The sequence below is a fragment of the Streptomyces sp. NPDC002076 genome, assembly GCF_053593835.1.
The window spans coordinates 134842-363387 of sequence record NZ_JBSFDI010000004.1 but is presented as its reverse complement, the minus strand read 5'-3'; the positions used below and the strand labels follow the sequence as shown (position 1 = coordinate 363387).

207 protein-coding genes, 1 tRNA gene and 2 pseudogenes (2 of these 210 cut by a window edge) are annotated in these 228546 nt (G+C 71.1%); 80 read left to right on the top strand and 130 right to left on the bottom strand.

Annotation, left to right across the window (positions count from 1 at the left end; translation table 11 throughout):
- Nucleotides 1-420, bottom strand: the 5' portion of a protein-coding gene (locus ACWCQS_RS11340; RefSeq protein WP_451004188.1) for a hypothetical protein. The gene continues 279 nt to the left of window position 1, outside the view; 420 of the gene's 699 nt are visible here — the first part of the coding sequence; its start codon is at nucleotides 418-420; the stop codon falls past the left edge of the window.
- A complete protein-coding gene (locus ACWCQS_RS11335; protein ID WP_450987434.1) occupies nucleotides 417-566 on the bottom strand; it encodes a hypothetical protein in 150 nt (49 codons plus the stop codon). The genes ACWCQS_RS11340 and ACWCQS_RS11335 overlap by 4 nt, the downstream gene beginning before the upstream one ends.
- 167 nt (nucleotides 567-733) lie before the next feature.
- Between ACWCQS_RS11335 and dapA the strand changes: the two genes are divergently transcribed.
- Together dapA and ACWCQS_RS11325 are read left to right on the top strand one after the other, a co-directional pair.
- Complete coding sequence (dapA, locus tag ACWCQS_RS11330) at nucleotides 734-1636, top strand: 4-hydroxy-tetrahydrodipicolinate synthase (protein WP_451004187.1); 903 nt, start codon at nucleotides 734-736, stop codon at nucleotides 1634-1636.
- A 42-nt stretch (nucleotides 1637-1678) separates the two neighbouring features.
- Nucleotides 1679-2182, top strand: a complete 504-nt coding sequence (locus ACWCQS_RS11325) for a hypothetical protein (RefSeq protein WP_451004186.1) — start codon at nucleotides 1679-1681, stop codon at nucleotides 2180-2182.
- Between the two features lie 68 nt (nucleotides 2183-2250).
- Here the strand turns inward: ACWCQS_RS11325 and dapD are convergent, their stop codons facing one another.
- From dapD to ACWCQS_RS11310, 3 genes are all read right to left on the bottom strand, one after another.
- Nucleotides 2251-3237 carry a 2,3,4,5-tetrahydropyridine-2,6-dicarboxylate N-succinyltransferase gene (gene dapD, locus ACWCQS_RS11320; RefSeq protein ID WP_451004185.1) on the bottom strand — a complete coding sequence of 329 codons (987 nt, stop codon included), beginning with the start codon at nucleotides 3235-3237 and terminating at the stop codon, nucleotides 2251-2253.
- Nucleotides 3238-3301: 64 nt separating this feature from the next.
- The gene (locus ACWCQS_RS11315) at nucleotides 3302-3835 is read right to left on the bottom strand and encodes a TetR/AcrR family transcriptional regulator (protein WP_450980523.1); all 534 of its coding nucleotides are present in this window, start codon (nucleotides 3833-3835) and stop codon (nucleotides 3302-3304) included.
- Nucleotides 3835-4158, bottom strand: a complete 324-nt coding sequence (locus ACWCQS_RS11310; protein ID WP_451004184.1) for a DMT family transporter — start codon at nucleotides 4156-4158, stop codon at nucleotides 3835-3837. The genes ACWCQS_RS11315 and ACWCQS_RS11310 overlap by 1 nt, the downstream gene beginning before the upstream one ends.
- Nucleotides 4159-4286: 128 nt before the next feature.
- Here ACWCQS_RS11310 and ACWCQS_RS11305 point away from each other — a divergent pair, with 128 nt between their 5' ends.
- A complete protein-coding gene (locus tag ACWCQS_RS11305; protein ID WP_451004183.1) occupies nucleotides 4287-5078 on the top strand; it encodes an AbfB domain-containing protein in 792 nt (263 codons plus the stop codon).
- Between the two features lie 68 nt (nucleotides 5079-5146).
- Here ACWCQS_RS11305 and ACWCQS_RS11300 read toward each other — a convergent pair whose 3' ends face one another.
- The 8 genes from ACWCQS_RS11300 to ACWCQS_RS11265 all read right to left on the bottom strand — a co-directional run bounded on the left by ACWCQS_RS11300 (nucleotide 5147) and on the right by ACWCQS_RS11265 (nucleotide 11778).
- Nucleotides 5147-5479, bottom strand: coding sequence for a metal-sulfur cluster assembly factor (locus ACWCQS_RS11300; RefSeq protein WP_100825566.1), 333 nt, complete (start codon nucleotides 5477-5479; stop codon nucleotides 5147-5149).
- Nucleotides 5476-5943 carry a Fe-S cluster assembly sulfur transfer protein SufU gene (gene sufU / locus ACWCQS_RS11295; protein WP_451004182.1) on the bottom strand — a complete coding sequence of 156 codons (468 nt, stop codon included), beginning with the start codon at nucleotides 5941-5943 and terminating at the stop codon, nucleotides 5476-5478. The genes ACWCQS_RS11300 and sufU overlap by 4 nt, the downstream gene beginning before the upstream one ends.
- Nucleotides 5944-6044: 101 nt before the next feature.
- Nucleotides 6045-7301 carry a cysteine desulfurase gene (locus tag ACWCQS_RS11290; protein ID WP_451004181.1) on the bottom strand — a complete coding sequence of 419 codons (1257 nt, stop codon included), beginning with the start codon at nucleotides 7299-7301 and terminating at the stop codon, nucleotides 6045-6047.
- Nucleotides 7298-8062, bottom strand: coding sequence for a Fe-S cluster assembly ATPase SufC (sufC, locus tag ACWCQS_RS11285; protein ID WP_451004180.1), 765 nt, complete (start codon nucleotides 8060-8062; stop codon nucleotides 7298-7300). Before sufC ends, ACWCQS_RS11290 begins: the two co-directional genes overlap by 4 nt.
- Before the next feature lie 7 nt (nucleotides 8063-8069).
- On the bottom strand, nucleotides 8070-8387 hold the full coding sequence (locus ACWCQS_RS11280; protein WP_351604967.1) for a non-heme iron oxygenase ferredoxin subunit: 318 nt from the start codon (nucleotides 8385-8387) through the stop codon (nucleotides 8070-8072).
- Nucleotides 8384-9568: a Fe-S cluster assembly protein SufD gene (gene sufD / locus ACWCQS_RS11275; protein WP_450980527.1), complete on the bottom strand. Its 1185-nt coding sequence runs from the start codon at nucleotides 9566-9568 to the stop codon at nucleotides 8384-8386. Before sufD ends, ACWCQS_RS11280 begins: the two co-directional genes overlap by 4 nt.
- Before the next feature lie 57 nt (nucleotides 9569-9625).
- A complete protein-coding gene (gene sufB / locus ACWCQS_RS11270; protein ID WP_388563119.1) occupies nucleotides 9626-11047 on the bottom strand; it encodes a Fe-S cluster assembly protein SufB in 1422 nt (473 codons plus the stop codon).
- A complete protein-coding gene (locus ACWCQS_RS11265; protein WP_451004179.1) occupies nucleotides 11044-11778 on the bottom strand; it encodes a helix-turn-helix transcriptional regulator in 735 nt (244 codons plus the stop codon). Before ACWCQS_RS11265 ends, sufB begins: the two co-directional genes overlap by 4 nt.
- A gap of 184 nt (nucleotides 11779-11962) precedes the next feature.
- Here ACWCQS_RS11265 and ACWCQS_RS11260 point away from each other — a divergent pair, with 184 nt between their 5' ends.
- Genes ACWCQS_RS11260 through ACWCQS_RS11245 form a run of 4 tightly spaced genes read left to right on the top strand, consistent with a single transcriptional unit; the run spans nucleotide 11963 to nucleotide 15563 of the window.
- On the top strand, nucleotides 11963-12757 hold the full coding sequence (locus ACWCQS_RS11260; protein WP_451004178.1) for an aminoglycoside N(3)-acetyltransferase: 795 nt from the start codon (nucleotides 11963-11965) through the stop codon (nucleotides 12755-12757).
- A gap of 53 nt (nucleotides 12758-12810) precedes the next feature.
- Nucleotides 12811-13734: an ABC transporter ATP-binding protein gene (locus ACWCQS_RS11255; RefSeq protein ID WP_451004177.1), complete on the top strand. Its 924-nt coding sequence runs from the start codon at nucleotides 12811-12813 to the stop codon at nucleotides 13732-13734.
- 53 nt (nucleotides 13735-13787) lie between these two features.
- Nucleotides 13788-14504 (top strand): ABC transporter permease, encoded by a 717-nt coding sequence (locus tag ACWCQS_RS11250; RefSeq protein ID WP_451004310.1) that lies wholly within the window; start codon nucleotides 13788-13790, stop codon nucleotides 14502-14504.
- 48 nt (nucleotides 14505-14552) lie between these two features.
- A complete protein-coding gene (locus ACWCQS_RS11245) occupies nucleotides 14553-15563 on the top strand; it encodes a COX15/CtaA family protein (protein ID WP_451004309.1) in 1011 nt (336 codons plus the stop codon).
- Nucleotide 15564: 1 nt separating this feature from the next.
- Here ACWCQS_RS11245 and ACWCQS_RS11240 read toward each other — a convergent pair whose 3' ends face one another.
- From ACWCQS_RS11240 to ACWCQS_RS11225, 4 genes are all read right to left on the bottom strand, one after another.
- A complete protein-coding gene (locus ACWCQS_RS11240; protein ID WP_451004176.1) occupies nucleotides 15565-16302 on the bottom strand; it encodes an aminoglycoside adenylyltransferase domain-containing protein in 738 nt (245 codons plus the stop codon).
- An 18-nt stretch (nucleotides 16303-16320) separates the two neighbouring features.
- Entirely contained in the window at nucleotides 16321-17427 is a 1107-nt protein-coding gene (locus ACWCQS_RS11235; RefSeq protein ID WP_451004175.1) for an amidohydrolase family protein, read from the bottom strand.
- Between the two features lie 148 nt (nucleotides 17428-17575).
- Nucleotides 17576-17896: a hypothetical protein gene (locus ACWCQS_RS11230; protein ID WP_388621135.1), complete on the bottom strand. Its 321-nt coding sequence runs from the start codon at nucleotides 17894-17896 to the stop codon at nucleotides 17576-17578.
- A gap of 69 nt (nucleotides 17897-17965) precedes the next feature.
- Nucleotides 17966-18922: a heme o synthase gene (locus ACWCQS_RS11225; RefSeq protein ID WP_451004174.1), complete on the bottom strand. Its 957-nt coding sequence runs from the start codon at nucleotides 18920-18922 to the stop codon at nucleotides 17966-17968.
- 376 nt (nucleotides 18923-19298) lie between these two features.
- On the opposite strand from ACWCQS_RS11225, the gene tkt reads away from it, so the two are divergent.
- Genes tkt through pgl form a run of 5 tightly spaced genes read left to right on the top strand, consistent with a single transcriptional unit; the run spans nucleotide 19299 to nucleotide 25894 of the window.
- Nucleotides 19299-21386 (top strand): transketolase, encoded by a 2088-nt coding sequence (gene tkt / locus ACWCQS_RS11220; RefSeq protein WP_451004173.1) that lies wholly within the window; start codon nucleotides 19299-19301, stop codon nucleotides 21384-21386.
- A gap of 33 nt (nucleotides 21387-21419) precedes the next feature.
- Nucleotides 21420-22538: a transaldolase gene (gene tal / locus ACWCQS_RS11215; RefSeq protein ID WP_450980535.1), complete on the top strand. Its 1119-nt coding sequence runs from the start codon at nucleotides 21420-21422 to the stop codon at nucleotides 22536-22538.
- Nucleotide 22539: 1 nt separating this feature from the next.
- The gene (zwf, locus tag ACWCQS_RS11210) at nucleotides 22540-24078 is read left to right on the top strand and encodes a glucose-6-phosphate dehydrogenase (RefSeq protein ID WP_388621142.1); all 1539 of its coding nucleotides are present in this window, start codon (nucleotides 22540-22542) and stop codon (nucleotides 24076-24078) included.
- Complete coding sequence (opcA, locus tag ACWCQS_RS11205) at nucleotides 24075-25115, top strand: glucose-6-phosphate dehydrogenase assembly protein OpcA (protein WP_451004172.1); 1041 nt, start codon at nucleotides 24075-24077, stop codon at nucleotides 25113-25115. The genes zwf and opcA overlap by 4 nt, the downstream gene beginning before the upstream one ends.
- Entirely contained in the window at nucleotides 25112-25894 is a 783-nt protein-coding gene (gene pgl, locus ACWCQS_RS11200) for a 6-phosphogluconolactonase (protein WP_388621145.1), read from the top strand. Before opcA ends, pgl begins: the two co-directional genes overlap by 4 nt.
- Nucleotides 25895-25942: 48 nt before the next feature.
- Here pgl and ACWCQS_RS11195 read toward each other — a convergent pair whose 3' ends face one another.
- The 5 genes from ACWCQS_RS11195 to ACWCQS_RS11175 all read right to left on the bottom strand — a co-directional run bounded on the left by ACWCQS_RS11195 (nucleotide 25943) and on the right by ACWCQS_RS11175 (nucleotide 32527).
- Nucleotides 25943-26782 carry a carbohydrate ABC transporter permease gene (locus ACWCQS_RS11195; protein ID WP_451004308.1) on the bottom strand — a complete coding sequence of 280 codons (840 nt, stop codon included), beginning with the start codon at nucleotides 26780-26782 and terminating at the stop codon, nucleotides 25943-25945.
- Between the two features lie 8 nt (nucleotides 26783-26790).
- Nucleotides 26791-28143: an ABC transporter permease subunit gene (locus ACWCQS_RS11190; protein ID WP_451004171.1), complete on the bottom strand. Its 1353-nt coding sequence runs from the start codon at nucleotides 28141-28143 to the stop codon at nucleotides 26791-26793.
- 12 nt (nucleotides 28144-28155) lie between these two features.
- The gene (locus ACWCQS_RS11185; RefSeq protein ID WP_451004170.1) at nucleotides 28156-29481 is read right to left on the bottom strand and encodes an ABC transporter substrate-binding protein; all 1326 of its coding nucleotides are present in this window, start codon (nucleotides 29479-29481) and stop codon (nucleotides 28156-28158) included.
- A gap of 28 nt (nucleotides 29482-29509) precedes the next feature.
- The gene (locus ACWCQS_RS11180; protein ID WP_451004169.1) at nucleotides 29510-31120 is read right to left on the bottom strand and encodes a glycoside hydrolase family 13 protein; all 1611 of its coding nucleotides are present in this window, start codon (nucleotides 31118-31120) and stop codon (nucleotides 29510-29512) included.
- Between the two features lie 135 nt (nucleotides 31121-31255).
- The gene (locus tag ACWCQS_RS11175; protein WP_451004168.1) at nucleotides 31256-32527 is read right to left on the bottom strand and encodes an ABC transporter substrate-binding protein; all 1272 of its coding nucleotides are present in this window, start codon (nucleotides 32525-32527) and stop codon (nucleotides 31256-31258) included.
- A gap of 130 nt (nucleotides 32528-32657) precedes the next feature.
- Between ACWCQS_RS11175 and ACWCQS_RS11170 the strand changes: the two genes are divergently transcribed.
- The 3 genes from ACWCQS_RS11170 to ACWCQS_RS11160 are packed head-to-tail and all read left to right on the top strand — an operon-like array spanning nucleotide 32658 to nucleotide 36225.
- Nucleotides 32658-33173, top strand: a complete 516-nt coding sequence (locus ACWCQS_RS11170; RefSeq protein ID WP_451004167.1) for a PadR family transcriptional regulator — start codon at nucleotides 32658-32660, stop codon at nucleotides 33171-33173.
- Nucleotides 33170-33922, top strand: a complete 753-nt coding sequence (locus ACWCQS_RS11165; protein ID WP_451004166.1) for an ABC transporter ATP-binding protein — start codon at nucleotides 33170-33172, stop codon at nucleotides 33920-33922. Before ACWCQS_RS11170 ends, ACWCQS_RS11165 begins: the two co-directional genes overlap by 4 nt.
- A gap of 2 nt (nucleotides 33923-33924) precedes the next feature.
- Entirely contained in the window at nucleotides 33925-36225 is a 2301-nt protein-coding gene (locus ACWCQS_RS11160) for an ABC transporter permease (protein ID WP_451004165.1), read from the top strand.
- A 5-nt stretch (nucleotides 36226-36230) separates the two neighbouring features.
- On the opposite strand, the gene ACWCQS_RS11155 is transcribed toward ACWCQS_RS11160, so the two are convergent.
- From ACWCQS_RS11155 to ACWCQS_RS11090, 14 genes are all read right to left on the bottom strand, one after another.
- Entirely contained in the window at nucleotides 36231-37004 is a 774-nt protein-coding gene (locus ACWCQS_RS11155; protein WP_451004164.1) for a DsbA family protein, read from the bottom strand.
- Between the two features lie 87 nt (nucleotides 37005-37091).
- Nucleotides 37092-38744, bottom strand: a complete 1653-nt coding sequence (gene pgi / locus ACWCQS_RS11150) for a glucose-6-phosphate isomerase (RefSeq protein WP_451004163.1) — start codon at nucleotides 38742-38744, stop codon at nucleotides 37092-37094.
- A 52-nt stretch (nucleotides 38745-38796) separates the two neighbouring features.
- Nucleotides 38797-40041, bottom strand: coding sequence for an MFS transporter (locus ACWCQS_RS11145; RefSeq protein ID WP_451004162.1), 1245 nt, complete (start codon nucleotides 40039-40041; stop codon nucleotides 38797-38799).
- 146 nt (nucleotides 40042-40187) lie between these two features.
- Nucleotides 40188-40523, bottom strand: coding sequence for an RNA polymerase-binding protein RbpA (locus tag ACWCQS_RS11140; protein WP_078066843.1), 336 nt, complete (start codon nucleotides 40521-40523; stop codon nucleotides 40188-40190).
- Nucleotides 40524-40740: 217 nt separating this feature from the next.
- A complete protein-coding gene (secG, locus tag ACWCQS_RS11135) occupies nucleotides 40741-40971 on the bottom strand; it encodes a preprotein translocase subunit SecG (RefSeq protein ID WP_023551598.1) in 231 nt (76 codons plus the stop codon).
- Nucleotides 40972-41085: 114 nt separating this feature from the next.
- Nucleotides 41086-41862, bottom strand: coding sequence for a triose-phosphate isomerase (gene tpiA / locus ACWCQS_RS11130; protein WP_451004161.1), 777 nt, complete (start codon nucleotides 41860-41862; stop codon nucleotides 41086-41088).
- Nucleotides 41863-41868: 6 nt separating this feature from the next.
- Nucleotides 41869-43080, bottom strand: coding sequence for a phosphoglycerate kinase (locus ACWCQS_RS11125; protein WP_451004160.1), 1212 nt, complete (start codon nucleotides 43078-43080; stop codon nucleotides 41869-41871).
- Nucleotides 43081-43225: 145 nt separating this feature from the next.
- The gene (gap, locus tag ACWCQS_RS11120) at nucleotides 43226-44233 is read right to left on the bottom strand and encodes a type I glyceraldehyde-3-phosphate dehydrogenase (RefSeq protein ID WP_069781521.1); all 1008 of its coding nucleotides are present in this window, start codon (nucleotides 44231-44233) and stop codon (nucleotides 43226-43228) included.
- Between the two features lie 343 nt (nucleotides 44234-44576).
- Nucleotides 44577-47540 (bottom strand): M14 family zinc carboxypeptidase, encoded by a 2964-nt coding sequence (locus ACWCQS_RS11115; RefSeq protein ID WP_451004159.1) that lies wholly within the window; start codon nucleotides 47538-47540, stop codon nucleotides 44577-44579.
- Between the two features lie 173 nt (nucleotides 47541-47713).
- Nucleotides 47714-48703: a DNA-binding protein WhiA gene (gene whiA, locus ACWCQS_RS11110; RefSeq protein WP_030583311.1), complete on the bottom strand. Its 990-nt coding sequence runs from the start codon at nucleotides 48701-48703 to the stop codon at nucleotides 47714-47716.
- Entirely contained in the window at nucleotides 48694-49785 is a 1092-nt protein-coding gene (locus ACWCQS_RS11105) for a gluconeogenesis factor YvcK family protein (RefSeq protein WP_451004158.1), read from the bottom strand. Before ACWCQS_RS11105 ends, whiA begins: the two co-directional genes overlap by 10 nt.
- On the bottom strand, nucleotides 49782-50801 hold the full coding sequence (gene rapZ, locus ACWCQS_RS11100; RefSeq protein WP_451004157.1) for an RNase adapter RapZ: 1020 nt from the start codon (nucleotides 50799-50801) through the stop codon (nucleotides 49782-49784). The genes ACWCQS_RS11105 and rapZ overlap by 4 nt, the downstream gene beginning before the upstream one ends.
- A complete protein-coding gene (uvrC, locus tag ACWCQS_RS11095) occupies nucleotides 50798-52894 on the bottom strand; it encodes an excinuclease ABC subunit UvrC (RefSeq protein WP_451004156.1) in 2097 nt (698 codons plus the stop codon). Before uvrC ends, rapZ begins: the two co-directional genes overlap by 4 nt.
- Nucleotides 52895-52962: 68 nt before the next feature.
- Nucleotides 52963-53337: a hypothetical protein gene (locus tag ACWCQS_RS11090; protein ID WP_451004155.1), complete on the bottom strand. Its 375-nt coding sequence runs from the start codon at nucleotides 53335-53337 to the stop codon at nucleotides 52963-52965.
- 281 nt (nucleotides 53338-53618) lie between these two features.
- Between ACWCQS_RS11090 and ACWCQS_RS11085 the strand changes: the two genes are divergently transcribed.
- Entirely contained in the window at nucleotides 53619-54566 is a 948-nt protein-coding gene (locus tag ACWCQS_RS11085; RefSeq protein ID WP_451004154.1) for a hypothetical protein, read from the top strand.
- A 93-nt stretch (nucleotides 54567-54659) separates the two neighbouring features.
- Here the strand turns inward: ACWCQS_RS11085 and ACWCQS_RS11080 are convergent, their stop codons facing one another.
- Nucleotides 54660-55088, bottom strand: a complete 429-nt coding sequence (locus ACWCQS_RS11080) for a Rieske 2Fe-2S domain-containing protein (RefSeq protein ID WP_451004153.1) — start codon at nucleotides 55086-55088, stop codon at nucleotides 54660-54662.
- Nucleotides 55089-55340: 252 nt separating this feature from the next.
- Here ACWCQS_RS11080 and ACWCQS_RS11075 point away from each other — a divergent pair, with 252 nt between their 5' ends.
- Entirely contained in the window at nucleotides 55341-56471 is a 1131-nt protein-coding gene (locus ACWCQS_RS11075) for a LacI family DNA-binding transcriptional regulator (protein ID WP_451004152.1), read from the top strand.
- Nucleotides 56468-57379, top strand: a complete 912-nt coding sequence (locus ACWCQS_RS11070) for a carbohydrate kinase family protein (RefSeq protein WP_451004151.1) — start codon at nucleotides 56468-56470, stop codon at nucleotides 57377-57379. The genes ACWCQS_RS11075 and ACWCQS_RS11070 overlap by 4 nt, the downstream gene beginning before the upstream one ends.
- A gap of 162 nt (nucleotides 57380-57541) precedes the next feature.
- Here the strand turns inward: ACWCQS_RS11070 and uvrA are convergent, their stop codons facing one another.
- Entirely contained in the window at nucleotides 57542-60568 is a 3027-nt protein-coding gene (uvrA, locus tag ACWCQS_RS11065) for an excinuclease ABC subunit UvrA (protein WP_451004150.1), read from the bottom strand.
- Nucleotides 60569-60792: 224 nt separating this feature from the next.
- Here uvrA and ACWCQS_RS11060 point away from each other — a divergent pair, with 224 nt between their 5' ends.
- The 5 genes from ACWCQS_RS11060 (at nucleotide 60793) to ACWCQS_RS11040 (ending at nucleotide 65038) form a co-directional block, all read left to right on the top strand.
- Nucleotides 60793-61479: a maleylpyruvate isomerase family mycothiol-dependent enzyme gene (locus ACWCQS_RS11060; protein WP_451004149.1), complete on the top strand. Its 687-nt coding sequence runs from the start codon at nucleotides 60793-60795 to the stop codon at nucleotides 61477-61479.
- 46 nt (nucleotides 61480-61525) lie between these two features.
- The gene (locus ACWCQS_RS11055; protein WP_451004148.1) at nucleotides 61526-62182 is read left to right on the top strand and encodes an MBL fold metallo-hydrolase; all 657 of its coding nucleotides are present in this window, start codon (nucleotides 61526-61528) and stop codon (nucleotides 62180-62182) included.
- Between the two features lie 317 nt (nucleotides 62183-62499).
- Nucleotides 62500-63384: an ABC transporter substrate-binding protein gene (locus tag ACWCQS_RS11050; protein ID WP_451004147.1), complete on the top strand. Its 885-nt coding sequence runs from the start codon at nucleotides 62500-62502 to the stop codon at nucleotides 63382-63384.
- The gene (locus ACWCQS_RS11045; protein ID WP_451004146.1) at nucleotides 63381-64283 is read left to right on the top strand and encodes an amino acid ABC transporter permease; all 903 of its coding nucleotides are present in this window, start codon (nucleotides 63381-63383) and stop codon (nucleotides 64281-64283) included. The genes ACWCQS_RS11050 and ACWCQS_RS11045 overlap by 4 nt, the downstream gene beginning before the upstream one ends.
- Nucleotides 64280-65038, top strand: coding sequence for an amino acid ABC transporter ATP-binding protein (locus tag ACWCQS_RS11040; protein WP_451004145.1), 759 nt, complete (start codon nucleotides 64280-64282; stop codon nucleotides 65036-65038). The genes ACWCQS_RS11045 and ACWCQS_RS11040 overlap by 4 nt, the downstream gene beginning before the upstream one ends.
- 22 nt (nucleotides 65039-65060) lie before the next feature.
- On the opposite strand, the gene aroQ is transcribed toward ACWCQS_RS11040, so the two are convergent.
- The gene (aroQ, locus tag ACWCQS_RS11035) at nucleotides 65061-65528 is read right to left on the bottom strand and encodes a type II 3-dehydroquinate dehydratase (protein WP_451004144.1); all 468 of its coding nucleotides are present in this window, start codon (nucleotides 65526-65528) and stop codon (nucleotides 65061-65063) included.
- A 210-nt stretch (nucleotides 65529-65738) separates the two neighbouring features.
- Here aroQ and ACWCQS_RS11030 point away from each other — a divergent pair, with 210 nt between their 5' ends.
- Complete coding sequence (locus tag ACWCQS_RS11030; RefSeq protein ID WP_451004307.1) at nucleotides 65739-67010, top strand: MFS transporter; 1272 nt, start codon at nucleotides 65739-65741, stop codon at nucleotides 67008-67010.
- 65 nt (nucleotides 67011-67075) lie between these two features.
- On the opposite strand, the gene ACWCQS_RS11025 is transcribed toward ACWCQS_RS11030, so the two are convergent.
- The 6 genes from ACWCQS_RS11025 to ACWCQS_RS11000 form a co-directional block, all read right to left on the bottom strand.
- The gene (locus ACWCQS_RS11025) at nucleotides 67076-68176 is read right to left on the bottom strand and encodes a calcium:proton antiporter (protein ID WP_451004143.1); all 1101 of its coding nucleotides are present in this window, start codon (nucleotides 68174-68176) and stop codon (nucleotides 67076-67078) included.
- Nucleotides 68177-68264: 88 nt separating this feature from the next.
- A complete protein-coding gene (locus ACWCQS_RS11020; protein ID WP_451004142.1) occupies nucleotides 68265-69266 on the bottom strand; it encodes a TerC family protein in 1002 nt (333 codons plus the stop codon).
- A 222-nt stretch (nucleotides 69267-69488) separates the two neighbouring features.
- Nucleotides 69489-71579, bottom strand: coding sequence for a TerD family protein (locus tag ACWCQS_RS11015; protein WP_451004141.1), 2091 nt, complete (start codon nucleotides 71577-71579; stop codon nucleotides 69489-69491).
- Nucleotides 71580-71639: 60 nt separating this feature from the next.
- Nucleotides 71640-72218, bottom strand: a complete 579-nt coding sequence (locus tag ACWCQS_RS11010) for a TerD family protein (RefSeq protein WP_388621212.1) — start codon at nucleotides 72216-72218, stop codon at nucleotides 71640-71642.
- A 157-nt stretch (nucleotides 72219-72375) separates the two neighbouring features.
- Complete coding sequence (gene uvrB / locus ACWCQS_RS11005; RefSeq protein WP_451004140.1) at nucleotides 72376-74514, bottom strand: excinuclease ABC subunit UvrB; 2139 nt, start codon at nucleotides 74512-74514, stop codon at nucleotides 72376-72378.
- 40 nt (nucleotides 74515-74554) lie between these two features.
- Nucleotides 74555-75421, bottom strand: a complete 867-nt coding sequence (locus ACWCQS_RS11000; protein ID WP_451004139.1) for an MHYT domain-containing protein — start codon at nucleotides 75419-75421, stop codon at nucleotides 74555-74557.
- A gap of 278 nt (nucleotides 75422-75699) precedes the next feature.
- Between ACWCQS_RS11000 and ACWCQS_RS10995 the strand changes: the two genes are divergently transcribed.
- Entirely contained in the window at nucleotides 75700-76569 is an 870-nt protein-coding gene (locus tag ACWCQS_RS10995; protein ID WP_451004138.1) for a glycerophosphodiester phosphodiesterase, read from the top strand.
- A 41-nt stretch (nucleotides 76570-76610) separates the two neighbouring features.
- Complete coding sequence (locus ACWCQS_RS10990) at nucleotides 76611-77165, top strand: methylated-DNA--[protein]-cysteine S-methyltransferase (RefSeq protein ID WP_451004137.1); 555 nt, start codon at nucleotides 76611-76613, stop codon at nucleotides 77163-77165.
- 49 nt (nucleotides 77166-77214) lie between these two features.
- Here the strand turns inward: ACWCQS_RS10990 and ACWCQS_RS10985 are convergent, their stop codons facing one another.
- The gene (locus tag ACWCQS_RS10985; protein ID WP_451004136.1) at nucleotides 77215-77646 is read right to left on the bottom strand and encodes a VOC family protein; all 432 of its coding nucleotides are present in this window, start codon (nucleotides 77644-77646) and stop codon (nucleotides 77215-77217) included.
- A gap of 116 nt (nucleotides 77647-77762) precedes the next feature.
- On the opposite strand from ACWCQS_RS10985, the gene ACWCQS_RS10980 reads away from it, so the two are divergent.
- Nucleotides 77763-78671, top strand: a complete 909-nt coding sequence (locus ACWCQS_RS10980; protein WP_451004306.1) for a pseudouridine-5'-phosphate glycosidase — start codon at nucleotides 77763-77765, stop codon at nucleotides 78669-78671.
- Nucleotides 78656-79591: a carbohydrate kinase family protein gene (locus tag ACWCQS_RS10975; RefSeq protein WP_451004135.1), complete on the top strand. Its 936-nt coding sequence runs from the start codon at nucleotides 78656-78658 to the stop codon at nucleotides 79589-79591. Before ACWCQS_RS10980 ends, ACWCQS_RS10975 begins: the two co-directional genes overlap by 16 nt.
- 166 nt (nucleotides 79592-79757) lie before the next feature.
- Here ACWCQS_RS10975 and ACWCQS_RS10970 read toward each other — a convergent pair whose 3' ends face one another.
- Entirely contained in the window at nucleotides 79758-80555 is a 798-nt protein-coding gene (locus ACWCQS_RS10970) for a class I SAM-dependent methyltransferase (RefSeq protein WP_451004134.1), read from the bottom strand.
- Nucleotides 80556-80773: 218 nt separating this feature from the next.
- Here ACWCQS_RS10970 and corA point away from each other — a divergent pair, with 218 nt between their 5' ends.
- The gene (gene corA, locus ACWCQS_RS10965; RefSeq protein ID WP_451004133.1) at nucleotides 80774-81901 is read left to right on the top strand and encodes a magnesium/cobalt transporter CorA; all 1128 of its coding nucleotides are present in this window, start codon (nucleotides 80774-80776) and stop codon (nucleotides 81899-81901) included.
- A gap of 31 nt (nucleotides 81902-81932) precedes the next feature.
- On the opposite strand, the gene ACWCQS_RS10960 is transcribed toward corA, so the two are convergent.
- The gene (locus ACWCQS_RS10960; protein WP_451004132.1) at nucleotides 81933-82565 is read right to left on the bottom strand and encodes a uridine kinase; all 633 of its coding nucleotides are present in this window, start codon (nucleotides 82563-82565) and stop codon (nucleotides 81933-81935) included.
- Between the two features lie 582 nt (nucleotides 82566-83147).
- Here ACWCQS_RS10960 and ACWCQS_RS10955 point away from each other — a divergent pair.
- The 3 genes from ACWCQS_RS10955 to ACWCQS_RS10945 all read left to right on the top strand — a co-directional run bounded on the left by ACWCQS_RS10955 (nucleotide 83148) and on the right by ACWCQS_RS10945 (nucleotide 86092).
- Complete coding sequence (locus ACWCQS_RS10955; RefSeq protein ID WP_451004131.1) at nucleotides 83148-83843, top strand: DUF2293 domain-containing protein; 696 nt, start codon at nucleotides 83148-83150, stop codon at nucleotides 83841-83843.
- A 96-nt stretch (nucleotides 83844-83939) separates the two neighbouring features.
- Nucleotides 83940-84419, top strand: a complete 480-nt coding sequence (locus ACWCQS_RS10950) for an anthrone oxygenase family protein (RefSeq protein ID WP_451004305.1) — start codon at nucleotides 83940-83942, stop codon at nucleotides 84417-84419.
- Between the two features lie 185 nt (nucleotides 84420-84604).
- A complete protein-coding gene (locus ACWCQS_RS10945) occupies nucleotides 84605-86092 on the top strand; it encodes a glutamate synthase subunit beta (RefSeq protein WP_451004130.1) in 1488 nt (495 codons plus the stop codon).
- Between the two features lie 184 nt (nucleotides 86093-86276).
- Here the strand turns inward: ACWCQS_RS10945 and ACWCQS_RS10940 are convergent, their stop codons facing one another.
- Nucleotides 86277-86795, bottom strand: a complete 519-nt coding sequence (locus ACWCQS_RS10940; RefSeq protein ID WP_451004129.1) for a carboxymuconolactone decarboxylase family protein — start codon at nucleotides 86793-86795, stop codon at nucleotides 86277-86279.
- Nucleotides 86796-86841: 46 nt separating this feature from the next.
- Here ACWCQS_RS10940 and pdxR point away from each other — a divergent pair, with 46 nt between their 5' ends.
- Nucleotides 86842-88263 carry a MocR-like pyridoxine biosynthesis transcription factor PdxR gene (gene pdxR, locus ACWCQS_RS10935; protein WP_451004128.1) on the top strand — a complete coding sequence of 474 codons (1422 nt, stop codon included), beginning with the start codon at nucleotides 86842-86844 and terminating at the stop codon, nucleotides 88261-88263.
- 103 nt (nucleotides 88264-88366) lie between these two features.
- Here the strand turns inward: pdxR and ACWCQS_RS10930 are convergent.
- From ACWCQS_RS10930 to ACWCQS_RS10920, 3 genes and pseudogenes are all read right to left on the bottom strand, one after another.
- Nucleotides 88367-89174, bottom strand: a pseudogene (locus tag ACWCQS_RS10930) (SAM-dependent methyltransferase).
- Nucleotides 89175-89271: 97 nt separating this feature from the next.
- A complete protein-coding gene (locus ACWCQS_RS10925; RefSeq protein WP_388621247.1) occupies nucleotides 89272-89526 on the bottom strand; it encodes a DUF397 domain-containing protein in 255 nt (84 codons plus the stop codon).
- Entirely contained in the window at nucleotides 89527-90387 is an 861-nt protein-coding gene (locus tag ACWCQS_RS10920) for a helix-turn-helix domain-containing protein (protein ID WP_451004127.1), read from the bottom strand. It lies immediately after the preceding gene.
- Nucleotides 90388-90608: 221 nt separating this feature from the next.
- On the opposite strand from ACWCQS_RS10920, the gene ACWCQS_RS10915 reads away from it, so the two are divergent.
- From ACWCQS_RS10915 to ACWCQS_RS10905, 3 genes are all read left to right on the top strand, one after another.
- Nucleotides 90609-91382: an ATP-binding protein gene (locus ACWCQS_RS10915; protein ID WP_451004126.1), complete on the top strand. Its 774-nt coding sequence runs from the start codon at nucleotides 90609-90611 to the stop codon at nucleotides 91380-91382.
- A 188-nt stretch (nucleotides 91383-91570) separates the two neighbouring features.
- Complete coding sequence (locus ACWCQS_RS10910) at nucleotides 91571-91957, top strand: hypothetical protein (protein ID WP_388622311.1); 387 nt, start codon at nucleotides 91571-91573, stop codon at nucleotides 91955-91957.
- 146 nt (nucleotides 91958-92103) lie between these two features.
- Nucleotides 92104-94116 (top strand): ABC transporter ATP-binding protein, encoded by a 2013-nt coding sequence (locus ACWCQS_RS10905; RefSeq protein ID WP_451004125.1) that lies wholly within the window; start codon nucleotides 92104-92106, stop codon nucleotides 94114-94116.
- A gap of 24 nt (nucleotides 94117-94140) precedes the next feature.
- On the opposite strand, the gene ACWCQS_RS10900 is transcribed toward ACWCQS_RS10905, so the two are convergent.
- From ACWCQS_RS10900 to ACWCQS_RS10885, 4 genes are all read right to left on the bottom strand, one after another.
- Entirely contained in the window at nucleotides 94141-94317 is a 177-nt protein-coding gene (locus ACWCQS_RS10900) for a hypothetical protein (RefSeq protein ID WP_450980585.1), read from the bottom strand.
- A gap of 153 nt (nucleotides 94318-94470) precedes the next feature.
- The gene (locus tag ACWCQS_RS10895) at nucleotides 94471-95127 is read right to left on the bottom strand and encodes a DUF899 domain-containing protein (protein WP_451004124.1); all 657 of its coding nucleotides are present in this window, start codon (nucleotides 95125-95127) and stop codon (nucleotides 94471-94473) included.
- Between the two features lie 164 nt (nucleotides 95128-95291).
- Nucleotides 95292-97142, bottom strand: a complete 1851-nt coding sequence (locus tag ACWCQS_RS10890) for an FUSC family protein (protein ID WP_451004123.1) — start codon at nucleotides 97140-97142, stop codon at nucleotides 95292-95294.
- Nucleotides 97143-97290: 148 nt separating this feature from the next.
- Nucleotides 97291-98076 carry a nucleotidyltransferase domain-containing protein gene (locus ACWCQS_RS10885; RefSeq protein WP_451004122.1) on the bottom strand — a complete coding sequence of 262 codons (786 nt, stop codon included), beginning with the start codon at nucleotides 98074-98076 and terminating at the stop codon, nucleotides 97291-97293.
- 146 nt (nucleotides 98077-98222) lie between these two features.
- Between ACWCQS_RS10885 and ACWCQS_RS10880 the strand changes: the two genes are divergently transcribed.
- From ACWCQS_RS10880 to ACWCQS_RS10865, 4 genes are all read left to right on the top strand, one after another.
- Nucleotides 98223-98942, top strand: a complete 720-nt coding sequence (locus tag ACWCQS_RS10880; RefSeq protein WP_451004304.1) for a hypothetical protein — start codon at nucleotides 98223-98225, stop codon at nucleotides 98940-98942.
- Between the two features lie 65 nt (nucleotides 98943-99007).
- Entirely contained in the window at nucleotides 99008-99937 is a 930-nt protein-coding gene (locus ACWCQS_RS10875) for a GNAT family N-acetyltransferase (protein ID WP_451004121.1), read from the top strand.
- An 83-nt stretch (nucleotides 99938-100020) separates the two neighbouring features.
- The gene (locus ACWCQS_RS10870) at nucleotides 100021-100437 is read left to right on the top strand and encodes a RidA family protein (protein ID WP_451004120.1); all 417 of its coding nucleotides are present in this window, start codon (nucleotides 100021-100023) and stop codon (nucleotides 100435-100437) included.
- A complete protein-coding gene (locus ACWCQS_RS10865; protein ID WP_451004119.1) occupies nucleotides 100434-100889 on the top strand; it encodes an N-acetyltransferase family protein in 456 nt (151 codons plus the stop codon). Before ACWCQS_RS10870 ends, ACWCQS_RS10865 begins: the two co-directional genes overlap by 4 nt.
- Before the next feature lie 47 nt (nucleotides 100890-100936).
- Here the strand turns inward: ACWCQS_RS10865 and ACWCQS_RS10860 are convergent, their stop codons facing one another.
- Together ACWCQS_RS10860 and ACWCQS_RS10855 are read right to left on the bottom strand one after the other, a co-directional pair.
- Complete coding sequence (locus ACWCQS_RS10860; RefSeq protein WP_451004118.1) at nucleotides 100937-101659, bottom strand: aspartate/glutamate racemase family protein; 723 nt, start codon at nucleotides 101657-101659, stop codon at nucleotides 100937-100939.
- Nucleotides 101660-101664: 5 nt separating this feature from the next.
- Complete coding sequence (locus ACWCQS_RS10855) at nucleotides 101665-103122, bottom strand: NCS1 family nucleobase:cation symporter-1 (protein ID WP_451004117.1); 1458 nt, start codon at nucleotides 103120-103122, stop codon at nucleotides 101665-101667.
- Between the two features lie 190 nt (nucleotides 103123-103312).
- Here ACWCQS_RS10855 and ACWCQS_RS10850 point away from each other — a divergent pair, with 190 nt between their 5' ends.
- A complete protein-coding gene (locus ACWCQS_RS10850; RefSeq protein ID WP_451004116.1) occupies nucleotides 103313-103975 on the top strand; it encodes a GntR family transcriptional regulator in 663 nt (220 codons plus the stop codon).
- A gap of 59 nt (nucleotides 103976-104034) precedes the next feature.
- Here the strand turns inward: ACWCQS_RS10850 and ACWCQS_RS10845 are convergent, their stop codons facing one another.
- On the bottom strand, nucleotides 104035-104730 hold the full coding sequence (locus tag ACWCQS_RS10845; RefSeq protein WP_451004115.1) for a uracil-DNA glycosylase: 696 nt from the start codon (nucleotides 104728-104730) through the stop codon (nucleotides 104035-104037).
- 331 nt (nucleotides 104731-105061) lie between these two features.
- Here ACWCQS_RS10845 and ACWCQS_RS10840 point away from each other — a divergent pair, with 331 nt between their 5' ends.
- On the top strand, nucleotides 105062-105874 hold the full coding sequence (locus tag ACWCQS_RS10840; RefSeq protein ID WP_451004114.1) for an RNA-binding S4 domain-containing protein: 813 nt from the start codon (nucleotides 105062-105064) through the stop codon (nucleotides 105872-105874).
- Nucleotides 105875-106178: 304 nt separating this feature from the next.
- On the opposite strand, the gene ACWCQS_RS10835 is transcribed toward ACWCQS_RS10840, so the two are convergent.
- From ACWCQS_RS10835 to ACWCQS_RS10825, 3 genes are all read right to left on the bottom strand, one after another.
- Nucleotides 106179-106610, bottom strand: coding sequence for a DoxX family protein (locus ACWCQS_RS10835; RefSeq protein ID WP_451004113.1), 432 nt, complete (start codon nucleotides 106608-106610; stop codon nucleotides 106179-106181).
- A 103-nt stretch (nucleotides 106611-106713) separates the two neighbouring features.
- Nucleotides 106714-107397 carry a class I SAM-dependent methyltransferase gene (locus tag ACWCQS_RS10830; RefSeq protein WP_451004112.1) on the bottom strand — a complete coding sequence of 228 codons (684 nt, stop codon included), beginning with the start codon at nucleotides 107395-107397 and terminating at the stop codon, nucleotides 106714-106716.
- A 99-nt stretch (nucleotides 107398-107496) separates the two neighbouring features.
- The gene (locus ACWCQS_RS10825) at nucleotides 107497-108417 is read right to left on the bottom strand and encodes an acyltransferase domain-containing protein (RefSeq protein ID WP_451004111.1); all 921 of its coding nucleotides are present in this window, start codon (nucleotides 108415-108417) and stop codon (nucleotides 107497-107499) included.
- A gap of 86 nt (nucleotides 108418-108503) precedes the next feature.
- On the opposite strand from ACWCQS_RS10825, the gene ACWCQS_RS10820 reads away from it, so the two are divergent.
- Complete coding sequence (locus ACWCQS_RS10820) at nucleotides 108504-108800, top strand: DUF6343 family protein (RefSeq protein WP_451004110.1); 297 nt, start codon at nucleotides 108504-108506, stop codon at nucleotides 108798-108800.
- A 43-nt stretch (nucleotides 108801-108843) separates the two neighbouring features.
- Here the strand turns inward: ACWCQS_RS10820 and ACWCQS_RS10815 are convergent, their stop codons facing one another.
- From ACWCQS_RS10815 to rpsA, 4 genes are all read right to left on the bottom strand, one after another.
- A complete protein-coding gene (locus ACWCQS_RS10815; RefSeq protein ID WP_451004109.1) occupies nucleotides 108844-109224 on the bottom strand; it encodes a tetratricopeptide repeat protein in 381 nt (126 codons plus the stop codon).
- 60 nt (nucleotides 109225-109284) lie between these two features.
- On the bottom strand, nucleotides 109285-109896 hold the full coding sequence (gene coaE, locus ACWCQS_RS10810; RefSeq protein WP_451004108.1) for a dephospho-CoA kinase: 612 nt from the start codon (nucleotides 109894-109896) through the stop codon (nucleotides 109285-109287).
- Nucleotides 109897-109941: 45 nt separating this feature from the next.
- Nucleotides 109942-110880: a PAC2 family protein gene (locus ACWCQS_RS10805; protein WP_451004107.1), complete on the bottom strand. Its 939-nt coding sequence runs from the start codon at nucleotides 110878-110880 to the stop codon at nucleotides 109942-109944.
- A gap of 213 nt (nucleotides 110881-111093) precedes the next feature.
- Nucleotides 111094-112584: a 30S ribosomal protein S1 gene (gene rpsA, locus ACWCQS_RS10800; RefSeq protein ID WP_023551529.1), complete on the bottom strand. Its 1491-nt coding sequence runs from the start codon at nucleotides 112582-112584 to the stop codon at nucleotides 111094-111096.
- A gap of 365 nt (nucleotides 112585-112949) precedes the next feature.
- On the opposite strand from rpsA, the gene ACWCQS_RS10795 reads away from it, so the two are divergent.
- Together ACWCQS_RS10795 and hrpB are read left to right on the top strand one after the other, a co-directional pair.
- Nucleotides 112950-113807, top strand: coding sequence for a class I SAM-dependent methyltransferase (locus ACWCQS_RS10795; RefSeq protein WP_451004303.1), 858 nt, complete (start codon nucleotides 112950-112952; stop codon nucleotides 113805-113807).
- 48 nt (nucleotides 113808-113855) lie between these two features.
- Nucleotides 113856-116381 (top strand): ATP-dependent helicase HrpB, encoded by a 2526-nt coding sequence (gene hrpB / locus ACWCQS_RS10790; protein ID WP_451004106.1) that lies wholly within the window; start codon nucleotides 113856-113858, stop codon nucleotides 116379-116381.
- Here the strand turns inward: hrpB and ACWCQS_RS10785 are convergent.
- From ACWCQS_RS10785 to polA, 5 genes are all read right to left on the bottom strand, one after another.
- A complete protein-coding gene (locus ACWCQS_RS10785; protein WP_451004105.1) occupies nucleotides 116371-117363 on the bottom strand; it encodes a DUF3068 domain-containing protein in 993 nt (330 codons plus the stop codon). The two genes, hrpB and ACWCQS_RS10785, sit on opposite strands and share 11 nt — an antisense overlap.
- A 28-nt stretch (nucleotides 117364-117391) precedes the next feature.
- Nucleotides 117392-117526: an SPW_0924 family protein gene (locus ACWCQS_RS10780; protein ID WP_153535049.1), complete on the bottom strand. Its 135-nt coding sequence runs from the start codon at nucleotides 117524-117526 to the stop codon at nucleotides 117392-117394.
- Between the two features lie 163 nt (nucleotides 117527-117689).
- Complete coding sequence (locus ACWCQS_RS10775; RefSeq protein WP_451004104.1) at nucleotides 117690-119402, bottom strand: lytic murein transglycosylase; 1713 nt, start codon at nucleotides 119400-119402, stop codon at nucleotides 117690-117692.
- A gap of 626 nt (nucleotides 119403-120028) precedes the next feature.
- On the bottom strand, nucleotides 120029-120493 hold the full coding sequence (locus tag ACWCQS_RS10770; protein ID WP_451004103.1) for a hypothetical protein: 465 nt from the start codon (nucleotides 120491-120493) through the stop codon (nucleotides 120029-120031).
- Between the two features lie 285 nt (nucleotides 120494-120778).
- On the bottom strand, nucleotides 120779-123505 hold the full coding sequence (gene polA / locus ACWCQS_RS10765; protein WP_451004102.1) for a DNA polymerase I: 2727 nt from the start codon (nucleotides 123503-123505) through the stop codon (nucleotides 120779-120781).
- A gap of 179 nt (nucleotides 123506-123684) precedes the next feature.
- Here polA and ACWCQS_RS10760 point away from each other — a divergent pair, with 179 nt between their 5' ends.
- The 9 genes from ACWCQS_RS10760 (at nucleotide 123685) to ACWCQS_RS10720 (ending at nucleotide 133919) form a co-directional block, all read left to right on the top strand.
- Complete coding sequence (locus ACWCQS_RS10760; protein ID WP_451004101.1) at nucleotides 123685-125997, top strand: FdhF/YdeP family oxidoreductase; 2313 nt, start codon at nucleotides 123685-123687, stop codon at nucleotides 125995-125997.
- 61 nt (nucleotides 125998-126058) lie between these two features.
- Nucleotides 126059-126550, top strand: a complete 492-nt coding sequence (locus ACWCQS_RS10755; protein WP_451004100.1) for a hotdog fold thioesterase — start codon at nucleotides 126059-126061, stop codon at nucleotides 126548-126550.
- A gap of 199 nt (nucleotides 126551-126749) precedes the next feature.
- Nucleotides 126750-127169, top strand: a complete 420-nt coding sequence (locus tag ACWCQS_RS10750; RefSeq protein WP_451004099.1) for a hypothetical protein — start codon at nucleotides 126750-126752, stop codon at nucleotides 127167-127169.
- Nucleotides 127166-127819 (top strand): Tat pathway signal sequence domain protein, encoded by a 654-nt coding sequence (locus ACWCQS_RS10745; RefSeq protein ID WP_451004098.1) that lies wholly within the window; start codon nucleotides 127166-127168, stop codon nucleotides 127817-127819. Before ACWCQS_RS10750 ends, ACWCQS_RS10745 begins: the two co-directional genes overlap by 4 nt.
- A 271-nt stretch (nucleotides 127820-128090) precedes the next feature.
- Nucleotides 128091-129332, top strand: coding sequence for a branched-chain amino acid ABC transporter substrate-binding protein (locus tag ACWCQS_RS10740; protein ID WP_450980611.1), 1242 nt, complete (start codon nucleotides 128091-128093; stop codon nucleotides 129330-129332).
- A gap of 111 nt (nucleotides 129333-129443) precedes the next feature.
- Entirely contained in the window at nucleotides 129444-130376 is a 933-nt protein-coding gene (locus ACWCQS_RS10735) for a branched-chain amino acid ABC transporter permease (RefSeq protein ID WP_388621299.1), read from the top strand.
- A gap of 5 nt (nucleotides 130377-130381) precedes the next feature.
- Nucleotides 130382-132223, top strand: coding sequence for a branched-chain amino acid ABC transporter permease (locus ACWCQS_RS10730; protein ID WP_451004097.1), 1842 nt, complete (start codon nucleotides 130382-130384; stop codon nucleotides 132221-132223).
- Nucleotides 132224-132228: 5 nt separating this feature from the next.
- Nucleotides 132229-133206: an ABC transporter ATP-binding protein gene (locus ACWCQS_RS10725; RefSeq protein WP_451004096.1), complete on the top strand. Its 978-nt coding sequence runs from the start codon at nucleotides 132229-132231 to the stop codon at nucleotides 133204-133206.
- Entirely contained in the window at nucleotides 133203-133919 is a 717-nt protein-coding gene (locus ACWCQS_RS10720; protein ID WP_388621304.1) for an ABC transporter ATP-binding protein, read from the top strand. Before ACWCQS_RS10725 ends, ACWCQS_RS10720 begins: the two co-directional genes overlap by 4 nt.
- 60 nt (nucleotides 133920-133979) lie before the next feature.
- Here ACWCQS_RS10720 and ACWCQS_RS10715 read toward each other — a convergent pair whose 3' ends face one another.
- Nucleotides 133980-134636, bottom strand: coding sequence for an ANTAR domain-containing response regulator (locus ACWCQS_RS10715; protein WP_451004095.1), 657 nt, complete (start codon nucleotides 134634-134636; stop codon nucleotides 133980-133982).
- Between the two features lie 100 nt (nucleotides 134637-134736).
- Here ACWCQS_RS10715 and ACWCQS_RS10710 point away from each other — a divergent pair.
- Nucleotides 134737-134811, top strand: a tRNA-Leu gene (locus tag ACWCQS_RS10710).
- An 81-nt stretch (nucleotides 134812-134892) separates the two neighbouring features.
- Here the strand turns inward: ACWCQS_RS10710 and pyk are convergent.
- From pyk to ACWCQS_RS10675, 7 genes are all read right to left on the bottom strand, one after another.
- Nucleotides 134893-136332: a pyruvate kinase gene (gene pyk / locus ACWCQS_RS10705; protein WP_451004094.1), complete on the bottom strand. Its 1440-nt coding sequence runs from the start codon at nucleotides 136330-136332 to the stop codon at nucleotides 134893-134895.
- Between the two features lie 135 nt (nucleotides 136333-136467).
- Nucleotides 136468-137880 carry a lysine N(6)-hydroxylase/L-ornithine N(5)-oxygenase family protein gene (locus ACWCQS_RS10700; RefSeq protein ID WP_451004093.1) on the bottom strand — a complete coding sequence of 471 codons (1413 nt, stop codon included), beginning with the start codon at nucleotides 137878-137880 and terminating at the stop codon, nucleotides 136468-136470.
- Nucleotides 137877-139253 carry a pyridoxal phosphate-dependent decarboxylase family protein gene (locus ACWCQS_RS10695; protein WP_451004092.1) on the bottom strand — a complete coding sequence of 459 codons (1377 nt, stop codon included), beginning with the start codon at nucleotides 139251-139253 and terminating at the stop codon, nucleotides 137877-137879. The genes ACWCQS_RS10700 and ACWCQS_RS10695 overlap by 4 nt, the downstream gene beginning before the upstream one ends.
- Before the next feature lie 140 nt (nucleotides 139254-139393).
- Nucleotides 139394-140224, bottom strand: a complete 831-nt coding sequence (locus tag ACWCQS_RS10690; RefSeq protein ID WP_451004091.1) for an NAD(P)H-binding protein — start codon at nucleotides 140222-140224, stop codon at nucleotides 139394-139396.
- Nucleotides 140225-140335: 111 nt separating this feature from the next.
- Complete coding sequence (gene pepN / locus ACWCQS_RS10685) at nucleotides 140336-142849, bottom strand: aminopeptidase N (protein ID WP_451004090.1); 2514 nt, start codon at nucleotides 142847-142849, stop codon at nucleotides 140336-140338.
- A 284-nt stretch (nucleotides 142850-143133) separates the two neighbouring features.
- Complete coding sequence (locus tag ACWCQS_RS10680; protein ID WP_388621315.1) at nucleotides 143134-143481, bottom strand: chorismate mutase; 348 nt, start codon at nucleotides 143479-143481, stop codon at nucleotides 143134-143136.
- Between the two features lie 5 nt (nucleotides 143482-143486).
- Nucleotides 143487-144404 (bottom strand): helix-turn-helix domain-containing protein, encoded by a 918-nt coding sequence (locus ACWCQS_RS10675; protein WP_451004089.1) that lies wholly within the window; start codon nucleotides 144402-144404, stop codon nucleotides 143487-143489.
- 164 nt (nucleotides 144405-144568) lie between these two features.
- On the opposite strand from ACWCQS_RS10675, the gene ACWCQS_RS10670 reads away from it, so the two are divergent.
- Together ACWCQS_RS10670 and ACWCQS_RS10665 are read left to right on the top strand one after the other, a co-directional pair.
- Nucleotides 144569-146326 (top strand): glycoside hydrolase family 35 protein, encoded by a 1758-nt coding sequence (locus ACWCQS_RS10670; RefSeq protein WP_451004088.1) that lies wholly within the window; start codon nucleotides 144569-144571, stop codon nucleotides 146324-146326.
- Nucleotides 146327-146384: 58 nt separating this feature from the next.
- The gene (locus ACWCQS_RS10665; protein WP_450980622.1) at nucleotides 146385-147266 is read left to right on the top strand and encodes a hypothetical protein; all 882 of its coding nucleotides are present in this window, start codon (nucleotides 146385-146387) and stop codon (nucleotides 147264-147266) included.
- Between the two features lie 2 nt (nucleotides 147267-147268).
- Here ACWCQS_RS10665 and ACWCQS_RS10660 read toward each other — a convergent pair whose 3' ends face one another.
- On the bottom strand, nucleotides 147269-148858 hold the full coding sequence (locus ACWCQS_RS10660) for an MFS transporter (RefSeq protein ID WP_451004087.1): 1590 nt from the start codon (nucleotides 148856-148858) through the stop codon (nucleotides 147269-147271).
- Between the two features lie 139 nt (nucleotides 148859-148997).
- Here ACWCQS_RS10660 and ACWCQS_RS10655 point away from each other — a divergent pair, with 139 nt between their 5' ends.
- Nucleotides 148998-149480 (top strand): MarR family winged helix-turn-helix transcriptional regulator, encoded by a 483-nt coding sequence (locus tag ACWCQS_RS10655; protein WP_451004086.1) that lies wholly within the window; start codon nucleotides 148998-149000, stop codon nucleotides 149478-149480.
- A gap of 12 nt (nucleotides 149481-149492) precedes the next feature.
- Here the strand turns inward: ACWCQS_RS10655 and ACWCQS_RS10650 are convergent, their stop codons facing one another.
- Together ACWCQS_RS10650 and ACWCQS_RS10645 are read right to left on the bottom strand one after the other, a co-directional pair.
- Complete coding sequence (locus ACWCQS_RS10650) at nucleotides 149493-150104, bottom strand: TetR/AcrR family transcriptional regulator (protein WP_451004085.1); 612 nt, start codon at nucleotides 150102-150104, stop codon at nucleotides 149493-149495.
- A gap of 23 nt (nucleotides 150105-150127) precedes the next feature.
- The gene (locus ACWCQS_RS10645; protein ID WP_451004084.1) at nucleotides 150128-150853 is read right to left on the bottom strand and encodes a VWA domain-containing protein; all 726 of its coding nucleotides are present in this window, start codon (nucleotides 150851-150853) and stop codon (nucleotides 150128-150130) included.
- 136 nt (nucleotides 150854-150989) lie between these two features.
- Between ACWCQS_RS10645 and ACWCQS_RS10640 the strand changes: the two genes are divergently transcribed.
- Together ACWCQS_RS10640 and ACWCQS_RS10635 are read left to right on the top strand one after the other, a co-directional pair.
- Nucleotides 150990-151856: a rhomboid family intramembrane serine protease gene (locus ACWCQS_RS10640; RefSeq protein WP_451004083.1), complete on the top strand. Its 867-nt coding sequence runs from the start codon at nucleotides 150990-150992 to the stop codon at nucleotides 151854-151856.
- A gap of 55 nt (nucleotides 151857-151911) precedes the next feature.
- Nucleotides 151912-152589, top strand: coding sequence for a hypothetical protein (locus ACWCQS_RS10635; RefSeq protein WP_451004082.1), 678 nt, complete (start codon nucleotides 151912-151914; stop codon nucleotides 152587-152589).
- Nucleotides 152590-152700: 111 nt separating this feature from the next.
- On the opposite strand, the gene ACWCQS_RS10630 is transcribed toward ACWCQS_RS10635, so the two are convergent.
- From ACWCQS_RS10630 to ACWCQS_RS10620, 3 genes are all read right to left on the bottom strand, one after another.
- Nucleotides 152701-154164, bottom strand: coding sequence for a glutamate synthase subunit beta (locus tag ACWCQS_RS10630; protein ID WP_451004081.1), 1464 nt, complete (start codon nucleotides 154162-154164; stop codon nucleotides 152701-152703).
- Complete coding sequence (gltB, locus tag ACWCQS_RS10625; protein ID WP_451004080.1) at nucleotides 154157-158752, bottom strand: glutamate synthase large subunit; 4596 nt, start codon at nucleotides 158750-158752, stop codon at nucleotides 154157-154159. The genes ACWCQS_RS10630 and gltB overlap by 8 nt, the downstream gene beginning before the upstream one ends.
- Nucleotides 158753-159207: 455 nt before the next feature.
- Nucleotides 159208-159939 (bottom strand): VIT1/CCC1 transporter family protein, encoded by a 732-nt coding sequence (locus ACWCQS_RS10620; RefSeq protein ID WP_451004079.1) that lies wholly within the window; start codon nucleotides 159937-159939, stop codon nucleotides 159208-159210.
- Between the two features lie 259 nt (nucleotides 159940-160198).
- Here ACWCQS_RS10620 and ACWCQS_RS10615 point away from each other — a divergent pair, with 259 nt between their 5' ends.
- Genes ACWCQS_RS10615 through ACWCQS_RS10585 form a run of 7 tightly spaced genes read left to right on the top strand, consistent with a single transcriptional unit; the run spans nucleotide 160199 to nucleotide 167946 of the window.
- Nucleotides 160199-161338 carry an ADP-ribosylglycohydrolase family protein gene (locus ACWCQS_RS10615; protein ID WP_451004078.1) on the top strand — a complete coding sequence of 380 codons (1140 nt, stop codon included), beginning with the start codon at nucleotides 160199-160201 and terminating at the stop codon, nucleotides 161336-161338.
- Nucleotides 161335-162453: an ADP-ribosylglycohydrolase family protein gene (locus ACWCQS_RS10610; RefSeq protein WP_451004077.1), complete on the top strand. Its 1119-nt coding sequence runs from the start codon at nucleotides 161335-161337 to the stop codon at nucleotides 162451-162453. Before ACWCQS_RS10615 ends, ACWCQS_RS10610 begins: the two co-directional genes overlap by 4 nt.
- A 17-nt stretch (nucleotides 162454-162470) precedes the next feature.
- Nucleotides 162471-163664, top strand: a complete 1194-nt coding sequence (locus ACWCQS_RS10605; protein ID WP_451004302.1) for an ADP-ribosylglycohydrolase family protein — start codon at nucleotides 162471-162473, stop codon at nucleotides 163662-163664.
- Complete coding sequence (locus tag ACWCQS_RS10600; RefSeq protein WP_451004076.1) at nucleotides 163652-165034, top strand: ADP-ribosylglycohydrolase family protein; 1383 nt, start codon at nucleotides 163652-163654, stop codon at nucleotides 165032-165034. Before ACWCQS_RS10605 ends, ACWCQS_RS10600 begins: the two co-directional genes overlap by 13 nt.
- A complete protein-coding gene (gene rbsK, locus ACWCQS_RS10595; RefSeq protein WP_451004075.1) occupies nucleotides 165031-165924 on the top strand; it encodes a ribokinase in 894 nt (297 codons plus the stop codon). Before ACWCQS_RS10600 ends, rbsK begins: the two co-directional genes overlap by 4 nt.
- Nucleotides 165925-165937: 13 nt before the next feature.
- Complete coding sequence (locus tag ACWCQS_RS10590; RefSeq protein WP_451004074.1) at nucleotides 165938-167137, top strand: CaiB/BaiF CoA transferase family protein; 1200 nt, start codon at nucleotides 165938-165940, stop codon at nucleotides 167135-167137.
- The gene (locus ACWCQS_RS10585; RefSeq protein ID WP_451004073.1) at nucleotides 167134-167946 is read left to right on the top strand and encodes an HpcH/HpaI aldolase/citrate lyase family protein; all 813 of its coding nucleotides are present in this window, start codon (nucleotides 167134-167136) and stop codon (nucleotides 167944-167946) included. The genes ACWCQS_RS10590 and ACWCQS_RS10585 overlap by 4 nt, the downstream gene beginning before the upstream one ends.
- A 77-nt stretch (nucleotides 167947-168023) precedes the next feature.
- Here ACWCQS_RS10585 and lgt read toward each other — a convergent pair whose 3' ends face one another.
- From lgt to ACWCQS_RS10540, 9 genes are all read right to left on the bottom strand, one after another.
- Nucleotides 168024-169013: a prolipoprotein diacylglyceryl transferase gene (gene lgt / locus ACWCQS_RS10580; RefSeq protein WP_451004072.1), complete on the bottom strand. Its 990-nt coding sequence runs from the start codon at nucleotides 169011-169013 to the stop codon at nucleotides 168024-168026.
- A 101-nt stretch (nucleotides 169014-169114) separates the two neighbouring features.
- Nucleotides 169115-169891, bottom strand: coding sequence for a DsbA family protein (locus ACWCQS_RS10575; RefSeq protein ID WP_451004071.1), 777 nt, complete (start codon nucleotides 169889-169891; stop codon nucleotides 169115-169117).
- 111 nt (nucleotides 169892-170002) lie between these two features.
- Nucleotides 170003-170821: a tryptophan synthase subunit alpha gene (gene trpA / locus ACWCQS_RS10570; RefSeq protein ID WP_451004070.1), complete on the bottom strand. Its 819-nt coding sequence runs from the start codon at nucleotides 170819-170821 to the stop codon at nucleotides 170003-170005.
- Nucleotides 170818-172101, bottom strand: coding sequence for a tryptophan synthase subunit beta (trpB, locus tag ACWCQS_RS10565; protein WP_451004069.1), 1284 nt, complete (start codon nucleotides 172099-172101; stop codon nucleotides 170818-170820). The genes trpA and trpB overlap by 4 nt, the downstream gene beginning before the upstream one ends.
- A gap of 138 nt (nucleotides 172102-172239) precedes the next feature.
- Nucleotides 172240-172407 carry a tryptophan biosynthesis modulator TrpM gene (trpM, locus tag ACWCQS_RS10560; RefSeq protein WP_351800536.1) on the bottom strand — a complete coding sequence of 56 codons (168 nt, stop codon included), beginning with the start codon at nucleotides 172405-172407 and terminating at the stop codon, nucleotides 172240-172242.
- Between the two features lie 21 nt (nucleotides 172408-172428).
- On the bottom strand, nucleotides 172429-173238 hold the full coding sequence (gene trpC / locus ACWCQS_RS10555) for an indole-3-glycerol phosphate synthase TrpC (protein WP_055708900.1): 810 nt from the start codon (nucleotides 173236-173238) through the stop codon (nucleotides 172429-172431).
- A 135-nt stretch (nucleotides 173239-173373) separates the two neighbouring features.
- Nucleotides 173374-173823 (bottom strand): DUF2752 domain-containing protein, encoded by a 450-nt coding sequence (locus tag ACWCQS_RS10550; protein WP_451004068.1) that lies wholly within the window; start codon nucleotides 173821-173823, stop codon nucleotides 173374-173376.
- Nucleotides 173824-173951: 128 nt separating this feature from the next.
- On the bottom strand, nucleotides 173952-174212 hold the full coding sequence (locus ACWCQS_RS10545; protein ID WP_388621359.1) for an HGxxPAAW family protein: 261 nt from the start codon (nucleotides 174210-174212) through the stop codon (nucleotides 173952-173954).
- A 171-nt stretch (nucleotides 174213-174383) separates the two neighbouring features.
- Nucleotides 174384-175022: a TIGR02234 family membrane protein gene (locus tag ACWCQS_RS10540; RefSeq protein ID WP_451004067.1), complete on the bottom strand. Its 639-nt coding sequence runs from the start codon at nucleotides 175020-175022 to the stop codon at nucleotides 174384-174386.
- Nucleotides 175023-175283: 261 nt separating this feature from the next.
- Between ACWCQS_RS10540 and ACWCQS_RS10535 the strand changes: the two genes are divergently transcribed.
- Nucleotides 175284-176504 (top strand): S53 family peptidase, encoded by a 1221-nt coding sequence (locus tag ACWCQS_RS10535; RefSeq protein WP_451004066.1) that lies wholly within the window; start codon nucleotides 175284-175286, stop codon nucleotides 176502-176504.
- A gap of 6 nt (nucleotides 176505-176510) precedes the next feature.
- Here ACWCQS_RS10535 and ACWCQS_RS10530 read toward each other — a convergent pair whose 3' ends face one another.
- Entirely contained in the window at nucleotides 176511-177989 is a 1479-nt protein-coding gene (locus ACWCQS_RS10530) for an anthranilate synthase component I (protein WP_451004065.1), read from the bottom strand.
- An 11-nt stretch (nucleotides 177990-178000) separates the two neighbouring features.
- Nucleotides 178001-178402: a phosphoribosyl-AMP cyclohydrolase gene (hisI, locus tag ACWCQS_RS10525; protein WP_451004064.1), complete on the bottom strand. Its 402-nt coding sequence runs from the start codon at nucleotides 178400-178402 to the stop codon at nucleotides 178001-178003.
- A 249-nt stretch (nucleotides 178403-178651) separates the two neighbouring features.
- Between hisI and ACWCQS_RS10520 the strand changes: the two genes are divergently transcribed.
- Nucleotides 178652-179287 carry a TIGR03085 family metal-binding protein gene (locus tag ACWCQS_RS10520; RefSeq protein ID WP_451004063.1) on the top strand — a complete coding sequence of 212 codons (636 nt, stop codon included), beginning with the start codon at nucleotides 178652-178654 and terminating at the stop codon, nucleotides 179285-179287.
- Between the two features lie 15 nt (nucleotides 179288-179302).
- Here the strand turns inward: ACWCQS_RS10520 and ACWCQS_RS10515 are convergent.
- The 10 genes and pseudogenes from ACWCQS_RS10515 to hisD all read right to left on the bottom strand — a co-directional run bounded on the left by ACWCQS_RS10515 (nucleotide 179303) and on the right by hisD (nucleotide 186983).
- Nucleotides 179303-180581: pseudogene (locus ACWCQS_RS10515) on the bottom strand (MFS transporter).
- Between the two features lie 15 nt (nucleotides 180582-180596).
- The gene (locus tag ACWCQS_RS10510) at nucleotides 180597-181184 is read right to left on the bottom strand and encodes an ArsR/SmtB family transcription factor (protein WP_451004062.1); all 588 of its coding nucleotides are present in this window, start codon (nucleotides 181182-181184) and stop codon (nucleotides 180597-180599) included.
- Between the two features lie 84 nt (nucleotides 181185-181268).
- Nucleotides 181269-182024: an imidazole glycerol phosphate synthase subunit HisF gene (gene hisF, locus ACWCQS_RS10505; RefSeq protein ID WP_388621373.1), complete on the bottom strand. Its 756-nt coding sequence runs from the start codon at nucleotides 182022-182024 to the stop codon at nucleotides 181269-181271.
- 6 nt (nucleotides 182025-182030) lie between these two features.
- A complete protein-coding gene (locus ACWCQS_RS10500; protein WP_450980651.1) occupies nucleotides 182031-182426 on the bottom strand; it encodes a RidA family protein in 396 nt (131 codons plus the stop codon).
- A complete protein-coding gene (gene priA, locus ACWCQS_RS10495) occupies nucleotides 182423-183148 on the bottom strand; it encodes a bifunctional 1-(5-phosphoribosyl)-5-((5-phosphoribosylamino)methylideneamino)imidazole-4-carboxamide isomerase/phosphoribosylanthranilate isomerase PriA (protein ID WP_451004061.1) in 726 nt (241 codons plus the stop codon). Before priA ends, ACWCQS_RS10500 begins: the two co-directional genes overlap by 4 nt.
- Before the next feature lie 3 nt (nucleotides 183149-183151).
- Entirely contained in the window at nucleotides 183152-183799 is a 648-nt protein-coding gene (gene hisH, locus ACWCQS_RS10490) for an imidazole glycerol phosphate synthase subunit HisH (protein ID WP_388621379.1), read from the bottom strand.
- Nucleotides 183790-183954, bottom strand: a complete 165-nt coding sequence (locus tag ACWCQS_RS10485) for a hypothetical protein (protein ID WP_362112798.1) — start codon at nucleotides 183952-183954, stop codon at nucleotides 183790-183792. The genes hisH and ACWCQS_RS10485 overlap by 10 nt, the downstream gene beginning before the upstream one ends.
- 4 nt (nucleotides 183955-183958) lie before the next feature.
- Entirely contained in the window at nucleotides 183959-184552 is a 594-nt protein-coding gene (gene hisB, locus ACWCQS_RS10480) for an imidazoleglycerol-phosphate dehydratase HisB (protein WP_030783530.1), read from the bottom strand.
- The gene (locus ACWCQS_RS10475; RefSeq protein WP_451004060.1) at nucleotides 184549-185661 is read right to left on the bottom strand and encodes a histidinol-phosphate transaminase; all 1113 of its coding nucleotides are present in this window, start codon (nucleotides 185659-185661) and stop codon (nucleotides 184549-184551) included. The genes hisB and ACWCQS_RS10475 overlap by 4 nt, the downstream gene beginning before the upstream one ends.
- Complete coding sequence (gene hisD, locus ACWCQS_RS10470; RefSeq protein ID WP_451004059.1) at nucleotides 185658-186983, bottom strand: histidinol dehydrogenase; 1326 nt, start codon at nucleotides 186981-186983, stop codon at nucleotides 185658-185660. The genes ACWCQS_RS10475 and hisD overlap by 4 nt, the downstream gene beginning before the upstream one ends.
- Before the next feature lie 163 nt (nucleotides 186984-187146).
- Here hisD and ACWCQS_RS10465 point away from each other — a divergent pair, with 163 nt between their 5' ends.
- From ACWCQS_RS10465 to ybaK, 4 genes are all read left to right on the top strand, one after another.
- Nucleotides 187147-188724, top strand: a complete 1578-nt coding sequence (locus ACWCQS_RS10465) for an oxidoreductase (protein WP_451004058.1) — start codon at nucleotides 187147-187149, stop codon at nucleotides 188722-188724.
- 704 nt (nucleotides 188725-189428) lie between these two features.
- Nucleotides 189429-190490 carry a hypothetical protein gene (locus tag ACWCQS_RS10460; RefSeq protein ID WP_451004057.1) on the top strand — a complete coding sequence of 354 codons (1062 nt, stop codon included), beginning with the start codon at nucleotides 189429-189431 and terminating at the stop codon, nucleotides 190488-190490.
- 11 nt (nucleotides 190491-190501) lie between these two features.
- A complete protein-coding gene (locus tag ACWCQS_RS10455) occupies nucleotides 190502-191242 on the top strand; it encodes an LON peptidase substrate-binding domain-containing protein (RefSeq protein ID WP_451004056.1) in 741 nt (246 codons plus the stop codon).
- Between the two features lie 51 nt (nucleotides 191243-191293).
- Nucleotides 191294-191800, top strand: a complete 507-nt coding sequence (gene ybaK, locus ACWCQS_RS10450) for a Cys-tRNA(Pro) deacylase (protein ID WP_451004055.1) — start codon at nucleotides 191294-191296, stop codon at nucleotides 191798-191800.
- Nucleotides 191801-191887: 87 nt separating this feature from the next.
- Here the strand turns inward: ybaK and ACWCQS_RS10445 are convergent, their stop codons facing one another.
- The 4 genes from ACWCQS_RS10445 to ACWCQS_RS10430 form a co-directional block, all read right to left on the bottom strand.
- On the bottom strand, nucleotides 191888-192538 hold the full coding sequence (locus ACWCQS_RS10445) for an AAA family ATPase (protein WP_451004054.1): 651 nt from the start codon (nucleotides 192536-192538) through the stop codon (nucleotides 191888-191890).
- A gap of 34 nt (nucleotides 192539-192572) precedes the next feature.
- A complete protein-coding gene (locus ACWCQS_RS10440; protein WP_451004053.1) occupies nucleotides 192573-193394 on the bottom strand; it encodes an ABC transporter permease in 822 nt (273 codons plus the stop codon).
- 76 nt (nucleotides 193395-193470) lie between these two features.
- Nucleotides 193471-194484 (bottom strand): ABC transporter ATP-binding protein, encoded by a 1014-nt coding sequence (locus tag ACWCQS_RS10435; protein ID WP_451004052.1) that lies wholly within the window; start codon nucleotides 194482-194484, stop codon nucleotides 193471-193473.
- Between the two features lie 81 nt (nucleotides 194485-194565).
- Entirely contained in the window at nucleotides 194566-195780 is a 1215-nt protein-coding gene (locus tag ACWCQS_RS10430; RefSeq protein ID WP_451004051.1) for an NYN domain-containing protein, read from the bottom strand.
- Between the two features lie 225 nt (nucleotides 195781-196005).
- On the opposite strand from ACWCQS_RS10430, the gene ACWCQS_RS10425 reads away from it, so the two are divergent.
- The gene (locus ACWCQS_RS10425) at nucleotides 196006-196182 is read left to right on the top strand and encodes a hypothetical protein (RefSeq protein ID WP_451004050.1); all 177 of its coding nucleotides are present in this window, start codon (nucleotides 196006-196008) and stop codon (nucleotides 196180-196182) included.
- Nucleotides 196183-196264: 82 nt separating this feature from the next.
- Here ACWCQS_RS10425 and dnaE read toward each other — a convergent pair whose 3' ends face one another.
- Nucleotides 196265-199804 (bottom strand): DNA polymerase III subunit alpha, encoded by a 3540-nt coding sequence (gene dnaE, locus ACWCQS_RS10420; RefSeq protein ID WP_451004049.1) that lies wholly within the window; start codon nucleotides 199802-199804, stop codon nucleotides 196265-196267.
- A 209-nt stretch (nucleotides 199805-200013) separates the two neighbouring features.
- Between dnaE and ACWCQS_RS10415 the strand changes: the two genes are divergently transcribed.
- From ACWCQS_RS10415 to ACWCQS_RS10400, 4 genes are all read left to right on the top strand, one after another.
- Nucleotides 200014-201354 (top strand): DUF2252 domain-containing protein, encoded by a 1341-nt coding sequence (locus tag ACWCQS_RS10415; RefSeq protein ID WP_451004048.1) that lies wholly within the window; start codon nucleotides 200014-200016, stop codon nucleotides 201352-201354.
- Between the two features lie 67 nt (nucleotides 201355-201421).
- Nucleotides 201422-202111, top strand: coding sequence for a hypothetical protein (locus ACWCQS_RS10410; RefSeq protein WP_451004047.1), 690 nt, complete (start codon nucleotides 201422-201424; stop codon nucleotides 202109-202111).
- A gap of 132 nt (nucleotides 202112-202243) precedes the next feature.
- Complete coding sequence (locus ACWCQS_RS10405; RefSeq protein ID WP_451004046.1) at nucleotides 202244-203056, top strand: DsbA family protein; 813 nt, start codon at nucleotides 202244-202246, stop codon at nucleotides 203054-203056.
- Between the two features lie 94 nt (nucleotides 203057-203150).
- Nucleotides 203151-204821 (top strand): alkaline phosphatase D family protein, encoded by a 1671-nt coding sequence (locus ACWCQS_RS10400; protein WP_451004045.1) that lies wholly within the window; start codon nucleotides 203151-203153, stop codon nucleotides 204819-204821.
- 6 nt (nucleotides 204822-204827) lie between these two features.
- Here ACWCQS_RS10400 and ACWCQS_RS10395 read toward each other — a convergent pair whose 3' ends face one another.
- Nucleotides 204828-205406: a dienelactone hydrolase family protein gene (locus ACWCQS_RS10395; protein WP_451004044.1), complete on the bottom strand. Its 579-nt coding sequence runs from the start codon at nucleotides 205404-205406 to the stop codon at nucleotides 204828-204830.
- A gap of 104 nt (nucleotides 205407-205510) precedes the next feature.
- Between ACWCQS_RS10395 and ACWCQS_RS10390 the strand changes: the two genes are divergently transcribed.
- Nucleotides 205511-206584: a mechanosensitive ion channel family protein gene (locus ACWCQS_RS10390; protein ID WP_451004043.1), complete on the top strand. Its 1074-nt coding sequence runs from the start codon at nucleotides 205511-205513 to the stop codon at nucleotides 206582-206584.
- Here the strand turns inward: ACWCQS_RS10390 and ACWCQS_RS10385 are convergent.
- The 6 genes from ACWCQS_RS10385 to ACWCQS_RS10360 form a co-directional block, all read right to left on the bottom strand.
- Nucleotides 206556-207296: an SDR family NAD(P)-dependent oxidoreductase gene (locus tag ACWCQS_RS10385; protein WP_451004042.1), complete on the bottom strand. Its 741-nt coding sequence runs from the start codon at nucleotides 207294-207296 to the stop codon at nucleotides 206556-206558. The two genes, ACWCQS_RS10390 and ACWCQS_RS10385, sit on opposite strands and share 29 nt — an antisense overlap.
- 90 nt (nucleotides 207297-207386) lie before the next feature.
- A complete protein-coding gene (locus ACWCQS_RS10380) occupies nucleotides 207387-208973 on the bottom strand; it encodes a Na+/H+ antiporter (protein ID WP_451004041.1) in 1587 nt (528 codons plus the stop codon).
- 96 nt (nucleotides 208974-209069) lie between these two features.
- Nucleotides 209070-209537, bottom strand: coding sequence for a GNAT family N-acetyltransferase (locus ACWCQS_RS10375; RefSeq protein WP_451004040.1), 468 nt, complete (start codon nucleotides 209535-209537; stop codon nucleotides 209070-209072).
- The gene (locus tag ACWCQS_RS10370) at nucleotides 209534-210478 is read right to left on the bottom strand and encodes an RluA family pseudouridine synthase (RefSeq protein WP_055707293.1); all 945 of its coding nucleotides are present in this window, start codon (nucleotides 210476-210478) and stop codon (nucleotides 209534-209536) included. Before ACWCQS_RS10370 ends, ACWCQS_RS10375 begins: the two co-directional genes overlap by 4 nt.
- A 73-nt stretch (nucleotides 210479-210551) precedes the next feature.
- Nucleotides 210552-211184 (bottom strand): signal peptidase II, encoded by a 633-nt coding sequence (lspA, locus tag ACWCQS_RS10365; RefSeq protein WP_451004039.1) that lies wholly within the window; start codon nucleotides 211182-211184, stop codon nucleotides 210552-210554.
- 59 nt (nucleotides 211185-211243) lie between these two features.
- Complete coding sequence (locus tag ACWCQS_RS10360; RefSeq protein ID WP_451004038.1) at nucleotides 211244-212749, bottom strand: histone H1-like repetitive region-containing protein; 1506 nt, start codon at nucleotides 212747-212749, stop codon at nucleotides 211244-211246.
- Nucleotides 212750-213354: 605 nt separating this feature from the next.
- Here ACWCQS_RS10360 and ileS point away from each other — a divergent pair.
- Nucleotides 213355-216498 (top strand): isoleucine--tRNA ligase, encoded by a 3144-nt coding sequence (gene ileS / locus ACWCQS_RS10355; RefSeq protein WP_451004037.1) that lies wholly within the window; start codon nucleotides 213355-213357, stop codon nucleotides 216496-216498.
- Nucleotides 216499-216659: 161 nt separating this feature from the next.
- Here the strand turns inward: ileS and ACWCQS_RS10350 are convergent, their stop codons facing one another.
- The 12 genes from ACWCQS_RS10350 to ACWCQS_RS10295 form a co-directional block, all read right to left on the bottom strand.
- Nucleotides 216660-217790, bottom strand: coding sequence for a DivIVA domain-containing protein (locus ACWCQS_RS10350; protein ID WP_451004036.1), 1131 nt, complete (start codon nucleotides 217788-217790; stop codon nucleotides 216660-216662).
- 55 nt (nucleotides 217791-217845) lie between these two features.
- Entirely contained in the window at nucleotides 217846-218133 is a 288-nt protein-coding gene (locus tag ACWCQS_RS10345; protein WP_055707297.1) for a YggT family protein, read from the bottom strand.
- Between the two features lie 62 nt (nucleotides 218134-218195).
- Nucleotides 218196-218837: a cell division protein SepF gene (locus tag ACWCQS_RS10340; RefSeq protein ID WP_450980678.1), complete on the bottom strand. Its 642-nt coding sequence runs from the start codon at nucleotides 218835-218837 to the stop codon at nucleotides 218196-218198.
- A gap of 128 nt (nucleotides 218838-218965) precedes the next feature.
- A complete protein-coding gene (locus tag ACWCQS_RS10335; protein WP_451004035.1) occupies nucleotides 218966-219685 on the bottom strand; it encodes a YggS family pyridoxal phosphate-dependent enzyme in 720 nt (239 codons plus the stop codon).
- A gap of 6 nt (nucleotides 219686-219691) precedes the next feature.
- Nucleotides 219692-220420 carry a peptidoglycan editing factor PgeF gene (gene pgeF, locus ACWCQS_RS10330; RefSeq protein ID WP_451004034.1) on the bottom strand — a complete coding sequence of 243 codons (729 nt, stop codon included), beginning with the start codon at nucleotides 220418-220420 and terminating at the stop codon, nucleotides 219692-219694.
- Nucleotides 220417-221625: a cell division protein FtsZ gene (gene ftsZ, locus ACWCQS_RS10325; protein ID WP_450980681.1), complete on the bottom strand. Its 1209-nt coding sequence runs from the start codon at nucleotides 221623-221625 to the stop codon at nucleotides 220417-220419. Before ftsZ ends, pgeF begins: the two co-directional genes overlap by 4 nt.
- 279 nt (nucleotides 221626-221904) lie before the next feature.
- Nucleotides 221905-222699: a cell division protein FtsQ/DivIB gene (locus ACWCQS_RS10320; RefSeq protein WP_451004033.1), complete on the bottom strand. Its 795-nt coding sequence runs from the start codon at nucleotides 222697-222699 to the stop codon at nucleotides 221905-221907.
- A gap of 63 nt (nucleotides 222700-222762) precedes the next feature.
- The gene (gene murG / locus ACWCQS_RS10315; protein WP_388621441.1) at nucleotides 222763-223854 is read right to left on the bottom strand and encodes an undecaprenyldiphospho-muramoylpentapeptide beta-N-acetylglucosaminyltransferase; all 1092 of its coding nucleotides are present in this window, start codon (nucleotides 223852-223854) and stop codon (nucleotides 222763-222765) included.
- A gap of 6 nt (nucleotides 223855-223860) precedes the next feature.
- Nucleotides 223861-225219, bottom strand: a complete 1359-nt coding sequence (gene ftsW / locus ACWCQS_RS10310) for a putative lipid II flippase FtsW (protein WP_451004032.1) — start codon at nucleotides 225217-225219, stop codon at nucleotides 223861-223863.
- Nucleotides 225220-225317: 98 nt separating this feature from the next.
- The gene (gene murD / locus ACWCQS_RS10305; RefSeq protein WP_451004031.1) at nucleotides 225318-226760 is read right to left on the bottom strand and encodes a UDP-N-acetylmuramoyl-L-alanine--D-glutamate ligase; all 1443 of its coding nucleotides are present in this window, start codon (nucleotides 226758-226760) and stop codon (nucleotides 225318-225320) included.
- Nucleotides 226742-227815 (bottom strand): phospho-N-acetylmuramoyl-pentapeptide-transferase, encoded by a 1074-nt coding sequence (gene mraY, locus ACWCQS_RS10300; protein ID WP_450980683.1) that lies wholly within the window; start codon nucleotides 227813-227815, stop codon nucleotides 226742-226744. Before mraY ends, murD begins: the two co-directional genes overlap by 19 nt.
- Nucleotides 227812-228546: the 3' portion of a UDP-N-acetylmuramoyl-tripeptide--D-alanyl-D-alanine ligase gene (locus ACWCQS_RS10295; protein WP_451004030.1), read on the bottom strand. 672 nt of this gene lie beyond the right edge of the window; the window shows 735 of its 1407 coding nt (coding positions 673-1407); its start codon lies off the right edge, out of view; the stop codon is at nucleotides 227812-227814. The genes mraY and ACWCQS_RS10295 overlap by 4 nt, the downstream gene beginning before the upstream one ends.

Below are 228546 nucleotides of genomic sequence, written 5' to 3'. Positions count from 1 at the left end.
GGGCCTGCCCCAGCCGGCGTCGCCGAGCGCGACCGCGGTGGCACCACAGGCGCACGGACCGGCGGTGGCCGAGCGCACCCGCTGCCGGGCATAGCGAAAGCCGCGCTCGAAGCGGATGTAGGCACCGAGCACGGAGACCTCCAGCAGCAGGGCGGTCCGGTGCTCGGCGGTGCACAGCATGGCCTCGGCGGCACCGCGGTCGTGGACACAGTGGAAGCCGCAGTCGCACAGCCGGGCCGGCGGCCGGTGCCGGCGGCCATAGACACACGCGGCGTCGTCGAGCACGGCGTACGGCAGCGCGCCGCCGAGCGACACACCGGTGAACCCGGCCCGGGTGCCGTCCTGGGACAACACCGGGTGGGCGATCTTGTATCCGGTCGGCGGCTCCGTCGGGCGTTCCGCGGGGAGCCGGAACCTCATCGGACGGCCGGAACCTCTTCACGGGCCGGCTCGGCCGGTCCGACTTCGACGGGGACGGCGATCTCCGCGGGGAGCGAGGCCTGCTCCTCCTCGACGTGCGGCCGCTCCTCGGCGACTCCCGTGGCCAGTGCCTTGCCGAGCTTCATGGTGCCTCCCATGACGGACGTCGGTGACCCTCCGGCCATAGTGACCCATGAGGGGCCGAGTTGGACACAGGGCCTTCGGCCGTAACCCAAACCCATCAGCATTGCTTATCAATACCGCGTAGCAGATTTAAGTAGAGCTTCACCGATGGGCCGCCGACACTACCCGTATGACAACCTCACGCACCACCCCCCGCCCCTTCGGCCGCACCCTCTGCGCGATGATCTCGCCGTTCACCGAGGACGGCGCCCTCGACCTGCACGGCGCCCGAAAGCTGGCCGCGTGGCTGGTGGCCGAGGGCTGCGACGGCCTGGTGCTGAACGGCACCACGGGCGAGTCTCCCACCACCACGGACGCGGAGAAGACGGAGCTGGTCACGGCCGTCCGGGATGCAGTCGGCGACCGGGTGTCCCTGGTCGCGGGGGTGGGCAGCGCCGACACCCGGCACACCGTCGAGCTGGCCCTGGCGGCCGAGCAGGCGGGCGCCGACGGCGTGCTGGTGGTGACGCCGTACTACAGCAGGCCGCCACAGCAGGCGGTGGAGGCGCACTTCCGCGCGGTCGCCGACGCGAGCGGACTGCCCGTGATGCTCTACGACATCCCGGGCCGCACCGGCACCCGGATCGAACCGGACACGATCATCCGCCTCGCCGCGCACCCGAGGATCGTGGCCGTCAAGGACTGCTCCTACGATTTCCTCGGCACCCAGAAAGTGCTGGCCCACACGGCCCTGGCGTACTACGCGGGCTGCGACGAGCACATACTCGCGCTGTACGCGGTCGGCGCGGCGGGCTGTGTGAGCACGGTGGCGAACGCCGTACCCGGCCCGATCGCCGCGATCCTCGACGCCTTCGACGCCGGCGACACCGCCCGGGCGACCGAACTCCAGTTGCGCACGACGCCGTTGATCGAGGCGATGATGGGCGCGGGCCTGCCCGGCACAGTCACCGCCAAGGCCCTCCTCGCCCGCCTGGGCCTGCCCGCGGGCCCGGTGCGCGCACCCCTGCTGCCCGCCGGCCGGGAGGCGGCCGACGGACTGCTGGCGCGCCACGAGGCGCTCACGACGGCCTGAACTCCGAGGACCGGCCCGCCTCCCTTGTCGTACGGTGGCCCGGTGAGCCGCCCCCTGCTGTTCCTGGACGTCGACGGCCCCCTCAACCCGTACGCGGCCCAGCCGGAACGCCGACCCGAGGGCTATACGACGATCCGGGTGCCCGTGTTCTCCCGGCGCCCGCTGCGCGTCTGGCTGAACCCCGACCACGGCCCGGCTCTGCTCCGGCTCGGCTACGAACTGGTCTGGGCGACGAGCTGGATGGCCGAGGCCAATGTCTGGATCGCCCCGGTCGTGGGCCTGCCGGAGCTGCCGTACCTCGACTTCGGCACGGGCCTGTTCGCCGAGCGACCGGACGGCGTGCACTGGAAGACGGAGGCGATCGTGGCGTACGCCGATGGCCGCCCGTTCGCCTGGGTGGACGACGAGCAGAGCGCGGCGGACACCGCGTACGTGGCCGCCCGTCACCCCGCCCCGGCCCTGCTCCATCACGTGAACCCGAGAATCGGCCTGCGCGAGGACGACTTCGCGGCACTGCGGGAGTTCGCGACGTCGACGTCCGTATGACACAGCCCCCTCCGCACGACACAGCGCCCTCCACCACACACGGCGGAGGGCGCTGAGGCGCGGTCGGGTCAGTTGTGGCTGTGCAGGATGTCGTTCAGGCCGCCCCAGACCGCGTTGTTCGGGCGGGCCTCGACCACGCCGGTGACCGAGTTGCGGCGGAAGAGGATGTTCGAGGCGCCGTTCAGCTCGCGGGCCTTGACGATCTGGCCGTCGGGCATGGTGATCCGGGTGCCTGCGGTGATGTAGAGGCCGGCCTCGACCACGCACTCGTCGCCGAGCGCGATGCCGACGCCCGCCTCGGCGCCGATCAGGCAGCGCTCGCCGATGGAGATGATCACGTTGCCGCCGCCGGACAGGGTGCCCATGGTGGAGGCGCCGCCGCCGATGTCGGAGCCGTTGCCGACCACGACGCCGGCGGAGATCCGGCCCTCGACCATGGAGGTGCCGAGCGTGCCGGCGTTGAAGTTGACGAAGCCCTCGTGCATGACCGTGGTGCCCTCGGCGAGGTGCGCGCCGAGGCGGACCCGGTCGGCGTCGGCGATGCGGACGCCCTTGGGGACGACGTAGTCGGTCATGCGCGGGAACTTGTCGATCGAGGTGACCTGCAGGTGCAGGCCCTCGGCGCGGGCGTTCAGCCGCACCTTCTCGATCTCGTCCACGGCGACCGGGCCGAGCGAGGTCCAGGCGACGTTGGCGAGGTGGCCGAAGATGCCGTCCAGGCTCTGCCCGTGCGGCTTGACCAGGCGGTGCGAGAGCAGGTGCAGACGCAGATAGACGTCGTGCGCGTCGATCGGCTTCTCGTCGAGCGAGGCGATGACCGTGCGGACCGCGACCACCTCGACGCCCCGGCGGGCGTCCGGGCCGATCGCCGCGGTCGCGCCGCCGCCCAGCAGCTCAGCCGCCTGCTCGGCGGTGAGCCGCTCGGTGCCGGCCGGGCCCGGCTCCGCGACCAGCTCGGGGGCCGGGAACCAGGTGTCGAGAACGGTGCCGTCGGAGGCGAGGGTGGCGAGGCCGGCGGCGACGGCGCCGGTGGTGCGGGAAGCAGAGTCGGTCATGGAAGAAAACCTAACGTGGGCGGGGTGGTCAGGGCGAACCGCGTCTCACGTGCCGGGCGCCGCTTCAGGGGATCAGCCGAGACAGGGCAGCGCGGGCGTACCCCTCATCGTACGAACCGCCCGTCAGCAGCACCTGGAGACAGATCCCGTCCAGCAGGGCGAGCAGGGCGCGGGCGGTGACCGGGTCCGTGCGGCGGGCCAGCAGGGCCGCCGCCGCCTCGGTCCACTCGGCGGCGACGGGGCGCAGGGCGGGGCGGCGCAGGGCCTCCAGATACAGCTCGTACTCCAGCTCCACGCCCGTGCGGTCGCCGCCCAGCCACGCGCCGAGCGCGCGGGCGAGTTCGGCGGCGAGATCGCCCTCGCCGTCCTTGGGTAGCTGCTCGGCCAGCACCCGGCCGAAGTTCTCGTTCGACTGCCGCAGTGCGGCCACCATCAGCTCTTCGAGGGTGGCGAAGTGGTACGTCGTGGAGCCGAGCGGTACGTCCGCCTCGGCGGCGACCGAGCGGTGGCTGAGGCCTGCGATGCCGTCCCGGCCGACGACGCGGATCGCCGCGTCGATGAGGCGCCGGCGCCGGTCGGGGTCGTAGCGGCGGGGCATCAGTGACTCGCCCCGCCCAGGTTCAGCACGACCACTCCGCCGACGATCAGCAGGATGCCGCCGACCTTGGCGAGGCCCAGCCCCTCCCCGAACAGCAGCAGTCCGAGGAGGGCGATGGCCGCGGTGCCCACGCCGGACCAGATCGCGTACGCCGTGCCGATCTGGACGGTCTTCAGCGTCTGGGCGAGCAGCGCGAAGGAGATGAGGTAGCCCAGAGCCGTCACGAGCGAGGGCCAGAACCGGCTGAACCCCTCGCTGTACTTCATCGCCGTCGTCGCGGCGACCTCGGCGGCGATGGCGCCGGCGAGTGTCAGATATCCCATGTGTACAAGCGTACACAAGGATGCGTACGGGCGTACACAACCGATACGTACGAGCGTACGCAACGAGGAAGTTTCACTTTCATAGAAACCGCTCGCCGAACCGTCTTCCGGCGCTAATGTGCGGGGCCATGCCCGACCACACCCCCCATCCCTGGGAGACCGGCTGGACCGCCGATTCCTCCCGCTCCCCCGGCACCCGAAGACTCTGGCTGGCCGGCGCGCTCGCGCTCACGGTGGTCACCGTCTGCGTCACGGCGCTGGCGCTGAACGACGGACCGCCGCACACCAGGACCGCCCGGCAGGCGACCGGAGCCCCCACGGACAACGGCCCCGGCCTGCTCTCCTTCGCCTCGCCGTCGGCGAGTTCGGCCGCTGCGGCCGGGGGCAGAACCACGACGGCGTCGGTGGCACCACCCACCACCGCCCCGTACCCCGCCCACAGCCCGAAGCCCACACCGTCCAAGTCACGGGCCGAGCAGGGGAGTTCCGCAAAACCCGCCCCCACCCGGCGATCGGTCCGCTCCCTGAACTACCCCGACCGCTACTGGCACATCAGCGGCGACTTCGTACGGCTCGACCCGGTCACCACCCCGGCCGACCGCCGTGCCGCGAGCTTCACTGTCGTCAAAGGCCTTGCGGACAGCGCCTGTTACTCCTTCGCGACGGCGGACGGCGGCTATCTGCGCCACCGGAACTTCCTCCTGCGCGCCGAACACGACGACGGCACACCCCTGTTCCGCCAGGACGCCACCTTCTGCCCCCGCCCCTCCTCCATCGGCGGAGCGACCATGCTGGAGTCGGTCAACTACCCCGGCCGCTTCCTGCGCCACCAGAACTTCCAGCTGAAGCTGGACCCGTACCAGAACACCGGCCTCTACCGCGCCGACTCGGCGTTCCTGCTCGTGGACGGGCTGGGCTGAGCACCCGAAGCCCGGCCATGCGAAAGGGGCCACGGCACCCGGCCATGGCCCCTTTCACAGGCGCTGTGTCAGACGTTGAACCCGAGCGCCCGAAGCTGCTCGCGGCCGTCGTCCGTGATCTTGTCGGGGCCCCACGGGGGCATCCAGACCCAGTTGATGCGGAGTTCGTTGACGAGGCCGTCCGTGGCGGACTTGGCCTGGTCCTCGATGACGTCCGTCAGCGGGCAGGCCGCGGAGGTCAGGGTCATGTCGACGGTCGCCACGTTGGAGTCGTCGATGTGGATGCCGTAGATCAGGCCGAGGTTGACGACGTCGATGCCCAGCTCGGGGTCGACGACGTCCATCAGGGCCTCGCGCAGCTCCTCCTCGGAGGCGGGCTTCATCTCTGCGGTGTCGGTCATGCCGTCTTCCTTTCGGCGTCGGCGCCACCCAGCGCCTGGGCCGTCGCGTCCTTCCACGCCATCCAGCTCAGGAGGGCGCACTTGACCCGCGCGGGGTACTTGGAGACACCGGCGAACGCGACCGCGTCCTCCAGGATTTCCTCCATCGCGTCGTCGGGCTCGATCCTGCCCTTGGACTGCATCAGCTCCAGGAAGGTCTCCTGGATCTTCTGCGCCTCGGCCAGTTCCCTGCCGACCAGCAGTTCGTTGAGGACCGACGCGCTCGCCTGGCTGATGGAGCAGCCCTGGCCCTCGTACGAGACGTCCGCGATCTTCGTGCCGTCGTACTTCACGCGGAGGGTGATCTCGTCGCCGCACGTCGGGTTCACATGGTGCACCTCGGCGTCGCCATCCCGCAGACCACGCCCGTGGGGGTTCTTGTAGTGGTCCAGGATGACTTCCTGGTACATCGAGTCCAACTTCACGAAGACCAACCTCGCGATCTCAGGTCCGGTGCGTGGCCTTCCGGCCGGGGGTCCGGGGGTTGTCCCCCGGGATAACACAGCACGGTTTCAGCTCACGCCTCTCAGCCGAAGAAGTTCCGTACGTGCTCCAGCCCCTCGACCAGTGCGTCGATCTCGGCCGGCGTGGAGTACAGATAGAACGACGCTCGCGTGGTCGCAGGAATTCCGTACCGGAGGCAGACGGGCCGCGCGCAGTGGTGGCCGACGCGGACCGCGATGCCCTGCTCGTCGAGGACCTGGCCCACGTCGTGCGGGTGGATGTCACCGAGCGTGAAGGAGATCGCGGCACCCCGGTCCTCGGCCGTGGTCGGGCCGATGATCCTCAGGTCCGGGACCTTCTGCAGTCGCTGCACCGCGTACTCGGTCAGCGCGTGCTCATGGGCGAGGATCTTCTCCATGCCGATCGACTGGAGGTAGTCGATCGCCGCGCCGAGACCGACCGCCTGGGCGATCGGGGGCGTGCCCGCCTCGAACTTGTGCGGCGCCGGGGCGTAGGTGGACGAGTGCATCGAGACCGTCTCGATCATCTCGCCGCCGCCCAGGAAGGGGGGAAGGTCCTCCAGGAGCTCCTGGCGGCCCCACAGGACGCCGATGCCCGTCGGGCCGCACATCTTGTGGCCGGTGAAGGCCACGAAGTCGGCCTGCAGGGCCTGCACGTCCAGCGGCATGTGCGGGGCGGCCTGGGAGGCGTCGATGCAGACCAGCGCGCCGACCTCCTGGGCGCGGCGCACTATCGCCTCGACCGGGTTGACCGTGCCCAGGATGTTCGACACCAGCACGAAGGAGACGATCTTCGTCTTCTCGGTGATGATCTCGTCGATGTTGGTCAGGTCCAGCCGGCCGTCGTCCGTCAGGCCGAACCACTTCAGCTTCGCGCCGGTGCGCTGCGCCAGCAGCTGCCACGGCACGATGTTGGAGTGGTGCTCCATCTCCGTGATGACGATCTCGGTCTCGTGGTCCACCCGGTAGGGCTCCTCGGCCCAACCCAGCATGTTCGCCACGAGGTTCAGCGACTCGGAGGCGTTCTTGGTGAAGATCACCTCGTCGCGGCTCGGCGCGTTGATGAACGCGGCGACCTTGTCGCGCGCGCCCTCGTACAGCGCCGTGGCCTCCTCGGCGAGCACATGCACACCGCGGTGGACGTTGGCGTTGTAGCGCTCGTAGTACTCGCTCAGGGCGTCCAGCACCTGGCGCGGCTTCTGCGAGGTCGCCGCGTTGTCCAGGTACACGAGCTTCTTGCCGTCGTGGACCAGGCGGTCCAGTACGGGGAAGTCCTTGCGGATCGCCTCGGTGTCGAGGAGGCCCGGCAGCTGTGTCACGCGGATACGCCACCCTTCGTGTATGCCTCGTAGCCCTCGTCCTCCAGCTTGTCGGCCAGCTCGGCACCGCCGGACTCGACGATCCGGCCACCGGAGAAGACGTGGACGAAGTCGGGCTTGATGTAGCGCAGGATGCGCGTGTAGTGCGTGATCAGCAGGGTGCCGACCTCGCCGGTCTCGCGGACGCGGTTGACGCCCTCGGAGACGATGCGGAGCGCGTCGACGTCCAGACCGGAGTCCGTCTCGTCCAGGATCGCGACCTTCGGCTTGAGCAGCTCCAGCTGAAGGATCTCGTGGCGCTTCTTCTCACCGCCGGAGAAGCCCTCGTTCACGTTGCGCTCGGCGAAGGCCGGGTCCATGTTGAGGCGCTCCATGGCCTCCTTGACCTCCTTCACCCAGGTGCGCAGCTTGGGGGCCTCGCCGCGGACGGCGGTGGCGGAGGTGCGCAGGAAGTTGGAGACCGAGACGCCGGGGACCTCGACCGGGTACTGCATCGCCAGGAACAGGCCGGCGCGGGCGCGCTCGTCGACGGACATCGCCAGGACGTCCTCGCCGTCGAGGGTGACGGTGCCGTTGGTGATCGTGTACTTCGGGTGACCCGCGAGGGAGTAGGCGAGGGTCGACTTGCCGGAGCCGTTGGGGCCCATGATGGCGTGCGTCTCGCCCTGCTTCACGGTGAGGTCGACGCCCTTGAGGATCTCCTTCGTGGCGTTGTCGGCCTCGACGGTGACGTGCAGGTCTCGGATTTCAAGCGTTGCCATGGGTGCCTCAGGACTCCTGGGTGAGGGAGACGAGAACGTCGTCCCCTTCGATCTTGACGGGGTATACGGGGACGGGGCGCGTGGCCGGGAGGCCGGACGGCTTGCCGGTGCGCAGGTCGAAGGAGGAGCCGTGCAGCCAGCACTCGATCTGGCAGTCCTCCACCTCGCCCTCGGAGAGCGAGACGTTCGCGTGGGAGCAGATGTCGTAGATCGCGAACACCTCGCCCTCGGTCTTGACGACCGAGACCGGCGTGCTGTCGATCTCCACCCGCTTCGGGGTGTCCTCCTCCAGCTCGCTCAGCCCGCAGACGCGTACGAAGGTCATGCGACCGAAGCCTCCAGCTCCTCCTCGATCTTGGCGAGCAGGCGCTCCTGGATGTCGGCGACACCGATCTGCTGGACCAGCTCGGCGAAGAAGCCGCGGACCACCAGGCGGCGGGCCTCATGCTCCGGGATGCCGCGGGCCATCAGGTAGAAGAGCTGCTCGTCGTCGAAGCGGCCGGTCGCGGAGGCGTGGCCGGCGCCGACGATCTCGCCGGTCTCGATCTCCAGGTTCGGCACCGAGTCGACGCGCGCGCCGTCCGTGAGGACCAGGTTGCGGTTCATCTCGTAGGTGTCCGTGCCCTCGGCCTTGGCCTCGATGAGCACGTCGCCGATCCAGACCGCGTGCGCGTCGTCGCCCTGGAGCGCGCCCTTGTAGACGACGTTCGACTTGCAGTGCGGGGTGTTGTGGGTGACCAGCAGGCGGTGCTCCTGGTGCTGCCCGGCGTCGGTGAAGTACAGGCCGAACAGCTCGGCCTCGCCGCCGGGGCCGGCGTAGGTCACGCGCGGGTGCAGGCGGACGACGTCACCGCCGAAGGTGACGACCACGGACTTGAAGGAGGCGTCCCTGCCGACCAGCGCGTTGTGCTGGGCCACGTGGACGGCCTTGTCGTCCCAGTCCTGGACGGAGACGACGGTCAGCTTGGCGCCGTCGCCCAGGACGTAGTCGACGTTGGCGGCGAGCACGACGTCACCGGTGTGGTCGATGACCACGACGGCCTCGGCGAAGGCGCCCAGCTCGATCACCTGGTGGGCGTAGGCGACCCCGCCCTCGCCGTGCGCGGCGATCCGGATCGGCTCGGTGAGCACCGTCTCCTTGGGGACGGTGACGACGCCGGCCTTCTCGAACGCCGAGTACGCCTGGGCGGCGACGCGGTCCACCGGGGTGCCCGCCCTGCCGAGGCGGGCGTCGTCGCGGCCGACGGTCTCGACGGTGACGCCCTCGGGGGCCTGGACGGTGACCTTCACGCCCCCGCCGTTCGCGACGGCGGTGCCGTCGTGCAGCCCGCGCAGGCGCTCCAGCGGGGTGAACCGCCACTCCTCCTCGCGGCCGTGCGGGACCGGGAAGTCCGCCACGTCGAAGGACGGGGGCGCGCTCATGCGCGAGACGACGGTCGACTCCGCGGCGACCGCGATCGAGCCGGCGGTGGTGCTGCCCACCGGGATGTTCTGGGCCTCAGCCATGGCTGTCGTAGTGCTCTCTTTCCTGAGTAGGACGTCTGCTGGTGATGGGGGCGGTCGTCAGCCGACCGCGCCCTCCATCTGCAGCTCGATCAGCCGGTTGAGCTCCAGCGCGTACTCCATGGGCAGCTCCTTGGCGATGGGCTCGACGAAGCCGCGCACGATCATCGCCATGGCCTCGTCCTCGGAGAGGCCGCGGCTCATCAGGTAGAAGAGCTGGTCCTCGGAGACCTTGGAGACGGTGGCCTCGTGGCCCATGGACACGTCGTCCTCGCGGACGTCGACGTACGGGTACGTGTCCGAGCGGGAGATGGTGTCCACCAGCAGCGCGTCGCACAGCACGTTGGACTTCGACCCGGCGGCGCCCTCACCGATCTCGATCAGACCGCGGTACGACGTACGACCGCCGCCGCGCGCGACCGACTTGGAGACGATGTTGGACGACGTGTTCGGCGCCATGTGGACCATCTTGGCGCCGGCGTCCTGGTGCTGGCCCTCGCCCGCGAAGGCGATGGAGAGGGTCTCGCCCTTGGCGTGCTCGCCCATCAGGTAGACGGCCGGGTACTTCATCGTCACCTTGGAGCCGATGTTGCCGTCGATCCACTCCATGGTCGCGCCCTCGTAGGCCACGGCGCGCTTGGTGACCAGGTTGTAGACGTTGTTCGACCAGTTCTGGATGGTCGTGTAGCGGCAGCGGGCGTTCTTCTTGACGATGATCTCGACGACCGCGGAGTGCAGCGAGTCCGACTTGTAGATCGGGGCGGTGCAGCCCTCGACGTAGTGCACGTAGGCACCCTCGTCGACGATGATCAGGGTCCGCTCGAACTGGCCCATGTTCTCCGTGTTGATGCGGAAGTAGGCCTGGAGCGGGATCTCGACGTGCACGCCCTTCGGCACGTAGATGAAGGAGCCGCCGGACCACACGGCCGTGTTCAGGGCCGCGAACTTGTTGTCACCGGCGGGGATGACGGTCCCGAAGTACTCCTTGAAGAGCTCCGGGTGCTCCTTCAGGGCGGTGTCGGTGTCGAGGAAGATGACGCCCTGCTCCTCCAGGTCCTCGCGGATCTGGTGGTAGACGACCTCCGACTCGTACTGGGCGGCGACACCGGCGACCAGGCGCTGCTTCTCGGCCTCCGGGATGCCCAGCTTGTCGTAGGTGTTCTTGATGTCCTCGGGCAGGTCCTCCCAGGACTCCGCCTGCTTCTCCGTGGAGCGCACGAAGTACTTGATGTTGTCGAAGTCGATGCCCGAGAGGTCGGAGCCCCAGTTCGGCATCGGCTTCTTCTCGAAGAGCTTCAGGCCCTTCAGGCGCAGCTTGGTCATCCACTCCGGCTCCGACTTCTTGCCGGAGATGTCGCGGACGACCTCCTCGTTCAGGCCGCGCCTGGCGGAGGCACCGGCCACGTCGGAGTCGGCCCAGCCGTATTCGTACTTGCCCAGGCCCTCGAGCTCAGGGTGGGCAGTCTCCGTGGGGAGAGTCATGCGGGGTTCCTCCCGGCCGTGGTTGCAGGTGCGTCAGTGGATGTCTTGGGGATGAACGTCGTGCAGACGCCGTCGCCGTGCGCGATGGTCGCCAGTCGCTGGACGTGGGTACCCAGCAGCTCGGCGAAGATCTCCGTCTCCGCCTCGCACAGCTGCGGGAACTGCTCCGCGACATGAGCAACCGGGCAGTGGTGCTGGCACAGCTGCTCGCCGACCGGTGCGTTGCGCGCCGTAGCAGCGTACCCGTCTACGCTCAAGGCCTTGGCCAGGGCTTCGGCTCGCTTGTCCGGCGTGACCGCCTCGATCGCCTTGCGGTACGCGCTCGCCTGGGCGGCGATCCGGGCGCGGGCGAAGGCCGCGACCGCCTCGGGGCCTCCGCCCTGCTCTGCGATCCAGCGGAGCGCGTCCGCGGCGAGCTTGTCGTACGACTGGTCGAAGGCGTCCCGGCCGCAGTCGGTCAGCGCGAAGACCTTGGCGGGGCGGCCGCGCGTGCGCGTGCCGTACACACGCTGTTCGCGGGCCTCCACGACGTCGTCGGCGACCAGTGCGTCCAGGTGGCGCCGAACGGCCGCCTGGGTCAGTCCCAGCCGGCCGGCGAGTTCGGCGACGGTCGACGGGCCGTGGTCCAGGATGGAGCGCGCGACGCGGTTGCGCGTGGAGCGCTCACCGGTCGCGAGTTCCTCCTGTGGGGCCCCCAGGGGGGCCTCCCGAGCCTCGCCGACGTTTTTCACAACGCCATTGTTGCGTAATTCCTCGGAGCCTGACAAGCGCCGTCCGGATCATCGAGCGGTGCCCTGCATCACTTAGGCATACCTAATCCGACCTGCGGAAACGATCTTTGATCGATCATCCGGCGAGGCCCTGAGCAGGCAATTCGGTGGCGGCGGGCGGGTCCGTCCGGAAGACTCGCGAACCATGCCGACACCCCCTCCGACCGGCCCTCTTGTCACCCGCGACACCCTCGCCGCACAACTACGCCTCCTGGGTGTCGAGACCGGCGAAACCCTCCTCGTCCATTCCTCACTCAGCTCCCTCGGCTGGGTGAACGGCGGCGCCGTCGCGGTCGTCCAGGGACTGCTCGACGCCCTCGGCCCCACGGGCACGCTCGTCGTCCCCGCCCAGTCGGCCGACCTGTCGGACCCCGCGCTGTGGAGCAGACCGCCCGTGCCCCGGGAGTGGTGGGACCGGATCCGGGCGACCATGCCGCCGTACGACCCGCTGATCACCCCCACCCGCGGGGTCGGCGTGATCCCGGAGACCGTACGGACCTGGCCGGGCGCCCTGCGCAGCGCGCACCCGCACACCTCGTTCGCGGCGCTCGGCCCCCACGCGCGGGAGATCACCGACGGCCACGCCCCCGACTGCCGGCTCGGCGAGCGGAGCCCGCTGGCCCGACTGGAGAAGCTGGGCGCCCGGGTCCTGCTGCTCGGCGCGGGCTACGACTCCTGCACCGCCTTCCACCTGGCCGAGTACCGGATACCCGCCCCGCTGGTCGAGGTCGGGCGGCCCGCTCCCGGCGGGGGCTGGGAGACGGTGGTCGAGGTGTCGATCGACTCCGACCGGTTCGACGAGCTGGGGCACGACTTCGAACGGGACCGGCCCGTCGTGCGCGGCAGGGTCGGCGCGGCGCAGGCACGGCTGTTCCCGGTGGCGGACGCGGTGGCCTACGCCGAACGGTGGCTGCCGGTGCACCGGCCCCGGGAAGAGTGAGTTCCCCTACCCGCCGGTCCGGACGGCAAGCGGTCTCCCTAGACTCTGGGACCATGCGAAGTGAGCCTGTGGTCCAGGTCCAGGCCCTGGTGAAGCGGTACGGCACGAAGACCGCGGTGGACGGCCTCGACCTGGTGGCCGGGGCGGGCGTGACCGCCGTACTCGGTCCCAACGGGGCGGGGAAGACGACGACGGTCGAGACCTGTGAGGGGTACCGGAAGCCGGATTCCGGCACGGTGCGCGTCCTGGGCCTCGACCCCGTACGCCAGTCCGCCGAGCTGCGTCCCCGTATCGGCGTGATGCTCCAGTCCGGCGGCGTGTACTCCGGCGCCCGGGCCGACGAGATGCTCCGGCACGTGGCCACGTTGCACGCGCACCCGCTGGACGTGGACGCCCTGATCGAGCGGCTGGGCCTCGGCAGCTGCGGCCGGACCGGCTACCGGCGGCTGTCCGGCGGCCAGCAGCAGCGCCTGGCGCTCGCCATGGCCGTCGTCGGGCGCCCGGAACTGGTGTTCCTGGACGAGCCGACGGCCGGCCTGGACCCGCAGGCCCGCCGGGCCACCTGGGACCTGGTGAAGGACCTGCGCGCCGACGGCGTCTCGGTGATCCTCACCACCCACTACATGGAAGAGGCCGAGCAGCTCGCCGACGACGTGGCGATCATCGACGGCGGCCGGGTCATCGCCCAGGGCTCCCCGGAGGAGCTGTGCAAGGGCGGCGCCGAGAACACCCTGCGCTTCACCGGCCGCCCCGGCCTCGACGTGGGCTCCCTGCTGAAGGCCCTCCCGGCCGACTGCACGGCCGCAGAACTCACCCCGGGCGCCTACCGGGTCGTCGGCAACGTCGACCCGCAACTGCTGGCCACCGTGACCTCCTGGTGCGCCCAGCACGGAGTGATGCCGGAGCGGATCTCGGTGGAGCGGCACACCCTGGAGGACGTCTTCCTGGAGCTGACCGGCAAGGAGCTGCGCTCGTGACGACTGCAACCGGTACGTACGCCCCCAAGCCGGGTGCGGCGCCGCTCCGCCGCATGATCGCGGCGCAGGCGGCCCTGGAGACGAAGATGCTGCTGCGCAACGGCGAGCAGCTGCTGCTGACCGTGGTCATCCCGACCCTGCTGCTGGTGCTCTTCAGCTCGGTGGACATCGTGGACACCGGCAAGGGCAAGGCGGTCGACTTCCTCGCCCCCGGCATCCTGGCGCTTGCGGTGATGTCGACGGCGTTCACCGGGCAGGCCATCGCGACCGGCTTCGAGCGCCGCTACGGCGTGCTCAAGCGGCTCGCCTCCTCGCCGCTTCCCCGCTGGGGCCTGATGACCGCGAAGACCGCGTCCGTGCTGGTCACCGAGGTCCTCCAGGTGATCCTGCTGACGGTGATCGCCTTCGCGCTGGGCTGGTCCCCGCACGGCAACCCAGCCGCCGTCCTGCTCCTGCTGATCCTCGGTACGGCCGCCTTCTCCGGCCTCGGACTGCTGATGGCGGGCACGCTGAAGGCGGAGGCGACCCTGGCCGCCGCCAACCTGGTCTTCCTGCTGCTGCTCGTCGGCGGCGGGGTCATCGTGCCGCTGGAGAAGTTCGGCTCGGGCGCGCAGCACGTGCTCGGGCTGCTGCCCATCTCGGCGCTCTCCGGCGGGCTGCGGGACGTGCTCCAGCACGGCGCCGGGATGCCGTGGGGCGACCTCGGGATTCTCGCCGTGTGGGCGGTCGTGGGACTGGCCGCCGCCGGGAAGTTCTTCCGCTGGGAGTGAGCCTGCACGGTGGACCCTCGTGAAAGCGTGCACAAGCGGCGGCCTACGATGGTGGGCGTGCCCAAGCTGAACCCCGCCGACGCCGCAGCGGCCGTGCGCAACCCGCTCGCCTTCATCGCCGAACGCTGGACCCCCTCCCCCCGGACGGTCCAGCGGGCGGCCCTCGCCGCGCTCGTGATGTCGGTGGTCATCGTCGTCACCGGCGGCGCCGTCCGCCTGACCGGCTCCGGCCTCGGCTGCCCGACCTGGCCCGAGTGCACCGACGGCTCGCTGACGCCGACGACCGCGCTGAGCTACCACAGCGCGATCGAGTTCGGCAACCGGATGCTGACGTACGTACTGTGCGCCGCGGTCGGCTGGGCGATCATCGCCGCCCGCTCCGAGAAGCCGTACCGGCGCAGTCTGACCCGGCTGGGCTGGGCGCAGTTCTGGCTGGTGATGAGCAACGCGATCCTCGGCGGCGTCGTGGTGCTGGTGGGTCTCAACCCGTACACGGTCTCGGCCCACTTTCTGCTCGCGACGGCCCTGACGACCGTCGCCGCGCTGATGTGGCAGCGCACCCGCGAGGGCGACGGCCCGCCCCGGCCGCTGGTCGGCAAGGCCGTGCAGCAGCTGGTGTGGTTCCTGGTGGCCGCGTCCCTGCTGCTCATCGCGGCCGGCACGGTGGTGACCGGAGCCGGGCCGCACGCGGGTGACTCCAGCGACGTCAAGCGGATCCCCGTCGACTGGGAGACGGTGGCCAAGCTGCACGCCGTGCTCGCCTGGATCGTGGTGACGCTGACGTTCGCGCTGTGGTTCGTGCTGAAGGCGGTGGACGCGCCGAAGGGCCCGCCCGCGCGCACCCGTGATCTGTTCCTGATCCTGCTCGGCCAGGGTGTGATCGGTTACGTGCAGTACTTCACCCACCTGCCCGAGCTGCTGGTGGGCCTGCACATGCTCGGCTCCTGCCTGGTGTGGATCGGTGTGCTGCGCGTCCTGCTGGCGCTGCGCGAACGCCCGGAGGCCACGCTGGACCTGCCCGGCTCCTCGGCCGAGATGACGGTGGGCACGCGCGCGTGAGTCACCCGTAGGTGGTGACCAGCGTGTCGATCGCCGGGCCGAGGTAGGCACGGGTCAGCTCGGCGCGGCGGTCGCGCCAGTCCTGGGCGGCCGGGGCAGCGGCGTCGTAGCGCCGGCGGGCGATGTCCTCGACGACCTCGACGGGAGCACCGAGCGCCGGGAGTTCGGCGAGCGCCTCCCGCTTGGAGACCAGCCGCCCGTCGCGCAGGGTCACGGTGGCCCGGGCGAAGGTGAGCAGGCCCAGGTCCACCCACACGTCCTGCCGCCACTGCCGGGCCTTGTCCACCGCCGGGCGCCAGTAGTCCCGCTGGTCCCGTACGACGAAGTCGTGCAACTGCCGCTCCGGCACCGGCGGGAGCAGCCCGGCCGGGGATCCGCCGTACAGCACCCGCCCGAAGTCGTGCAGCTCGCGCCGGGTGACGGGGGTGACCGGGCGGCGCAGCACGCGTCCGTGGGCCCAGGTGAGGTGCGAGCGGTCCGGGTCGCCCAGGGTGGCCGGGGTGAGATAGCTGCAGTGGAGTTTCGGGGCGAGGGGTTCGGCCCGCAGCCGCCGGTGCAGGGCCACCACCCGCCGTACGGTCCCGAGGCGCACCGGACCCGGCAGTACGGCGATCAGGTCAAGGTCGCTGCGGCCCTCCTGATAGTCGCCGCCGGCCAGTGAGCCGTGTGCCCACACAGCGCGGGGCCGCAGCGGCGTGAGTCCGTCGAGGAACCGGTCGAGCAGCGATGCGGTCGGCATCCGCCCAGTCTGGACAGCTCACGCCAGTCCGTAAACCCGGCGTGCGTTGTCCGCCGCGACCATCCGGGCCACCCGCTGGGCGTCCTCCAGGGACCAGGCTCCCTCGGCGACCCAGGTGCCCAGGACCCGGGCCAGGGCCTCGCGGAACAGCCGGGCGCCGACGACGTGCAGCTCGGGCAGGCCATGGGCGCCCGTGGAGAAGAGGATCTTGCCGAAGGGGGCCAGCTCCAGGATCTCGGCGAGGACGGTGGCCGCACGGGCGCCGGTGCGGACCAGCGCGGCGCCGGAGTCGGTGTAGACGTGCGGAAAGACGCCGGCCAGATGCGCGGCGTGGCGGTGGTACGGGTAGCCGTGCAGCAGGATCAGATCGGTGCCGAGGCCCGCCGTGGCCCGCACGAAGTCGGTGAGCAGCACGGGGTCGGTACGGTCGATGCGGGAGGCCGGTTCGCCGAGCCCGGCGTGCAGTTGGAGCGGAAGGCCGGAGGCCACGGCGATCCACAGCAGATGCCGTAACAGCACCGGGTCGGTGAGCGGCCCGCCGACCCGCCGCCCGGCCAGCCAGCGGCCCGCCGCGCCCCGCACCTCTCCCGGCCCCGGCGGCTCGGGCGCGAGCGCCAGGCCGTGTCCCAGCCCCGCGACGGAGGTGAAGGCGACCGCGTTCGCGGCGGCACCGTGCACCGACTCGGCGAGGTTGGCCAGGAAGGACTCGACCGTGCCGGAGGTGTCGGCGACCTGCTCCGCGAGCTGCTCCAGCCGGACGATTTCACGGGCGTCGGCATCGCCCGTGGACGCCAGCTCGGCGGGGCCGGTGAGGTCGCCGGGCAGGCCGGTGTCGACGAGGTAGGTGGTGATGCCGCTGCCGCGCAGCAGCCTGCGGCCCGCTTCCAGGACGCCCAGTTCCCGGCGCCGGGCCAGATAGCGGGCGGGCGGGCAGTGCGGTTCCAGGCCGAGCAGGGGCGGGCACCAGCGCCGTACGGCGAATCCCGTCTGCGTGTCGAAGAGGGTGGTGCCCGGTGCGGGTGGGCCCTCGGTGCGGGCGAGTTGGGCCTCGAAGGTGCCGAGGCCCAGCTCTGTTCGCAGTACGCCGTGGCAGTACTGGTCCACGAGGGACGGCGTTTCGATCATCCCGGACTCCCCGTGTGCACCGGCTTTCGCGGCTTAACGAGTGAACGGGGTGGGAAGTCGCGGATCAGCCCGGGAATGCGCGTTCGTCGGCGGCTGCCGGTCCGTCATGGTCGCCCGCAGTTCCCTGCCCCCTTCAGGGGCGCGCTGTTCAGCCGCCGATCTGAATGCCGGCCATCCGCTTCCATTCGTACGAGCCCGTCTTCACCTTCGCCGCGAACTCGCCGTCGAAGGACTCGTGGACGGTGATACCGGCCTTCTCCACCGCCTGCTGGGCGATCTCGGTGCTGGGGGCCACCAGGTCGCCCCAGCCGCCGTCCTCGCCGACGAGGACGATGCGGGCGCCGCGCTCGCCGATGTAGGCCACCTGGCCCTCGGCGCCGCCGTGGGCCTTGGCGAAGGCGCTGATCTCCCGGGCGAGCTTTGCGGCCTTGCGGTCGGCCCTCGCGTCAACCTGCTGCGTGTCTGCCATGGCCAGGATGCTACTCGTGGGTAGATCGACTGGCGAGAGCAGGGCTCTGTGACGTACGCCCGGCGTGTGTCAGCGCAGGAACGGGTCCACCGCGATCGCCACGAACAGCAGCGACACATAGGTGATCGACCAGTGGAACAGCCGCATCTCCTTCAGCTTCACGCCGGTGACCTCGGCCTTGGCCCGGTTCTGCAGCGCGTGCGCCTCCCACAGCCACCAGCCGCCGGCGGCCAGCGCGACGGCCGTGTAGAACCAGCCGGTGTAGCCGAGCGGGGTGAGGAGCAGGGAGACGGCGACCATCACCCAGCTGTAGATCACGATCTGCTTGGCGACGACCTTGTTGGAGGCGATCACGGGCAGCATCGGCACGCCCACGCGCGCGTAGTCGTCCTTCACCTTCATGGACAGCGGCCAGTAGTGCGGCGGGGTCCAGAAGAAGATCACCAGGAACAGGATGACCGGCGCCCAGGAGAGCGAGTCGGTCACGGCCGACCAGCCGATGAGCACGGGCATGCAGCCCGCGATGCCGCCCCACACGATGTTCTGCGAGGTACGCCGCTTGAGGAGCATCGTGTAGACGACGACGTAGAAGAGGAGTGCGCCGAGGGACAGCCAGGCGCTCAGCCAGTTGACGGTGAATCCGAACAGGAGCGTCGAGACGACCGCGAGGGTGATGCCGAAGGCGAGGCACTCGGGCGGGCTGACCATGCCGGTCACCAGCGGGCGCTGCGAGGTGCGGTCCATCAGGGCGTCGATGTCCCGGTCGATGTACATGTTCAGCGCGTTGGCGCCGCCCGCGGACAGGTAGCCGCCGATGCAGGTGAGCAGGACCAGTCTGAGGTCCGGCACACCCTGCTGCGCCAGGAACATCACCGGAACGGTGGTGATGAGCAGCAGCTCGATGATCCGCGGCTTGGTCAGAGCCACGAACGCCTTGACACGGGCCCCGAACGGCCGGTGAACCGGGCCCTGGCTCGCACCACGAACCACACCCGCTGGACGGGATTCGACGGCCGTCACGCACACCCCTGACAGAGACTCCCAGCGAGCCTTCCCGGTGAAGTCGCGGTAAAGGCTCGCGCGTACCACGCCACTTTAGACGTTGCCCATACCCCGGCCTTCGCGGGGGTGGGGTCGTGTTGGCGCACGCCCCATAAGAGGGGACGGGTCACTCGATTGAGCGCTCAGATGACCGGGTCCGTATTCATGTGCCAAATGCCGTGTCGGCGCAGTCGGGAGGCGGATCCGACAGAGTCCCGGCAGTCTGGAAACACTCGAAAAAATGCACGTCCTTGCGAGGGTAGGCTCGTCAGCGGCCGGCGGGCAGAAGCGCGCCGGCGGCCGGGTGGGCGCATGCCCCGAAGACCGGCGACCGACATGTGGAGAGGAGCCCTGACCCAGGGTGAGCACCAAGCCGACCACCACAGACCTTGAGTGGACCGAGCTGGACCAGCGGGCCGTGGACACCGCCCGGGTCCTGGCCGCCGACGCCGTACAGAAGGTCGGCAACGGCCATCCCGGTACGGCGATGAGCCTGGCCCCGGCCGCCTACACCCTCTTCCAGAAGGTGATGCGGCACGACCCGGCCGACCCGGAGTGGGTCGGGCGCGACCGCTTCGTGCTGTCCGCCGGCCACTCTTCCCTGACCCTCTACACGCAGCTCTACCTGGCCGGCTTCGGCCTGGAGCTTCAGGACCTGGAGTCCTTCCGCACCTGGGGTTCGAAGACCCCGGGCCACCCGGAGTACGGGCACACCAAGGGTGTCGAGACCACCACCGGTCCGCTCGGCCAGGGTGTCGCCAACGCGGTGGGCATGGCGATGGCCGCCCGCTACGAGCGCGGTCTGTTCGACCCGGACGCGCCGCAGGGCGAGTCGCCCTTCGACCACTTCATCTACTGCATCGCCGGTGACGGCTGCCTCCAGGAGGGCATCTCCGCCGAGGCGTCCTCGCTGGCCGGCCACCAGAAGCTCGGCAACCTGATCCTGCTGTGGGACGACAACCACATCTCGATCGAGGGCGACACCGAGACGGCCGTCTCCGAGGACACCGTCAAGCGCTACGAGGCCTACGGCTGGCACGTGCAGCGCGTGGAGGCCCAGGAGAACGGCGACCTGGACCCGCGGGCCATCTTCGCCGCGATCCAGGAGGCGAAGAGGGTCACGGACAAGCCGTCCTTCATCGCGATGCGCTCGATCATCGCCTGGCCGGCCCCGAACGCCCAGAACACCGAGGCCGCGCACGGCTCGGCGCTGGGCGATGAGGAGGTCGCGGCCACCAAGCGCGTCCTCGGCTTCGACCCGGAGAAGAGCTTCGCCGTCGAGGACGAGGTGATCACGCACACCCGCAAGGCCCTGGAGCGCGGCGCCCAGGCACGCGCCGACTGGGAGAAGTCCCTGCAGGTGTGGCGGGACGACAACCCCGAGCGTGCCGCCGAGTTCGACCGCATCAGCCGGGGCGAGCTGCCCACCGGCTGGGAGGAGAAGATCCCGGTCTTCGAGCCGGGCAAGGGCGTCGCGACGCGTGCCGCCTCCGGCAAGGTGCTGCAGGCGCTCGGCGCGGTGATCCCCGAGCTGTGGGGCGGCTCCGCCGACCTCGCCGGGTCGAACAACACCACCATCGACAAGGAGAGCTCGTTCCTGCCCGAGGGCAACCCGCTGCCCGAGGCCAAGCCGTACGGCCGCACCATCCACTTCGGCATCCGCGAGCACTCGATGGGCGCCGAGATGAACGGCATCACGCTGCACGGCAACACCCGTGTCTACGGCGGCACGTTCCTCGTCTTCTCCGACTACATGCGCAACGCGGTGCGCCTGTCGGCCCTGATGCACCTGCCGGTGACGTTCGTGTGGACGCACGACTCCATCGGCCTCGGCGAGGACGGCCCCACCCACCAGCCGGTCGAGCACCTGGCCTCGCTGCGTGCCATCCCGGGCCTGAACATCGTCCGCCCGGCGGACGCCAACGAGACCGCCATCGCCTGGCGCGAGATCCTGGGCCGCTGGACGAAGGAGTTCGGCAAGGGCCAGCCGCACGGCCTCGCGCTCACCCGCCAGGGCGTGCCGACGTACGAGCCCAACGAGGACGCGGCCAAGGGTGGCTATGTCCTGTTCGAGGCCGACGGCGGCGAGCCGCAGGTGATCCTGATCGCCACCGGTTCCGAGGTGCACGTGGCCGTGGAGGCGCGTGAGCGGCTCCAGGCCGAGGGCGTGCCGACGCGTGTCGTGTCGATGCCGTCCGTCGAGTGGTTCGAGGAGCAGGACCAGGGGTACCGGGACTCCGTGCTCCCGCCCTCCGTCAGGGCCCGTGTGGCCGTGGAGGCGGGCATCGGGCTGACCTGGTACCGCTATGTCGGAGACGCCGGCCGCATCGTTTCCCTGGAGCACTTCGGTGCTTCCGCCGACGGCAAGGTGCTCTTCCGCGAGTTCGGCTTCACTGCCGAGAATGTGGCCGCCAAGGCCCGGGAATCCATCGCCGCCGCCCAGCGCTGACGCTCATATACGACACGTAGGAGATGTAATTCCATGACAGACGCACTGAAGCGCCTCTCCGAGGAAGGCGTGGCGATCTGGCTGGACGACCTGTCGCGCAAGCGGATCACGTCCGGCAACCTCGCCGAGCTGATCGACCAGCAGCACGTCGTGGGCGTCACCACCAACCCGACGATCTTCCAGAAGGCGATCAGCGGCGGTGACGGCTACGAGCAGCAGGTCGCCGACCTCGCCGCCCGGAAGGTCACCGTCGAGGAGGCCATCCGCATGATCACCACGGCGGACGTCCGCGACGCCGCCGACATCCTGCGCCCGGTCTTCGACGCCACCGGCGGCAAGGACGGCCGGGTCTCCATCGAGGTCGACCCGCGCCTGGCGCACAACACCAGGGCCACCGTCGCCGAGGCCAAGCAGCTGGCCTGGCTGGTGGACCGCCCGAACACCCTGATCAAGATCCCGGCCACCAAGGCGGGTCTGCCGGCGATCACCGAGACGATCGGTCACGGCATCAGCGTCAACGTCACCCTGATCTTCTCCCTGGAGCGGTACCGGGCCGTCATGGACGCCTACCTCTCCGGCCTGGAGAAGGCCAAGGAGCGCGGCCTGGACCTGTCGCTGATCCACTCCGTGGCGTCCTTCTTCGTGTCCCGCGTGGACACCGAGATCGACAAGCGCCTGGACGGCATCGGCACCGACGAGGCCAAGGCGCTGCGCGGCAAGGCCGCCGTCGCCAACGCGCGCCTCGCCTACCAGGCGTACGAGGAGGTCTTCTCCTCCGACCGCTGGCAGGCGCTGGAGAACGCGGGCGCCAACAAGCAGCGTCCGCTGTGGGCGTCGACCGGTGTGAAGGACCCGGCGTACCCGGACACGCTGTACGTCACCGAGCTGGTCGCGCCGAACACGGTCAACACCATGCCGGAGGCCACGCTGGAGGCCACCGAGGACCACGGCGAGATCAGCGGCGACACCATCGCCGGCACCTACGAGCAGGCGCGTGCCGACCTCGACGCGCTGGAGAAGCTCGGCATCTCGTACGACGACGTCGTGCAGGTGCTGGAGGACGAGGGCGTCGACAAGTTCGAGGCGTCCTGGAACGACCTGCTGAAGTCCACTCAGGCGGAGCTCGAGCGCCTTGCCCCTTCGGAGGGCTGAGTTGTCACCCCTTTCCGGTTCCGGAGCGAACCCGCTTCGTGACCCGGCCGACCGACGGCTCCCGCGTATCGCGGGGCCGTCCGGTCTGGTCATCTTCGGTGTCACGGGCGACCTGTCACGCAAGAAGCTGATGCCCGCGGTGTACGACCTCGCCAACCGGGGTCTGCTGCCGCCGGGCTTCTCGCTGGTGGGCTTCGCCCGCCGCGAGTGGGCGCACGAGGACTTCGCGCAGGAGGTCCACGACGCCGTCAAGGCGCACGCCCGTACGCCGTTCCGCGAGGAGGTCTGGCAGCAGCTCATCCAGGGGATGCGCTTCGTCCAGGGCACCTTCGACGACGACGACGCCTTCGAGCGCCTGCGCTCCACCATCGACGAACTGGACAAGGCACAGGGTACGAGCGGCAACTTCGCCTTCTACCTGTCGGTGCCGCCGCGCTCCTTCCCGGTCGTCATCCAGCAGCTGAAGAAGCACGGGCTGGCCGACCAGTCGAGCGGTTCCTGGCGGCGCGCGGTCATCGAGAAGCCGTTCGGCCACGACCTGAAGTCGGCCGAGGAGCTCAACAAGGTCGTGCACGAGGTGTTCGAGCCGGACCAGGTGTTCCGCATCGACCACTACCTCGGCAAGGAGACCGTCCAGAACATCCTGGCGCTGCGTTTCGCCAACACGATGTTCGAGCCGATCTGGAACCGGTCCTTCGTGGACCATGTGCAGATCACCATGGCCGAGGACATCGGCATCGGCGGCCGGGCCGGCTACTACGACGGCATCGGCGCCGCCCGTGACGTCATCCAGAACCACCTGCTCCAGCTCATGGCGCTGACCGCCATGGAGGAGCCCGCCTCCTTCGACGCGGACGCGCTGGCCGCGGAGAAGGAGAAGGTGCTCGGCGCGGTACGGCTGCCCAGGGACCTGGGCCGCAGCACCGTGCGCGGGCAGTACGCGGGCGGCTGGCAGGGCGGCGAGAAGGTCATCGGCTACCTCGAAGAGGACGGCATCGACCGGAAGTCGAAGACCGACACCTACGCGGCGATCAAGCTGGAGATCGACAACCGCCGCTGGGCGGGCGTCCCCTTCTATCTGCGCACCGGCAAGCGCCTCGGCCGCCGCGTGACGGAGATCGCCGTCGTCTTCCAGCGGGCCCCGCACTCCCCCTTCGACACCACGGCGACGGAGGAGCTGGGCCAGAACGCGATCGTCATCCGCGTCCAGCCGGACGAGGGCGTGACCGTGCGGTTCGGTTCGAAGGTGCCGGGCACCTCGATGGAGATCCGGGACGTCTCCATGGACTTCGCCTACGGCGAGTCCTTCACGGAGTCCAGCCCTGAGGCGTACGAGCGCCTGATCCTGGACGTGCTGCTGGGCGACGCCAACCTCTTCCCGCGCACCGAGGAGGTCGAGCTGTCCTGGAAGATCCTCGACCCGATCGAGGAGTACTGGGACAAGCACGGCAGGCCCGCGCAGTACCAGTCGGGCACCTGGGGCCCCGCCGAGGCGGACGAGATGCTCGCACGAGACGGACGGAGCTGGCGCCGCCCATGAAGATAGACCTGACCGACACCACCGCCGGCGACATCAACAAGGCGCTCGTCCAGGGCCGCCGCGCCATCGGCACCCCCGCCGTCGGCATGGTCCTGACCCTCGTCATCGTCACCGACGAGGAGAACGCCTACGACGCGCTGAAGGCCGCCAACGACGCCTCCCGCGAGCACCCCTCGCGCACGCTGGTGGTCATCAAGCGGGTCTCCCGCACTCCGCGCGACCGCACTTCCTCGCGTCTCGACGCCGAGGTGCGGGTGGGCGCGGACGCGGGCACCGGCGAGACGGTGGTGCTGCGGCTGTACGGCGAGGTCGTGGGCCACGCGGACTCGGTCGTGCTGCCGCTGCTGCTGCCGGACGCGCCGGTGGTCGTGTGGTGGCCGGTGAACGCCCCGCTGGACCCGGCGAAGGATCCGCTGGGCGCGCTCGCCCAGCGCCGGGTCACCGACACCTACGCCGCCGAGCAGCCGGTGCGGGAGCTGTCCGCCCGCGCCGAGGCCTACACGCCCGGTGACACCGACCTGTCCTGGACCCGGATCACGCCGTGGCGTTCGATGCTCGCGGCGGCCCTGGACCAGGTCACCTGTGAGGTGCGGGCCGTCGAGGTGGAGGGCGAGGAGTTCAACCCGAGCTGTGAGCTGCTGGCGATGTGGCTCGCGGACCGGCTGGACGTACCGGTGAAGCGGTCGCTGTCGGGCGGTCCGGGCCTCACCGCGGTCCGCCTGGACACGAGCTGCGGCCCGATCGTCCTGGACCGCGCGGACGGCACGCTGGCGACGCTGTCCATCGAGGGCCAGCCGGCCCGCGCGGTGGCGCTGAAGCGGCGGGAGACCGCCGAGCTGATCGCGGAGGAGCTGCGCCGGCTCGACCCGGACGACACCTACGCGTCGGCGCTGCGCTACGGCGTGGAGCGGCTGAACACGGTCCCGGAGCAGTCCGGTCAGGAGCCGGTCGCCGAGCCCCAGCCGGAAGAGGAAGCGGCCAAGGCACCGGCCAAGACCGCGAAGAAGGCACCTGCGAGGAAGGCGGCGGCGAAGTGAGCACTCCGCAGCTGGTCGTCCACCGCGACAAGGAACTGATGGCACAGGCCGCCGCGGCCCGCCTGATCACGAAGATCGTGGACGCGCAGGCCTCCCGGGGCACCGCGTCCGTGGTCCTCACCGGCGGCCGCAACGGCAACGGCCTGCTGGCCGCGCTGGCGGCGGCCCCGGCCCGGGACGCCATCGACTGGGGCCGGCTCGACCTGTGGTGGGGCGACGAGCGCTACCTGCCCGAGGGCGACCCCGAGCGCAATGTCACGCAGGCCCGCGAGGCCCTGCTCGACTCGGTCCCGCTGGACCCGGAGCGCGTGCACGCCATGCCCGCCTCCGACGGGCCGTACGGTACGGACGTCGACGCGGCGGCGGAGGCGTACGCGGCGGAGCTGGCGAAGGCGGCCGGGCCGGAGAACCACGGCTCGGTCCCGACGTTCGACGTCCTGATGCTGGGCGTCGGCCCGGACACCCACGTGGCCTCGCTCTTCCCGGAGCATCCGGGGGTACGGGAGACGGAACGCACGGTGATCGGCGTCCACGGCGCCCCCAAGCCGCCGCCGACCCGGGTCTCCCTCACCCTCCCGGCGATCCGCGCGGCCCGCGAGGTCTGGCTTCTCGCGGCCGGCGAGGACAAGGCGGAGGCCGCGGCCATCGCCCTGTCGGGCGCGGGCGAGATCCAGGCCCCGGCGGCAGGCGCGCACGGCCGCTCGCGCACGCTGTGGCTGCTGGACGCCGCCGCGGCTTCGCAGCTGCCGCGGTCGCTGTATCCGCCGGCTTCGCCGTGACGCTCTCTCACGGATAGGGACGGCGGGGACTTCGGTCCCCGCCGTCCCTCATTTCACCGAGCCCGCCATCACGCCCTGCACAAAGTGCCGCTGGAACGCGAAGAACACGACCACCGGCACGATCAGGGACAGGAAGGCGCCCGGGGCCAGGACGTCGATGTTGCTGCCGAACTGGCGGATCTGGGACTGGAGTTCCACGGTCAGCGGCTGGGAGGAGCTGTCGGCGAACAGCAACGCCACCAGCATGTCGTTCCAGACCCAGAGGAACTGGAAGATGGCGAGGGAGGCGATCGCGGGCCGGCCCACGGGAAGGACCAGGCGCGTGAAGATGCGCCACTCGCTGCCCCCGTCCATCCGGGCCGCCTCCAGCATCTCCTTCGGCATCTCCGCGAAGTAGTTGCGCAGCAGGAACACGGCGAAGGGGAGGCCGTACGCCACATGGAACAGGACGACTCCGGGGATCGTGCCGAACAGGCCGAGCGCGCCGAAGAGTTTGGCCACCGGCAGCAGACCGATCTGCACCGGCACCACCAACAGGGCCACCACCAGCAGGAAGAGGGGCTCCCGGAACGGGAAGTCCAGCCAGGCGAAGGCGTATCCGGCGAGGGCGGCGATGACCACGACGAGCGTCGTGGCCGGCACCGAGATCAGGACCGTGTTCCAGAAGGCCTGCGTCATGCCGGAGTTCTTCAGCAGGGCCGAGTAGTTGTCGAAGGACAGCCGGCCGGGGCTGGTGAGCGCGGTCCACCAGCCGCCCTTCGCGGTGTCCTGGGCCGAGCGCAGGGAGGACACGAAGAGGCCGGCGAGCGGGGTCAGCCAGACCAGGCCGATCACCACCAGGAAGGCCTGCACCAGGCCGTTGCCCAGGCCCCGCCGGACGGTGTTCATCGCCGAGTTCATCGCTGGCTCCTTCGGAAGCGGCGGACGTTGAAGACCATCGCCGGGATGACCAGGAGCAGGAGCAGCACGCCCAGCGCGCTGCCGAGGCCCTGATTGTTGCCGCCGCCGAAGGACACGAGCCACATCTGGGTCGCGAGCACCGTGGCGTCCTCCTGCACCGGTCCGGGCGCGATGATGTAGACGAGGTCGAAGACCTTCATCACGTTGATGACGAGGGTCACGAAGACGACTGTCAGCACGGGAGCCAGCAGCGGGACCGTGATCCGGCGGAAGATCTGCCACTCGTTCGCGCCGTCCATCCGGGCCGCCTCCAGCGCGTCCCGGGGCAGGGTCGACAGGCCCGCGCCGATCAGCACCATCGCGAAGCCCGTCCAGATCCACAGGTACGCGCCGATGATCGCCGGGGTGACCAGCGTCGGCCCGAGCCAGGAGACGCCCTGGTAGGGCGGGGCGAAGTTGGATGCGGGCAGTTTCACCGTGTACGAGCCCGCGCGCAGCCCGGGGAAGCGGAAGGAACCGTCGGCCGCGGTGGTCGTGCTCGCGACCGTCTGCCCGTCGCGCACCGCCTGCACGCGCATGCCGGGCAGGCCGCTCTCCTTCGGGTCGACCCGGCCCTGCCTGCCGCCCCCGCCGGGGGTGAAGTCGAGGTAGACGACACCGCGCAGCTCGCCGGGCACGGCCTTGCGAGTGGCCGCCGCGGCAGCGGGCTCGGCTCCCTTCGGCAGGTCCTTGGGCAGCACCCCGACCATCGGGAGCGCCACCGTGTGGCCGGCGGCGGCGGTCGTGCGGTACGAGCCGTCGGGGTCCTGGGTCAGCAGGCCCTGACGGCCGCGCGCCGTCGGGTACGACGACGTGCCCTCGAAGGCGTCGTGGACGGAGACGACGGCCGCGTTCAGCACGCCCTTGTCCGGGTCCTGGTCGTAGGCGAGCCGGAAGATGATGCCGGCGGCGAGGAAGGACACGGCCATCGGCATGAAGAGCAGGAGCTTGAAGGCGGTGGCCCAGCGGACCTTCTCGACCAGCACGGCCAGGATCAGGCCGAGGCCGGTCAGCAGGGACGGGGCCACCACCACCCAGATGGCGGTGTTGCGGATGGCCTTCAGGGTCGCCGGGTCGCGGAACATCTCGGCATAGTTGTCGCCGCCCACGAACCGGGTGCCGGAGGCGTCGAAGAAGCTGCGGCCGACGGAGAACAGCACCGGGTAGACGACGAGCGCGCCGAGCAGCAGCAGCGCGGGGAAGACGAAGAGCAGGGCGATCAGCCGGGCGCGCCGCCGGCTGCGGCGCCCGCGCGCCTCGCCGGCGGCCCGCGGGCCCGCCTGCTGTTTCACAAGAGTGGTGGCGGTCATGTTCGCTGCCGGTCAGCCCTGGTAGGCCTTGGCCGCCGCGGACTCCAGCTTCGCCGCGGTGCCCTTCGGGTCGGACGGGTCGCGCAGGAAGTCCTGGAGGAGCTTCCACTCGCCGGCGCCCTTGGTGCCGCCGAAGGCCGCCGGGGCCTGGTCGGACATGTCGAAGCGGACCGAGTCGCCCGCGTCGATCAGGGACTTGGCGGTGGCGCGGGCGACGTCGTCGCCGTAGGAGGCGAGGTCGAGCTTCTTGTTCGGGGACAGGAAGCCGCCCGCCTTCGCCCACACGGCGGCCGCCTCGGGGCTCGCCAGGTACTCCAGGAGCTTCATGCCGGCCTTGGCGTTCTTCCCGTCCTTCAGCACCACGGCCGCGTCACCGCCGCTGACGACCGGTGCCGTGCCGCCGTCGACCGCCGGGAACGGGAAGAAGTTCGCGTCCTTGCCGATCGTCTTGCCGAACTGGTCGTGCGCGACCCCGGCCACGAAGTCGCCCTCGTAGACCATGCCGGCCTCGGGCTTGGGCCCGAACACCTTCTCCACCGAGCTCGGGAAGTCGGTGTTCAGGGCCTCCTTCTGGCCGCCCGCGATCAGCTGCTTGTCCTTGAACAGCTTGCCGAGGGTGGTGAGCGCCTTGACGACGGAGGGGTCGGTCCACTTCAGCTGGTGGGCGGCGAGGGCGTCGTACTTCTCGGGGCCCGCCTGGGAGAGGTAGATGTTCTCGAACCAGTCGGTGAGGGTCCAGCCGTCCTCACCGGCGACGGAGAAGGCGGCGAGCCCGGAGTCGGAGACGGTGTGGCCGGCCTTGAGCAGCTCGTCGTACGTCTTCGGCGGCTTGACCCCGGCCTGGGTGAGCGCGTCGGGGCTGTACCAGACGGTGGACTTGTGGGCGGCCTTGAAGTACAGGCCGTACAGGGTGCCGTCGACGCTGCCGTACTTCTTCCACACGGGCGCGTAGTCGGCGGTGATCGTCTGCTGGGCGGTCGGGGACAGCGACTTGAGCCAGCCCTTCTTGGCGAACTGCTGCAGGACGCCGACCTGCGGGACCATCACGACGTCGGGCGCGTTGCCGCCCTCGATCTTGCTGCCGACGACGGTGGAGACGTTGTCGCCGGTGGAGATGAACTGCGTCTTGGCGCCGGTCTTGGCGGTGAACGCGTCCAGGACCTTCTGGAAGTTCTTCTGCTCGCTGCCGGTCCAGACGCCGGCCACGGTGACGGTCTGGCCGCTGAGCGCCTTGTCGCCGCCGCCGGCCGAGACGGGGCCGCCGCCGCAGGCGGTCGCGCCGAGCGCCAGGGCGAGGGCGGTGCAGCTGGTGAGCAGGGTGGTACGGCGTCGCATCATCGTCGATGTCCCTTCGAGAGGTGGTTGATCACAGGTCGCTGAGCCACCAGGCGGCCGTGGCGCCGGGCAGCACGCCGGCCGGGCAGGAGCCGCTGGAGAGCAGAGGGGTGCCGGAGACGGGGGCGGGCGTGGGAGCCGTGCCGAAGTTGACGGCGCAGACCAGGCCGTCGCCGCGGGTGAAGGCGAGGACGCCGGGCGGGGTGTCCAGCCAGCTCAGGGCACCCTCGCCCAACTGCGGCAGGGAGCGCCTGAGTTGGAGTCCGTCGCGGTACAGGTGCCAGAAGGAGCGGGTGTCGGCGAGGGCGCGGTCGGTGGCGTACTCGGCGAAGTAGTCCGGCTGGGGCAGCCAGGGCTTCACCCCCTCGACACCGGAGGTGAAGCCGAACGGGGAGGCCTGGCCGGACCAGGGCAGCGGCACCCGGCAGCCGTCACGGATGCGGGCGCGGCTTCCGGTGCGGCGGAATATGGGGTCGGTGAGGACGTCGTCGGGCAGGTCGACGACCTCGGGCAGGCCCAGTTCCTCGCCCTGGTAGATGTACGCGGCTCCGGGCAGGGCCAGCATCAGCAGCGCGGCGGCGCGGGCGCGGGCGGCGCCGAGGCCGCTGCCCTCGGGGGCGGGTTCGCCGTAGCGGGTGACGGTGCGGACCTGGTCGTGGTTGTTGAGGACCCAGGTGACCGTGGAGCCGGTGCCGGCGATGTCCTGCATGGCCTCGGAGATGACCTTGCGGAAGGCGTCGGCGTCCCAGGGGGCGCCGAGCAGGTCGAAGAAGAATGCCTGGTGGAGTTCGTCGGGGCGGACGTATTGGGCGTGTTCGCGGGCGGTGGGGACGGAGACCTCGCCGACCAGGAGGCGTTCGCGGCCGTCGCGTGCGGTGTACTCCTCGCACAGGGCGCGCCACCGGCGCCACACCTCGTGCACCTCGGGCTGGTTCCAGGCGAGGGGGTTGACCGAGTCGCGGGTGCGGGCGTCGGCCTCGGGGTCGTCGGAGTCGGGCAGTGCAGGGTGCTTGTAGAGGCCGGCGGCGACGTCGATGCGGAAGCCGTCGACGCCCCGGTCCAGCCAGAAGCGCAGGACGCGGTCGAACTCGGCGGCGACCTCGGGGGTGCGCCAGTTCCAGTCGGGCTGCTCGGGCGTGAACATGTGCAGGTACCACTGGCCGTCGGCGACCCTGGTCCAGGCCGGACCGCCGAACATGGCGTGCCAGTTGTTGGGCGGCTCGCCGCCGTCCGGGCCGCGGCCGTCGGCGAAGTGGAAGCGGGCGCGGGCGGGGCTGCCGGGCTCGCTGTCCAGCGCCTCGCGGAACCACGGGTGCTCGCTGGAGCAGTGGTTGGGGACGATGTCGAGGAGCACCTTGATGCCGAGCCGGTGCGCGGCGGCCGTCAGCAGGTCGAACTCGGCGAGGTCGCCGAAGAGCGGGTCGACCCCGCAGTAGTCGGCCACGTCGTAGCCGTGGTCGTGCTGCGGCGAGGGATAGAACGGGCTCAGCCAGATCCCGTCGACGCCCAGCTTCTTCAGGTACGGCAGCCCGGCCCGGACGCCGGCCAGATCGCCGACGCCGTCGCCGGTGCTGTCGAGAAAGCTGCGGACGTAGACCTGGTAGATCACCGCGTCACGCCACCAGTGGTACTTACTCAGCATGCATGCATGTTAGGTAGGCGTGTCGTGAGGGTGTCAACGAAAAGAACGCAAGCTACCGGGGAGTTGGGTGCGCGAATATGGACTTAACGGGGCATCGCGCACCGAGATGAGATCTGCGCGTTACTTAACAGGTAACTATCGGCGGGCGATCGCGTCGAGCTCGCGCGCGAGCCGGCGCACGGCCTGCTCGGGCGTCTGGCGCCCGGTGAGCGCGTCCTGCATCACGGCCTGCACCACCAGGCTGACCTGGTCGTAGTGCGGGCTCTTGGGGCGCGGCCGGGCGGTGAGCACGGCGGTGCGCAGGGTCGGCAGATAGGGGAAGCGCCGTACGAGTCCGGGGTCCTCGTAGAGCGCGGCACGCACCGGAGGCAGCGCACCGCGGGTGAGCACCTGGCGCTGGACGGGCGCACTGGTGAGATAGGCGATCAGCCGGGCGGCCGAATCGGGGTGCGGGGTATGGGAGTTGACGGCCAGGTTGGAGCCGCCGAGCACACTGGTCCCCGGTCCGTCGGGTCCGGGCAGTGGTACGGCGCCGATCTTCCCTGCGACCTTGGAACCCTTGGCGGAGGCGACGACGTAGGCGTAGGGCCAGTTGCGCAGGAAGAGCAGCCTGCCGTCCTGGAAGGCCTGCTTGGACTCCTCCTCCTTGTACGTCAGCGCCGCCTTGGGTATCCAGCCCTCGCGGACGCCACGGGCGAGGAAGCCGATGCCCTCGCGGGCGGCGGAGGAGTCGACGGTGACCCGGGTGCCCTCGCCGCCGAGGATCGTGCCGCCCGCCGAGTAGACGGCCTCGGCCGCGTTCACGGTGAGGCCCTCGTAGGGCAGGAACTGGCCCGCGTAGCCGCCGAGTCCGTACTTGGGCGCGATGGTCCTCGCGTCGTGCTCCAGCTCGGCCCAGGTGCGCGGCGGCGGTACGCCCTCCTTGGCGAGGATGTCCTTGCGATACAGGAGAAGTCCGGCATTCGTGACGTACGGCACCGCGTACAGCCGGCCGTCGTAGGTGGCCGTGTCCACGACCGGCGGCAGAAAGCTCTTCAGCGGGAAGCGGTCGCGCGGCAGCGGGCGGATCCAGCCGGCCGCCGCGAACTCCGAGGTCCAGTTGACGTCGATGTTGAGGACGTCGAACCGGCCCCGGTCGCCGCCGCGCAGGTCGGTGGTCATCTGGGCGTGGGTCTCGTCGGCGGAGTCCGGTAGCTCGACGAGGGTGACCTTCTCGCCGGGGTGAGTGCGGTTCCAGCCCTGCAGCAGGGGGGCGAGATAGCCGGTGAGATCGCCGGCGGTGGCCAGGGTGAGCGGGCCGCGGCCGTCGCCCGCGGCCTCGTCGGCATGGGCGCCGGAGGCGACGTACCCGGTCATGGTCACGGCGAGAACGAGGAGGCCCCTACCGGCGGCGCGCATCCACCGCATAGGTTCCTCCCTGAACACGTACACACGGCTCCGGGCACCCTCGCCCGGGAGTCAGAGGCCATGTATACCTGTTAGGTATGGGCGATACTAGGGCCTGGAGCACATTACGCAGACTAGGAGGAGAGCACGAGTGCGCCTGCCCCTCCTGGCACTCCTCGCCCGCGGCCCGGCCCACGGCTATGAGCTGAAGCAGGACCTTGAGCAACTGCTGGGCTCCGCGTACCCTCAGCCCAACGTCGGCCAGATCTACGTCACCCTCGGCCGCCTCGAGAAGTCGGGACTGATCGAGGGCGAGGACGTCGAGCAGTCCAGCCGGCCCAACAAGAAGGTCTACCACCTCACCGACGCCGGGCGGGAGGCGCTGCACGCCTGGTTCGAGGAGACCGAGGACGAGCCGCGGGTGCGGGACGAGTTCTTCATGAAGCTCGCCCTCGCCCCGCAGACCGGTCTCACCGACCAGATCGGCCTCATCAACCGGCAGCGGCGCCAGTACCTCAACACCATGCGCAACCTGTCGAAGCTGGCCGCGGCCGAGAACCGGGACAACCGCATCGCCCATCTGCTCATCGAGGGCGCGATGCTGCATCTGCAGGCCGACCTCGACTGGCTGGAGCGGTGCCAGGAGGAACTGGAGGACCTTCAGTGAGCACGGACGGCACTGCGGTGCTGCGCGCCGCGGGTCTGGTGAAGACCCATCACGGCGAGGGCGCGCCCGCGCATGCCGTACGCGGGGTCGACCTGTCCGTGGCGCGGGGCGAGTTCGTGGCGATCACCGGCCCGTCCGGCGCCGGCAAGTCGACGCTGCTGCATCTGCTCGGCGGACTGCAGCGCCCCGACGAGGGCAGCATCTGGCTGGACGGCCGGTGCACGGACTCCTTCAGCGAGGCGCGCTGGGCGGTGGAGCGCCGCAAGGCCATCGGGATCGTGTTCCAGTTCTTCAACCTGGTGTCGAACCTGTCCGTCGCCGACAACGTCGAGCTGCCCGCCCTGCTCGCCGGCGTCCCGCCGAAGAAGGCCCGCGCCGAGCGTGAGGAGCTGCTGGCCGAGCTGGGGCTCACCGGCAAGGAGCGCAGCATGCCGGGCGAGCTGTCCGGCGGCGAACAGCAGCGGGTCGCGCTCGCCCGGGCCCTGGTCAACCATCCCCCGCTGCTGCTGGCCGACGAGCCCGCCGGCAGCCTGGACAGCAAGGGCACGCGCGAGGTCATGCGGCTGCTGTCCCGCTTCCACGGACGGGGCCAGACGATCGTGCTGGTCACGCACGATGCCCGGCTGGCCAGCGCCGCCGACCGCGTGATCAGCTTCTTCGACGGCCGGATAGCCGACGACGCCGCCCTGGACGGCACCCCGCCGCCCAGGAAGCCGGGGATCTCGGGCGTACTGGAGCTGAGGGACTGACGGTGCTGGATCTCCGGGACGTACGAGCCACCCTGCGCTGGGCGCACTCGGACCTGCGCACCCACCGTGGTGAAGCGCTGTTCCTCGTGCTGGCCACCGCCGGGATCGTCGTCTCGCTGCTGCTGGCCACCGCCCTGTTCGGATACGCCACCAACCCCTGGCAGCGCGTCTTCACACAGGCCCGCGGGGCACACGTGTGGATCCACACCGTGCCGTCGGCCGACGCCCGCGGGCTGGCCCGGCTGGCCGGTGTCGAGGCCGTGGCCGGCCCCTACCGCACCGAGTCCGCCACCGTCGCCGTACGCGGCACCCGCGCCTCCGTGGAGCTGCGCGGCACCCCCGAGCTGCCCACTGTCGGCCGGCCGCTGCTCACCGCCGGGCACTGGCTGGATCCGGCCGAACCGGACGGCGTGGTGCTGGAGAGCAGCCTGGCCCGGGCGCTGCTGGCGGAGCCCGGGGACACCCTCACCCTGCCCGGTACCGCCCGCGCCCTGACCGTCGAGGGCATCGCGGACAGCGCCGAGCCCCGTTACAGCGCGGGCGAGCAGCCGGGGCTGGTGTGGGCGCTGCCCGCCGCCGTACGTGCTCCCGGCGGCCAGGTGATCGGGCTGCGCCTCGGCGACCCGGGCGACACGGACTACGCGGTGCAGCGGGCCGTCACGGTGCTGGGTGCGGGCGCGGTCGGCGAGGTCTCCACCTGGCAGCAGGCGCGCGCCGCGGCCCAGGGCGACAACCGGCTCCTCGGCCAAGTGCTCGGCCTGTTCGGTCTCGGCGCCCTGATCGCCGCGGGGTTCGCCGTGCACGGTGCGATCGCCACCCGCATCCGCGGGCATCTGCGGGACATCTCGGTACTGAAGGCGATCGGCTTCACACCCGGTCAGGTAGTCCGGATCTTCCTGCTCCAGCACCTGGCGTACGCGCTGCTCGGCTCGGTGGCCGCCGCGGCGCTCACCGATGCCCTGGGCCGCCGGATCCCCGGCCGGCTCGGTGACGCCGTGGGCGTGTGGCAGGGGTTGCCGGGGCACACCGTGGCGCTGCTCGTGGTGCCCGTGGGCGCGGTCCTGTTCATCGGCCTGACCACGGGGCTCGCGGCGTGGCGGGCCGGGCGGGTGCCGCCGGTTCCGGTGCCGCGCCCGGCCGCACCGGCCGGCGGCCGGCTGACCGGACCGGCCCGGCGGGCGCTCGGGCTGCGGCTGCCGGCCGCGCTGGTCCTCGGCTGCCACAAGGCGTTCACGGGGCGCGGCCGCTCACTGGCCACCGTGGCCCGGCTGACGCTGCCGCTGCTGCTGATCGTGGTGGCGCTCAGCGCCTGGACCACGATCGACCGCTTCCACCACAGCCCGGACCGCATGGGTCTGCCGACGGCCCTGACGGTCCGCTCCGACGGCGATCTGGACGCATCCGACGTACGGGCCCTGCTCACCGGCGATCACCGGGTCGCCGCCGCCTATCCCGGCGTCGAGGTCGCCGCACTGGTCCCCGGTCAGACCGGCACGATCGCGCTGCGTGGCGTCGGCACCCGCGCCGAGCCCTACCCCTACGCCCTCGCCGAGGGCCGGGCCGCACGCGGACCGGACGAGGCGGTGGCCGGCCAGGGCCTGCTGGACCTGCTGCACGCCCGGGTCGGTGACTGGGTGCGTATGACCGTGGGCGACCGGCCGCAGATCCTGCACATCGTGGGCCGCAGCATCGAACCGCAGAACGCCGGCCGGGTGGTGACCACCTCCCTGGACACCCTCCGCGAGAACGACCCTGCGCTGACCCCCGCCTTCTACGAACTGCGGCTGCGCCCCGGCACCGCCCCGCAGCACGTGGCCGCCACCCTCGCCCGGGCCGGCCACGGCCACCTCGACGTGCACACGGTGACGAACCCGGCCGACGGCCTGTCCCCGCTGCGCGCGGTCGTCGCCGGGCTGATCGCCGTGCTGGCTCTGATCGGTCTGGTCGAGCTGCTCACCGCGATCGGCGGCAGCGTCCGGGAGGGCGAGCGGGATGTGCTGGCGCTGAAGGCGATCGGCATGTCACCGCGTCAGATCACCGCGATCACCGTCACGGCGACGAGCTGTACCGCCCTGGCCGCGGTGATCGCCGGCACGGCGCTGGGGCTGCCGCTGGGCCGCCGGCTCATCGACGCCCAGGGCAGTTCCAGCGGCATCGGCGCCGGGATCGCCCAGTCCCCGTCGCCGGTGCTGCTGCTGTCGGTCGGCCTCGCCGCGGTCCTGGGTGCCGCTCTGCTGTCCGCGCTGCCGGCGGGCCGTGCCGCCCGCAGACGGCTCGCGGACACGCTGAGCGCGGTGGCCTGACCGGGTCAGGGAGTCATCGGCTGCCACTCCTCGGGGTGTGCCCGGATCTTGGTGAGCAGACCGGCGAAGGCGTCCGCGTCGAACAGCACGGCGTTGTACTCGGGCGGTATACGCACGTCGTTGATCTCGGCGGTGGGGGTGCCGGGCCCCCGGGGGTCCTGCGCTCCGCCCGCGTCTTCGTAGGCCTTCTCGGCCCGGGTGACGAACGAGCGGTACTTCATGGTCCGCACCGCCGAGTCGAAGTCCGGCCCGCGCAGCCCCGGGACCCGCGCGGCCAGCTTGAGAAGGCAGGCGTCGGTGAACCCGTCGACGCTCTCGGCGGGCTGGTGGGCGTAGAGCACGTCGTGGTACTCGGCGAACCTGTCCTTGTCCAGCGCGGCCCGCAGCGCGTTGACCGCCTTTGCGGAACCCGAGCCGCCGAGCCGGCCGTCCAGGAAGGAGGCCAGGGTGTACTTGGTCTCGGCCTGCCGCCGGATGGTCGCCTCGCGCAGCCGCGCGGCACCGCCGGTGGTCTCGAACTGCTTGCACACCGGGCACCGCGGGTCCTCGTACAGGTGCACGGTCACCGGGGCGGCGGGGTCCCCGACCATGATGGTCGTGCCGTCGCTCCCCAGCCGCTCCGGCACCTGGGACAGCCCGGAGTAGGCCGGCGCGGCCTCCGTCGTGGCGGACGACCGGCCGCTCCTGCCCTCCGCCGACGGGTCGCCGCTGCCGCAGCCCACCGCCGACATCCCCACCACGGCCACCGCGACCGCCGCGGCGAACCCTCTGTGCACCATGCGCCTTCCTCCCCTGAAGTCGCCCAACCCTATGGGATGCGTACAGCGGGCACACAGAGAGCTCTGCCGCGGCGGCTCGGGCGGGGATCAGCTCCGGCCGCGCAGCTGCCTGTACTTGGCGACCAGCGTCTTGGTGGAGGCGTCGAGGCCGGGCACCTCCGCGCCCTCGGTCAACGCCGGCTCGACCCGCTTGGCCAGCACCTTGCCCAGCTCCACGCCCCACTGGTCGAAGGAGTCGATGTTCCACACCGCGCCCTGCACGAACACCTTGTGTTCGTAGAGCGCGACCAGCTGGCCGAGGACGGACGGGGTGAGCTCCTTGGCCAGGATGGTCGTCGTCGGCCGGTTGCCCTGGAAGGTCTTGTGCGCGACCAGCTCCTGGGGCACGCCCTCCGCGCGGACCTCCTCGGCCGTCTTGCCGAAGGCCAGCGCCTGGGTCTGGGCGAAGAAGTTGGCCATCAACAGATCGTGCTGGGCCTTGAGTTGGTCACTCAGCTCGCCCACCGGCTCGGCGAAGCCGATGAAGTCCGCCGGGATGAGCTTGGTGCCCTGGTGGATCAACTGGTAGTAGGCGTGCTGCCCGTTGGTGCCCGGCGTGCCCCACACCACCGGCCCGGTCTGCCACTCGACCGGCCGGCCGTCCCGCGCCACGTACTTGCCGTTGGACTCCATGTCGAGCTGCTGGAGGTAGGCGGTGAACTTCGACAGATAGTGGCTGTACGGCAGGACGGCGTGCGACTGGGCGTCGTGGAAATTGTCGTACCAGATGCCCAACAGGCCCAGCAGCAGAGGTGCGTTGGCCTCGGCGGGTGCGGTGCGGAAATGGTCGTCGACCAGCCGGAAGCCGTCGAGCATCTCGCGGAACCGGTCGGGTCCGATCGCGATCATCAGGGACAGGCCGATCGCGGAGTCGTACGAGTACCGGCCGCCGACCCAGTCCCAGAACTCGAACATGTTGTCCGGGTCGATGCCGAACTCGGTGACCTTCTCGGCGTTCGTGGACAGCGCCACGAAGTGCTTGGCGACCGCCGAGTCGTCACCGAGCCCGTCCACCAGCCACGTCCGCGCGGAGGTGGCGTTGGTGATGGTCTCGATGGTGGTGAAGGTCTTCGACGCGATGATGAACAGCGTCTCGGCCGGGTCCAGGTCCCGGGTGGCCTCGTGCAGGTCGGCGCCGTCCACGTTGGAGACGAAGCGGACCGTCAGAGCGCGGTCGGTGAAGCTGCGCAGCACCTCGTAGGCCATCGCGGGGCCCAGGTCGGAGCCGCCGATGCCGACGTTGACCACGTTCTTGATGCGCCTGCCGGTGTGGCCGGTCCACACGCCGGAGCGGACGCGGCCGGCGAAGTCGCTCATCTTGTCGAGGACGGCGTGCACCTTCGGGACGACGTTCTCCCCGTCGACCTCGATCACCGCGTCCCGCGGGGCGCGCAGCGCGGTGTGCAGGACCGCACGGTTCTCGGTGACATTGATCTTCTCGCCGCGGAACATGGCGTCCCGCAGGCCGAACACGTCCGTGGCGGCGGCCAGCTCGCGCAGCAACCGCAGCGTCTCGTCGGTGACCAGGTGCTTCGAGTAGTCGAGGTACAGATCGCCGACCTGAAGCGTGTACCCCTCGCCGCGTCCGGGATCGCCGGCGAACAGCTCCCTGAGATGGGTGTCGGCCAGCTCCTCCCGGTGCTTGGCGAGCGCGGTCCATTCGGGCGTCTGGTTGAGCCTGGTACGGCCGTCTGCGTTCATTTCCGACTTCCGCCTTCTTTCGTGCCTGTCCCAGCTGTTCCAACCTATTTGATCAGCGCGCGGCACGAGCCGTCGTGACGTCGTCGCCCGGCGCAACAACAGGTACGTCCGCCTTGCGGGCCGGTATCAGCGAGGTGACGGCGAGGGCGAAAAGAACGGCGGCGAGCAGCGCCGGACCGTTCAGTCCGTACGTCCGCGCCGCCACTCCGCCGAGGAGCGCGCCGAGCGGGGCGCCGGACGTGGAGGACGTGCGGAACGCGGAGGCGATACGGCCCACCATCGCCTCGGGGCTGCGCTGCTGCATCAGAGTGACCTGGTTGACGTTCCACACCATGTTCATGGCGCCGAGCAGCAGCATGCCGGTGGCGAGCGCGGTCAGGTGCCGGACGGATCCGATGAGCAGCAGGGACGAGGTCTGGACGCTGCCGGCGACCAGGAGTGCCCGCACCCGGCCGGTGCGGCGCGCGAGGCGCTGGGCGAGGAATCCGCCGGTGATGCTGCCGACCGAGAATGCCGTCATCGCGGCCGCGTATCCGGTGTTCCCCGCGTCCAGCCAGCGCGTCACGTGCAGCGCAAGGGTGGCGATCAGGGCGCCCATGCCGATGTTGCACAGCAGCGTGGCCATGCAGGTCGCGCGCAGTGCCCGGTCGCCCCACAGGGCGCGCAGGCCCGCCGCGATCTCCGTCCGCAGGGTGCTGCCGGCCGGGTGCGGCTCGCGCTCCGGCGGACGTATCCGCAGGGACGCCACCAGGGCGGCGGCGGCCAGGAAGGTGCTCGCGTCGGCCGCGAACGGCATGAAGGCGCCCGCCGTCAGCAGCAGCGGCACCAGCGGGGCGGCGAGCAGACCGCCGGCGATCTGCTGTCCGGTCATCAGCCGGGCGTTGGCGCCGCCCAGGGCCGCACGGTCCACGAGCGCGGGCAGCAGGGCCGTGGCGGCGTTGTCGAAGAGGGTCTGGAGCGTGGTCAGCGCGAAGGCGAGGGCGAGCAGCAGCGGGATCGAGGCGTGGCCGAGTCCCACGACGACGGCGAACGCGGCCACCAGCAGGCCACGGACCGTGTCCACGGCCCACATCGCCCGGCGTTGGTCGACCCGGTCGGCCACGGCCCCGCCGAGCAGCCCGAACAGCAGCCACGGCACATAGCCGCAGGCCGTCACCGAGGCGATGACCAGGGGTTCGTCGCTGAGCCGCACCGCGAGCAGGGGCAGGGCGGAGGTCCGTAACGCGTCCCCGAACCGGGAGACCACGGCGGCCGTCCACAGCCGCCCGAATCCCCCACGCCAACCGGGCGCCGTCACGCGCCCTTCCTCGACCGTCGCCACAGCTCCCCCTCACCATGCGCCCATGGACACAAGGTAGAGGGAGGCACTGACAATCGACCGGCCGCCGGCGGGCGGATACGGCTCCGGCCGGGCACCTCGAGGCGCCCGGCCGGTGTCAAGTGCTAGATTTCGCCCCGCAGTTTGGCGAGCGCCTCGGCGAGAATCGCCTCGCCGTCCGCGTCGCTGCGCCGCTCCCGTACGTACGCGAGATGCGTCTTGTACGGCTCGGTGCGCGGTGGGTCCGGCGGGTTGTCCCGGTCCTGACCGGCCGGGAAGCCGCAGCGCGGGCAGTCCCAGGTGTCGGGAACCTGCGCGTCGCTGGCGAAGCTCGGCTGCGTCTCGTGCCCGTTGGAGCACCAGAAGGAGACGCGCAGCCGCGGCGCGGACTCGCCGCGCTCGGCCTCGCCCATCGGCCCCGCCCCGACCCGGCTTCCTCGGATCGCGTTGCCACTTGCCACGGTCGTAACTCCCTGCGTGATGGTGCCGCGAAGCGAGTCGGCGTTTCGCTTCGCCGCGAGCGCCTCAGTCTACGTAAGGCCCAACGCGCGTCCAGTGATTGGAGTTACAAGGGCCCCGATCCTAGACGCAAGCCCCATGATAGGCCGCGCCCAGGAGCGCGTACCGAACATGGGGCCATACGTGCCGAATATGCGTGATGTGGGTGCTGTGCGGGTGTCAGCTGTTCGTCTTCATCAGGATGCCGAGGACGATGATGCACGCGAACCACAGCAGGCCGACCACGATGGTGATCCGGTCCAGGTTGCGCTCGGCGACGGAGGAGCCGCCGACAGAGGACTGCATGCCGCCACCGAACATGTCGGAGAGGCCGCCGCCCTTCCCCTTGTGCATCAGCACCAGCAGCATCAGCAGCAGGCTGAAGACGATCAGGGCGATCGAGAACCCCAAAACCACGGCTGGACCAACTTCCTCGGATTCGGATGGACGACGGGGGCACAGCATCTCGGCTGTGCCCCCGCAAGGGTACGACGTATCGCCGCTACCGCCTACTCACGGCGTGCGTCACTGATCGCGGAACCGCACGATCTTGACGAACTCGTCGGCGTCCAGCGAGGCGCCTCCGACCAGGGCGCCGTCGATGTCGGCCTGCGCCATGATCTCGGCGACGTTGCCGGACTTCACGGAGCCGCCGTACTGGATGCGGATCTTGTCGGCCACGTCCTGCGAGTACAGCTCGGCGAGCTTGGCGCGGATGGCGGCGCAGACCTCCTGGGCGTCCTCTGCGCCGCAGACCTTGCCGGTGCCGATGGCCCACACCGGCTCGTAGGCGATCACGACGGTCTCGGCCTGCTCGGCCGGGAGGTCCTTCAGACCGCCCTCGACCTGGGCGAGGGTGTGGGTGACGTGGTTGCCCGCCTCGCGGACGTCCAGCTCCTCGCCGACACACAGGATCGGGGTCAGGCCGTGCTTGTAGGCCGCCTTGACCTTGGTGTTGACGATCTCGTCGGTCTCGTTGTGGTACTGGCGGCGCTCGGAGTGGCCGATGACCACGTACGTGCACTTCAGCTTCGCCAGCATCGGACCCGAGATCTCGCCGGTGTAGGCGCCGGAGTCGTGCTGCGAGATGTCCTGGGCGCCGTACTTGATCTTGAGCTTGTCGCCGTCGACCAGGGTCTGCACGGAGCGCAGGTCGGTGAAGGGAGGCAGGACGGCGACCTCGACGGCCTCGTAGTCCTTGTCGGCCAGGGCGAAGGCGAGCTTCTGGACGTGCGCGATGGCCTCGAGGTGGTTGAGGTTCATCTTCCAGTTGCCCGCCATCAGCGGCGTGCGAGTGGTCATGCGGGGTCAGTCCTCCAGTGCGGCGAGGCCGGGGAGCGTCTTGCCCTCGAGGTATTCGAGGGAGGCGCCGCCACCGGTCGAGATGTGGCCGAATGCGTTCTCGTCGAAACCGAGCGTACGCACGGCCGCGGCCGAGTCACCGCCGCCGACGACGGTGAAGCCGTTCGAGTCGACGAGGGCCTGGGCGACCGCCTTGGTGCCCTCGGCGTAGTCGGGGTGCTCGAAGACGCCCATGGGACCGTTCCAGAACACGGTGGCGGCGTCGGCGAGCTTCGAGGCGTACAACTCTCGGGTCTTCGGACCGATGTCCAGGCCCTCCTGGTCGGCGGGGATCTTGTCCGCGTCGACGGTCGTGGGGTTGGCCGGGGCCTTGGTCTTCAGGTCCGGGAACTCCGGCGAGACGAGGACGTCGACGGGGAGCACGAGCTCGACGCCCTGCTTCTCGGCGCGCTCCATGTACTCGGTGACGGCCGGGATCTGGTCCTCCTGCAGGAGGGAGATGCCGACCTCGTAGCCCTTGGCCTTGAGGAAGGTGTAGGCCATGCCGCCGCCGATGAGCAGCCGGTCGGCCTTGCCGAGCAGCTGGTCGATGACGGCGAGCTTGTCGGAGACCTTGGCGCCGCCGAGCGCGACGACGTACGGGCGCTTGACGTCCTCGGTGAGCTTCTTCAGGACGCCGACCTCGGTGGCGATGAGGTGGCCGGCATAGTGCGGAAGCCGCTTCGGCAGGTCGTAGACGGAGGCGTGCTTGCGGTGCACGGCACCGAAGCCGTCACCGACGTAGACGTCGGCGAGGGCGGCGAGCTGGTCGGCGAAGGCGCCGCGCTCGCTCTCCTCCTTGCTGGTCTCGCCGGGGTTGAAGCGCAGGTTCTCCAGTACGGCGACCTGGCCGTCGGTGAGGCCCGCGACCGTGTCCTGGGCGGAGGGGCCCACGGTGTCGGTCGCGAAGGCCACGGCGGAGCCGAGGAGTTCACCCAGGCGGGAGGCGGCCGGCGCGAGGGAGAAGGCGGGGTCCGGGGCGCCCTTGGGGCGGCCCAGGTGCGAGGCGACAACCACCTTGGCGCCCGCGTCCGCGAGGGCCTTGACGGTGGGCAGGACGGCGCGGATCCGGCCGTCGTCGGTGATGGTGCCGCTCTCCAGCGGCACGTTGAGGTCGGCGCGGACGAAGACCCGCTTGCCGCTCACGCCGGCGGCGAGAAGTTCGTCGATCGTCTTCATTGAGGTGGACTCCAAAGGAGGGCTCGTGGTGCACCTGATCGTAAAAGGACGTGGTCCGTACGCGAGACAGGGCCCGGACAACGCGGCGGTGCGCTGTCCGAGCCCTGCTCTCACTTCAAGGTCCTGCTGCCGCGGTCTGCGGCGATCAGAGCTGGTTGCCGACGAAGACCGTGAGGTCCACGAGGCGGTTGGAGTAGCCCCACTCGTTGTCGTACCAACCGATGACCTTCACGTTCTTGCCCTCCTGGACCATGGTCAGGGAGGAGTCGAAGGTGCAGGAGGCCGGGGCGTTGACGATGTCGGAGGACACGATCGGGTCCTCGGTGTAGTCGAGGAGACCCTTCAGCTCGCCCTCGGCGGCCTTCTGGAAGGCGGCGTTGACCTCTTCCTTGGTGACCTCGCGGCCGAGCTCCACGACCAAGTCGGTGACCGAGCCGGTCGGGACCGGGACGCGCATGGCGATGCCGTCCAGCTTGCCCTTGAGCTGCGGCAGGACCAGCGCGGTGGCCTTCGCGGCACCGGTGGTGGTCGGGATGATGTTCTCGGCGGCGGCACGGGCGCGGCGCAGGTCCTTGTGCGGGAAGTCAAGGATGCGCTGGTCGTTCGTGTACGCGTGCACCGTGGTCATCAGGCCCTTGACGATGCCGAAGTTCTCGTCGAGGACCTTCGCCATCGGGGCCACACAGTTGGTGGTGCAGGAGGCGTTGGAGATGACGTGGTGGTTCGCCGGGTCGTACTTGTCCTGGTTGACGCCCATCACGATGGTGATGTCCTCGTCCTTGGCCGGAGCCGAGATGAGGACCTTCTTGGCGCCGCCGGCGATGTGCTTCGCGGCGTCTTCCTTCTTGGTGAAGATGCCGGTCGACTCGATGACGATGTCGACGCCCAGCTCGCCCCAGGGAATGTCCGCCGGGTTGCGCTCGGAGAGCACCTTGATGGTGTGCCCGTCCACCGTGATGGTGTCGGCGGTGTGGGAGACCTCCTGCTTGAGGCGACCCAGGATCGTGTCGTACTTGAGCAGGTGAGCGGTGGTCGCGGTGTCACCCAGGTCGTTGACAGCCACAACCTCGATGTCCGCCCCCTGCTCCAGCAGCGCGCGGAAGTAGTTACGCCCGATGCGGCCGAAGCCGTTGATGCCTACGCGGATCGTCACGAACCGATCTCCTCGTTGGTACGCCGGCCATGCGGTGCCGGCGAGCTCTGTTTGGGATGTCCCCGACCACCACCGACCCTACCTCCCGGAGGGCTCCGGGGTGACATCGAGATGGCCCATACACGGGCAGGCGGTCCGTACCCGCCAGTAGGGGTACGGACCGTGCCGGAACGGCAGTGGATTCACTCGTATTTAGTACGGAATGCCGGGCGGTTTTCGCGTCGTCTTCACTCGTTCGTGAGCGGGTCGGCTCACTTGATCAGGGCCCGTTTCGCGCACCGTTGAGAGGGCTCCCGCTCACCTGTTGGAACAAGGCGAGCGGGATCTGTCAACGTGGCGCCCCTCACCCGCCGAGCGCCGCGAACGCCTTCCGCACCAGGGTTGCCCGGTCGCCCGCCGACGACACCTGTTCCAGGCCGAAACCGAGCAGCACGGTGTGGTCCGTGGTGACCGCTCCGTACGTCTGGAACAGCGCCCCGGAGCGCGCCCAGTCCTTCAGGACCGGCGGGCTGCCCGCGGGCGGTCCGGCCACGTGCCAGGCGCCCAGCGACGACTCGAAGCCCTCGGTCTCCCTCGCCGTCCCGCCGACGACGAGGGAGGCGTCGTCGGCGAGGACGCCGTGTCCGCCGGTGCCCGGGTCGGTGATGTAGCTGATCGAGACCTCGACGGACTTCCCGGCGTAGGCGCTCAGGTCGAAGCCGACCTGCCGCCAGCCGCCGGAGCTGCCGGTGAGGCTGTTCCAGGAGCCGGTCGTGCCGGTCGCGGTGCAGGCGTTGTTCGCGAGCGTCAGGTAGTGCTTCAGCCAGGGATGCTCGGCGATCAGGAATCCCTGCCCGCAGTCCGCCGGCACGGCCGTCCTCGTGGCGCCCCCGGCCTCCGGCAGCGTGGTCCAGTCGTCGGCGCCCACGGTGTGCGCCTCGATCACCACGTGGTCGTAGCCCGGCTCGGTGTCCCACAACAGCCGGGTGGTGAGGGCCGGCTTGTCGGCGGCGCTGACACCGGTGAGGTCGATGGTGCGGGTGAGGCGCTTGTAGGCGTCGTCGGTGTGCACGGCGGCGGCCATGTACGAGCCGGAGTACGGCCCGTAGGGGCTCACCGCCCCGGCGAACCGGCCCGCGCCCGCGCTCTTGAACTGCGGGTACGCGGACGCCGGAAGCTCGTCGGAGGTGACGCCGTAGGTACCGGCCTCGTCCAGCGGGTTCCCGGGCGCGTCACCGAGGGCGCCGGAGTAGCCGTCCAGGGCGCCGGTGCCGGTGAAGCCGGTGGCCCCCTTGGTCGACGTACGGCTGTAGGCGCCCAGGTAGTACTGGCTGAAGTCGTCCGAGAGGGTGCCGCCGCCGAGGTCGACGCTGCCGCCGGCCTTTTCACCGGCCTCGATCAGCCGGCCGCCCTCGTTGAGGTAGGCGCGCAGCTGGAGCTGAGTGGCGTTGCCGGGGCCGTTCGCGCCCGAGTAGTGCACGACCGTGCGGAAGTGCTTCAGCACGCCGAGCGCGTCCGGGGCGCCCTGCGTGGCGACGTCCCACACGATCGCCCGGTGCCCGGCCGCCCTCACCGCGTCCACGTACTTCTGCGCCTGCGCGGCCGCCGCGCCCTCCTCGGCGACGACGAGCGTGTCGGCCTCGGGCCGCTCGGCGACGGTGTAGGTGAAGTGCGGGCTGGAGACCTTCTTGCCGCCCTTCTCCTCGCCGGTGAACCAGACCTCCACCTTGTCGCCCGGCTCGCCGCCCTGCACCCTGGCCCGGTACTCGTCGAAGTACAGGTCGTCGTGGCCGCCGTAGGTCCTGCCGCCCTTCCAGTGCCGCAGCGCCCGGTCGTGCGTACGGCCGCCGTCGACGCGGTACTTCAGCTCCTTGTCGCGGATCGCCTTGCGGACGACGACGGAGACCTCCTGGTCCGCGCCCCGGGAGTACGACGTGGCGAACGTGGCCGGGGTGAAGTCGGCGGCGCTCAGCCCGACCGCGGAGACCGGCCGGTCCGGGTGCGCGGCGGTCTCGGCGACGGAGAGCGCGAAGGGGATGTTCTTGGTGAACTCCTGCTGGATCAGCTTCTCGTCGTCGGGGAAGTTGAAGACCGACTGGCAGTCCTCGGGCTTCCAGGCGTCGTTCGGGTCGATCTGCGACGCGGTCTGGCAGGTCGACATCTCGGGGGTGAACATCGCGATGCCGTTGACGTTCGACGCGTGCCCGTCCGCCTCACCGTTGGTGGTGTACAGCTCCGAGGAGACCTGCGAACGGTAGCCGGGGATGGCCGGATTGTCCGGGGTGCCGGCGAGCGCCTTGTAGAGGACGTCGTCCGGGGTGGGGGTGGCGACCTGCCAGCCGACGCCGTAGAGCAGGAGTTCGGCGGCGGAGTGGTAGTTGACGGCGTATCTGAACCCGACGCGTTTCTCGAAGCCGTCCAGCGCCTTGGTCTCGGGCTCGGACTCGGGGCTCGCGCCGCGGTAGGTCTCGCTGGTCGGATCGGGGGACGATCCCTCGTCGTCGTAGCCCCACTTGTAGGGGAAGTTGCGGTTGAGGTCGACGCCGTCACCCGTGCCGATGACGCCGTCGCCGTTGACGTCCCGCAGGTTCTTGCGCCACAGGCGAGTCGTGGAGTTCTTGAACGTGTAGTCGTAGCCGTCGGGGTTGGCCGAGATGACGAACCACAGCTCGGTGGAGTCGACGATCCTCCGGATGCGTTTGTCGGTCTTGTAGCGGTCCAGGTAGTAGTGCATCAGACGCCGGGTCATCTCCGGGGTGATCCACTCGCGCGCGTGCTGATTGGACAGATACAGCACGGACGGCTTGGCCCCGTCCTTCGTCTTCCTGGCGTCCCTGGTCAGCTTGAGGGCGAGGATGTCCTGGCCGTCCACCGTCTTGCCGATGGACTCGACCTTGGTCAGGCGGGGGTTGGCCTGAGCGGTGCGCAGGATCTCCTCCTTGAGCCCGCCGCTTCCGCTGTAGGGGCGGAACACGCCCTGGGACGCCTTCTCGATGCGAGCCTCCGCCCTGACCGGGACGGTGTGCTCGGTGAGGTCGACGCCCTGTCGCCGGAGTTGGGCGGCCTGGTGGTCGGTGAGGTAGACCTCGACCTCGGACTTTCCGGCCTTTCCGGCTCCGCCGACCTGCTCGGCGAGTTCGTCACCGTCCTGGCCGGCCTTGAGAAGCAGGGGTATCTGCTGCTTGGTGACGTCGGCACGGAAGACCTTGACCGCGTCCGGGTCGGACTTCGCCGGACTTCCGCTCTGTGCCTGGGCTACGGGTGCGAGGCTCGCTCCGCCGATCAGAAGCGCGCCGACAGCGAGGATCGATCTCGCTCTGTGTCTCATGAACCCCCCTAGCGGTGGTCCGCCACAGCGGCGAACAGGTTGCCAGGCTCATGTCAGACGGTGATCGAGTCAAGAGCGCCTCACGGCCACGCAAATGAAGGTTTGTCAGGCACGGGAAAGCCGGTGCCGCAGCCCCGACTGGGCCTCGGCACCGGCCTGTTGAGGTGGCCCGGTCAGCCCGCCAGGTTGTCCGCCAGCTCCTCGCTGAGGTTGGCCTCCGTGCCCGGGATGCCCAGGTCGGCGGCGCGCTTGTCGGCCATGGCCAGCAGTCGGCGGATACGGCCCGCGACCGCGTCCTTCGTCAGCGGCGGGTCGGCAAGCGCGCCCAGTTCCTCCAGCGAGGCCTGCTTGTGCTCCATGCGCAGGCGGCCGGCGGCGGCGAGGTGCTCGGGGACCTCGTCGCCCAGGATCTCCAGCGCCCGCTGCACCCGGGCACCGGCGGCCACCGCTGCCCGGGCCGAACGGCGCAGGTTGGCGTCGTCGAAGTTCGCGAGCCGGTTCGCCGTGGCCCGCACCTCGCGGCGCATCCGGCGCTCCTCCCAGGCCAGCACCGACTCGTGCGCGCCGAGCCGGGTCAGCAGCGCGCCGATCGCGTCGCCGTCACGCACGACCACCCGGTCCACACCCCGCACCTCGCGGGCCTTCGCGGCGATCGACAGCCGACGGGCGGCACCGACCAGCGCGAGCGCGGCCTCCGGCCCCGGACAGGTCACCTCCAGCGAGGAGGAACGGCCGGGCTCGGTCAGCGAACCGTGTGCCAGGAAGGCCCCGCGCCAGGCCGCCTCGGCGTCACAGGTGGCCCCGGAGACCACCTGCGGGGGCAGGCCGCGGATCGGGCGGCCCCGGCCGTCTACGAGCCCCGTCTGGCGGGCCAGCTGGTCACCGCCCGCGACGACCCGCACGACATAGCGCGAGCCGCGGCGCAGCCCGCCGGGCGCCATCACGATCAGCTCGGAGCTGTGGCCGAAGATCTCCAGGATGTCCCGCTTGAGACGGCGGGCCGCCATCGCGGTGTCCAGCTCCGCCTCGATCACGATGCGTCCGCTCACCAGGTGAAGGCCGCCGGCGAACCGCAGGATGGCGGAGACCTCCGCCTTCCTGCAGCAGGTCCGGGTGACGGGTAGCCGGGAGATCTCGTCCTTCACCGCTGCCGTCATCGCCATGGGCCGATCCTTCCATGCATCCGAAAAATACGGTCGTACGCGGCGGCCAACAGCTCCGGGTCGTGCCGGGGTGTTCCGTCGGTCCGGGCCACCGGCGCCAGCTCGACCGCGGCTCCCAGCCGCTTGGCGGCCTCGGTGAGCAAGTCGCGGTCGAGCACGGCGGCCTCGTCGGCCAGCACCACGTCCAGGGCGAGTTTAGGGGCGTGTCGCCCCAAAACCTCCAAATGACGCTGCGGGGAGAACCCCTCGGTTTCTCCCGGCTGCGGGGCGAGGTTCAGCGACAACACCTTGCGTGCCTTCGTCTGCGTGAGGGCGTCCAGCAGCTCGGGTACGAGCAGGTGCGGGATCACGGAGGAGAACCAGGAGCCGGGGCCGAGCACCACCCAGTCCGCGTCCAGGACCGCCGCCACGGCCTCGGGCACGGCCGGCGGGTCGTTCGGCACCAGGTGCACCGACTGGACCTCGCCGGGCGTGAGGGCGACGTTCGCCTGCCCGCGCACGGTGTCCACGTCCTCCGGGCGCTCCGGATCATGCCCCTTGACCAGGGCCTGCAGCTCCAGCGGTACGGCGGACATGGGCAGCACCCGGCCGTGCGCGCCGAGCAGCTTGCCGACCAGGTCCAGGGCCTGCACATGGTCGCCGAGCTGCTCCCACAGGGCGACGATCAGCAGATTGCCGACCGCATGCTCGTGCAGATCGCCCTTGGACTGGAAGCGGTGCTGGATGACCCGGGCCCAGGTCTGGCCCCACTCGTCGTCGCCGCACAGCGCGGCCAGCGCCTTGCGCAGGTCGCCGGGCGGCAGCACACCCAGTTCGTCGCGCAGCCGGCCGCTGGAGCCACCGTCGTCGGCCACGGTGACGACGGCGGTGAGGTCGCCGGTGATCCGGCGCAGCGCGGCGAGCGAGGCGGACAGGCCCATGCCGCCGCCGAGCGCGACGACCTTGGGCTGAGCGCCCCGGCGCCGGGGCCGGCCGCCGCGGGCCTCGGTGGGGCGGGCCGTCCCCTCGGCCGTGGCACGGCTGGAGCGCCCCTCCGGCACCATCCGGCGCAGCCTGCCGAGCCGCCGTGTACGTTCCGTCATTCCCGTCCCATGTCCCGGTGTACGACCACCGTCTCCACGCCCTCGGCCGCGAGGCGCGCGGCGAGCTTCTCCGACATCGCGACCGAGCGGTGCTTGCCGCCGGTACAGCCGATCGCGATGGTCACATACCGCTTGCCCTCGCGCCGGTAGCCGGCGGCGATGAGCCGCAGCAGTTCGGCGTACCGGTCGAGGAACTCCTTCGCGCCGGGCTGGTTGAAGACATACGCCGACACCTCCTCGTTCAGACCCGTGAACGGGCGCAGCTCCGGGACCCAGTGCGGGTTGGGCAGGAACCGCATGTCCGCGACCAGGTCGGCGTCGACCGGGAGGCCGTACTTGAAGCCGAAGGACATCACGGTGGCCCGCAGCTCGGGCTCCTCCTCGCCGGCGAACTGGGCGTCCATCTTGGCGCGCAGCTCGTGCACGTTGAGGCTGGAGGTGTCGATCACCAGGTCGGCGTCGCCGCGCAGCTCGCGCAGCAGCTCGCGCTCGGCGGCGATGCCGTCCACGATGCGGCCGTCGCCCTGCAGCGGGTGCGGGCGGCGCACCGACTCGAAGCGGCGCACCAGGGCCTCGTCGCTGGACTCCAGGAACACGATCCGTCGGGTGACACGCCGGGTGTCGAGGTCGGCGAGGGATTCGCGCAGATTGTCGAAGAAGCGTCGGCCGCGCACGTCCACGACAACCGCGATCCGCGCCACGTTGCCCTGCGAGCGGGCGCCCAGCTCGACCATGGTGGGAATGAGGGCGGGCGGGAGGTTGTCCACGACGAACCAGCCGAGGTCCTCCAGACACTTAGCCGCCGTGGACCGTCCCGCTCCGGACATGCCGGAGATGATCACCAGCTCGGGGATGGCCGCTTCCTGGCCCGAGGCCGGCGTACCGTCCGTGCTCACCTGTGCTCCGTTTTCCTGGGCCGCGGGCTGCTCACCCGCCGCGGGGGGTGGCTGATCCTGCCCAGCTTCCTTGTGGGCCCGATCTCGCTCCGCTGTGGGCTGTGCGTCGTGCTCGGTCATCTCTCCTGCCCCCGTCGTTCGTCCGGGAGGCCCGCGGTTACGGGCTCCCCCGAGGAGCCCGCCGTCGTATCGGGTTCCTCGTCATCAATGATCTCCCCGGTCGCCGTGTTCACGGCGGGTGCGGCCGGAACCGCCTGGGCGAGGGCCGCGGCGATGGTCTCGGCCGTCTTCCGGCCTATCCCGGGCACCTCCTGGATCTGTTCGATTGTGGCGGACCGCAGCCGCTTCACCGAGCCGAAATGCTTGATGAGCGCCTGTTTGCGGGTCTCGCCGAGGCCGGGAACGTCGTCGAGGGGGCCGGCCCGGAAGCGCTTGGCGCGTTTGGTGCGCTGGTAGGTGATCGCGAACCGGTGGGCCTCGTCACGGACGCGCTGGAGCAGATAGAGGCCCTCACTGGTGCGGGGCAGGACCACCGGGTCGTCGTCTCCGGGCAGCCAGACCTCCTCCAGGCGCTTGGCGAGGCCGCAGACGGCGATGTCGTCGATGCCCAGCTCGTCCAGGGCGCGCCGGGCCGCGGCGACCTGCGGCTGCCCGCCGTCGACCACGACGAGCTGGGGCGGATAGGCGAACTTCTTCGGACGGCCGTCGTCGTCCTTGAGGGAGTTGCTGATCTCGTCCGGGCCGGTGAGAGTGCCGTCGCCGTCGGTGAGGGCGTCCTCGGTGCCGGAGCCGTCGGCCCACTCCCCCGTCTTCTCCTTCTCCGCGAGGTACCGCCTGAAGCGGCGGGTGATCACCTCGTGCATGGAGCGTACGTCGTCCTGACCCGCGAAGCCCTTGATCTGGAAGCGGCGGTACTCGCTCTTGCGCTGCAGTCCGTCCTCGAAGACGACCATGGAGGCGACCACGTCGTCCCCCTGGAGATGCGAGATGTCGTAGCACTCGATGCGCAGCGGGGCGCTGTCCAGGTCGAGGGCCTCGGCGATCTCCTCCAGGGCGCGCGAGCGCGTGGTCAGGTCGGAGGCGCGCTTGGTCTTGTGCAGCGCGAGCGCCTGCAGGGCATTGCGCTGCACGGTCTCCATGAGCGCCTTCTTGTCGCCGCGCTGCGGGATGCGCAGCGAGACGTTCGCCCCACGGCGGCCGGTCAGCCACTCCTGGACCGGCTCGACGGGCTCGGGCAGCGCCGGGACCAGGACCTCCTTGGGGACGGCGTCCCCGGTCTCCTCGCCGTAGAGCTGCTGCAGGGCGTGCTCGACCAGGGCGCCGGTGGTGATCTCCTCGACCTTGTCGGTCACCCAGCCGCGCTGGCCGCGCACCCGGCCGCCGCGCACATGGAAGATCTGCACGGCCGCCTCCAGCTCGTCCTCGGCGACGGCGATGAGGTCGGCGTCCGTCGCGTCGGCGAGCACGACGGCGTTCTTCTCCATGGCCTTCCTCAGGGCCTCGACGTCGTCGCGCAGCCGGGCCGCCCGCTCGTACTCCATCTCCTCGGCCGCCTCCATCATCTGCTTCTCCAGACGGCGGAGGTAGGTGCCGGTGCGGCCGGCCATGAAGTCGCAGAACTCCTCGGCCAGCTCCCGGTGGTCCTCGGGGCTGATCCGGCCGACGCAGGGGGCGGAGCACTTGCCGATGTAGCCGAGCAGGCAGGGGCGGCCGGTGCGGGCGGCGTTCTTGAACACGCCGGCCGAGCAGGTGCGCACCGGGAACACGCGCAGCAGCAGGTCCACGGTGTCCCGGATGGCCCACGCGTGACCGTACGGCCCGAAGTACCGGACGCCCTTCTTCTTGTGACCGCGCATCACCTGCACGCGCGGGAACTCCTCGTTCATCGTCACCGCGAGGTAGGGGTAGCTCTTGTCGTCGCGGTACTTGACGTTGAACCGGGGGTCGTACTCCTTGATCCAGGAATACTCCAGCTGGAGGGCCTCGACCTCCGTGGACACCACGGTCCACTCCACGGACGCGGCGGTGGTCACCATCGTCCGGGTGCGCGGGTGCAGGTGCGCCAGGTCCTGGAAGTAGTTCGCCAGGCGCTGGCGCAGGCTTTTCGCCTTTCCGACGTAGATCACCCGGCGGTGCTCGTCACGGAACCTGTACACCCCCGGGGAGTCCGGGATCTCACCCGGCCTGGGGCGGTAGCTGGAGGGATCGGCCATGTCTCACACCCTACTGGCGACCACCGACACCACGTCGGGCCTGTGGACAACGCCCACGCCCGTGCCGCTCAGCCGTCCACAACCCATCCGGTGTCCGCCGGCGGCAGGCCCGTCCCGATCAGGTGCTGGACGATCCGGAACGCCTCGTCGAGCTGCACGGTGTCCTGGTCCGGGAACGTGTCGCACTGCCCATCGGCCAGGAGAAAGCCCCCGCTCGCCCCTGCGGATCCCACGGAGACGGCGTGGGATCCGGGCTCGTCCGCTTCGTCGAGAAGCATCACCCGCGCGCGTTCGGTGTTGCTCACCACGGACAGCAGGCGCCCGGTGGAGCCGGTCAGCCAGGTTTCGAGACGGCCCTCGGCGATCCGTCGCCGCAGCACCGCGACCGCCTCCTCCGCCGTCACGGCCGTGCGATCGCCGTCGAAGGTCCAGGTCTCCGTCACGCGGCGATCTTCCATCGGCAGGCTCCGGCACGCCTGACGCTCGCGGCCGCAGGCCCCGGCGCGGAGCAACGGCCCGGCCAGGGGTGGCCATGGCGGGTTCGAGGTGTTGTCGGGGTCTGGTCAACACGCTTCAATGCGGGGGAACTCGGGGCCGTGCACGCACGCGTACAGGCGAGGCGTGCTCAGCCAGTGGCGTCCACGACGTCCACGGGGGTGGCCCCGCACACCAGCGCAGGCGGTCTGACCAGCCGTAGCGACACCTCACAGAAAGGCGCCCCGGTATGCGGCATGCCACGGAGCACGCGCACCTGCCCACCGCGGAACTGGACACGGCCCTGCGAGGCGGCCCCTTCCATGTCGCGCTGCGCGCCGCGATCGCCGCGCGCGGGCTGCCGCTCCAGCGCGTCCAGCACCATCTGTCCCGGCACGGGGTCAAGGTCGGCGTCACCAGCCTGAGTTACTGGCAGCAGGGTGCCCGCCGCCCCCAGCGCCCGGAGTCTCTGCGGGCCGTACGGGCGCTGGAGGAGATCCTCCAGCTGCCGGACGAATCGCTGATCCGGCTGCTCGCCGAGGCCGACGGGTCCGCCGCGCCCGATCGCCCGGCGGGGCGCTCCTACCGCTCCCTGATCGAGGCCTCGGACGTCCTGGACCGGCTCCGGGCCGAGCTCGGCTGGTCCCTCGACGGCGGTCTGCACACTCTGGGGCACCACGAATGCGTCCGCATCGGCGCCCGGCGCGAGCTGGCCGGCCGCGAGGCCCACCACATCGTGCGGGCCCACCGTGACGGCATCGACCGCTTCATCGCCGTGCACCACGGCGACCCCGGCTGCCGCCCGCACGACATCAGGGTGCGGGCGCTGGAGAACTGCCGCACCGGACGCGTCCGCTGGGACCAGGGCATCGGCGTGCTGGCCGCGGAGTTGCTCTTCGACACCCGGCTGCGCGCCGGTGAGACCTACCTCTTCCGGTATGGGATCGAGGACGGCACGGCCGGCCCGAGCCGCGAGTTCCTCCACCGCTTCGGCTTCCCCGGCGGCCAGTACGCCCTCCAGGTGCGATTCGACGCGGCCGCGCTGCCGGCCCGCTGCCATCGCTTCACCCAGCACTCGGCGGCGGCCCCCCGCAGCGGCCGCCACGAGCTGTCGGTCACCGGCCCCCACCACTGCGTCCACGTGGTCGAACCACGGATCCGCCCGGGGATCGTCGGGATCGCGTGGGAATGGGAGTGAACTCGCCTCGGGTGTGAGTCCCGGCTGGAAAGTGTGGCGCGCGGCCGCCGTACAAGCCGCTCGCGCATCCAGGCTGTCAGCGCGGCTGTCCGGTCAGGCGCCGGGACCCGCGATGATCCTGCCGTTCGTGGTCTTCACCGGCAGCTCGGCCAGGGGCTCGGTGGCCGGCGACTGGACCACCTTGCCCGTCGCGGCGTCGAACTGGCTGCCGTGGCATGGGCAGATCAGGGTCGTCCCCTGGAGCTTGTTGATGGGGCACCCCGCGTGCGTGCAGATCGTGCTGTAGGCCTTCAGCGCGCCGCTCCCGTCGCGGCTGACGACCACGTTGTGGTCCCGGTAGAGCTTGGCGCCGCCCTTCGAGACCTCGCTCTCGGCGCCGAGGTCCACCGGCGCGGTCGGGGTGGCCGCCACCGAACCGCCCTGGCCGGGCCCCGCGCACGCGGCCAGGCCGAGACCGGCGACCGGGGCCGCGGCGGCCCCTCGAAGGACGGTACGACGGCTCGCGGACGGTCGGGCGGGCATCTGGGACTCCACTGCTCAAGGGGTGTGCAGGGCGACGATACCCGGGCACAAGGGCCGGCCTCGGGGCGGGGCGTCGGCTGCGGCGGGAGGGTGTGCCGGGGGCGGCACTGGAAAGGGAGGGGGAGGGCTGTTGGGGAGGGTGTGTGGAACGAGTCGACGTAAACGCTTGCGCAAGCGTTTACGTGGAGCCGGTCCATGGGATACCGTCCCGCGCGGAAGGACTGCACTCGATCGGTTCAGGAGGGAGGCGCAATGCCCACCATGGCGGATGTCGCACGGAGCGCCGGGGTCTCCGTGGCGACCGTGTCCCACGTCCTGAACGGCACCCGCCCCGTGCTGCCCCACACCCGCCAGGCCGTGCTCGACGCCATCGACGTCCTCGGCTACACCCCCAACACGCTGGCGCGGTCCCTGGTGACCTCCCGCACCCGCTCCATCGGGCTCGCGGTGTCGGCGATCAGCAACCCGTACTTCACGGAGATCCTCCAGGGTGTGGAGGCCGCCGCCCTGGAGGCGGGCTACAGCCTGCTCATCGCGGACCCGCACGACGACCCCGGGCACGAGCGCAAGGTCGTGCAGCTCCTCCATGAACGCCGGGTGGACGGCATGATCGTCGCTCCCTCCGCGCGCCCGCACGAACTCGTCGGCTATCTCCGCCGCCACGCCGTACCGACCGTGTTCCTGGACCGGGTGGTCGACGTCGGCGGGCCGGGCGGCTCCGCGGCGGGTGCCGGAGCGGGTGCCGCTCCCGACCAGGACGCGCCCTGGTACGACCAGGTATGCGCCGACAGCGCCGAGCCGACTGCCCGTCTGGTCACCCATCTCGCCGGGCTGGGCCATCACAGGATCGGCCTGGTCGCGGGTCTGCCCGGCCTCAGCACCACCAGTGAGCGTGTCTCCGGCTACCGGCACGGCCTCGGCGCAGCCGGCCTGGAGCTCGATGAACGGCTCCTGGTGTCCGGCAACTCCGAGTCCACCGGTGCCGAGCAGGCCACCGCCGCACTGCTCGCCCTCCCTGAACCGCCCACGGCACTCGTCACGGCCAACAACGCCATGACGATCGGCGCCCTGCGCGCCCTGCGCCGACGCGGCCTGTCCGTACCCGACGACATCGCCCTGTGCTGCTTCGACGACTTCGCCTGGGCCGATCTGTTCTCACCCCGGCTCACCGCCATCGCCCAGCCCAGCAGGGAGTTGGGCGCGCAGGCCGTCCGGGTGCTCCTGGACCGTCTGGACGAGCCGCGTCGGCCGATCCGGACGGTCCGGCTGCCGTGCGCGTTCGTCCACCGCACGTCCTGCGGGTGCCCGGAGGAGCCCGGCGGGTCCCAGGAGCCCGGGCAGACCACATCATCCACGCCGTCGGAGAAGGGAACCGCCTCGTGATCGTCGTCGCCGGTGAGGCACTGATCGACCTGGTACCGCAGGGCTCCGGCGCCCTCGCGGCGCTGATGCCGGCGCTCGGCGGCGGCCCCTACAACACCGCCGTGGCCCTCGGCCGGCTCGGTTCCCGCACCGCTTTCTGCTCCCGGACCTCGCACGACGCCTTCGGCGAGGCCCTGCTCGACGGGCTGCGGCGCGCGGGAGTGGACGTGTCGAGCGTGCAGCGCGGGGCGGAGCCGACGACGCTGGCGGTGGCCACGATCGACGACACTGGCTCGGCCGCTTACTCCTTCTATGTGGACGGCACCGCCGACCGTCTGTTCACCGCCCCCGCCGCGCTGCCGGCCGGTACCCGCGCGGTGTCCTTCGGCACCTGCTCGCTCGTCCTGGAACCGGGGGCGAGCGCCTATGAGGAGCTGATGCGCGCGGCGGCCGGGCAGGGGCTGTTCACCGCGCTCGACCCCAACATCCGGGCGGGGCTGATCCCGGACGCGGACGCCTACCGGGCGCGTTTCAAGAGCTGGCTGCCCTCAGTGACGCTGCTCAAGCTGTCCGCTGAGGATGCCGAGTGGCTGGGCGGCACCCCGCGCGAGTGGCTGGCCGCGGGACCGGCCGCCGTGGTGGTGACCCGGGGCGGGGACGGTCTGACCGCGTTCAGCCGGGACGGCGCGGAGTACTCCGTACCAGGTGAGAAGGTCGCCGTGGTGGACACCATCGGCGCCGGTGACACGGTCAACGCGGCCTTGCTGCACGGGCTTTCCGCCCTGGACGCGCTGTCGGAGGAAGCGCTCGCCGCCCTCGGGACGGAGGGCTGGACGCGGCTGCTGCGCTTCGCGGCACGCGCGGCTGCGCTCACCTGCTCGCGGGCGGGGGCCGAGCCGCCGTTCGCGGCCGAGCTCGGTGAACTGTGAGCGGCGCCTTTTCTGTGCGGGGTTTCCCTCTCTGCTGTTGTCAAGGTGCGACCGGACCCGTGGTGCGGGGACCTGGCGAACCTCGGAGCCGGGGTGGCTGATGGTGGAACGAGTGGCGCCCCGCGGGGAGTTCCCGCGGGGCGCCACTTTTCTGGTGATGTGTCAGGCCTTGCGTGCCCGCGTCGTCTTCTTCGCGGGCGTCGCCTTCTTCTTGACCGCGTCGGCCTTCTTGGTCGCCGTGCTGTTGGCCTTCGCCGTCACCGTCTTCTTCGCCGCCGTCCTCGCCGCGGCCGTCTTCCCGGCCGTTGCGGTGCGCTGCGCCGGCACGGATTCGGCGTCGCTGATGCGGTCGGCACCGAGGATCTCGCGCAGGAACTTGCCGGTGTGGCTGGCCGGGACCCCGGCGACCTCCTCGGGGGTGCCCTCGGCGACCACGAGGCCACCGCCGGCGCCGCCCTCCGGACCCATGTCGACGACCCAGTCGGCGGTCTTGATCACATCGAGGTTGTGCTCGATGACGATGACCGTGTTGCCCTTGTCGACCAGGCCGCCGAGGACCTTCAGCAGCTTGCTGATGTCCTCGAAGTGCAGACCGGTGGTCGGCTCGTCCAGGACGTAGACCGTGCGTCCGGTGGATCGCTTCTGCAGCTCGCTGGCCAGCTTCACGCGCTGGGCCTCACCGCCGGAGAGGGTGGTGGCGGACTGGCCGAGGCGGACGTAGCCGAGGCCGACGTCCTTCAGCGTCCTCAGGTGCCGGGAGATGGCCGGGACGGCCTCGAAGAAGTCGGTGGCCTCCTCGATCGGCATGTTCAGTACATCGGCGATGGACTTGCCCTTGTAGTGGACCTCCAGGGTCTCCCGGTTGTACCGGGCGCCGTGGCAGACCTCGCACGGGACGTAGACGTCCGGGAGGAAGTTCATCTCGATCTTGATCGTGCCGTCGCCCGCGCAGTTCTCGCAGCGGCCGCCCTTGACGTTGAAGGAGAAGCGGCCGGGCTGGTAGCCGCGGACCTTCGCCTCGGTGGTCTCGGCGAACAGCTTGCGGATGTGGTCGAAGACGCCGGTGTACGTCGCCGGGTTGGACCGCGGGGTGCGGCCGATCGGCGACTGGTCGACGTGCACGACCTTGTCGACGAGGTCGTCGCCGTCCACGCGCGTGTGCCGTCCGGGGACGTTTCTCGCGCCGTTCAGCTCGCGGGCCAGGTGCGTGTACAGGATGTCGTTGACCAGCGTCGACTTTCCGGAACCGGAGACGCCCGTGACGGCCGTGAACACGCCCAGCGGGAAGGACACGTCGATGTCCTGCAGGTTGTTCTCACGGGCGCCGTGCACGGTGAGCTGCCGGGACGGGTCGCGGGGGCGGCGGATGTCCGGAAGCGGGATCGCCTTGCGCCCCGAGAGATAGGCGCCGGTCTGCGACTCGGTGTTGGTGAGCAACTCCGTGAGGGAGCCGCTGTGCACGACCTTGCCGCCGTGCTCACCGGCGCCGGGGCCGATGTCCACGACCCAGTCGGCGACCTTGATGGTGTCCTCGTCGTGCTCCACGACGATGAGCGTGTTGCCCATGTCGCGCAGCCGGACCAGGGTCTCGATCAGCCGGTGGTTGTCCCGCTGGTGCAGACCGATGGACGGCTCGTCCAGGACGTACAGGACGCCGACGAGGCCGGAGCCGATCTGGGTGGCCAGGCGGATGCGCTGGGCCTCGCCGCCGGAGAGCGTGCCGGCCGCGCGGTTCAGCGAGAGGTAGTCGAGGCCGACGTCGACCAGGAAGCGCAGTCGCTCGTTGACCTCCTTCAGCACCCGCTCGGCGATCTTCTTGTCACGGGCGCTCAGCTTCAGCCGGCCCAGGAAGTCCGCGCAGTCACTGATCGACATCGCGGAGACCTCGGCGATCGACTTCTCCATGATCGTGACCGCGAGGACGATGGGCTTCAGGCGCGTGCCCTCACAGGAAGGGCAGGGCACCTCACGCATGTAGCCCTCGAAGCGCTCGCGGCTGGCGTCGCTCTCGGCCTCGCTGTGCCGGCGCTTCACGAACGGCACCGCACCCTCGAAGGGCGTGGTGTACACGCGCTCACGGCCGTACCGGTTGCGGTAGCGGACCTCGATCTGGGTCTTGTGACCGTAGAGCAGGGCCTTCTTCGCGCGCTGGGGCAGGCCCGCGAACGGGATGTCCGTGCGGAAGCCGAGCGCGTCCGCGAGGGCACCGATCAGGCGGCCGAAGTAGTCCTTGGTGTGCCCGTGCGACCAGGGATGGATGGCGCCCTCGTCCAGGGACTTGTCCTCGTCCGGAACGATCAGCTCGGGGTCGACCTCCATCCGCGTGCCGATGCCGGTGCAGTCGGGGCAGGCGCCGAAGGGCGAGTTGAAGGAGAAGGAGCGGGGCTCCAGTTCCTCGAAGGACAGGTCGTCGTACGGGCAGTACAGGTGCTCGGAGTACATGCGCTCGCGCTCGGGGTCGTCCTCGGGGAGGTCGACGAAGTCGAGCACGATCATGCCGCCGGACAGGCCGAGGGCGGTCTCCACGGAGTCGGTGAGGCGGCGCTTGGCGGACTCCTTCACCGTGAGGCGGTCCACGACCACCTCGATGGTGTGCTTCTCCTGCTTCTTCAGGGTCGGCGGGTCGGAGAGCTGGATCGTCTGTCCGTCCACACGCGCGCGGGAGTAGCCCTTGGTCTGCAGGTCGGCGAAGAGGTCGACGAACTCGCCCTTGCGCTCGCGCACGAGTGGCGACAGCACCTGGAAGCGGCTCCCCTCCGGCAGCTCCAGGACCCTGTCGACGATGGCCTGCGGCGACTGGCGGGAGATCGGGCGGCCGCACTCGGGGCAGTGCGGCTTGCCGATGCGCGCGAAGAGCAGACGCAGGTAGTCGTAGACCTCGGTGATGGTGCCGACCGTCGAGCGCGGGTTGCGCGAGGTCGACTTCTGGTCGATGGAGACCGCCGGGGACAGACCCTCGATGAAGTCGACGTCCGGCTTGTCCATCTGGCCGAGGAACTGCCGGGCGTACGAGGAGAGCGACTCCACGTAGCGCCGCTGGCCCTCGGCGAAGATCGTGTCGAAGGCCAGGGAGGACTTGCCCGACCCGGACAGGCCCGTGAAGACGATGAGCGAGTCACGCGGCAGGTCGAGCGAGACATTCTTCAGGTTGTGCTCGCGCGCGCCACGGACGATGAGACGGTCGGCCACGCCGGTCCGCACCTTTCTTGAGAGAAGTGACAGGGGCGGGGCCCCCGTGCTTCTTCAGACTAGGGGGAGCCACTGACAACGCCGGTCGGATTCTCCGGTTGCATAACAACCCCCGGCCATCCAGCATGCCCGACGCCGCCCTCGACGATATAGCACGTGCTTTCGATTTGCGGCCGAGCTTCACCACCTTCACCCAAAGGTGTGATGGAGCTAGTGTCAGGCCCATGATTGATCACGCTCATGACCTGGCATGTGTACGTGACGCGACCGAACGGCTCCTCACCGCGGTCGCCAAACTGGACAACGCGTCGCTCGCCGAGCCGTCACGGCTCCCGGGGTGGACCCGCGGGCATGTCCTCGCCCACCTCGCGCGCAACGCGGATGCGCTCGTGAACGTTCTCGAGGGCCGGCCCATGTACGCGAGCGCCGAGGCGCGGGACGCCGACATCGAACGCGACGCCCCGCGCGGCCTCGACGCCCAGCTCGCCGACCTGCGCGAGAGCGCGGCCCGCTTCCGGGCCGCGGGGGACGCGCCGGCGGACTGGACGCGCACGGTGGAGCTGCGCAACGGGGTCACCGACTCGGCGTCCCGCGTGCCGTTCCGGCGGTGGATCGAGGTCGAGCTGCACCATGTCGATCTCGGCGTCGGGTACGAGCTGGAGGATCTTCCGGCCGAGTTCACGGACCGGGAGATCGACTTCCTGGCGAAGCGCTTCGCCGGCCATGAGGAGGTGCCCTCGACCGGCCTGAGCGCGGGCAATGGCCGGGTCTGGACCACGGGCGGCGGAGCGGAGGGCGGACCGGTCCAGGTCGAGGGTACGGCCGCCGACCTGCTCGGCTGGCTCGCCGGGCGACGCGACGGCTCTGGCCTCACCACGAACGGCCCGCTGCCGAAGCTGCCCCCGTTGTAGGGCCGCTGCGGTCCACGGGGTCCTCCCCCGCTATAGGCTGATCACCATGACGTACACCGGAGAGGTCAGGGTCGGCGGACCGGCGGATGTGCACGAGCTCAAGGACCTGATGATCACGAAGATCGCGGTCGGCCCGATGGACAACAACGCCTATCTGTTGCGCTGCCGGGCCACCGACGAGCAGCTTCTGATCGACGCCGCCAACGAGGCGCAGACGCTCCTCGGGATGATCGGTGACGACGGCATCGCCTCCGTCGTCACCACGCATCAGCACGGCGACCACTGGCAGGCGCTCGCCGAGGTCGTCGCGGCCACGGGAGCGCGTACGTACGCCGGCCGCGAGGACGCCACCGGCATCCCCGTGCCCACCGATGTCCTCGTGGACGACGGCGACGTCATCAGGGTGGGTCAGGTGGAGCTCACTGCACGGCACCTCGTCGGGCACACCCCGGGTTCGATCGCGCTGGTCTACGACGACCCGCACGGCCACCCGCACGTCTTCACCGGCGACTGCCTCTTCCCGGGCGGTGTCGGCAACACGCGCAAGGATCCGAAGGCCTTCGCCAGCCTGATCCACGACGTGGAGACGAAGATCTTCGACGTACTCCCCGATGAGACCTGGGTCTACCCCGGGCACGGCAACGACACGACCCTGGGTGCGGAGCGACCGCATCTGCCGGAGTGGCACGCGCGCGGATGGTGAGCGCCGGGCGCTTTCCTCTCCTGAGCGCCGGGCACGTTTCGCGCCGCGCGCGCCCCGTGTGAACGTCTCGCACATGCTGGGGGCGCGTGCGCGCTCCCCGCGCGCCCAGTCACGCGGTCAACTGGTGGCAACCCCGCGGAGGATGACGGCTCCTCTGCGGCAGGGCCGCCGGCCTCCAACCCCGCCCTCGGCCGGCGGCCCAGGCCGAAGTCGCGCGCCATGAGGGATGTTCACACGACCGCAACACCCGTTCCCAGTATGAGGACAGTTATGGTCGTGACCTGGACAAACGCGGGGTTCGCTGCCAATCTCCCGCCATGTACACAGCCCCTCGTGTCCTGCGCCGTGCGGCAGCCGCCGCCACCGTAGCCCTGCTCGCCACCGCCGTCGGCTGTGCTCCGCAGCCGGAGCAGAAGGCGTCGGCCTCACCCTCCGGCTCGGCCGCGAAGAGCTGCGCCAAGGGCAAGTTGGCCACCAAGACGTCCGGGAAGCTGACGATCGCGACGGACGAACCGGCTTACGAGCCCTGGTTCAATGACGACAAGCCCGCGAACGGCAAGGGCTTCGAGTCGGCGGTCGCCTACGCCGTGGCCCAGCAACTGGGTTATGGCAAGAGCGCGGTCGTCTGGCAGAGCGTGCCGTTCAACAAGGCGTTCGCGCCCGGCGTGAAGAGCTTCGACTTCGACATCAACCAGGTGTCGATCAGCGCCGAGCGCAAGAAGGCCGTCGACTTCTCCTCCGGCTACTACGACGTGCGCCAGGCCGTCATCGCGCTGAAGGGCAGCAAGGCCGCCAAGGCGACGAGCATCGCGGACCTGAAGGACCTCAAGCTGGGCGCCCAGGTGGGCACCACGAGCCTCAACTACATCAGCGACGTGGTGAAGCCGTCGCAGGAGGCGGCTGCGTACTCCAAGAACGACCAGGCCATCTCCGCGCTCAGGAACGGTCAGGTCGACGCGATCGTCACCGACCTGCCGACCGCCTTCTACGTCACCTCGGCCCAGGTGACCAACGCCAGGATCGTCGGCCAGTTCGAGAACCAGGGCGGCACACCCGAGCAGTTCGGGCTCGTCCTGGACAAGGGCAGCGGTCTCACTTCGTGCGTGACGTCGGCCGTGGACGCCCTGCGCAAGGACGGCACGCTGGCGAAGCTGGAGAAGCAGTGGCTGTCCGACGCGGTCGACGCTCCGGTGCTCAAGTGACGGTCACGAAGGAGGAGTCCGGGGAGGACTCCGGCAAGGACGACATGCGCGACGGGTACGTCCCGTCCGAGCGGCGGCTGGAGCGCGAGCGCCACAAGCGTGCGCGTGCCCGCCGCGCGACGGCCATCGCGGCCCTCTCGACTCTGGTCACCGGCGTCGTCCTCTATCTGGTCGTCGTCAGCGCGCCCGGTTGGCCGCGTACCAAGGAGACCTTCTTCGACGGGCAGTACGCGCGCGAGGCCTTCCCCAAGGTCCTCGATGGGCTGTGGCTGAACGTCCGGCTGCTGCTGATCTGCGGCGTACTGGTGCTCGTCCTGGGCATGCTGATCGCCATCGCGCGCACCCTGCCCGGGCCCGTGTTCTTCCCCCTGCGGGTGCTCGCGGCCGCGTACACGGACTTCTTCCGCGGTCTGCCGCTGATCATCAACCTGATGATCGTGGTCTTCGGCGTGCCCGCGCTGCGCCTCCAGGGCGTGACCGTCGATCCCGTGCTGCTCGGTGGCACGGCACTGACACTGACCTACTCCGCTTACGTCGCCGAGGTGTTCCGCGCCGGCATCGAGTCCGTGCACCCCTCGCAGCGCGCCGCCGCCCGCTCGCTGGGGCTGACCAACCGTCAGGCGCTGCGGTACGTGGTGCTTCCCCAGGCGGTACGGCGTCAGGTGCCGCCCCTGCTGAACGACCTCGTGTCCCTCCAGAAGGACACCGGGCTCGTGTCGATCGGCGGCGCGGTCGACGCCGTACGGGCGGCCGACATCATCGCCCAGCGCAGCCTCAACTACACGCCGTACATCGTCGCGGGTCTGGTCTTCGTGGCACTGACCATTCCGATGACCCGCTTCACGGACTGGGTGACGGCCCGGATGGACCGGCAACGGGCCCAGGGAGGATCGCTATGAGCGACGCAGTCACGCCCGTGCTGCGCATGGAGTCCGTCCGCAAGACCTTCGGCGGCTCCGTCGTACTGCGCGATGTCGGTCTGGAGGTCGCCCCGCACACGGTGACCGCGCTGATCGGCGCCTCGGGCTCGGGCAAGTCCACGCTGCTGCGCTGCGCCAACCTCCTCGAGGAGATCGACGACGGCGCGATCTGGCTGGACGGCGAGGAGATCACCGATCCCCGCGTCGACCAGGACGCGGTCCGGCGCCGGATCGGCGTGGTCTTCCAGGCGTACAACCTCTTCCCGCACATGACCGTGCTGGACAACATCACGCTGGCGCCCCGCCGGGTGCACGGCGTCGCCCGCACGGAGGCCGAGGAACGGGCCAGGGAGCTGCTGGAGCGCCTCGGACTGGGCGCCAAGGCGGATGCCTATCCAGACCGGCTCAGCGGCGGCCAGCAGCAGCGTGTGGCGATCGTGCGGGCGCTCGCCGTACGGCCTCGGCTGTTGCTGCTGGACGAGATCACGGCGGCGCTCGACCCCGAACTCGTGGGCGAGGTGCTGGAGGTGGTCCGGGATCTGAAGGAAGACGGCATGACCATGGTGCTGGCGACGCACGAGATGGGCTTCGCGCGGGACGTCGCCGACCAGGTTTGTTTTCTGGACGGTGGCGTCGTGCTGGAGCGCGGCACCGCCGAGCAGGTCTTCGGCGACCCGCAGCAGGAGCGGACGCGGCGCTTCCTGCGGCGGATCGTGGAGGCGGGCAGGCTGTGACGGCCTCGGACTATGCCATGGCCTAAGCCTCGGCCGCGCCCAGCAAGGCGGCGACCCGCTCCACACCGAACACATAGCCCTGCACTCCGCAGCCGGCGATCACGCCGTCGGCCCGCAACGAGACGTACGAGTGGTGCCGGAACGATTCGCGCTGGTGGATGTTGGAGATGTGCACCTCCAGCACGGGCATGCCGTCGCAGGTGTTGAGTGCGTCCAGAATTGCGACGGACGTGTGGGAGTAGGCGCCGGGGTTGATGACGATCCCGCTGTGGTTCAGGCGCGCCTCGTGGATCCAGTCGACCAACTGGCCCTCGTGGTTGGACTGCCGGAAGTCCACGGTGCCGCCGTGCGCGGCCGCGGCCTTTGCGCACATCGCCTCGACGTCGGCCAGGGTGTGCCTGCCGTAGATCTCGGGCTGGCGCTGGCCGAGCAGGTTCAGATTGGGCCCGTTGAGGATCATGATCGGGGCGTTGGCCAGGGTGCGGGGCACGTTTCCTCCGGTCCGTTCGGGGCGGTACGTCGACGACCGCCGCTCGCACCCGGTCTATCACGGTGGCTGGAGCACATGGCGGGCCGCGTGCGCCGGAGGCCCGGCGGCGCACGCCACCTCGCCCGGTCGCCTCCGCGCGCCCCGTAACTGTGGATCACGGTGGGTGGTTGACGCGGCATGCAGCCTGTGCGTGCCGTGAGCACCCCTTCGATGCCGAGACTCGCCGCCGCGTCCCTGGCGGGGACCGCGATCGAGTTCTACGACTTCTTCGTCTATGGAACGGCGGCGGCCCTGGTCCTGGGGCCGCTGTTCTTCCCGACGTTCTCGCCGGTCGCGGGGACGCTGGCGGCGTTCGTGACGTTCGGGGTGGGGTTCGTGGCCCGGCCGCTGGGCTCGGTGGTGTTCGGGCATCTCGGCGACCGCCACGGGCGGCGGCCGGTGCTCGTCGCCTCACTGCTGCTCACGGGCGCCTCGACCGTCGCGGTGGGCTGTGTGCCGTCGTACGGGACCATCGGCGTCGCCGCGCCCCTGCTGCTGCTCGTGCTGCGCTTCCTGCAGGGTCTCGGGCTCGGCGGGGAGTGGGGCGGGGCGGTGCTGCTGACCGCCGAGCACGCGCCGACCGCGCGACGCGCTCTGTGGTCGAGCTTCCCCCAAGTGGGGCCCGCGGTCGGCTTCGTGCTGGCCAACGGGGTGATGCTCGCACTGTCGGCGGGCCTGTCCAATGCGGAGTTCGCAGGGTGGGGCTGGCGCGTGCCGTTCTGGGTCGCCGGTGCGCCGGCGCTCGCCGGTCTGTGGTTGCGCTCGTCGCTCGCCGAGAGCCCCCGGTTCCTGGAAATCGACGACCACGCGCGCGTGCCGCTCGTGGAGGTCGTACGGCATCACGGGAGGCTGGTGCTGCTGACGGCCGGCGCGCTGGCCATCGGGTACGCGGTGTTCTACGCGGTGACGACCTGGTCGCTGGCGTATGCGACGGAGCGGCTCGGGGTGAGCCGGACGGTGATGCTGACGTGTGTCATGGCCGCGGTGGTCGTGAAAGGGGCCCTCACGCCCTTGGTGGCGCTCCTCGGCGACCGCTATGGGCGGCGGCCGATGTGTCTGACGGGTTGCGCGGCCTGCGTCGTGTGGATGCTCCCGATGGTGGCCCTGCTGGCCACCGGTCAGCCGCTGTTGATGTTCCTGGGCATCCTGGGCGCGCTGATCGCCTTTGTCACCATGTTCGCGGTCATCGCCGCCTACCTGCCGGAACTGTACGAGGCGCGGGTGCGCTGCACGGGCGCCGCAGTGGGCTACAACCTCGGCGGGGTCCTCGGTGGCGCGCTCACCCCGATCGTGGCCACGGCGCTCGCGGAGCAGAGCGGGCGTGTGCCCTGGGCCGTGGGGGTGTATCTGACGGGCATCGGGCTGATCAGCCTGGTGTGCTTCGCGCTGCTTCCGGAGACGCGGCCGATGCCCGTGCCGGCGGTGGAACCTGCGACGGGTTGACCGGCCGGGGCCCGGGACGACGGCGACGCCTTACAGGCCTCCCGAAGAGGGGCCGGACGGGCGGGCTACGGGCTGATGGCCAGCTCCAGGTAGGCCGCGAAGAGCACCAGGTGGACCCCGCCCTGCAGCGGCGTGGCCCGTCCCGGCACCACCGTGAGGGAGCTGACCACGATGGTCAGTGCGAGCAGCAGCATGTGCGTCGAGCCGAGGCCGAGGACGAGCGGTCCGGACAGCCAGACGGAGGCGAGGGCGACGACCGGGATGGTCAGGCCGATGCTGGCCATGGCCGAGCCGAGTGCGAGGTTGAGGCTGGTCTGCACGCGGTCGCGACGTGCGGCGCGCAGCGCGGCGATCGTCTCCGGCAACAGCACGAGCAGGGCGATGATCACACCGACGACAGCTTGGTGCAGCCCGGCCGCCGCCACGCCCGACTCGATGGTGGGCGACACGCTCTTGGCCAGGCCGACCACGCCGACCAGGGCCAGGCCGAGCAGGCCGAGGCTGATCCAGGCGGTGCGCGCGGACGGGGGCTGGGCGTGGTCGTCGGCGATGACGGCCACGTCCTGCCGGGTGATCGGCAGGAAGTAGTCGCGGTGGCGCACGGTCTGGGTGGCCACGAACAGTCCGTACAGGATCAGTGAGGACAGCGCGGCGAAGGTCAGCTGCACCGAGGAGAACTCGGGTCCGGGCCTACTGGTGGTGAAGGTGGGCAGCGCCAGGCTGAGCGTGGCGAGCGTCGCCACGGTAGCCAGGGCGGCGCCGGTGCCCTCGGGGTTGAAGACCGCGGTGCCGTGCCGCAGCGAACCGACGAGCAGACAGAGCCCGACGATGCCGTTGCAGGTGATCATCACGGCGGCGAAGACAGTGTCCCTGGCCAGGGTGGAACTCTGGTCCCCGCCGTCCGCCATGAGGGTGACGATCAGGGCCACCTCGATGATCGTGACGGCGATGGCGAGCACCAGGGAGCCGAAGGGCTCGCCGACGCGGTGGGCGATGACCTCGGCGTGGTGGACGGCCGCCAGGACGGAACCGGCGAGCACCAGCGTCACCACGGCGACGACCGCACCCGGCAGGCTGCGGCCCCAGGTGAAGACCAGGATGACTACCGCGAAGACGGGCACGAGGAACGTCCATTGCCGAGTGAACGCCCGGAGCCGAGTGATCATGCGGCGATGGTCGCAGAGGCGCACAGGATTCGCATTCCTCTGTTTTCCGATACTTCTGGTCCTTTCCGGCGCGGGACCGCGGGCTTGGTCAGGCGTCGACGCTGTCCTTCGGGGCGGCTTCGCCGCCGGTGCGCGCCGCCTCGGCGGCAGCCTGCTTACCGTTGGCCATCAGGCTGGTGACGGTGGTGACGATCAGGACCGCGCAGATCACGCCGAGCGAGACCGGGATGCTGATCTCGGGCACGTGGACGCCGGACTCGTGCAGGGCGTGCAGCACCAGCTTGACGCCGATGAAACCGAGGATGACCGACAGGCCGTACGAGAGGTGGACCAGCTTCTTCAGCAGGCCGCCGATGAGGAAGTACAGCTGTCGCAGGCCCATGAGGGCGAAGGCGTTGGCGGTGAAGACGATGTACGGGTCCTGGGTCAGGCCGAAGATCGCAGGGATGGAGTCCAGGGCGAACAGGACGTCCGTGGTGCCGATGGCCAGCATCACGACCAGCATCGGGGTCATGACCCGCTTGCCGTTCTGCCGTATCCACAGCTTGGTGCCGTGGTACCGGTCGGCCACACCGAACTTGCGCTCCGCGGCCTTCAGCAGTTTGTTCTCCTCGTACTCCTCGTCCTCCTGGTCCGCGCGGGCCTCCTGGATGAGCTTCCAGGCGGTCCAGATCAGGAACGCGCCGAAGAGGTAGAAGATCCAGGAGAAGCTGGCGATGATCGCGGCTCCTGCGGCGATGAAGACGGCCCGCAAAACCAGAGCTATGAGGACACCGACGAGCAGAACGCGCTGCTGGTACTGCGCGGGCACCGCGAACTTCGCCATGATCAGGACGAAGACGAAGAGGTTGTCGACGCTCAGCGACTTCTCGGTGATGAATCCCGCGAAGAACTCGCCGGCCGGCTGTCCGCCGCCGAAGGCAAGGAGACCGAGGCCGAACAGCCCGGACAGGGCGATCCAGACGACGGTCCAGATGCCGGCTTCCTTGATCGACACCTCATGCGGCCTGCGCCCGATGAGGAAATCGACCGCGATCAGGGCGGCGAGGCCCACGATGGTCAGGACCCACAGGGTCATGGAGACTTCCACTGCACCTCCGGCATTACGTAACGGCAAACACATCAGCGTCGTCGCTGCCGGAGGTCTCCTCCACCCGCGTCGGGCCGACGCCCCGGGACCGGAACCGGTCCGTACTGACGGGTGCGCCACAGTCGGGAAGTACTCCCCTCCGTACGGAAGACAGTAGCTCAATCACCAAGGAAAGGTAAAGAGGAAAGTAAAATAAAGACCAAGTGTGCTGGTGGGGGGACTTTAGCTGTACTTGGTCCTGGCTCTGGCCACCTCGGTGAGCACCTGGTGCACGATCTGGCTCCCGACCGGCACCAGCGACGGTTCGTAGGTCCAGGCGTGCCCGACCCAGGGGTCGGCGAAGTGATCGTCGGGTACGGGGGTGAGTCGCATCAGCGAACGCCACAGCGGATCGAGGAGGGGGCCGTAGGCGGCGGCGTCCTCGCGGTCCGCCACCAGCAGGAGGTGAACACCGACGTCGGGCCCCTCGTCGACGAGATAGCGCAGCCGGGTCACCGCCCGGTCGTCGAAAGCGTGCGGGAAGTCGTTGACGATCAGCAGCTGACGCGCGGTGTCGACTTCGGCCGGCAGCGATTCGGGTGCACCGCCGCGCACCGCCATCTGTACGAGGTCCACCCGTCGGGTGAGCCGCTCCAGCATCTGTGTCACCCCGCCCGCGCCGGTCGCGGGAGGCATGGCGAGCACGCCGGTCCGCGTGAGTGGGGCGAACGCCGCGGACCCGGAGCCGGCCGGATCGATGACCTGCACGGCGAAGTCCCCCGCCGGATGCACGGCGAGCAGCCGAGCCGCGAGTGCCACCGCTGCCTCCACGGCCAGGTGCCGCAGCTCGGCGGAGTCCGGACAGCCGCCGGGTGCCGCCGCCGGGCCGCTGTCGAGCCACAGACCGCGTTCCAGCGGCAGCCTGACCAGCAGGGGGATGCGGAGCGGCTCGCTCTCGGGCAGATGGAGATCGCCGAGGCGCAGGGCCATCGGGGGCTCGGCGGGCACGCGGTAGCCGTGCCAGACGGGGTTGTCCCAGCGGGCGTAGGCGGGCGGAAGCGCGGGCTCGACCACTTCGGACTCGGCGGTGAGCTGGGCGAGGTCGCGGTCGAGGACGGCACGCGCCTGATCCACCAGCTGGGTCCGGCGGGCGTGGGCCGCCTCGCGCGCGGCGTCGCTCGCGGCGCCGAGCCTGCCGCGGGGGTCGGTGAGGGCCTGGTCGAGCTCCTTCTCCAAGCGGGAGTCGGCGAAGTCGACGGCGCTGCGGTAAGCGGCGGTCGTGCGGGCCAGGTCCTCGAACATGCCCCAGACCTGGTTGTACAGCCGCTCCTCCATCGACCAGCCCACGGCGTCCCCCGCTACGGGCTGCGCAGGCCCGCCGCCGGCGGCCGGAGCCGCCGGCGGTGGTGTGCCGTGTGGGCGGCGGCCGGGGTGCGTGTAGTCGACCCCGGTGCCGGGCTCTCGCGAGGCCGCGTCGGATTCCTGCGTGTCGTACGGATTCCGCGCGGCGTACGGCTGCGCGGGCTCCGGCTGCTGCGGGGCACAGGAAGGCGTCTGTCCGGGCGCCCCGGGCGCGGGGGTGTTCTGAGGATCGGCTACGTCGGTGTCGTACGGCCCGGGGTCCGACGTGCCGCGCGAAGTGGAGGCGGACGCGTCGTGCGGTGGAGCCGCAGAGATGTCCTGCGGCGGGCGAGCCGTGGTCCCGTGCGCTGACGGTGCGGAGGCCGGTGTCGGCAGCGCGCGGGACTGGTTGTGGGCGGCCGCCTCGCCGGGGACCGCCGCCTCGCCAGGGGCCGGCGCCGCATGGGCCGCGGCAGCCACGTCGGCAGCCTCGCGCAGGCCCTGGTCGGCGAGCAGTGCGGTGAGCCCGGCCGCGTAGCCCTGGCCCACGGCACGCACCTTCCAGGCGCCCTGTCTGCGGTAGAACTCCAGGGCGACCACGGCCGTCTCGCCGTCCAGGCCGGTCAGGGTGAAGCAGGCGAGTTCGGTGCCGTCGAGGCCCTCGACCGTCGTGTGCGGGGCGGCGACTGCACCGAATCGGAGCGGTGCCCCGGCCCCGGTGGGCAGGGCGAGGAAGATGTCGACGCGGTGGACGGCTTCGGGCAGAGCGCCCAGGTCGACTGCGAGGCGATGTCCGGTGGCGGCCAGCCGGGATACCTCGACACCGGGCAGGGCGGGGGCGCCGGGGTGGGCCACCCACTGGGGGCCGTGGACCGTGCCGTTCTCGTCGCCGAGTGTGGCTCCGGCCAGGACCGGCACCCCGGCCGAGACCCGGATCGCCAGCCGGACCTGGGACAGCGGGTGATTCTGCCCCCGCACCAGCTCGGCCGTCATCGCCGTCGCCCCCCTGTGTCGTTGTCGTTCGGTCCTGCGCCGCCGGTCGAGCGGGCGGTCCTACAGGTGCTGCTGGATCGCCGGCATCAGGTCCTGGAACGTACGTCCGTTGGCCGGGGCACCCAGGGCGGTCATCGTCCAGCCGGCGCCCGCGCGGTGCACCTTCGCCATGATCTGGGCGGTGTAGTCGCCGCCGCCGTCCAGCGTGTAGCGGGCCAGTTCCTGGCCGTTGGTCTCGTCCACCAGGCGGCAGAACGCGTTCTGCACCTCCTGGAAGGTCTGGCCCGTGAAGGAGTTCACGGTGAAGACGATCTGGTCGATGTGGACCGGGACGCGCTGCAGGTCCACGAGGATCGCCTCGTCGTCACCGCCCTGTCCGGCGCCGCCGACGAGGTTGTCGCCGGTGTGGCGGACGGAACCGTCGTCACTCACCAGGTGGCGGAAGAACACGACATCGACCGGCTGGGTCTCGGCGAACAGGACGGCCGACGCGTCCAGGTCGATCTCGCGCGTGCGGGAGCCGAACAGACCGCGCCGCTTCGCCGCCTGCCAGCCGAGCCCCATACGGACCGCGGTCAGGGTGCCCCCGTCCTTCTTCTCCAGGCTGATGGCCTGACCCTTGCTCAAGTTGACGGACACCGCTGAATCCCCTCTCGAAAGTCCCCTGTTGCCGCGCAGTGCGCGGTTGTCCAGAACCCTACGCAGGGCCACCGACAGTGCCGAACCCCGGTCCGCGCTTTGTGTCGGTGTTGCAACACTTGGCGCATATACCGAGGTCCGGCGGGGTGGCGGAGGTTCAGGCGAGACCGGCTTCCCGCATCTGGCGCAGTTCCTTCTTCATCTCCGAGACCTCGTCACGCAGCCGGGCCGCGATCTCGAACTGCAGCTCCGCGGCGGCGGCGCGCATGCGCTCGGTCATCTCCTCGATCTGCTCGGCGAGTTCGGCCGCCGGGCGGTCCGTGGGAACCGTGGCCGCCGCCTTGCCCTTCGCCGACTTGCCGGCCTTGGCCGCCTTGTCGCCCAGCGCCGGGACGGGTGCCTTGGCGCCCTTGCCGTCCTTGGACTTGCGGTAGCCGGTGCCGAGGAGCTGCTCGGTGTCGACCTCCTCGCGGGCGATCTGCGCGACGATGTCGTTGATCTTCTTGCGCAGCGGCTGCGGGTCGATGCCATTGGCCTTGTTGTAGGAGATCTGCTTCTCCCGGCGGCGGTTGGTCTCCTCGATGGCCTTCTCCATCGCCGGGGTGATCTTGTCGGCGTACATATGGACCTGGCCGGAGACGTTGCGCGCCGCACGGCCGATGGTCTGGATCAGCGAGGTGCCCGACCGCAGGAAGCCTTCCTTGTCGGCGTCCAGGATCGCCACCAGGGACACCTCGGGCAGGTCGAGGCCCTCCCGGAGAAGGTTGATGCCGACGAGGACGTCGTACTCACCGGAGCGCAGCTCGCGCAGCAGTTCGACGCGGCGCAGGGTGTCGACGTCGCTGTGCAGATAGCGCACCTGGATGCCGAGCTCCAGGAAGTAGTCGGTGAGGTCCTCGGCCATCTTCTTGGTGAGCGTGGTGACGAGGACCCGCTCGTCCTTCTCGGTGCGCTTGCGGATCTCGTGCACCAGGTCGTCGATCTGCCCCTCGGTGGGCTTGACCACGACCTCCGGGTCGACCAGACCGGTGGGGCGGATGATCTGCTCGACGACGCCGTCCCCGCGGGACAGCTCGTAGGTGCCCGGGGTGGCGGACAGGTAGACGGTCTGGCCGATGCGCTCCTGGAACTCCTCCCACTTCAGGGGGCGGTTGTCCAGCGCGGAGGGCAGGCGGAAGCCGTGCTCCACGAGGGTGCGCTTGCGGGAGGCGTCGCCCTCGTACATGGCACCGATCTGCGGGACGGTGACGTGCGACTCGTCGATGACGAGCAGGAAGTCGTCCGGGAAGTAGTCCAGCAGGGTGTTGGGCGGGGAGCCGGGCGAGCGGCCGTCGAAGTGCATCGAGTAGTTCTCCACACCGGAGCAGGTGCCGATCTGGCGGAGCATCTCGATGTCGTACGTGGTGCGCATCCGCAGGCGCTGGGCCTCCAGGAGCTTGCCCTGCTTCTCCAGCTCGGCAAGGCGCTCCCCCAGTTCCTTCTCGATGTCGTTGACGGCGCGCTCCATGCGCTCGGGGCCGGCGACGTAGTGGGAGGCGGGGAAGACGTACAGCTGCTGGTCGTCGCTGATGATCTCACCGGTGAGCGGGTGCAGCGTGGACAGCGCTTCGATCTCGTCGCCGAACATCTCAATGCGGACGGCCAGCTCCTCGTAGACCGGGAAGATCTCGATGGTGTCGCCGCGGACCCGGAAGGTGCCGCGGGTGAAGGCCATGTCGTTGCGCGTGTACTGGATGTCGACGAAGCGGCGCAGCAGCTCGTCCCGGTCCATCTCGTCGCCGACCCTGAGGGGGACCATCCGGTCCACGTACTCCTGCGGGGTACCGAGGCCGTAGATGCAGGACACCGAGGCGACAACGATGACGTCGCGGCGGGTGAGCAGCGAGTTCGTCGCCGAGTGGCGCAGCCGCTCGACCTCCTCGTTGATCGAGGAGTCCTTCTCGATGTAGGTGTCCGACTGCGGGACGTAGGCCTCGGGCTGGTAGTAGTCGTAGTACGAGACGAAGTATTCGACCGCGTTGTTCGGCAACAGCTCGCGGAACTCGTTGGCCAGCTGGGCGGCCAGCGTCTTGTTCGGCGCCATCACGAGCGTGGGGCGCTGGAGCTTCTCGATCATCCATGCCGTGGTGGCGGACTTGCCGGTGCCGGTCGCGCCCAGCAGGACGACGTCCTTCTCACCGGCCTGGATGCGCTTGGCGAGGTCGGCGATGGCCGTCGGCTGGTCGCCGCTGGGCTGGTAGGGGCTGACGACCTCGAAGGGCGCCACCGTGCGTTCGATCTGGGAAACGGGCCGCATGTCATCCACCGTACGACCCCGCACTGACAACGGGTCCGGATCAGCGGTTCTGCGCGGTCCGGGAGAGGTGGTGCTCGGACCGTGACCCCTCGTGGAGGGCGGGACGCCGGGGCGGGTGGGAGGCGACGGCGGAGGCCGGGACACCCGGTTTGTGCTCGACGGGCCTGGGGACGGGCCGGCCCGTGATCATCAGCGGGTCGAAGATCACCACGACGCCCGCGAGGAGCAGGAAGGCGAGCGGACCGATCAGCATGGGCACGAGCACGGACGGCTCCGGCGCGCCTCCGCCGGTGTGGGAGGGGCCGTCGAGGTGAACGCCGAGGGCGGCCATGCCCGTGTAGTGCATGCCGCTGACCGCGAGCCCCATCACGAGGCTCGCCCCCACGCTCCACATGAAGCCCCGGACGCGTCCGGCGGCCCACAGCGCGGCGGTGGCGGCCACAACCGCTATGACGACGGATACGGCGACGGTGAGCGTGTTGTAGGTGAACCGCCCGTGGAAGTGCACGCCGGCCATGCCGAGGTAGTGCATCGAGGCGACGCCCAGACCGGTGATCGTGCCACCGGTGAACAGCGCGGTGCCGGTGGCACCCCGGTAGCCGACGATGAAGATCCCGACGCCGACCATCACGATGGCGAGGCCGAGGCTCGCATAGGTGATCGGCTTGTCGTAGTGGATCGGCGTCTCCTTGATGGCGAAGCCCATCATGGCGACGAAGTGCATGGTCCAGATGCCGGAGCCGATCGCGGCCGAGCCGAGGGCCAGCCAGGCGGGCCGCCGGGAGTGCGTGACCAGCAGGGACCGGGTGGTGCAGCGCAGGCCGAGGGCGCCGCCGAGGCAGGCCATCAGATAGGCCACCAATGGAGTGACGGCCCCGTAGCTGAATCCGTCGACCGTGCCTTGCATCTGCGGCTGCCCTTCCGCCCTCTTGCGTCCCGGAATCCTTGAAATGTTCCCCCGGCCCAGGACCGCCGGGGCGGTCAGGGTTGTCGCAGAGAGTATGACCCCCACCGGAATGGTCGAACGATTTTCCGGCAAAGAAACACGGCCTTGCCGCAGTTGTGCGGCACCGGTGAGCGGACTTGGGACATATCCATTCCGTCTGTGGTCATCGTGCGCCGGGTGTCGTTGACCTTCTGCTGTCAGTCTGTTGCTGTCCGTGTTCGTCGATGCGAGGAGTCTGCATGCACGCGCGCGTAGTTGCCGCCACGGTCGCCGCGGTCCTGGGGACGGCGGCCCTGCTGAGCCCCGGCTCCGGCGCCCGGGCCGGCGGCGTCGGCGAGCCGACGGTGATCGCCCACCGCGGTGCCTCCGCCTACGCTCCCGAGAACACGCTGGCCTCGATCGACAAGGCAGCGCAGCTGGGCTTCACCTGGGTCGAGAACGACGTCCAGCGCACCAAGGACGGCGAGCTGGTCGTCATCCACGACGACAGCCTGCGGCGCACCACGAACGTCGAGCGGGTCTTCCCCGGCCGGGCGCGGTGGAAGGTGAAGGACTTCACCGCGGCCGAGATCGCCCGGCTGGACGCGGGCAGCTGGTACTCGCCCGCCTATGCCGGCACGCGCGTGCCGACGCTGGAGCAGTACATGCGCCGGGTCGAGCACAACCACGAGAAACTGCTCCTGGAGATCAAGAACCCGGAGCTGTATCCGGGCATCGAGCAGCAGACCCTGAAGCTCCTCGGCAACGAGGGCTGGCTGGACCACGAACACCTGGACCGGCTGATCGTGCAGAGCTTCAGCGCCGACAGCATCCGTACCGTGCACGAACTGAAGCCCGCGATCACCACCGCCTGTCTCGGGTCACCCACCGTGGCACAGCTGCACCAGTACGCGCGCTTCACCGATCTCATCAACCCCTCGTACGGGTCGCTGTCCAAGGGGTACGTCTCGGCCGTGCACGCCTTCGCCGGGCCGCACGGCAGGCCGCTCAGGGTGTTCGCCTGGACGGTGAACGACGCGACCACCGCGCGCAAGGCCGCGGGCTACGGCGTGGACGGGATCATCACGAACAAGCCCGACGTGGTGCGGGCGGCGCTCGGCTCGGAGTGAGCGCGGCGGGCGTTGTCAGTGGCGGGCCGTACCGTGGGCGCATGGACAGCCATGTGCAGGACGAGCAGCGGGCGGTGTGGGCCGTGGTGGACACGGACATCGGGCCGCTGATGCTGGCGGCGACCCGTGACGGCCTGGTCAACGTCGTCTTCCACGCCACGGACGCGGTGCGCGACCGCGCCGTGGAGCGGCTGGCGGCCCGGCTGGGCGCCGCCGCCGTGGAGGATCCCGGCTCACCGCTGCTGGCGGAGGCGATACGCCAGCTGCGAGCCTACTTCGCGGGCGAGCGGCACGACTTCGACCTACCGCTGGACTGGTCGCTGATCTCGGGCTTCAACCGGCAGGTGCTGCGCGAGCTCGCTACCGGTGTGCCGTACGGCACGGTGGTGGGGTACGGCGATCTCGCCGGGCGGGTCGGACAGCCCGGCGGGGCGCAGGCGGTCGGCGCGGCGATGGGTGCCAATCCGTTGCCGGTGGTCGTTCCGTGTCACCGGGTGGTGGAGAGCGACGGCGGGATCGGCGGCTTCGGGGGCGGTCTGGAGACCAAGCGGAAGCTGCTCGCCCTGGAGGGCGTCCTGCCCGAGCCGCTGTTCTGACCGCGCCCCGGACACCCGTCTCTGGCGGGCCCCGGATACCGGCCCCCGGCTACTCGTCGTAGTGCCGGGCCTCGAAGACGTTGCCGTCGGGGTCGCGGAAGTAGAAGCTGCTCGTGGCGTTGCCGCGGGCACCGGAGAGGTTGTGGTCGACGCCCGAGACGGCGACGCCATGTTCCTCCAGGCGGGCGCGCAGGGCGTCGAAGGCGTCGGCCGGCAGGGACAGGCAAACGTGGTTCACGGGGTGACCCGCGCTCTCGGCAGCACCGGGCAGCATCTTCATGCGTGCGGCCATGGTGAGCGGGGCGAGGTCGAAGATGGTCTCCTCGTTGACGCGCACCGAGGGGAAGGCCACCTTTCCCTCGGCGAACTCGGCGACACTGATCGGCTCCAGACCGACTGCCTCCTGGTAGAAGCCGGCCGCGGCCACGGGATCGGCCACCCACAGGACGACATGGTCGAGACGCGTGCTGTTCGCGGTCATGCGCCCCAGGCTGGTGGCGTCCGCCACAGTCCGCAAGGGCAACAGGCCATAAGCGTTTAACGGCGGCCGGCGCCCGCCAGAGATGAGGAAAGGCCGACGGACAGGAGGCGGTGCGCGTGGTGCTGGTGGTGTCGGAAGAGGTCCGGGAAGCGATCGACGCACGGCGGCCGGTGGTGGCCCTGGAGTCCACGATCATCGCGCACGGCCTGCCCCGCCCGCGCAATCTGCAGGTGGCGCTGGAGCTGGAGGACGCGGTGCGCCGGGAGGGCGCCGTCCCGGCGACCATCGCCGTGCTCGACGGCCGTCCCCTGGTCGGCCTGGACAAGGAGCAGCTGGAGCGGATCGCGAACGAGGACGGCATCCGCAAGCTGGGTCATCGCGATCTGCCGCTCGCCGTGGCGGCGGGCGTGAGCGGGGCGACCACCGTGTCGGCGACGGCACAGCTGGCCGCGCTCGCGGGCCTCCGGGTGTTCGCCACCGGCGGGCTGGGCGGTGTGCACCGGGAGTGGACCGTGACCCAGGACGAGTCGGCCGACCTCGGTCTGCTGGCCCGAACCCGGATCACGGTGGTCTGCGCGGGCGTGAAGTCGATCCTGGACGTACCGGCGACCCTGCAGCGGCTGGAGACGCTGGGCGTGGCCGTCGCCGGGTACGGCACGGACCGGTTCCCCGGCTTCTACCTGTCCGACTCGGGGCATCCGGTCGACTGGACACTGGAGACCCCGGAGCAGGTCGCGGACGTCATGCGGGCCCAGGAGGCGCTCGATGCGCCGCCGTCGGCGCTGATCGTCGCCCAGCCCGTCCCGGAGGCGGAGCAGCTCGATCCCGAGCTGCACGCGCGCGTGCTGGCCGACGGCCTGCGCGCCTGCAGGGACCAGGGCATCTCCGGTCAGGCGGTGACCCCGTTCCTGCTGGACTACCTGGTCCGGCACACCGCAGGGGCCTCCCTGAGCGCCAATCTGGCAGCCGTACGCGGCAACGTACGGCTGGCGGCACGGATCGCCACGGCGTGGACCAGGGGGTGACCACGGACCGGGACGGGGCCCTGCTGGTTGTCGGTGACGTGGTCACGGATGTGGTCGCCCGGCACCAGGGGCCGCTCGCGGCCGGCACCGACACCGCCGCGTCGATCCGCACCCTGCCGGGCGGCGCGGGCGCGAACGTGGCCTGCTGGGCCGCGCACGCGGGCTGTGCGGACGTACGGCTGCTGGGGCGGGTGGGCGCGGACGCGGCCGCATGGCACGAGCGTGAGCTGATCGCGGCCGGTGTGCGGCCTCGGCTGGTGATCGATCCGACAGCGGCGACCGGGACGGTCATCTGCCTGGTAGATGCTGGTGCGGCGGCGGAGCGTACGTTCCTCACGGACAGCGGGGCGTCTTTGCGGCTCGAACCCGCCGACTGGTCGGACGCATTGCTCGACGGCGTCGGACGGCTGCACCTGTCGGGGTATCTGCTGTTCACGGAGCCGAGCCGGGAGCTCGCACGGACGGCGCTCGCGGCGGCACGCGCGCGTGGCGTGCCGGTCAGCCTCGATCCGGCGTCGGCCGGCTTCCTGGTGCGGCTGGGGGTGGACCGCTTCCTGGCCTTCGCGGAGGGGCTGGACGTGCTGCTGCCCAGCCGGGACGAGGCATGTCTGCTGACGGGGCTGCCGGATCCGGTGGACGCGGCGGCCAAGTTGAGCCGTCTCGTCCCGCTGGTGGTCACCAAGGCGGGTGCGGACGGTGCGCTGGTGGCCCGTTCCGGCAGCGGACCGGCCAGGGTCCCGGCCGTGCCGGCGGCTCCTCGGGACACCACGGGCGCCGGTGACGCCTTCACCGGTGCGTTCCTCGCCGCCCTGCTCACGGGAGCGGACCCCGAGGAGGCGGCGGCACGCGGCTGCCGGGCAGGTGCGGAGGCGGTCGAACGGGTGGGGGCCAGACCGCCATGTCCGGGGCGCGACGGCTAGCGCCCGGCGGGCGCCATGGGGACACCGGCAGCGGAGGCCCGGCTCGCGCCGCGGCGCGAACGCCGCGGCCGGGGGCTGGGATCCGCGTCATGCCCGGCCGGGGCGGCTGAGGTCAGCGTCGTACCGAGGCGCGGGCGCCCAGGTCTTCCCCCCACTAGTCCTTCCTCTAGTCCTTCCTCCCCCACGCCGAGATCATCGGCGCGGTGGCCAGGTCCATGCTGCCGGTCTCGACGTTGGCCAGGTGCTGGTCGATGTCCTCGTCGGTGGCGAGCCCCGCGGCAACCAGCCGGTCCCGGATCTGACGGACCGTCGCGGCCTCGAGAGCGGTGCAGGCTGGTGATGTCACCGGGAAGAACGCATCGGCCTCCACCCCGCTCAGTCCGGCCTCGCGGAGCAGACGCGGGAGTTTGCGGCCGTACGACAGGTCGGCGCCACGTTGGGCCAGCAGCGTGCGGAAGCCCTGACGCAGGCGGTTGGCGAGCCGCTGCTCGGGACCGTGCTCGTCGGGGCAGATCAGGGGCTGGAGAGCGGGGTCGGCATCCTCGATCAGCAGATGCCCGCCGGGCCGGAGGGCCTGGATCATGGACCGCAACGCCCTTTCCCGGTCCGGCACATGGACGAGGACGAGCCGGGCGTGGACCAGGTCGAAGCCCTCACCCGGCGGTTCCTCGGCACCTACGTCGTGGACCCGGACCTCCACCGGCGCGCTCGCCGCCGCGGCGGCGAGCCGCGAGGTGTCGATGTCGGTGGCGACGACCTGTCCGGTGGGGCCCACCTTCCTGGCGAGCCAGGACACCACGGAGGTGCCGCCGGCCCCGACTTCCCAGCAGCGCCGGCCCAGACCGATGCCCAGCGCCTCGATGTGCCGGAAGGTCGTGGGATCGAAGAGGGCGGCGAAGGCGTCGAAGCGCTCCGCGGCCTCGTTCTGCCGGTTGTCCAGGAGATACCCGTCGGATGAGGTCATGCCACGATCATCGCAGTCACCCGGCTCTGGCCGGTCCGCGGACGCTCCGGCCAGGGGCGGCCGGTGCCGAGGCTGCGGCATCGATGCTCCGTCCACAGCCGGGAACCAAGCGGAACATCCCGTTCCCACAGGCTTACCCGCGCTTTGCCCTCGGCTGGCAGACTTGCCGGGCAGGGCGCGAAAGCGTTGCGTGAGGAGATCCAGGCGAGGAGATCCAGATGTCGATGGCGGGGAATCTGCGGAAGGTCACGGGGCTGGGCAGGGTCGGCGGCCTGCGCAAGGTGGCGCGGCTGGCCAGGCGGCGGCCGCGCGTGGACCTGAGCCATCCCGCCCGGTCACCGCTGGGCTCCTCGGTGGTCAACTGTGTGACGTACCAGGACGGCGTGCGCGTCCCGCAGTGCACGGACCTGGTGGATGCCGTGCGGATGGTGCGCAAGACGGGCGAGGGCTTCGTCTGGCTCGGGCTGCATGAGCCGACGGACCGTGAGTTCGCCGGCATCGCCGAACTCTTCGACCTGCACCCCTTGGCGGTGGAGGACGCGGTCGAGGCCCATCAGCGGCCGAAGCTGGAGCACTACGGCGACACGCTCTTCGCGGTGTTCAAGACGGTCTGCTACGTGGAGCACGAACAGCTGACGGCGACCAGCGAGGTGGTCGACACCGGCGAGATCATGGTGTTCGTCGGTGAGGACTTCGTCATCACGGTGCGGCACGGCCGGCACGGCTCACTGGGCCCGCTGCGCGAGGAGCTGGAGGCTCATCCGCATCAGCTCGCCAAGGGGCCGGCGGCGGTGCTGCACGCGATCGCCGACCATGTCGTCGACGACTATCTGAACGTCACGGACGCGGTGCAGGCCGACATCGACCAGGTCGAAACGGAGGTGTTCTCGGAGAACGGTGCGCGGCTCGACCCCGGGCGCATCTACCAGATGAAGCGTGAACTGCTGGAGCTGAAGCGGGCGGTGGTGCCGCTCGGCCGCCCGGTGGAGGACCTTGCCACCCGGCCCATACGGGTCATCGCCCCGGAGATACAGACCTACTTCCGGGATGTGCTCGACCACCTGATACGCGCCAAGGAACAGATCGCCGCCTTCGACGAGCTGCTCAACTCGATTCTGCAGGCCCACCTCGCGCAGGTGACCGTCGCGCAGAACGAGGACATGCGGAAGATCACGGCCTGGGCCGCGGTGATCGCTGTACCGACGATGGTGTGCGGGGTGTACGGCATGAACTTCGACCACATGCCGGAGCTGCACTGGCGGTTCGGCTATCCGCTGGTCATGGTCGTCATGGCGGCGGCGTGTCTGGTGCTGTACCGGGGCTTCAGGCGCAACGGCTGGCTCTGAGCCGCGGGGGCACGCTGCCAGGCCGCCCGGATCAGCCGCTCCAGGCGGGATGGCGCGGGTCGTCGGCACGCACCAGCACGTCGGCCGTGCCCGCGGGGTCCGTCTCGGACTCGTAGCGCTCGAAGGCGGGGAGCGTCCAGTGCTCGTTCTCAGGGGTACGGCGGCGCAGGGCACCCGGGGAGAGGAGGAGGTGCACGGTCAGGTCGAAGGGGAACCAGTGCCGCAGCAGGAGGGGGCCGTGGAGCAACAGAACCCCTCCGGGCGGGAGTTGGACATACGGGCTGCGGGTGGCCCGGTCGGTGGCCGGGTCCCACAGGTCGGGCAGGACCCGCCCGCTGCCATCGGGGTCGAGCGGGCCGAAGACCTCGCGCCACAGGGCGCCGGTGTCGAACCAACCGCCGTAGTACGACTCCGCGTCCCGCCGCCCGTGCTCCAGGCGCAGCGAAGCGGGGCGCAGGAAACCCTCCGCGCCGACCACGAGTGAGGGCCGGCCACGCACCCGCAGCGCTTCCCCGACCCGTTCCGCGAGGTCGCCGGGCCGGGCGGCCGGGGCCCCGTCGAGGCCGACACGCGGCCAGGCGCTTCCGTCGGCCGGCTCCAGCCCGGCCAGCCGATCGGCGAGCTGCTCCGCGAGCCGGTCCCAGGTGATCGCTTCGAGTCGCACAGGGCCATGATGCCGGGTGGCGGAAGGTGAGGTGACAGTGCCTGTCGGGGAGCGGGCCCGAGCAGGGGTTCGACACGCTCGACGCCCGGTTCTGCGTGAAGGCGGCCGACGCGCTGCTCGACAGACTCGCCGCGGCCGGGGTGGGCCGGCTCGTGGCGGTGGGGCTGGGTGCGAATCTGGTCGGCGAGGACGGCCGGCTGGTGATGAACGACACGGTGGCCTTCCCGCCGGAACTCCTTCCTTTCGCCCGGGCACACACCGCGGGACTGGAGCGCCTGCGGGAACGGGCGGACGGCCCCGTGGACTGGGTGATGCTCACGCCCCCGGAGACCTGGAGCACGGCGGACCGAGGACGGGGCGGTACCGCGTCGGCGGGGAGCGGCTGCCCCGTGCCGAGGGTGGCGACGGGGCTGAGCCGTGGCTGTCGTACGCCGATCTCGCCGTGGCGGTGGTGGACGAGATCCAGGCTCCGGCGCGGCACCGTATCCGGGTGCCGGTGTTCAACTTACGGAGCGGGAAGGAGGAGGCAATGGACAAGACGGAGTAGGCAAGGCATGGGTGGCGGCGGGGAAAGTACCGCGTATGACGATTCCCTCAACTTCCCACTCCCCCGGACGGCTTGTCGTCATCCAGGCGCAGAAGCCCAAGCGGTGCGCCACGTGCCGGCGGGGGCCGCTGTCGCTGCTCGTGCTGGAGGGCGGGGCACCGCGCTGTCTGCACTGCACGGACCTCGGGCACCTGGTGTTCCTGCCGCGCGGTGACACCGCACTGACCCGCAGGTCGAGGGAGGAGAGCGGGCTGTCGGTCGTCGTGGTGCGGTTCAACCGGCGCAAGGGACGTTACGAGCGGCAGGGCGTGCTGGTGGAGGAGGCGGCGCTGGCCCGGGCCGAGGCTCGCTGCCTGGCGGACGCGGAGGCGCGGCGCAGGCGGCGGGCGCGGGACGCACGGCGCCGGGCGGCCGAGGACGAGCGGTTCGCGGCGGCGTTCGCGGCCGAGATCCTGCGGCTCTTTCCCGGCTGCCCTGCCGATCGCGCGCGGGCCGTCGCGGCGCACGCGTCCGTGCGCGGCAGTGGGCGGGTCGGCCGCAGCGCGGCCGGGCGGGCGCTGTCGGAGGGAGCTGTGGTCTCGGCGGTCGTGGCGGCCGTACGGCATGTGGACACACCGTACGACCAGCTGCTGATGAGCGGGGTGTCACGGTACGAGGCACGGCGCCGGATCGCCCCGGCTGTGGAGGGTGTGCTGCGGGCCTGGCAGGACGCCGGGGCGGAGGCAGGCTGAGCGGGAGAGGGAGGGAGGTGGGGGAGAAGGAAGGAGGAGAAAAAGAGGTGATGCCGGGCGTGTACCGGGCGGAACGAGACGGGATGGGGCGTGGAGATGATCGACGGGCCGTTCTTCGTGCTGGTCGTGGTGGGGGTACTCGGCACCGGGCTGATGGCCGGGGTGTTCTGCGCGTTCTCGACCTTTGTGATGCGGGGGCTCGCCGCGCTGCCGCCCGCGCAGGGTGTCGCGGCGATGAACGCGATCAATGTCGCCGCCGTCCGGCCCGCCTTCATGACGGTGTTCAACGGCTCGGCGGTGCTGAGCGCGATGATCGCGGTGGTGACGTTCGTGGTGTGGCCGGATGAGGGGAAACTCGAACTGCTGCTGGGCAGCGCGCTGTATCTCTTCGGTTCGTTCGGGCTGACGATCGTCGCCAACGTTCCCCGCAACGACCGGCTGGCCCGGCTGCCCCCGGGCGCCGCGGAGGCCGCCGAGTACTGGCCGGCGTACGTGCGCGAGTGGACGTTCTGGAACCACGTCCGCACCGGTGCCTCGGCAGCGGCCGCACTGGTCTATGTACTGGCCCTCGCCTGATCTGCGTGCGGGCCCCGGGGCGGCCGGCTCCTGACAAGCCACGGAGAAAGCGCTGTCCACCACTCTGCGCGGTGGCCGGGGCGGACGTATCGTGGCCGAAAGAGTGCCGAAGGACGCCGCCCGAATGGCGTACGGCCCGTCGTACACCGATACCCGCGCGGTATCCGTACGCGAGGAAGACGACCATGGCCGATCCCAAGGGGTTCATGAACACGCCGCGCCGGGAGTGGCCGCGGCGGCCCGTCGAGGAGCGGGTGCGGGACTGGGACGAGGTGTATGTCCCGGGAGCGCTGCTGCCCATCATCAGCAAGCAGGCCGACCGGTGCATGGACTGCGGCATCCCGTTCTGCCACGATGCCTGCCCGCTGGGCAATCTGATCCCGGAGTGGAACGACCTGGTCTCCCGGGAGGACTGGCGGGCGGCGAGCGACCGGCTGCACGCCACCAACAACTTCCCCGAGTTCACCGGGCGGTTGTGTCCGGCACCGTGCGAGGCGGGATGCGTGCTGGCGATCAACCAGCCGGCCGTCACCATCAAGAACGTCGAGTGCGCGATCGCCGACCGGGCGTGGGAGGAAGGTTTCGCCCAGGCGCGGCCGCCCGAGCGGCTGTCCGGGAAGACGGTCGCCGTCATCGGCTCCGGGCCCACCGGGCTCGCCGCGGCACAGCAGCTGACCCGGGCCGGGCACACCGTCGCCGTGTACGAGAAGGACGACCGGATCGGCGGGCTGATGCGGTACGGCATCCCCGAGTTCAAGATGGAGAAACGGCATCTGGAGCGGCGGATCGAGCAGATGCGGGCCGAGGGGACGAAGTTCCGTACGTCGACGGCCGTCGGGCGGGATGTCGGGGCGGTGGAGCTGCGCGGACGGTACGACGCCGTGGTCATCGCCACGGGGGCCACGGCGTGGCGGGAACTTCCGGTGCCGGGTCGGGAGTTGTACGGGATACACCAGGCGATGGAGTATCTGCCGCTGGCCAACAGGGTGTGTGAGGGGGATCTGGAGGTTTCACCGCTGTCCGCGGCCGGCAAGCATGTGGTGATCGTCGGCGGCGGGGACACCGGGGCGGACTGTCTGGGCACGGCGGTGCGCGAGGGGGCCGCGTCCGTGACCCAGCTGGACATCTACGCGCAGCCGGGCAGCGAGCGCGACGAGGAAACCGAGCCATGGCCGACGTACCCGAAGGTCTACCGGCTGACGGCCGCGCACGAGGAGGCCCGGGACCTGCGTACGGCACCGGCGGCGGACGCTGACGCGCGGCTGTTCGCCGCGTCCACGCTCCACTTCGACGGGGACGGCAGCGGGCGGGTGCGGTCGCTGCACCTGGTCGAGGTCGACGAGTCACGCAGCCCCGTGCCGGGCACCGGGCGGACGCTGCCCGCCGATCTCGTGCTGCTCGCCCTCGGGTTCTCCGGGCCGGACCAGAAGGACGGGCTGATCGGGCAGTTGGGGCTGGAGCTCGAAACGCGCGGCACGATCGCCCGGGACGACGGCTTCGCGACCAACGTCCCCGGGGTGTTCGCCGCCGGGGACGCGGCGCGCGGGCAGTCGCTCATCGTCTGGGCGATCGCGGAGGGGCGGGCGGTGGCGGCAGCCGTCGACCGCTGGCTGACCGGGAGTTCACGGTTGCCTGCGCCGGTCTCTCCGAGGGATCGGCCGATGAGGGTGTAGGCGTGACCGACGGCTACTTGTCGCCGTTGGCTGTCCTCGGCTCTGGTGACGGCCGGTTCGACACCGCCGGGATACGCAGTTGTGGTTGCCGGTGTGGCCGTATGAGGTTACCGGCGAGATCGGGTACCGCAGGTGGAGTGGCCGGCGACACAGGGCGATCGACGCCCGCAGCTTTCGTCGCCGCTCAGCCCTTCCGCTCGTCCGTCCCCGCCACCTTCCCCGTCGACAGGGCCACCCGGTTCCACGTGTTGATCGTGCAGATCACGGCGATGACGTGGGCCAGTTCCTCCTCGTCGAAGTGGGCCGCGGCCTCGGCGTAGACGGTGTCGGGGACGCCCGCGTCGGCGACGAGGGTCAGGGCCTCGGTGAGCGCGAGCGCGGCCTGTTCCTTGGGTGTGAAGAAGTGCCGTGCCTCGCGCCAGACGGCGACCATGTGCAGCCGGTCCTCGCTCTCGCCGGCCTTGCGGGCGTCGCTGGTGTGCATGTGCAGGCAGTAGGCGCAGTGGTTGAGGAGGGAGGAGCGGATCTGGATCAGCTCCACCAGCGCCGGGTCCAGGCCGGCGCGGGCGGCGGCGTCGAAGCCGACGATGGCGCGGAAGACCTTGGGGGCGGACTTCGCGAAGTCCAGTCGGGTGCGGGCGGCCTCGACCTCGGCGATCACGGTGGTGATGTCGGCTGCGGCGGTGTTCGTGTTCGTCGTCATGGCCTCAACCTATGGACCCGATAGACCGGTTGTAGGGTGCACTTCCATGACGGAATCGTGGGTCAATTCCGCGGAGCGGATCGGCACCGATCTGCATCTGGAGCTGTCGGGTCCGGGCGGGCGGCGGGCCGCGCTGACCCGGGCGCTGCGCGAGGCGGTGCGCGGCGGGCGGCTGGCGCCGGGCACCCGGTTGCCGCCGTACCGGTCGCTCGCCGCCGATCTGGGCGTGGCCCGCAACACGGTGGCCGACGCATATGCGGAACTGGTCGCGGAGGGCTGGCTGACCGCCCGCCAGGGTTCGGGCACCCGGGTCGCCGACCGGGCGGAGCCGCTGCGGGACGCCGTACGGACGCCTGCGAAAACACCTCCACGCGCGCGTGGCCCGCGACACGATCTGCGGCAGGGCGCACCGGACCCGTCGGCGTTCCCGCGGGCGACCTGGTCGGCCTGCTATCGGCGGGCGCTCCAGGCGGCGCCGAACGAGGCGTTCGGGCCCGGAGATCCGGCCGGGCGGCGTGAGCTGCGGGAGGCGCTGACCGAATACCTGGCACGCGCGCGTGGCGTGCGGACCGAGCCGGACCGGATCGTGATCTGCTCGGGCTTCGCGCATGCGCTGCGGCTGCTGTTCGGCCAGGGCGCGGGCGGGGTGCTGCGCGGTCCGCTGGGCGTGGAGGCGTACGGACTGGACTTCCACCGGGGACTCCTCACCACGGCCGGGGTGCGCACGGTGCCGCTGTCGCTGGACGAGCACGGCGCGCGAGTGGACGTACTCGGGCGGGAGCGGGCCGTGCTGCTCACGCCGGCGCACCAGTTCCCGACCGGCGGCCCGCTGCACCCGGAGCGCCGGGCGGCCGTGATCGGCTGGGCACGCGCGCGTGGGACGGTGGTACTGGAGGACGACTACGACGGCGAGTTCCGGTACGACCGCAAGCCGGTCGGCGCCCTCCAGGGTCTCGATCCGGAGCGGGTGATCCACCTCGGGTCGGTCAGCAAGAGCCTGTCGCCGGCGCTGCGACTGGGCTGGATGGTGCTGCCGGAGCGGTATGTCGGGCCCGTGCTGGCGGCGAAGGGCGAGCGGGAGGGCTGGGCGAGCGTCCTGGACCAGTTGGCCTTGGCGGAGTTCATCGTCTCCGGGGCGTACGACCGTCATGTGCGGCGTATGCGGCAGCGCTACCGGCACCGGCGTGACCGGCTCGTCGCCGCGCTCGCGGAACACGCGCCGCAGGTCGAGGTGACGGGCATCGCGGCCGGGCTGCACGCGGTGCTGCGGCTGCCGCCCGGCACCGAGCGGTCCACGGTGAAGGCCGCCGCATGGCAGGGCGTCGCCGTGGACGGACTCGACGCGTTCCGGCATCCGCAGACGGCCACGACGATGGGTGACGGACTGGTGATGGGGTACGCGGCCGCCGCGGAACATGCTTACGGCGCGGCGCTGGAGGCGCTGTGCGGGGTGCTGCCTCCCGGGTGAGGGGTGGGGCGCCTGCGGCGTGCGGCGCAGTTGTCCCCGGCGCGCGCGGCGCGGGGCTGGTTCAGTGGCCGACCCTGGCGCTGAACAGGCGCGCCGCGCGGGTCTACCGCTTCCGGGCCACCGCCCCGTGCCCCGGAATCACCCCGTCGTCCTGGCCCGGGACCGGCTGGCCCAGTTCCGGGTGCCGCTTGTGGACGATCTCGACGCCGGGCTCGACCAGATCGAGGCCGGTGAAGAAGCGGGTGAAACCTCGCGGGAGCGCAGGGCCAGGGTGACGCCGGCCGCCTTCAGCTTCTCGGTGGCGGCCGCCGACTCCTCGGGGGTGAAGTCGGCCGTGGCGTGGGTCATCATCAGGTAGCTGCCGGAAGGAAGTTCGGCCAGCAGCCGGCCGACCAGGTCGTGCGCGCCGTCCTCGTCGGGGATGAAGTGCAGCAGGGCGACCAGGGAGAGCGCGACCGGCCGGTCGAGGTCCAGGACCCGCCGGGCGCCGGCGACGATCGCGTCCGGATCGCGCACGTCCGCCTGCAGGTACTCGGTCGCGCCCTCCGGTGTGCTGCGCAGCAGGGCCGCGGCGTGGGCCGGCACGATCGGGTCGTTGTCGCAGTAAACGACCCGTGCCTCGGGCGCGACCTGCTGGGCGATCTCGTGCAGGTTCGGCTCGGTGGGGATGCCGGTGCCGATGTCGAGGAACTGTCGTACGCCCTGCTGGCGAGCCACCGGGTGGCGCGGTGCATGAGCGCGCGGTTGACCCTGGCCATCACCGGCACCCGGGGGTCGAGGGCCAGCATCTGACGACCCATCGTCTCGTCGACGGGGTAGTTGTCCTTGCCGCCGAGATACCAGTCGTACATCCGCGCGGGATGCGGCTTGCTGGTGTCGATCGCCACGGCCGTCGGGTCCTGCCCTGTCATGCGGCACTCCATGAGCGTCATGAGCGTCCGGCGCAATGAATGATCAAGTCGGTACCAAAGTAAGGAAGTTGAGCGAGTAGCAACATGCGGTTCAAGGTCAGGACAGCAGGAAGTCGGCCTCCCCCGCCTTGGCACCCTCGATGAACGCGGTCATCTCGGCGGTGGTGTAGATCAGCGCCGGCCCGTCCGGGTCGGTGGACTGCCGTACGGCGATCCGGCCGTCGGCGAGCTTCATCGCCTCCAGACAGTTCCCTCCGTTGCCGCCGCTCCAGGGCTTGTGCCAGCCCTCGCTGCCCAACTCCCGCGCCGGCATGCCGTTGTAGACGTGTCCGCGCGGCGTGATGCGATCCATTCACAGCTCCTTGCGGAGATCCCGGAGGATCTCCTTCGTGCGTTGTGCCGTAGCGGCCTGCGCCGCCATGCGGTCCATGACCTCGAGGTGGGTCGCCACCTCCGTGCGCGCGTCCAGATAGACGGCGCCGGTCAGGTACTCGCTGTAGACCATGTCCGGCAGCTCCGGCATGGCGAATCGGAACAGCACGAAGGGCCCGTACGTCCCCGGGTGCGGCCCGCTCGCGAACGGGGCGACCTGGAGCGTCACATGGGGCAGCTTCGTGGCCTCGAGCAACTTGTCGATCTGCGCGCGCATCACCTCCGGAGGGCCGACCGGGCGGCGCAGGGCGGTCTCGTCCATCACCGCCCAGAAGCGGGGGGCGTCGGGACGGGTGAGCAGTTGCTGGCGTTGCATGCGCAGGGCGACGTGCCGCTCGATGTCGTCCGGGCTGGTCTGGCCGATGGCACCGGACTTGAGCACACCGCGCGCGTAGTCCTCGGTCTGGAGCAGGCCGGGGACGAAGTGCGGCTCGTAGGAGCGGATGAGGCCGGCCGCGCCCTCCAGGCTTACGTACATGGAGAACCAGCCGGGCAGGATGTCGTGGAAGCGCTGCCACCAGCCGGGTTTGTTGGCCTCCTCGGCCAGCTGGACGAAGAGTTCGGCCTCGTCGTCGGCCACGCCGTAGGACTTCAGCAGCAGTTGCAGGTACGGGATCTTGAGGGCGACCTCGGCCATCTCCATACGGCGGACGGTGGCGGGCGCGACGCGCAGGACGCGGGCGGCGTCCTCACGCTTCAGTCCGGCACGTTCCCGCAGGTCCAACAGGCGTCGGCCGAGGACGACCTGGCCCACCGTCGGTGCGGACCGCGGTTCGCTCACGCTCTCACCTCCACCGAACGCCTCCACCGGACGCCTTCTGACAACCGAAGGTTTCCTGACAGATGTCTCCCGACAGCCCTGCGGCGCCATTCGAAGATGCATTCGAAGACCGGGACGGACCTCCGATGACCCCAATTGGCGCCGCTCGACGTGCTGTTGCGAGCAGTGTGCCACGGCCCCTGACCGAGTCACACAGCACTCTGCAATTTTCAGAGTGACACTTGCCAAGTGTTCACGGCGGGGAGATAGTGGCAAGCGTGATTCCGTCCGCGCCCTTAGGAACAGACGCCGCCGCAGACCACCCCGGTCTCGGTGCGGCCACGGGAGCAGCCCCTGACGGGGGCGCTGCCGGGCGCCGGTTCCGCTTCGAGCTGGCCGCACATCCGGGTTCCGTCGCCCAGGCGAGACGCCTCGCGCATGCCCGGCTGACCGGCTGGTCGGTGTGCGCGGACACCTGCGACAGCGCGGCCCTGGTCGTATCCGAGCTGGTCACGAACGCGATCGTGCACACCGCGAGCAGTCGGGTGGTGTGCGAGCTGCAGGATCACGACGACACCGTGCGCATAGCCGTACGCGACGAGGGCTGCGCCCCAGGCGAACCCCACCCGTCCCCGCAGCGGCCCGATGAGGAGCACGGGAGGGGATTGCTCCTCGTCGACGCGCTGTGCCGGGCCTGGGGCGCGCAGGAACACGGGCCCGGGCTGCTGGTCTGGGCCGAACTGGCCCGCCAGACCGACGCGGACCGCGGCACCGCCGCTCCGCGAGCCGACCTGGGCTGGGGCGCCCGTCCCAAGCCGGGCCGCCCGGACGACTCCGGCGAGGACGAGGCACCGGAGGGCCGGCAACGGGCCGCCGGGCACCTCCGCCCTCTCGCACCCGAGCCCCAGCACCGCCCCGGGGCACCGGACCCCCACCGCCACCGATTCCTGGACCGGCCACCCCACCAGTCTCTGCACCGAGCCCCCGAGCAGCACCGCGCCGGGGAGCGCCCGTGACCGCACGGCACGGCTCCGGCGGCCACGACCCCGGCGGCCACGGCCCGGACGGTCGCGAGTCAGATGCGCACGACAGCGGGCACCACGTCACGAGCCCCTTCCGGCCCGGCGCCGTCGGCGCCGCGCGTGCCCCCCGTACCGCCCTTGCCGTCGGTACCGCCGGCCAGGGCCCCGAGCGGTCCCTCGGTCTGGACACCCTGGTGCGGCTGCAACGGCACAGGTCCGTCCCGGACGCACCCCGCCGGCTCGCGGTGCCGGAGGGCATGACCGCACCGCTCGGCTGCGACGCCGTGGCCGTGCCCGACCGCCTCGGCCCGCTCGTCGTACCCCGGCTGCCACGGCTGGGCTGTGTGTACACCGACGGCGCCCGCTGGTGGTGGATCGTCCCGTCGGACTCCGACTACGCCCTCCCCTGGCCCTCTCCGGCGCACTACGCCCCCGGCGCCCTGGTCACCGGCACCGCACGGCTCATCCACCGTCCGGAGGGCACGGTTCCGTACACCCCGCCGATCCCGCTGTACCTGGCCCTGTGCCGGGTGACCGGGACTACTCCGGACTGGTCTCGGGCGGCGTGAGACCGCGCTCGCCTCGGCGGTGACGCCCGCTGGGGTGCGGGCTCGCCTTACACCCCCTTCACTCCCCCGCACTCCCCCCTCGCGCCCTCCCCCGCCACCCGTACGCCCGGAGATAGTGGCCGTTCCGTCACGCTCCGGGAGGCCAGGTGAGGAAGAAGCGGGGGACGCCCGAACCCGTGGTGTCGGGGTCGGAGCGGCTGCTGTTCGGGGGACCGCTGCGGTACGACATGGGCTGGAACGAGCACGCGGACGCCTTTCTGGAACTGAGCTTCCGGGCGATGGTCGTCCGGCTGCCCGGCATGCTGGCGTCCAGTCTGCGGCTGGCCCTGCAGGCCGATGCGCGGGCCGCGCGGATCGTCCTGGCCGCCGAGGCGCTGCGCGGCGCCGCCCAGGCGGTGAGCCTGCTGGCCGTGAACAACGCGCTCGCCAGGCTGCTGACCGGCCCGGACATCGAGCAGCGCCTCCGGTCGGCGGCCCCCGCACTGCTCGCCATGGCCGCCGTATCGCTCGTGGCCGTGCTGCTGCGGGCGGCCTCCACCCACGCCATCGGGCGGCTTGAGCCCAAGGTGGAGCGCGTGGCGACGGAGCTGTACCTGGAGCGGGCGGCGAACGTGGAGCTGGCCGCCATCGAGGACCACGCCTTTCACAAACTGCTGGACACCGCCCGGTACGGCGCCGAGTCCGCGCGCCGCATGATCTCCTACGGCGCCCGGGTGATCGGCGCGCTGATCTCGCTGATCGCGGCCGCGGGCGTGCTGGCGGTGCTGCATCCGCTCCTGCTGCCGCTGCTGGTCACCATGACCCTGCCGAGCGCCTGGAGCGCGCTGACCAACGCCCGGCGCCGCTACGAGTCCTTCCATGTCTGGGTGCAGCACGCCCGCGCCGGCCGGCTGATCAGCCATCTGCTCACCGAGCCGGCCGCGGCCCCGGAGATCCGGGTGCACGGGGTCGGCCCGTTCCTGCTGCGGCACTTCCGGTCCATGTCGGAGACGGCGGAGGCGGAGCAGGCCCGGCTGGCCCGGCTCGCCGCCCGGACCGGACTGATCGCGGCGGGCTGGACGGGCCTCGCCACGCTCGCGACCTACGCCACACTGGGGGCGCTGCTGCTGGCCGGCGCGATGGCCCTGTCGGTCGCGGGTACGGCGGTGATCGCGATCCGCACGGGTGCGTCGAGCCTGGACACACTGGTGCTGGAGATCAACCAGCTGCACGAGGAGGCCCTGTTCGTGGGGGATCTGCAGCGGCTGTACGTGGAGGCGGCCGAGCGGGCCGTCCCGGAGGGCGGCGAGGCCCTGCCGGAGGACCCGAAGGAGATCCGGTTCGAGCACGTCACCTTCAGCTATCCGAGTGACACGCCCGCCCCCTCCACCGGTGAGTTGCAGGCCTCCACCGGTGAGTTGCGAGCCGGCTCCGCCGGGTTGCGAGCCCGCCCCGCCCTGGACGACGTCACCCTCACGCTGCCGCTCGGCCGGATCATCGCGCTCGTCGGCGAGAACGGCTCGGGCAAGTCCACGCTGGTCAAGCTGCTCGCGGGCCTCTACACCCCGGACCGCGGCCGCATCCTGTGGGACGGCGTCGACGCGGCGCGGGCCGACCGGCGGCTGCTCGCCGAGCGGATTGCCATGGTGGCCCAGGACTTCAAACGCTGGCCGTTCACCGCCCGGGTGAACGTGGCCGTCGGCCGCTCGACCGCGCCCATCACCGAGGAACGGCTGGCCGCCGCCGTCGCCGAAGCGGGAGCCGAGGAGGTGGTCGCCGATCTGCCGCGCGGCCTGGACACGCTGCTGGCCCGCGACTTCAGCGGCGGGCACGAGCTGTCCGGCGGTCAGTGGCAGCGGCTCGGCATCGCCCGGGCGGCGTACCGGCGCGGGCGGGTGCTGATCGTGGACGAGCCGACGGCGGCGCTGGACGCGCGGGCCGAGCTGGAGGTGTTCGAGAAGATCCGGGCGCTGGCCGGCAGCGGGCAGACGGTCGTGCTGATCACCCACCGGCTGGCCTCGGTCCGGCATGCCGACCTGGTGCATGTGCTGGAGCACGGGCGGCTGGTGGAGTCCGGCACGCCTCAGGAGCTGCTGGCCAGGGGTGGTGTCTACGCCGAGCTGTACGCGCTGCAGGCGGAACAGTTCACGGCGCAGGTACCGGCGCCGAAGCCGGCCTGAGCACGGCCGACGGCGACAGCGTGCTCACTCGGCCGCCTCGGTCCCCCGCACGATCACCAGGAAGGTGTCCGTCGCGAGGTCCATGACCACTTCGGCGGGCAGGCCTTCCAGACGCCGCGCGTGCGCGAACTCCTCCGCGGGCCGGGAGCCCCGCGGACCACCGGCGGGAAAGCGCTCGAGCACCGTTCGCCCGTTCACCATCTCGCACCTCCAGAAAGCGTCGTACTCGTAGGAGTTAACGCCCAGGAGAAGGGAAACGCCTCGCTCGGTGACGGGACTGAGACATTACCTACACTCGTTCGGCGCGGAGCGTGCGGGACCGGTCACATTGAGGCATGAACCGCACCCTCCGTGTCAGTAGTCGTACTCGTCGTGAAGGCGAGTCCGGTCGCTGCCGGCGGGGCCGCGGCCGAGCGCGGTGAGGTCGAGCAGACCGGCGAGGGTGCCGAGTCCGTCCAGCCCGTCGTCGTACACCGAGTAGGTGTGGAAGACCCGGTCGCGGTCCCGCAGGAAGCAGCTGACGCCCGGCCGTTCGACCAGCCCCCGGTCCGACTCCACGGTGGCCTCGAAGTCGACGTTGAAGTCGCCGTGGGACGAGGGGCACGACGAGGAGTACCAGGGCACCACCCAGCCCATCCGCGCCTTGAACGGCAGGATCCGGGTGAACGGGGCCCTGGAGACGGCCGCGAAGGAGGTGTTGCGGGCCCGCAGGTGGGCGAGATGGCCGACCTGGTCCAGGAAGGCCGAGCAGCACGGGCAGCCGGTCTCCCACTCCGGGGCGAACATGAAGTGGTGGACGACGAGCTGGGCCCGGCCCTCGAAGAGGTCCACGAGGGTGGCCTTGCCGTCACCACCCTCGAAGACGTACTCCGCGTCGACCTCGACCATGGGCAGCCGCCGCCGCTCCTCCCCGAGCACCTCGCGGGCCCGTCTGACCGCCTCCTCCTTGCGCAGCAATTCCTCGCGCGCCGCGCGCCACCGCTCGCGCGAGACGATCTCCGGAAGCGACATGGGCCCTCCTGTCCTGCGGTCGGTTCCGGGTGGTGACCGCCGCCGGGCGCAGAACTCATCGCCGCGCGCGAAGATTTTTCCGGCACCTCGGACCCGCCGCGTCGCCGGCGTCCCGCTCCCGTACTCCAACTCCCTTACGGGACAGGCGGGTCGAGGGTGCGGGGTTACACCTTGATCCGCTGCACGGCGGGCAGCGGTACTTCGACTCCCTGAAGCCGCAACTCTCCCAGCGCGCCCTGGAGTTGCCCGATGTGCCGGGGCGTGAGCCGGCCCGTGTCGTCGAGGTGTACGGCGCAGGCCGTGGTCGTGTCGACAAGTCGCTCCAGGACGTCCGCGACGGCATCGGTGCCCGCGGTGTGCCGGGCGAGGGCGGGCAGTTCGGCGGCGGCGAGCGCGATGGCGGTGCGCGCCTCGGCGAGGGTGCGGTAGGCCTCCCGGCGCAGCGCCCACCGCTCGGCGCGGTCGTCGGACTCGGCGAGGACGTGCGCCAGATATGCGTGCGCGGCACTCCCGGCCGTGGCGAGCCGCTCCCGCACCCCGCCGCCGTGCTGCCCCGGCATCGGCAGATGCCCGACGACCAGTACGAGCGCGCAGGCCAGCAGGGTCTCGCCGATCCGGCTGAGGGAGGCCTGCGGCTCGCCGCCGGCCATGACCAGGGCGAGGACGAGGACGGTGACGACGGCGGTCAGCGCGGCGAAGTGCCGGGTGGCGACCGGCACGAGCGCCCCGCAGACCGCGACCAGCGCGATCAGCCCGGCCGGGCGTGGCAGCAGCGTGGCGAGCCCGGCGAACACCAGGGCGCCGAGCACGGTCCCGGCGGCTCGGCACAGCACGCGGGAGGCGAGCGGCCCGAGGTCGGGCTTGACGAGGAACACGGCGGTGGCGGGCAGCCAGTACCAGTGCTGGTGCTGGCCGTACCAGCGGGCGTGGTGGAGCGCTTGGGCGATGGCCGCGCTGGCCCCGAAGCAGAGGGCGACCCGTAGCCCGTACTCGCGTCCGCCGGTGCCGAGCGCGGCGCGTACGGCGTGTCGTACGTCCCGGCGGCGGGCGAGCGGCCGGTGTGGTGCGTCCTCGTCCCGGTCGAAGGCCTCGGCCGCGCGCAGCAGGGCGTCGTCGAGGGCGCGCAGGGCGGGGGCCGACCGGTGGGGGGCGGGCAGCGGGCCGGTGCCGGTGTTGCCGCGGACGGCGGCGGCGAGCCGCCGGGGCCCTGCCGCGGTCCGCGGGGAGACGGGCTCCCCCGCCCAGAACAGCGCGGTGGCGGCCTCGGCGAGCGGGAGGGCGGCCACGTACTGCGCATGCAGCCGGCGCTCAGCGGCGGAACTGGCGTACCGGCGCAGCCGGGGCCCGGCGAGGGCGTCCTGGGCCTGGTCGAGGGCGGCGGTGAGCGCGGCCCGCCGGGCCGTGGCGTGTTCACCGCCCACGGCGTCGAGGAGGGCGGCGACGGCGTCGTACACATCGGCCACGGCCTCCCGCTCCCCGTCGAACCGGAAGTCCCCGGCGAGGGAACCGGGCGTGGGCAGGGCGAGCCGCAGCAGAAGCAGCCAGCCGGCCCCGGCGAGGAAGGCGAGGGCCCGCTGCCAGCCGCTCTCGGCCGCCGGCATTCCGGCGCCGATCGCGGCGCCGACGAGCAGTTGCGTTCCCGCGGCGGAGGCGACAGGCCCGACCGCGCTGATGCCACCGGCGAGCAGTCCGAGCAGGGTGAGGGTCAGGGTCAGCGGTACGGCGGCCAGCGCATGCCCCGCATACGTCCCCGTGAGAAGCCCGAGCGCCCCGGCGAGCGCGGGCACCCCGAGCCGCTTGACGGAGGCGCGCCGGCTGCCCGGCCGGTCGTTGATGCCGGCGAGCATCGCGGCGATGGCGGCGAGGACGCCGGGGGCGGTGTGTCCCGTACCGACGCCGGCGAGCAGCAGCGGACCGGCGGCGAGCGCGCCCCGGGTCACCGCGCTCCAGGGAACGGGACCGCGCTGGGCGCGCAGGGCATGGGCGAGCCAGAGGGGGGCGGCGGGCCGGGACACGGGACTCCTGTCGTACGCGGGCGGGACGTGCCTTGCCTTCGGACGACGGCGGCCGGGTGGCTGTGCTTCCACGGTAGGGGGCGTTCTCGGTGCGAACGGGACGCTCACGTTTCCGGCACGTGAAAGGTGGCCGGGAGGGCCGGTTACTTTATGAACGCAATGCGCCGGCGACGATCTCCTCGGCCTCGGTCACGGCGGCGACGAGGGCCTCGGGTTCGGCCCGCAGCGCACCCACCACCGCGTCGATCCCCCGTAGTCCGGCCCGCTCCAGCAGCCGTTTCTCGTTCGTCACCCACTCGCCGCGTGCCGCCAGCACTCCGTGCGCGGCCTGGGCGGCGGCCGTCGCGACGGACCCGGCGGTCTCCGTGAGGCGGCCGTGGGAGGCGTGGTTGGCCTTTGCATAGGCGAGGGTGGCGCGGGCGGTGCCGTGCCAGCGCTCGGCGGCGGTGACGCGCAGCCTGGCCGGGTAGTCCGGCGGGCGGGGCAGGGTGCCTCGCAGCACCTGGTTGACGGCCAGTTCGGCCACGATCAGATAGGTCGGGATGCCGGCGAGATGGAAGAGCAGCGGCTCCACCCGGAACCGTCCCGCCTGCGCCTCCGCCAGCTCGTGCTCGACCACGTCCAGGTCCCGGTAGTGCACATCGACCCGGCGCCCGTCGATCGTCAGCCAGGCCCCGCCGTTGAAGACCCCGCCGCCCCAGCCGCCTACCTCGGACACCTCGCCCTCCCAGCCGACGGCCCGCAGGTCGTCGGGGTCGAAGGAGCCCCGGTAGTAGATCGCCAGGTCCCAGTCGCTGTCGTCCCGGTGAGTGCCCTGCGCTCGGGAGCCGCCGAGGGCGACCGCCCGGACGGCGGGGAGGGCGGCGAGGCGGTCGGCGGTACGGTCGAGGAAGACGGAATCGGGAAACCGGGGCGAGGGCTTGGACGTGGGCATGGGCTCAGCCTGCCGCAGCCGTCACGGAGTCCGCTCCCGAAATTCCGCGAGGCTTTCCGCTTCGACAACCTGGTCACAGCCCGTTGTCAGTGGCACGCGTTATCAAGGAATCGTAACGCAGTGTGACGACGGGGGAGGCAGTCGTGATGATCCAGGACGGCAGGGACGGGGCCGAGAGCGGACACGAGCGGGCGGGGGAAGCCACACGGCAGCAGGAGCACCGGGCGGATGCGCCGCAGCCGCGCACGCATGTGTCGATGGCGGGGCTGCGCGCTCGGGGATGGACACCGGGCATGGTCCGTCACCTGCTTGGCGAGCCCGATCTGCTGCGGAGCAACCCGCACTTCGACTCGGCACCGCGGACACGGCTGTATCGCCTCGACCGGGTCGAGGCGGCCGAGGACAGCGAGGAGTTCCGGGCCGTTTCGGCCGCCGCGGCCCGCCGGTCCGCGGCGGCGCGGGCGGCCGCGCTCCGGCGGCGTCGGGAGGTGCTGGCGCGGATCGCGGCGGAACCCATCGACGTGCCGCGTCTGGCAGCGCGCCGGCTCGCGGAGCTGGCGGTGGAACACCGCAACCAGCGGGACAGGAGGCGGGTGTACGAGCGGCGGAGGCATACGCCCGAACCCGCGACGGCACAGCCGGCCGATCAGCACACGCTCAACCGCTGGAAGGTCGACTACCTGCGCCGCCGGCTGACCCGGTACGACGAGCTCCTGGACGGTCTGCGCGGGAGCACGGGACGTGCCGCGGCCGAGGAACTGCTGCGCCGCCGGCTCTACGCCGCCATCGCCGAGGCGTACCCGGACCTCGCACAGGAGTGCGAACGGCAAGCGGGTGAACGACAGTCGGGTCCTCCGGGCGCATGACAGGCCAGGACGAAGATCCCGCAGCGAGGGGACGGCCTGCGCGGCTGTCCCTACGCTCCCGGCACATGAAGGATGATCAAGCCCTCCGGGTGCACGAACGTCTGACGGCCTCCCCTCTCCTGCGCCCCGTCGCCTTCGGTGAGGGACGGCGGTTCGGCCTCTGGGACCTGGCCGCGCTCACCGAGGGCGCCCTCGGCGCAAGCTGTGACCCGGACTCGCTCACGGTGTCGGCCGAGAAGCGGTTGCGACGCGAACTGGGCTCGGCCGGGCGGGAGTACACGCACAGCGACGACTTTTCGAGGAGGTACTGGATCTGCTCGTCGGGCACGTCCGGGCGGGGAGTCGTCGGCACCGTCGCCGTCGACACCTGGCCGACGGGCGCGGACGCGCTCCGCGTCACCTCGCTCCACGTCCGTCCGGCAGCACGGCGCAACGGTCTCGCCGGCGCCGTGCTGAACACGGTGTACGAAGCCTGCCGCGCCGCAGGGCTGCACGGATTCCGTCTGGACGCGTACTGGACCTGGCAGGAGGCCGTCCGTTACTACCTCAACCGCGGGCTGTGGGTGACCTCCTGGAAGCATGCCCTGGGATTCGCCAGGCTTTCGTTCCTGCCCGCGTACGAGGTCCGGGAAGAGGGCGGCGAGCTGAGTCTGTTCGTCGAGGGCGAACCGCTGCTGGCCGCCGGTGACGACGGACGGCGACTGCTGCTCCGGGAGACCGCCGGCTACCGGCGCATCGCCGGAAGACGTGAGCTGATGGGCGTGTACGCACGCTCCACGCTCGCTCTGCATCTCGCGGTCCGCGGGCGTCCGTTGGTGCGCGGTGAGGAGGAGTGGGCCAGGGCAGGCTGGTCGTGCGACATCGGGGAGCCGGAGAGGCTGGCCTACAAGATCGGCATTTTCGAACGCGTGGCCCGCGCGGACGGTTGGCGAGTGGAGAGCCCGTACGCCGACGCCTCCGCCATCGGCGTCCCGTCGGCGGAGGCGTCCTGGTAATTCGGATGCGTGCAGGGCCGAGGGGCCCGATCATCGGGATTCGTCGGGAAGTCGTCCACCGTCGTTTCAGGAGAGCAATCCCAGTGATCCAGCGCGTAACCGTCCCGGTCCTCTTCCCACCGCCCCGCTATTCCCACGCCTCCGTCGTCGAGGCCGGGACGAAGCTGGCCTTCCTCGCCGGATCCGTGCCGCTCGACGAGAAGGGGGAGATCGTCGGCCCGGGGGATCCGGTACGGCAGGCCGAACAGGTGATCGCCAACCTCCGGGAGCAACTGGCCGCCGTCGGCAGCGACTTGGCACACGTCGTCACGACGGATGTGTACGTCGTGAGCAGCGAGACCCCGGTACTGTCCGCGGTGTGGGAGGTGGTGGAGGCCTCCGGGCTGAGCGCGGGTCCGCACTCGTCCACGCTGCTCGGGGTCGCCTGCCTCGGCTACACCGGGCAGCTGGTGGAGATCACGGCCACGGCCGTGGTGCCGGAGCCGGAGGGGAACCGGTGACGGACGGGGTCGTGCTGCGCCGGGCCGTGGCGGCGGACGCCCGTGCCGCCGCGGATGTGTATCTGCGGTCCTTCGACACCGCCCTGCCCACCGTCGTCCGGCCGCACACCGACGACGAGGTCCGGGAGTACATCCGGGATGTCGTGGTGCCGTTCCGGGAGACCTGGGTGGCGGAGGCCGCCGACGGCGGGATCGTCGGGCTGATGGTGCTGGACGGGGAGTTGCTGTCGCAGCTGTACCTGGACCCGGAGTGGCGGGGGCGCGGTGTCGGTGACCGGTTCGTGGCGCTGGCCAAGGAGCGCAGCCCGGGCGGGCTGAACCTGTGGACCTTCCAGGTCAACAGACCCGCCCACCGCTTCTACGAGCGCCATGGTTTCGCCGCGGCCGAGTTCACCGACGGCAGCGGGAACGAGGAGCGGGAGCCGGACGTGCGGTATGTCTGGCGGCCCTGAGCCCGGCCGGCCTCCCACCGTGGCGACGGGAAACCACACCTGGCGACTCACCGCGCCGGCCGTCCCCATCTCCTCCCCTTGGGCAGCGGTCTGTCGTAGCTGCCCGCGCGGCTGGTGGTCAGGCCCAGGGCGACCAGGGACTCGGCGAGCTTGACCGCCGCCGCCACGCCGTCGACCACGGGGACCCCGAGCTTCTCCCCCACCGCCTGCTGCAGTCCGGTCATCCCGGCGCAGCCCAGGACCAGGACCTCGGCGCCCGCGTCCCGGGCCCGCTCGGCCGCCGTCAGGAAAGCGGCCTCGGTGCGGCCCGGATCGTCGGCGAGGTCGAGGACGCCGAGGCCGGTGCCGACGACGGCGGCGCAGTTCCGGGCCACACCGGCCGTCTCCAGGCTGTCCTCGATCTGACCGCGGGAGCGGTCGAGGGTGGTGACCACGCCGTAGCGGCGGCCGAGGAGACACGCGAGGTGGGCGGCGGCCTCGGTGATGTCCACGACCGGGACGTCCACCAACTCCCGCACGCCTTCCCGGCCGTGCTCGCCGAAGCCGGCCAGGACGACGGCGTCGTACGGAGGTCCGTCGTACGTCCGCAGGGTGTCGAGGACGGCGGCGGCCGAGAGATAGCTGTCCAGCCAGCCTTCGGCGGACGCCGGGCCCCAGGCGGGGGTCAGACCGGTCACCTTGGTGGCCGGGCCCGCGGCGGCGCGGGCGCCGCGGACGATCTCCTCGGTCATCTCCTGCGTGGTGTTGCAGTTGGTGACGATGATCCGCACGCCGGTCAGACCTCCCTCGCCGTCGTCGCGCGCTCCCGGCGGGTCAGCAGGGCGTACAGGCCGGCGGCGAGTGCCGTGCCGATGAACCAGGAGTACGGCGCCACATCGCTGAAGCTCTTCACCAGCGCCACCACGGCGGCCACCGCGGCGGAGGGCAGGAACGCCCACAACGCCGTCGGGTTGACGCCCCTGCGGTAGTGGTACGGGGTGCCCTGCCGGGCGTCGAACAGCGCGTCGACGTCGACCTTGCCGCGCTTGACCCAGTAGTAGTCGACCATGATCACGCCGAACAGCGGGCCCAGGAAGGCACCGAGGCCGCCGAGGAAGTAGTTGACGACGGTCGGGTTGGAGAAGAGGTTCCAGGGGGTGACGAGCAGCGCGGCCACCGTGCTGATCATGCCGCCGACCTTGAAGGTGATCTTCTGCGGCCAGACGTTGGCGAGGTCGTACGCCGGTGAGACGAAGTTGGCGACGATGTTGACGCCCATGGTGGCGACCGCGAACGTGAACGCGGCGATCACGAGCACCCAGGTGTTGCCGACCTTGGCGACCAGTTCCGCCGGGTCGGTGATGGCCTGTCCGAACGCCTTCAGCGAGCCGGCCGTGACGATCACGGAGACGACCACGAACGCGGTGGAGTTGATGGGCAGTCCCCAGAAGTTGCCGCGCCGGACGGTCCTGTAGTCGGGCGCGAAGCGGGAGAAGTCGCAGAAGTTGAGCATCAGCGTGCCGTAGGTGGCGAGGATCAGGCCGATCGCGCCGAACCACTGCCGCCACTGCTCACCGGTGGACACCGGGTGCGGGGTGGAGGTGAGCGAGATGCTCCAGTGCGCCTTGGCCAGGACCCAGAGGGCCAGTGCGATCATCACCAGCCAGATCGCCGGACCGCAGAAGTCCTGGAACTTCCGCACGGCCTCCATGCCCTGGCTGATGATCAGCGCCTGGATCAGCCAGAGCGAGACGAAGGAGATCCAGCCGAGCGCGTTCAGGCCGAGGAAGGAGTGGTGGGTGAGGGAGTCGAGGCCCGGCCAGGCCGCCAGCAGCATCACGTTGACGGCGACGGAGGCCAGATAGGTCTGGATGCCGTACCACATGATGGCGATCACGGCCCTGATCAGCGCGGGGATGTTGGCGCCCCAGACGCCGAAGCTGATCCGGCTGACCACCGGGAAGGGCACGCCGTGGCGCTGGCCGATCCTGCCCATCCAGTTCATGCCGGCGTAGATGAGCACGAAGCCGACGAGCAGGGAGGTGAAGACCTGCCAGACGTTCATGCCGAGGACCAGCAGGCCGGCGGCGAAGGTGTAGTTGCCGAGGTTGTGGACGTCGGACATCCACATGGCGAAGAGATCGAAGACCTTCCAGTTCCGCCGCTCGGCGGGGGCGAGGTCCTCGTTGACGAGACGGGGGTCGGGGACGAAGGCGGGTACGCCGGTGGCTTCGGCGCGGTCGGCGAGGGACACGGGGCCTCCTGGACAGGGGGACGAAGGGGCCATACCGCAGGAACTCGGACGGACCACCGGCAGGGAGGCCGACAGCCAGTCGCGTTTGGTATACCAAACTCCTGACATAGTGCAGCCGTCAAGCGTTCGGACCGATGTCGTTGCCGTTACGACCCCGTAAAAGTCGCCCCGTGTCGGCGAAGATGGGGCCATGACGAAGATCGAACCCCTGGGCGCGGTGCGCGAGCGCGTCCTGGCGAGCCTGCGGGAGGACATCATCTCCGGGCGCCTCGGCCCCGGTGACCGACTCGTCGAACGGGAGCTCGCCGAGCGGTTCGGGGTCTCCCGCGTGCCGGTGCGGGAGGCGATCCGTGCGCTGGTCGCCGAAGGCTTCGTCCTCTTCGAATCGGCCCGCCGCACGGTGGTACGCCGACTGGATCCGACCGACGTCAGAGAACTCTTCGAGCTGCGCGAGGCGCTGGAGGTGTACGCGGCGGGGCTGGCGGCGTCCAGGGTGACCCCCGAGGCCCTGGCGGAGCTGCGGGACCTGCTCGACCAGGCGGCGCGGGCGACGAAGGAGGGCGACGCCGAGGCGATCACGGACATCAACACGCGCTTCCACGACGGCATCCGCGCCCTGGCCGGCAACAGCCTGCTGATCTCGGTCATGGAGCCGGTCGACGGCCGCCTGCGCTGGCTCACCCGACGGAACGAGGAATGGCCCCAACTCCTCACCGAGCACCGCGAGTTGTACGAGGCGATCGCCTCCGGTGACCCCGACCGCGCCCGCGCTCACGCACTCGACCACGTCCGCGCCAACTACCGCTCGACGGTACGGCACCTGTTCGGAACCGACCCCAGCGACGCCGGCTGAAGGACCACTGCGGGCTCTGGCGGGCGGATGGCGGGCGAAGGGCGGCGGCTGGAGATCGGTCACCGCAGGCCGGCTGCCTCCGCTGCCGTGCCCAGTACTTCGCGGAGCATCTCCGCGGTGAGCCGGCCGGTGAAGGTGTTGCGCTGGCTGACATGGAAGCAGCCGAAGAGGTCCAGGCCGTCGAGCGCGACCCGGGTGCCGTGGGCGAAGGCCGGGCGGGGCCTGGGCACGGTCCAGCCCGCCTCGCTGAACGCGGGCAGCGCGGCCTGCCAGCCGAAGGCACCGAGCACGACCGCGGCCCTCAGTGTCGGGCGCAGCAGCCTCAGCTCCTGTACCAGCCAGGGGCGGCAGGTGTCCCGCTCGCCGGGGGTCGGCTTGTTGGCGGGCGGGGCGCAGTGCACGGGCGCGGTGACACGGACGCCGTACAGTTCCAGCCCGTCGTCGGCACTGACGGACGTGGGCTGCGAGGCGAGCCCCTCGTCGTACAGCGCCTGGTAGAGCACGTCTCCGGAGCGGTCGCCGGTGAACATCCGGCCGGTGCGGTTGCCGCCGTGCGCGGCGGGGGCCAGCCCGATGATCACCAGCCGTGCGTCGGCGGGGCCGAAGCCGGGCACCGGCCGGCCCCAGTACGTCCAGTCGGCGAACGCGGCCCGTTTCGTCCGGGCCACCTCCTCGCGCCATTCGACCAGCCGAGGACAGGCCCTGCAGTCCGCGACCCGCCGGTCGAGCCGGGCGAGGGCGCTGCTGTCGTCCATACGGCCACCGTATGCCCCATCGGCCCTCGTGCACGCCGCGCCCAGGGCCGCCGCCGCGAACCCGCGGATCGCCACCGGCACGGGCACCGACCGCCGGCCACGCGCACCGCGGATGTCCGCCGCAGCCGACTGCGGGAGGGGCGGGGGACTACGGCACCAGCGAGGCACGGCGCATTCATCGGGGTCCGCCAGGCGGGGCGGCCGGGCCGTGCGCTGCACCGGCGCCCAAGACACCCGGCGCCCAGGACACCCGGCACCCGGCACCCGGCACCCCGCCATCCAGGGAAAATCGCCTCCGGCTCACCCGGCCCGGGGAGTTAAGGTCGGGGGCATGGCTTCCGAGGATGCGGACGAGAACGTGAACCGTGGGACCAGCGGACCGGATGGGCCCCGCTCCGCCGAGGACGCCCAGGACTCACAGGACTCACAGGACGCCCTGGGGTCCGGCGCCTCCACCGAGCAGCCGGCCGATTCGAAGATCGCCGGCGCGGTGGCCGCCGCCGAGGCCGCGGGGCCGGGCAAGGGTGAGACGGTCCGGATCGACAGCTGGATCTGGGCCGTGCGTCTGATCAAGACGCGTTCCCTGGGCGCCGCCGCCTGCCGGGGCGGCCACGTCCATGTGAACGGCGAGCGGGTGAAGCCCGCCTACTCCGTGCGCGTCGGCGACGAGGTGCGCCTACGGCACGAGGGCCGGGAACGGATCGTGATCGTCAAGCGCCTGATCCGCAAGCGGGTCGGCGCTCCCGTGGCCGCCCAGTGCTACGTCGACAACTCCCCGCCGCCTCCGCCCCGCGAGGCCATTGCCCCCGCCGGGCTTCGCGACCGCGGCACCGGCCGCCCGACCAAGCGCGACCGCCGCGAGATGGAGCGCCTCCGCGGCCTCGCGGGCCCAAGTCTTCCGGGTGGCTCCGGCGCCTTCGGCGCCGCCCCAGCCCCCGGCGGCTTCGCCAGCCCGGGTGGGCCCGGCAGCCCTGGTGGGCCCGGCAGCCCTGGTGGGCCCGGGGGCCGCGGTGGGCCCAGATCGGGCGGCCGCGGCGGGTCCGGTGCGCGCGGTGGATCCGGCGGGTCCGGCAGGTCCGGTGGGTCCGGCAAGCGCGGTGGATCCGGGTCCGGCGGGACCGGTGGGCATCCCCGGGGACGGTGACCCGAAATCGGCACCCCGCAGGAACCGGTCTGCACCGCCGACCGAAAGCCCTCGACCGGCCGGCATGGATCCGGATCCCACGCGGCCCACGGGCATCACCGTGGACAGCGACCCGAAAGCCGCACCCCGCAGGAACCGGTCCGCGCCTCCGCACCAAACCCCACACCAGCGACACGGACCCGCATCCCACGCGACCGACAGGCGTCACCGCGGACAGCGACCCGAAACCCGCACCCCACACCAAGCGGTCCGCGCCGTCGGCCGGCCCCCGTGCCCGGCCGACGGCGTCGGTGCCGCGCCCGGGTCACCGCCGCCGCAGCAACCGCAGCAGCTCCCCGTTGTGCTCGCGGCGGGCCCAGGCGATCAGGGTGAGCGGCACCATGAGGATCAGCGGGGTCGCCGCGTTCTGGCCGTCGAAGACCGTGAGCTGGACGATGAACGCGCCCACCATCAGCGCGCTGAGCGCGATCGCCGCCACGGACTGCAGCACGGGGATCAACAGCGCGACGGCTCCGGCAAGTTCGAGCGCGCCGATGGTGTACATGGCCCCGCTGCCCCAGCCGATCTTGTCGAAGGACTCGACGGCCGAGGGGTGCGCGATGAGCTTGGGCAGCGCGCTCGCGATGCCGTAGAACAACGCGAGCAGCACCTGCACGGTCCGCAGCGCGACCCGGGCCGCGCGCCTGCGGCCGCTGAGGGAGCCGGTGGGGGTGACGGGAGCGGTGGTCTCGGACATGAGGGTCTCCTGGGGAAGCGGTGCCGATTGCTTTCACCGAGGTAGACCGGACAGGGTCCGGGAACTCATCGCTGTCGGGCAGCCCCGTCCGCCCGAGTGCCCGCTATGCCTTCGGCACCGCCCGCACCCACATGCGGTCCGGTGTCAGATACGTGTCCACCTCCAGCCCCGCTTCCTCCAGTGCCGATTCGAACTGCTCCTTGGTCAGCGGCCGGGCCAGGAACGTGTGGGTCCAGTGCGCGTCCGGGAAGTCGTACTCGACGTGGACCGAGTTCACGCCGTTGCCGACCGGCTCCGAGGAGACGATCCGTACGGTGAAGCCGCTCGGGTCGACCCGCTCCCTGGGCACGTTCGTGTGGTAGTCCTCTCCCTCCCGCTGGATGAGCACGCAGCCGTCCTTCGCCACATGCCGGGCGCAGGTGCGCAGCAGACCTCGGCGCACCTCCTCGTCACCGGCGTGCACGAGGAACGACGCCAGCATCACCACGCCGAACGTCTCGCCGCCCAGGTCCAGTTGCTCGATGGGGCCGCATATCGTGCGCGCCCCGCGGATCCGGCTCAGCATGTCGGCGGACTCGTCCACCGCCGTGACCGTGAAGCCGCGCTCGAGCAGGGGGTGGGTCATCCGACCCACTCCGCTGCCCAGTTCCAGGATGTGCGCCCCGGCCGGTACGGCCCCGGCGATGATGTCCGGCTCGTCGCCCACCGGCAGCCGCTCGTACAGCTCGACCGCGCAGCCGTCCGGGGTGATCGCACCGGGTCCCGTGCCCTCGTATCCCTCACGCATTTCGACCGTCATGCCCGAACAACGGGCCGCCCCCGCACGGCCGTTCCCGTGCGCCGACAGTTCACCCGTTCGAGTTGCTTCGCCCTGTTCGACCTGAGCTCAGCCCCACTGTCCGGCCGGCAACGGAAACCACCCGCGCCCGATGTACCAGTGCCCGCCCGCCCGCAGATGGTCCCCCACGGCCCGCTCCACGGACGTGCGTGCGGGCAGCTCCGCGGCCGGCAGGTCGGGGTCGCCGAAGACGAACTGGACGGGTTCGGTGTCGGCCGGCTCGGTGTCCTCGCGGACGGTGCGGAACCGGTCCTGGAAGCGGACGATGTTGGAGTCGGCCGGCAGGTACCGCTTCAACTGCGGGTCGAGCAGCCAGGAGTGGCACAGTGCGGCCACCGGCCGCTCCTCGGGGAAGTGCACGGCGAAGAACTCGCGAGCCCAGGCCAGCGAGCGGTCGCAGGCGGACGGGGTCAGCGGGCCGTGGAAGTCGGGGATGTGCAGGTTCAGACAGGGTGTGCCGGGGGCGGCGTCCAGGCCGGCCGCCGCGAGCACGGGAGCCGAGCGCTGTCCGAGCCGCGCCCGCTCGAACTGCAGCCGGCCCAGCTGGTAGAGCTCGCCCCGGAAGTGGCGGACGAGCCAGCGCCGCGCATGCACGCCGGTCGTACCGTGCCGTCTGCGGTGCACGGCCATCTGACGGCCCAGGTCGGCCAGGGTGCGCCGGGAGACCTCGGGCGGGATGCCGCGTTCCCGGTGCCGGGCGAGGGTGTGCGGGGCCGCGGCGACGAAGACGTACACGGGGAAGACACCGGTCAGCTCGGCCGGCGCCGCGTCGAAGAGCTCGCCGAGATCGGGTGGGTGGCCGGTCCCCTCCGGGCCGCGGAACAACTCCTCGACGCACTCCTCCAGGAGCCCGAGCACTCCCGGGTCACCGGTCACCCGGCGCAGCCCGGCCACCAGATCGTTGATGTCCTCGTGCGGTACGGCCAGGTCGAGGAGCAGTTGGGGCAGGTCGTCGGCGTCCGGCAGCAAGGAATCCCCCTTCGACGAGCGACGGTCGAGCGCCGTTGGTGTACGTCGTCACCGAAGAGTACGTTGCAAGCAGGAGTGGTGTTCCGATGCGTACGGGTAGTGAACCGGCGACCGCGCGCAGTGCTCTGCGGGCGCGGTTCTGGCTGTCCGTGTGGGGGCTGGTCTGGGCGGTCTTCGGCACGGTGGCGTTCGCGCTCCTCGGACGCCCCGGCTGGGCGGCGGCCTGCGGGGTGCTGTGGCTGGTGGTCACCGTCGACATGGCCATGATCGTCAGACACATCCGGCAGGGCCCGCACTATCAGCCGGGGCGTGATGTGCCGCCGTACCGGCCGCCGGACAGCGGACCACCGTTCCCGGGCCCGCCGAGGCACCGGCATCCGTGATCGACCAGGCTGGTCGGCCCCTGGTCACTCGGTCGCCGAAGGGTCAGTCGTCGAAGCGTGCCGCCTTCAGGTACCTCGGGTTCGGGTCCAGCGCGGCCGCGAGACGGAAATGGCGTTTGGCCTGGTCGGGGCGGCCCTGGCGTTCGTAGGTGCGGGCCAGGGCGAAGTGCGCGAACGCGTTGTCCGGCTCGCGCTCCAGCACGATCGTGAACTCCAGCTCGGCGGGCCGCAGTTGTGCCGCGGCGAAGAACGCACGCGCGCGCAGCAGCCGGGCCGCGGTGTTCTCCGGGTGCGCGGCGATGACCGGGTCGAGCAGCTTCACCGCGCCCCTGGGGTCCCGTGAGTTGAGCAGCTGCTCGGCTGCACGGAAGTCGATGACATGCGTCTCCGGCGTACGTCCGGTGGAACCGCTGGTCTCGGGCACGGCAGAGTCCTTCCCTCACTGCACGCTTTCAACGCCCGCGGGAGGGCCGCTATTCCGGCGCTACTGCGCGGTACCCTCGCGCGCCCGCCGTACGAGGTCCTCCCACACCTCGGCGACGCGCTTGTGCAGCGCGTCCAGCGGGACGTCGTTGTCGATCACGATGTCCGCGATCTGTCTGCGCTGCTCGCGGGTCGCCTGCGCGGCCATGCGCGCGCGTGCGTCCTCCTCGGTCATCCCGCGCAACCGGACCAGCCGGTCGAGCTGGGTCTCGGTGCTCGCGTCCACGACCACCACGAGGTCGTACAGCGGCGCCAGGCCGTTCTCCGTGAGGAGGGGCACGTCGTGGATCACCACGGCGTCGGCGGCCGCGGCCTCCTCCAGCTCGCGGGAGCGGGCGCCCACCAGGGGGTGCACGATCGAGTTGAGGACGGCGAGCTTCTCCGGGTCGGAGAAGACGATCGAGCCCAGTCTGGGCCGGTCCAGGCTGCCGTCCGCGGAGAGGACGTCCTCGCCGAAGGCCTCGACCACGGCGGCGAGGCCCGGAGTGCCCGGCGCCACGACCTCACGCGCGATGCGGTCCGCGTCGATCAGCACGGCCCCATGCTCCACGAGCAGCCGTGACACCTCGCTCTTGCCGGCGCCGATCCCACCGGTCAGGCCCACCTTCAGCATGTCCGGAAGCTTAGGCCCTGCCACTGACAGCGGGCCCGGCGGAGGTCAGTTCTCGCCTTCCCGCTCCGCCAGGAACCGCTCGAACTCGCGCCCGATCTCGTCGGCGGACGGGATGTCCACCGACTCGGCGAGCATGTTGCCCCGGGTCTCGGCGCCCGCAGCGGCGTCGTACTGGTGCTCCAGGCCCTGGACGAGCGCGGTGAGTTCCTCGTCGCCCTCCTGGATCTGCCGGTCGATCTCCGTCTGGGTGCGGTGCGCGTCCGTGCGCAGCGAGTGCGCGATGCCCGGGAGCACCAGCCCGGTGGCGGCCGTGACGGCCTCCAGGACGGTCAGGGCGGCGTCCGGGTACGGCGAGCGCGCGATGTAGTGCGGGACGTGCGCGGCGACGCCGAGGACGTCGTGCCCGGCCTCCATCAGGCGGTACTCCACCAGCGACTCGGCGCTGCCGGGCACCTGCGCCTCCTCGAAGGGGCTGCGGTGGCCCGGGACGAGGTCGGTGCGATTGCCGTGCGGGGTGAGATCCACCGGGCGGGTGTGCGGGACGCCCATGGGAATGCCGTGGAAGTTCACGGAGAGGCGGACGCCGAGCCGCTCCACGATCTGCCGTACGGCCGCCGCGAACCGCTCCCACTCCACGTCCGGCTCGGGCCCGGAGAGCAGCAGGAAGGGGGCACCCGTGGTGTCCTGGACGAGGCGGACCTCGATGGCAGGGACCTCGTAGTCGGTCCAGCGGTCCCGCTTGAAGGTCAGCAGGGGCCGGCGGGCCCGGTAGTCCACGAGCCGGTCGTGGTCGAAACGGGCGACGAGCTGGTGGGGCAGTGAGTCGAGCAGCCGGTCGACGATCTGGTCGCCGGTCTCGCCCGCGTCGATGTATCCGTCGAAGTGGTAGAGCATGACAAGGCCGGCCGACTCCTGGGCGAGCGCCATGTCGACGACGGCGAGGCCCTTCGGCTCCCATGCGTACAAACCCTGCGGATCAAGCACTGTGACCGCTCCTCCTCGTGTTCCTCAGGGTCAACGCCCCCTGGAACGCGGTCATTCCCGCGACACGCCGCTGATCAGCGATCTCACGGACGGGTAGGCCATGACGAACCGGCACGCGAAGAACAGGAAGGCCGCCCCGAACGCCTGAGGGGCCGTACCTCGAAAGGTACGGCCCCTCAGAGCCGGCTATCGGCTAAGCCCAGCGGCTAGCGTTCAGCTCTGGCCACCGGCGAGCTTCTCGCGCAGCGCGGCCAGCGCCTCGTCCGAGGCCAGCGCACCGGAGGTGTCCGCGCCCTCGGAGGAGTACGAACCGCCGGTCGCGGCCGGAGCCGCAGCCTCGCCACCCTCGGCCGCAGCAGCGGCGTCGGCCTCGCGGGACTTGATGACCTGCTGCTGGTGCTGCTCGAAGCGGGCCTGCGCCTCGGCGTACTGGCGCTCCCACTCCTCGCGCTGCTTCTCGTAGCCCGGAAGCCAGTCGTTGGTCTCCGGGTCGAAGCCCTCGGGGTAGATGTAGTTGCCCTGGTCGTCGTAGGACGCGGCCATGCCGTACAGGGTCGGGTCGAACTCGACCGACGCCGGGTCGGCACCGAAGGACTCGTTGGCCTGCTTCAGGGACAGCGAGATCCGGCGACGCTCGAGGTCGATGTCGATGACCTTGACGAAGATCTCGTCGTTGACCTGGACGACCTGCTCCGGAATCTCCACGTGGCGCTCGGCCAGCTCGGAGATGTGGACCAGACCCTCGATGCCCTCGTCCACGCGGACGAACGCACCGAACGGAACCAGCTTCGTGACCTTACCGGGCACGACCTGGCCGATCTGGTGGGTGCGGGCGAACTGCTGCCACGGGTCTTCCTGGGTCGCCTTCAGCGACAGGGAGACGCGCTCGCGGTCCATGTCGACGTCGAGAACCTCGACGGTGACCTCCTGGCCGACCTCGACGACCTCGGACGGGTGGTCGATGTGCTTCCAGGACAGCTCGGAGACGTGGACCAGACCGTCGACGCCACCCAGGTCCACGAAGGCACCGAAGTTGACGATCGAGGAGACCACACCGGAGCGGACCTGACCCTTCTGCAGGGTCGTGAGGAACGTCTGGCGGACCTCGGACTGGGTCTGCTCGAGCCAGGCACGGCGGGACAGGACCACGTTGTTGCGGTTCTTGTCCAGCTCGATGATCTTCGCCTCGAGCTCCTTGCCGACGTACGGCTGGAGGTCGCGGACGCGGCGCATCTCGACCAGGGAGGCCGGGAGGAAGCCGCGGAGGCCGATGTCGAGGATGAGACCACCCTTGACGACCTCGATGACGGTACCGGTGACGATGCCGTCCTCTTCCTTGATCTTCTCGATGGTGCCCCAGGCACGCTCGTACTGGGCGCGCTTCTTCGAGAGGATCAGGCGGCCTTCCTTGTCCTCCTTCTGGAGGACCAGGGCCTCGATCTCGTCGCCGACGGCCACGACCTCGTTCGGGTCGACGTCGTGCTTGATCGAGAGCTCGCGGCTCGGGATGACACCTTCGGTCTTGTAACCGATGTCGAGCAGGACCTCGTCCCGGTCGACCTTCACGATGACGCCGTCGACGATGTCGCCGTCGTTGAAGTACTTGATCGTCTCGTCGATCGCTGCGAGGAAGGCTTCCTCGTTACCGATGTCGTTGACCGCTACCTGCGGGGTGGTGGCGGTGGTCTCGGTGCTGCTCGTCATGTGGGAAAGGGCTCCGGTACGGACATTGAAGTCGTAGGTACTGCTTACGCCGGGAGCCCGTTTCGCTCTGCAGAAGCCGGACAGCCAAGGAAGCGCCCCACCAGATACTGGTGACGGCGCCTCGACAACCGAGGGGACATACAACAGATGCGAGCGCAGCCTGCTACGTCTGAGGAGCGCAGGCCCGCAGCGCAACTTGTAGCATACGGGGGCAGCCGGACATGGTCAATGCGCGAAGGCGCACACCCGGGGCAGATCGCCGCATAACCGGCAGAAGAAGCGTCCTTTGAGGCCAGGCAGGCCTGTGGGACCGCCTCCGTGTCGGACCCTGGCGGGTTGGACGGAAGAGTACGACGAGGGAGCCGATCATCCAAGAGCCGGAAGCGTATGAGCCCGAGGGACCCGAGGCGTTCGAGCCGGAGGCGACACGCCGTGACGCCGGTGTCACGGAGAGCGCACGGGCCAATCGGGGCTGGTGGGACCGCAACGCGGACGAGTACCAGGTCGAGCACGGCACGTTCCTCGGCGACGACCGCTTCGTGTGGGGTCCGGAGGGCCTGGACGAGGTGGAGGCCGAGCTGCTCGGCCCGCCGGAGGAGCTGAAGGGCAAGGAGGTCCTGGAGATCGGCGCGGGCGCGGCGCAGTGCGCGCGCTGGCTGGCCGCGCAGGGGGCCCGCCCGGTGGCCCTGGACCTCTCGCACCGCCAGCTGCAGCACGCGCTACGCATCGGCGGATCGTTTCCGCTGGTCTGTGCCGACGCCGGCGCGCTGCCCTTCGCGGACGGTTCCTTCGATCTGGCCTGCTCCGCGTACGGGGCGCTGCCCTTCGTCGCCGACCCGCGGCTGGTGCTGCGCGAGGTGCACCGGGTGCTGCGGCCGGGCGGCCGGTTCGTCTTCTCGGTGACGCACCCGATCCGCTGGGCGTTCCCGGACGAGCCGGGCCCCGAGGGTCTGTCCGTGTCGTCCTCCTACTTCGACCGCACGCCCTATGTGGAGCAGGACGAGCAGGGCAGCGCGGTCTACGTCGAGCACCACAGGACGCTCGGCGACCGGGTCCGGGACATCGTGGCCTCCGGTTTCCGCCTGGTGGACCTGGTGGAGCCGGAGTGGCCGGCCTGGAACACCGCGGAGTGGGGCGGCTGGTCCCCGCTGCGGGGCCGTCTGATCCCGGGGACGGCGATCTTCGTGTGCGAGCGGGACCGGGCGCTCGGCGGGATCGGCTGACGCACGCGCGTGTGAAGAGCGTTTCGGGCGGCGTACGACACTGGGGGCGTGATCCGTTACGACGCCCTGGACGCGCTGCCCGTGCGCTCGGCTCTGCCCGCCCTGACCGAGGCCCTGGAGGAGGGCGGCACCGCCGTGCTCGTGGCGCCGCCCGGCACCGGCAAGACGACGCTGGTGCCGCTCGTGCTGGCGGGGCTGGTCGGGGGCGGGCCCGCGCGGCGGGTCGTGGTGGCGGAACCGCGCCGGATCGCGGCACGGGCGGCGGCCCGGCGGATGGCGTGGCTGCTGGGCGAGAAGCCGGGCGACAGCGTCGGCTTCACGGTGCGCGGCGAGCGCGTCGCGGGGCGGCACACGCGCGTGGAGGTCGTGACGACCGGTGTGCTGCTGCAGCGACTGCAGCGCGATCAGGAGCTGGCCGGCGTCGACAGCGTCGTGCTGGACGAGTGCCACGAGCGGCATCTGGACGCCGACACGGTGGCCGCCTTCCTGTGGGACGTACGGCAGACCCTGCGACCGGAGCTGCGGCTGGTGGCCGCGTCGGCGACGACCGACGCCGAGGGCTGGGCTCGGCTGCTGGGCGGAGCGCCCGTGGTCGAGGCGGAGGGCACCGCGCATCCGGTGGAGGTCGTGTGGGCGCCTCCGGTACGTCCGGTACGGCCGCCGCACGGGATGCGGGCCGATCCGGCGCTGACGGCGCATGTGGCGTCGGTGGTGCGGCGGGCGCTGGCCGAGCGGGACGGGGACGTGCTGTGCTTCCTGCCCGGTGTGGGGGAGATCGCGCGCGTGGCGGGGCAACTGGGCGAGGTGGGGGACGTGGACGTGCTCCAGGTGCACGGGCGGGCGCCGGCCGCCGTGCAGGACGCGGTGCTGTCGCCCGCGGGGCGGCGCCGGGTGGTGCTGGCGACCTCGGTGGCGGAGTCCTCGCTGACGGTGCCCGGAGTGCGGGTGGTGGTGGACTCGGGGCTTGCGCGGGAGCCGCGGGTGGACCACGCGCGCGGGCTGAGCGGGCTGACGACGGTACGGGCGTCGCGGGCGGCCGGCAGGCAGCGGGCGGGGCGGGCCGGACGGGAGGCGCCGGGGGCGGTGTACCGGTGCTGGTCCGAAGCCGAGGACGGGCGTCTGCCGGCGTTTCCGGCGCCGGAGATCAGGGTGGCCGACCTGACCGCGTTCGCCCTGCAGGCGGCCTGCTGGGGCGATCCGGACGCCTCCGGTCTCACGTTGCTCGATCCTCCGCCGGGTGGCGCGATGGCGGCGGCCCGCTCCGCGTTGACGGCGGTGGGGGCGGTGGACTCCGTCGGCCGGGTCACGTCCGTGGGTGTGCGGCTGGCTCGGCTGGGGGTGCACCCTCGGTTGGGGCGGGCACTGGTGGACACCGGTGGCGGGGGTGCGGAGGTCGTCGCGCTGCTCTCCGAAGAGGTGCCGCGGGATTACGGGGATGATCTCGCCGGTGCGTTGCGTCGTGCGCGGCGTGCGGGTGACGCCTATGCGGGGCGGTGGGCTGCGGAGGTACGGCGGCTGCGGGCCGTCTCACAGGAGTTTTCCGACCCCTTGGCCCGTGGCCGTCAGGCAGAAAGTGCCCTTGAGGTCGGACCAACTACCGGTGATGAGCGGCTCGCCGGGGTCGTCGCCGCGCTCGCCTTTCCCGAGCGGGTGGCCAAGCGCGACGGTGGGTCGTATCTGCTGGCCTCCGGCACGCGGGCCGAGTTGAGCGATGGGTCGGCGTTGCGGGGAGCGTCCTGGATCGTCGTCGCCGTCGCCGATCGGCCCTCCGGTACGGGCCACGCGCGCGTGCGGCTCGGAGCCGCCGTCGACGAGGGTGTGGCACTCGCCGCCGCCGGGACTCTGCGCGCCGAGCGGGACGAGGTCCACTGGGCCGACGGCGACGTCGTAGCCCGGCGTGTCGAGCGGCTCGGCGCCATCGAGCTGGCCGTACGGCCGCTGAAGGACGCCGATCCGGCACTCGTACGCGGGGCCCTGCTCGAAGGACTGCGGCAGGAAGGGCTCGGGGTGCTGCGGTGGACGCCCGACGCCGAATCGCTTCGGCAGCGGCTCGCTTTCTTGCGGGTGCATCTCGGTGAGCCATGGCCGGACGTGTCCGACGACGCGCTGCACGCGCGCGTGGACGACTGGCTGGAGCCGGAGCTGAGCCGGGCCCGGCGGCGGTCCGATCTCGGCCGGATCGACGCCGGGCAGGCGCTGACGCGACTGCTGCCGTGGGCGACCGGCGAAGCAGCACGGCTGGAGGAGTTGGCACCGGAGCGGATCACCGTGCCGAGTGGGTCCAGAATCCGGATCGACTATCGGGATCCGGAGCGGCCCGTGCTCGCAGTGAAGCTGCAGGAGATGTTCGGGCTGCGCGAGACGCCGGCCGTCGCCGGGGTGCCGCTGCTCGTGCATCTGCTCTCCCCCGCCGGGCGGCCCGCCGCCGTCACGGCCGACCTCGCCTCCTTCTGGCGGGACGGCTACCGGGTCGTCCGGGCCGAGCTGCGCGGGCGGTATCCGAAGCATCCGTGGCCCGAGGACCCGGCGACCGCCGAGCCCACCCGGCACACCAACGCCCGGCTCAGGCGCTGACCGGTTCGGGTTCGGCCGGTTCGGTGGGCGCCGGGTCCTGGGGGCGGCGGGCCCGGGCCTCCAGGCAGAGGGACAGGGCCAGGAGCAGGACTCCCGCGGCCAGGGAGCCCCAGGGGACGTACGAGGTGAGTGTCAGCACCAGGGTGCGGTTGTGCTTGACCAGGGCGACCGTGTGCTCGATGTAGTCCTCGCGCATCTTCACGTCCCCGGCGAACGCGGTGACCCTGTCCCGGCCGCCGAGCAGGGTGCCGCCGCGCAGTTCCTCCTTGTGGAGTTCCTCGCCGTAGACGGGCGCGCCGGTGACGGGTTCGACCCAGAACCTGCGGACCGTGCTGTACCAGCGGGTGGTGCCCGTCCTGGCGACCGACTCCGGCGTGATGCCCTGGACGGGCATGGTCTTCGGCATGGGGACCTTGGTCCAGGGGATGGTCTGCTCGAAGTAGTAGACCTTCAGGCCGCGGAAGGTCCGGGTGCCCTTGTAGTGGATGGGGCTGGTGGTGCGGGTCTGGGCGTCGAAGTACTCGTAGTCGCGTTTCTCGGTCAGGAAGGGCCACTTGAACTCGATGCCCTGGCGGGTCACGGGGTCGCCGTCGACCATCTCGCCGGTGGCGTGCACGGGGTCCTGGCTGTGGGCGTCGAAGATGTAGCGCTCGGGGACCTTGGAGACCATCTTGCCGTCGGGGCCCTGGACGTAGGAGAGGCTGTCCCAGACGACGACCGGCCGGCCCGCCGTCCTCTCGATCTTCCGCGCGGCCGCCACGTCGCCCTTGAGGGTCTGCACGATGGTGACCTTGGAGACCTTCCTCGCGCGCATGGTGCCGTAGTCGAGGAGGGTGGCGCCCTTGGCCTCCAGGACCATGTCCTGGTACTGGTTCGCGGGGATCCTGGCCAGGCGCGGGAAGGCGTACCAGCGCATGAGCGGGGACAGCGCCGCGCAGAAGACGGCGCAGGCGAGCAGGACCAGGCTTGCCTTGCGGCGCATGGAAGGCCTCCCTCCCGGACGGGCGCGGCTACGGATGCGAGGGCACCGTCGTCAGCAGCGGCTTGGGGGATGTCCGGCCCGTCGGCGTACCCATGGCGGTCATCGCCAGGACCAGGGCGAGCGCGAGGGCCAGACCGGTCGCGGCGGCGATCAGGGCGCGCATACGGGCCTCCCGGCGGACGGTCGTGTCCCCATGGGTTCCTGATGGTGCGTCAGGTTCGGCACCGTAGCAACGGGCGGGTGAGATGAGAACAGCGGTGCACGCACGAACGAGGGCGCCCTCCCCGCCGTGCGGGGAGGGCGCCCTCGCGTGATGCCGGTCGTACTCAGGAAGAGGCGGACGGGCTCGGGGACGGGCTCGGCGAGGAGTCGGCGGCGGCGACCTTCAGTTCGACGGTGAGCGTCGCTCCACCGGCGGTGGTGATGCGGAGCAGGAAGGTGCCGGTGGTGTCGTCCGCGTACAGCTTCGGCAGGGTCAGCAGGCCCTTGTCGTCCGTCTGGAGGCCGGTGAGGGTGCGAATGGGCTTGCCGTCGGCGTCCTTGAAGTACGGGCCCTTGTCGTTCTCGGTGGCGTCGGTGTCGGACTTGATGAGGGTGGCGGTGGCCGCGACCTTGTCCGCGACGGCGCCCTTGTACGTCGCCTTCACCTGGACCTGGTCGGCGAACTCGCCGCCCGGGGTGCAGGTCGGCGGGGTGTCGCTGGTGCGGGCCAGGGTGTCGGCGGCGCGCTCGGTGACAGTGGCCGAGTAGCCGAGGCCTTTGACCGTGCGGCCCACGACGGTGGCCATGACCTTGAAGTCGCCGGTCTTCTCGCCCGCTTGGAGGGCCGGTGCGAGGGCGACGCCCTTGGCGTCGGTGGTGACCGTGGCCACGGTCTCGCCGCCGGCGAAGGTGGCGTCGGTGTCCCCGGTGATGGTGAACCGGACCCTGACCTTGGCGACGGCCTTGCCGGCCTTGGTCTCGGCGCGGGTGCCGATCTGGTCGGTGAAGGCGTGCCCGGCCATCGCGGTGAGCTTGGCGGTGCCCGCGTCCTGCAGGTGGTCCACGGTGTCGGTGGGGGTCTGCGGGGGCTTCGGCGGGACGGGCGGCTTCGGCGGGGTCGGGCTGGGGCTCCCGTTCCCAGGCGTGCTGGGCTTCGGGTCGGGCTTGGTCTTCGGCGCCTTCGAGTGCTTCGGGGAGTTGGCGCGCGGGGTGCCGTCGTCGCTGCGGTGGGTGGGCACACTGCCGGTGCCGTCGGGCACGGAGTGGGTGCCCTTGCGGTAGTACTCCAGCCACGACAGGACGGTGTTCAGGTAGTCCTGCGAGTTGTTGTAGCTGAGGATCGCGCTGTGCAGCTCGTCCTCGCGCGAGAGGTCCCAGCCATTGCGGCACAGGTAGTGGCCGGCGGCGAGGGCGGCGTCGTAGACGTTGTTGGGGTCCTTCTTGCCGTCGCCGTTGCCGTCGCGGCCGGCCCAGGCCCAGGTCGACGGGATGAACTGCATGGGGCCGACGGCCTGGTCGTACTCGGTGTTGCCGTCGTAGAGGCCGTGGTCGGTGTCCTTGATGAGCGCGAAGCCGTTGCCGTCGAGCGCCGGGCCCAGGATCCGGCCGATCGTGGTGCCGTCGGCGTCGACCCGGCCGCCGCTGGCCTGGCCCGACTCGACCTTGCCGATCGCGGCGAGCAGCTGCCAGGGCAGATTGCAGCCGGGCTTGGCGGAACGCAGTTCGGCCTCGGCCTTCTTGTAGGCGTCGAGGACCGTCGCCGGGATGCCGGCCTCGGCGTCGCCCTGGGCGACGGGGGTGACGGTGGCGCTCGGCGAGGGGCTGGGGTCGGGGCTGTTCAGCGGCGGCAGGTCCGTGTAGTACGGCGAGTTGCCGGTGGCGTTGCCATCGGAGGGCGCGTCGGGTACGGGAGCGGAGGCGCCGGCCGTCGACTGTCTGCCGTGGTCCTCGCCGGGCACTCCCGGAGCCTGGGACGCGGACAGAGCCGCGACCGCCGCCGCGGCCACGGCGGTGGTCGCCGCCCCCTTGCGCAGCCGCCTTCCGAAATGCGCCGCCATCGAGTGAACCCCTCCTGTGGACTGCGTGAGTCCTTCTCCGTCTGTCTGCCTCGCACTGGTGTGACGGTTGACCCGCTGTTCCGGTTGCCCCTGTGGCGTCCTTCCATCCGTGCGACGTGTGTTCGGCGGCGTGCCTGCCAGGCGCGCCGCAGGTGACCCTACGACAACTTGCTTGAGGTCGGGACCCGTTCCCGCCCGTTTTCACCGGTTGGCCAACTCCTGTTGTCGCGTACGCCCCATAAGCGGGTACCGGTCACGCTCGGCCATACGGCGGCCGTTCGTGCCACGCGCCCGACATGCCCTGCTAAGCGACGAGTGTCCTGTCGGGTGGCGGGGAATTCGGCGCGGTCACGCACGCGTTCGCCGGAGCCTTCAGGTCGCCCCTGGGTCGGCAGGGGCGGCCGGCCGTGGTGCCGCGCTGCGGTGCGGCACGCACGCGTGCACGCGTGGTCACGGTGGTACGGAGGTACGTCTCCGCGGACGCGGCTGGTTCCGGCCATCGGGGGCTGTGCACTGGCCGAGGCGGCGCGCCGGTGGGCGCTCATGGGTGCGCCGGAGCGGCCGCGGGATCCGGTGCCCACCGTGCGGCTTCGGCGGGCGCCGGGCCGGTCCGTACGCCGTCGCGGTCAGGGGCCGGCGTCGGGGTCCGGTTCCGGACGGTCCTGGGCGTCTCGGTGATCGCGGTGATCGCGGTGATCCGGGTGATCCAGGTGATCCCGATGGGATGAGCGGTGCGGGCCGGGGGCGGCCGGTCGGTCGGTGAGGGACGCGACGAAGACGGTGAGGGTGCGCCGGGGGCGCGGTCTCGGGATCGCGGTGAGCGCGAGGGCGAGATAGCCGCGAGCGAGGTCGGCCCACTGGCGCCAGTCGGGGGCGCGGTCCACGGGGGCGGTCAGGCCGGTGAGTCTGTACCGGAGGTTCGTGGCGGCCCTGTGGACGGTCGCGGTCAGCTCGACGGGGATGCGGGCGGTGCTTGCGTCGGCCGCGAAGGCCGGGACCGGCGAGGCGGGCATGGCCTGCGCCGAGGCGGCGTCCGCCCAGGCCCGGGTGTCTGCCTCGGGCGTCCGGCGGTGAAGCATGCGTATACCCATGCCCGCAGTTTTGCGGCTGTGGGGGTGGGGGGCGTTTTGGCAGGGTCCACGTGAGTGACGGGGCCCTCCGGGGGTTCGGCCGACGTGCTCTGTGTGGGTGGCGGGTTCTTGTGCTGGTGGGGCGGGGCGGAGGCGTGGACTGCGGTGGGTCCGGCACCGCCGGAGAGCGCCGTGGGGGCTGAGCGCCGTTGCGGTGGCGGAGGGGGCGTTGCGGCCGGCCTCGGCCGCAACGCCCCCTCCGCCCGACCTCCGCAGGCTGATGCCCCTCCGCCCGAGCGCCGCAGGCTAGTGCGCTGCCGACTCCCAGTCCGGGCCGACGCCGACCGAGACGTCCAGCGGGGCTCGGAGGTCGACGGCGTTGGACATCTCGTGGCGGACGATCTGCTCGGCGGCCGCGCGCTCGCCGGGGGCGATCTCCAGGACGATTTCGTCGTGGACCTGCAGGAGCATGCGGGACTTCAGGTCCGCTGCCCGCAGGGCGCTGTCCACCTTCAGCATGGCGATCTTGACGATGTCGGCGGCCGTGCCCTGGATCGGGGCGTTGAGGGCCATCCGCTCGGCGGCCTCGCGGCGCTGACGGTTGTCGCTGTTGAGGTCGGGCAGGTAGCGGCGGCGGCCGAAGAGGGTCGCCGTGTAGCCCGTCGCCCGGGCCTCGTCGACCGCCCGGCGGAGGTAGTCCCGGACGCCGCCGAAGCGCTCGAAGTAGGCGTCCATCAGGGCGCGTGCCTCGGCCGCCTCGATGTTCAGCTGCTGGGAGAGGCCGAAGGCGGAGAGGCCGTAGGCCAGGCCGTACGACATCGCCTTGATCTTGCGGCGCATCTCCGCGTCCACCGCGGTCGGCTCGACGCCGAACACCTGGGAGGCGGCCGTGGTGTGCAGGTCCTCGCCGGAGGTGAACGCCCGGATCAGGCCCTCGTCCTCGGAGAGGTGGGCCATCACGCGCAGCTCGATCTGGCTGTAGTCGGCGGTCATCAGGGACTCGAAGCCCTCGCCGACCACGAAGCCGCGGCGGATCGCCCTGCCCTCGTCCGTGCGGACCGGGATGTTCTGGAGGTTCGGGTCCGTGGAGGACAGGCGGCCGGTCGCGGCCACCGTCTGGTTGAACGTGGTGTGGATACGGCCGTCGCCCGCGATCGTCTTGATCAGGCCCTCGACCGTGACCCGCAGCTTCGCCTGCTCGCGGTGGCGGAGCATGATCACCGGCAGTTCGTTGTCGGTCTGGGCGGCGAGCCAGGCCAGCGCGTCGGCGTCCGTGGTGTAGCCGGTCTTGGTCTTCTTCGTCTTCGGCAGGGCCAGCTCGCCGAAGAGGACCTCCTGGAGCTGCTTGGGCGAGCCCAGGTTGAACTCGTGGCCGGCGGCCGCGTGCGCCTCCTTCACGGCCTGCTGCACGGCGCCCGCGAACGTCTGCTCCATCGCCTCCAGGTGCGCGCGGTCCGCCGCGATGCCGTGGCGCTCCATGCGGGCGAGCAGGGCGGAGGTGGGCAGCTCCATGTCGCGCAGGAGGTCGGCCGCGCCGACCTCCTCCAGGCGGGTGCCGAAGGCCTCACCGAGGTCCAGGACCGCGCGGGCCTGGATCATCAGGGCCTCGGCCTCGGCGCCGTCGTCCGCGCCGAAGGCCAGCTGGCCGTCGGCCGCGGCGGCGGGCGCCAGCTCGCGGTGCAGATACTCCAGGGACAGCGCGTCCAGGTCGAAGGAGCGCCGGCCCGGCTTGACCAGGTAGGCGGCGAGCGCGGTGTCCATGGTCACGCCCTCGACGGACCAGCCGTGCTCGGCGAAGACGCGCATGGCGCCCTTGGCGTTGTGGAACACCTTGGGGCGGCCGGCGTCGGCCAGCCAGGCCGCGAACGCGTTCTCGTCGGCCTCGTCCAGCTCGGCCGGGTCGAACCAGGCGGCCGCTCCCCCGGCCGCCGCCAGGGCGATCTCGGCGACCGAGCCGGTGCCCAGCGCCCAGGTGTCGACGGTGGCGACGCCCAGGGTCTCGGCGCCGTGCTCGGCGAGCCAGGGGGCCAGCTCGCCGGTGCGCAGGATCTTGCCGTCCAGCTCCACGCCGTCGGTGGTGATCGGCGTGACCTCGGCCTCCTCGGCGCCGGGGTCGACGGCGAAGAGACGCTCGCGCAGGGACGGGTTGCGAATCTCCAGGGTGTCCAGGACCATCGTGACGGCCTTGCGGTCGTACGCGGCCCGCTCCAGGTCGGCGACCGCCTTGGGCAGCTCGACCTGGCGCTCCAGCTCGGTGAGGACGCGGTTGAGCTTGACCGACTCCAGGTGGTCGCGGAGGTTCTGCCCGGCCTTGCCCTTGACCTCGTCGACTCGCTCGACCAGCTCCGCGAACGAACCGAACTGGTTGATCCACTTCGCCGCGGTCTTCTCGCCGACGCCGGGGATGCCGGGGAGGTTGTCGGACGGGTCGCCGCGCAGGGCCGCGAAGTCCGGGTACTGGGCGGGCGTCAATCCGTACTTCTCGAAAACCTTCTCCGGGGTGAACCGGGTCAGCTCCGAGACGCCCTTGGTCGGGTAGAGCACGGTGATGTGGTCGGAGACCAGCTGGAAGGAGTCGCGGTCGCCGGTGACGATAAGCACCTCGAAGCCCTCGGCCTCGGCCTGGGTGGCGAGGGTGGCGATGACGTCGTCCGCCTCGTACCCCTCCACGGCGAAGCGGGGCGCGTGCATCGCGTCTAGGAGCTCGCCGATCAGCTCCACCTGGCCCTTGAACTCGTCCGGAGTCTTGGAGCGGTTCGCCTTGTACTCGGTGAACCGCTCGGAGCGCCAGGTCTTGCGCGAGACGTCGAAGGCCACGGCGAAGTGCGTGGGCGCCTCGTCACGCAGGGTGTTGGCCAGCATCGACGCGAAGCCGTAGATCGCGTTCGTCGGCTGGCCGGTCGCGGTCGTGAAGTTCTCCGCGGGCAGCGCGAAGAACGCGCGGTAGGCCAGGGAGTGCCCGTCCATGAGCATCAGCCGGGGACGGGTACCGCCGGGGGTCTGGTCGGTCTTCTTCGATGCTGTCTCTGCCACGTCCCCGATCCTGCCACGCCGCACTGACACTCCGGTCCGGGACCGAGTGGCGGGCTGCGCAGGGTTGCCCTCGGTCACCGGGAGTGCCGGTGTTCTTGTCTGCCCTCGGGCACGGTTGTCGGTGGCCCGTGGGAGGATCGGCACCGTACTTCTCACACGCAGTCGAAGGGGAGCGTGCGATGGCGACGAAGCCGCCCAAGGGTGATCCGGTTCAGGACGCGCCGCAGGTCACGGAGCCGAAGCACGCGGCGGCGGGGCTGCCTGCCATCGGGCACACGCTGCGCATCGCCCAGCAGCAGATGGGCGTGCGGCGCACGGCGCTGACCCTGCTGCGGGTGAACCAGAAGGACGGGTTCGACTGCCCGGGCTGCGCCTGGCCGGAGCCGGAGCACCGGCACAAGGCGGAGTTCTGCGAGAACGGCGCGAAGGCGGTGGCCGAGGAGGCCACCCTGCGCCGGGTCACCCCGGAGTTCTTCGCCGCGCACTCCGTGGCCGACCTGGCGACGAGGAGCGGGTACTGGCTGGGGCAGCAGGGCCGGCTGACACACCCCATGTATCTCGCCGAGGGCGGCACGCACTACGAGCCGGTCGGCTGGGAGCGCGCCTTCGACATCGTCGCCGAGGAGATCGCCGCCCTCTCCTCCCCCGACGAGGCCGTCTTCTACACCTCGGGCCGCACCAGCAACGAGGCCGCGTTCCTGTACCAGCTGTTCGCCCGCGAGCTGGGCACGAACAACCTGCCGGACTGCTCCAACATGTGCCACGAGTCGTCCGGGTCGGCGCTCAGCGAGACCATCGGCATCGGCAAGGGCAGCGTCCTGCTGGAGGACCTCCACAAGGCCGACCTGATCATCGTCGCGGGGCAGAACCCGGGGACGAACCATCCCCGCATGCTCTCCGCCCTGGAAGAGGCCAAGGCGAACGGCGCGAGGATCATCAGCGTCAATCCGCTGCCCGAGGCCGGCCTGGAGCGGTTCAAGAACCCGCAGACCCCGCAGGGCCTGCTGAAGGGCGCCGCCCTCACCGATCTGTTCCTGCAGATCCGCATCGGCGGCGACCAGGCCCTCTTCCGCCTCCTCAACAAGCTCGTTCTGGAGACGGAGGGCGCGGTCGACGAGGACTTCGTCCGCGAGCACACCCACGGCTTCGAGGAGTTCGCCGAGGTCGCGCGCGCCGCCGACTGGGACGAGACCCTGAAGGCGACGGGCCTCACGCGCGCGGAGATCGAGCAGGCCCTCGGCATGGCGCTCGCCTCGAAGCGCACCATCGTCTGCTGGGCCATGGGCCTCACCCAGCACAAGCACGCCGTCCCGACCATCCGCGAGGTGGTCAACTTCCTGCTGCTGCGCGGCAACATCGGCCGACCGGGCGCGGGCGTGTGCCCGGTGCGCGGGCACAGCAACGTCCAGGGCGACCGCACGATGGGCATCTTCGAGCGGCCCGCGCCCGCCTTCCTGGACGCGCTGGAGAAGGAGTTCGGGTTCGCACCACCGCGCGAGCACGGCTTCGACGTCGTACGGGCCATCCGCGCGCTGCGCGACGGCGAGGCGAAGGTGTTCTTCGCCATGGGCGGCAACTTCGTCTCCGCCTCCCCCGACACCGAGGTCACCGAGGCCGCGATGCGCCGGGCGCGGCTGACGGTGCACGTGTCGACCAAGCTCAACCGCTCGCACGTCGTCACGGGCGCGCGGGCGCTGATCCTGCCCACGCTGGGCCGCACCGAGCGGGACCTGCAGGCGAGCGGCGAGCAGTTCGTGACCGTCGAGGACTCGATGGGCATGGTGCACGCCTCGCGCGGGCGGCTGGCGCCCGCGAGCCCGCGGCTGAGGTCCGAGCCCGCGATCATCTGCGGCCTCGCGCGCCGCGTGCTCGGCGAGAGCAGCGTCGTGCCGTGGGAGGAGTTCGAGAAGGACTACGCCACGATCCGTGACCGCATCGCGCGCGTGGTCCCCGGCTTCCAGGACTTCAACGCGCGCGTGGCCCGGCCGGGCGGCTTCGCCCTGCCGCACGCCCCGCGCGACGAGCGCCGCTTCCCGACCGCCACCGGCAAGGCGAACTTCACGGCGGCGCCGGTGGAGTACCCCGAACTGCCCGAGGGCCGGCTGCTGCTGCAGACCCTGCGCTCGCACGACCAGTACAACACCACGATCTACGGCCTGGACGACCGCTACCGGGGCATCACGGGCGGCCGCCGGGTGGTGCTGGTGCACCCCGAGGACGCGCGGGCGCTCGGGTTCGCCGAGGGGTCGTACGTCGACCTGGTGAGCGAGTGGAAGGACGGCGTGGAGCGGCGGGCGCCCGGTTTCCGCATCGTGCACTACCCGACGACCCGGGGCTGCGCGGCGGCGTACTACCCGGAGACGAACGTCCTGGTCCCGCTCGACGCGACCGCCGACACCAGCAACACCCCGGCCAGCAAGTCCGTGGTCGTACGTCTCGAAGGTCACACGGCGCAGGCGCAGGCCCGTCTGGAACAATCGGCGTCCGACTGAGCGTTTGCTCAGCCATCAGACAGCCGCAACAGACAGCTGTACGACGAACGGAGCCGGTCCCATGGGCGAGCAGCAGCAGGTGAGATTCCCGCGGGAGGTCATCGACGAGTACGCCGCGCTCGGTGTCGACCTGCCCGCCCTGTTCTCGGCCGGGCATCTGGGCACGCGGATGGGTGTGCAGATCCTGGAGGCCTCGGCGGAGAAGGTCGTCGGGACCATGCCGGTGGAGGGCAACACCCAGCCGTACGGCCTGCTGCACGGCGGCGCCTCCGCGGTGCTGGCGGAGACGCTCGGCTCGGTCGGCTCCATGCTGCACGGCGGCAGCTCGAAGATCGCGGTCGGCGTGGACCTGAACTGCACGCACCACCGCGGGGTCCGCTCGGGCCTGGTGACGGGTGTGGCCACACCGGTGCACCGGGGCCGTTCGACGGCGACGTACGAGATCGTGATCAGCGACGAGCAGGGCCGCCGGGTGTGCAGCGCCCGGCTGACCTGCCTGCTGCGGGACGCCCGGCCGGGCGACGCGGCGCAGGTACCCCCCACGGCGGACTGACCGGCTCACGCGGGACCACCGCCCAGGCGCGGACCGACCGGCTCACGCGGGACCACCGCCCAGGCGCGGACCGACCGGCTCACGCGGGACCACTGCCCGGGCGCGGACTGACCGGCCGGCACCGGTCCACTGCCCCCGCCGGCCGAACAGCCGGCACCGGACCGTTGCCCCCCGCCGCCCCTCCCCTTAGCTTCTGCTCATGGGACGGCGAGGGGACCCCCGGCCGGGGGTGAGGTTCCTGGTGCTCGGGCTGGCGCTGCCGGCACTTCTGTGGACGGCGGCGTGCGAGGGGTCCGCCGCCCCGGGAGCAGCTGCCCGCTCCTCCCCCTCGGAGAACTCCTCCCCCTCTCCTTCGAAGACCTCCGCGGCCGACCTGTGCACCCGCCTCGTCGCGCACTGGTCCCGCGAGGTGCTCGACGGCGGCACCTACGGCGACTACCAGTCGATGGGTCTGTCCAACGGGGAGTACGAGATCCTGCGGGACGTCGTGGAAGCGGCGCGCGCCGTGAGGGGGCGACAAGGCGACGCGTCCGCAGCCAAGTTGATCGACCGTCAGGCGCGCGCGGCCTGCGCCGAGCGCTATCGCCATGGCGCTCCGACCGAAAGCCCCTGGCAATGAGCGGCATCGGTCCCGTGGAGCCCGGCGAGGGCACACATGCGTCGGACGCGAGGCACCTGGCAGCCCCAACTCCCGCTCCTCGAGGCCGGATTCGCTCGATCCTGGCGACCCGCTACGTCCGCCACCGGCGCGCCGCCCTCGCGCTCACCGCGACGGTCCTCCTCCTGGCCGGCGGCGGCTATCTCTACGTCACCCGGCCACAGAAGCCGCCACCGCCCCCGGCGCCCTACCCCGCCCAGGCGGTGGTGGTGGAGTATGTGGGCGGCCGGGCGACTCCGGCGGGCGCCCCGCCCCGCAGTTTCAGCTTCGCTGTGCTACTGAGCGTGGGGTCGGGGCCGCCGGTCACGGTGGCCCGGGTGACCCAGCCGTACGCGGGACTTTCGCTGGTGACGGACCCGCGAACGCCGTTCCGGACAAAGGCAGGTTACGACCGCAAGATCACGATAACCATGCACGTGACCCGATGCGGAAAACTACCCGTGGACGCCGGACTTCCTTTCCTGAATGTAACTGTGCGTAATACGCGCGCAATGCAGACTCAGAGCTACATCCTCGGTCCGCGCTACGCGCAACACCTCTCCCGGGCTTTGAAAGTCGCCTGCAGCAACAGTGCCACGTCATCACCAAAACCCTTGAGACGCCTGAATTGATCATGGTGAGTCCTGCGAGTTCTCACATTGCGGACGGAGCGAATCGGCCGTAATTCCGCCCTATCCCCCACGGCGTACCGCTCTGCATTACGTCGTGTCATAACAAGAGCGTCACAGCCTTGGTCAGACTCTCCTCCACGTTCCCCGCACGCGCTTAGAGTCACGGCCAGTCACCGCGCCCTCGGATCGCCTCTTGGGCTTGTCAATTCGGGCAGGCGCGCGGCTCGACCGTTTCCAGGGGGGAACGGTCGTCCTGGGGAAAGGACTGATCGTGCGTCAACGTTCGCTCATCGCCATCACCGCCGCGCTGGCAGCGGGAGCACTCACCCTCACGGCCTGCGGTTCGCGCGACAGCGGCGGAAAGGGCTCGGACTCCGGCAAGGGCGGTGGCACCACCGTCACCATCGGCGTCGACGCCCCGCTGACCGGCGACCTGTCCGCACTGGGCCTTGGCATCAAGAACTCGGTGGACCTCGCGGTCAACACCGCCAACAAGAAGAACTACGTCAAGGGCGTCACCTTCAAGATCGAGGCCAAGGACGACCAGGCGCAGCCCTCCTCGGGCCAGTCGAACGCAACCGCGTTCGTCGGCGACAACAGCGTCCTCGGCGTGGTCGGCCCGCTGAACTCGTCCGTGGCCCAGTCGATGCAGAAGGTCTTCGACGACGCCAAGCTGGTCGAGGTCTCGCCGGCCAACACCAACCCCGCCCTGACCCAGGGCACCAACTGGCAGACGTCGAAGTCGCGTCCGTACAAGTCGTACTTCCGCACGGCGACCACGGACGCCATCCAGGGCCCCTTCGCCGCCCAGTACGTCTACAACACGGCCAAGAAGACCAAGGTCTTCGTCATCGACGACAAGAAGACCTACGGCGCCGGCCTCGCCGCCACCTTCACCGACGAGTTCAAGAAGCTCGGCGGCAAGGTCGTCGGCACCGAGCACATCAACCCCGACACCAAGGACTACTCCGCGGTCGCCACCAAGGTGAAGTCCTCGGGCGCCGACGTGGTCTACTACGGCGGCGAGTACCCGCAGGCCGGTCCGCTCAGCAAGCAGATCAAGTCGGCGGGCGCCAACGTCCCGCTGGTCGGCGGTGACGGTATCTACGACCCGACCTTCATCAAGCTCGCGGGCAGCGCCGCCACCGGCGACCTCGCCACCTCGGTCGGCGCCCCGGTCGAGACCCTGGCCTCCGCCAAGCAGTTCGTCGCCGACTACAAGGCGGGGGGCTACAAGGAGGACTACGCGGCCTACGGCGGCTACTCCTACGACTCGGCCTGGTCGATCATCGAGGCCGTGAAGAAGGTCGTCGACGACAACGGCGGCAAGCTGCCGTCCGACGCCCGCGCGAAGGTCACCGCCGCGATGCAGAACGTCTCCTTCGACGGTGTGACCGGCAAGGTCTCCTTCGACGAGTTCGGTGACGCGACCAACAAGCAGCTCACCGTCTACAAGGTCGACGGCGGCGCCTGGAAGGCTGCCCAGTCCGGCACCTACACCCCCAGCAGCTGACCCACACCCGCATCCACAGAGCCGCGCGGGGCGCTGTTCCACTGGCGCCCCGCGCGTCCTCGCATCCGGCCCCATCCGTCGAAGCTTTCCGAACCTCTCGGAGGACATGCGGTGAACGAACTGCCGCAGCAGCTGGTCAACGGCCTGCTACTGGGATCCATGTACGGGCTGGTCGCCATCGGCTACACGATGGTCTATGGCATCGTCCAGCTCATCAACTTCGCCCACGGCGAGATCTTCATGACCGGCGCCTTCGGCGCGCTCACGGTCTACGCGTACATACTGCCGGACGGCACCTCGATGTGGGTCGCCCTGCCCCTCATGCTGGTGGGCGCGGTCCTGGTCGCCGTCCTGGTCGCCGTCGGAGCGGAACGGTTCGCCTACCGTCCCCTGCGCACCGCCCCCCGTCTCGCCCCCCTCATCACCGCGATCGGCCTCTCCCTGGCCCTGCAGCAGGCGGTGTGGGCCTGGTACCCCCAGGCGAAGTCCGCCCGCACCTTCCCGACGATTCCGGGCGGGCCCTTCGACATCGGCAACGTCACGATCCAGACCGGTGACATCTTCCTGGTGATCGCGGCCCCGCTCAGCATGGCCTTCCTCGCCTACTTCGTGATGCGCACCCGTACCGGCCGTGGCATGCAGGCCACCGCCCAGGATCCGGACACCGCGAAGCTGATGGGTGTCAACACCGACCGGATCATCGTGATCGCGTTCGCCCTCGGCGCCGCCTTCGCGGCCGTCGGAGGCGTCGCCTACGGCCTCAAGTACGGCCAGATCGACTTCAAGATGGGCTTCCTCCTCGGTCTGAAGGCCTTCACCGCGGCCGTCCTCGGCGGCATCGGAAACATCTACGGCGCCATGCTCGGCGGTCTCGTCCTCGGTGTGGCCGAGGCCCTGTCCACCGCCTACATCGCGGACATCCCCGGCATGGACAAGTTCGGCAGCCAGTCCTGGGCAGACGTCTGGGCCTTCGTACTCCTCATCCTCGTACTGCTGTTCAGGCCGCAGGGCCTGCTCGGCGAACGCGTCGCGGACAGGGCGTGACACCGATGACCACACAGACCACCGCATCCGAGACCCCCGAGACGCCCGACACCACGAGCGCACCCCCCGCCGCCCCGTCCGGCCTCATCGGTCTGCCGGCCCCGCTCGGCAGGGCCCTCGCCACCGGCGGCGGCGCCCTCGCGATCGTCTCCACGTTCCTCTCCTGGACCTGGACCGCCGACTTCCCCGGTGACCTCACCGTCTACGGCTACCCGGGCGGCCTGCAGGTCCTGGTGCTGATCGGAGGCATCCTCACCACCCTGTTCGGCCTCGCCTCCTACGGCGTCAAAGGCCTCGGGTGGCTGACGCCCGGAAGCGCCGACGCGGCCCTGAAGCTGGCCGCGCTCGGTACCTTCGCCACCGCCTGGTACACCGTCATCGCCATCAGCGACGAGCTCGGCGGCCTGGTGAACCTGGAGCCCGGCGGCTTCGTCGTGGCCGTGGCCACCCTGGCCGCCCTGCTCGGCGCGCTGGCCCTGCCGTTCGAGCGGCCGGAGCCCGACCTCGCCGACCCGGACGACCGCGGCTGGGAGCTGTTCCGGCACAACTCCCGGCAGAAATGGAACATCTTCAAGGCGGCCTTCGTCGCCAAGGCTCCGGAACCGGCGCGCGCCCTGCCGGCCTATGCCGAGATCCTCGTCATCGTCGCGGCCATGGCCGTGGGCCTGTGGGTCTTCAGCTACGGCGTCAGCACGCCGTACGACGAGCTGTTCATCGGCTTCCTCATCACCGCCGGCTTCGGCTTCGCCGCCCTCTCCAAGGCCGGGCTCGTGGCCCGGGTCTCGGCGATCACCGCGAAGCACCGCACCGTCACCATGATCGGCGCCTTCGTCGCCGCCGCGGCCTTCCCCTTCACCCAGTCCAACGACCAGTACGCGACGATCGGCGTCTACATCCTGATCTTCGCGACCGTCGCACTGGGCCTGAACATCGTCGTCGGCCTCGCCGGCCTCCTCGACCTCGGTTACGTCGCCTTCCTCGGCGTCGGCGCCTACACCGCGGCCCTGGTCTCCGGCTCGCCGTCCTCCCCGCTGCACGTCAACTGGCCGTTCTGGGCCGCGGCGTTGCTCGGCGCGGTCGTCGCCATGATCTTCGGCGTCATCATCGGCGCCCCGACCCTGCGACTGCGCGGTGACTACCTGGCCATCGTCACCCTCGGCTTCGGTGAGATCTTCCGCATCACCGTCCTCAACATGGACGGCACCTCGGGCCCGGACGTCACCAACGGCTCCAACGGCATCTCCTCGATCCCGAACCTGAACATCGCGGGCTTCGACTTCGGCCAGGAGCACCAGATCCTGGGCACCACCATCGGCCGGTTCGCCAACTACCTGCTGCTCATGCTGATCATCACGCTCATCGTGGTCGTGGTGTTCCGGCGCAGCAGCGACTCCCGCATCGGCCGCGCCTGGATCGCCATCCGCGAGGACGAGACCGCGGCGCTCGCCATGGGCATCAACGGCTTCCGGGTCAAACTCATCGCCTTCGCCCTGGGCGCCTGCCTGGCCGGTCTCTCCGGCTCCGTCCAGGGCCACGTCACCTACACCGTGACCCCGGAGCAGTACCAGTTCGCCTACGCCGTACCGCCCAACTCGGCCTTCCTGCTGGCCGCGGTGGTCCTCGGCGGCATGGGCACCATCGCCGGTCCGCTGGTCGGCGCGTCCCTGCTGTACCTGATCCCGGCCAAGCTGCAGTTCCTGGGCGACTACCAGCTCTTCGCCTTCGGCGTCACCCTGATCCTGCTGATGCGCTTCCGTCCGGAGGGCCTCATCCCCAACCGGCGCCGCCAGCTCGAATTCCACGAAGAAGCCGAAGCACCCGCCGTCCTCACCAAGGCAGGGGCCTGACCACGATGACTACCGACACCACCACCACGGACGCCGTCCCCGGCGCCTCCGCACCCGGCGAGGTCGTGCTCGACGCCCGCGGCGTGACCATGCGCTTCGGTGGCCTCACCGCCGTACGCAACGTCGACTTCACCGTCCACAGCGGCGAGATCGTCGGTCTGATCGGCCCCAACGGCGCCGGCAAGACGACCTTCTTCAACTGCCTGACCGGCCTGTACGTGCCCACCGAGGGCGAGGTCCGCTACAAGGGCCAGGTACTGCCGCCGCAGTCCTTCAAGGTCACCGCGGCCGGCATCGCCCGCACCTTCCAGAACATCCGGCTGTTCGCGAACATGACGGTCCTGGAGAACGTCCTCGTCGGCCGGCACACCCGCACCAAGGAAGGCCTGTGGTCCGCGTTGCTGCGCGGCCCCGGATTCCACCGCGCCGAGCAGGCCTCCCGCGAACGCGCCATGGAACTCCTGGAGTTCGTGGGCCTGGAGAAGAAGGCCGAGCACCTCGCCCGCAACCTCCCCTACGGCGAGCAGCGCAAGCTGGAGATCGCCCGCGCGCTCGCCAGCGAGCCAGGACTGCTGCTGCTCGACGAACCGACGGCCGGCATGAACCCGCAGGAGACCCGGGCCACCGAGGAACTGGTCTTCGCCATCCGGGACAAGGGAATCGCCGTCCTCGTCATCGAGCACGACATGCGCTTCATCTTCAACCTCTGCGACCGCGTGGCCGTCCTGGTGCAGGGCGAGAAACTGGTCGAGGGCGACAGCGCCACCGTCCAGGGCGACGAACGCGTCATCGCGGCCTACCTCGGCGAGCCCTTCGAGAACGCGCCCGGCGACGAAGAGGTGGCCGAGGTGGAGGCCGCCGAGGCCAACGCCGAGGCCGGTGAGGCAGCCGAGTCTGCCGAATCTGCTGAGTCTGTTGAGCCTGTTGAGGCGGACGCCGAGACCACGACCGACGCCGCGCCCGGCAAGGAGAACGACCGATGACCGCACTGCTCGAAGTGGAGGACCTGAGGGTCGCCTACGGCAAGATCGAAGCCGTCAAGGGCATCTCCTTCAAGGTCGAGGCCGGTCAGGTGGTCACCCTCATCGGCACCAACGGCGCCGGCAAGACCACCACCCTGCGCACGCTCTCCGGCCTGCTGAAGCCGGTCGGCGGACAGATCCGGTTCAACGGCAAGTCGCTGAAGAAGGTCCCGGCCCACCAGGTGGTCTCCCTGGGCCTCGCCCACTCCCCCGAGGGGCGGCACATCTTCCCGCGCATGACCATCGAGGACAATCTGCGCCTCGGCGCGTTCCTGCGCAGCGACAAGCCCGGCATCGAGAAGGACATCCAGCGCGCCTACGACCTCTTCCCCATCCTGGGCGAGCGGCGCAAGCAGGCCGCGGGCACCCTCTCCGGCGGTGAGCAGCAGATGCTGGCGATGGGGCGCGCCCTGATGTCCCAGCCGAAGCTGCTCATGCTGGACGAGCCGTCGATGGGCCTGTCGCCGATCATGATGCAGAAGATCATGGCGACGATCGCCGAGCTGAAGTCCCAGGGCACGACGATCCTGCTGGTCGAGCAGAACGCCCAGGCGGCGCTCTCGCTCGCCGACCAGGGCCATGTCATGGAGATCGGCAACATCGTCCTGTCCGGCACGGGGCAGGACCTGCTGCACGACGAGTCCGTCCGCAAGGCCTATCTGGGCGAGGACTGACCCGTACGACGGCAAAGGCCCGCGCCCCCTTCTCCGGGGCACGGGCCTTTGCCGTACAGGTCAGCCCTTCTTGGCCGCCTTCTTCTCCGCGTTGTCCGCGATGACCGCCTCGGCCACCTGCTGCATCGACATCCGCCGGTCCATGGAGGTCTTCTGGATCCAGCGGAACGCGGCCGGTTCGGTCAGGCCGTACTCCGTCTGGAGGATCGACTTCGCGCGGTCGACCAGCTTGCGGGTCTCCAGGCGCTGGGTGAGGTCGGCGACCTCCTGCTCCAGCTGCTTCAGCTCGGTGAAGCGCGAGACAGCCATCTCGATGGCCGGGACGACATCGCTCTTGCTGAACGGCTTGACCAGGTAGGCCATGGCTCCGGCGTCCCGGGCGCGCTCGACGAGGTCGCGCTGCGAGAAGGCGGTGAGCATCAGCACCGGCGCGATGGACTCCTCGGCGATCTTCTCGGCCGCGGAGATGCCGTCGAGCTTCGGCATCTTCACGTCCAGGATGACCAGGTCCGGCCGGTGCTCACGGGCCAGCTCCACGGCCTGCTCACCGTCCCCTGCCTCGCCGACGACGGTGTACCCCTCCTCCTCCAGCATCTCCTTGAGATCGAGCCGGATCAGGGCCTCGTCCTCGGCGATGACGACACGGGTCGTCAGCGGAGGCACGTGCGACTTGTCGTCGTCGGGCGCGTCTACGGGCTGGGGCGACTCGGCGGTCACGGGGGCTCCTCGTTCAGGACAGGGGTACTGCTGACAAGAGCCTACCTAGCTACGGTATGGTGGACGCGCGGAGGGTCGGGGGAAACCTTGGATTCTGCGAGCCCCGGTAGCCCAATTGGCAGCAGGCAACGGATTCAAAACCCGTACAGTGTCGGTTCGAGTCCGACCCGGGGCACTTTTCCTTGGATTCCAAGGTCAGGCTTCCGGTGGGCCCCTCAGGATGAGGGGCTCTTTTTCGTGCCCTCAGGCTCTCTCCTCACGCCTTCGGGCTGTCGTCCTCCCCGATGTGATGCACCCGGACCATGTTCGTCGAGCCGGAGACGCCGGGCGGGGAACCCGCCGTGATCACCACGACGTCGCCCTTCTCGCAGCGGCCGTACTTCAGCAGCAGTTCGTCCACCTGGTCGACCATGGCGTCGGTGGAGTCGACGTGCGGGCCGAGGAAGGTCTCGGCGCCCCAGGTGAGGCTGAGCTGGGAGCGGGTGGCCGGTTCGGGGGTGAAGGCCAGGAGGGGGATCGGGGAGCGGTAGCGGGAGAGGCGGCGGGCGGTGTCTCCCGACTGGGTGAAGGCCACGAGGAACTTGGCGCCCAGGAAGTCGCCCATCTCGGCGGCCGCGCGGGCGACCGCGCCGCCCTGGGTGCGCGGCTTGTTCCGCTCGGTCAGCGGGGGCAGGCCCTTGGCGAGCATGTCCTCCTCGGCCGCCGCGACGATCTTCGCCATGGTCCGCACGGTCTCGACCGGGTACTTGCCGACGCTGGTCTCGCCGGAGAGCATCACCGCGTCCGTGCCGTCGAGGACCGCGTTGGCCACGTCGGAGGCCTCGGCGCGGGTGGGCCGGGAGTTGTCGACCATGGAGTCGAGCATCTGGGTGGCGACGATGACCGGCTTGGCGTTGCGCTTGGCGAGCTTGACCGCGCGCTTCTGCACGATCGGCACCTGCTCCAGGGGCATCTCCACGCCCAGGTCGCCGCGCGCGACCATGAGACCGTCGAAGGCGGCGACGATGTCGTCGAGGTTGGCCACGGCCTGCGGCTTCTCGACCTTGGCGATCACCGGGAGGCGGCGGCCCTCCTCGGCCATGATCCGGTGCACGCCCTTGGCGTCGTCGCCGCTGCGGACGAAGGAGAGCGCGATGACGTCGAAGCCGGTGCGCAGCGCCCAGCGCAGGTCCTCCTCGTCCTTCTCGGACAGGGCGGGGACGGAGACGGCGACGCCGGGGAGGTTCAGGCCCTTGTGGTCGGAGATCATGCCGCCCTCGACGACGAGGGTGTGGACGCGGGGGCCGTCGACGGCGGTGACCTCCAGGCAGACCTTGCCGTCGTCGACGAGGACCCGTTCGCCGGGGGTGATGTCGGCGGCGAGGCCGGCGTAGGTGGTGCCGCACTGGTGGCGGTCGCCCTCGACGCCCTCCTCGACGGTGATGGTGAAGGTGTCGCCGCGTTCAAGGAGTACCGGTCCTTCGGCGAAACGGCCGAGCCGGATCTTCGGGCCTTGAAGGTCGGCGAGAATGCCGACGCTGCGGCCGGTTTCGTCGGCCGCCTTGCGCACTCGCCGGTAGCGCTCCTCGTGTTCGGCGTGGGTGCCGTGGCTGAGATTGAACCGGGCCACGTCCATTCCGGCGTCGACCAGTGCCTTGATCTGGTCGTACGAGTCGGTGGCGGGCCCCAGAGTACAGACGATCTTTGCTCGGCGCATACGTCGAGCCTAGGCCTTACCCGTGGGTAGAGAATCGGCCCCACATGACCACTCAACAACCTTTGAGTAAAGGGTCATTGACAAGTGTTGAATTGTGCGACCGCTCGCTCCGATGAGCGAATTCCACCCGTGCGGTCACCTTCCCTCGACCAGGGGGGTGAGGTGCTGCCCGTGCCGGGACTGTGGCACTCGGTGCCGGTCCTCCTGGAGGCCGAAGGTGGTGAAGGCCGTTCGGGGGGCCGGCGGGTACGGCTCCTTTCCGGTGAGCGCGTTGAGGATGGTGGCGCTGCGCCAGGCGGCGAGGCCGAGGTCGGGCGCGCCCACGCCGTGGGTGTGCAGTTCGGCGTTCTGGACGTAGACCGAGCCGGTCACGGACGGGTCGAGGACGAGCCGGAACTCCTCGTCGATGCGCAGGCGTTCGCCGCTGTCGCGGCGGAGGTAGGGGTCGAGTCCGGCGAGGAGGCGGCCGAGCGGGCGTTCGCGGTAGCCGGTGGCGAGGACGACGGCGTCGGTCGTCAGCCGGGAGCGGCTGTCCTGCTGGAGGTGTTCCAGGTGCAGCTCGATCTTGGAGTTGGCGACGCGGCCCGCCGTGCGGACCCGGACGCCCGGGGTGAGGACGGTGTCGGGCCAGCCGCCGTCGAGGGTGCGCCGGTACAGCTCGTCGTGGATGGTGGCGAGGGTGCCGGCGTCGATGCCCTTGTGGAGCTGCCACTGGGCGGCGACCAGCCGGTCCCGGACGGGCTCGGCGAGGGCGTGGAAGTAGCGGGTGTAGTCGGGGGTGAAGTGCTCGAGGCCCAGCTTGGAGTACTCCATCGGCGCGAACGCCTCGCTGCGGCCGATCCAGTGCAGCTTCTCCTGTCCCACGGGGCGGTGCCGGAGCAGGTCGAGGAAGACCTCGGCGCCGGACTGTCCGGAGCCGACGACGGTGACGTGCCCGGCGGCGAGGATGTCGGAGCGGTGGTCCAGGTAGTCGGCGGCGTGGACGACCGGCACGCCGGGGGCGTCCACCAGCGGCCTGAGCGGAGTGGGCACATAGGGCGCGGTACCGACGCCCAGGACGACATTGCGCGTGTAGGTACGGCCCAGGGCTTCGGCTTCGCCCTCGGCGTCGAGCTGGGTGAAGTCGACCTCGAACACGTCCCGTTCGGGGTTCCAGCGCACGGCGTCGACCTGGTGGCGGAAGTGCAGCCCGGGCAGGCTCTGTGCGACCCAGCGGCAGTAGGCGTCGTACTCGGCGCGCTCGATGTGGAAGCGCTCGGCGAAGTAGAAGGGGAAGAGCCGCTCGCGGGTCCTGAGGTAGTTCAGGAAGCTCCATGGGCTGGTCGGGTCGGCGAGGGTCACCAGGTCGGCCAGGAACGGCACCTGGATGGTGGCGCCCTCGATGAGCAGGCCGGGGTGCCAGTCGAAGCCGGGGCGCTGTTCGTAGAAGACGGCGTCGAGTTCGGCGAGCGGGCGGGCGAGGGCGGCCAGCGAGAGGTTGCACGGACCGATGCCGATGCCGACCAGATCGCGGGGGGACGTGGGCTCGTGGCGTGGGGGGTTGGTCATGCGAGGGTGCCTTCTTCGACGAGTTTCAGGAGCTGGGCCAGGTCGTCCGGCCGGGTGTGGGGGTTGAGGATGGTGGCCTTGAGCCAGAGGCGGCCGTCGAGCCGGGCGCGCCCGAGGACGGCCCGGCCGTCGTGCATCAGCCTGCGGCGTACGGCGGCCACGGCGGCGTCGGCGGCGTCTGTGGGCCGGAACAGGACGGTGCTGATCACGGGCCGGTCGTACAGCTCGAAGCCGGGGTGTTCCTCGACCAGTGCGGCGAACCCGCTTGCGTGGGCGCAGACTTGGTCGATGAGTGCGCCCAGTCCGGTGCGGCCGAGGGTCTTCAGGGTGACCGCGATCTTGAGGACGTCGGGGCGGCGGGTGGTGCGCAGGGACCGGTCGAGCAGGTCGGGGAGTCCGGCCTCGGTGTCGTCGTCGGCGTTGAGGTAGTCGGCGCGCTGGTGGAGGACGGCGAGTTCGGCGGGGCGGGCGACGGCGAGGAGGCCGGCGGCGACCGGCTGCCAGCCCAGCTTGTGCAGGTCGAGGGTGACGGTGTGGGCGGCTTCCAGCCCGGCGAGTTTCTCCCGGTGCCGGTCGCTGAAGAGGAGGCCGCCGCCGTAGGCCGCGTCGATGTGCAGGCGGGCGCCGTGCGCGGCGCACAGGCCGGCGATCTCGGGCAGCGGGTCGATCAGGCCGGCGTCGGTGGTGCCGGCGGTGGCGGCGACCAGCAGCGGCCCGGAGAGCGTGGTGAGGGCCTCGTCGAGCGCGGCGACGTCGAGGGTGCCGCCGGCCGCCGGGACGACGACCGGGTCGGGCAGGCCGAGCAGCCAGGCGGCGCGCGGCAGCGAGTGGTGGGCGTTGGCCCCGCAGATCACCTGCACACTGCCGCCGTGTGCCTCGCGGGCGAGCAGCAGGGCGAGTTGGTTGGACTCGGTGCCGCCGGTGGTCATGAGGGCGTCGGCGAGCCCGGCGGTGTGGGCGAGGGCGCGGGTGACGGCGGCTTCCAGGACGGAGGCGGCCGGGGCCTGGTCCCAGGAGTCCAGGGAGGGGTTGAGGGCGCTCACGGCGAGGTCGGCGGCGGTGGCCACGGCGAGCGGCGGGCAGTGCAGATGGGCCGCGCACAGCGGGTCGGCGGGGTCGGCGGCGCCCTCCGCGAGGGCGTGCACGAGGGCGCGCAGGGCGGCCGGGTCGCCGTGGTCGGGGAGCACGTCCCCGAGCGCCTCGGCGACACGGGCGGCGACGGCCTGCGGTCCCCCGCCGGGCAACGGGCCGCCCCGCGCCCGGGCGCCGGCCGCGAGCGCGTCGAGGACGGTGCCGAGGAGGGGGCGCAGGGCGGCGGGGCCGTTCGGGCCCGAGGCGAGGGGCGGCGTGCGCAGAGGTTCTTGATCGCTCATCGGCTGTCCCTCCGCTCATGGACCGACCCTGGCTTCCGGCTTTACGGGACCTTGGGCTTTCAGCTTGTACCGGAAGCGCCCTGTGTGTCCCGAAAGCTCAACGATCGGAACCCGAAAGTGGGTACGGCGGAAGAACGTGCTCAGGCCTTTCCGCCGAAGTCCTCCGCGTGGTCCCGCGCCCACTGGGCGAACGTGCGGGCCGGCACGCCGGTCAGCTTCTCCACCGTGTCGGTGATCTCCGGCGGTGCGCCCACCGTCTCCTCGAGGGTCTGCAGGAGCCGTTCGAGCATGTGCGGCGGGACGTGCGGGAACAGCTCGGGGCCGGCCTCGCGGGGGTCGGTCTCCACGAAGGTCAGCTCCTTGCCGACGGCCGCGCCGATCGCCGCGACCTGCCCGGCGTTGGTGATCGCCGCGGGACCGGTCAGCCGGTGCACGGCGTTCTCGTGTCCGCCGTCGAGCAGCACACGCTCGGCCACGGCCGCGATGTCGTCCTCGTGGATGGGTGCGGACAGCCCGTCCGCGAACACGCCCCGGACGGTGTTCCCGGCGCGGATCTGCGGCGCCCACTGCAGGGCGTTGGTGGCGAAGGCGTTGGGCCGCAGGAAGGTCCAGTCGAGCCCACTGGCGCGGATCCGCTGTTCCACAGTGGCGTGCATGACGTGGATGGGGTGGGTCTCGTCGGCGCCCTCCTGGACGATGCCGCTGGAGAGCAGCACGACGTGCCGTACTCCGTGGGCGCGGGCGGCCTCGAGGAGGTCGGCCGTGCCCGCCTGTGCGTACAGGAAGAGGGCCGTCGCCCCGCCGAACAGGGCGGCAGGCTCGTCCGGCCGGAACCGGACCACCTCGGCCCCGGCGGGCAGGGCGGCCCGCTGCGGGTCGCGGGTGAGCGCCCGCACGGGCCGGCCCGCGGCGAGGAGACGGTCGACGAGGGCACGGCCGACATTGCCGGTTGCGCCGGTCACTGCGATCACGGAAGGTTCCTCCGATGGCTCGGCTGATCGTTCCTGACAGCTCGAGCCTAGGGGGACGATCCGGACCGCGGCATCGTCGGCGGGGACCAGCCGCGCCCTGCGCCGGCGGACCTACTCCGCCCGTGCCGTCTGCGCCTCCTCCGTCTCCGCGCCGCGCACCCGCAGGGCGCGGGCCAGGTCGTCGAGGCGGTCGGCGAGGGTGCGGCGCAGGGCGGGGGTGGGGTCGGCGTCGCGCAGACAGGCCTCGCCGAGGCGCACGTTCTCGGCGTCGACGGCGTGGGCGGGGAAGGCCCAGCGGCCGGCGGCCTGCGCGATGGCCGGGCCCCGGCGGGCGCTGACGGCGACCGCGTCCGCGTAGAAGCGCGGCACGTACTGCCGTACCAGATCGGCCTGTTCGGGCTGCCAGAAGCCCTGGGCGGTGGCCGTGAAGAGGTAGTTGGACAGGTCGTCGCCGGCGAACATCGCCTCCCAGGCCGTCCGCTTGGCCTCGGGGTCGGGCAGGGCGGCACGGCAGCGGGCGGCGCCCTCCTGGCCGGTGGCGCTCGGGTCGCGCTCCAGCTCGGCGGCGATGGCGGCCTCGCCGGTGGCGCCGAGCACGGCGAGCCGGCCGAGGATGCGCCAGCGCAGCTCGGGGTCGAGTTCCGGCCCGCCGGGCACCGTGCCGTCGGCGAGCCAGGCGGCGATGGTGTCGGGGTGGGCGGCCACCGAGATCAGGTGCCGTACGGCGATCAGGCGCAGGCCCGGATGATCGCCGTCCTCGGTGCGCCGCAGCAGGTCGCGGCAGAGCGCGGTGAGGGTCGCGAGGGCGGCCGGGCGGTCCTCGGGCCTGAGGTACTGGTCGGCGATCTGGCCGGAGGCGAAGGCGAGGACGCCCTGGACCAGGGCGAGGTCGGTCTCGCGCGGGAGGTGGGCGCGGGCCGTCTCCAGGTAGGCGGCGGGCGCCAGTTCGCCGTCGCGTACGGCGTCCCTGAGGGCGTTCCAGACGACCGCGCGGGTGATCGGGTCGGGCAGGCCCGACAGGCCGGCGCGGACCGTCTCGAAGGACTCGGTGTCGAAGCGGACCTTGGCGTAGGTGAGGTCGCCGTCGTTGAGCACAAGCAGCGCGGGGCGCTTGCCGATGGGCTGCGGGGCGGTCTGCGGGACGTCGAGGTCGAGGCGCTCGCGCAGCACCAGCCGGCCCTCGTCGGCGACGTCGTGGTCGTACAGGCCGGCGGTGAGGCGGTGCGGCCGGCTGCCCGTGCGGTCGACGGTCAGCGCGCAGGTTCCGTCGGCGACGGCGACGACGGGGGTGAGCCGGTCCACGCCGGTGGTGCGCAGCCAGCTGTCGGCCCAGGCGGGCACGTCGCGCTCGGTGGCGGAGGCGAGGGAGTCGATGAAGTCGGCCAGGGTGGCGTTGCCGAAGCGGTGCCGGGCGAAGTGGGTGTTGATGCCGGCGAGGAAGTCCTTCTCGCCGAGCCAGGCGGCGAGTTGGCGCAGCGCGGAGGCGCCCTTGGCGTAGGAGATGCCGTCGAAGTTGAGCAGCGCGGAGGCCGTGTCGTCGACCTTCTCGGGGGCGACCGGGTGGGTGGTGGGCCGCTGGTCGGCGTCGTAGCCCCAGGCCTTGCGGGTGACGCCGAACTCGGTCCAGGGGCCGGTGAAGCGGGTGGCCTCGGCGGTGGTCTGGTAGCCCATGTACTCGGCGAAGGACTCGTTCAGCCAGATGTCGTCCCACCACTTGAGGGTGACGAGGTCGCCGAACCACATGTGGGCCATCTCGTGCGCGATGACCATGGCGCGGGTCTCCCGCTCGGCGTCGGTGACGGCGGAGCGGTAGACGAAGTCGTCGCGGAAGGTGACCAGGCCCGGGTTCTCCATGGCGCCCGCGTTGAACTCGGGGACGAACGCCTGGTCGTAGGAGTCGAAGGGGTACGGCTCCTCGAACTTCTCGTGATAGCGGTCGAAGCACGCGCGCGTGACGTCGAGGATCTCCTCGGCGTCGGCCTCCAGGTGGGGCGCGAGGGAACGGCGGCAGTGGATGCCGAAGGGCAGTCCGCGGTGCTCGGTGCGCACCGAGTGCCAGGGGCCGGCGGCTACGGCGACGAGGTAGGTGGAGATCAGCGGGGTGGGCGCGGCCTGCCAGACGCCGTCGGTGCGCTGTTCTGTGATGCCGTTGGCGAGCACGGTCCAGCCCTCGGGCGCCCTGACGGAGACCCCGAAGACGGCCTTGAGGTCGGGCTGGTCGAAGGCGGCGAAGACGCGCTGGACGTCGTCCATGAACATCTGGGTGTAGACGTACGTCTCGCCGTCGCTGGGGTCGGTGAAGCGGTGCATGCCCTCGCCGGTGCGGGAGTAGCGCATGGCCGCGTCGACGCGCAGCTCGTGCTCCCCGGCGGAGAGGTTCTTCAGCGCCAGCCGGCCGTCGTCGAGCGACTCGGGGTCGAGGGGGTCCCCGTCGAGCGTGACGGCGCGCAATTCGGCGGGCTTCAGCTCCACGAACGTGTCCCCGGCGGACCGCGCGGTGAACCGGATCACAGTGCGGGAGTCGAAGGTCTCGTCCCCGGTCGTGAGGTCCAGTTCGACCTTGTAGCGGTGGACGTCGAGGAGCTGTGCTCGGAGCTGCGCTTCATCGCGCGTGAGTACGGACATGCAGGCCATGCTGCCTGATCGCGCTGACAGCGCACAGGGGGTGGACGGGTTCACGACATATGTCCGACTCACCACCCCGCGCCCGTCCCCGCGCCCCGGCTGTCCAGCCTGCTCCCTTGCCCTCCCGCCACCGACTACCTCTGGCCGGGCTGGGCTGATCTCTGCGCGCTCCAGACCATTGCTGTCCGCTCCGGGCTCGTTCCTGACCCCCCGCGCTGCCCACCGACGCCCGCCCCTGTCCGACCCTCGACCCTCCACGCCCGCTCACCGACGGGCGGCCGGGGTCAGTCGTCCGTCTGCTGTCCGTTGGCGGTGTCCTCGGCGATGCGCTCGTGGTGGCGGATCACCTCCGCGATGATGAAGTTGAGGAACTTCTCGGCGAAGGCCGGGTCGAGCTTGGCGTTCTCGGCGAGGCGGCGCAGTCGCGCGATCTGGCGGGCCTCGCGGGCCGGGTCCGCGGGCGGCAGCTGGTGCACGGCCTTGAGCCGGCCGACCTGCTGGGTGGCCTTGAACCGCTCGGCGAGCAGGTGTACGACGGCCGCGTCGATGTTGTCGATACTGTCGCGCAGCCGCTCCAGTTCCTGGCGGACCCCGGGGTCCACGTCACCGGTTCCGGTGTTGCTGGTGGTCATGCACGTCACCCTATGGGTTCTCCGGGCCGGCCCTCCGGGCTGTCCGGAGAGTGGATCATAGGCGGATCGTCCGGTTCCGGTACGCGGTCGCTCCAGCCGCCGGGCACGCTACGGCCCTGCTGGGCGCGGAAGCGGACCGGAGCGAGGCCCACCCGGCGGGTGAACAGCCGGGAGAAGTACGCGGGGTCGTCGTAGCCGACGCGGCGCGCGACGGCGGCGACCGGCAGTTCGGTGGCGGCGAGGAGTTCCTTGGCGCGGCCGAGGCGGATGCCGAGCAGGTAGTCCTTGGGGCTGCAGCCCGCGGCCCGGCGGACGGCACTGCGCAGTTCGGTGGCGGTCATGCCGTGCACGCGCGCGTGGTCGGCGACGCTCATCGGCGTGCAGGCGTCCCGCGCGAGTGCCTGGAGCACCTGGTCGCCGTCCGGGGCGAGGTCGGCGCGGGCGCGGCGCAGGGCGACGAGGAGTTCGTGCACGGCGGCGCCGGTCTCCACCTCCAGCAGCGGGTTGCCGCGCCGGGCGGCGCGGGCGATGCGGGCGACCACCGCCCGGGGTCCGGCGGCGTCGGAGAGCGGGACGACGGGCCGCTCGGGTTCGATGTAGCCCAGCTCGGTGTACGTCGTGGTGGCGGGCCCGGCGAAGTCCACGAAGCCCTCGTCCCAGCCGGTGTCCGGATCGGGCGCGTAGTGGTGGGTCACGCCGGGGGTGAGCCAGAGCAGCGCGGGCGCGGTGACGGGCGTACGGCGGCCGTCGGCGCCCCGGTACCAGCCGCGGCCCGCGCTGATCACGACGGCCACGTGGTGGTCGAGGGCGCGCGGGCCGACCGTGGGCAGCGCGCCGTGCTGGAGGCCCACGCCGAGGCAGACCAGACCGAGGCGGTGATGGGCGGGGCCCGGGCTGAAGAATCGCATCCAAGTCTGGTACACCGGTGCTCCTCCCGGGCGTGCTCCGTCGCGGAGTTCTGTCCAAACGATTCGTCCAGACGATTCGTCCAGATGACTCGGCCGGACGACTCGGCCAGACGATTTGTCCAAGCAGCGCCGATCTTCATCCATGGCGCCTGCCGCCGGAAGAGGTGAGGCTTGGGCGCATGAGCGAGTTCACGGTGGGAGAATCCGACTTCCTGCTGGACGGGCGGCCGGTGCGGCTGCTGTCCGGGGCGCTGCACTACTTCCGGGTGCACGAGGGTCACTGGCGGCACCGGCTGGCGATGCTCCGGGCGATGGGCCTGAACTGCGTGGAGACGTACGTTCCCTGGAACCTGCACCGGCCGGCCCCGGGCGGCTACCGGGACGTGCAGGCGCTCGGCCGCTTCCTGGACGCGGTCCGGGAGACCGGGATGTGGGCGATCGTCCGGCCGGGCCCCTACATCTGCGCCGAGTGGGAGAACGGCGGACTGCCGCCCTGGGTGACGGGTGAGCCGGGCACGCACGTGCGCACGCGTGACGAGCGTTATCTGTCCCACGTGGAGCACTGGTTCCACCATGTGATGCACGAGATCGCGCCCCGGCAGATCGACCGCGGCGGCCCGGTGATCCTGGTGCAGGTGGAGAACGAGTACGGCAGTTACGGCAGTGACACCGGCTATCTGGAGGCGCTGGCCGGTCTGCTGCGCGCCAAGGGGGTCACGGTGCCGCTGTTCACCTCGGACGGCCCCGAGGACCACATGCTGACCGGCGGTTCGCTGCCCGGGGTGCTCGCCACGGTGAATTTCGGCTCCCACGCGCGCGTGGCCTTCGAGACGCTGCGCCGCCACCGCCCCGAGGGCCCGCTGATGTGCATGGAGTTCTGGTGCGGCTGGTTCGACCACTGGGCCGGCGAGCATGTCGTACGGGACCCGGAGCAGGCCGCCGTGGCGCTGCGGGAGATCCTGGAGTGCGGGGCGTCGGTGAACCTCTACATGGCCCACGGCGGCACGAGTTTCGGTGGCTGGGCGGGTGCCAACCGGGGCGGCGGCGAACTGCACGAGGGCCCGCTGGAGCCGGACGTGACCTCCTACGACTACGACGCCCCCGTGGACGAGTACGGCCGCCCCACGGAGAAGTTCTGGCGCTTCCGCGAGGTGCTGGTCGCGTACCACTTTGGGCCACTGCCCGAACCGCCGCCGATGCCCGCCCCGTTGGGCGGCCCGGCGCAGGTGACGCTGGATGCCTGGGCGCCCCTGGCGGACGTCCTGGAGGCGCTGGGCGGCGCGGAGAGGGTCGCACCCCTGCCGCCCACCTTCGAGGAACTGCACGTCACCCGGGGCCTGGTGCGCTACGAGGTGGACGTGCCCGGCCCCCGGCAGCCGTACCCGCTGACGCTGCGCGGGCTGCGGGACCTCGCGGTGGTGTACGTCGACGGCGAGCGGGCCGGGGTGCTCACCGAGGAGGAGCCACGGCTGAAGGAGCCCGTCGCGGGCCCCGCGCGCGTGGAGCTGTGGGTGGAGTCGCTCGGGCGGGTGAACTACGGGCCGCGGTTCGGGGAGGCGAAGGGGATCACCGGCGGCATCCTGCACGAACGGCAGTTTCTGCACGGGGTACGCGCGCGTGGGCTGGATCTGTGCGCGTTCGACGGCGGTGTGGACGCGGTGCGGTTCGGCGCGCTGCCGGATGAGGGCGCACCGGGGCTGTACCGGGGCACCGTCACGGTCCACGGGGCCGGGGACGCCCGGCTGGAGCTGCCCGGCCGGACCCGCGGGTTCGTCTGGATCAACGGCTTCAACCTGGGCCGCTACTGGTCGGTGGGACCCCAGCGGTCCCTGTACATGCCCGGCCCGGTGCTGCGGGAGGGCGAGAACGAGGTCTGGGTCCTGGAACTGCAGGACACGGACCCGGACCACCCGGCACCCCGTCTCCTGCCCGTGTGACCAGCGGCCCGTCCCGCCTACAGTGGAGAGGGGTTCCGGCGTCTTTGGGGGTGCGGACGTGGCGAACGGCGGACCGGTCCAGCACGGCTACCCGCACCTGGAGACGGTGCGGGCCGCCATCACCGCGCTGTACAAGCGGCTGTCCTACGACACCGTCCAGACCTTCTCGACCAGCGTGCTCCCCGCCGACGTGGCCTTCTGCGACACCGACGACCTGCATCTGGGCGCGCAGCGGGTGGCCCGCGAGATCGTACGGCACTTCCGGCTGCCGGATGCGCGGCTGATCGTCGGCTTCCGGGAGATGACCCACGCGGCGAACGTCGAACTGGCTGCGGGCCCCGAGTACTTCGTGGAGCTGAACGACCGTTTCCGCACCCATCGCCGGGACATCGGCGCGGCGCTCGCGCACGAGGTGGCGCACGTGTATCTGCATCGCCTGGACCTCTCCTTCCCCGCGACGCCGGAGAACGAGATCCTGACGGACACGGTGACGACGTATCTCGGCGCGGGCTGGCTGCTGCTGGACGCATTCCGGGAGGACGCGGTCTCCTCGCAGAAGCTCGGCTATCTCACCCCGGAGGAGTTCGGTTACGTCCTGGCCAAGCGGGCGCTGCTCTTCCAGGAGGACCCCTCGGTGTGGTTCACCAGCCCGCAGGCCTACGACGCGTACGTCAAGGGCATGGCCCTGGCCCGCCGGGACGAACAGCAACCGCCGCTGACCGGGGCCGGCTGGGCGGGGCGGCGCCGCTATGCCCACGACCGCCGCCACGCCTTCGGCGTCCAGCCGACGGCCCCCTACGCCTTCTCCCCCGACCCCGCCGGCCACCTCCGTGTGACGTTCCCCTGCCCGACCTGCCACCAGCGGATCCGGATACCGGTGAAGGGGCGGGTACGGGCGCGGTGCGGTTTGTGCCGGACGGTACTGGAGTGCGACACGTAGCTTCACGGCACCACTGGGGCTCCGCCCCCAGGCCCCCGGCCTGGCGCGCTCGGCAGGGGCCCGATGCCCTCGACCTCGCCTTCCAGCCGGCCGGGTCGAGTGGGCGGGTGGGCAAGCCGGGTCTGGGGGCCGAGCCCCCAGCCGGCCCGGTGTGTCAGCCGAGGTTCTCGGCCGCCGCCCGTCGAGGAAGCGCCGCGCACAGCCCGCCGCACACCACGAACGCCCCCACGACCCACGGCATCGCGTCCCCCAACGCCCCGGTCATCCCCCGCCCGACGGCCCCGAAGAACACCGTGCCGACCACGGCGGCCCCCACCGCTCCCCCGAACTGCTGAGCCGTCGAGAAGATCCCGGACGCCCCGCCGGCCAGCTCCCCCGGCACCGCCGACAGGACCACGTTCACCAGCGGCACCACCAGGAACCCGAGTCCGGCGCCGGCGACGACCAGCCCCGGCACCAGCGGCCACGCCCCCGCATGCACGGCCGGCGCGCCGGACCACGGACCACACCCAGCCGAAGCCGCCCGCCATCAGCAGCGCCCCGGCGCCGAGCACCAGCCGCCCGTACCGTACGGCGAGCCCGTCCGCGGCGGGCGCGCTGAGGAAACCGCCGGCCGAGAAGGCCACCGTCACCAGCCCGGCCTGCATCGGCGTGTACCGCTCACCGGCCTGCAGCCAGACCGCGAAGACCAGGAAGAAGCCCTGCATGCCGATGGAGAACAGCAGCTGGACGAGCACGCCCACGGAGAACGCGGGGAGCCGGAAGGCGCGGGCGGGCAGCAGGGGCACCGTCCCGGGGCGGTGCCGCCGGGCCTCGTACACCCCGAGTCCCACGACCGCCACCGCCCCTGCCCCGAGGCACAACCAGCCCCACAGCGGCCAGCCGTTCTCCCGGCCCTGGACCAGGGGCAGCACGATCGCGACCAGGCCGCCGGCCAGCAGCAGGCTGCCCAGGACGTCCGGCCGGCCCGCCGACCGCTCGCGGGTGGCCGGGACCAGCAGCAGCCCGGCGACGAAGGTCGCCACGGCCACCGGCACGTTCACCAGGAACACCGAGCGCCAGCCCCAGCCGAACAGATCGGCGTCCGTGAGTACCCCGCCGAGCAGCAGCCCGACGGCGGAGGCGAACCCGGCGACGGCGCCGTACATCCCGAAGGCGGCCCCGCGCTCCTTGCCCTGGAAGAGGGTGCGGAACGAGCCGATCACCTGCGGCACCAGCACGGCGGCGAGCACGCCCTGCACCGCGCGTGCCGCGATCAGTTGTCCCGGCGACTGGGCGATCCCGCAGGCGAGACTGGCCAGCCCGAAGCCGGCCGTACCGGCGAGGAAGAGCGGGCGGCGGCCGATGCGGTCGCCGAGGTGGCCGGAGACGATCAGGGCGGCGGCGAAGCCCAGCAGGTAGGCGGAGACCGTCCATTGCAGGTCGCTCGGCGTGGCGTGCAGATCGCGGCTGATCGACGGCACGGCCACGTTGACGATCGTGGTGTCCAGCAGGTCCATGAGCGCCGCGATCATCATCACGACGGCCGCGGCCCAGCGTCGCGGATGGGGTTGCGCCGTGGTGGCGGCGGGTTCGGTGAGCGTTGCGGACATGGAGGACTCCTCAGCTCCTGGGCAACGGATGTCGACAGGCCGGATTTATTTCGTTCGACCTAACGAAAGAGTTGCACCGGCACCCCTCCCTCCGCAAGCCGTTAGTTCGGTCGAACGAAATTTTTGTTAGCCTGGGGGCATGGCCAAGGCAGACGAGAAGCGGGACGAGGCGGCGCGGTCCGAGACGCTGGCGCAGCTCATGGAGGTGGGCCGGGTCCACAGCGGGGTCACGGTGATGTTCCACTCGGCCGTCGCCGCCAAGCAGGGGCTGAACGCGACGGAGGAGAAGACCCTGGACCTCCTCCAGCGGCACGGCCCGCTCACCGCGAAGGACCTCGCCGAGCTGACCGGACTCGCCCCCGCCTCGGTCACCGGACTGATCGACCGGCTGGAGGCCAAGGGCTTCGTCCAGCGGGTCAAGCACCCGACGGACAAGCGCCGGGTGCTGGTCGAGCTGAACCAGGAGAAGATCGCCGAACTCGCCGGCTTCTTCGAGGACTGGGCGCGGGACGTCGTCGAGGCCTGCGCGGAGTTCAGCACGGACGAGCTGCGGACCGTCATCCGCTTCCTGTCCGTCATGAGCGAGCGCCAGCGCACCGCCGCGGCCCGCCTGACCGGCTGACCGTGCGGCGCGCTATGCGCGTACGGCGATACCGTCCAGCACCATCGACAGATACTGGCGGGCGATCTCCTCGGGGCTGTGCCCGCCGCCGGGCCGGTACCAGGAGGCGGCCACCCAGACGGTGTCGCGCACGAAGCGGTAGGTGAGGCGGACGTCGAGGTCGGCGCGGAAGACATGCTCGGCGACCCCCCGTTCCAGCGTGCCGAGCCATGCCTTCTCGAACCGGGCCTGTGACTCGGCGAGGAACGCGAACCGTTCCTGGGCGACGAGTTGTCTGCTCTCCTTCTGGTAGATCGCTACGGCGGCCCGGTGCCGGTCGATCTCCCGGAAGGACTCGGTGACGAGCGCCTCCAGCGTCTCGCGGGGCCCGAGCCCGGAGCCGAGGACGGTGTCGTAGCCGTCCCACAGCTCGTCGAGGAAGGTCCGCAGGATCTCCTCCAGCATCGACTCCTTGGAGTCGAAGTGGTAGTACAGGCTGCCCGCGAGCATCCCGGCGTGGTCGGCGATCCTGCGGACGGTGGTGGCGTTGTAGCCGTGCTCGGCGAAGACCTCGGCGGCGATGCCGAGGAGTTCACCGCGCCGGGCTGCCGCGGCGGTCACCGGGGGCTTCTTCTTGGTCGGCACGCACCGATTGTTTCAAACAGTCGTTAGGGAAGCCGGACGACGCCCGCGGCGCGTGCGGCCGCCAGCCACCGCGGGAACTCGCCGACGAGACGGTCGTACAGTTCGGCGTCGGAGACCCGCCGCGGGTCCTGGCCGGCGTGGAAGAAGCCGGCGTTGTCCACGATCCGCTTGTCCGGTACGGCCAGTTCGTCCAGCTTCCCCAGGAACTCGAACTGCCGGCTGCCGGGATCGCCGAAGCCGACGAACTGCCAGAACAGCGGGAGCTTCGCCGCCTTGCACAGATAGCGTTCGGCGGCGAGCTTGTTGATCGGGCCGCCGTCGGTCTGGAAGACGACCAGGGCGGGGTCGGTGGCTCCGCTGTCCAGGTAGTGGTCGATGACGGCGTCCATCGCCAGGTGGTAGCTGGTCCTGCCCATGTGCCCGAGCCGGGCCACGATCCGCTCGACGCTGCCCTCGTGGTCGTCGAGGGCGATGTCGGTGATCGCGTCGACGTCCGTGGAGAAGAACACGACCGGCACCCGGCCGTCGTCGTCCAGGTGCGCGGACAGGCCGAGCACCCGGTCGGCGAGTGTCTGCACACTGCCGTCCGCGTAGTACGGCTTCATCGAACCGGAGTAGTCGACCACCAGGTAGACGGCGGCGCGCAGCCCGTCCAGGCCGTGCTTGGTGAGCGACACCCCGGCGGACCGGTAGGCGCCGACGAGAGCGGGCGCGGTCTCCTCCACCTTGCGCAGACTGATCGCGGCCATGGTCCCCCCTCGGATTTCCGGGAAGCTTATGTGATCACTGGGCCCTGTTGTCGATCCCGTCACACCAGTTCGCTATTTTGTTCGCCGCCGTCCCCACCGGCTCACCCTGTCCCGATCTTTCTCCAAGGAGCCGGCCGTGACCGCCGAGTCCGCCGTCACCACCTGCTTTCGTCACCCCAAGGTGGAGTCCCACGTCCGCTGCACCCGCTGCGACCGCTACATCTGTCCGGACTGCATGCGCGAGGCGGCCGTCGGCCACCAGTGCGTGGAGTGCGTGAGGGAGGGCGCGCGGTCGGTCCGGCAGGCGCGCACGGCGTTCGGCGGCCGGATCAGCACGGTACCGCTGGTGACCTATGTCCTCATCGGGCTCAATGTGCTCGCCTACCTCGCCGAGTTGGCGCGGCCGTCCATCGAGGACCGCTTCGCCATGCTCGGCACCGTGCCCGCGGGCTACCTGCCGGAGGGCGTCGCGCACGGCGAGTGGTACCGGCTGCTGACCGGCGCCTTCCTGCATCTGACGCCCGGCGAGGGCACGTTCGGCATCACGCACATCCTGTTCAACATGCTCGCGCTGTGGAACATCGGCCGGGTGGTCGAGGCACAGCTGGGCCGGGTCCGCTATCTCGCGCTGTATCTGCTGTCGGCGCTGGGCGGCTCGGTGCTGGTGCTGCTGCTCGCCCCCACGTCCTTCACCGTCGGCGCGTCCGGCGCGATCTTCGGCCTGGGGGCGGCGTACTACGTGATGGGCCGTCGCCTCGGCTACGACATGCGGGCGGTCAACCAGTACATGGGCGGGCTGCTGGCCTGGCTGGTGATCTCCGCCTGGCTGACCTCCTGGCAGGCCCACCTCGGCGGCCTGCTCGCGGGCGGAGCGGTGACGCTGGCCTACGCGTACGCGCCCCGGGACAGCCGGCGCACCCTGGTCCAGGCGGGCGTGTGCGTGGCCCTGCTGGCGCTGCTGCTGGCGCTCACCTGGATGAAGGTGACCTCGCTGACGGCCTGAACGGGCGCGGGAAAACCAGGTGTCCGGCAACCGAGCCGACCGTACGCTTCCGGCCATGCCTGAGCACCCGTGGTTCGTCATCGAACCGGAAGACGACGAAGAGTTCGAGTTCAGCGACGACGAACGCGCCTTCGTGGCCGCGCTGCGGGAGCGCACCGCCGGTTGGGCCTCGGCAGGGGTCGACGGAGAGCTCGCGCGGACGGACGCGTGGGATTCGCTGGTGGCCCATCTGTCCTTCAGCGATCCCGGGGGCCGGCTCCATCTGCTCTGCGCGGGTGTGCACTTCACCGGGGACCGCGTCCGCGGAGACCGTCTGCACAACCAGCTGTTCACCCTGACCGACCGCCCGTCGAGCTGGGCCCTGGAGGCCACCGGCACGGTCGAGGAGCTGGCCGACCGGTCGGCGGACTGGTTCCGGACGGTGCTGGAGAAGCCCGTCGTGCTGTACGTATGGCTGAACCCCGACCGGTACGCCTACGCGGCACGGTTCGCCTTCGCCGACGACGACCGGACGATAAGCCAGCTGTACCGCGAGGATCTGGCGCCACCGGGCCAGGCGGAGGAGCTGATCGCGGCCGGGCATGTGCACGGCCGTGGCTGGATCCAGACCGTCGGCCTGCCCACGCCCACGCTGTACCAGCACATCCGCGGCGATCCGAGCAGGGCCGCTCTGCCGCCGGGGGTGAGGGCCGTCACCGAGCGCGGACCCCTCGCGGGCGTCTGGTACGAGTAGGCACGGCCCGCGGAAAGCAACGACGCCTGCCCAGGCGTCCGGTCGGGGACAGGGGCAGGCGTCGTCTGGTGTTCCGTACGCCGTTGTACGGGACGTCTATACGGGGTGCCGTCAGACCGCCAGGGCGCGGTCGGTCGGGCGGATCGGGGCCGGCAGGTCGCTGGCACCGGTCAGGAACCGGTCGACACCGCGGGCGGCCGAACGGCCCTCCGCGATCGCCCACACGATGAGGGACTGGCCGCGGCCGGCGTCACCGGCGACGAACACACCCGGCACGTTGGTCTGGAAGTCGGCGTCGCGGGCGATGTTACCGCGTTCGTCGAGCTCCAGGCCGAACTGCTCCACCAGGCCGTTCTCCCGGTCGGTGCCGGTGAAGCCCATGGCGAGGGTGACCAGCTGGGCGGGGATCTTGCGCTCGGTGCCCGGCTTGGAGGTCAGCTTGCCGTCCACGAACTCCACCTCGGCGAGGTGCAGCCACTGCACGTTGCCGTCCTCGTCGCCCTCGAAGTGGGTGGTGGAGGCGGAGTAGATCCGCTCGCCGCCCTCCTCGTGGGCCGAGGTGACCTTGTACAGGATCGGGAAGGTCGGCCAGGGCTGGTTGGTCGGGTGCCGCTCGTCGTTCGGGCGGGGCATGATCTCCAGCTGGGTGACCGAGGCAGCGCCCTGCCGGTGGGCGGTGCCCACGCAGTCCGCGCCGGTGTCGCCGCCGCCGATGACGACGACGTGCTTGCCCTCGGCCGAGATCGGCGCGGTGACGTAGTCGCCCTCCTGCACCTTGTTCGCCAGGGGCAGGTACTCCATCGCCTGGTGGATGCCCTTGAGCTCGCGGCCCGGCACCGGCAGGTCACGGGCGGTCGTGGCGCCGGCGGCGATAACGATCGCGTCGTACCGCTTCTTCAGATCGCGGGCGTTGATGTCCCGGCCGATCTCGACGCCGGTGCGGAAGCGGGTGCCCTCCGCGCGCATCTGCTCGATACGGCGGTTGATGTGCCGCTTCTCCATCTTGAACTCGGGGATGCCGTACCGGAGGAGACCTCCGATGCGGTCCGCGCGCTCGTAGACGGCGACCGTGTGGCCGGCCCGGGTCAGCTGCTGGGCGGCGGCGAGACCCGACGGGCCCGAGCCGATGACCGCGACCGTCTTGCCGGACAGGCGCTCGGGGATCTGCGGGGCGACCGTGCCCGAGTCCCACGCCTTGTCGATGATGGAGACCTCGACGTTCTTGATGGTGACCGGCGGCTGGTTGATGCCGAGCACACACGCCGACTCACAGGGGGCCGGGCAGAGGCGGCCCGTGAACTCCGGGAAGTTGTTCGTGGCGTGCAGGCGCTCCGAAGCCGCCGACCAGTCCTGGCGGTAGGCGTAGTCGTTCCACTCGGGGATCAGGTTCCCCAGCGGGCAGCCGTTGTGACAGAACGGGATGCCGCAGTCCATGCACCGGCTGGCCTGCTTGCTGATGATCGGCAGCAGGGAACCGGGGACGTAGACCTCGTTCCAGTCCTTGACGCGCTCACCGACGGGACGGGTCTTGGCGACCTCACGGCCGTGGTTCAGGAAGCCCTTCGGGTCAGCCATTGATCGCCGCCTCCATCATCTTCTCGGTGATCTCGGTCTCGGTCAGACCGGCTCGCTCGGCGGCGTCCTTGGCGGCGAGCACTGCCTTGTACGTGCTGGGGATGATCTTGCTGAACCGCGCCACGGCCTGCTCCCAGTCGGCGAGCAGCTTCTCGGCGACCGTCGAGCCGGTCTCCTCGGCGTGGCGGCGCACCACGTCGTGCAGCCACTGCTGGTCCGCCTCGTCCAGCGCCTCGACCGACCCTGCGTTGCCGGAGTTGACGTTGTCGCGGTCGAGGTCGATGACGTAGGCGATGCCGCCGGACATGCCCGCCGCGAAGTTGCGGCCGGTCGGGCCGAGGACGACCGCGCGACCGCCGGTCATGTACTCGCAGCCGTGGTCGCCCACGCCCTCGGACACGACCAGCGCCCCGGAGTTGCGGACGCAGAACCGCTCACCGGTACGACCGCGCAGGAACAGCTCGCCGCCGGTGGCGCCGTAGCCGATGGTGTTGCCCGCGATGGTGGAGAACTCGGCGAGGTGGTCGGCGGCCCGGTCCGGGCGGACGACGATACGGCCGCCGGACAGGCCCTTGCCGACGTAGTCGTTGGCGTCGCCCTCCAGGCGCAGCGTGACACCGCGCGGCAGGAACGCGCCGAAGGACTGGCCGGCCGAACCGGTGAAGGTGATGTCGATGGTGTCGTCGGGCAGACCCGCGCCGCCGAACTTCTTCGTCACCTCGTGGCCGAGCATGGTGCCGACCGTGCGGTTGATGTTGCGGATGGCGACCTGGGCGCGCACCGGCTGGGCCTCGGTCGCGTCGTTCGCGGCCAGGGCGTCGGCGGCGAGCTTGATCAGCTCGTTGTCCAGCGCCTTCTCCAGGCCGTGGTCCTGCTCGACCACCCGGTGGCGCACGGCGCCCTCGGGCAGCGACGGCACGTGGAACAGCGGCTCCAGGTCCAGGCCCTGGGCCTTCCAGTGGTCGACGGCGCGCTCGACGTCCAGCACCTCGGCGTGGCCGACGGCCTCCTCGATGGAGCGGAAGCCCAGCTCGGCCAGCAGCTCGCGGACCTCCTCGGCGATGAACTGGAAGAAGTTCACCACGTACTCGGCCTTGCCGGCGAAGCGGTCGCGCAGCGTCGGGTTCTGGGTGGCGATGCCGACCGGGCAGGTGTCCAGGTGGCAGACGCGCATCATCACGCAGCCGGAGACGACGAGCGGCGCGGTCGCGAAGCCGAACTCCTCGGCGCCGAGCAGCGCGGCGATGATCACGTCACGGCCGGTCTTCAGCTGGCCGTCCGTCTGGACCACGATCCGGTCGCGCAGCCCGTTGAGCAGCAGGGTCTGCTGAGTCTCGGCGAGGCCGAGCTCCCAGGGGCCGCCCGCGTGCTTCAGCGAGGTCAGCGGGGAGGCACCCGTACCGCCGTCGTGGCCGGAGATGAGCACCACGTCCGCGTGCGCCTTGGAGACACCCGCGGCGACCGTGCCGACGCCGACCTCCGACACCAGCTTCACGTGGATACGTGCCGCCGGGTTGGCGTTCTTCAGGTCGTGGATCAGCTGGGCCAGGTCCTCGATGGAGTAGATGTCGTGGTGCGGCGGCGGGGAGATCAGGCCGACACCCGGCGTCGAGTGACGCGTCTTCGCGACCCACGGGTAGACCTTGTGGCCGGGCAGCTGACCGCCCTCGCCGGGCTTGGCGCCCTGGGCCATCTTGATCTGGATGTCGTCCGCGTTGACCAGGTACTCCGAGGTCACACCGAAGCGGCCGGAGGCGACCTGCTTGATCGCCGAGCGGCGCGCCGGGTCGTACAGGCGCTCCGGGTCCTCGCCGCCCTCACCGGTGTTGGACTTGCCGCCCAGCTGGTTCATGGCGATGGCGAGGGTCTCGTGCGCCTCCTTGGAGATGGAGCCGTACGACATGGCGCCCGTCGAGAACCGCTTGACGATCTCGCTCACGGGCTCGACCTCGTCGATGGAGATCGGCTGCCGGTCGGACTTGAAACCGAACAGGCCGCGCAGCGTCATCAGGCGCTCGGACTGCTCGTTCACGCGGTCCGTGTACTTCTTGAAGATGTCGTAGCGACCCGTGCGCGTGGAGTGCTGGAGGCGGAAGACCGTCTCCGGGTCGAACAGGTGCGGCTCGCCCTCGCGGCGCCACTGGTACTCGCCGCCGATCTCCAGCGCGCGGTGCGCCGGCGCGATGCCGGAGGCCGGGTAGGCCTTGGCGTGGCGGGCGGCGACCTCCTTGGCGATGACGTCGATGCCGACGCCGCCGATCTTGGTGGCGGTGCCGTTGAAGTACTTGTCGACGAAGGCCTCGTCCAGGCCGACGGCCTCGAAGACCTGGGCGCCGCGGTAGGAGGCGACGGTGGAGATGCCCATCTTCGACATGACCTTCAGCACGCCCTTGCCCAGGGCGTAGATCAGGTTCTTGATGGCCTTCTCCGGCTCCAGGCCGTTCAGGAAGGTGCCGGCGCGCAGCAGGTCCTCGACCGACTCCATCGCCAGGTACGGGTTGACGGCGGCGGCGCCGTAGCCGATCAGCAGGGCGACGTGGTGGACCTCGCGGACGTCACCGGCCTCGACCAGCAGGCCCACGTGGGTGCGCTGCTTGGTGCGGATGAGGTGGTGGTGGACGGCCGCGGTGAGCAGCAGCGACGGGATCGGCGCGTGCTCGGCGTCCGAGTGGCGGTCCGACAGGACGATCAGGCGGGCGCCGTTCTCGATGGCGGCGTCGGCCTCGGCGCAGATCTCCGCGATGCGCGCGGCGAGGGAGTCGCCGCCGCCGGAGACCCGGTACAGGCCGGACAGGGTCGCGGCCTTGAAGCCGGGCATGTCGCCGTCGGCGTTGATGTGGATGAGCTTGGCCAGCTCGTCGTTGTCGATCACCGGGAAGGGCAGGGTGACCGAGCGGCAGGAGGCGGCCGTCGGGTCGAGCAGGTTGCCCTCCGGGCCCAGCGACGAGCGCAGGGAGGTGACCAGCTCCTCGCGGATCGCGTCCAGCGGCGGGTTGGTGACCTGCGCGAACAGCTGGGTGAAGTAGTCGAAGAGCAGCCGCGGGCGCTCGGACAGGGCCGCGATCGGCGAGTCCGTGCCCATGGAGCCGATCGGCTCGGCGCCGGTGCGGGCCATCGGCGCGAGGATGACGCGCAGCTCCTCCTCGGTGTAGCCGAAGGTCTGCTGGCGGCGGGTGACCGAGGCGTGGGTGTGGACGATGTGCTCGCGCTCGGGCAGGTCGCCCAGCTCGATCTCGCCGGCCTCCAGCCACTCGGCGTACGGCTTCTCGGCGGCGAGGGCGGCCTTGATCTCGTCGTCCTCGATGATGCGGTGCTCGGCGGTGTCGACGAGGAACATCTTGCCGGGCTGCAGCCGGCCCTTGCGGACGACCTTGGCCGGGTCGATGTCGAGGACGCCGACCTCGGAGCCGAGGACGACGAGGCCGTCGTCGGTGACCCAGTATCGGCCGGGGCGCAGACCGTTGCGGTCGAGCACGGCGCCGACCTGGGTGCCGTCGGTGAAGGTGACGCAGGCGGGGCCGTCCCAGGGCTCCATCATCGTGGAGTGGAAGCCGTAGAAGGCGCGCCGGGCCGGGTCCATGGAGTCGTGGTTCTCCCACGCCTCCGGGATCATCATCAGCACGGAGTGCGGCAGCGAACGGCCGCCCAGGTGCAGCAGCTCCAGCACCTCGTCGAAGGAGGCGGAGTCGGAGGCGTCCGGCGTGCAGACCGGGAAGATCCGCTCCAGCTTCTCCTGCGGCCCGAACAGGTCGGACACCAGCTGGGACTCGCGGGCGCGCATCCAGTTGCGGTTGCCCTTGACGGTGTTGATCTCACCGTTGTGGGCGACGAAGCGGTAGGGGTGCGCGAGCGGCCACGACGGGAAGGTGTTCGTGGAGAACCGGGAGTGCACGAGCGCGATCGCGGAGGCGAAGCGGCGGTCGGACAGGTCCGGGAAGAAGGGCTCCAGCTGGCCGGTGGTCAGCATGCCCTTGTACACGATCGTGCGCGCGGACAGCGACGGGAAGTAGACACCGGCCTCGCGTTCGGCGCGCTTGCGCAGCACGAAGGCCTTGCGGTCCAGCGCGATGCCCTCGCTGGCGTGGTCGGTGACGAAGACCTGCCGGAACACCGGCATCGTGGAGCGGGCGGTGGCACCCAGCAGCTCCGGGGCGACCGGAACCTCACGCCAGCCGAGGACCGTGAGCCCCTCCTCGTCGGCGATCGTCTCGATCTGCGAGACGGCCTCGGCGGTTCCGTCCACCGGCAGGAAGGCGATACCGGCGGCGTAGGAGCCGGCGGCGGGCAGTTCGAATCCGGCCACCTCGCGGAAGAAGGCGTCGGGCACCTGGGAGAGGATGCCGGCGCCGTCGCCCGAGTCGGGCTCGGAGCCCGTGGCACCGCGGTGCTCCAGGTTGCGCAGCACGGTGAGTGCCTGCTCAACCAGGGTGTGGGACGCCTCGCCGGTGAGGGTGGCGACGAAACCGACGCCGCACGCGTCGTGTTCGTTGCGGGGGTCGTACATACCCTGCGCAGCAGGGCGAGCATCCATGAACGACCAGTTCTGGCCATTCGCGGAGTGCTGGGACGGCTGGCGCGGCGTACGCATCGGCTCTCCCGTCGTCGTCATCAGGCATGTGGCAGCTGCCGAGGGACGACGTTGGCCCTCTGCGTGATCTCAAAATTTCGTGCAGGTTACATGATGGGGCGGTTCCCAGGAAGCGGATACACCGTTCCAACATGCGGACACCACGGGGTCCGTGGCGTAGGTGCCGCACGGAGGCGGCAGGGTGCCGCGCGTGGCGGCGGGACCGCACATGACGGCCTGGGTGCCGCGCGGTGGCGGCGAACGTGTGAGGGGGACCGGACGGACGAGATCGGTCGGATCGGCGTCCGGCGGCCCGATGGGGGGCGGGGGGAGCGTTGTCACTCACCCCACGGGGGTGCGGCAGGCGTCATTGCCCACAGCGCTTACGGCTCATGCCCGGTGGTCACGCATTCGAAACCAGCGAGTAACGGCCTTCGCGGCTACCTATGCGGCCCAACGCATAGGTACCGGCGGCGCTATCCTACGGCCGTTCCGATCAGGGTGCCCAGGGCGTACGTCACACCGGCCGCCGCACCGCCCAGCGCGAGCTGCCTGAGGCCGCTGTACCACCAGCTGCGCGCGGTCACCTTGGCCACCACGGCACCGCAGCCGAAGAGTCCGGCGAGGGCGAGCAGCACGGTGGGCCACAGCGCGCTCGCGCCGAGCAGGAACGGCAGCACGGGCAGCAGGGCACCGAGGGCGAAGGACCCGAAGGAGGAGACGGCGGCGACCAGCGGCGAGGGCAGGTCACCGGGGTCGATGCCCAGCTCCTCGCGGGCGTGGATCTCCAGGGCCTGCTCGGGATCCCTGGACAGCTGGCGGGCGACCTCCCGGGCCAGGGCGGGCTCCACGCCCCGGGCGACGTACAGTGCCGCGAGCTCGTCCTCCTCGTCCTGGGGGTGCTTGCGCAGCTCGCGGCGTTCGACATCGAGCTCGGCCTCGACCAGTTCCCGCTGGGAGGCCACCGAGGTGTACTCGCCGGCCGCCATGGAGAAGGCACCCGCCGCCAGCCCCGCCAGGCCGGTGATGACAATGGTCTGCTGGCTCGCGGACCCACCGGCCACACCGGTCATCAGGGCGAGGTTGGAGACAAGACCGTCCATGGCGCCGAAGATGGCGGGGCGCAGCCAGCCGCCGTTGACATCGCGGTGCGTGTGGTTGTCTCGGTGCGCTTCGTGCAGCGCGGCCTGGGTTTCGATGACGGCCATGCGGGCCCCCCGGATAGCTTAGCCAAAGCTAACTTTGGACGAGTTCTACTTTTCGACAACACTGAACCTACGCCCCTTCTTCCACTCCCGCCAGCAAGGAAAGGCTGGGCTAACCAGCACCTTTTCCGACCTTTGCTCATCCGTGCATGATCTTGCTCAGATGCCAAGCGGGTGACTTCGAGCAGTGCGGGGGCTCGTGCGGCCGCACGCCGTGGCACACATCCGCAAAGCGCCTTCCTGGCCCCGAAGGAGTCCGCCCATGGCATCGATCGCCTGCACTCCCCCGGCCTCGGTGCCCGACGACGCCGCCGGTCTCCGGGAAAGGGCCCGCGGGGCACTGCTCGGCCTGGCCGTCGGGGACGCGCTGGGAGCGCCGGCGGAGAACCTGAAGCCGTCCGAGATCCGGGCCCGCTGGGGCCGCATCACGGGCTATGTGGCCGACGTTCCGTCCGGCACGGACGACACGGAGTACGCGATCTTCTCGGGCCTGCTGCTCGCCCGGCACGGCTCGGCGCTGACCCCGGCCCATGTCGAGGCGGCCTGGCACGAGTGGATCGCCGACCGCGCCGAGGGCCCCTTCCGGGGCGCGGGCTTCAGCGAGCGCGGCACGCTGGAGAACCTGCGCCGGGGTCTCGCCGCCCCGATCTCGGCCCAGCACCGGCACGCCTGGAGCGACGGTCTGGCCATGCGGGCGGCCCCCTTCGGGGTCTTCGCCGCGGGCCGCCCCGCCGAAGCGGCCCGGCTGGTGGCGATCGACGGTTCGGTGAGTCACGAGGGCGAGGGCATCTACGGCGGCCAGGCGGTCGCGGCGGGGGTGGCGGCGGCGATGACGGGCGCGCCGGTTCCGGCGGTGATCGCCTCCGCCCTGGCGGTGATCCCCGAGGACTCCTGGACGGCACGCTCCCTGCGCCGGGCGGTGGCCGTCGCCCACCGCGGCGAACGCGCCGTCCGCTCCGCGGTCGTCATCGGCGGCTACCCCTGGACCGACCTGGCACCCGAGGCGGTCGCCCTCGCCTTCGGCGCGTACGCGGCGGCCGACGGCGACTTCGGGGAGGCGGTCCTCACGGCCGTCAACATGGGCCGCGACGCGGATACGACGGCTGCGGTGGCCGGCGCCCTGTCCGGCGCGACCCACGGCATCTCCGCGATCCCGCCCACCTGGTCCTCCGCCATCGGCCCGGCCCGGGGCCGCTGCCTGCCGTCCATGGCGGGCCACCACATCCTGGATGTGGCGGAGCTGCTGGTACCGGGGGAGGGCGGGAAGTGGGGGGTGGGGGTGGCGCTTCCGGGGGTGCTGCCGGAGTCAAGTGGGCGGCCGGGCGAGCGGGGAGCCATGGGGCGGAGCCCCTTGGTTGGGGCGGGGAACTCCGGGCACCCGGACAGCGAGGTGCAGTCATGACAGCGCGCCGTATCGAGGGACTCCTGCTCGGCCTGGCCGCGGGCGACGCCGCCGGCTGGCCGGCCGCACGGCACCGGGCCAGCCGTATGCCCGAGTGGACCCGTCGCCTCACCCGCGAGCTGGACGCCTTCGCCGAGCAGAACGCCACCACCACCCTCCCGGTACCGATCGCCCTCAACCAACCCCCCGACCCCCTCCGCCTCGGTCCCTCCGACGACGCCGAGTGGGCCGCCTTCGCCGCGGAGGCGGTGCTGCGGGCCGGCGACGACGACGCCCTCGGCGACCTCAGCCGGGAGCGCCGTACCCGCGCCGCCATCGACCTCACCTGGACCGCCGTGGCCGCGGAGGTCGCCGCCGCGGAGGAGCGCGCACCCGAGGTGGAGTCCGCCGTGCTCCCGCTGCGCGCCCGCATCTCCGTCCGCTCCGGCCTCGGTAACCTCGCCGCCGGCCTGCGTCCGCCCGCGACCGGCCACGACAACCCGCACTACTTCGACGACGCCGCCTGCGTCCGTGCCTGCGTGCTCGCCGTCGCCCACCCCGGTGACCCCGAACGCGCCGCCGCCCTCGCCGAGTTCGACGCCCGCTACACCCAGGACGGCGACGGCGTGCACGGCGCCCGTGCCATGGCCGCGGCCCTCGCGCTCGCCCTCGCCGGCGCCGGGACGGACACCTGCGTGGCCGCCGCACTCGCCGAACTCCCGCCCGACACCGAGATCGGCCGCAACGCCCGCCACGCGCTGGCCCTCGCCGAGGACGGCGAATCCGCCTTCGCCCTCGTCCCGCTCCTGGAGCACCAGATCGTCGACCACGTCTACAGCTACGGCATCGCCGCCGCCGAGACCGTCCCGGTCGCCCTCGCCCTGGCCACCGCCGCCCGCGGCCGTATCGCCGAGGCGGTACCCGCCGCCGTCTGCCTGTCCCGGGTCGCCGACTCGGCCCCGGCCCTCGCGGGCGCCCTCACCGGAGCCCTCGGGGGTGGCGCGGCCGTGCCGGAGACCTGGCGGGACGCCTGCCGGACCCTGTCCGGCTGCGTCCTGCCCCGTCTCAGCGGCACCGACCTGGTGGAACTCGCCGGACTCCTGGAAGCCGCGCAACCGGCCCACCCAGGAGGATGATTCGGGGCATGACGCCCATGGAGTCCAAAGGACTCAAAGAAGAAGAAAGCAGCCCACCATCCCCGCCCGGTCTCGACGACCGGATCACCGGCGCCCTCGTCGGAGCCGCCGTCGGCGACGCCCTCGGCGGCCCGGTCGAGGGCTACTCCCCCGACCAGATCGCCGAGCGCCACGGCGGCCGCGTCCACGGCGTCGTCGGCCCCTGGCACGGCGACGACTGGCGCACCGCCCGCCCCATCGCGCCGTACCACAAGGGCGACGGCCATGTCACCGACGACACCCTGATGACGCATGCGCTGATCCGGGTGTACGCCCGAGTGCGCGATCACCTCGACGCGTACGCGATCGCCGACCACCTGGTCCCGGACCTGATGACGAACCCGCGCTGGATCCCGGAGCTGGAGACCGAGGCCCTGCCGCTGCACCGCCTCTTCCTCGCCGAGAAATGGCTCGTGGCCCGGCTGGCCTACGGTCACGCAGACCCCCGGGAGGCGGGCGTCGGCAACATCGTCAACTGCGGCGCGGCGATGTACATGACCCCCGTCGGTCTGGTCAACGCCGCCAACCCGGCCGCCGCCTACGCCGAGGCACTGGACATCGCCGGTGCGCACCAGTCGTCGTACGGCCGTGAGGCGGCCGGTGTCCTCGCCGCGGCCGTCGCCGCCGCCGCGACTCCGGGCGCGACCCCGGACTCGGTCGTCACCGCCTGTCTGTCCCTGGCGAAGGACGGCACGCGCGAGGCGATCGAGAAGGTCTGCGAAGCGGCCCGCGGCCACAGCGACTTCGAGTCGGCGCTCGGGCCGCTGCGCGCGGCGGTGGCCCCGTACGACACCGTCGGCCCGGACTACCGCGCCCCCTCCCTGGCCGCCCGCCGTCCCTCCCGGCTGCACGCGATCGAGGAACTGCCCATCGCGCTCGGCATGGTGCTGGTCTCCGGCGGCGACTACCGGCACGCCGTCCTCGGTGCCGTCAACTACGGCCGCGACTGCGACTCGATCGCCACGATGGCCGGTGCCCTCGCGGGCGCCCTGGGCTCGCCCGTCCCGGAGGACTGGGCGAAGACGGTGGCGGAGGCCAGCCGGCTGGACCTGTGGGAGCCGGCCCGCACGCTGGCCGGAGTCGCGCGGGAGGTCTTCGAACGGGACGTGTGCCGGCGGCGCGCGCACGAGCGGGCGTTCAGCGCCCTCGGAGGCAGCGCATGCTCCGACTGACCTGGGTCCAGCCGGAGGACCTGCTCGGCCACGAGCTGCGCCAGGCCCGCCTGGACGGGCGGGAGCCGTCGGCGATCGAGGCACGGTGGCGAGCGGCGGGCGGCCCGGACGCCCCGCCCCGGGCGGGCGCGTCCGCCCACGGCGTCTCGCGGTATCTGCGCCTCCTGGCCGAAGACCTCCTGGACGAACTGGCCGACCTTCCCAGCGGCTTGTCCCACGACGAGCCGACCGACCTGGCCCGCATCAAGTCCCTGTGCCCGAACTGGCCGGACCCGCCGGCGCGGGCGAGCGAAACCCACCCCCGGCCGGCCCCCACCCCGGCCGGCCTGGAAGCCGCCTGGCTCGGCCGGGCCATCGGGTGCCTCCTCGGCAAGCCCGTCGAAAAGCTCCCCCTCGACGGCATCCGAGCCCTCGCCCAGGCCACCGGTAACTGGCCCCTCACCACGTACTTCACGGCCCGCGGCGTCCCCGAGGACCTCCTCGCCCAGTACCCCTGGAACCGCCGCTCCGCCCCCACCTCCCTCGCCGAGAACATCGACGGCATGCCGGAGGACGACGACCTCAACTACCCCCTCCTGAACCTCCTGCTCCTGCGCCGTCACGGCAGGACCTTCAGCACCGACGACGTGGCCCGGCTCTGGCTGGACGAACTCCCGCCCGGCCGCACCTTCACCGCCGAACGCGTCGCCTGCCGCAACCTCCTCACCGGCATCGAGCCCCCGCACACCGCCCGCCACCGCAACCCCTTCCGCGAGTGGATCGGCGCCCTGATCCGCGCCGATGTGCACGGCTGGACCAACCCCGGCGACCCGGGCGCCGCCGCCGCACAGGCGCACCGCGACGCGGTCCTCACCCACACCGCCAACGGCGTCTACGCGGCGATGTTCACGGCCGCCGTCATCGCCACCGCCGCCACCGGATGCCAGGACGTCCACACCTGTCTGCGCACCGGCCGCCGGGTGATCCCGCCCCGCTCCCGGCTCGCGCGGGCGATCGACCACGCCGTCCGACTGGCCGAGTCCCACCAGGACTTCGACGACGTCGTCGACGAGCTCCACGCCCGCTACTCCCCCGCCCACCACTGGGTGCACGCCATCCCCAACACCGCCCTGATCGCCGCCGCCCTCACCCACGCGGACGGCGACTTCACCGGCTCCATCTGCCGTGCGGTCTCGGGGGGCCTGGACACCGATTCCAACGGCGCCACGGCCGGCAGCATCGCGGGGCTCCTCGCGGGCGACCCCGCCGCGCTCCCCGACCGCTGGCGGGCCCCGCTGAAGAACCGGCTCGCCACCACCGTCGCCGACTTCGACGGCACCGGCTTCGACACCCTCGCCCATCTCACCCACCTGGAGGCGACCCGCCCATGACCCACATCGTCGTCCTCGGCAGCACGAACATGGACCTCGTCACCTATGTCGCGAAGGCCCCGCAGCGCGGCGAGACCGTGACGGGACGTGAGTTCCACACCATCCCCGGCGGCAAGGGGTCCAACCAGGCGATCGCCGCGGCCCGCGCCGGCGCCACCGTCTCGATGATCGGCGCGGTCGGCAACGACGCCTTCGGGCTGCGGCTGCGCGACACCCTCGAACACTCCGGCGTGGACACCGACTTCCTGCGCACGGTCGAGGGCCCGTCCGGCACCGCGCACATCGTGGTGGACGACGAGGGCGCCAACTCCATCGTCGTCATCCCCGGCGCGAACGGCACCGTCGACCACCTCTCCCCCGGCGACGAGGGAGTGATCGCCTCCGCCGACGCCCTGCTGCTGCAGCTGGAGATCCCGCTGCGCGCGGTCGTCGCGGGTGCGCAGGCGGCGCGCCGGCACGGGGTCCGTACGGTGCTCACCCCGTCCCCCGCCCAGCCGCTGCCGCCCGAACTCCTCGCCGCGACCGACCTGTTGGTGCCCAACGAGTACGAGGCGGTCACCCTCACCGGCCGCACCGACCCGCGCGAGGCCGCCGCCGCCCTGCTGGACCTGGTGCCGGAGGTGGCCGTCACCCTGGGCGCCACCGGCAGCCTGTATCTGGCCCGGGGCACCGAACCGCTCGTGACGCCGGCGCCGAAGGTGACCGCCGTCGACTCCACGGGCGCCGGTGACACCTTCGTCGGCGCGCTCGCGGTGGCCCTCGCCGAGGAGAAACCGGTACAGGAGGCCCTGTCCTGGGCGGCGGCCGCCGCGGCGATCTCCGTCCAGCGGGCCGGGGCGTCGGTGTCGATGCCGTACCGCCCGGAGATCGACGCCCAGTTCACGGCGTGAGGTACGACGACGCATGAGTACGACGAATCCACCGCCCCTGTCCGGTCTGCGGGTGCTGGACCTGGCGACCCTGTTCGCGGGCCCCATGGCCGCCACACTGCTCGGCGACTTCGGCGCCGAGGTGATCAAGGTCGAGCATCCGGAGCGGCCCGACCCCTCCCGCGGGCACGGCCCGGCCAAGCACGGCGTCGGCCTGTGGTGGAAGGTGCTCGGCCGCAACAAGCGGACCATCACCCTGGACCTGTCCACGCCCGGCGGCCGTGCCACCCTGCTCCGGCTCGCCGCCACCGCCGACGTCGTGATCGAGAACTTCCGCCCGGGCACCCTGGAGAAGTGGGATCTGGGCTGGGCGGAACTGGCCGCCGCCAACCCCCGGCTGGTCCTCGCCCGGGTGACCGCCTTCGGCCAGTTCGGGCCGTACGCACACCGTCCCGGCTTCGGCACCCTCGCCGAGGCGATGAGCGGCTTCGCCGCGATCACCGGCGAGCCGGACGCGCCGCCCACGCTCCCGCCCTTCGGGCTCGCGGACTCGGTCGCGGGCCTGGCGACCGCCTACGCCGTGCTCACCGCGCTGTCCGCACGGGAGCGCACCGGCGCCGGGCAGGTCGTCGACATGGCGATCATCGAGCCGATCCTGTCGGTCCTCGGCCCCCATCTCACCTGGTACGACCAGCTCGGCCATGTCCAGGAACGCACCGGCAACCGGTCCGCGAACAACGCCCCGCGCAACACCTACCGCACCGCCGACGGCCACTGGGTCGCCGTCTCCACCTCCGCGCAGTCGGTCGCGGAGCGGGTGCTGCGCCTGGTGGGCCGCCCGGAGCTGACCGAGGAACCGTGGTTCGCCACCGGCGCGGACCGTGCCGCGCACGCCGACGTCCTGGACCAGGCGGTCGGCTCCTGGATCGCCGCCCGCAGCCGCGCCGAGGTCCTCGCGGCCTTCGAGAAGGCTCAGGCGGCGGTGGCCCCCGTCCAGGACGTCCGGGACGTCCTGGCCGACCCCCAGTACCAGGCGCTGCGCACGGTCACCACCGTCGACGACCCCGAGCTGGGCCCGCTGCGCATGCAGAACGTCCTCTTCCGGCTCTCCGCGACCCCCGGCGCGATCCGCTGGGCCGGCCGCCCGCACGGCGCGGACACCGAGGCCGTGCTCACCGAGCTGGGCCTCACCCCCGCCGAGCTGCGCGCCCTGCGCGAGGAGGGCGCCCTGTGACCCCGCACCCGCTCACCTGGCTCTACGTCCCCGGCGACCGCCCGCCCGTGGTGGCCAAGGCGCTGGCCGCGGGCGCCGACGTGGTGGTGATCGACCTGGAGGACGCGGTCGCCCGGGACCGCAAGGAGTACGCCCGCGCGGCCACGGCCGAGCTCCTCATCGACCCCCAGCCGGTCCCGGTCCACGTCCGCGTCAACGCCTCGCACAGCCCCTGGGCCGCGGCCGACCTGGCGGCCCTCGCCGCGCTCCCCGGCCTGGCGGGCCTGCGGCTCCCGAAGGTGACCGGTCCGGCCGAGATCAGGCAGGTCGCCGCCGCCACCCCTGTGCCGCTGTACGCCCTGCTGGAGTCGGCCCTTGGCATCGAGCACGCGCACGCCATCGCCACCGCCCACCCCGCCCTGCGGGGCATCGCCCTCGGCGAGGCGGATCTGCGGGCCGACCTCGGGGTACGGGCCGACGCGGGCCTGGACTGGCCGCGCTCCCGGGTGATCGTCGCCGCCCGCGCGGCCGGCCTCGCCCCACCCCCGCAGTCGGTCCACCCCGACATCCGCGATCTGGACGGCCTCGCCGCCTCCTGCGCCCATGGCCGCTCCCTCGGCTTCCTGGGCCGCGCGGCCATCCATCCCCGGCAGCTCCCGGTGATCGAACGGGCCTACCTGCCCACCCCGGCGGAGATCGAACACGCGGAGACGGTCCTGAAGGCAGCCGCGACGAAAGAGGGCGCCCAGGCCCTCCCGGACGGCAGATTCATCGACGCGGCGGTAGTGGCGATGGCCCACCGCACCCTGTCCCTGGCGGCGAGAGCCTGACCCGCTTCCCCCCGCCCACATGCGCCGAGGGCGCCCGGAACGAACTCCGGGCGCCCTCGGCGTCGTAAAACCAGCGGTCAGCTCTTCTTGGTCGCCGACTCGGCCTCGTCCTTCGCCTCCACGGCTTCCGCGGCTTCCGCGGCTTCCGCGGCTTCCGGCTCAGTCTTGTCCTCGGCCTTGTTCTCAGCCTTGTCCACGGCCTTGTCCTCGGTCTCGTCGGCAGCTTCCGTACCGTCGGCCGGACCCTCGGCGAGACCCGGTTCGACCACCGCTTCCCTGCCCGGCCGCTTCTTGGACGACACCACGATGTACGTCACCGCCAGCAGGAACACGATCAGCGCGGTCCAGTCGTTCAGGCGGAGGCCCAGGATGTGGTGCGCGTCGTCCACGCGCATGTACTCGATCCAGCCGCGGCCCACGCAGTAGGCCGCGACGTAGAGGGCGAAGGCGCGGCCATGGCCGAGCGTGAAGCGGCGGTCGGCCCAGATGACCAGGAGAGCCACGCCGATGCACCACAGGGACTCGTACAGGAAGGTCGGGTGGTAGTAACCCGGCACCCGGCCGCCCTCGGAGGAGGTGATGTGCAGGGCCCAGGGAACATGCGTCTCACGGCCGTACAGCTCCTGGTTGAACCAGTTGCCCCAGCGGCCGATGGCCTGCGCGAACGCGATGCCGGGGGCGACGGCGTCGGCGTACGCCGGCATCGGGATGCCCCGGCGCCGCGCGCCGATCCACGCGCCGAGCGCACCGAGCGCGATCGCGCCCCAGATGCCCAGGCCGCCCTGCCACACCTTGAAGGCGTCCACCCAGTCACGGCCCGGGCTGAAGTACAGCTCGTAGTCCGTGATCACGTGGTACAGCCGGCCGCCGACCAGACCGAACGGCACAGCCCAGACCGCGATGTCGGCGACGGTGCCGGCCCGCCCGCCGCGGGCGATCCAGCGCTTGTTGCCGAGCCAGACGGCGACGAAGACGCCGATGATGATGCAGAAGGCGTAGCCGCGCAGCGGGATGGGGCCGAGATACAGCACCCCGCGCGACGGGCTGGGAATGTAGGCAAGTTCCATGGCAAGTCCGACGCTACCGTGCCGGGCCGTGGTGACGGCAAGCAGCCCGGCTACGGGTCCATAACGGGGGCGTGAGAAAACGGGCGGCGGAAGCAAGATCCTTACCGGCGGTTGGCGGCCTCCACCATCTGCTTGAGCTTGGCCGGGGTCATGCCCTGCTGCTGGTAGATGCTCTTGCCGTCGAGCAGGACCGTGGGCGTGGAGTTGAGACCGCTGGTCTGGAAGGCCTTGTGGGACTTGTTGACCCAGCTGTCGTGGGTGCCGTCCTTGACGCACTTCTGGAAGGCGGGGGTGTCCAGGCCGCCGACCTTGCCTGCCAGGTCGATCAGCTTGTCGTTGTCCGCGAACGCGTCGTCGGTCTCCTTGGGCTGGTTCGCGTACAGCACGTCGTGGTAGTCGCGGAACTTTCCGGCGTCCTGGGCGCAGGCCGCGGCATTGGCGCCGCGCAGGGAGCCGGTGCCGCCGAGGTTGCCGTCGATCAGCCGGACCAGGTGGTACTCGATTCTGAGCTTGCCGGAGTCGGCCAGCTCGTGGAGCGTCGGGCGGTAGGCGGTCTCGAAGGCCTGGCAGGCCGGGCAGCGGACGTCCTCCCAGACGGTGAGCGTCGACTTGGCGCCGTCCTTGCCGACCGGGACGGCGAGGCTGTCCTTGCCCTGCGCGCCCGAGGGCGCCACGACCGGGCCCGCCTTCTCGCTGCCCTTGTTCTTGCCGGCGTTCGCGGCGAGCACGCCGATCACCGCCGCGAGGCCCAGGACGCAGACGATGCTCGCGCCCACGATCAGCGTGCGCCTCCGCTTCTCCGCGGCCTTCTGCTTCTCACGCTCGACCGCCAGCCGCTCCCGGGCGGTGCGCTTTCCGTCACGGTTCTTCTCGCTCACACCCCCAGAACGAACCGGGGAGGCGCAGCGCGCCTCCCCGGTCCCAGGTCCACCCGTTCGGGTGACCGAATGTTCTGACGGGGGTGTTCTGATAGGGAAAGTGACCTGCGGTTACGCCTGTCCGCGCACGCCCTTCGCCAGCTCCCCGGCCAGCTCGCGGACCCCCTCCAGGCCGGCCGCGTGGTCGGGGGCGTCCAGCATCCGCTTCACGAAGGCCGAGCCGACGATGACGCCGTCGGCGAAGCCGGCGACCTCGGCGGCCTGAGCGCCGTTGGAGACACCGAGTCCGACGCAGACGGGCAGCTTGGTGCCGGTGGCGCGGGTGCGCTCGACCAGGTTCTGGGCCTGCGCGCCGACGGATTCGCGGGTGCCGGTGACGCCCATCAGCGAGGCCGCGTAGACGAAGCCGCTGCCCGCTGCGGTGATCTGGGCGAGCCGCTCGTCCTTGCTGCTCGGCGCCACGACGAACACGGTCGCGAGGCCGTGCTTCTCGGCGTGCTCCCGCCACAGCGCCGACTCCTGGACGGGCAGGTCGGGCAGGATGCAGCCCGCGCCGCCCACCTCGGCCAGCTCGGCGGTGAACCGCTCGATGCCGTAGCGGTCGATGGGGTTCCAGTAGGTCATGACGAGCACCGGCTTCCCGGTCGCCCCGTACACCTCACGGACCGTGCGCATGACGCCGGCGATCTTGACGCCGCCGCGCAGGGCGATGTCGTCGGCGGTCTGGATGACCGGGCCGTCGAGGACGGGGTCGCTGTGCGGCAGGCCCACCTCCACCACGTCCGCCCCGCCGTCGAAGACGGCCTTGATCGCCTCGATGCCGCCGTCCACGGTCGGGAACCCGGCCGGGAGGTAGGCGATGAGCGCGGACCGGCCCTCGGCCTTCGCGGTGGCCAGGGTGTCCGACAGCAGCTGGATCTTCCCGCTCACTTGGCGTCCCCCTCGATCTCGGCGGTGTCGGCTTCGTCGGCGGCCACCTCGGCGTCGGTGTCGTACAGGCCGAAGTAGCGGGCGGCGGTGTCCATGTCCTTGTCGCCGCGGCCGGACAGGTTGACGACGATCAGGCCGTCCTTGCCCAGCTCCCTGCCGACCTCCAGGGCGCCGGCGAGGGCGTGGGCGCTCTCGATGGCCGGGATGATGCCCTCGGTGCGGGACAGCAGACGCAGCGCCTGCATGGCCGCGTCGTCGGTGATCGCGCGGTACTCGCCGCGGCCGGAGTCCTTGAGGTAGGAGTGCTCCGGGCCGATGCCCGGGTAGTCCAGACCGGCCGAGATGGAGTACGGCTCGGTGATCTGGCCCTCGTCGTCCTGCAGGACGTACGAGCGGGAACCGTGCAGGATGCCCGGCTCGCCCGCGGTCAGGGTGGCCGCGTGCTCACCGGTCTCGATGCCATGGCCGGCCGGTTCGCAGCCGATGAGGCGGACGCCCTCGTCGGGGATGAAGGCGTGGAAGAGGCCGATGGCGTTGGAGCCGCCGCCGACGCACGCGATCGCGGCGTCGGGCAGGCGCCCGGCGCGCTCCAGGAGCTGGCGGCGGGCCTCCACGCCGATCACGCGGTGGAAGTCGCGGACCATGGCCGGGAAGGGGTGCGGGCCGGCGACCGTACCGAACAGGTAGTGGGTGTGGTCGACGTTCGCCACCCAGTCGCGGAACGCCTCGTTGATGGCGTCCTTGAGCGTGCGGCTGCCGGACTTCACGGCGACGACCTCGGCGCCGAGCATGCGCATGCGGGCCACGTTCAGGGCCTGGCGCTTGGTGTCGACCTCGCCCATGTAGATGGTGCAGTCGAGGCCGAACAGGGCGCAGGCGGTCGCGGTCGCGACGCCGTGCTGGCCGGCCCCGGTCTCCGCGATCACGCGCGTCTTGCCCATCCGCTTGGTGAGCAGCGCCTGACCGAGAACGTTATTGATCTTGTGGGAGCCGGTGTGGTTGAGGTCCTCGCGCTTGAGGAACACGCGAGCGCCACCCGCTTCCGCGGCAAAACGCGGGACCTCGGTGAGGGAGCTGGGGCGGCCGGTGTAGTTGACCATCAGGTCGTCGAGTTCCCGGGCGAACTCGGGGTCGTGCTTGGCCTTGTCGTACTCGACGGCGACCTCGTCCACGGCGGCGACGAGGGCCTCCGGGATGAACTTGCCGCCGAACGCGCCGAAGTAGCCCTCAGCGCTGGGCACCTGGCCGGTGGGGTCAGGGAAGAAGAAATCGCTGGGCATGCCGAAACCTCACGGTGAGTGCGTGTGAAAAGACACTATTCGCCGTGGGGGCGGGGATTTGTCCTTTGACTGCGGGCCGTCAGTGGCTTGTCGCGCCCGCGCGGCGGTAGCCGCAAATCAAACAGAGCCCCGCGCCCCTTAGGTTGGCTGCTGCCATCGCATGCCGTTGACCTGCCCGGGCTCATCGCCGATGACGTAACGCACGCGACGACCGTGGACGCGCCTCGCCGGGGCGCGGCAGCCCCTTGGGCGGCAGCCGCGCGCCAGGCGGGCGTACCGGTCGACGGTCGTCACGGTGAGAGTCATCGGGGTCAGCCTACCGGGTGATCAGCTCCGGCCGTGGCGCAGCGCGGGGTGTTCGCCCGCGGCGACCAGGTCGGCGACGGCGGTCTTGGGGTCGCGCCCGGTGACCAGGGATTCGCCGACCAGGACCGCGTCGGCGCCGGCGTTGGCGTAGGCGATCAGGTCGTGCGGGCCACGGACACCGGATTCGGCGACCTTGACGATGTGGTCGGGGATCTCCGGCGCGACCCGCTCGAACGTGCCGCGGTCCACCTCAAGGGTCTTGAGGTTGCGCGCGTTGACGCCGATGACCTTGGCGCCCGCGTCCACGGCCCGCTCGACCTCGTCCTCGTCGTGCACCTCGACGAGCGGGGTGAGCCCGATCGACACCGCGCGCTCGATCAGCGACTCCAGGGCCGGCTGGTCCAGGGCGGCCACGATCAGCAGGGCGAGGTCGGCGCCGTACGCCCGGGCCTCCCACAGCTGGTACGACGTGACGATGAAGTCCTTGCGGAGCACCGGGATGTCCACACGCGCGCGGACGGCCTCCAGGTCGGCCAGCGAGCCGCCGAAACGGCGCTGTTCGGTGAGGACGGAGATGACGGCCGCGCCGCCCGCCTCGTAGTCCGCGGCGAGCCCGGCCGGGTCGGCGATCGCCGCCAACGCGCCCTTGGAGGGGCTGGAGCGCTTGACCTCGCAGATCACCTTGACGCCGTCGCCCTTGAGCGCGGCCACCCCGTCCTTGGCGGCGGGAGCCTTGGCCGCGCGCTCCTTGAGCTCGTCGAGGCTGACGCGTGCCTGCCGCTCCGCGAGGTCGGCACGGACTCCGTCGATGATCTCGTCGAGCACACTCACGCGAGCGGCCCCCTTTCAGACGGTGGTTCCTTCAGGTTTTTGAAAACCCGTGGTCACTGCGATGGTATCCGCAGGAGCGCGGAGCCCTCGCATCCGGTGGACGCCGGTCCCACTACCTGGACCTCCACTATGTGATCAAGGGTGCAGCCAGCCACCCGAGGGCAGGTTCCGGACAGCCGTGAACACCAGCAGCAGCGCACCGAGCGCCCACAGGTGTGCCGGCCGCGGATCGAGCCGCACCGGCCGGCCGCGCACGGCGTGCACCACCCATACGGTCCACAGCACCGCGAAGCCCAGGTAGGCGGCCACGCCCAGCGCGTTGTCCCGCAGCGCGGTGAGCAGGTCGCCGTGGACGAAGGCGTGAGCGCTGCGCAGTCCGCCGCAGCCGGGGCAGTACAGGCCGGTGATCCGGTACAGCGGGCAGACCGGGTAGTGGCCGGGCTCGTTCGGGTCGACGGCGCCCACGTAGGCGAAGGCCCCGGCGACGGCCGCGAGGAGCCCCGCCGGGACGGCGAGGCGCCGCCACACCGGGCCGGCGGGCGCGGTACGGGCGACGAGCGGGAACGGACGGCTCTCGGCGTTCACACGATCATTGTCCCCCGCGGTCCGGCAGCACGCGCGTCCGGCCACCGGAATCCCCCTGGACACCGCGAGGGGCGGCCCGCACCCTCTGCGGGTGCCGGGCCGCCCCTCGGGGAAGCGATGTCCGGGCTTCAGCTCTCCGCGCCGGCCGGCTCACGGGTCGCGAGGGGGGCGCCGCTCATCTGGAGCGGGACCTGCTTCTGGCCCATGCCCATGGCGCGCATGATGCCGCCGACGACCGCGCCGCCGAGGATCAGCACCATGCCGGCCCAGAAACCGACCGGCTGGGCCATCACCATGAAGGCGCCCGCGACGCAGAAACCGATGAAGGAAATGATGACACCGGTCCAGGCGGCCGGGGTGTGACCGTGGCCGTGGCTGCTGCCCGCCATGTCTGTGCTCCTCGTTGCTGTGTACGTGTCCCAGAAGAGCGGCGTACGTGTCGTACGGCTCCGAGCCCGACCGTCACTGTCCGAGCCGGACGCTCGTCGTCCATTGTCCCGTACGCACGCCCGTGCCGGACGCGGGGGTGGCGTCTGGTTCGCCACACCCGGGCCGGGGGTTCAGGTCCCGGTGGGGTCCTCGCCCCGGTCCAGGGCCTTCCATATCTCCTCGGGCCGTTCCGGGTCGACCGGGCGGGCCTTGCGGCGCGGGCGGTCGGTGCCGCGCTCGTAGCGGCCGGACATGGCGGGCCACAGGTTGCCGTAGCGCAGCGCCAGCAGGCCGGCCAGCAGGATCAGCAGTCCGCCGGCGGCCGCGACGTAGGGCCAGCCGGTGTGGCTGAGCGCGGCGACAGTGGCGGAGGTGTCGCCGCTCGCCTGTGCGGCCTTCTCGTCCAGCGCGGAGCTGTCGGAGGCGGACACGAGCGCGGCGGCCATGATGCCGGCGCCGGACAGCGCGAGCAGCCCGGCGACGACCAGCCGGCCGGCCCTGCGGACGGCGAAGACGGCGACGAGCGCGGCGAGACCCACTATGGCGAGGGCCGCGGGGACGCCCGTGACGTCGCTGCCCTTGGCGGTCAGCGGGAACGCGCCGCCGGCCACCGTCGCGGTGCCCTCGGCCCAGCGCTGCCGGGTGGCGAGCAGCGCCACGGCCGCGCCGAGCGCACCGCACAGGAGGGCCACGGCGAGGCTCCGCCGGCCGGACCGGACAGGCTCGGCGGCTTCGGTACGAGGGTGAGGAACAGCAGTCACGTACTCCACTATCGCCTGAACCCCGTGCGAACCGTCACCCGGGTCCGTCAAGCCATGGATGGGTCGAGTTTCGGCCATGATCTGCTCACGAACTGCACATGAACGTCTCAGGAACTGCAAAGGAACGTTCACAGTTCAACATCCATCTTGTTGACGTGGCCCCGCCATCCGTACGTTCTGCGCCACCACGGCACGACACCACGCGCCGTGGTGGCACTCGCGCACCCCCCACAGCCCTTCCCGGTTCACCCACCTCGCGGAGGACGTACGTTGCGCAGAACCGCTTCCCTCACCGCCGTGGCCACACTCGCCACGGCCGCCCTCGCCCTGGCCGCCCCGGTCGGCCAGGCCGCCCAGGCCACCGCCTCCTCGTCCCACGGCGTCACCGTCGCGCATGCCTGCGGCGCCCCGACGCAGAAGGGCGAGATGGCCTGCAACGCCCTCAAGGTCACCTCGGGCACCCCGAAGTCGGCGCACGCCGAGAGCGATCTGACCGCGGCCGCCGCGCCCTCCGGCTACGGCCCGGCCTCGCTGCAGGCGGCGTACAACCTGCCCTCCGCGAGCGGCGGTTCGGGCCAGACGGTGGCGATCGTCGACGCCTACGACGACCCGAGCGCCGAGTCCGACCTCGCCGTCTACCGCTCCCAGTACGGCCTGTCCGCCTGCACCACGGCCAACGGCTGCTTCCAGAAGGTGAACCAGACCGGCGGCACCAAGTACCCGCGCGGCAACTCCGGCTGGGCCGAGGAGATCTCGCTCGACCTCGACATGGTCAGCGCGGCCTGCCCGAACTGCAAGATCCTGCTGGTGGAGGCCAGTTCGTCGAGCATGACCAACCTGGGCACGGCCGTGAACACCGCCGTCAACCTGGGTGCCAAGTTCGTCTCCAACAGCTACGGCGGCTCCGAGTCCTCCAGCGACGCGACGTACGACTCCACCTACTTCAACCACCCGGGCGTCGCCATCACCGTCTCCTCCGGTGACAACGGCTACGGCGTCGAGTACCCGGCGGCGTCCAAGTACGTGACGGCGGTGGGCGGTACGTCCCTGAAGACGGCCTCCAACAGCCGTGGGTGGACCGACACGGTGTGGAGCGGGGCCGGCTCCGGCTGCTCCGCGTACGACGCCAAGCCCAGCTGGCAGAAGGACTCCGGCTGTGCGAACCGCACGGTCGCGGACGTCTCGGCGGTCGCCGACCCCAACACCGGTGTCGCGGTGTACGACACCTACGGGCAGGGCAGCGGCTGGATGGTCTTCGGCGGCACCAGCGCCTCCTCCCCGCTGATCGCGGCGACCTACGCGCTGGCCGGCACCCCGTCCGCCGGCTCCTACCCGGCGTCCTTCCCGTACGCGCACACCTCGGCGCTGAACGACGTCACCAGCGGCTCCAACGGCAGCTGCGGCGGCTCGTACCTGTGCACCAGCACCACCGGGTACGACGGGCCGACGGGGCTCGGCACCCCGAACGGCACCGCCGCGTTCACCGGCTGAACTCCCCTATGAATTGAGCCTGTTGGCCGTGTGCACCGCGCGGAGGACCGCCGCCGCCTTGTTGCGGCACTCCTGGTCCTCCGCCACCGGGTCGGAGTCGGCGACGATGCCGGCTCCGGCCTGCACATATGCCGTGCCGTCCCGCAGCAGGGCGGTGCGGATGGCGATCGCGGTGTCGGAGTCGCCCGCGAAGTCCAGATAGCCGACGCAGCCGCCGTACAGGCCGCGCCGGGACGGCTCCAGTTCGTCGATGATCTGCATCGCGCGGGGCTTGGGGGCGCCGGAGAGGGTGCCCGCCGGGAAGCACGCGGTGAGCACGTCGAAGGCCGTGCGGCCCTCGGCCACCCTGCCGGTGACGGTCGAGACGATGTGCATCACGTGCGAGTAGCGCTCGATGGACATGAAGTCGACCACCTCCACCGAGCCGGGCTCGCAGACCCGGCCGAGGTCGTTGCGCCCGAGGTCGACCAGCATCAGGTGCTCGGCGCGCTCCTTGGGATCGGCCATCAGCTCCTCGGCGAGGGCCTGGTCCTGCTGCGGGGTGGTCCCGCGGGGCCGGGTGCCGGCGATGGGATGGACCATCGCGCGCCCGTCCTCGACCTTCACCAGCGCCTCGGGGGACGAGCCGACGACGTCGAAGCCCTCGAAGCGGAACAGGTACATGTACGGGGACGGGTTCGTGGCCCGCAGCACCCGGTAGACGTCGAGGGCACTGGCGCTGCACGGGGTCTCGAAGCGCTGCGAGGGCACGACCTGGAAGGCCTCGCCCGCGCGGATGCGCTCCTTGACGTCCTCGACGGCCACCTGGAAGTCGGGGCCGCCCCACAGCGCGGTGTACTCGGGCAGCTCCGAGGGCGGCAGCACGGCCGGGGGCTGGGCGACCGCGCGCGTGAGGTCGGCCTCCATGGCGTCGAGCCGGGCCACGGCGTCGGCGTAGGCCTCGTCCACACCGGTGTCGAGGTCGTTGTGGTTGATCGCGTTGGCGATCAGCAGGACCGAGCCCTCCCAGTGGTCCATGACGGCGAGGTCGCTGGTCAGGAGCATGGTCAGCTCGGGCAGCTTCAGGTCGTCGCGCTCGCCGGGGCCGATCTTCTCCAGGCGGCGGACGATGTCGTAGCCCAGATAGCCGACCATGCCTCCGGTGAAGGGCGGCAGGCCTTCCTGCTGCGGGGTGTGCAGGGCCTGGATCGTGGCGCGCAGCGCCTTCAGGGGGTCGCCGTCCACGGGCACGCCGACCGGCGGCGTGCCGAGCCAGTGCGCCTGTCCCTCGCGCTCCGTCAGCGTCCCGGCGGACCGGACGCCGACGAAGGAGTACCGGGACCAGGAGCGGCCGTTTTCCGCGGACTCCAGCAGGAAGGTGCCGGGGCGCTCGGCGGCCAGTTTGCGGTACAGCGCGACCGGGGTGTCGCCGTCGGCGAGGAGCTTGCGCGTCACGGGGATCACGCGGCGGTCGGTGGCGAGCTTGCGGAAGGTCTCGAGGTCCATGGCGGCCGACCTTACTGATCAGATGCCGGAGCGGCGGAATCGGCGTCCTTGAGGAGCACGTCCTCGTCGAAGCAGGTGCGCGCGCCGGTGTGGCAGGCCGCGCCCACCTGGTCGACCTTGACCAGGACGGTGTCGGCGTCGCAGTCCAGCGCGACCGACTTCACCCACTGGACGTGGCCCGAGGTGTCGCCCTTGACCCAGTACTCCCGGCGGCTGCGGGACCAGTAGGTGCAGCGGCCGGTGGTCAGGGTGCGATGCAGCGCCTCGTCGTCCATCCAGCCGAGCATGAGCACCTCACCGGTGTCGTACTGCTGGGCGATGGCGGGCAGAAGACCGTCCGCGCTGCGCTTGAGGCGGGCGGCGATCTCCGGGTCGAGGCTGCTGGGCCGGGGCATCCCGGTCGTACTGGTCATGGATGCCATTGTGCCGCGCGGGTACGACAGTGCCGGTGCCGTGTCCATTGGATGGTCACGGCGGCGCGAAGCGCCTCGTTGAGGGGTGGTGGTCGGGTGACGGTGGATGGTCACGGCGGCGCGAAGCGCCTCGTTGAGGGGTGGCGGTCGGGTGACGGTGGATGGTCACGGCGGCGCGAAGCGCCTCGTTGAGGGGTGGTGGTCGGGTGACGGGCGGGCGGACCGAGCACCTGGTCGTAGGCTGACCCCATGTCGACCTTCGCCAAGCGTGAACGGCTCCTGCTCGCGGACCTCTTGGAAACCGTCGGTCCGGACGCCGACACCCTCTGCGAGGGCTGGCGGACCCGGGACCTGGCCGCGCATGTCGTCGTGCGCGAGCGCCGCCCGGACGCGGCCGGGGGCACGCTGATCAAGCAGCTCGCGCCGCGCCTGGAGAAGGTGATGGCCGAGTACGCCGCGAAGCCGTACGAGGAGCTGATCCAGCTGATCCGTACCGGCCCGCCGCGCTTCTCCCCCTTCCAGCTCAAGCAGGTCGACGAGGCGGCCAACATCGTCGAGTTCTACGTGCACACCGAGGACGTCCGCCGGGCCCAGCCGGACTGGAGCCCGCGCGAGCTGGACCCCGTCTTCCAGGACGCCCTGTGGTCCCGGCTGGAGCGCACCGCGCGGCTGGTGGCCCGGGGTGTGCCGACGGGCCTGGTGCTGCGCCGCCCGGACGGGCAGACCGCCGTGGCGCACCGGGGCGCGCCGGTGGTCACGGTGACCGGCGAGCCGTCGGAGCTGCTGATGTTCGTGTTCGGGCGGCAGAACGCGGCCGAGGTGGAGGTCGAGGGCGAGACGGATGCGATCACCAAGCTGAACGAGTCCAGGCAGCTGGGCATCTGAGCGGTTTCAAGGAGTTCAGCCTGGTAGTTCCGCGCGGCGCAGGGACGGTACGGCGAGGGCGACGACCCCGCCCAGGGCGCAGACGCAGGCGCTGACGGCGTAGACCGGCCCGAGCCCGAAGGCGCCGATCGCGGCGGCCGCGAGCGGCATGGACAGCGGGGTGAGGCCGAGGCTGATCAGGCTGGAGACCGCGGTGACCCGGCCCAGATGGGCGGGGCCGGACTGGGTCTGCAGCAGGGCCCCGCACAGGGCGCCGCTGAGCCCGGTGAGCAGGCCGACGAGCAGCGCCGTGCCGACGGCCGCGGCCAGGGTGGGTACGAACGCGAGGGCGCCGACGGCCACGGCCCCCACGGCACACGCCCACCCGGCGACCAGCCCGGCGCGCGGCAGCCGCCCCCGGACCGTCAGCAGCAGCGAGGCCGCTCCCGCGCCGGTCCCGAATCCGGCCAGCACCCAGCCCATGCCGGAGGCACCCCAGCCGCGCCGCTCGGCGAGCGGGGTCAGCCCGACGTTCAGCGGGCCGACGAAACCGAGGTCGCCGAGGGCGATGGCCAGCATCAGCGGGGCGAGGACGCGGTGGCCGCGGATGTACCGCAGGCCGGCCTTCAGGTCGCTCCACGCGGTCCCGGGCACCCTGGGCGCGTCGTCCCCGGGCAGGTCCCGTACCCGTACGGAGACCAGCAGCGGCACGGACACGGCGATGAGCAGCCCGGCGAGGGCGAACGCGGTCGCGGCCCCGCCGACGGCCACACCGAGCCCGCCGAGCGGTGCCCCGACCACGCCGGCGAACCGGATCGCGAGGCCGCGCATCCCCTGGACCCGCGCGAGCTGGCCCTTCCCGGTGAGGCGGGCGGGCAGGGCGCCCACGGCGGGCATGAACACGGCGTCGACCGTGCCGAAGACCAGCGCCAGCACGGCGAGCGGCCACAGTCCCGGGCTGGTGAGGAACAGCAGGGCGGCCACGGCGAGGACGGCCGCGATGGGGGCACCTCCCGCTCGAGCGAAGCCGAGAGTGGGGGAGCGCGGCGTCGCTGCCGATGACGACCCGGCGCGGCCCGAACCGGTCGGCGATCACTCCGCCGCCCAGCATCAGTACGGCCCTGGGCAGCGCGCTGGCGGACATCACGAGGCCGGCCTGTGCGGGCGTTCCCGCCTGTACGGCGGCCCAGGACAGGGCCAGGTAGTACACGCTGTCGCCGAGCATCGAGGCGGTGTAGGCGGCGAGCCAGCGCAGGACATTGGGGTCGCGGTGGGCATGCGGCGCGGTCGCCGACGGGGTGAGCGTGGCGGTCACGGGCGGGGGGTCCTCTCAGCGGCGGAACGGGAAGCCGTACAGGTAGAGCGCGACGTGCTCGCGTCCCTCGGTCTCGCCCGCGGCCTCGGCGGCCCGGCCCCGCTCGTCGAACTTGCGCAGGACCGCATCCAGCTCGTCCTTCAGCGCGGTGAGCTCCGCCGGGGTCAGCCGCATCCAGGACTCGGTGTCCACCGACGCGGTGTTCCACTCGGGCCCCCAGGTGGGGCGTTCGTCCAGGTAGCGGCGGTACTGGTCGGCCCGCTGGTCGTGGAAGAGACGCGTGGCCGCGAGGTGTGCGGCGGCTTTTCCCGGCTCGCCCCGGAAGTCCTCGTCCCGGATGCGCACTCCGTCCGACGCCGGCTGCCACCAGCGCTCCCGCCCGTCCGCCGTCTGCGGCTCGGCCTCCTCGATCAGCCCGTGGTCGGCGAGCTTGCGCAGGTGGTAGCTGACCAGGGACACCGCCTCGTCCACGTGGTCGGCCAACTGGGAGGCGGTGGCCACCCGCTCCATGCACAGCAGCCGGTACAGATGGGCGCGCAACGGGTGCGCGAGGGCCTTGAGCGTGCCCACGTCCGTGATCCGGCGCTCCTGTTCACGAGCCATACCCCGACCCCAGATACGAAAGAAAAGTTGCACAACAGATTTTGCGCAACCTCTCTTTCGTATCTGCCGAAGCCCGGCGCAGCGTCAGCGCACGGGGTGCCCCGCCGCCCGCAGCGTCTCCTTCACCTCGCCGATCCGCAGGTCGCCGAAGTGGAACACCGACGCGGCCAGCACGGCGTCCGCGCCCGCCTCGATCGCCGGCGGGAAGTCGGCCAGCCTGCCCGCGCCGCCGGAGGCGATCACCGGGACGGTCACGTGCTTGCGAACCGCCGCGATCATCTCCAGGTCGTAGCCGTCCTTGGTGCCGTCCGCGTCCATGGAGTTCAGCAGGATCTCCCCGGCGCCCAGCTCGGCCGCCCGGTGCGCCCATTCGACGGCGTCGATGCCGGTGCCGCGGCGGCCGCCGTGCGTCGTCACCTCGAAGGAACCCGACTCGCTGCGGCGCGCGTCCACCGACAGCACCAGCACCTGCCGGCCGAAGCGCTCCGCGATCTCCCGGATCAGGTCGGGGCGCGCGATCGCCGCCGTGTTCACGCCCACCTTGTCGGCGCCCGCCCGCAGCAGCTTGTCCACGTCCTCGGCCGTACGGACGCCGCCGCCGACCGTCAGCGGGATGAACACCTGCTCCGCGGTGCGCCGCACCACGTCGTACGTCGTCTCCCGGTCGCCCGAGGACGCGGTGATGTCCAGGAACGTCAGCTCGTCGGCGCCCTCGGCGTCGTACACCTTGGCCATCTCGACGGGGTCGCCCGCGTCGCGCAGGTTCTGGAAGTTGACGCCCTTGACGACCCGGCCGTTGTCCACGTCCAGGCAGGGGATGACTCGGACCGCCAGGGTCATGACTGCTCAGGCTCCTCTGAATGCTTCAAGTTCCACTTCCACCAGGATGCGCGGATCGACGAACCCCTCGACGACCAGCAGCGTCGACACCGGGCGCACGGAGTCGAACAGCTCCTTGTGCGCCCGGCCGACGGCGTCCACGTCCCGCACATGGGTCAGGTACATCCGTGTACGGATCACGGACCCGATGCCGAGCCCGAACTCGCCGATCGCCTCGATGGCGCTGGTGAACGCCACCTTGGCCTGTTCGTACGGGTCGCCCTCGCCGTACAGGACATCGCCCCGGAAGGACGTCGTGCCGGCGACCAGCACGCGGTCCCCCGCCGCGACGGCACGTGCGAAACCGAAACTCTCTTCCCAGGGACTTCCGCTCTGCACGCGCCGCACGGCTTCGGACGTCATGACGACACAGCCTCCAAGGCCTCTTCCAGGGTGAACGCCTTCGCATACAGGGCCTTCCCGACGATGGAGCCCTCGACACCGAGGGGTACCAGCCCGGCGATGGCGCGCAGGTCGTCCAGGGACGACACGCCGCCGGAGGCCACGACCGGGCGGTCCGTCGCCGCGCACACGTTCTTCAGCAGTTCCAGGTTGGGGCCCTGGAGGGTGCCGTCCTTGGCGATGTCGGTGACGACGTAGCGGGCGCAGCCCTCCTTGTTGAGGCGCTCCAGCGTCTCGTAGAGGTCGCCGCCGTCGCGGGTCCAGCCGCGGCCGCGCAGGGTCGTACCGCGCACGTCCAGGCCGACCGCGATCTTGTCGCCGTGCTCGGCGATGACCTTGGCGACCCACTCGGGGGTCTCCAGGGCGGCCGTGCCGAGGTTCACCCGGGTGCAGCCGGTGGCCAGGGCGGCGGCCAGCGAGGCGTCGTCGCGGATGCCGCCGGACAGCTCCACCTTGATGTCCATCGCCCTCGCAACCTCGGCGATCAGCTCACGGTTGTCGCCGGTGCCGAAGGCCGCGTCCAGGTCGACCAGGTGCAGCCACTCGGCGCCGGAGCGCTGCCAGGCGAGGGCGGCCTCCAGCGGGGAGCCGTAGGAGGTCTCGGTCCCGGACTCGCCGTGCACGAGGCGGACGGCCTGGCCGTCGCGGACGTCGACGGCGGGGAGGAGTTCGAGCTTGGCCATGGTCTACAGGGTTCCGATCCAGTTGGTGAGGAGCTGGGCGCCGGCGTCGCCGGACTTCTCGGGGTGGAACTGGGTGGCCCACAGGGCGCCGTTCTCCACGGCGGCCACGAACGGCTTGCCGTGCGTCGACCAGGTCACCTTCGGGGCCGCGATCAGCGGGTTGTGCGACTCCAGAGCCCAGTCGTGGACGGCGTAGGAGTGCACGAAGTAGAAGCGGGCGTCGGCGTCGAGGCCGGCGAACAGCTCGGAGTCGGCGGGGGCGTCGACGGTGTTCCAGCCCATGTGGGGCACGATCTCGGCCTGCAGCGGTGCGACCGTGCCGGGCCACTCGTCCAGGCCCTCGGCCTCCACGCCGTGCTCGATGCCGCGCGCGAACAGGATCTGCATGCCGACGCAGATGCCCATCACGGGCCGTCCGCCGGACAGCCGCCGGTCCACCACCCAGTCACCGCGCGCGGCGCGCAGGCCCTGCATACAGGCGGCGAAGGCGCCCACGCCCGGCACGAGCAGTCCGTCGGCGTTCATCGCCTTGTCGAAGTCGCGCGTGATCTCGACATCGGCGCCCACGCGCGCGAGGGCACGCTCGGCGGACCGGACGTTGCCGAAGCCGTAGTCGAAGACCACGACCTTCTTGGAGTCGGTCAATTCCACACCCCCAGCCGCATGACGCCCGCGACCAGGCACAGGCCCGCGCCGATGGAGAGCAGCACGATCAGGCTCGCGGGCATCTTCTGCTTGACGAAGGAGACGATGCCGCCGACCAGGAACAGACCGACGACGATCAGCAGGGACGAGAGGCTGTTCATGGGTTTACAGCGCGCCCTTCGTGGAGGGGAGGATGCCGGCCGCGCGCGGGTCGCGCTCGGAGGCGTAACGCAGCGCCCGGGCCAGCGCCTTGAACTGGCACTCCACGATGTGGTGCGCGTTGCGCCCGTACGGCACGTGCACGTGCAGCGCGATCTGCGCCTGGGCGACGAAGGACTCCAGGATGTGCCGGGTCATCGTGGTGTCGTACTCGCCGATCATCGGCGCCATGTTCTCGGGCTCGGTGTGCACGAGGTACGGGCGGCCGGACAGGTCGACGGTCACCTGGGCGAGGGACTCGTCCAGCGGCACCGTGCAGTTGCCGAAGCGGTAGATCCCCACCTTGTCGCCGAGCGCCTGCTTGAAGGCGGCGCCGAGCGCGAGGGCGGTGTCCTCGATGGTGTGGTGGGAGTCGATGTGCAGGTCGCCGTCGGTCTTCACGGTCAGGTCGAACAGCCCGTGCCGGCCGAGCTGGTCGAGCATGTGGTCGTAGAAGCCGACGCCGGTGGCGATGTCGGTCCTGCCGGTGCCGTCGAGGTCTATCTCGACGAGGACCGAGGTCTCCTTGGTGGTGCGCTCCACGCGTCCAACGCGGCTCATGCCTCAAGCTCCTTCTTCAACTCACGGACCGCGTCGAGGAACGCGTCGTTCTCCTCCGGGGTGCCGGCGGACACCCGCAGCCATCCCGGTACGCCGTTGTCCCGGACCAGGACGCCCCGGTCGAGGATCTTCTGCCAGGCCTCGTGGGCGCTCGTGAACCGGCCGAACTGCACGAAGTTCGCGTCGGACTCGGTGACCTCGTAGCCGATCGCGCGCAGCTCGGCGACCAGCCGGTCCCGCTCCGCCTTCAGCTGCTCGACGTATCCGAGCAGGGTGTCGGTGTGCTCCAGGGCGGCCAGCGCGGTCGCCTGGGTGATCGCCGACAGGTGGTACGGCAGCCGGACGAGCTGGACGGCGTCCACGACCGCCGGGTCGGCGGCGAGATAGCCGAGGCGCAGGCCCGCCGCGCCGAACGCCTTCGACATCGTGCGGGAGACGACGAGGTGCGGGCGGCCCGCCAGCAGGGGCAGCAGCGAGTCGCCGTGGCTGAACTCGATGTACGCCTCGTCCACGATCACCATCGACGGCTTGGCCGCCTGCGCCGCCTCGAACAGCGCGAGGACCGTCTCGGGCGGGACCGCGTTGCCCGTGGGGTTGTTGGGGGTGGTGATGAAGACGACGTCCGGCTTGTGCTCGGCGATCGCCTCGACGGCCGCCGCGACGTCGATCGTGAAGTCCTCGTTGCGCGGACCCGAGATCCAGCCGGTTCCGGTGCCGCGCGCGATGAGCGCGTGCATCGAGTACGACGGCTCGAAGCCGATCGCCGTACGGCCCGGCCCGCCGAAGGTCTGCAGCAGCTGCTGGATGACCTCGTTGGAGCCGTTGGCGGCCCACACGTTCTCGATGCCGAGCGGGTACTTGCCCGTCTTGGTCAGGTACTTGGCCAGCTCGGTGCGCAGCTGGACCGCGTCCCGGTCCGGGTAGCGGTTCAGGCCGCGGGCGGCCTCCCGCACCCGCTCCGCGATCCGATCGACCAGCGGCTCGGGCAGCGGGTAGGGGTTCTCGTTGGTGTTCAGCCGTACGGGGACGTCCAACTGGGGCGCGCCGTAGGGGGACTTGCCGCGCAGCTCGTCCCGTACGGGAAGATCGTCGATCCTCACGTCGCTCACTTGCTCTCGGGTACCTTCCAGCCGAACCTCGCCTTGATCGCCGCGCCGTGCGCCGGCAGGTCCTCCGCCTCCGCCAGCGTCACCACGTGATGGGCGACCTCGGCGAGCGCGTCCTTCGTGTAGTCCACGATGTGAATGCCACGCAGGAAGGACTGGACGGACAGGCCCGAGGAGTGGCAGGCGCAGCCGCCGGTGGGCAGGACGTGGTTGGACCCGGCCGCGTAGTCGCCGAGCGAGACGGGGGCCCAGGGGCCGATGAAGATCGCGCCCGCGTTCTTGACCCGGTCGGCGACCTCAAAAGCCCGAGCGGTCTGGATCTCCAGGTGCTCGGCGCCGTACGCGTCGACGACCCTGAGGCCCTCCTCGATGCCGTCGACCAGCACGATCGCGGACTGCCGGCCCTTGAGGGCGGGCACGATCCGGTCCTCGACGTGCCTGGTGGCCGCGACCTGCGGCTCGAGCTCCTTCTCCACCGCCTCGGCCAGCTCGACGGAGTCGGTGACCAGGACGGCCGCCGCGAGCGGGTCGTGCTCGGCCTGGCTGATCAGGTCGGAGGCCACGTGCACCGGGTCGGCGGTGTCGTCGGCGAGGATGGCGATCTCGGTCGGGCCGGCCTCGGCGTCGATGCCGATCCTGCCGGTGAAGAAGCGCTTGGCGGCGGCGACCCAGATGTTGCCGGGCCCGGTGACCATGTTGGCGGGCGGGCAGGACTCGGTGCCGTAGGCGAACATCGCGACGGCGGTGGCGCCGCCGGCCGCGTACACCTCGTCCACGCCGAGCAGCGCGCAGGCGGCGAGGATCGTCGGGTGCGGGAGGCCGCCGAACTCGGCCTGGGGCGGGGAAGCGAGCGCGATGGACTCGACCCCGGCCTCCTGGGCCGGTACTGCGTTCATGATCACGGAGGACGGGTAGACGGACCGGCCGCCCGGCGCGTACAGCCCGACGCGCTCGACCGGCACCCACTTCTCGGTCACGGAGCCGCCCGGCACCACCTGGGTGGTGTGGGTGCTGCGGCGCTGCTCGCGGTGGACCAGGCGGGCGCGGCGGATGGACTCCTCCAGCGCGGCGCGCACGGCCGGGTCGAGGGCGTCCAGCGCTTCGGTGAGCGCCTCTGCCGGGACACGGACGGATTCCAGCCGTACTCCGTCGAACTTCTCGGCGAAGTCGATCAGCGCCGCGTCGCCACGATGATGCACGGCCTCGCAGATCGGACGCACCTTCTCCAGGGCGGCCTGAACATCGAAGTCGGCTCGGGGCAGCAGGTCGCGCAGGGCGGGGCCCTCGGGAAGGGCGTCGCCGCGCAGATCGATTCGGGAAATCACAGCCCCAATTCTCTCAGACCGCCGTCGCGGGCCGTGGACGCGTATCAATGGCTGATACAGAACGTGGCGGAACTTGGAAGATCGCCTTCACGTCTAGTGTTCCGGGCGTCACTCAGCGGGCATGAACGGCTGTACGCGAGCACTGGACCAGGAGAGGACGAAGGTGACCGAGGGGACCGGCGTCGTCGCCGGGGACCTGCCGGACGAGCTGACCGCGGCCGAGGCGGGCATGTGGCAGGCCTTCCGCAACGGCAGTGTGTACGACCTGAGCTGCGGGGACACCGTGGTGGACGATCCGCACGGCGGACACCCCTGGGGTCCGGAGCGCACGGTGCGGGCGCGGATCGTGGCGTGGCTGCTGCTGGACGGCCCGCCGGCGCTCGCGGGCCGGGTGTCCTCGCTGAAGCTGACCAGCGTGCGGATCACCGGCACGCTGGACCTCTCGGGCGGCGCGGTACGGCCGTACGTCGAGCTGCGCGGCTGCCGCTTCGACGAGGAGGTCCTGCTGCCGGAGGCCCGGTTCACGACGTTGCGCATGGTGGACTGCGCGGTGCCCCGGCTGGAGGCGGCCCGGGTGCACACCGAGGGCGATCTGCATCTGGCGCGCTGCCGGTTCCAGAACGGGGCCCGGCTGACGGACGCGCACATCGGCACCGATCTGATGCTCAACGAGGCGGTGGTGTACCGCGACCGCAGCGGGCGGTCGATCTCGGCGGACGGCATGACCGTCGGCCAGGACCTCCAGGCGGAGATGCTGCAGTCGCACGGAGAGCTGCGGCTGCGCGGCGCCAAGGTGGGCGTCTCGCTCAGCCTGCGCGGCGCGAACCTGGACAACCCGTACTCCCGCTACGCCCTGAACGCCCCCCAGCTGACCGTCGAGCGCACCCTGTACCTGACCCCGGCCGGCGTCGGCAGCCCGCTGCTGAGCGGCACGACACCGGCGCGCGGGACGCGGATCCAGCGCTTCGACTGCCGGGGCGGGATACGGCTGGACGACGGGCGGTTCGGGGACGCCGTCGACTTCGAACGGGCCCGGCTCACCCTCACCGACGACCAGGAGCTGTCGCTGCGCCGGGTGCACGCGTCGGAGCTGCGCTTCCTCGGGGACGGGCCGCAGCGCGGCAAGGTGGTGCTGTCCGGTGCGCGGATCGTCAGCCTGGTGGACCGCGCGGCGAGCTGGCCGGGCCCCGGCAATCTGCACATGGGCGGCTTCGTGTACGAGAACCTCGTCCCGCGCGGCCCGTTCCCGCTGGCCGGCCGGCTGGACTGGGTGGCGGCGGCCACCGCGGAGTACGCCCCGGAGCCGTACGAGCGGCTGGCGGCGGTGCTGCGGGCGGCCGGGGAGGACGAGGACGCGCGCGAGGTGCTGCTCGCCAAACAGCGCCGGCGCCGCGAGACGCTGCCGCTGGCCGGGAAGTTCTGGGGGTACGTCCAGGACTGGACCGTCGCCTACGGCTACCGCCCCGGCCGGGCCGCGGTGTGGATGGCGGTGCTGTGGGCGGCGGGCACGCTGGCGTTCGCCCACGCGGACCATCCGCCGACGAGCCACGACGCGCACCCGTACTGGAGCCCGGCCCTGTTCACCCTGGACCTGCTGCTGCCGGTGATCGACCTGGGCCAGGTCGGCCAGTGGCAACTGCGCGGCGGCTGGCAGTGGCTGGCGGCCGTGATGATCCTCCTCGGCTGGATCCTGGCGACGACGGTGGCAGCGGGCGCGACCCGACTGCTCCGGCGAAGCTGAGCACCGGGGCGGGGCGGCGCTTGGCGGTACGGACGGCTGCGAGGGGGCGCGGGGCGGTGGCGGGGCGGGGTACTTGGCGGCGGTGCGGGCGGGGCGGACGGCCGCCGGGGGCCGAGCGCGGAGGCGCGGGCCGGGGTGTGGGGCGCGGCGCAGACGCCAGCCGCCCAAGAGGCGCGGGCGCCGCAGAAGAAGTCGCCGGGGCGCGGGCCGGGCGCGCCACCCGGGAATACACGAACTGCGCAGACGCCGACCGCCCAAGAAGCACGGGCGCCGCAGAAGACGTCGCCCGGAGCGCAGGCCAGACGAAGGCGCGCCACCCGGGCTGCGCGGGCAGCGCTGAGGCGGGCCGCCGGGGGCCGCGAACGCCGGCCACCGGGCGCGCGACGCAGAGTACGGCCACCCGGAGAGCGCGGGCGGCGCGGAGGCGAGCAACCGGGTTGCGCGGGCAGCGCTGAGGCGGGCCACTGGGGGGCGAACGCCGGCCGCCGGGCGCGCGACGGACGGGCGCCCGAGGAGCGCGGGGCGGCACAGGCGACGGCCGCCCTGGGGCGTGCGATGGCGGCACGCCAGTCCTCTTAGGGGTGCGAAAGCCACACACGTCTCAAAGGTTGAAGAATCACCTTTACTGGTCCTTGACCGTCCGCCATACAACTTTCCATGACTTGCCCGAAGCCTCTGGCGCGCGGCCGACCTGCGGTCTTTCAATGGTCGGCACCATGGTTCTGCTCCCCTCGTTCATCCGCCCCACCCGGATGACCAAACGCTCCGCGCGCCCGGCCGGCCGACCGCCGACCGGGGACGAGGTCGTACTCGACGCACCCGACGACCGCCTCTCGCCCGCTCTGGTCGCGGCCGGCCGGGGCGAGTACCAGGCCGCGGCCGCACTGCTCGCGACCACCCGCACCGGCGGCGAGTGGGAGAACCACGACCGGTACGTCCGGCATCTGGCCGCCTTCGCCCGTTCGCGTCCCGAGTGGTTCGAGTCCTGGCGGGCGGCCGCCCCGGCGAAGCCCGACGCCCTGCTGGTCGAGGCACAGCTGGCCGTGGACCGCGCCTGGCCCTCGCCGGCCCGCGCCGAGCTGCTGCGCGAGGTGAGCCCGCTGATCACCGCCGCCGCCCGCGCCGACGACCGCGACCCGGTGCCCTGGCGGATCGCGCTCGACCACGCCCGCGGCTCGCGGGCCGGTCACCGGTACTTCGAGGAGTTGTGGGAGGCGGCCGTCCGCCGCGCCCCACACCACTACGGCTGCCATGTGGCCGCCCTGCGCTACCTGGCCAGCTTCCGGCGCGGTTCCCACGGCGCCTGCTTCGACTTCGCCGAGCTGGCCGCGCAGGACGCCCCGGCCGACTCGCTCGTCCAGGCCCTGCCGGCCCGGGCCGCCTTCGGCTACCTGATCGACGGCAGCGGCCCCGAGATCCCGCGCCCCCGGCTGAATGCCGCTGCCGACCGGGCGCTCACGCTCTCCGCCCGCTTCCCCACGGCCGACCCGTGGGCCGCACAGGTCCGCAACAAGCTGTTGTACGTCCTGCTGCGCCTGCACCGCTGGGAGGACGCGCGCGCCGAGCTCAGCCGGATCGGCCCGTACGCCACGTCCTTCCCCTGGGAACGGTTCTCCGAGGACCCGCTCGGCCACTTCCTGCGGCTGCGCGAGCACCTGCTGACGGCGGGATCCCGGCCCGCCCCCGCCGGCCTCATGGCCCTGATGAGCGCGCCTGAAGCCACCCTCGACGAGCGCGGCGGACACGCGCCCGCCGGTGACCACTAGGCTGGTGCGTCGTGACCACCGTCCGTCTCCCGCTCTTCCCGCTGAACACGGTGCTGTTCCCGGGGCTCGTGCTGCCGCTGAACGTCTTCGAGGAGCGCTATCGCGCCATGATGCGCGAGCTGCTCAAGACACCGGAGGACGAGCCGCGCCGGTTCGCCGTCGTGGCCATCCGCGACGGCTACGAGGTGGCGCCGAGCGCCCCCGGCATGCCGGACCCCACGGCGCAGCCCGACCGCGGGCCGGCCGCCGGCTTCGGCCCGGACCCTCTGAAGTCCTTCCACGGGGTGGGGTGTGTGGCGGACGCGGCGACCGTCCGGGAGCGGTCCGACGGCACGTTCGAGGTGCTGGCGACGGGCACGACCCGGGTGCGGCTGCTCTCCGTCGACGCGTCGGGCCCGTTCCTGACGGCGGAGCTGGAGGAGCTGCCGGAGGAGCCGGGCGACGAGGCGGGCGCGCTGGCCGAGGGGGTGCTGCGCTCCTTCCGCCAGTACCAGAAGCGGCTGGCGGGCGCGCGGGAGCGCTCGCTGTCGACCGGCGCGGAGCTCCCGGACGACCCTTCGGTGGTGTCATACCTGGTGGCGGCGGCGATGGTGCACGACACGCCGACGAAACAGCGGCTGCTCCAGGCCCCCGACACCGCGTCCCGCCTGCGCGACGAGCTGAAACTCCTTCGCGCCGAGACCGCCATCATCCGTAGTCTTCCGTCTCTGCCCGCCTTCGAGCTGACACGGGCGCCGACGAGCTTGAACTGACGGCGACGGCGGGACGAGCCCGAGACGAGGAAGAACCGCGGAGCAGGACGGATGGCGAAGAAGTCGAAGAAGCAACAGCAGCAGTCCGGCGGCACCCCCGCGACGGTCGCCCTGTCCTCGGCCGGCGTGGACTTCACGGTCCACTCCTACGACCACGACCCCTCCCACCCCTCCTACGGCGAGGAGGCGGCGGAGGCGATGGGCGTCTCCCCCGACCGCGTCTTCAAGACCCTGGTGGCGGACGTCGACGGCGCCCTGACCGTTGCGGTGGTCCCGGTGTCCGGCTCCCTGGACCTGAAGGCCCTCGCGGCGGCGGTGGGCGGCAAACGAGCCACGATGGCCGACCCGACCCTGGCCGAGCGCACCACGGGCTATGTCCGCGGCGGCATCTCACCCCTGGGCCAGCGCAAGAAACTCCCGACGGTCCTGGACGACTCCGCCGGGGCCCACGAAACGATCTGCATCTCAGCAGGCCGCCGGGGCCTCGAGGTGGAACTGTCCCCAGCGGCCCTGACCGAACTGACGAACGCGGTGCTGGCACCTATCGGGCGGGGCTGACGGAGGGCGGACTTCCGCCGTCTGCCGGGGGCCGACCGATTCGGGTGGGTGGGAAGCGGGTGGTCCAGGAGGGCGGAGCCCCCGTGGTCACGGGGTCGGTGTCTCGGGGTCCCCGGGGCCGAACTCGGGGTCGCGGGGGCCGAACAGTGCCGTGAGGCCCAGGTGGACCAGCAACGCGCCCAGCGGCCAGGCCAGCAGCGCCCCCTTGGCGTTCAGCTTCAGCGGCGCCGAGAAGGTGACCCCCTTCCCCACCGCCTTGGCATGCGCGAGCACGTCGGACATGGGCCCGAGCCACACCCCCAACCGCCACGCCAGCACCGACCCGAGCAGCGCGCCCAGCCCGAGCGCCACCACGACCGGCACACCCCCGCGCCGCCGCAGCAGGAAGACCACCACCGCGCTGACGAGCCCGAAGCCCAGCCCCAGCAGGGTGAAGGTGCCGTCCACGCCCGCCGCCTGCTCGCCCTCGCTGTCCTTGAGGTAGACGACCCAGCTGTCGTCGACCACATCGCCGACCAGCGGCACATGCGGCGCCAGCCACCACCACAGCAGCCCCAGCAACACCCCGCCCAGTGCCACCGCCACAGTGATCACGGCGGCATCCCGCAGTTCGGTCTTCATCCCGGGGCCGTCCTGTTCGTACACGCCCTCGGACATCCCGGCAGGCGGCGGCGCCTGCCAGACATCGTCCGGGGACTGGTTGTGCGGCGGCGTAGGCGGAGTCAACGGTGCGGTCACCCTGACATCGTGCCAGGTCGCGCTGTGCGCCGCGTCACCGGACGGCGGCCCTGCGGTACGCCCAGGCCGCCACGGCCAGCGAGACGACTCCGACACCGGCGCACACCCCCAGGTCGATCAGCACGACGGCCCAGTCCGGATGGGCCCCGAAGGTGCGGGCGTACGCCTCCACGCCGTACGTCGACGGCAGCAGGTCCCGCGCCAGCCGTACGACCTCCGGCATCCGGTCGGCCGGCAGCACACCCAGCAGCAGCGCCGCCGACATGCCCAGCTGCCCGAGCAGCGTGGCCAGCTCGGGCCGCGGCGCGAGCAGCCCGCAGGCGGCGCCGAGCCCGGACAGCGCGGCCCCGGCGAGCGGGATCACGGCCAGGAGAATCCACAGATTGCCCAGCGGCAGCCCGAACAGGACGCACCCGAAGACGGCCGTCACCAGCGTCCCCGGCACGGTGAAGGAGGCGTACGCCGCCGCCGCGCCCAGCACCACGGCCGCGGGCGGCACCGGCAGGGTGGCGTAGTGGTCGAGCCCGCCGCTCGCCCGCAACTGCCCGAAGTACTGCGCCAGCAGATTCAGCGCCACATAGGCGACGACCAGCACCGACGACCCCGCCACCACGGACTGGGCCTCACTGCCGCTGTCGACGACGCCCCGCATCATCACGGTGATGCCGACGGACTGGAAGGTCGCCACGAACAGCAGCGGAATCCGGGCCACCCGGGCCCGGGACAGCTGCGCCCGGTAGACGGCCGCGAGCGACGGCCACAGCCGCGCGGCCGGCCCGAGTTCGGCCGCGCCCCGTGCCGTCTCCGGCACGGCCGGGGCACCGCCCGGCAGAACCTCCGCGGGTACGACACTCACGTCGAGCTGCCCCTCTTCCGTACCGCAATCGCGTGGACCGGCGTACAGACCCATACGCACCGCACGTCCGCCGCGCTCACGCCTTCACCAACCCCTTCCGGGCCTCGCCGCCGAGCGCCAGGTAGACGTCCTCCAGGCTGGGCGTGGCGAGCGTGAAGTCGTCCAGGGCGGCGAAGGCGGCCCCACCGGTCACGGTGGCGACGGCGGCCCGGGCCTCCTCGGGCGCGAGCCGCAGCGTCCAGCGCCGGCCGGACTCCACGGCGCGCTCGCGCAGCGCGGCGACCTCGGGCACCTGGAGCGGCGCCCGGTCCCGCCACACCAGCTCGACCCGCACCTCTCCGGCGACCCGTTCCTTCAGCCCGGCCGGGGTGTCACAGGCGATCACCCGGCCCTGGTCGATGACGGCGACCCGGTCCAGCACGGTCTCGGCCTCGATGACGTTGTGGGTGACCAGCAGCACGGTCGTACCGCGCTCGGCGCGCCGCCGGTCCACGGCCGCCCAGACCGCGCGCCGGGCCACCGGGTCCATGCCGGTGGTCGGCTCGTCCAGCACGAGCAGCGGGCGCTCGCCGACGAGGGCGGCGGCGAGGCAGGCGAGCCGCCGCTGCCCGCCGGACAGCTTCTTCAGCGCCCGCCCGGCGATCGGCGTGAGCCCCAGCTCCTCCAGGACGGCGTCGCGCTCGGCCCGGGCCCGCGTCACCTCCAGCCCGCGCAGGCGTCCGGTGGTCTCGGCGGCGAGGGAGACGGTCAGCTCGTCCAGCGCGGAGGACTCCTGCCCCAGGTAGGCGAGGAGGCGCGCGGCCCGCTCGGGGTGCCGGACGATGTCGTGCCCGAGGATCTCGATGCTGCCGGTGTCCGGCCGGAGCAGCCCGGTGAGCTGCCGTACGAGCGTGGACTTGCCGGCGCCGTTCGGCCCGAGCAGCCCGAACACCTCGCCGCGCCGCACGTCCAGGTCGACCCCGTCGGTGGCCCGCACCTCGGGGGTGCCGGGCGCACCCCGACGGCCCTTCACGGCCGGATAGGTCTTGCCGAGCCCGCGCACGCGTACGACCTCGTCATACCGAGGTGCCTGTGCCGCGCGCGTACTCACAAGGGACGAGAGTACGGGGTCGGACCGCTTTACTCGCCTTTGGGGCCGGTTCCGTACGCGACCGGTAAGAAATCCCCGCCGTCATTCCCCCGTCGCGCTCTCCGCCGCCGCCGGAACGTCGATCTCCCGCCAGAACCCCGCCCGAATGGCGTAACGGTCGTGCTCGTCGATCTGGTCGTCCTTGTGGGCGAGCAACCCGAACCGCGCGGCGTACCGCAGCAGCTCGCCGTCGATGCGGTGGGGGATGCGCGGATACAGCTGCGAGAGCTTCTGCAGCTGGCCCTGGTCGCCGAGCCGGGACATCCAGCGGCGGGCGAAGACCTGTCCCACCTCGTAGGGGTCGCCGCCGACGGTGGTGATGTCCTCCTCACGGTCGGCCCACCGCTGCTCGGCCGTGGTGAGCTGGGCGAGCGTCGGCATTGCGGCGACCTCGGGCGGCTCGACCGCGCCCGGCCGGTCCACCCAGCCCTTGTCGGAGGACCAGCGCAGGGTCGCGGTCGCGGGGTGCTGGGCGGACGGGGTGCCGGGGGCGCGCAGCGCGGCGAGGTCCTTCGGGGTGGGGACGCCCTTGTGGGCGGTGGCCCGCTCCTGGGTGCCGTTCTCCGTCACCGCCACGGCCGGCTGGGGCGCGCCCTGTTCGGCCGGCCGCTCGGCCGCCGCGGCGAGCGCGGACTCGGGCAGCGGCGCGGACAGGATGGCGGCGATCTCGGGCCGGGGCGCGGGCGGCGGGGCGCAGACGCCGGTCAGTTCCTTGGCGCGGACGGCCTGGGTGATCCAGGCGCGGTCCAGCACACGCCGCTCGTCGGCCTCGGCGACCAGGTCCTCGGACTGGTTGTAGTCGCCGTCGGCGGCCTGTACGGCCCACAGGTGGACGGCGACGCCGTGCTCCTTGGCGGCCATCATGCCGGGCAGCAGATCGCCGTCACCCGTGACGAGGACGATGTCGGAGCAGGCGCGGTTGCGGGCCAGCTCGGTCAGCTCGGCGTGCATGGCCGCGTCCACGCCCTTCTGCGCCCAGCGCCCGTCGCTGCGGGTGAGGGCGCCGAGCCGGACGGTCACCCGGGGCATCACGCGCAGCCGGCGATGCTCCGGTTGGGGGACACGGTCGGGGGCGCCGTCGAACCAGTAGATGCGCAGCAGGGGACGCTCGGTGTCGGACTCCGCGCGCACCCGCAAGGCCTGGATCAGCGCGGTGTGGTCGACGGTGATCCGGGACCGCGAGGGCTCACCGGCGAGGAGGCTGGCGGCGGCTCCCAGCAGGTACCCGGCGTCCACCAGGACGATGCAGCGGTCCACGCGACTCACCCTCTTCCCGGGAGGTTTTGCTTCGGGCTTCCTTCGAGTCTGCCCGACGGCGCGGGGGTTAACGGCCCGAACTCGATCTTCGGCGTGGCGTTTCCGGATCCCGCTCGCCCACCTGCCCTGTCACACACGGTAATTATCCGACATGCGCTTGATGTCAGCGTATGTGAATCTGGTCCCGGCCCTGGCCCCTAGATCCCCCACAGGAGGCAGATCACCATGGCCAAGAACAAGAACCGCAAGCAGGCCGGCCCGCAGAACCGCGCGTCGCACGCCGAGCAGAGCAACGAGCACGCGCAGCGGCAGACGGAGGCTCACGAGTCACCGGTGTCGCACATCCAGGGCAGTCCCGCGGATGTTGCAGGCAAGAAGCGAAAGAGCTTCGGCCACAACTAAAGGGCAGTTGAAGCCCAGGCACGCAGGAGGGGCGCACCTTGACGGGTGCGCCCCTTCGTGCGTGCCGGCGTCGGGTGCGGCGTCAGCCGGCCAGGCAGGACGGGCCGAGCAGCACCTTCAAGTCGCCGAAGAGCGCGGGGTCGGGCTTGACCCGGTGCCGGTCCAGGCGCAGCACGGTGGTCTTGCGCGGGCCCTGGAGCTTGATACGGACCTCGCTGTCGCCCTTGTGGTGGCTGAGGATCTCGCCGAGGCGGCTGACCATGGGCGGAGTGACCTTCACGGCCGGGATGGTGAGGATCACCGGCGCGTTGGTGCCCGCGTTGGACAGGTCCGGGACCATCAGCTCCATGGCGACGAGCCGGGGCACGTCCTCGCGCTTGTCGAGGCGTCCCTTGACGAACACCACGGCGTCCTCGACGAGTTGGGTGGACACCAGTTGGTAGGTCGCCGGGAAGAACATGCACTCGATGGAGCCGGCGAGGTCCTCGACGGTGGCGATCGCCCAGGCGTTGCCCTGCTTGGTCATCTTGCGCTGCAGGCCGGAGATGATGCCGCCGATGGTGACGACCGCGCCGTCGGCGTGCTCGCCGCCGGTGAGCTGGGCGATGCCCGCGTCGGCCTTGTCGGCGAGGACGTGCTCCAGGCCGAAGAGCGGGTGGTCGGAGACGTACAGACCGAGCATCTCCCGCTCCTGGGCGAGCAGATAGGTCTTGTCCCACTCGTCGGTGGAGAACTCCACGTCGAGTCCGAAGCCGGGCTCGCTGCTGGTGTCCTCGCCCATGCCGCCGAAGAGGTCGAACTGCCCCTCGGCCTCCTTGCGTTTGACCGCGACCACGTTGTCGATCATCGGCTCGTACTGCGCCATGAGGCCCTTGCGGGTGTGCCCCATGGTGTCGAAGGCGCCGGCCTTGATGAGCGATTCCGTGGTGCGCTTGTTGCAGACCACCGCCTCGACCTTGTCGAGGTAGTCGGGGAAGGAGGCGTACTTCCCCTTCGCCTTGCGGCACTTGATGATCGACTCGACCACGTTGGTGCCGACGTTGCGGACGGCGGAGAGGCCGAAGAGGATCACGTCGTCGCCCTGGGCGGCGAAGTTGGCCTCGGACTCGTTGACGTTCGGCGGGAGCACCCGGATGCCCATGCGGCGGCACTCGTTGAGGTAGACCGCCGACTTGTCCTTGTCGTCCTTGACGGAGGTCAGGAGCGCGGCCATGTACTCGGCGGGGTGGTTCGCCTTGAGGTAGGCGGTCCAGTAGGAGACCAGGCCGTACGCGGCGGAGTGCGCCTTGTTGAAGGCGTAGCCGGCGAAGGGGACCAGCACGTCCCAGAGCGCCTGGATGGCCTCGTCGCTGTAGCCGTTCTTGCGGGCGCCGGCCTGGAAGATGGTGAAGTTCTTCGCCAGTTCCTCGGGCTTCTTCTTACCCATCACTCGGCGGAGGATGTCGGCCTCGCCGAGCGAGTAACCGGCGATGATCTGGGCGGCCTTCTGCACCTGCTCCTGGTAGACGATCAGGCCGTAGGTGACGTCCAGGACCTCCTTGAGCGGCGCCTCCAGCTCGGGGTGGATCGGCGTGATCTCCTGCTGCCCGTTCTTGCGCAGGGCGTAGTTGGTGTGGGAGTTCATGCCCATCGGGCCCGGGCGGTACAGGGCCGACACGGCGGAGATGTCTTCGAAGTTGTCGGGCTTCATCAGCCGCAGCAGGGACCGCATGGGGCCGCCGTCGAACTGGAAGACGCCGAGGGTGTCGCCGCGCTGGAGCAGGTCGAAGGTCGTGGGGTCGTCGAGCGGCAGGGACAGCAGGTCGATGTCGAGGCCCTTGTTGGCCTTCACCATCTTGACCGCGTCGTCCATGATCGTGAGGTTGCGCAGGCCCAGGAAGTCCATCTTCAGCAGGCCGAGCGACTCACAGCTCGGGTAGTCCCACTGGGTGATGGTCACGCCGTCGGTGTGCCTGACCCACACCGGGACGTGCTCGGTGATGGTCTCGCTGGACATGATCACGCCGGCGGCGTGCACACCCATCTGCCGGACCAGGCCCTCCACACCGCGCGCGGTGTCGATGACCTTCTTCACGTCCGGCTCGTTCTCGTACATCCCGCGGACCTCGCCCGCCTCGCTGTAGCGGGGGTGGCTTGGGTCGGTGATGCCGGACAGCGGGATGCCCTTGCCGAGGACGTCGGCGGGCATGGCCTTGGTGATGCGGTCGCCCATCGCGTACGGGTAGCCCAGCACGCGCGCGGAGTCCTTGATCGCGTTCTTGGCCTTGATGGTGCCGTAGGTGCCGATCATGGCGACCTTGTCGGCGCCGTACTTCTCGGTCACGTACCGGATCACCTCGACGCGCCGGCGCTCGTCGAAGTCGATGTCGACATCGGGCATCGAGATGCGCTCGGGGTTGAGGAACCGCTCGAAGATCAGGCCGTGCGGGATCGGGTCGAGGTCGGTGATGCCCATGGCGTAGGCCACGATCGAACCGGCCGCGGAGCCTCGGCCGGGGCCGACGGCGATGCCGTTGTTCTTGGCCCACATGATGAAGTCGGCGACCACGAGGAAGTAGCCGGGGAAGCCCATCGAGATGATGACGTCCATCTCGTAGTCGGCCTGCTTCTGGCGGTCCTCGGGGACGCCGCCCGGGTAGCGGCGCTCCATGCCGCGGCGGACCTCCTCCTTGAACCAGGTGACCTCGGTGTAGCCCTCCGGGATGTCGAACTTGGGCATGAGGTCGCGCTTCTCGAACATGCCGTCCGTGTCGACCATCTCGGCGACGAGGAGCGTGTTGGCGCAGCCTTCCTGCCACGCGTCCGAGGAGTCGATGGCGTACATCTCGTCCGTGGACTTCAGGTAGTAGCCGGTGCCGTCGAACTTGAAGCGGTCCGGGTCGGAGAGGTTCTTGCCGGTCTGGATGCACAGCAGGGCGTCGTGGGCGCCCGCCTCGTGCGCGTAGGTGTAGTGCGAGTCGTTGGTGACCAGCGGGGGGATGCCGAGCTTCTTGCCGATCTCCAGCAGGCCGTCGCGGACCCGGCGCTCGATCTCGATGCCGTGGTCCATCAGCTCCAGGAAGTACCGGTCCTTGCCGAAGATGTCCTGGTAGTCGGCGGCGGCCTTCAGGGCCTCGTCGAAGTGGCCGAGGCGCAGCCGGGTCTGCACCTCGCCGGAGGGGCAGCCGGTGGAGGCGACGATGCCCTCGGACCACTGGGCGATGGTCTCCTTGTCCATCCGGGGCCACTTCTGCAGCCAGCCCTCGGCGTAGGCGTCGGAGGAGAGGCGGAAGAGGTTGTGCAGACCGGTCTTGTTCACGGCCCACATCGTCTTGTGGGTGTAACCGCCGGAACCGGAGACGTCGTCCCGCTTCTGGTGCGGCTGGCCCCAGAGGATCTTGCGTTTGTTGCGCCGGGACTCGGGGGCGACATATGCCTCGATCCCGATGATCGGGGTGACTCCGGCCTTCTTCGCGGAGTGGAAGAAGTCGTACGCCCCGTGGAGGTTGCCGTGGTCGGACATGGCGATGTGCGTCATGCCCATCTCGTTGCAGGCGTTGAACATGTCCTTGAGCCGCGCGGCACCGTCCAGCAGCGAGTACTGGGTGTGGACGTGCAGGTGCGTGAAGGGCGGCTTTGACACGGTATGGCCTCCAACGGAAACACGGGGTGGCGGGCGGGCGGACAGTTCTGGGGTCAGCGTCGAAGTCTATGCCCCGGGACTGACACAGGCGGGGGATCCCTGCGTACCTTCATGCGGGAACCGGGCACTCCCGCGTGGCGTCGCCCGTTGGAGACGGCAGAAACGCTGTCGTACAGGTATGCACGGAAAGCACCAGGAGGCACCCAGCGATGTCGTTCCCCCAGCTCAACGACGAGCAGCGCGGCGAGGAGATCCTCGCCGTCTTCGACACCGCCTTCGGCCGGCTCCTGGCCGCCGATCCGGCCGCGTTCCGGGTGAAGTTCCGGAAGATGGCGGCCTCGGCGTTCGCGTTCTACCGGGGCACGGCGTGCCTCTTCTACCACGACCTGACTGCAAATAAGGAGTTCGGCTCGAAGCGCGGTGGTCCATTTCTGGACGACCGCACCTCGCGCGTGTGGATCCACGGTGATCTGCACGCGGAGAACTTCGGCACGTACATGGACTCCAACGGCCGCCTGGTCTTCAACGTCAACGACTTCGACGAGGCCTACGTCGGCCCCTTCACCTGGGACCTGAAGCGCTTCTCGGCGTCGATCGCGCTCATCGGGTACGCGAAGGCGCTCGGCGACGAGCAGATCACCGAGCTGGTGCGCGTCTACGCGGGCGCGTACCGCGAGCGGATCCACGCCCTGGCCACCGGCGCGAAGAGCGACGAGGTGCCGCCGTTCACCCTGGACACCGCCGAGGGCCCACTGCTGGGCGCCCTGCGCGCCGCCCGCTCGCTGACCCGTTTCGAGCTGCTGGACTCGATGACGGAGATCCGGGACTTCGAGCGCCGTTTCGCGCCGGGCGGCGGCTCCATCGAGCTGGACGCGGCCACCCGCTACAAGGTCCTCGCGGCCTTCGACGGCTACCTGGAGACGCTGCCGGACTCCTCCCTGGCCCGCCCGGACTCCTACCGCGTGAAGGACGTCGTCGGCCGCCGCGGCATCGGCATCGGCTCGGCGGGCCTGCCGTCGTACAACATCCTCCTGGAGGGCCACAGCGACGCCCTGGAGAACGACGTCGTGATCTACATCAAGCAGGCCCAGACCCCGGCCGTGTCCCGGCACATCACGGACCCGGCCATCGCCGGCTACTTCCAGCACGAGGGCCACCGCACGGTGATCTCCCAGCGCGCCCTGCAGGCGCACGCCGACCCGTGGCTGGGCTGGACCGAGCTGGACGGCGCGGGCCAGCTGGTGGCCGAGGTCTCGCCGTACGCCGTCGACCTGGACTGGGGCGACATCGACGACCCGGAGGAGATCGCGCAGGTCGTCGCCGACCTGGGCCGGGCCACGGCGACCATGCACGCGGCGGCGGACGACACCTCCGGCGAGTCCTTGGTGCCGTTCTCCACCGAGCGGGCCATCGACGCGGCCATCGCCGCCGACGAGGAGGGCTTCGCGCCCCTCCTGGTGGACTTCGCGCACGGCTACGGCGCACGCGCGCGTGCCGACCACCAGATCTTCGTCGACCTGTTCCGCAACGGCCGGATTCCGGGGCTGTAACCTTCCCGTACTCACAGGCACCCTTTAAGGGTCCCTTACTCGGCTACGTGCCAGACTTTCTCTCGCTATGGACATACCCGGGATCCAGCTCAGAACCGTGCGCGCGGCGCTGTTCACGGCTGTCGTCGTGACGCTCAGCACCGCGTCGCACGTGCTGCTGTCCCGGGCCCCGCTGCCGGTGGCGACCGTGCTCGCGGTCGCCACCGCGGTGTTCGCCACCGCGTATGCGCTGGCGGGACGCGAGCGTGGCTTCGGCCGGATCGCGGCCCTGCTGATCCCGCTGGAACTGGCCGCCGACACGGTGTTCACCACCGGCCAGAACACCTGTTACGGCAGGGCGGGCGGCCCGGTCGCCGGCCCCCTGCACGCGTTCGGCTTCGACGTGCTGTGCCAGGGCGGTGCCGTCGGCTCCCCGCTGGCCCAGATGACCGGGGCCCACGGCCGTCCCGGGGCGCTGCTCGCGCACGCCAGCCCGGTGGCGGCCTGGCTGCTGCTCGCCGCGCACGTCGTCGTGGGTCTGCTCGCCGCCGCCTGGCTGCGCCGGGGCGAGCGGGCGCTGATGCAGCTGCTGCGCGCGGTCGCCGCCACCACCTTCCGGCCGCTGCTGCTCGCGGTCGCCGCGGTCGCCGTCCGGCTGACCCCGGCGCGCCGGCTGCCGCGCCCGGCCCCGCGCCGGGCCGCCGCCCGCGACCGGCTTCTCGTGCACTCTCTGGGACGGCGTGGACCGCCGTGCTCGCCCGCCCTCGCCGCCGGCTGAGCGGCACCACCTGAGCGACGCCGACCGGGCAGCGCCCATCGAGCGCGTCTGCGCGACGGCATCTGAGCACACCCAGTCCCCCACACGTATCCCGCGTACGGCATGTGCGCGTCCCACACGGAGATCACCAATATGAGCAAGCGGAACAGCCAGACGGCGAAGACGGCGGCGCGGGAGCGGCTGCGCGAGGAGCGCGAGCGGCAGGCCAAGCGCGACAAGGCGAAGCGGCAGGTCATCGTGGCCGCCTCGGTCGTGGCCGTGCTGGCCGCGGCCGGCGGCATCGGCTATGCGGTCGTCCAGGCGAACACGCCCACCGGCTGGGACGCCGCGAAGACCAAGCCGCTCGTGAAGCCGGCCAACACCTCGGGCGCGGACGGCACGACCGTCGTCATCGGCAAGAGCACCGCCCAGAAGACCCTCACCATCTACGAGGACCCGCGCTGCCCGGTCTGCGCGCAGTTCGAGCAGACGGTCGGTTCGACCGTGAAGAAGGACATAGACGACGGCAAGTTCAAGCTCCGGTACGTCGGTGCCACCTTCCTCGACAAGAACCTGCCCGGTGTGGGCTCCAAGAACGGGCTGAGCGCCCTCGGCGCCGCGCTCAACGTCAGCCCGGAGGCGTTCCTCGAGTACAAGTCCGCCATGTACTCGACGAAGTGGCACCCCGACGAGAACGACGACAAGTTCAAGGACGACGCCTATCTGATCAAGATCGCCGACACGGTCCCCGCCCTGAAGGGCAACGCGGCGTTCCAGAAGGCAGTGAAGGACGGCACCTACGACCGGTGGGCGCTGGAGGAGTCCAAGATCTTCGACAAGGACGGCATCCAGGGCACCCCGACCCTGAAGATGGACGGCAAGACGCTGACGGGCGCCGACGGCAAGAACCCGCCCATGACCGTGGCCGAATTCGACAAGGCCATCGACGCGGCGCTCAAGGGCTGACGCCCCGGGCGGAATCCGTCCTTCCCGTGAAGAGCGGGCGAACATTGGAGTTCGCCCGCTCTTGTGTGCGTACCGGTCAGTAACCTGACCGGTCGTGACCAGTCGAAAAAGATCACTTTCGGCCGCCGAAGGCCTCAACTCTCTCTCGCCCCGCCGCCGTACGGTCATCAAGGCCGCGGCGGCGACCGCTGCGCTGGCCGGCCCGCTCGCCGCCTCCCTTCCGGCGCGCGCCGCCGACCAGGCCCCCGCCTTCCTGCACGGTGTCGCCTCCGGTGACCCGCTGCCCGACGGCGTCCTGCTGTGGACCCGGGTGACCCCGACCCCCGACGCCGTACCCGGCTCCGGGGTGGGCCCGGACACCGAGGTGAGCTGGGTCGTCGCCAGGGACAAGGCGTTCACCGGCATCGTCGCCAAGGGCTCGGTGACCGCGACCGCCGCCTCCGACCACACCGTGAAGGCCGACGTCCGCGGCCTGCAGCCGGCCACCGACTACTGGTTCCGCTTCTCGGCCGGCGGCACCGACTCCCCGGTGGCGCGCACCCGCACCGCGCCGGCGTCGGACGCGACGGTGCCGAACCTCCGCTTCGGCGTGGTCACCTGCGCCAACTGGGAGGCCGGCTACTTCGCCGCCTACCGCCATCTCGCGGCCCGCAGCGACCTGGACGCCTGGCTGCACCTCGGCGACTACATCTACGAGTACAAGTCCGGCGAGTACGCGGCGCGCGGCACGGTCGTCCGCCCGCACGCACCGGCCAACGAGATCATCACGCTCGCCGACTACCGGATCCGGCACGCGAAGTACAAGACCGACCCCGACCTCCAGGCCCTGCATCTGAAGGCGCCGGTCGTTGCCATCTGGGACGACCACGAGTTCGCCGACAACGCCTGGTCGGGCGGCGCGGTCAACCACACCGAGGGCGCCGAGGGCACGTGGACCGCCCGCAAGGCGGCCGCCAAGCAGGCCTACTTCGAGTGGATGCCGGTCCGCCCCGCGATCGAGGGCACCACCTACCGGCGGCTGCGCTTCGGCAAGCTCGCCGACCTGTCCCTGCTGGACCTGCGCTCCTTCCGCTCCCAGCAGGCGTCCGCGGGCAGCGGCTCAGTGGACGACCCGAACCGCACGATCACCGGGCGGGCCCAACTCGACTGGCTGAAGGCCGGGCTGAAGGCCTCCGACACCAAGTGGCGGCTGGTCGGCAACTCGGTGATGATCGCGCCGTTCGTCATCGGCTCCCTCACCGCCGACCTCCTCAAGCCGCTCGCCAAGCTGCTCGATCTGCCGCAGGACGGCATCGGCGTCAACACCGACCAGTGGGACGGCTACACCCACGACCGCCGCGAACTCCTCGACCACCTGCGCTCGAACGGCATCGGCAACACCGTCTTCCTCACCGGTGACATCCACATGTCCTGGGCCAACGACGTGCCGGTGGACGCGGGCACCTATCCGCTGTCGCCGTCGGCGGCCACCGAGTTCGTGATCACCTCGGTGACCTCCGACAACCTCGACGACATCGTCAAGGTCCCCGAGGGCACGGTCTCCGCCGTCGCCGCGCCGCTCATCGAGGTCGCCAACCGGCACGTCCACTGGGTGGACACCGACCGGCACGGCTACGGCGTGCTGGACATCACCGCCGACCACGCGCAGATGGACTACTACGTCCTGTCCGACCGCACCGACCAGAACGCGACCTCCCAGTGGGTGCGCTCCTACCGCACCCGCAGCGGCACGCAGAAGGTCGAGCGGACCTACGACCCGGTGTAGCGGCGGCTATCCGGACTGCAGGCCGTCGAGGAAGCCGAGCGCCACCCGCCAGGTGGCCTCGGCGGCCTCGGCGTCGTAGTCGGGCAGCCCGGGGTCGGTGTAGAGGTGCCCGGCACCGGCGTAGCGGTAGACCTCCACGTCGGCTCCGGCGCGGCCCATCTGCAGATACCAGGCGGTCAGCCAGTCGTCCGTCTCGAACGGATCCGGCTCCGCCACATGCAGCTGCACCGGCAGCTCGTCCACCTGCGCCGTCGGCGCGATGTCCGACGTGCCGTGCAGAAGCAGCAGCCCGCGCGCCTTGTCGTCGCCGAGGGCGAGGGTCTGGGCGATCGAGGCGCCGAGCGAGAACCCGGCGTACACCAGTCCGCGGTCCGAGTAGGGGGCCGCCGCCAGCACGGCCCGCTTCAGCAGTTCCTCCTTGCCGAGCGACTCCTTGAACTCCATGCCCTCCTCGACGGTGTCGAACGTGCGCCCCTCGAAGAGGTCCGGCGTCCACACCTCGTGTCCGGCCGCGCGCAGCCGGTCCGCGGCCTCGCGCACCGCGGGCCTGAGGCCGTAGGTCGAGTGAAAAAGCATGATGTTCATGAGGCCATGGTGCCAGCCGGGGCGAGATCGCCGGAGCCGCCGTACCCGCGAACACGCGGAACTCACATGTTCATGTCCGCGAGGCACCGGTTAGAAGCGGGGGCATGGAGAACCTAGTCCGCCCTGTGATCGTGCTCGGCGGGACAGTGCTGCTCACGCTGGCGATCGGCTGGGCCACCGACCGGCTGCTGCGCAAGGCCGACGAACGCGACCACGACTCACCGCTGTGGGAGCTGCTGCGCCGCGGCCGCATCCCCTACCAGCTCGTGCTCTGCGCCGCCCTGCTCCGCGGGTCCTACGACCAGGCGAAGCTGCTGGAGCGGCACCAGGTCGGCATCGGCCGGGCGCTGACACTGGTGCTGATCGGCTCCGCCGCCTGGCTGGTGATCCGCATCGCCGCGGCGATCGTCGAGACCACCTACAGCCGCTACGCCCGCGCGCACCGGGATCCGGCCCGGGTGCGCAGGGTGCGCACGCAGGTGGAGCTGATCATGCGGGTGGTGTCGGCGATCGTCATCGTCGTGGCGATCGCCGCCATGCTGCTGACGTTCCCGGCGATGCGCGCGGCCGGTGCCTCGCTGCTGGCCTCGGCGGGCCTCCTCGGCATCGTGGCCGGTGTCGCCGCCCAGTCGACCCTGTCCAACATGTTCGCCGGACTGCAGATCGCCTTCGGGGACATGGTGCGCATCGGCGACACGGTGGTCGTGGACGGCGAGTGGGGCACGGTCGAGGAGATCACCCTGACCTTTCTGACGGTACGGACCTGGGACGAGCGCCGTATCACCATGCCGGTGTCGTACTTCACCTCCAAACCCTTCGAGAACTGGTCGCGGGGCACTCCGCAGATGACCGGCACCGTCTTCTGGCACCTGGACCACAGCGCGCCCATCGAGGCGATGCGCGAGAAGCTGCGCGACATCCTGCGCGAGAGCCCCGCCTGGGACGGCCGCGCCTACGGACTCGTGATGACGGACAGCACGCCCAACACCGTCCAGGTGCGGGCCCTGATGACCGCGAAGGACGCCGACGACATCTGGACGGTGCGGGTCACGGTCCGCGAGCAGATGATCACCTGGCTGGCGGCGGAGCACCCCTACGCGCTGCCCCGGGTCAACACCGCCGATGCGGTGCGGCCGCCCGCGGAGCCCGTCAGTGTCCGCGTTCCGCACCGCCGTTGACCTGGATGACCTGTGAGGTGACGTGCGCGGCGCCGGGCGAGGCCAGCCAGTGCAGCGTCGCGGCCACGTCTCCCGGTATCCCGGCACGTCCGGTCGAGGTCTCGGCGATGAGCTGCGCCCGCCGGGCCTCGTCCATCGAGTCCCCGAAGAACTCGGTGTCCTCGACGAAGCCCGGCGCGACCACGTTCACGGTGATGCCGTGCGGTCCCAGCTGCCGGGCCAGATCGTGTGCGTACGGGTGCAGCGCGGCCTTGGACGCCGCGTAGGCGCCGCTGCCGGAACCCCGGTAGGCGGCGATGGACGAGATGAACAGCACCCGCCCGCCCGGTTCGGCGAGCCGGTCCTTCAGGGCTTCCGTGAGCAGAGCGGCGGTCAGGGTATTGAGCCGGAAGTTGTCGGTCCAGGCATGGGCCACCTGCTCCAGAGGGTCCTCAGCACCGGTCGGCGGATGCTGGCCCCCGGCGCCTCCGGCGCTGTGCACGAGCACGTCGACCGTGCCGAGTTCCCGGGCGACGAACTCTGCTACGCCCCGTACGTCCGCCGGCTGCGTCAGATCGGCCGCATAGGTGAGGGAGCCGGGTACCGCGGCCTTCTCCAGCACCTCCGCGCGCCGCCCCAGCAACAGCACCCGGTCGCCGTCCGCCGCGAACATCTGCGCCGTCGCCAGCCCGATGCCCGTACCGCCACCACTGATCACGATGTTGCGAGTCATGATCCGAGAGTAGGAGTGATCGGCCGACGATGCCGGTATTTATCCACAGGTACGCCATGTTCATATGACTTTTCATGCACAGGGCTCAGCTCACCGCAAACTGCGCACGTCGAGATGCCTGAGCACCCGGTCGACGATCTCCGGATCCGCCCCCGGCTCGCTCCGCGCCGCCAGCACCTCGTGCCGCGCCGCGCTCAGCATCTCGTTCTGGATGTTCCGGACCCGCCTGAGCCGCTTGGCCCGCTGGTGCTGCGCCTCCCGCCGCTCCTCCTCCCCCATGTCGGGACTGATCCGGATCCCGATGTCGAAGGCACGCCGCAGCATCTGCTCGGACAGCTCCTCGGACAGGTCCTCCACTTGTTCGATCTCCCGGAGTCTGCGCTTGGCCGCCTTCGTGGCCCGCACCGCCAGCTCCTTCTCGAACTCCTTCTCCCGCTCGGAGTCGGCGCGCACCCCGAGCCACCGCACGAGGGACGGCAGTGTGAGCCCCTGCAGGACCAGCGTGACGATGATGACCCCGAAGGCGATGAAGACGATCTCGTCGCGGTCGGGGAACGGGGAGCCGGCGTCGGTCTTCAGCGGGATGGCCAGCGCCAGCGCCACCGAGGCCACCCCGCGCATTCCGGACCACCACATCACGACGGTCTCCCGCCAGCTGACCGGGATCTCCTCGTCGTAGTCCCGCCGCGCGTGCAGCCGCTTGGTCAGCCAGGTCGCCGGCAGCAGCCACACCAGCCGTACGACGATCACCACGCCCACCACGGCGGCGGCCCAGCCCAGCAGCTCGCCCCAGCGCCCCTGCGCCGTGCGGATGGCGTTGTGCAGTTCGAGGCCGATGAGCCCGAACGCCACACCGGTGACCAGGGTGTCGATGATGTCCCAGAAGGTGTGCCCCGCCAGCCGGGTCATCACGTCGTCGGCGTCGGTGGCGTACTCGGCGAGGAACAGCGCGGTGGTGAGCACCGCGAGCACCCCGGAGCCGTGCAGCTTCTCCGCGAGCACATAGGAGGCGTACGGCACCAGCAGGGTCATGCCGATCTGCAGGGTCGGATCGCCCAGCAGGTCCATGAGCCTGTTCGCGCCCCAGCCGAGCACCAGGCCCACGGCCACCGCGACGACGGCGGACAGCACGAGGTCCACCCCGGCCCGCCACGCCGAGAACGAGCCGCTCACGACGGCGGCGATCGCCACGTGGTACAGCACGATGGCGGTGACGTCGTTGAAGAGCCCCTCGCCCTCCAGGATCGACACCAGGCGGCGCGGCAGCCCGAGCTGCCCGGCGACGCTGGTCGCGGCGACCGGATCCGGCGGGGCGATCAGCGCGCCGAGCGCGAAGGTGGCGGCGATCGGCAGTCCCGGCACGATCGCGCCGGCGACGAACGCCACGCACACCATCGTGACGAACACCAGCGCGACGGCCAGCAGGAGGATCGGGCGGACGTTGGCCGCGAACTGCCGCCAGGAGGTGCGCCGCACGGCGGCGTAGAGCAACGGCGGAAGCAGCCCGGGCAGGATCAGCTCGGGCGGGATGTTCACGTTCGGCACGAAGTCGGCCACCGCGAGGGCGCCGCCGAACAGGGTCATCAGTACCGGCGCCGGCACCCCGAACCGGTCCCCCACCGGGACGCTGACCAGGGCCCCGAGGAGCAGGACGAACAGCAGAGCCAACTGATCCACGGCCGGCGCTCCGGGGGTCGACGGTCACACGGCAGGCCTCCAGCCTGCCATCCGACCAACCCGGACGCCTGCCGCCGCAGGGCGCTGCGCGGGCTTCTACAGCTCCCGGCGCATCGCCCGGTGCGGGATGCCGGCGTCGGGGAACTCCGGGCCGTACGCCGCGTAGCCGAGCCCCTCGTAGAAGCCCAGCGCGTGGGTCTGTGCGTGCAGGTCCACCGCGGTGAGGCCACGCGCGCGTGCCGCCTCCTCGATGGCGCGCACGAGGGCCACGCCGACGCCCAGCCCGCGGGCCTCACGGGTGACGGCGAGCCGCCCCAGGGAGCCCACCGAGGCGTCCCCGCCGGTCTTCGCCGCCGCGGCCTCGCCGTGCAGCAGCCGCCCGGTGCCGAGCGGCACACCGTCCTCACGGACCGCGAGCACATGCACGGCGACCGCATCGTAGGCGTCGTACTCGATGGTCTCGTCGACGCCCTGCTCGCGGACGAAGACCTCCTTGCGGACCGCGAAGCAGGCCTCGCGATCGGCGGGGTCCTCGGCGACCCGGACGGTGTAGGGCGCGCTCACGCGTACGTCTCCTCGCGGACCTGGTCGAGGGCCTTCTGCAGGTCCTCGGGATAGGCGCTCTCGAACTCCACCCACTGGCCGTCCCCGGGGTGCTCGAAGCCGAGGCGCACGGCGTGCAGCCACTGGCGGGTCAGGCGCAGCCGCTTGGCCAGGGTGGGATCGGCGCCGTAGGTGAGGTCGCCGACGCAGGGGTGGCGGTGGGCGGACATGTGGACGCGGATCTGGTGGGTGCGGCCGGTCTCCAGCTTCACGTCCAGCAAGGAGGCGGCGCGGAAGGCCTCGATGAGGTCGTAGTGCGTCACCGAGGGCTTGCCGTCGGCCGTGACCGCCCACTTGTAGTCGTGGTTCGGGTGGCGGCCGATGGGCGCGTCGATCGTGCCGCTCGTCGGGTCCGGGTGGCCCTGGACCAGGGTGTGGTAGCGCTTGTCGACCGTGCGCTCCTTGAACTGGCGCTTGAGCGAGGTGTATGCCCGCTCCGACTTGGCGACCACCATCAGGCCCGAGGTGCCCACGTCCAGGCGGTGCACGATGCCCTGGCGCTCGGCGGCGCCGGAGGTGGAGATCCGGTACCCGGCGGCGGCGAGACCGCCGATGACGGTGGGGCCGCTCCAGCCCGGCGACGGATGCGCGGCCACGCCGACGGGCTTGACGATCACGACCACGTCCTCGTCGTCGTGCACGATCTCCATGCCCTCGACCGGCTCGGCGACGACCTGCACCGGCGCGGGCGCCTGCGGCATCTCGACCTCCAGCCAGGCGCCGCCGCTCACCCGCTCGGACTTGCCGACCACCGTGCCGTCGACCTGGACCTTGCCGGCCGCGGCCAGCTCCGCCGCCTTGGTGCGGGAGAAGCCGAACATGCGGGAGATGGCGGCGTCGACGCGCTCGCCCTCCAGGCCGTCGGGCACGGGCAGGGTACGGATCTCGGGAATCGTGCTCACCCGTCGAGTATGCCGGACGGGTGGCAGCGGCCCGCACGAGCCTGTGGAAAACCGCCTGTGGACGGCCCTGGCCTCAGTCCTTGTGAACGGTGCCGTCCGGGTCCAGGCCCCGGAAGGACAGCAGGACGATCAGGATGCCGCCGCACACGATCGCCGAGTCGGCCAGGTTGAACACGGCGAAGCCCTTGGGCGCGATGAAGTCCACGACCTTGCCCTCGAAGACGCCGGGCGACCGGAAGATCCGGTCGGTCAGGTTGCCGAGGGCGCCGCCGAGCAGCAGGCCGAGCGCGATGGCCCACGGGTAGCTGTAGAGCTTGCGGGCCAGGCGCATGATCACCACGATCACGGCCGCGGCGATCAGGGTGAAGATGATCGTGAAGGCCGCGCCGAAGCCGAAGGCCGCACCCGGGTTGCGGGTGGCGTTCAGCTCCAGCCAGTCCCCGACCAGCCTGATCGGCTCATGGCCCTCCAGCTTGGCGACCACGAGCAGCTTGCTGATCAGATCGAGGGCGTAAGCGAACGCGGCCACCGCGAACAGCAGGGCGATCCGGCGCCCACGACCACTCCGGGCCTCGGCCGGGGCCTCATGCCCGCCCGCGCCGGACGCGGCGGCCGGGGTGGACGCACCGGAGCCGGCCGCAGCCGTCCGCTCGCCGCCGTCGTCCGGGGTGTCCGGCGTACCGATGATGCGCTCCGCCTCTGCCACGTGAGTCCCTCAACCTAGGTGCCTGACTGAGGACGAGACTACGGCACGGCCCCGCACAGTCAGGAGCGGCGTTCCTGCTTCTGTTTGCACTCGACGCACAGCGTGGCCCGGGGGAAGGCCTGCATCCGGGCCTTGCCGATGGGGTTGCCGCAGTTCTCGCACAGGCCGTAGGTGCCCGCGTCCAGCCGCTCCAGGGCGTGCTCGTTCTGGACCAGCATCTCGCGCGCGTTGGCGGCGAGCGCCAGCTCGTGCTCGCGGGTGATGTTCTTGGTGCCGGTGTCCGCCTGATCGTCTCCGGCGCCGTCCCCGGAGTCCCGCATCAGGCCCGCGAGGGAGGCCTCGGAGGAGCTGATCTCGGTGCGCAGCCGCTCCACCTCGGACAGCAGCTCGGCACGGGCCTCGGCGACCTCTTCCGGGGTCCAGGGGTCCTCACCGGGGCGCACCGCCAGCTCGCCGGGCTCCGCCGCGCCGACTCGCGCCTTGGGAAGGGCGGTCTCCGCCGTGGCCGTGCCAGGAGTCTTCTTCGCAACCACTGTCGTGGCTCCCGTCTGCTCCGCGGCCCGCGCCGCGCCCGCTTTCTTGGCCCTGCTCGTGTCGGCCGCCTCCGTGGAGGCGCCTTTCGCGGCCGCCTTCCTGCCGCCGGCCTTCCGGGCCGGCGCCTTCTTGCCGGCCGTCTCCTGCGCCGCTCCCTTCGCCGCCGGCTTCTTTCCAGCGGACTTCTCTGCCACCGGCTCCTTCGGGGCCGCCTCGGCCGCCACCGCCACCCCGTCCGCGGCGACCGCCTTCCGGGCCGACGTCTTCTCGGCCGACGTCTTCTCGGCCGACGTCTTCTCGCCGACGACCTTCTCGGCAACCGCCTTCTTGGCCTGCCTCTCCCTGGCGGCGGTTTGCCTGTCGGCGGTCTCCTTTCCGGTGGCCTTCTTGGCCGGCCCGGCCGCCGTCTTCCCGGCCGCCGTCTTCCTGGCCGTCTCTTCCCCCGCCGCCGCCTTCTCGGCGGCCGCCTCCTTGCCCGCGGACTTCCTGACAGCCGACTTCTCGGCGGCCGCCTCCTTGCCCGCCGACTTCCTGACAGCCGACTTCTCGGCGGCCGCCTCCTTGCCCGCCGACTTCCTGACAGCCGCCTCCTCGACAGCCGCCTCCTTGCCCGCCGACTTCCTGACAGCCGCCTCCTCGACAGCCGCCTCCTTGCCCGCCGACTTCCTGACAGCCGACTTCTCGGCGGCCGACTTGTCGGCGGCCGTCCTCTTGGCGGCGGTTTTCCTGGCGGCCGTCTTCTTGACGGCGGTCTCCTCCTCGGCCGTCAGCGCCTTGTCCACGGACTTCCTGGGCGCCTTCTCCTCGGCGGCCGGGTCCCTCGCCGCGGTCTTCCGCGCGGCCGACTTCCCGGCGGCCGGCTGCTTCACGGACGTCGCCCTCAGCGCCGTCTTCCTCACGGCCGGCTGCGCGCCCCTCCCCGCGGTCGGCCGCTTCCTGCCGTCCACTGCCTTGGCCTCGCCGCCGGAGGCAATCGCGCCCCCGCGCCGGCCGGTCGCCGGCTGCTGTACGGCGGTCCTTTTCGCCACCATGGCCGCGACCCCTTCACATACTGTGATGTTGCTCGCGAATCGTGCTGGGACGATAAATCGACTTGAGTCCCGCGGCAACGGGGCGCACCGCCCGATTCGCCCGCCCGCACTCCCCGCGCAGCGGGCCTGCATCCGTTGTGCCCAGCTCCCCGCCGGGTAATCCGCCGGCCCGGGCCCGCCCGGACCCGGGCGCCCGCCACCTGGCCATTCGGGTCATCCCGGACCGTCACGCGGCCGGCGGCCGCACCGCGCGGAAAACCGGTCGGCCGCTGTCCGCGCGGCGCCGTACACTGGGCGGAGCGAAAAGCGTGGATGGGGACGAGTAGCGGCGTACGCAGCCCAGAGCGACCCGGGGACGGTGTGAGCCCGGGGGCGAGCGCGACGTGAAGATCACCCCGGAGCCGCCGGAAGAAAGCCACAGCCAGCAGGCCACGGTGAGTAGAGCCGGCTTCGCGACCCCAATGAGGGGGCTCACCGGCGCGTAGGGCGTGGCGGAGGGCCAAGGAGGGTGGTACCGCGGGAGCGCGCCGCAGACGGCGTAGGCAGGATCGAAGGCTCTCGTCCCTCCGACGGAAGGCAGCAAGTCCGTTGGAGGATGCTCGCAGATGACAGCGCCGACGTACCGCCAGGTGCCCGCACAGGTCGACCTGCCCGCTCTTGAGCACGCCGTGCTCGACTTCTGGCGCGAGCAGAAGATCTTCGCCAAGAGCCTGGAGCAGTCCGAGGGCCGCCCGGAATGGGTGTTCTACGAAGGCCCGCCCACCGCCAACGGCATGCCCGGCGCCCACCACATCGAGGCGCGCGTCTTCAAGGACGTCTTCCCGCGCTTCCGCACCATGCGCGGCTACCACGTGGCCCGCAAGGCCGGCTGGGACTGCCACGGCCTGCCCGTGGAGCTGGCAGTCGAGAAGGAGCTGGGCTTCTCCGGCAAGCAGGACATCGAGGCGTACGGCATCGCCGAGTTCAACGCCAAGTGCCGTGAGTCCGTGACCCGGCACACCGACGCCTTCGCCGAGCTCACGACCCGCATGGGCTACTGGGTCGACCTGGACGACGCGTACCGGACCATGGACCCCGAGTACGTGGAGTCGGTCTGGTGGTCGCTGAAGGAGATCTTCACCAAGGGCCTGCTGGTCCAGGACCACCGCGTCGCCCCCTGGTGCCCGCGCTGCGGCACCGGCCTGTCGGACCACGAGCTGGCGCAGGGCTACGAGACGGTCGTCGACCCGTCCGTGTACGTCCGTTTCCCGCTCACCTCCGGTCCGCTCGCCGGCGAGGCCGCGCTCCTGGTGTGGACGACGACCCCCTGGACCCTGGTGTCCAACACGGCGGTCGCCGCGCACCCGGAGGTCACCTACGTCGTCGCCACCGACGGCGAGGAGAAGCTCGTCGTCGCCGAGCCGCTGCTCGCCAAGGCGCTCGGCGAGGGCTGGGAGAGCACGGGCCAGACCTTCACCGGCGCCGAGATGGAGCGCTGGACGTATCAACGTCCGTTCGAGCTCGTGGAGTTCCCGGAGCCGGCCCACTACGTGGTGAACGCCGACTACGTCACCACCGAGGACGGCACGGGTCTGGTCCACCAGTCCCCCGCCTTCGGTGAGGACGACCTCAAGGTCTGCCGCGCCTACGGCCTGCCCGTCGTGAACCCGGTCCGCCCGGACGGCACCTTCGAGGAGGACGTCCCGCTGGTCGGCGGCGTCTTCTTCAAGAAGGCGGACGAAAAGCTCACCGCGGACCTGCAGCAGCGCGGCCTGCTCTTCAAGCACGTCGCGTACGAGCACAGCTACCCGCACTGCTGGCGCTGCCACACCGCGCTGCTCTACTACGCGCAGCCGTCCTGGTACATCCGCACGACGGCGATCAAGGACCGCCTGATCCAGGAGAACGAGAAGACCAACTGGTTCCCGGACACGGTCAAGCACGGCCGGTACGGCGACTGGCTGAACAACAACATCGACTGGGCGCTGTCCCGCAACCGCTACTGGGGCACCCCGCTGCCGATCTGGCGCTGCGAGGACGACCACCTCACCTGCGTCGGCTCCCGCGCGGAGCTGACCGAGCTGACCGGCACCGACCAGTCGGGCCTGGACCCGCACCGGCCGTACATCGACGGGGTCACCTTCGCCTGCCGCCACGACGGCTGCGGCAAGACGGCCACGCGCGTGCCGGAGGTCATCGACGCCTGGTACGACTCGGGTTCGATGCCGTTCGCGCAGTGGGGCTACCCGTACAAGAACAAGGAGCTGTTCGAGAGCCGCTACCCGGCGCAGTTCATCTCCGAGGCGATCGACCAGACGCGCGGCTGGTTCTACACGCTGATGGCCGTCGGCACGCTGGTCTTCGACAAGTCGTCGTACGAGAACGTCGTCTGCCTGGGCCACATCCTGGCCGAGGACGGCCGCAAGATGTCCAAGCACCTGGGCAACATCCTGCAGCCGATCCCGCTCATGGACCAGCACGGCGCGGACGCGGTGCGCTGGTTCATGGCGGCCGGCGGCTCCCCGTGGGCGGCCCGCCGGGTCGGCCACGGCACCATCCAGGAAGTCGTCCGCAAGACCCTGCTGACGTACTGGAACACGGTGGCCTTCCAGGCGCTGTACGCCCGTACGTCGGACTGGGCGCCCAGCGCGGCCGACCCGGCCCCGGCCGAGCGCCCGCTGCTGGACCGCTGGCTGCTGTCCGAGCTGCACGCGCTCACCGACCAGGTGACGCAGTCCCTGGAGGCGTACGACACCCAGCGGGCCGGCAAGCTGCTGTCCGCGTTCGTCGACGACCTGTCCAACTGGTACGTCCGCCGTTCGCGCCGCCGCTTCTGGCAGGGCGACAAGGCCGCGCTGCGCACGCTGCACGAGGTGCTGGAGACGGTCACCAAGCTGCTGGCGCCGATCACGCCGTTCATCACCGAGCGCGTGTGGCAGGACCTGATCGTGCCGGTGACCCCGGGCGCGCCGGAGTCCGTGCATCTGGCTTCCTGGCCGGAGGCGGACCTGGCGGCGATCGACCCGGAGCTGTCGAAGCAGATGGTCCTGGTCCGCCGACTGGTGGAGCTGGGCCGCGCCACGCGCGCGGAGTCGGGCGTCAAGACGCGTCAGCCGCTGTCCCGCGCGCTGATCGCCGCGACCGGCTTCGAGTCCCTGGACCCGGAGCTGCACACGCAGATCACCGAGGAGCTGAACGTCTCCTCGCTGGCGTCGCTGTCCGAGGTCGGCGGCAGCCTGGTGGACACCACCGCCAAGGCCAACTTCCGCGCGCTGGGCAAGCGGTTCGGCAAGCGGGTGCAGGACGTGGCCAAGGCGATCGCCGCCGCCGACGCGGCCGCGCTCTCCCTCGCACTGCGGGAGGGCACGGCCTCGGTGGAGGTCGACGGTGAGACGGTGGCTCTCGCTCCCGACGAGGTGATCATCACCGAGACCCCGCGCGAGGGCTGGTCCGTGGCCTCCGACTCGGGCGCCACGGTGGCGCTGGACCTGGAGATCACCGAGGAGCTGCGGCAGGCGGGCCTGGCCCGTGACGCGATCCGGCTGATCCAGGAGGCCCGCAAGAACAGCGGCCTGGACGTGGCCGACCGGATCGCTCTGCGCTGGGGCTCGACCGACCCCGCGGTGGTCGCCGCGCTCGCCGAGCACAGTGAGCTGATCGCCGAGGAGGTTCTGTCGACGGACTTCCAGCAGGGCGAGGGCGACGACAGCTTTGGTGAGCCGTTCACCGACGAGGGGCTGTCTCTCACGTTCCGGCTGCGGAAGGCGTAAGCGCCGAACCCGCTGCGAAGGGCCCGGTCTCCGTCTCGGAGGCCGGGCCCTTCTGTTTCTTCACTCAACCCGCGTAAACAGGACGGGCCCCCGGGACCGAAGTCCTGGGGGCCCGCCCTGTTGAGCGCTGCCGACGCCGTTGTCGTACTAGTGCCCGGTGCTCAGTTGTCGTCCTCGTCGATCAGGAACCCGCGCATCGGCGAGGGTGCCTGCCCCATCGGGGACGGGCCCTGCGGGCGGACCGGGGCCATGGGCTGGGTCATGGCCGGGGTCATCTGCTGCTGGCCGCCGTAGGACGGGGCGGACGGACCGGGGTTGCCGCCCATCGTCTGGTTGCCACCGTAGGACGGGGCGCCGGCCGGAGCCATGGAGGGCGCCGGGGACGGCGGCAGCGACGCGGTCGCCGGGGTGCGCGGCGGGGCCAGGGAGTCGTCGGCCTGGGTCTCCAGCTGGCGCAGCTGGGACTCGAGGTACGACTTCAGGCGCGTGCGGTACTCGCGCTCGAAGCCGCGCAGGTCCTCGACCTTGCGCTCCAGCGTGGCGCGGGCGGACTCCAGGGAGCCCATCGCGACGCGGTGCTTCTCCTGCGCGTCCCGCTCCAGGGCGTCGGCCTTGGCACGGGCGTCACGCTCCAGACCCTCGGCGCGGCTGCGGGCCTCGCCGACGATCTTGTTGGCCTCGGAGCGGGCCTCGGCGATCGCCTGGTCGGCGGTCTGCTGGGCCAGCGAGAGGACACGGGCGGCACTGTCGCCACCCGGGCCCTGACCGGGGCCGCCCATCGGGCCGCCCATGGGGCCGCCCATCGGGCCACCCATCTGCTGCATGGGCGGCTGGCCGCCCATCGGGCCCTGACCCATCGGACCCGGGCCCATCGGACCGGGACCCTGCGGGCCGCCCTGACCGCCGGGACCGGCGGGCAGCTGCGGGGCGCCGCTCGGCAGCTGGGGCGGGCCACCCATGGGGCCGCCCATCTGCTGCTGCGGCGGGCCCGATATGCCGGCGGGCACCGGAGCGCCGGGACCTCGCATGCCCTGCTGCGGCATGCCCTGCTGCTGCGGGTGCGGCTGCTGGTCCTGCTCCGGCGGGCCCTTGCGCATGTTCTGCTGGTTCTGCGCGGCCGCACGGGTCGCCGCGGCCAGCTTGGCGCGCAGGTCCTCGTTCTCGCGGAGCAGACGGGTCAGTTCGGCTTCGACCTCGTCGAGGAAGGCATCGACCTCGTCCTCGTCATAGCCTTCTCGGAGGCGGACGGTCGTGAACTGCTTGTTCCGCACGTCCTCGGGGGTCAACGGCATCTCTTCACCTCAACGTAGTCATCGGCAGTCGGCAAGACCGTATCGTCCACCCTCATCACATGAAGCTCCCCGTGATGGAGAGGAGGATGTAGACGATGATCATCAGTACGAAGAAGGACAGGTCGAGCGCCACGCCCCCGAGACGCAACGGCGGGATGAACCGCCGCAGAAGCTTCAGCGGTGGATCGGTGACAGTGTAGGTGGCCTCCAGTACGACCACCATCGCCTTGCCGGGTTGCCACGAGCGGGCGAACTGGAACACATAATCCATCACGAGCCGGAAGATGAGCACGGCGAGGAACACCAGCAGCGCGGTGTGGACCACCGTGACGAACACGCTCATGGTCTGCGCTTCCCTCTCCCCTGTTCCATGCTCTTCCGAGCCTCGATCCGGTTGCCTGTGTCTCAGCTCTGGTTGAAGAACCCGCCCTCTGCGATGCGGGCCTTGTCCTCCGCCGTGACATCGACGTTAGCAGGAGACAACAGGAACACCTTCTGCGTCACCCGCTCGATGCTGCCGTGAAGACCAAACACCAAACCGGCCGCAAAGTCGACAAGTCGCTTCGCGTCTGTGTCATCCATCTCAGTCAGATTCATGATCACCGGGGTGCCCTCACGGAAGTGTTCCCCGATGGTACGGGCCTCGTTGTAGGTCCGCGGGTGCAGCGTGGTGATCCGGTAAGGCTCTCGCTCGGACACAACCTTGGGCATGATCACCGGTGCGTTCTTCTCTAGGGACTGACGTTCTGGTGTGATGGACGCCACGGGCGCAATGCGCGCCGGACGCCCGGATTCCGCGGCGAGCGAAGTCGATCGGACCACCGGCTCGCGCGGCGCGGGCGGTTGCACGATTCGCACCTCTTCGTCCCTTTGGGACTGATGTGCACTGTGCGATTGGTGTGACGATTCGTGCCGTCGATGATCCCGCTCGGGCTCCGGGTCCAACTCGGGCTCGAAGTCGTCGTCGGGGTCGAATCCGCGGCCGTCGTACCCATCGTCCTCCACGAGGCCGAGGTAGACCGCCATCTTGCGCATCGCGCCGGCCATGCTCTGAGTCCTCCGCTCTGTGGTGGATCGGCTGACGACTGCCAAGTGCCCGCGATCCACGAGGTCGTTGTGCCCGTCTTCACAGGCACTGACCATATTTTCTGCTGTGGTCCGACTTCCTGGCGACGTTACCCGAGCCTGGGGCGGACTCCGAGTACCGCAGTGCCGACGCGCACATGTGTCGCCCCGGCGGCCACGGCCTGTTCGAGGTCCGCACTCATCCCTGCCGACACCATGGTTGCAGCCGGATGGGCTCGGCGCAGGTCGGTCGACAAATCCATGAGCCGTTCAAACGCCGCCTGTTCGCGTCCCGCGTACTCCCCGGTGAGCGGAGCGACCGTCATCAGCCCGTCGAGCCGCAGTCCCGGTGCTTCACCGATGAGGTCGGCCAACTCTTCGATTCCGCCCGGCGCGACACCTCCGCGCTCGCCCCGCCCGCTCTCCCCCGCGTCCAGCGCGACCTGGACGAGACAGCCGACCTCACGCCCGGCCCGCACGGCCTCCCTCGACAGAGCTGTGACGAGCTTGGAACGATCCACGGACTGCACGACATCGGCATAACCGACCACGGAACGGACTTTGTTGGTCTGCAACTGACCGACAAAATGCCATTTCAGCGGCAGATCCGCGCAAGCCGCGGCCTTCGGCGCCGCGTCCTGGTCGCGGTTCTCGGCGACGTGACGCACACCGAGTTCCGACAGAATCCGCACATCACTCGCCGGGTAGGTCTTGGTGACCACGATCAGGGTCACCTCCTCCCGCTTGCGCCCGGCCGCCACGCACGCGGCGGTGATGCGCTCCTCCACTTTCGCCAGGTTCGCGGCGAGTTGGGTCTTACGGTCCGTCATGCCCTATCAGTCCAGCCAGACATAGCCCGCGAGCCGCCCGGTGGTGCGGTCACGGCGGTACGAGAAGTGGTCGCCCGACTCCAGCGTGCACTCCGGCGACTGCGCCCGGTCGCACACCCCGAGCCGGTCGAGCTGCGCGTGCACCCCGGCGCTCACGTCGACCGCCGGCGTACCCCAGCTCGTCTCAGCGTGCGCCGCCGGCTCGACGGCCGCCACCTCGGCGCGCATCGCCTCCGGCACCTCGTAGCAGCGCCCGCAGACGGCCGGTCCGGTGCGGGCGAGGATCCGGCCCGGCTCGGCGCCGAGTTCGACCATGGCCCGTACGGCGGCGGGGACGACCCCCTTGACCATGCCGGGCCGGCCCGCGTGCGCCGCCGCGGCGACCCCGGCGACGGGATCGGCCAGCAGCACCGGCACACAGTCGGCGGTGAGGACGGCGAGGGCGAGTCCGCGGCGCGCGGTGACGATCGCGTCGACCTCCGGCACCGGGAGCTCTCCCCAGGGCTCGTCCACCACGGCCACATCGGCGCCGTGCACCTGGTTCATCCAGACGACCCGGTCCGGGTCGATGCCGAGCGACTTGGCCGCAATGTCCCGGTTGGCCCGTACCGCCTCGGGGGCGTCGCCGACCGCGCCGCCGAGGTTGAGCTCCTCATACGGAGCGGCGCTCACCCCGCCCCACCGGTCGGTGAAGGCGAAGTGCGCGCCGCTCACGCTCTCGCGCCGTCCTATCACTTCAGGAAGTCCGGGACGTCCAGCTCCTCGGCCGCGCTGTCCGCGTAGGAGGTCCGCTGTGCCGGGGGGACCGGCGGGGCGGCCGGGAGGTCGGCCACCGGCTCGGGCACGGGCTCCGGCTCCTCCTTGGGCTTGACGCTGCCCAGCGAGCCGAAGGACGGACGGCTGGGCTCGCTCGGCCGGGCCGCAGGCTCCTCGCGGCGCGAGCCCGCCGAAGTCGAGGCCGAGCCGAGGACGTTGTCCCGGCGGGCCGGAGGCTGGCCGCCGTCGAAGCCGGCCGCGATCACGGTGACCCGGACCTCGTCGCCGAGGGCGTCGTCGATGACCGCGCCGAAGATGATGTTGGCCTCGGGGTGGGCGGCCTCGCTGACCAGCTGGGCCGCCTCGTTGATCTCGAACAGACCGAGGTCGGAACCGCCGGAGATGGAGAGCAGCACGCCCCGGGCGCCGTCGATGGACGCCTCCAGCAGCGGCGAGGAGATCGCCATCTCGGCCGCGGCCACCGCGCGGTCGTCGCCGCGGGCCGAGCCGATGCCCATGAGGGCCGAACCGGCCTCGGACATGACCGACTTCACATCGGCGAAGTCGAGGTTGATCAGGCCGGGGGTGGTGATGAGGTCGGTGATGCCCTGGACACCGGAGAGCAGGACCTGGTCGGCGGACTTGAAGGCGTCCAGGACCGAGACCTGGCGGTCCGAGATGGACAGCAGCCGGTCGTTGGGGATCACGATGAGGGTGTCGACCTCTTCGCGCAGCTCGGCGATGCCGTCCTCGGCCTGGTTGGCGCGGCGCCGTCCCTCGAAGGTGAACGGGCGCGTGACCACGCCGATGGTGAGGGCGCCGAGGGAGCGTGCGATGTTGGCCACGACGGGCGCGCCGCCGGTGCCGGTGCCGCCGCCTTCACCGGCCGTCACGAAGACCATGTCGGCCCCCTTGAGGACCTCCTCGATCTCCTCGCGGTGGTCCTCGGCGGCCTTGCGGCCGACGGCCGGGTTGGCTCCGGCGCCGAGTCCGCGGGTGAGTTCGCGGCCGACGTCCAGCTTGACGTCGGCGTCGCTCATCAACAGCGCCTGAGCGTCGGTGTTGATGGCGATGAACTCGACGCCCTTGAGACCGACCTCGATCATCCGGTTGATGGCATTGACACCACCGCCGCCGACACCGATGACCTTGATGACTGCGAGGTAGTTCTGCGGTGCTGCCACGTCGAAGGCCTCTCGCCTCGAATTACGTTGCCGTCGTCGTGCGGTGCCCCGCGCCGGGACGACAGATGCCGAATGGGACGGTCCGTAACGCCGACCCGAACCCTAACCCTGAAGTTTAGGGTTACCAGTGTGTCTGTTTCCTGGAGTCTTCTGAACAGGACACTAAGTCGACAAGTGGCGCCCGTTCAACGAACACGCCGAACCTCCCGTTTTTCTTTTCACCCTATGTGATCAGCCGTAGCAGTGCCCAACCAGGGTGCTGGCCTGCGCCGATGTGCGTCAACTACCCGATGACGCAGGGGCGGTGGGAACGCTGACATCGAAGTGCCGCGCGCCGGGAGCTGCTTTCATGAGAGCTGCGAGGGTCCGCGCCTTGGCGCGACCGTTCTCGCCGCTGCCCCATGCGACCGTGCGGCCGTCGGCCAACTCCAGCGAGATGTCGTCGTAGGAACGGACTTGGACGGTCCGGGTGTCCGCCGCCACGGCGGCCGGCAGCTCGCCGGCGACCAGGACCGCCTCGCGCACCAATCGGTCGGTGCCGAAGCGGCGGAAGCTCGCGGAGCCGGAACCCCTGCGGGAGACGGACAATTCCAGCACCGGAACGCCATTCGGCGCCTGAGAAACCGTGGCGAATCGGACACCTTCGTGGTCGATTTCGATGAAATTCCGATCTTTTCGGACAATCAGAACCGGAGTACGCTCGGTCACTTTCAGACCGATTCCATGGGGCCAGGACCGGACCACATCAACGGTGTCAATTCGGGGCAATTTCCGGCGAAGTCGGGCTTCGATGCCATCGGTGTCGACGGAAATCATCGGCGCCCCGACCGGTACGTCCGCCGCGTCCAGCACCTCGTCGGGGGTGAGCACGCGCGTGCCGGACACCGAGACGTGCCGGACGCGCAGCCAGCTCGAGCCGTACAACACCCAGATGCCACCGGCCCCGAGGAGCACGGCGAGCGCGGCCAGGATGACGATCGTACGAAGAGGCGGTCTCCTGAGCCTGCGGACGAGCGGCGGGCCGGACGACTCCTGCTGGCGTTCACCGCGCTCGGCGGTCGTCGGTCCGGCCACGCGCGCTCCCTTTCTTGGCTCGGCTCACCTCCGGGGCGCGCCCCTTCGGCTCACTCGCCGATGCTAGTGGTGGCGCGAGGCGATCGCCTCGTACACCATGCCGACGAGCAGCTCGTCGGCGTCCCGGCGGCCGAACTCGCTTGCCGCGCGGGACATCTCGTACAGCCGGTGCGGATCGGCGAGCACGGGCAGGACGTTCTGCTGGACCCACTCCGGCGTGAGTTCCGCGTCGTCGACCAGGAGGCCGCCGCCGGCCTTGACCACCGGCTGGGCGTTGAGCCGCTGTTCGCCGTTGCCGATGGGCAGCGGGACATAGGCGGCCGGGAGTCCGACGGCGGAGAGTTCGGCGACGGTCATCGCGCCCGCACGGCAGAGCATCATGTCGGCCGCGGCGTACGCGAGGTCCATCCGGTCCAGGTAACTTACCGGGATATAGGGGGGCATTCCCGGCATCTGGTGCACCTGCGGCAGTTCGTTCTTCGGGCCGACCGCGTGCAGGATCTGGATGCCGGCCTGCTGCAGCCACGGGGCGACCTGCTGGACGACCTCGTTGAGACGGCGGGCGCCCTGGGAGCCGCCGGAGACGAGCAGTGTGGGCAGGTTCGGGTCGAGGCCGAAGCGGTGCCGGGCCTCGGGGCGGGCGGCGGCGCGGTCCAGGGTGGCGATGGAGCGGCGCAGCGGGATGCCGATGTAGCGGGCGTCGCGCAGCTTGCTGTCGGGCGTGGAGACGGCGACCCGGGCCGCGTACCGCGAGCCGATCTTGTTGGCCAGACCGGGGCGGGCGTTGGCCTCGTGGATCACGATGGGCACGCCGAGGCGCTTGGCGGCCAGATAGCCGGGCAGGGCGACATAGCCGCCGAAACCGACCACGACGTCCGCCTTGGTGCGCTCCAGGATCTGCTCGGCGGCCTTGATGGTGCCGCGCAGCCGGCCCGGGACGGTGATCAGCTCGGGGGTCGGCTTACGGGGCAGCGGCACCGCCGGGATCAGCGCCAGCTCGTAGCCTCGCTCCGGGACGAGCTTGGTCTCCAGGCCGCGCTCCGTGCCCAGGGCCGTGATCCCCACGGTGGGGTCCTGCCTGCGCAGGGCGTCCGCGAGGGCGAGCGCGGGCTCGATGTGGCCGGCGGTCCCCCCACCGGCGAGTACGACATGCACCGAAATTCACCGCTCTCCGGACGAACGCGCCGCCGAGGCACGCCGTCGCATCGTGTTCCATCTCCGAGGCCCCCGCTCGGCACCGGAGCCTCCCGCCCGCTTTCTACCAAAGCGAGGTTGCCGCATCGCAAGCGCCGCCCGCGCAGCGGGCTCGTCGCGCGCGAAGGCGATCAGCAGCCCGATGGCGAACATGGTCGGCAGCAGGGCGGACCCTCCGTAGGAGAACAGCGGGAGAGGGACGCCGGCGATCGGCAGCAGACCGAGCACCGCACCGATGTTGATCACCGCCTGGGCGGTGATCCAGGTGGTCACGCCTCCCGCGGCGTACCTCACGAAGGGGTCCTCCGTGCGTCCGGCCACGCGGATACCCGCATAGCCTAGAGCCGCGAACAGGGCGAGCACCGACAGCGTCCCCGCCAGCCCCAGTTCCTCACCGGTGACGGCGAAGATGAAGTCGGTGTGGGCCTCCGGCAGTTGGCCCCATTTTTCCACACTCGCACCGAGACCGGAACCGAAGAGTCCGCCGGAGGCGAGGGCATAGATGCCGTGCGCGCCCTGCCAGCACATGTCGTTCGGGCCGGGGTCGGTGGCGGCGATGCAGCTGAGCCGGTTCAGCCGGTGCGGGCTGGACCAGATGGCGAGCGCGGCGAGCAGCCCGGCGACGCTCAGCACCCCGGAGAACAGCCGGGTCGGCGCTCCCGCGAGCCACAGCAGCCCGAACAGGATCGCGGTCAGGATGATCGTCGTACCCATGTCGCCGCCGAGCATGATCAGCCCGAGCAGCAGGAAGGTGACCGGCACCAGCGGCACCAGCATGTGCTTCCACTGGGCCAGCAGCCTCTTCTCCTGCTTGCGGGCGATCAGGTCCGCGCCCCACAGCACCAGGGCCAGCTTGCCGAACTCGCTGGGCTGGATCTGGAAGGAGCCGCCGAGGGCGATCCAGTTCTGGTTGCCGTTGACCGCCATCCCTATCCCGGGGATCTGCACCAGGACCATCAGGAAGACGGCGCCGGCGAGGATCGGGTACGCCAGCGCCCGGTGCAGTTTCACCGGCATGCGGGAGGCCACGAACAGCAGTACGCCGCCGATGACCGCGGCGAGGAACTGCTTGCGGAAGAAGTACGACCCGGGCAGCGACAGCTGCAGCGCCGTGATCTGGGAGGCCGAGTAGACCATCACCAGACCCAGCACGGTGATCAGCAGGGTGCCGCCGACGATCAGGTAGTAGGCGGTCAGCGGCCGGTCCCAGGCCTTGCGAGCGCGAGTGTAGAGCCGTTGTACGGAGTTCTCGCGCGGCGGGCGGGGCGCCGCGGGCCTTCTGGCGGCGCGCTGAGCCGGTGGACGGCCTGTACGGCTACCGGACATCACCAGCTCCTCGCACCCGCCGACCAAACCCGAGCCACATCAGCCTCACGCGTCCCTCCAAAGGGTCCCGAAGCACCCCAGGTGGCCGAGACCCGCCGTCAGGCGCCCGCGCCGAGTTCGCGGACCGCCGCCGCGAACGCGTCACCGCGCTGGTTGTAGTTGGTGAACATGTCCATGGAGGCGCAGGCCGGGGCCAGCAGCACCGTGTCACCGGGCTTCGCGAGCCGCTTCGCTTCCGTCACCGCCTGGAGCATCGCCCCAGTGTCGGTCCGGTCGAGGTCGACCACGGGTACTTCCGGGGCGTGTCGCGCGAGGGCGTCGCGAATCAGCTCACGGTCGGCGCCGATCAGGACGGCACCGCGAAGGCGCTTCGCCGACTTGGCGACCAGCTCGTCGAACGTCGCGCCCTTCGCCAGACCACCCGCAATCCATACGATCGACTCATATGCCGCCAACGAGGCTTCCGCGGCATGGGTGTTGGTCGCCTTGGAGTCATCGATGTACGCGACCCCGTGGAGGTCGGCGACGTGCGCGATGCGGTGCGCGTCCGGGCGGAAGGCCTTGAGGCCCTCCCGTACGGCCTTGGCGGGCACCCCGAAGGCACGCGCGAGGGCCGCCGCGGCGAGGGCGTTGGCGATGTTGTGCGGGGCCGGCGGGTTGATGTCGGAGACCTCGGCCAGCTCCTGGGCGTTCTTCTGCCGGTTCTCGACGAAGGCGCGGTCGACCAGGATGCCCTCCACGACGCCGAGTTGGGAGGGGGCGGGGGTGCCGAGGGTGAAGCCGACGGCCCGGCAGCCCTCCTCCACGTCGGCCTCGCGCACCAGCTCCTCGGTCAGCTTGTCGGCCACGTTGTAGACGCAGGCGACCCGATTTCCTTCGTAGATACGGCCCTTGTCCTTGGCGTACGCCTCCATCGAGCCGTGCCAGTCGAGGTGGTCCGGGGCGAGGTTGAGAACGGCGGCCGAGTGGGCGCGCAGCGAGGGCGCCCAGTGCAGCTGGTAGCTGGACAGCTCCACGGCGAGGACGTCGTACTCCTCGTCCCCGAGCACCACGTCCAGCAGCGAGACGCCGATGTTGCCCACGGCGGCCGTGCGCAGGCCCGCGGCCCGCAGGATGGACGCGAGCATCTGCACGGTCGTGGTCTTGCCGTTGGTGCCCGTGACGGCCAGCCAGGGCGCAGCGTCGGGTCCGCGCAGGCGCCAGGCCAGCTCGACGTCGCCCCAGACCGGCACGCCCGCTGCGGCCGCCGCCGTGAAGAGGGGCTTGTCGGGCTTCCAGCCGGGCGCGGTGACGATCAGCTCGGTGCCCTCCGGCAGGGTCGCCCCGTCGCCGAGGCGCACGGTGATGCCGAGCGCCTCCAGTTCGGCGGCCTGCTCACGCGCGCGTGCGTCGTCGCCGTCGTTGACGACCGTGACGACCGCCCCGCGCGCGTGCAGCACCTTCGCCGCCGGGACGCCGGAGACGCCGAGCCCGGCGACGGTGACGTGCTTGCCCTGGAAGTCGTAGAGCTCCGAGGTGGAGGTCACTTTTCCGCTGCCCATCCTGCATAGAAGAGGCCCAGTCCGACAATCACACAGATGCCCTGGATGATCCAGAATCGGACCACCACAAGGACCTCGGACCAGCCCTTGAGTTCGAAGTGGTGCTGGAGTGGCGCCATCCGGAAGACGCGCCTGCCGGTGAGCCGGAAGGAGCCGACCTGGATGACGACCGACATGGTGATGAGGACGAACAGACCGCCCATGATGGCCAGCAGCAGCTCCGTGCGGGAGAGGATGGCCAGACCGGTGAGGACACCGCCGAGGGCGAGCGAACCGGTGTCGCCCATGAAGATCTTCGCCGGCGAGGTGTTCCACCACAGGAAGCCCAGGCAGGCGCCCATCAGGGCGGAGGCGATCACCGCGAGGTCGAGCGGGTCGCGCACCTCGTAGCAGGCGGCCGGGTTCGTCAGGGTCTGCGCGTTGGCGCAGGACTCCTGGAACTGCCAGACGCCGATGAACGTGTAGGCGCCGAAGACGAGCACGGAGGCGCCGGTGGCCAGTCCGTCCAGACCATCGGTGAGGTTCACGCCGTTCGACATCGCGAGGATCATGAACAGCGCCCAGACGACGAACAGCACCGGGCCGATCGTCCAGCCGAAGTCGGTGATGAACGACAGCTTGGTGGAGGCCGGGGTGTTGCCACGGGCGTCGGCGAACATCAGCGACAGCACCGCGAAGGAGATGCCGACGATCAGCTGGCCGGCCATCTTCGCCTTGGCCCGCAGGCCCAGCGAACGCCGCTTGACGATCTTGATGTAGTCGTCGAGGAAGCCGACCAGGCCCATGCCGAACATCAGGCCGAGGACCAGGATCCCCGAGTAGGTGGGCGGGTAACCGGTGATGAGCTTGCTCAGGAAGTACGCGGCGATCGTCGCCAGGATGAAGGCGATACCGCCCATGGTCGGCGTACCGCGCTTGCTGGCGTGCTCGCGCGGACCGTCGTCACGGATGTACTGGCCGTAGCCCTTGCGGGCGAGGAGCTTGATCAGCAGCGGGGTGCCGATCAGCGTCAGGAAGAGGCCAATGACTCCTGAGAACAGGATCTGCTTCATCATCGGGCGGCAACCTCGCCCTCGGCACCGGTCTCGACGAGCGCCTGGGCAACGCTCTCCAGACCCACCGAACGGGACGCCTTCACGAGCACGACGTCCCCCGGGCGCAACTCGCTGCGCAACAGGTCGATCGCCGCCTGTGCGTCGGACACGTGCACCGACTCCTCACCCCACGAACCCTCGTTATATGCGCCCAGTTGCAGCCAGGAGGCCTCAATCCCCCCGACGGCGACGAGCTTGCTGACGTTGAGCCGGACGGCGAGCCGTCCGACGGCGTCGTGCTCGGCGAGCGCCTCGTCCCCCAGCTCGGCCATCTTGCCGAGCACCGCCCACGTGCGGCGCCCCTTGCCCATGGCCGCGAGCGCCCGAAGGGCGGCCCGCATGGACTCGGGGTTGGCGTTGTAGGCGTCGTTGACGATGGTCACGCCGTCCGGGCGCTCGGTGACCTCCATCCGCCAGCGGGAGAGGGAGCCCGCCTCGGAGAGCGCGGTGGCGATCTCTTCCGCGGACATGCCCAGCTCATGGGCGACGGCGGCCGCGGCGAGCGCGTTCGACACGTGATGCTCACCGTACAGGCGCATGGTCACATCGCTTGCACCGGAGGGTGTGAGAAGCCTGAAGGAAGGCTGTCCGCTGTCCGTGAGTCGCACGTTCTCGGCGCGTACGTCCGCTTCGGCCGACTCTCCGAAAAGGACCACCTTCGCCTTGGTACGGGGGGCCATGGCGCGGACCAG

Coding starts and splice junctions, on each gene's coding strand:
- ACWCQS_RS11335 (WP_450987434.1), bottom strand. CDS start 566: ATGAAGCTCGGCAAGGCACTGGCCACGGGAGTCGCCGAGGAGCGGCCG.
- dapA (WP_451004187.1), top strand. CDS start 734: ATGACAACCTCACGCACCACCCCCCGCCCCTTCGGCCGCACCCTCTGC.
- dapD (WP_451004185.1), bottom strand. CDS start 3,237: ATGACCGACTCTGCTTCCCGCACCACCGGCGCCGTCGCCGCCGGCCTC.
- ACWCQS_RS11315 (WP_450980523.1), bottom strand. CDS start 3,835: ATGCCCCGCCGCTACGACCCCGACCGGCGCCGGCGCCTCATCGACGCG.
- ACWCQS_RS11310 (WP_451004184.1), bottom strand. CDS start 4,158: ATGGGATATCTGACACTCGCCGGCGCCATCGCCGCCGAGGTCGCCGCG.
- ACWCQS_RS11305 (WP_451004183.1), top strand. CDS start 4,287: ATGCCCGACCACACCCCCCATCCCTGGGAGACCGGCTGGACCGCCGAT.
- ACWCQS_RS11300 (WP_100825566.1), bottom strand. CDS start 5,479: ATGACCGACACCGCAGAGATGAAGCCCGCCTCCGAGGAGGAGCTGCGC.
- sufC (WP_451004180.1), bottom strand. CDS start 8,062: ATGGCAACGCTTGAAATCCGAGACCTGCACGTCACCGTCGAGGCCGAC.
- ACWCQS_RS11280 (WP_351604967.1), bottom strand. CDS start 8,387: ATGACCTTCGTACGCGTCTGCGGGCTGAGCGAGCTGGAGGAGGACACC.
- sufD (WP_450980527.1), bottom strand. CDS start 9,568: ATGGCTGAGGCCCAGAACATCCCGGTGGGCAGCACCACCGCCGGCTCG.
- sufB (WP_388563119.1), bottom strand. CDS start 11,047: ATGACTCTCCCCACGGAGACTGCCCACCCTGAGCTCGAGGGCCTGGGC.
- ACWCQS_RS11260 (WP_451004178.1), top strand. CDS start 11,963: ATGCCGACACCCCCTCCGACCGGCCCTCTTGTCACCCGCGACACCCTC.
- ACWCQS_RS11255 (WP_451004177.1), top strand. CDS start 12,811: ATGCGAAGTGAGCCTGTGGTCCAGGTCCAGGCCCTGGTGAAGCGGTAC.
- ACWCQS_RS11250 (WP_451004310.1), top strand. CDS start 13,788: ATGATCGCGGCGCAGGCGGCCCTGGAGACGAAGATGCTGCTGCGCAAC.
- ACWCQS_RS11245 (WP_451004309.1), top strand. CDS start 14,553: ATGGTGGGCGTGCCCAAGCTGAACCCCGCCGACGCCGCAGCGGCCGTG.
- ACWCQS_RS11240 (WP_451004176.1), bottom strand. CDS start 16,302: ATGCCGACCGCATCGCTGCTCGACCGGTTCCTCGACGGACTCACGCCG.
- ACWCQS_RS11235 (WP_451004175.1), bottom strand. CDS start 17,427: ATGATCGAAACGCCGTCCCTCGTGGACCAGTACTGCCACGGCGTACTG.
- ACWCQS_RS11230 (WP_388621135.1), bottom strand. CDS start 17,896: ATGGCAGACACGCAGCAGGTTGACGCGAGGGCCGACCGCAAGGCCGCA.
- tal (WP_450980535.1), top strand. CDS start 21,420: ATGACAGACGCACTGAAGCGCCTCTCCGAGGAAGGCGTGGCGATCTGG.
- opcA (WP_451004172.1), top strand. CDS start 24,075: ATGAAGATAGACCTGACCGACACCACCGCCGGCGACATCAACAAGGCG.
- ACWCQS_RS11195 (WP_451004308.1), bottom strand. CDS start 26,782: ATGAACACCGTCCGGCGGGGCCTGGGCAACGGCCTGGTGCAGGCCTTC.
- ACWCQS_RS11190 (WP_451004171.1), bottom strand. CDS start 28,143: ATGACCGCCACCACTCTTGTGAAACAGCAGGCGGGCCCGCGGGCCGCC.
- ACWCQS_RS11185 (WP_451004170.1), bottom strand. CDS start 29,481: ATGATGCGACGCCGTACCACCCTGCTCACCAGCTGCACCGCCCTCGCC.
- ACWCQS_RS11180 (WP_451004169.1), bottom strand. CDS start 31,120: ATGCTGAGTAAGTACCACTGGTGGCGTGACGCGGTGATCTACCAGGTC.
- ACWCQS_RS11175 (WP_451004168.1), bottom strand. CDS start 32,527: ATGCGGTGGATGCGCGCCGCCGGTAGGGGCCTCCTCGTTCTCGCCGTG.
- ACWCQS_RS11155 (WP_451004164.1), bottom strand. CDS start 37,004: ATGGTGCACAGAGGGTTCGCCGCGGCGGTCGCGGTGGCCGTGGTGGGG.
- pgi (WP_451004163.1), bottom strand. CDS start 38,744: ATGAACGCAGACGGCCGTACCAGGCTCAACCAGACGCCCGAATGGACC.
- tpiA (WP_451004161.1), bottom strand. CDS start 41,862: ATGACCACTCGCACGCCGCTGATGGCGGGCAACTGGAAGATGAACCTC.
- ACWCQS_RS11125 (WP_451004160.1), bottom strand. CDS start 43,080: ATGAAGACGATCGACGAACTTCTCGCCGCCGGCGTGAGCGGCAAGCGG.
- ACWCQS_RS11115 (WP_451004159.1), bottom strand. CDS start 47,540: ATGAGACACAGAGCGAGATCGATCCTCGCTGTCGGCGCGCTTCTGATC.
- whiA (WP_030583311.1), bottom strand. CDS start 48,703: ATGGCGATGACGGCAGCGGTGAAGGACGAGATCTCCCGGCTACCCGTC.
- ACWCQS_RS11105 (WP_451004158.1), bottom strand. CDS start 49,785: ATGACGGAACGTACACGGCGGCTCGGCAGGCTGCGCCGGATGGTGCCG.
- rapZ (WP_451004157.1), bottom strand. CDS start 50,801: ATGACCGAGCACGACGCACAGCCCACAGCGGAGCGAGATCGGGCCCAC.
- uvrC (WP_451004156.1), bottom strand. CDS start 52,894: ATGGCCGATCCCTCCAGCTACCGCCCCAGGCCGGGTGAGATCCCGGAC.
- ACWCQS_RS11085 (WP_451004154.1), top strand. CDS start 53,619: ATGCGGCATGCCACGGAGCACGCGCACCTGCCCACCGCGGAACTGGAC.
- ACWCQS_RS11080 (WP_451004153.1), bottom strand. CDS start 55,088: ATGCCCGCCCGACCGTCCGCGAGCCGTCGTACCGTCCTTCGAGGGGCC.
- ACWCQS_RS11075 (WP_451004152.1), top strand. CDS start 55,341: ATGCCCACCATGGCGGATGTCGCACGGAGCGCCGGGGTCTCCGTGGCG.
- ACWCQS_RS11060 (WP_451004149.1), top strand. CDS start 60,793: ATGATTGATCACGCTCATGACCTGGCATGTGTACGTGACGCGACCGAA.
- ACWCQS_RS11055 (WP_451004148.1), top strand. CDS start 61,526: ATGACGTACACCGGAGAGGTCAGGGTCGGCGGACCGGCGGATGTGCAC.
- ACWCQS_RS11050 (WP_451004147.1), top strand. CDS start 62,500: ATGTACACAGCCCCTCGTGTCCTGCGCCGTGCGGCAGCCGCCGCCACC.
- ACWCQS_RS11040 (WP_451004145.1), top strand. CDS start 64,280: ATGAGCGACGCAGTCACGCCCGTGCTGCGCATGGAGTCCGTCCGCAAG.
- ACWCQS_RS11030 (WP_451004307.1), top strand. CDS start 65,739: ATGCCGAGACTCGCCGCCGCGTCCCTGGCGGGGACCGCGATCGAGTTC.
- ACWCQS_RS11025 (WP_451004143.1), bottom strand. CDS start 68,176: ATGATCACTCGGCTCCGGGCGTTCACTCGGCAATGGACGTTCCTCGTG.
- ACWCQS_RS11015 (WP_451004141.1), bottom strand. CDS start 71,579: ATGACGGCCGAGCTGGTGCGGGGGCAGAATCACCCGCTGTCCCAGGTC.
- uvrB (WP_451004140.1), bottom strand. CDS start 74,514: ATGCGGCCCGTTTCCCAGATCGAACGCACGGTGGCGCCCTTCGAGGTC.
- ACWCQS_RS11000 (WP_451004139.1), bottom strand. CDS start 75,421: ATGCAAGGCACGGTCGACGGATTCAGCTACGGGGCCGTCACTCCATTG.
- ACWCQS_RS10995 (WP_451004138.1), top strand. CDS start 75,700: ATGCACGCGCGCGTAGTTGCCGCCACGGTCGCCGCGGTCCTGGGGACG.
- ACWCQS_RS10990 (WP_451004137.1), top strand. CDS start 76,611: ATGGACAGCCATGTGCAGGACGAGCAGCGGGCGGTGTGGGCCGTGGTG.
- ACWCQS_RS10985 (WP_451004136.1), bottom strand. CDS start 77,646: ATGACCGCGAACAGCACGCGTCTCGACCATGTCGTCCTGTGGGTGGCC.
- ACWCQS_RS10970 (WP_451004134.1), bottom strand. CDS start 80,555: ATGACCTCATCCGACGGGTATCTCCTGGACAACCGGCAGAACGAGGCC.
- corA (WP_451004133.1), top strand. CDS start 80,774: ATGTCGATGGCGGGGAATCTGCGGAAGGTCACGGGGCTGGGCAGGGTC.
- ACWCQS_RS10955 (WP_451004131.1), top strand. CDS start 83,148: ATGACGATTCCCTCAACTTCCCACTCCCCCGGACGGCTTGTCGTCATC.
- ACWCQS_RS10950 (WP_451004305.1), top strand. CDS start 83,940: ATGATCGACGGGCCGTTCTTCGTGCTGGTCGTGGTGGGGGTACTCGGC.
- ACWCQS_RS10945 (WP_451004130.1), top strand. CDS start 84,605: ATGGCCGATCCCAAGGGGTTCATGAACACGCCGCGCCGGGAGTGGCCG.
- ACWCQS_RS10940 (WP_451004129.1), bottom strand. CDS start 86,795: ATGACGACGAACACGAACACCGCCGCAGCCGACATCACCACCGTGATC.
- pdxR (WP_451004128.1), top strand. CDS start 86,842: ATGACGGAATCGTGGGTCAATTCCGCGGAGCGGATCGGCACCGATCTG.
- ACWCQS_RS10925 (WP_388621247.1), bottom strand. CDS start 89,526: ATGGATCGCATCACGCCGCGCGGACACGTCTACAACGGCATGCCGGCG.
- ACWCQS_RS10900 (WP_450980585.1), bottom strand. CDS start 94,317: ATGGTGAACGGGCGAACGGTGCTCGAGCGCTTTCCCGCCGGTGGTCCG.
- ACWCQS_RS10895 (WP_451004124.1), bottom strand. CDS start 95,127: ATGTCGCTTCCGGAGATCGTCTCGCGCGAGCGGTGGCGCGCGGCGCGC.
- ACWCQS_RS10885 (WP_451004122.1), bottom strand. CDS start 98,076: ATGCCCACGTCCAAGCCCTCGCCCCGGTTTCCCGATTCCGTCTTCCTC.
- ACWCQS_RS10880 (WP_451004304.1), top strand. CDS start 98,223: ATGATCCAGGACGGCAGGGACGGGGCCGAGAGCGGACACGAGCGGGCG.
- ACWCQS_RS10875 (WP_451004121.1), top strand. CDS start 99,008: ATGAAGGATGATCAAGCCCTCCGGGTGCACGAACGTCTGACGGCCTCC.
- ACWCQS_RS10850 (WP_451004116.1), top strand. CDS start 103,313: ATGACGAAGATCGAACCCCTGGGCGCGGTGCGCGAGCGCGTCCTGGCG.
- ACWCQS_RS10845 (WP_451004115.1), bottom strand. CDS start 104,730: ATGGACGACAGCAGCGCCCTCGCCCGGCTCGACCGGCGGGTCGCGGAC.
- ACWCQS_RS10840 (WP_451004114.1), top strand. CDS start 105,062: ATGGCTTCCGAGGATGCGGACGAGAACGTGAACCGTGGGACCAGCGGA.
- ACWCQS_RS10835 (WP_451004113.1), bottom strand. CDS start 106,610: ATGTCCGAGACCACCGCTCCCGTCACCCCCACCGGCTCCCTCAGCGGC.
- ACWCQS_RS10830 (WP_451004112.1), bottom strand. CDS start 107,397: ATGCGTGAGGGATACGAGGGCACGGGACCCGGTGCGATCACCCCGGAC.
- ACWCQS_RS10820 (WP_451004110.1), top strand. CDS start 108,504: ATGCGTACGGGTAGTGAACCGGCGACCGCGCGCAGTGCTCTGCGGGCG.
- coaE (WP_451004108.1), bottom strand. CDS start 109,896: ATGCTGAAGGTGGGCCTGACCGGTGGGATCGGCGCCGGCAAGAGCGAG.
- rpsA (WP_023551529.1), bottom strand. CDS start 112,584: ATGACGAGCAGCACCGAGACCACCGCCACCACCCCGCAGGTAGCGGTC.
- ACWCQS_RS10785 (WP_451004105.1), bottom strand. CDS start 117,363: ATGCGCCGCAAGGCAAGCCTGGTCCTGCTCGCCTGCGCCGTCTTCTGC.
- ACWCQS_RS10780 (WP_153535049.1), bottom strand. CDS start 117,526: ATGCGCGCCCTGATCGCCGCCGCGACCGGTCTGGCCCTCGCGCTCGCC.
- ACWCQS_RS10775 (WP_451004104.1), bottom strand. CDS start 119,402: ATGGCGGCGCATTTCGGAAGGCGGCTGCGCAAGGGGGCGGCGACCACC.
- ACWCQS_RS10770 (WP_451004103.1), bottom strand. CDS start 120,493: ATGGGTATACGCATGCTTCACCGCCGGACGCCCGAGGCAGACACCCGG.
- ACWCQS_RS10760 (WP_451004101.1), top strand. CDS start 123,685: ATGGCGACGAAGCCGCCCAAGGGTGATCCGGTTCAGGACGCGCCGCAG.
- ACWCQS_RS10755 (WP_451004100.1), top strand. CDS start 126,059: ATGGGCGAGCAGCAGCAGGTGAGATTCCCGCGGGAGGTCATCGACGAG.
- ACWCQS_RS10750 (WP_451004099.1), top strand. CDS start 126,750: ATGGGACGGCGAGGGGACCCCCGGCCGGGGGTGAGGTTCCTGGTGCTC.
- ACWCQS_RS10745 (WP_451004098.1), top strand. CDS start 127,166: ATGAGCGGCATCGGTCCCGTGGAGCCCGGCGAGGGCACACATGCGTCG.
- ACWCQS_RS10730 (WP_451004097.1), top strand. CDS start 130,382: ATGACCACACAGACCACCGCATCCGAGACCCCCGAGACGCCCGACACC.
- ACWCQS_RS10725 (WP_451004096.1), top strand. CDS start 132,229: ATGACTACCGACACCACCACCACGGACGCCGTCCCCGGCGCCTCCGCA.
- ACWCQS_RS10720 (WP_388621304.1), top strand. CDS start 133,203: ATGACCGCACTGCTCGAAGTGGAGGACCTGAGGGTCGCCTACGGCAAG.
- pyk (WP_451004094.1), bottom strand. CDS start 136,332: ATGCGCCGAGCAAAGATCGTCTGTACTCTGGGGCCCGCCACCGACTCG.
- ACWCQS_RS10700 (WP_451004093.1), bottom strand. CDS start 137,880: ATGACCAACCCCCCACGCCACGAGCCCACGTCCCCCCGCGATCTGGTC.
- ACWCQS_RS10695 (WP_451004092.1), bottom strand. CDS start 139,253: ATGAGCGATCAAGAACCTCTGCGCACGCCGCCCCTCGCCTCGGGCCCG.
- pepN (WP_451004090.1), bottom strand. CDS start 142,849: ATGTCCGTACTCACGCGCGATGAAGCGCAGCTCCGAGCACAGCTCCTC.
- ACWCQS_RS10680 (WP_388621315.1), bottom strand. CDS start 143,481: ATGACCACCAGCAACACCGGAACCGGTGACGTGGACCCCGGGGTCCGC.
- ACWCQS_RS10670 (WP_451004088.1), top strand. CDS start 144,569: ATGAGCGAGTTCACGGTGGGAGAATCCGACTTCCTGCTGGACGGGCGG.
- ACWCQS_RS10660 (WP_451004087.1), bottom strand. CDS start 148,858: ATGTCCGCAACGCTCACCGAACCCGCCGCCACCACGGCGCAACCCCAT.
- ACWCQS_RS10655 (WP_451004086.1), top strand. CDS start 148,998: ATGGCCAAGGCAGACGAGAAGCGGGACGAGGCGGCGCGGTCCGAGACG.
- ACWCQS_RS10645 (WP_451004084.1), bottom strand. CDS start 150,853: ATGGCCGCGATCAGTCTGCGCAAGGTGGAGGAGACCGCGCCCGCTCTC.
- ACWCQS_RS10635 (WP_451004082.1), top strand. CDS start 151,912: ATGCCTGAGCACCCGTGGTTCGTCATCGAACCGGAAGACGACGAAGAG.
- ACWCQS_RS10630 (WP_451004081.1), bottom strand. CDS start 154,164: ATGGCTGACCCGAAGGGCTTCCTGAACCACGGCCGTGAGGTCGCCAAG.
- gltB (WP_451004080.1), bottom strand. CDS start 158,752: ATGCGTACGCCGCGCCAGCCGTCCCAGCACTCCGCGAATGGCCAGAAC.
- ACWCQS_RS10620 (WP_451004079.1), bottom strand. CDS start 159,939: ATGGCCGTCATCGAAACCCAGGCCGCGCTGCACGAAGCGCACCGAGAC.
- ACWCQS_RS10615 (WP_451004078.1), top strand. CDS start 160,199: ATGGCATCGATCGCCTGCACTCCCCCGGCCTCGGTGCCCGACGACGCC.
- ACWCQS_RS10610 (WP_451004077.1), top strand. CDS start 161,335: ATGACAGCGCGCCGTATCGAGGGACTCCTGCTCGGCCTGGCCGCGGGC.
- ACWCQS_RS10605 (WP_451004302.1), top strand. CDS start 162,471: ATGGAGTCCAAAGGACTCAAAGAAGAAGAAAGCAGCCCACCATCCCCG.
- ACWCQS_RS10600 (WP_451004076.1), top strand. CDS start 163,652: ATGCTCCGACTGACCTGGGTCCAGCCGGAGGACCTGCTCGGCCACGAG.
- rbsK (WP_451004075.1), top strand. CDS start 165,031: ATGACCCACATCGTCGTCCTCGGCAGCACGAACATGGACCTCGTCACC.
- ACWCQS_RS10590 (WP_451004074.1), top strand. CDS start 165,938: ATGAGTACGACGAATCCACCGCCCCTGTCCGGTCTGCGGGTGCTGGAC.
- lgt (WP_451004072.1), bottom strand. CDS start 169,013: ATGGAACTTGCCTACATTCCCAGCCCGTCGCGCGGGGTGCTGTATCTC.
- trpB (WP_451004069.1), bottom strand. CDS start 172,101: ATGCCCAGCGATTTCTTCTTCCCTGACCCCACCGGCCAGGTGCCCAGC.
- trpM (WP_351800536.1), bottom strand. CDS start 172,407: ATGACTCTCACCGTGACGACCGTCGACCGGTACGCCCGCCTGGCGCGC.
- ACWCQS_RS10545 (WP_388621359.1), bottom strand. CDS start 174,212: ATGGCGGGCAGCAGCCACGGCCACGGTCACACCCCGGCCGCCTGGACC.
- ACWCQS_RS10530 (WP_451004065.1), bottom strand. CDS start 177,989: ATGGACCTCGAGACCTTCCGCAAGCTCGCCACCGACCGCCGCGTGATC.
- hisI (WP_451004064.1), bottom strand. CDS start 178,402: ATGACCAGTACGACCGGGATGCCCCGGCCCAGCAGCCTCGACCCGGAG.
- ACWCQS_RS10520 (WP_451004063.1), top strand. CDS start 178,652: ATGTCGACCTTCGCCAAGCGTGAACGGCTCCTGCTCGCGGACCTCTTG.
- ACWCQS_RS10510 (WP_451004062.1), bottom strand. CDS start 181,184: ATGGCTCGTGAACAGGAGCGCCGGATCACGGACGTGGGCACGCTCAAG.
- hisF (WP_388621373.1), bottom strand. CDS start 182,024: ATGACCCTGGCGGTCCGAGTCATCCCCTGCCTGGACGTGGACAACGGC.
- ACWCQS_RS10500 (WP_450980651.1), bottom strand. CDS start 182,426: ATGACGTCCGAAGCCGTGCGGCGCGTGCAGAGCGGAAGTCCCTGGGAA.
- priA (WP_451004061.1), bottom strand. CDS start 183,148: ATGGCCAAGCTCGAACTCCTCCCCGCCGTCGACGTCCGCGACGGCCAG.
- ACWCQS_RS10485 (WP_362112798.1), bottom strand. CDS start 183,954: ATGAACAGCCTCTCGTCCCTGCTGATCGTCGTCGGTCTGTTCCTGGTC.
- hisB (WP_030783530.1), bottom strand. CDS start 184,552: ATGAGCCGCGTTGGACGCGTGGAGCGCACCACCAAGGAGACCTCGGTC.
- ACWCQS_RS10460 (WP_451004057.1), top strand. CDS start 189,429: ATGGTCGGCACCATGGTTCTGCTCCCCTCGTTCATCCGCCCCACCCGG.
- ybaK (WP_451004055.1), top strand. CDS start 191,294: ATGGCGAAGAAGTCGAAGAAGCAACAGCAGCAGTCCGGCGGCACCCCC.
- ACWCQS_RS10425 (WP_451004050.1), top strand. CDS start 196,006: ATGGCCAAGAACAAGAACCGCAAGCAGGCCGGCCCGCAGAACCGCGCG.
- ACWCQS_RS10415 (WP_451004048.1), top strand. CDS start 200,014: ATGTCGTTCCCCCAGCTCAACGACGAGCAGCGCGGCGAGGAGATCCTC.
- ACWCQS_RS10410 (WP_451004047.1), top strand. CDS start 201,422: ATGGACATACCCGGGATCCAGCTCAGAACCGTGCGCGCGGCGCTGTTC.
- ACWCQS_RS10405 (WP_451004046.1), top strand. CDS start 202,244: ATGAGCAAGCGGAACAGCCAGACGGCGAAGACGGCGGCGCGGGAGCGG.
- ACWCQS_RS10395 (WP_451004044.1), bottom strand. CDS start 205,406: ATGAACATCATGCTTTTTCACTCGACCTACGGCCTCAGGCCCGCGGTG.
- ACWCQS_RS10390 (WP_451004043.1), top strand. CDS start 205,511: ATGGAGAACCTAGTCCGCCCTGTGATCGTGCTCGGCGGGACAGTGCTG.
- ACWCQS_RS10385 (WP_451004042.1), bottom strand. CDS start 207,296: ATGACTCGCAACATCGTGATCAGTGGTGGCGGTACGGGCATCGGGCTG.
- ACWCQS_RS10360 (WP_451004038.1), bottom strand. CDS start 212,749: ATGGTGGCGAAAAGGACCGCCGTACAGCAGCCGGCGACCGGCCGGCGC.
- ileS (WP_451004037.1), top strand. CDS start 213,355: ATGACAGCGCCGACGTACCGCCAGGTGCCCGCACAGGTCGACCTGCCC.
- ACWCQS_RS10350 (WP_451004036.1), bottom strand. CDS start 217,790: ATGCCGTTGACCCCCGAGGACGTGCGGAACAAGCAGTTCACGACCGTC.
- ACWCQS_RS10345 (WP_055707297.1), bottom strand. CDS start 218,133: ATGAGCGTGTTCGTCACGGTGGTCCACACCGCGCTGCTGGTGTTCCTC.
- ACWCQS_RS10340 (WP_450980678.1), bottom strand. CDS start 218,837: ATGGCCGGCGCGATGCGCAAGATGGCGGTCTACCTCGGCCTCGTGGAG.
- ACWCQS_RS10335 (WP_451004035.1), bottom strand. CDS start 219,685: ATGACGGACCGTAAGACCCAACTCGCCGCGAACCTGGCGAAAGTGGAG.
- ftsW (WP_451004032.1), bottom strand. CDS start 225,219: ATGTCCGGTAGCCGTACAGGCCGTCCACCGGCTCAGCGCGCCGCCAGA.
- murD (WP_451004031.1), bottom strand. CDS start 226,760: ATGGGCAGCGGAAAAGTGACCTCCACCTCGGAGCTCTACGACTTCCAG.
- mraY (WP_450980683.1), bottom strand. CDS start 227,815: ATGATGAAGCAGATCCTGTTCTCAGGAGTCATTGGCCTCTTCCTGACG.